A 222,394-nucleotide genomic window follows, 5' to 3' on the forward strand; every position below is an offset into this window, starting at 1 on the left:
GCATTTTGTCGACGAGTATGAACTGTCTGAAGACTTTACAACCTTTTTTCAACAAAATCAGATTGACTATACGGTCGACGACTGTGACGGTAACTTGAAATCTTATGGGTACAGACGGTACAACTACTACTCTTGTCTTACGGTAAAAATTAAAAATCCTGATGATTTACGGCTTGTACTAAACAAAACGTACTGGCTCGCATCTGAAAATGTATTCTACTGCATCAGTCATTCAAATTCTTTAACGTTCGAATGGGGAGACTTCTTAGAGCGAGGAGTCAAAAGAAGACGATCCGTCGCTGTATTTGATTTTAATGCTTCACAGACCTACATCACGACCGATTATGACGGATTAGGATTTTGTATCCTCAGCCAGGATAAGCAGTACACTTCTCTTGCTGGATTGATCGCCAGTTTACCGGATCAGATGGTCGTGACGCAAATCAACGATGAAGTAATAGAAGATGAGATATTACATACAGAGGATCAAGAAGAAGGCATTTAAATCTCGTCTTCTGCATCACCTGCACTTTAAAAAATAAAAAACTGTGTCTCAGTAAGGAGAACAATATAGCAGAAATCATGATTATGGAAGAAAAGATTATCGAAAAGGATGCGATGAACTTAGGATACCCGTTCGAAATGGGTGGAGAGTTGACAACCGCTTATTTCATTGATGTAAGCCGAATTGAAAAAGACGGAGCAGATGAAAACAAAGAATTTTTACTTGAATTCTTAATTCATCAACAGGTGTTTCCGCTCTATGTCAGTTTTGTGGATGAGTACGAGTTACAGGAAGAACATGACGCGTTCTTCAAGCAAAATAAGCTTTCGTATGTCGTATTGGATTTAGATACACAGTTTCGAAGTGGAGATGTGAAAGTCCGTTCTAAGGAATACCATCCGTGTTATACGATTACCGTTCAAAATGCGGAAGACCTGCGTCTTGTCCTGAACAAAACCTACTGGCTGGCATCGGAAAATCTGTTTTATACGATCTCGTACTCAGATAACCTGTCATTTAAGTTGGATGAGATAAAATGGTGGAGATTGAAACTGATTCGTCCGATTGGTGTTTTAACGATGCATACAAACATGACCTGTTTTAAGATTGCCCACGATGGCAACGGTTTTTACCTGCTATCAAACGATGATAGCTATATACCAATCGAACACCTGGTGACCCGGCTTCTGAAAGGGACCGTCATTTCGCAAATCAATGATGACTGGTTACTGGATGACAAAACCGATTGATCCTGGTACACGTAAAAGAAGGATGAAACTGAACATGGAGGAATGAGAGTGGAGCACGTTTTGTATTATATGTGTCTGATTGCCTGTATCGGAACAGTTGTGGCCTTTCTGTTTAATCGGTTGCAACCGGGGAGTCATATTCGGACGATCAGTGTCAGTGTGACCGTCTTGTTTCTGGTTTTGATCAGTATGACCGTGTTGCTTGGATGGAATGCTGCAGAGGAAAAGCTGTACCGATCATTTTATTTTTTAGTCATGAATATCTTTTCGCTCTGGTCTGTACGAATTGAAGGGAACCTTAGGAGAACCATCGTCTGGTCGCTGACGCTGGCCTTGGTCGTGTTGGTGTTCGGAATGGTTTTAGAATGAAATATGGTGTAAATCATACATAGACGTTAAAAAGGAGCTGTTCATATTGAAGAAAAAATGTTAATTCTTTCCATTTTGTTGATGGCAGGTGGGGTACTTGGAAATATTTTATTCGATCGACTCGGTTATTTTCCGAATGCAGATTTTCAGATTATGAGTATTCCGATAGCAGCGGGAGCGCATTACTTTAATCTAGGACTGGTGTTGCTCGCCATGACAATAGTCGGGCTGGTGTTATTGCCATGGTTTCTGGAGAAAAAACAATTTTCGAAAACGGTGCTGTCACTTGTATTAATTATTTGGTTGCCTTACGCCGTCTAAACAAAATGGATAGGAGCGATGCTATCGTGAGCAAACTCATTAAACGTCTCCATCCCGATTCAAGGGCCCCTGGGGTATCAGTTGTTGACCTGAAAAAAGCAGAACGTGCCTTAGGTGTTTTGTTTCCAGATGAATACAAAGACCTTTTCTTGCAGACGAATGGTGCACAGTTTGGTGAATGGAGCCTGTATCCTGTACCAACCAGACAAGCAGTCTTACAGGATATCGTTCGTCACAATGAGAAGCGTCCGGTTGGCTTGCCCGATGACTTGATTTGTATCGGTGAAAATCTAACGGGTGACAAGCTGTGTTACCGGATCCGGAAACGTTTCCTGCAGGAACTCGTCTTTAGATGGAATGAAAAGACGGGAATTGCAAAATACCCGTCGTCTTCTTTGGGAGAGTTCGTCGATTGGCATGTCTCGAAACGAAAAACGAATCAAGCTAACCGAATTGGTCGTTTCACGGTAGAAGGCAACGAGCTAATCGTGACGGATCCTTATTACGGACTAGAAGAAGGCACTGATTTACAGCTGATTTTGTCGAATGTGAAGTCAGGCAGCTGGACCGCAGCTGTCGTTTACACGGAGGACGACTGGGTCAAACAGCTGCTTGTTTTTGAAGGGAATAAAAAGCGAAGCGGCAAATGGCACCGGCAGGAAAAACTGGTCGGCGTCGACTCGGCACTGGCCGGCATTTTTGATTGGACAGCTTATCGTCAGAATCAAGCGATGGAGTTTGAGACAGTTGTTTCTGCCGATGATCAGGCCGGTGTCGTCTCATTTGGTGCTGTCTCAACGTCAGGTTTTGGAGACGGGCTGTATGATGTTGACATCCAGTATGATGTCTCGTGGCAAATCGTCGGAGTACGGGTCAACTTCGCAGAGGACGAATGAACGTCTGGTGGATTGGAAAATGAATGCAATACCTAACAGAAAAGAAGAAAAGTCAAAGGAGGACGTCTCGCAACGAGGGTGTCTTCCTTTTGTATTTATGCAAACGATTGCATCCGTATTCGATTAAAGCAGCAGATTAAATGAATCGTTTCTCTTGCAAAAAACTAGTTTTTATTTCTTAGGTTTTGTGTAAAAATAGAGGACAACAAACTGAGAGAATTTTTAGAAAAATGAACGAATAGATTATCTAATTTTTTGGATAAAAGAGAAAATCGTCGTTTTTCAAATTCTAAATAATTTATTTGCTTTAAGCCTGGAGGGGAAAGTATGAAAGTGTTGAAGATGTGGAACCAAATCAGTTTAGTGAAACAAATTGCAATCGGCTTGATTCTTGGTATTATTTTAGCTGTATCGATTCCTGAAGCCGCAAAATCCTTAACGATTTTTGGGACACTGTTTGTTTCCGCGTTGAAGGGAGTTGCACCGGTCCTGGTCTTCTTCCTCGTCATGGCGTCGATTGCCCAGCATAAAAAAGGACAGCAGACGAACATGAAGTCAATCGTCTTCTTGTATCTTCTCGGTACGTTCTTAGCAGCAATCGTGGCAGTCGTGTTTAGCTTCCTGTTCCCGGTAGATATTACTCTGACTCAAAATACAGAAGAACTGACTGCTCCGGGGAATGCCGTCGAAGTTCTCCGGACGCTCGTCTTGAATGTGGTCGACAATCCAGTCAACGCGTTAATCAATGCGAACTACATCGGTATTCTAGCATGGGCCATCGTCTTAGGGTTAGCGCTTAAAAATGCTTCGGATACGACGAAGACGTTCATCTCGAATTTCTCGGACGCGATCGCTAAAGTGGTCGGATGGATCATCAAGCTCGCTCCGCTCGGTATCATGGGGCTTGTCATCGGAGCGATCACGGAAAATGGTCTCAGCTCTTTGCTTAGTTATCTCAATTTATTACTCGTCTTGATTGGTTCGATGCTCGCTGTTGCACTGATCATCAATCCGCTGATTGTATTCATCAATGTTCGTCAAAATCCTTATCCGCTTGTCTTCAAATGTCTTCGTGAGAGCGGCATTACGGCTTTCTTCACACGGAGCTCGGCAGCAAACATTCCGGTCAACATGGAACTCTGTAAGAAGCTTGGCCTTGATAAAGAAACATACGGGATTTCCATTCCGCTCGGTGCGACAATTAACATGGGCGGCGCGGCAATTACGATTTCCGTCTTAACGCTCGCAGCGGTAAATACGTTAGGCATCCAAGTCGATCTTCCGACAGCGATCATCTTAAGCGTCCTGGCTGCGGTCTGTGCGTGCGGAGCTTCCGGTGTCGCAGGCGGATCACTCCTCCTGATTCCGCTCGCATGTAGTCTATTCGGTATTTCAAATGATATAGCGATGCAGGTTGTAGCGGTCGGTTTCATTATCGGAGTCTTGCAAGATTCGTTTGAGACAGGTCTTAACTCTTCGACAGACGTTCTGTTTACGGCGACAGCTGAATTCAAAAAACGTTTAAGAGAAGGGGAACAACTGTCAATCAACCGATCGGTCATGGCTGCAGAAACAGCTGAAAAAGTCGTCAATAGCTGACTCGATTGTAAATAGTATCGGTGATGCTACAAAAAAAGGTTAAAACCACCCGAATGGGATGTGTTTTAACCTTTTTTGTCTTGAGACGAACTTCCTGGAAATGGGTGCTGACAGGGCCGTTCAACCGTTAGCGTGTGATGTACTAATGGAATCAGTATTTCCATTGAGTGAAAGAAATTTTCTTTGTTTGAGTATCAATCGACTCCACTAAATAAAAATTCCCAGAAATGTTACCTTATTATATAATAAATAAGAAAATTAGAAATTGATTAATTTAGAATAGCAATTTAATCAAAGGCAACATAGTGGAGGTACATATGAATTATATCGAGCATTTGGAAAAACATTGTGGCAAGATGACGGGTCATCTCGAGATTGAAGAATTACAAAAAGAGGCGATTCAATTGGTTCAGTTTCAAAATGCACCGTTTGCGAATGCGGTGACGGTGACGTCACTCGGACTATTGCGCCACCCGTTACAATTCGAGAATGGAAGTATCGTTTATCAAGAAGTGATGCTGTCCGTCATGCAGCGAGATGCAGAGTCGGACTTAATTGAATTGGCTTATCGCTTGACGCTGGAAGCATTAAAGACTGGACATGCTTATGATTTAGGCGAGTACTTACCGATGCCGGATGGGTTGTTATCGAAGTACGGCTTCGCTGCCTTATACGTGACGACACCGTTCTACTTTGAAGAATCGTTTCAAGTCCATAAAGGAGACGCGGCGTCCGGGGAACCGGAAACGGTGTTACCGGTCTGGTTCGTGCCGATCTTTGCTTCAGAAGTCGCATACATCGAACAGTACGGGGTCGATGAATTTAATGACATGTTGTACGAAACTGAGATGCAATTGCTTAATTTAAAGCGACATCCGCTCTTTGGAGACGATGGAGCGATCGAAGCATTAAACGCTAAGAGACAACTCTTCGTTCTCGAGTGTGAGATTACGGATGATTTTTTTGAAGATGACATTCAACGACCGTTAGTGCTAGAAGGACCATTAAATAAGGCGTATGAGATAAATCTTGATTCGGAAGCACGAGGTAATGCGGTCGAAACTCAAACCTTCCTATTTGATTTTCTAAATCATCAAAATCGTTTTCCGATCTATGCGACCTTTTTTGCTCTTAAAAAGGAAGACGACGACAGAGCTTTCTTCACGCAACATCATATGTCGTTCACTTCACATGTCTTGTCTAGACAAAAACAAACAAACGGATGGTTACGCGGAAAACGAACATCGACAAGGGAGAGTCATTACTTTACGGTCAAAATTGAAGATGCTAGGATGCTCGAACTCATCCTTGAGCACGCCTATGAGAACGCATTTATGAACGAACTGTTCATGTTTTCCTATTCCGATCGTTTGTCGATTCAACAAGAGGTCGAAACGACGTACCGAAAAACACGTGTCTTAGACGATCGATTCGTTTATCCGCAAGAGTCGACCGTCGTGATCGTCGGTCATGATGGTGCAATGCTTTATCTGCTCTCGAACGAAGAACACTTCGCTTATGATCTTCGGACGGACTGGGCGAAACGACTACGACAACAGTTACCAAGCGATACGGTGATTCGGCAGCTGAATGGAGAATGGTTCGCAGACCTATAAGAACGGGAGGAACGGCATGCAAGTCATCAAACCAATTAACGGTCAGAATCATTTTTGGCTGTTCGAAAAGGATGGACGGACACTCTACACGTTTCACGGCATCATGGGAGAGCGGTTAGAAGAACCAATGAGCGAGCAAAAATTCTCGCGTTTTTTTAATCTGGATGCCTACATCCGGGAACTTGTAGTAGAGAAAGAAAAAGACGGATACTACGTCGTTCAAGAAGCGGATTACCACGAAGTTGTCGTCGAGATCTTTTGTCAGGATAAGGAATATGATCTCATTAGTGAATATCGTGCGAACATCGAAGAGGACCTCAATGAATTTCTTTTTTCGTCGGGAAACGGTTATTTTTTTGAGGATGATTATGGTCCGGAAGCAATCGAATTCGTCCTCTATGTTCTCGAACCATCTCAGATCGTCGAACCCGTCATTGAATATTTTAAGGCACAGTATGGCGTGACGAAGATCCGGGTGGGGCAGGCAGAGGTTCATTACGGCAGACGCTTGACCGGACTTTATCCCGCAGGCAAGAATTTTAACCGGAAAAATTGAACGATGACGATACAGGTAGGAGGTACAGTATGAACGAGCTGATGATCGACGAATACTCTTTTCAGTCGAAGAGTATACAACGTATGCTTCAGACATCCGAAATCAACGTGCTTGGTCCATTACAAACTATCTACGAAATCATGTGTTATGACCATACAGTAGGTAGCTTTACAAGTGAATTGACGGAGGGGGTATTGTATGACACGCTAGTTCGCTACAATCATTTTCCTTTATATATCACGACTAATTTTGATGAGATTAGAGAAGATGAGATGAACCTCTTAGACCGTTTAAAATCGAGACTATTCGTATGCCACGAACATCCACGGTACGAAGGCGATCATCGGCGTACCAGTTTTTACTGTTGTATCGAAGTGTTGGATGCGAATGCTCTGCGTTTCATCTTAGAAGAGTCCTTTTTTCGAGCTGCTTATAGTGAAACGTTCCTCATCACGTTCGCGCGACCTACGTTTGAGTTGAAGATTTCTGGGAGATGGATCTTTAAAGAAGCGAAATATACCCATGTGATTGATTCACGTGATGGATTACCGTTTATTCTTCCATCGCATGATGCGCTCGGTTTCATGTGGTTTTCGAATGGAGATGCTTTTCAAAGCGTCGATCAGCTAAAAGCGATCCTACCACCGGATTATCAGATTGATCATGTTTTAAATACCTACAAATAATTTATTTTAAGATAAAAGGAGTCATATTGATGGAATACCCAATCGGCTTACCAGGTATCACGGAAGAGAGACTACAAGAGATAGAAGCAGAGCTCGGCTTCAAGCTTCCGAAAGAATTACGAAACATATACAAGCGCGAAAACAAGTTCAGCATCGGCGAATGGGAGTTTCATCCGATCAAGGACGAGCAATATATCAAGCGGACATGGGACGACCTTGTTCGTGTTAACACGACGGATACGGACGACTATCTATCCGGTTTCTTACGAATTGCTAGTGACGGAACAGGTGACGAACTCGGGTATCAGCTTCCGGACACGGAGACGATCGTCTTATGGGATCATGAAGAACAAGAGTTGTTTCCGGTAGCACCGACGTTGAAGGCGTTCATTGAAAAGGAACAACAAATGGAACGGAGTGCGGAACAAGCAGAACTTTTCTTAGAGACGGTTCTTGAAACGGGAGCTGTCTATGGTCTATCGAAGTTTGAACAGTCGGGCTGGGCGTATTGTCCGTCGAACCAAGAGGAAACGGATGTACTGTTATTTTTTTCGACGGAAGCAGCAGCGAAGGCTTTACAGACGAAGGAATGGGCGAACTATCACCTGATTCGCTTAGACCTGAATTTGTTCATGAATGGCTGGTTACCGAACATGATCGACGACGGACTGTATTGTGGCTTGAACTGGGGACCGGAGCTCGTCGGACTTGAGCTTGATCCGGAAGATGTTCTAGCAGATCTGGAGGGTTAACATGATTCAGACACTCAGTAAACAAGTGGGTGGCATCACCTATGTCTGGTTCATATTTCGCGATGGTCGGACGATTCAGATGTATCACGGAGTCACCGAGCAATGGAAGCTCGATCAAGATGTCAGCGATTCAATCGAAGAAAAGTATACATTTCGGCGCCAAGCAAAACGACGGATGGAGGAACTGATTGCCGAGAAGCAGGCGGAAGGATACAAGCAGGAGGATATCTACGGGATGCAGCTCGGACGAAAGGAACGCGAGACGTTTCGACGCTGGACGACATGGCTCGCTTATCTTCTGGTTGGACTCGGTCTGTTCCAGTCAGTGACACCGTTCTCTCTATTAGCGATTGTTGTATTAGGTATCGGTATCGTTCTGATGTTCTTGGCATTCATCAGTAAGGATTGGTTACCATTGTGGCTACGGATTATCTGTTTCGTCGATTACTTCTTGATGCATGTCAGTTTTCGGCAAGAGCCGTATATTCCGCATTTATTTCCGATTCTATCGATTGGAACAGGAACGTTGCTTCTATTATATCTTCGAAGCAAGCACAAACGTAAAATCGAAAGAATCTCCTGAATGTGGAGATTGCTACATAGGAATGAAACAAAGAGATTACGAATCCGTTTAAAGAATCAATTTCTGATATGACTAAAACTTCAAAGCATTGCATAAAGGTAGGGGAAAATGAAAGTATGAAAGTAACCTATTCTCATGAAGATTTATTAGCACTCGAAGATCCCTTTGAATATGAGGTGGGATTACCGATCCGCATCAGAGAACTTCCGGCTTCTGTCATCGAAGAGGAGATTCCGGATAGCCGCGAACAATTGGATCGTCTTCTGAAAGATGGCTATACCTTGGTCATTCAGAAACCGCGAATTCCGAACTCTTCCGTATTTGCGGAGTTACCCGTGATAGCGGAGAATACGATTATGAAATTGTATATCTACGAGGCGAATCTTTGTGAAGATGCGTTATGGGACGCTCTGTCCGAGAACGAATACAATCGGCACTGGGCATACTTTTTATTGAAAAAAATCGAAGGTGTCAGATTCGAATTGCCTTATACGCAACCATCACAGCAATCACTCAGACTCTCTCATCTTGGTACGAACCAACTCGTGTATCTACAGTTTGAAACCAATCAAAGTGTGACATGTCAGTGGTACTAAAAAGGATGTTCTCTATAAATATGTATAAGAAAGAACATATCATTTCGAATGAAGAACAGGAACTACAGTGTTTTCATACGGCAGCTTTCTTATGACAAGGTAGAAAGAGGGGATTCGATGAGTTTGCGTGGTGTGTCATTTGAGATCCCGAATGAATCGGGGCGTATCTTGATTGATATATTAAGTGCGATCGAGTTGAAAGCGTATGATTGGTTTCTTCGTAATTTTGATTTTCCAATCCAAACGATGGACGGGGAGTTGTATGACAGTTTAGAAGAGTTTTCGGTCGATCAGAACGTGACAGGACGTGAACTAGCGAAATGGCTAAGGGGACCTAGCAATTACCTGATCTTTGCTGAATTGTTTGCATTTCAAAGTGGTCAGACTGAAGAAGTCGGAATGACTTATGAATGGTTTCAGGAAAGCAATTGTCACATCGCGATTTTGATTTATGACTGCACGTACGTCGATATCTATTGTAAGGAGCAGCACGTATCGGAAGCGTTTTATGAGAACGCTGTGAAACGTGGATATACCAGAATCGAGTGGGTGACAGATGACAATGATCCACGGACCCGTTTGTCGGTATAGTCAGAGTAAGAAGAAATCCTGGCGAACAGATATAAACGATAAGCGTTTAAGATGAGAGATATAAACTACTGAGTGTTTTCGGATTGGACGGTTCGATCCCATTTCATCATGACCAATGCCGCGCAACTTGAACAATTTCTCGAACATCTTGTCATCGAACAGCAGGAAATGGCGACTGAAGCAGAAGTGACGCTCATCGTCCAAAAACAAGAACAAGGAATCGTCCGGGTCACGAACGATTGTGTCGCGATGTATGGAGTCGCATATGAGGAGCTTGATGAATCAGGTACAGAATATGAGAACTTTTTTGATGCAGTCTTACCGCATGCCACGTTTCCGGTCGAGGTCGTCTTTTGTGGTCGGGATGTTTTAGAAAACCAGGATTCGATTCACGTGATGACGTTGCACGACTCCAATTGGCAAGCTGTTTTTGAAGAACATTTATTGCATTTGCTGAATCGAAAAGAAGTGACGACAGGGAAGTATTCGCGTTCCTCGAAACAAACGCTCGAGGACTTTATGTCTGAATTCTCGTTATTGATGGCGTATAACTTCATCGTGACCCGCGATGCAACGGATCGATTTGGCATGCTCGATCACTTTTGTACGAATGGAAAGATCGCACATTTTGGAAAAATAGACAATGTAGAGACATCTTTCAAGTAACGATAGAAGTATCAAACATAAGGAGGAAGCGTAATGAGCTTAGCGTCATATATCTGTATGGAGAGACAAATTCCTGAAAAGTATCTCAATTTGGATGAAGAAGATGAAACACTTCCCTTATATATAGGACCCAGTTTTGCGGATAAAGACTGTCTGTATGAAGTAAAAACGAGACATTTTCATAAATGGTATGTATATGAAATTTCAAGTGATTGGGGAATCGAGATCGTCGAACCTTTTGATTCTAGCATTTCAAAGGAGTCAAAGGAAAAGCTACGTTATCTATTTACGTTCATGAATGACTTCTTAGACGAAGGTGAATCGTTTGAACTTTATACATGTTGGATTGGGGAAGAGTCCTATCCGCAAGAGAAAAGTATGACACTGTCTTTAGAACTTAATCAGTTAGAAGACATTGAGATTCCTGAAAGAACCCATATTTTGATCACGAAACAGAGTGAAAACTAAAAACCGCTGATCCACAGCGGCTTCGTTTTAGATGATTCACTCTTGTGCATAGACTATATCTGCGATGGCATGGACTTGCGCAAGTGTCATCTCAGAATAGAATTCGATTGATAAAGGGTGATCCGTTGGCTCGAGTTCAAAGAAGGGAAGTTGATCAGGCCCTTCGTCATGGACCATCACTTTCAAGTTGACGGTATCCGGGTAAGCCGGTAGATCGCTTGAGAACCAACCGAACATCGGCTCTTCGATACGAGGACGTTTCTTCTCGTTGAAGCGAGCGAAGTTGTCAGGGCTCAGGCTCACCCATGTGATCCACCAGAAGGGTTCGTCTTGTCCAGCAATCGGGAGTTCAAGAATCCCTTTTACGAAATAATGTGGACCATTCGGTTCTAGCACACACCATAGGTAGTCCATCTCATCGATTGAATGTTGAAAAATATAAGAAATTGGAGTTTTGAAAATTGAAAAAAAAGCTGAAGATAACTGGAATAGTAGTTGGAATAAGTTTGGTTGTATATATTGTATGGATGATCTATCGACTGTTTTTCTTAGTCGATATCAACGTTGTTCCAAAAGAAGAATATATCTCGAAAAGTATTTCGCCCGATCAGGCGTATACGATTCGTTTTTACCGCGCAAATGGTGGGGCGACAGTAGATTTTGCGATGCTTGGCATCATGGAGAACAAGGACGGAGAAAAGCGTAGAATGTACTGGGAATATCCTTGTCGCGAAATAAAAGAAGTGAAGTGGACGAAGGATACGGTGACGATCAATGGCACAAAAATTAAGATATGGAGTCAAGTCTATGACTTCAGAGAGGGGATATACGAAGCAGATTAAGAAGAACATAATGGGTATTCAGCAAATCTTGACGCACAATCATGTGACGTAGTTGTTAGAAACCAAGCATGGATGAAGGACGATGCTTACCGATTGCTTGGTTTCTTCAACAAATAACGAGGTGGCGGACCAAAAGATTGCTCCGCTTCGAAATACGCCAATTCGCCTGGAATACAGGAAATGATTGAGGCAAATCCGAAGCCGATGGCGTGCTCGAGTGCTTCACGGAGAGGCAACGTTTTTCCGCTGATTAGCTCGTTTTCTGATAGACAATAGCACGTATCGGATGCACCGTGCTGTTTCAATAAGTCATATGTATCATCCGGCCATGAATTAGGTGGTTTGATTTCAATCAAATAATCATTCTTCAGCATGCTTAAATATCGGTGGTCTAAACGTTGAAGCGCCATATCCCGTTTCTTTGGTGTGAACAGTTCATGCAGAACGCGCTCTTGAACGCGTTTAACGAAGAATGATTGGACAAGCACTATTTCTTGTTCTTTATCCATACGTTTATCTCCTTTCTACTCAAACTAGCGTATAGAATTCCTTGCATATAATTACTGATCACGATAAGGAGAAAAGTCATGAACTACCTATCTGCAGGAAATTATCTTATTCTGCCTACCCCTCGAAAAGAGTACATGGATAAGACGGTTGTTCCAAAATCCGTGCAATCCGTAAGTGAGTGTAGCTGTACGCACTATCCTGATACCAGTATCTTATGGGGAGAATCGGAAGTAAAGAAAGAGCGTTATATGGAGCAACTTGCTCTTTCACTTAACACCTTTCAGTTACTCGAACAATGGGTAGAAGAACATCGGAAAACAAGAGATGTGTTGTTTCCTCAAGTGTTCTCTAACTTAGATGCTGCGCAAACGTTCGTAAATCGTTTCTTAAATCATCTTCCTGATATACGCATCATCAGCATTGGCTTACCGGAACATTACAAAGTGGATTTTCTTGAAGATGTCGATTTATTTAGTAGTAAAAATCCTGAGCCTTATGGAGTCGAAAAAATGTTATCTCAGCATCTCAGCCCTGACATGGACGGTGCCAAAAAAATTGGCTACGAAGTGTTAGGCTTTGATTCCGGATTGTTTCATTCCTATTTGTGTAATGGACTGGAACGCGATTTCAATCACCCTTTTAATTTTTCACTAAACAGTCGCGGTTTGATCCATACGTTCGAAGAAGCAGATTGTTACTCGAATTACTGCAATGAATTAGGTGAGGCGACAGAATCGGTCTTATGGTTTCCGTGGGCAATTTTTGAATACGAGCGAGCAAAAAACTCTATTAATCTAGCAAAAGCTTTTAGCGTAATGGATCAGGAGGATAAAAAACGATGGAATCGAGCGAACAACTAGAGAAGCATATCAACCAATTAAGAGATGCACTTCATGAATTCGAACAGAAGATGGGGCACGTATTTTTCGATTGAGGAATGGCGATACCTTCTTGAGAACGGATTAAATAGTCTTTTAAGCACGCGTGAAGACGTACAGCAAATGATTTCAAAGGTCTCCATTCGAACGAAAAAAAGACCTGCTCGTTGGAAGCTGTCATCCGGCATTGTCTATGCGATTCCTTTACCTCGACTAGGAGGATACGGATATGCAGAAATGAAAGTTTCTCAAGATGAGAATCATGAGACTGGAAAGCTAGAGTCTATGGATTACATCCAATACTATAATCTTAGAACAGAGAAGATCTTCACGCTTCATGAGTTAGATAAAAAAATCCTGAACCTTGTATAGTCATTAGAACGGGTTACTATGGTATAAAAAATGGGGAATGGATTGTACTTGGAAGACGCCATCGAGAAGAAGGAACATTTTCAACTCCGTTGTTATTTGACACTTTAGAATCGAATGATGAAGAGTATTTCATCACGAAAGGCTTATGGGGAGAGAAAATTTTTGTGGATGAAAAAGAGGCGAAAGCAGTCGTAAATCCATATGGTTCAAGTGGGGATATAGTTGCTGTTTACGAATATGAAGAACGATTAAAAGAAATCAATGACCACTTGCAATGACTTCTTATGTTGTAATTACGGATCATTTTAGAAGTATCAAAACGAGAACAAAACGGAGGTTTATTCAATGAATTATCTTGATCATTTAGAAAAGCATTGTGGAGAATTTACAGAAGCATTTCCAATCGAGGAACTTGAGCAGAAACATGTCCAAATCTTGAAATTTGAAGACGCTCCGTTTAATGAAACCTATACGATTGCCTCACTTGGGCTATTGTTTCAACCTCTTCGATTGGAAGACGGTTCACTGATGCATCAAGAATTAATGATGTCAGCGGAACAACCAGACGTTCAGGATGAGATCATTTTTCTACTCTGGCAATTAGCTGAATACGCGATGAGATCAGGAAATGCGTTTGATGCAGCAGAGTACTATCCACTTCCTGAAGGAATATTTGAAAAGTATCAGTTCACGTCTGTCTATGTCACAAGTCCTGTATATTTTGATGAATCCTTCTGCTTATTTGAAACAGATTCTAATGTTGGGGATGAGCCAGATACCGTATTGCCAGTATGGTTCGTACCAATTTTTGAATCTGAGGAGAAATACATTGAAAAGCACGGAGCGGATCGATTCGAAGATCTTTTGTTTGAGATAGATGAATTAGTAGATTTTAATCGTAAGCCATTAGTGTAGGTAATTTTTGATAGGTATTTGAAAGTAAAATATTGATCTACATGATCTGAGTGGAATTTTTAGGAGTTCTACAAAGTAAAGGAGGATCAAATGAAGACGCCCAACATCAATGACATCATAACGAAATTAGAATTGGTTTTAGAAAATCAACTTTCAAGGGAAGAAGTTTCAGAATGGGCTTATAAATGGATGATGGTTTTAGAAAATAAAGAAGGATGGGAGACGACAGATTACGATATTGCAGTCTTTGATTGCTTAACTACAGTGTATGGAATGGACTTGCTAAATAGTCCTACCGAATATCTTCATTGTGAAGAAGACATCCGTGACTGGGTGAAGGAACTCCAAAATATTGAGAACAAATATCATCAGAAGTGTAGAAAAAAATTCAAATAAAGTTTTGGGTATATCGCACAATCAGAGTAAATCATTTAGTTGGTTTACAAAAGCAAGCAATATAGCATTCGTCCCTTAAAAGAGAAGGATTTTCGCAACTGCATAAAAAAATAGGAGGTATGAATGAAAAAGAATCAACTCATGGACTATGGATGGAATCATCAAAACATATGGCAGGATGTATACTTGCGTCAATCGCTCACGCTATCTTTGTCGCGAATAACCCCGATTTTGCTTATGAGCACTCTTGGGATGATGATCATTACAGCACGAATGATGGTCAAGGCTGTAGAGGAACAGTAACATTTGGACAAGATATTTTTATGGCGGGGTTTCGAAACGAAGAATTTGTTGAAGAGATTATAGAGGCAAGCGATTTGCTAATCGAAGCATCAGAAAAAGTAAAGCAAATGGCTATAAACGATACCTTTCACTATCTACTAGATGATGTTGATGGAGTGGTGATTCCTGTCGTCACTACTATCTTGTGGGGAGATGATAGCCGAGTATTTTCTAGTCACCCATATGAAGAAATGATGGAGCGAGGAGGAAGTCTGTTAGAGATCCAGGCATCGGTTTACAAAATTGGACTTGAATATTGGGAAGAGTATTATGAGCTCACTGAAAGTCAGCTGGCGTTACTGGAAAAACTGTATCACTTAAAAATAAAGAAATCATCACAAGCTATCACGCTATCACATGAGGATATTCAAGTATTAGATACAAGTAATATGGAGGGGATTGAGGAGAGTAAAATCTCGTTTTCTGAAATAGGGATTGATTGGTCAGATAATGATTGTTTTATTTAATTTTCTAGTCATAGTGTAACTATTTATTAATGAAGCAATCACAATGCCAAGTAAAGAGTGTGATAAATTTTTAAATCTACTTAATTGATATGTATCGATTATTAAATTTAAATTGTGAGCCTTAAATCTACAAACGATAAACATGCAAAAACACCTCTGGTATTGTTACTTTTTAATGTACCAATTAGAAGGTGTTTTTTCACATGCATTTAGGTTACGTCAAATTTGAAGTGAAAGAAGTGTATTTATTATTACTGAAGTAACTTTTTATATTTATATCCTTTCAAAAGGTCAGCTTCACCTTTAAAGGACCATTCCTCTATTTTAGAATCTGGATGTAATTTAAAATAATGGTCGAGGATATCGTGTCCTAAATTGTAATTACTCCAGCGGGGAATGTCTTTTTGGGGACTACCGCCCACAAGGTCTTCGTATGTAGCCTCACCAGTCTGAATCAGTTTTGAAACATGTTTGATCGTCGTTTCATCCATCGGTTCATCCCATGGGGCCTTCACATCTTTAAGGATTCGATCAGCAAAAGCATCCGCTTTTCCCTCAATAATGACCGAATCGAGTAATTTATTCATCTGATATTCGGGTCTATCTTGAAGAATTAAATGATGATATTCATGCGCAACCGTATAGGCTAAAGCATCCTTATCGAAATCTTCATCCAGATATAGCACGACGGCATCTTTGTACGTGCCTGCCGCAACACCTCCCATCGGTTCGGTCATCGTCGTATATTCTGAGTTGATTGGTACGATGAAAATCGTGCTTTTTTTCTTTGGAAGCACTTTATGTGCTGCTGTGTAATTTTTTGTGATGATTTTTTTAATCTCGTCTTGTCGTTCCTCCAATGCTTCGATTCGATCAAGTAGCGCTTGCTGATAAGCAGTCGATTGCATCATGAAGAAACCTTTTAAGGAAGTAGTATCAAACTCTTCTTTTTCTCCAATTTTATCGATATCACTAAGTACATAGTTCATGTAATTTTTTTTACTCACTTCAGTATCACCATCAAGTGAAGCTTTTAAGTACTTTTGATAGGGCGAGTAAAGAGGAACGATATTCACTTCACTATCATGATTGATTTTAATGGACTCAGGTTTAAATTTTTCGCTTTGACTTTCTTCCGAACATGCGGTTAAAACGACTAAAGGAACACATAAAAAAGGTGCAAGTATTTTTTTCAAAACATGATCATCCCTTCGATAGATACATGAATAACCTGGAAGATTATTTCAAAAATAAATAATCATTAAAATAAAGATAGCATTCCGTCTCTTTATAGTCAAAATATGTAATTTTAGAGGGGGAAATACATTTGTTACGATTCTATATACATACTAAGTGAAGGGACTAAACTATTACTACTAATCTTAGACAAGGATGGCTATCTCTTCGACCTTCATTTAAGTAAAAAGCCACCGTACTTGGTGGCTCTTTACTTAAATCTACAGTTTTATGAAAGTAGATTCTAAACTCTTCTACTTTTCGTTAAAAAATCTTCATGGATACCTGTAACACCGTTTTGCGCCCAATTTCCTGGGGGCATTTCTCGAATAAGAATCAATACTTTATCTCCCGGTGCATGGGTAAAAAGCGAGAGAACTTCAGTTAACTTATTCACCCAAGCATCTTTTGTTTCTTGATAGAACGTATCCCACACATCGATCGTCAAGATAGCCATTCCTGCGACAGGAGTGGCGGCTGTTCCATAAGAAGCTCGTGTCTGCCAATTCGTTATGCGGCTATCGGAAGAAAAGGTCGGATCGGATGCCATGGCACCTGCTTTTCCAAAGTTTTCTGGTTCTTGTTCGTGAATCAAGATTTGAATCTTGTCAGGAATCATGTTCAATGTCTCGACCGTTGTATTTGTTAGTTGATGGATGAGTTGTCGTTTCGTATCACGTGACATCGCTGGCCAAGTATTTAGAGAAAGTAATGGCATCAGAGCACCTCTCGTTCTTTTAGATAAATACGCATAGAATTTACTACGAGCTCATGGTCTTCTTCAGGAGTTAACCCTGAAACAGTGATCATTCCGACAATCAGCCCACCATCCAGTGTGATCGGGAAAGAACCGCCGAAAGCAGCAAAGCTTGAGTCTAGTCGATGTTCCTCGTTATACGTCACCTCACTACGTGCAGCCCATAACTGCATGAAGTAAGAACTGTGAAGGTGGTAGTTGACGACTCGTTTTTTTCGTTCGATCCATTCGCTGTTGATACGGGTCGTACCCGGCATTTTATAGTGGAACATCGACGTACCATTGACTGTAATATCAACGGCGATGGATACATTGTTTTTCTGTGCTTCTTTAATCAAAGTCAATCCTAACGGAAAGACATCATTGTGTGTAAATCGTTTGAAACGTAAAGTGTGTTCTTCATTTTGTGTCTGTTTTATCAAGTCTTCGATAGACATAGGTAAGCTCCTTTTAAAATGGGGTAGAGTATCCATTCTGATTAAAAGTCAAACGTATCTGGATCCGGTCCACTCCGAAGATTTTCATTCAATTTGTCTAATCGTTCCATATCTTCTGAAAAGAGCTCGAAATCAGTAACGCGTAGATTTTCTTGCATCCGTGAAGGCGTCATAGACTTAGGAATCGTGATGATGCCCTGCTGAATATCCCATCGTAGAATGATTTGAGCAGCTGATTTCTTGTATTGTGTAGCGAGCGTCTGAACGACCTCATTTTCTAGAAGTTCCGCATTCATAAGAGGTGACCAGGCTTCAATTTGAATACCATGTTCGCTACAGAATTGACGTAACTCTGACTGAGTTAGTTTCGGATGGAGTTCGATTTGATTGACGACAGGTGTGATCGTTGCATGTTGCAGTAAGTCCTCGAGATGGTGGATTTGAAAATTACTCACACCAATCGCACGGACCTTGTGCGTTTGATACAATTCTTCAAGTGGTTTCCAAGGAGCTTGATACTTGGCTTTTCCTGGCCAATGGATCAAGTAGAGATCAAGATACTCTAACTGCATTTTTTCTAAGGATTCCTCGTAGTCAGCGAGTGTTTCTTCGTATGATCCATGTGCATTCCAGACTTTTGATGTCACGAATAGTTCTTCGCGTGTTACGAGCCCTTCTTCGATAGCCTTCGCAATGCCTTTTCCTACACTTTGTTCGTTACCATAGATGGCTGCAGTATCGATACTGCGATAGCCTTCGCGAATCGCAGTCACGATTGCTTGCTCAAGATCCGCACCGTCCTCGACACGAAATACGCCATATCCGACTTGTGGCATGTCCACACCGTTGTTTAACCGTACTGTAGAGATATTCATATTCATCTAGCTCCTTTATCAAAATTACAGCAAAAAAATCGTGCTGTATGTGTGACATCATCATATCGGGAGCAATCAGAAATAAGAAGACGGCACTTTAAAGTTCCATAGTCACCAAAAAGTGACTTTTCCTAGATTACTGGGACGGGGGAAGGGGAAAAGTTAAAAAAAAATCAAACAGCAAACAGCCCTGCATTCGAAAATGCAGGGCTGTTTATGGAAATACAGAAAAATTAACAGCTATTTTTCAAGTGTTCATTTTGGAGATGCTGCTCTCCCCAGTCACATAAGACATCCATGGTCGATTTTAACGACCGACCATAGTCCGTTAACTCATATTCGACCTTAGGTGGAGCTTGGCGATAGATGACCCGTCGAATGACGCCGTCCTGTTCTAACTCTCTCAACTGTTGAACGAGCATTTTTTGAGAAACGTTCGGCATGCGACGTTTCAACTCACTCGTCCGGTACTTATCTTTAAACAAGTGGCATAAGATGACGACTTTCCACTTCCCGCCGATTACTTTCAAAGCTGCTTCGACAGGAATACTAAATTTACTCAAAACGATGACCCCTTTATCCAATAAAGTTAAATACAATGACAGAGTAGTTCGTAAAAGAATTACCAAAACGAAATATAGCATAATTAGAGTATGATTCATAAAAAGTAAGCTCATATATGCGCATATCATTTGCAGCGTTAATAGGAAATGGCTTAAAAATGAATGGATTTTAATTATAGGGTACATGTACAGCTATTTACTGAATAATACTTAATTGATTTATTGGAAAAAATTAGAAAATGGAACTTAATTAAGGAAAATATCGTATTTATCAAAATCAGGCGAGAATATGCCCACTTCTAAACGATCCGGGTGAAGATCGAGTGAAAGTGGGAGATGAATCGCCAACCTCTCTTTCGGGTATATTCCCTTTGAAGGAGGTGAAAAATGGTGTTAAAGCACAAGGCCTACAAATTCAGAATCTATCCGACAAAAGAGCAGGAAACCCTGATTGCGAAGACGATCGGTTGTTCGCGCTTCGTATTCAACCACTTCTTAGCGAAGTGGGATGAGACGTATAGAGCGACAGGTAAAGGACTGTCCTACGGTTCTTGTTCGAAAGAAATTCCGATGTTGAAGCAGGCGTTCGACTGGCTGAAGGAAGTCGATAGCACGTCTGTCCAAACGAGCGTCAAGCATCTTGCTGATGCCTTTGACCGCTTCTTCAAGAAACAGAACGAATGGCCTCGCTTCAAGTCGAAGAGCAATCTTGTTCAATCGTATAAGACGAACATTCAAGGCAAGTCTCAACTTCCAGAAGTCTCGATCGTCGGCGCCAAAATCAAAATTCCAAAGCTGAAGTGGGTGCGTTTCGCCAACTCGAGGCAGGTCGTCGGTCGCATCTTGAACGCGACCATCCGGCGTAACGCTTCAGGAAAATACTTTGTCTCCCTGCTCGTCGAGCAGGAGAGCAACGAAATGCCGAAGACGGGCTCATCCGTCGGCGTCGATGTCGGGTTGAAGCACTTCGCCATTCTGTCGGACGGCACGGTGTACAAGAATGACCGTTACTTCCGTTCGCTTGAGAAAAAGCTTGCACGTGAACAACGTAAACTCTCTCGTCGTCAACGATTGGCCTTGGACAAGAAAGTAACACTTTCCGAGGCGAAGAACTATCAGAAGCAAAAGCGGAAGGTCGCCCGCATCCACGAGAATATCGCGAACAAGCGAACCGATTTCCTGCACAAGGTATCGACCGAGATCGTCAAAAACCACGACGTCATCGGCATCGAGACCTTGCAAGTGAAGTACATGCAGAAGAATCGCAAGTTGAGCAAGTCCATCTCGGATGTCAGTTGGTCGGAGTTCTTTCGCATGCTCGGATACAAGGCGGAATGGTACGGAAAGACCGTCGTGAAAGTCGGCAAGACCTTCGCCTCTAGTCAACTGTGTTCCCGTTGCGTACATCAACACAAAGACGTGAAACATCTTGGCTTGCGTGAATGGACATGCCCGAGTTGCGGCATCCACCACGACCGTGATGTGAACGCAGGATTGAACCTCAAACAAGAAGCTGAACGCCTCTTAGCTTCTTCAACCGTCGGGACGACGGGGTTAGCCTGATCAATTTTCGACCGTTAGGTCGGATCACTCAGGAATCCTCCACCTCTAAGCGAAGCGTAGGTGGAGGTAGTTCAAGAAGGTATTGAAGAAACAATCAAAGGGTTGCTTATTGCTGTCAATGTAAGCAAACGAGACCACATCTGATTGGTGATGTGGTCCTTTTTGAGGAGTCAACTTACTATTAGCATAGCAATGGGGCTTCTTTTGTGACGGGAAGAATCATCCACCCCGAGTAGGTTTTTTTGGAACTTTTTTCATAAATGAAACTTAATAAAGGGAAATATCGTATTTGTTAGTAGTATAATGTTTTATAAAACACAACGAGCTACTAATAGAACACGATACATATCTTGGAGGGAACGCTTGTGATTTTACCATTCATCGGTCTTGTTGCCGGTCTCTTCTTATTGATAGTAGGAACGTACTTCATCCGGTCGAAGCATGCGAAGAAGATGCCACTAGACGGACATGGGAGTAACGTCGACAATGTTGATTCATTTGTGCTCGGCATCCTACTCTCGATTGGACTATTTATTTTTTGTTCGTTGACCATCAGACAGTACGGTTATATATGTATCGCAGGAGGATTGTTCGTACTGTACAGTGTCAACTCTGTCTGGTAAACGATTGAGATGAGGAATTGACTCATCTTGGAAGTAGTATATAAAGTGGAGTAAAGGGAGAGCACAATGATTCAATTGTTAAAACAAATCGACGATCAAGTGCACCACATCATCTATCATCAGGAAGGACGAACGTTGTTTTACCGGGAAGGGATTGCCCGTAAGGAGAAGCAAGAGGGAAGTGACGAACTAGTCCAGGTCAATGTTGAAACAGCGACCGTGGTAGTCAAATGTCGGCACGTAATAGCAGCATATCGGCAAAAGAAAGAATGGATTCGCCTAAAGAAAGCGGATGGCTACTTCAAGTCAGATTTCCCTTCGTCAAAAACGATGGACAAATGGATTGAACGTCGCAGTAAAAAACGGAAAGTATTTGTCGCACTGTTCACGATGCTTTGTGGACTGTCATCACTGACGGGAGTGTTGCCCGTCCCAGGCTATATTCCGTTATTTTATCTCCCGTGGGTTTGGCCGATGGATGAAGGGAAATCGAGGCGTGCCCGTTTCTATCGCTGGTACGGAGCCATCATGCTGATTCCCTTGGGCGGCACGTCAAAAGACTACTTAAACCCGATTAATCTTTCGATCAGCGGTACGGTGTGCCTTGTCTCCGGTTTTCTCTTACTGTTGCATGTGATCCAAACGCTAAAAGAAGAAGAGACGAAGGAAATTACTCTATGAGGGACAAGGAGAAACAAATGATTTATTTGAAACGGGAAAACGGTCGGCAGGTTGACCACTGGGTCTGTTACCGAATTGGTCGGACGCTGCATCAGGGTTTTATCCAGGAGGACGAAAGCGGTCAATCGAATGACGGCGAAATGACGAAAGAACGGTATCCGCTGTACATCGGCATGCGAAAAAGAATGCGGCACTTGGCGGAAGAAAAGAAAGCACTTGGCTTTCGGTCGTTGACAGCGGAAGAGGAAGCAGCAATCGTCAACGGTGACGAAGAACTCGATTCAACCTTTCTTAAGCAGGCGATTCGTTATGCCTGGTTGATGCTTTTAATGGGCATTTTACTGTTCGTCAGTCCCTATACGATTCCGAACGTCGTGGCATTCAGCTTAAGTTTATATGTCTGGTGGGGGATTTATGGGAAAACCGGTATTCCGAAAATTGTGCGCAAGTATTTCCACCTGACGCTTTTTATCCTGACACTGTTACAAGTTCTGTCAGTCTTCGGACTGGAAAATGTCCTGCTACCGGTTTATGCGACTAGCTGCATTCTGTCGTCAATTGTTCTTCTTTTACTAGTTGTAAAGCATTACTTGTACCCTTCAAAGAAAGCAAATGAAGGTGCACCGACGATTGAAACCAGTCCGTTGCAAGAGTATTCAGAAGAAGATTGGTGATTGCATTCAATTTTTACAATATCTAAAAAGTGGAAATCAGTTTGCCTAAAAAATCATTGCAGGACCATGCTTTTTACGGAAACATCGAAAAAGTAAAAAAGTGTATCGACCGCGGGGACGATCTGGATGAACTGGATGAAGAAGGAAATTCGGCATTGCACTGGGCAATCGAGGAAGGGTATGACGAAATCGTCACGCTTTTGCTTGAGCACCGTGCAGACATCAACCGACGGAGCCGGGACGGGTTAATGCCGTTGCACCTTGCGTTGTATGAAAACCGGTCCGCTATCGCAATGCAACTGATTGACGGTGGTGCCGCTCTTGATTTTGACGGACACGGATTCACGGCGTTGCACTTCATCGCCGCGCGTTCCGGCAACAAACGAGTCTTGTGTCGTTTACTTGAAGATTGCACACGTGTTGATTGGCAGACGGATGACGGAGTAGGTTATACACCTCTGCATTATGCCGCACAGGAAGGAAAAGTAAAGAAGATTGTCATGTTGGCAGCGGCAGGAGCTGATGTCAATCGCATCGAAATGAACGGATTTTCACCGTTGCACCTCGCAGCAGGAGAAGGACATGTCAAAGCGGTATAGGCGTTACTGGCGGCAGGGGCAGACATCGAAATCGAAAATCGATTAGACGATAACAATACAGCTTTGATGCTCGCCAGTCAGTATGGTCTGACGGACATCACGAAAGTGTTGCTGGGACACAATGCAGAGCGGGATCATCAGGATGCAAAAGGGCGAACGGCGCTCGACTTTGCATTGAAACACCGGTATCCGGAAATCATTAAGCTGTTACAAACCATACATAGGGGGAAATAAGATGAAAAAATGGATTGGTCTCATCATTATTGTACAAACGATCTTGTTTGGCATGCTGATTATTCAACTCGACAAAATGACAGACACGATTGCAGAAGCTGGAGCATATATCGCTACGAATGAGGGGGATCTTGCTTGGGGAGGCGGTCTTCCGGTAATGGAATATGTCTTATTCGGCATCTTGATCATTGTCGGCATCTATCTCCTCATCCCGGAAGATAAATTAAAGTGAGAACGGTTAAAAAAGTGTAGGTCGATTTTGATGTTAGGTGATAAAATTAAAGATGGGATATTTATCCTGATATTGACTTAATTTAAAAGGGCGGGTTCATATGAAAAAAGTAACATTTCGGAATGTGGTAGCAAGCGGTGTCGTGACAGCGCTCGTATTGACAGGGGCTTCCTTCCAGGGCGGAGTTGCCGATGCGGCGACAAAAACAAAGACGACCCAAGTCGTGAAGAAGAAGACGGACTATAAAAAGTATCGCGCGAAACAATTGAAAGTTGTTGCTTCATACGATAGCACCCTCTTTCACATAGATCGATTTGGTAGCATCAAAGTGCCGGACTATGTGACTGATCCTGTCTACCGTGCACAAGTCGAACGGTATAATAAAAAGGTCGAGGCGTTTAAAAAAGACCGTGCAGCTGCGGTCAAAGAAGTCAAAGCAATTAAAAAATTCATTCCTGAAGTGAACACGGCGAAGGAGAAAAAGATAACGGATCGACGTGTCGCGGCCTTGAAGAAAGAAACGGCACGCTTGAAGACGAAATCACAAGCGTTGTTGAAACAGGGCCAAGCTTTGTACAAAGTCATCACAAACTATGAGCAACAACAAATCCTCTCGTTTGAAAGCCAGTACGGTTCAATCAGCGAAGCGTTGACGCTGATCAGCTACCGTGACTATTTGACGCGCTTGGACAACTATTTAACAGAAAATCATTACAGCAAGGATGCAAAAGCGGATATTATCGACCTCAACAGTGAACGGATGTTAAACGCGCGGGAAGAATCGTCAGAACGGTTAGGGGACACGCGTGGCAAGATGTTCCTGTTGATTTACGCCGGTAAATTCGAAGAAGCGAACGAACTCTTTACGTATGCGAAAGACACAATCGTCGTCGAGGAAAACGCCCGATTAGACGCGTTGTACACGAAAATCATTGAACGGTATATGAAGAAGTAAATATAAAACAGCATCCTGCCGGGATGCTGTTTTTACGTAAACAAACAGGAAAGGAAGAACCATTCTCCCTTTCCTGTCATCGGTTATTTTCCTGGCTTTGTTTTATAGAAACTGTAGAAGACGCTGATCAGGATGACGAGGACGATCGTACCGAGCGACATCCAGAGTGGCATTTTGTAGACATCACCGAGAATCATCTTCGCTCCGATGAAGACGAGCATGAAGCTGAGACCGTGCTTCAGGTAATAGAAGCGGTCGATCAGGTTCGCGAGGACGAAGTAGAGACTGCGGAGTCCGAGGATTGCCATGATGTTCGCATAGAAGATGATGAACGGGTCACGCGAATAGGCAAAGCTTGCTGCGACCGAGTCGACGGCGAAGACGATATCCGAGATTTCGATGAAAATCAACGCGATCAACAGCGGTGTGAAGAACAATTTGCCGTTGATCCGCTGCGTAAACTTACCGGACGAGATGTCTTGTGTGATTGGTAAACGTTTTTCAAGCCAACGGACCGTCTTGTTCTCTTCAAGCGACGTTTCCTGCCCGATGTTCTTAAACATCATGTAACCGGTGTAGACGAGGAACGCACCGAAGATGTAGTACACCCAAGCGAAGTTATCAAGAAGCGACACCCCGGCGACGATGAAGATGACGCGGAAGAGGATGGCACCGAGAATGCCCCAAAACAGGACTTTGTGCTGATACTTCAACGGAATCGCAAAGTACGCAAAGACGAGTGAGAAGACGAAGACGTTATCAATCGCAAGTGCCTTTTCGATGAAATAGACGCTCGTGTACTCAATGGCAGCGTCGCTGCCTTGCACATAAAATAACCAACCGCCAAAGGCGACGGCGAGTCCGATCCAGACGAACGTCCACGTCCAGGCTTCGCGGAGCGAGACCTCATGGGCTTTCCTGTGAAATACGCCAAGGTCCAATGCGAGCATGATGAAGACGATCGCTAAAAATACAATCAATAGTGTCAACAGCGCTTCCTCCTTTTAAGTGGTGTTCTGTTCATATTTAAATTATAGGTTCAAATGAACTTAAAGTAAAGAAGGGAGTGTGCTGCTTTTGTTTATAAAATCAATCAGACACTTTTTCGTCTTAAAATCAAAAGGGGAGATTGGTATGGAAAAAACAAGTGCCATCAACAAAACCGCCTGGGAATACCGCGCCTATGAATTTTGGAATCAACGCGACGGATCGCCGGCGGACAAGGCGAAAGCAATCCTGGCCGATCCAAAAGCGAATCTGAAGAAGCATCAGCATTATTTTGGGGAAGTGATTGGCAAGCGGATTGCCAACTTGTGCGGCTCGAACGGACGCAAAGCGGTTCCGCTGGCGTTACTCGGTGCTGACGTCACGGTCTTCGACATCTCGGAAGAAAACCGCCGTTATGCACTGGAACTTGCCGCCTGTACCGGGACAGAAATTGAATACATCGTCGGTGATATTTACGAAATGGATTTGAACCGGTATCGCAACCAGTTTGATGTTTTGTATCTTGAAGGCGGGATATTACATTATTTTCATGATCTGGAGGCGTTCGCGGCGATTTTGTTTGCCTTGCTCAAGCCGGGCGGGAAGCTGATTTTAAGCGACTATCACCCGATCAAACATTGTATTGATGAAGACACGTACATCCCGCGTTATTTCGATCAGGATGTGTACGAAGACAAAATCGCCTATCAATCACATTTTGATCCCGCTGAGCAAACGGAGTTTCCGAAGGTGATGCTGCGTCACTATACGATGAGTGAGATCGTAAACACGGTCATCCGGAGCGGCTTCACCCTCGCACAACTGGACGAGCACCGGGGCTGGAACGGCGAAAACATCCCGTGGGAATTCACGCTCGTCGCGACGACATAAAACCCGGCATCCATTTACGGATGCCGGGTTTGTTTTTCGATGGCGTGAAAGATAGGCTGCAAACTCTCGCCGATTGGTGTCAGACGATAGATGGATGCCGGTCGTTCGATGACTCCGCGTTGTTCGAGTTGCGCGAGACAAACGGTCAACTCAGGTGTGGAATGTGCTGATCCGACTGCTGTCAGTTGTTCGAAGGAACAGGGAGCTTGCAACAGCACCCGAATAATCTGCATCTCGAACTTGGTCCCGAGGATCTGGACCGTATGGTCAAGTGCGCGTATATCAGATGTCATGTGATACACCTCCTCAACGTAACGGCGGGAAGTGCGGCAAAACATAGGTTCCGAGTTCATCAATGACCTCTTCCGCCGGTCGTTCACTGTCGAACAGGGCGAAGAAAAGGTGGTTGACACCTAGGTCACGGTAGAGATGGAGCAGTTCAATCAAACGATTGCGTCCGATTCGGAATCCAAGTCGGATCGGTGTCGGTTCTTCATCCGGATCAGCAGATAGATCGAGATGCATTGGCATCGAAAACGGGCGGAACCGGGTTATTCCGGCGTCTTGACTTGTCCGGCGCCAATCCTCAATCGCTTTTGCCTGTTCCAAAGGTCCTTGCGGATAATACATCCAGCCGTCCCCGTTGGTTGCAAGCCAGTCCATGTTTTGTTGGGCAAACCCGGTAATCATCGTCGGAATCCGCTTCTGTGGTCGCGGCACGAGTGTCGCACCGGTGACGTCGCCGTACTCAGACTGAATCGTCGGGTAGTCCGTATACAATGCTTGTTCCATCACGCGTAACGCTTCTTTAAACTGGACACCCCGACTCGGATGATCAATCCCGAGACCATGAAAATCCGCTTGCCGGTCGCCGGACGAAACACCGAGTATCAGCCGTTCCGGGAACAATGCGTCAATCGTCGCGAGTTCTTTGGCAGCCCGTAACGGGTGACGGAGCGGCAGGACCAAAGCAGATGTTCCGAGGGCAATCTGTTTCGTCTGACTGAGTAGGTGAGTACCATAAATCAACATGTCATAAATTTGACCGACGGCAGGATCAAGAAAATAAGGATCTTTCAACAGCACGTCGCGTAACCAAAGGGTTGTAAAACCAAACTGATCGGCTTTTTGTGCCAGCTCGATTTGTTTCGCGAGGGTCGGTGTCTGCATCTTAAAATTCTCCAGTGGAATGTGGAGACCGAGCGTCAGCTCACCTTCCCGGTACATCCGCCGGTAACTGGCATGATTGTCAAGCATGAAATTTCCTCCTTACTGGTGTTCGAGACGACGGGAGACGGCAGTCAAAATGACGGCGAGAATGACCATGATGCCACCGACCCACGGTGTGTGAACGAGTCCAATCGTGTCGGCGACAAGTCCGCCGATCGTTGCACCGAGGGCGATCCCGATGTTAAAGGCGGAGATGTTTAACGCAGACGCGACATCGACGGCAGCCGGGACATATTTTTCAGCGAGCTGAACGATATAGAGTTGCAGTCCCGGGACATTCATGAAGGCTAAAAGTCCCATCAAGATGATGCCGATGATACCGGCGACTTTAAACGGAATCATGAATGACAAGGCGATCATGACGATGGCGTGCAAAATGAACATATAGAACAATGCTTTAATCGGATTGCCGTTGGCGAGTTTTCCACCTACTGCGTTGCCGATCGCGACGGCAATGCCGTAGACGAGCAGGATGATGCTGATCAGGCTCGGACTGATTTTCGTCACGTCCTGCATGATCGGCGTCAAGTAGGTGAAGGCGACAAACGTTCCACCGTAACCAAGCGCAGTGATTAAGAAACCGAGCAGCAGACGCCCGTTCGTCAACAATTTAAACATGTCGGAAAACTTCGCTGGTGGAGATTGTTTCAAGTCTTTTGGAATTAAGAAGAAACTGGCGATGATTGAGACAAGACCTAATGCGGCTACTGCGAAGAACGTCGCGCGCCAACCGAACGCTTGACCGATGAACGTACCAAGCGGGACGCCGGTAACCGTTGCGACAGTCAGTCCGGTGAACATCAAGGCGATGGCACTGGCTTTTTTATCTGCCGGTACGAGCTGAACGGCAATCGTCGCACCAATCGAGAAGAAGACACCGTGCGAGAATGCGGTGATAAAACGGGCGACGATCAACAGTTCAAAACTGGGAGCGACGGCAGAGACGAGATTACCGGCTATAAAGATGACCATCAATGCCATCAGTAACGTTTTCCGGTTCATCCGGTTCGTTAAAGCAGTCAGAATCGGGGCACCGACGGCGACGCCAATCGCGTAACCGGAAATGATCAACCCGGCAAGAGTGATGCCGATATTTAAGTCACCGGCGATGGCAGCAAGCAATCCGACCGGGACGAATTCTGTTGTTCCGATGCCGAAAGCGCTGATTGCAAGGGCAAGCAGGGCGAGGCGACCGTTTTTAGGAACCTGTTCCTGTTCGGAACGGGGGTTTAATTGATTCATGATAATTCCTCCTAAGGTTGAAATGAATAAAAAACAGTTTGTTGCCGGCAGACCGGGCCCAGTCTGCTTGATGAGAAGGAGAAGCTTCTGCATCCCATCATAGAGTGGCAAGTTGAATTAAGAAAGTACGCACTTTCAAGTACCATAGGCACTAAAAAGTACCTTACCTACTTTCATCAAATCAATGGACGAAAGCAACTTGTACTTTCTGTTGACAGTTGTTATCATAAACCCATCAAATGCACTTGAGAAGTACGCACTTTTAAGTACGATAGGCACTAAAAAGTACCTGTCCCGCTGTACTCCAAGAATCGAAAGGAAGAATCAGCATGGCCTATAACATTCCGGTCGAAGCGACGCTGCAAGTCATCGGAGGCAAATGGAAAGTCGTCATCATGTGTCATCTCATCAAAGGGGAACGACGGACGAGTGAGTTGAAGAAGCTGATGCCGAACATCACGCAAAAAATGTTGACGCAACAATTGCGCGAGCTTGAACAGGACGGTGTCATCATCCGGACCGTCTACGAACAAGTCCCACCGAAAGTCATCTATTCCTTGTCCGACTACGGTTGGTCATTGCGTCCGATTCTCGACGCCATGTGTGCGTGGGGCGAAGGACATATCGATTTGACGGGTGAGGAAGTCGTTTCTTCTTAAAGCGGACCATCATACTGCACAGCAAAACGACCGTCCTGATTTCAGGCGGTCGTTTTTGTTAGTACGATTGAAGTGTTTGACCGTGCGAAAGGATTAGAGATTAAAACGGAAAATTCCTTATTAAGGAAATTCATTTCTTAATAGGAGCTGGTCCGTTTATGCTGTCTGTCGATGCATGGTTTTACATTTATTTTGCAATTGGAGCAGTGGTTGTTTTTCTCATCGGTTGCGGGATTGCCAAGAAAACACAAAAGCAGGATAGCGGCTTTTCGTTTATCCTGCTGATGAGTGTGGTGTTATTTGCGGCTCTAGCTTACTGGTTCAACGGTGCGGCTAAAGAAGTGTTCATGGGAACATTACCTTGGCTGATCAATCTCATATTCGGCGGCGTACTTCTGATCATGTTCCTTGCCGGTTCGAAAATGATGTTCAAAAGAATATAAAGGTCAGTTGCAATCGACGGACGGTTTCTTTCATAGGACCATCCGTATGTACGTGGTTAAAGAGGGTGACGACTCCCTCGTCGTTCGATGACGAGAATGTGATCCGTGATTTCTTCCGGTTCGTCGTCGAACGGATCATACGTGATTCGTTCGGACAACCGGATTTGGTATTGCTCCAAACCCTCGATGGTTTGCAAATAGTCGGGCAATCTTTCGGTCGGTTCCGTTAACGTTGAATCGGTAAAAGGAAAATTATCGTCGTTCGAATTATTTGTATGGATAAAAACGGCGTCCAATCCTGCATCCAACTGGGACAGTTCGATCCAGAGCTGGTACGGTTGTCCCCACGTTTGAAGAGCGGTGTCGAGCTCGTTCATCAGATGAAACAAGGCCTTGACATGTGCTGTTCGCATCTTAAGGTGACCGTTTCCGTGTCCGTCAAAATCGAGGTGGACGTGCCAAAAATCGAACCAGCTGTCAGGACTGAAATCGAGCGGATGGGCGCTGAGTTGTTGTTCTTTTTGCAGATTTCGGAAGTAACGGCGTTTGCCTCTGAATTTTTTCATGCCTTTAGTCCTCCTGTACATGAATCGAGTTATTTAATTATCATTTTTACATATCAAACTAGGTTAAATGAAACGAATCGGGTAATTCCTGATTTAATATCGTTAATTTCTGTTTTTACTTGGTGATAAATGGAAAGTCCTATATAATGTGAATTAACATTGGTTCACTTTAAATACATCTTTAGTGAACTATGAAATGAGGAGGTTTTTACATTGGAAAAATTTTCTTCAGATATCCGTTTAGTCTCTCAAAGAATTCAGCAAATTCAACATTCGATTTCTACCGAAGAAGCTACTAAAACTGCTTTAATTATGCCATTTTTTCAAACGTTGGGTTATGACGTATTTAATCCGGCAGAGTTTACTCCTGAGTATATTGCTGACGTCGGAATAAAAAAGGGTGAAAAGGTTGATTATGCAATCATGGATCAGGGACAGCCGACTATTCTTATTGAAGCTAAATCAATCCGAGAACCGCTCACGAAACATGATTCGCAACTGTTTAGGTACTATGGAACGACACAAGCTAAGTTTGCTATTTTAACGAATGGCGACACTTATCGATTCTACACGGATTTAGAAACACCCAACGTAATGGATACTGTTCCATTCTTTGAAATTACACTGTCTACCATTAAGGATAATGAAATCAAAGAGCTGTACAAATTTAAAAAACAAGAATTTAACGTCAACACGATTCTCTCTACAGCAGAGGAACTAAAATATTTAAGTGCGATTAAAGAACAGTTAAAAACACAATCACAGTTACCGAGCGACGAGTTTATTAGATTACTGATTCAAGACTGCTATCAAGGGATTAAAACGCAAACTGTGGTTGATAAGTTTAGACCTATCGTTTCAAAAGCGTTTACGCAGTTCATGAATGAGAATATGAATGAACGAATCAAACATGTAATTTCAGGAGACTCGGAATCATCGACGGTCTCTGTTCCTTCCTCATCAGAGTTAGAAGCAGAAAATACCATCGATGAACCGACTATAGATATTCCATCACAGCCTTCGATTGAAACCACACAAGAAGAAATTGAGGGGTATGCGACCGTAAAGGTGTTACTTGGATCGACAGTCGATAAAAATCGGATTTTTTATCGGGATAACGCGAGCTACTTTAACATTCTCATTGATGATAGTAATCGGAAATGGGTCTGTCGTTTGCACCTTAATTCATTAACAAATAAATATATAACTTTCCGTGATGAACCGAATGTGCGACATAAAATTAATGAAGTATATGAAATCGAACAATATAAAGAGCGCTTATCAGATATCGTCAACGAAATCATTGCTTCAACTTAATTTCCTTATTTAGATGTCTGTCTTCACAGAATTTATGGCTAGGAAGCCCGCTGCTTCAGTGGTTGGAATGTCAGTTCCAATTCTTACTTTTGATAGCGAGGGCATTGACGTGATTTCCGACATGAATCGCTTTTAAGGGAAAGGGTAACCAAAACCAGCCCTGCATCGTAGCGTAGCGGCGTACAAGATTGGCGCTAAGAGGCGATTTGAGAAAAAAATGAAATGAGCGGCTAAACATTCATGAACAGCAGATTTTTAATTGTTCTACAACATGCCTACCTTTAGCGAGGTAGGTTTTTTTATTTTATTTCAGTAATTTTATTTTAATTTGTTGACGCTTTCAATTAAAACATTGTTTCTTAAATGAGGACTTGCTATACTGTTGGTGAACAAGGGGAACTTGCGCACGGATCACAGATCAACGAGCGATGTACAGTCAAAACGATGTTTTATATTACATTGTCTTATAACGGCCAATGATTTCATTAAAGGGGAGCTGAGCACATGGGACAGAAACTCAACTGGACGGCAACACTCGGATTGACGACGGCGCTACTCGCTGCGTCGCTGCCGATGCAAACGGTCGCGGCGGAAACGACACCTTCCGTCACGGAGCGGGTCGACGCACAACTCGATCAGATGACGCTCGAACAGAAAATCGGACAAATGATCATGCCGGATTTCCGGCTGTGGGACGGGGTCGACCATACGCAGCTGGCACCGGAAGTCGGACGGGTCATCGACCGGTTTGATTTAGGCGGCGTCATCTTGTTTGCGGAAAATGTCAATGCAACGGAACAGACGACGAAACTGGTCCATGACTTGCAGGAAGTCGTCAAAAGTGACGCGAGTAACGACATTCCACTGTTCGTGACGATTGACCAGGAAGGTGGCATCGTCACACGCCTCGGGACGGGGACGAATTTACCGGGCAACATGGCACTCGGGGCGACCCGTAGTCCGGTTTACGCGGAAGCGGCAGGAAGCATCATCGGGTCCGAGTTGAACGCCCTCGGAATCAACGTCAACTTTGGTCCGGTCCTAGACGTCAACAACAATCCGGGCAATCCCGTCATCGGTGTTCGCTCGTTTTCAAGTGATCCGCAGCTGGTCGGGAAACTCGGTTCGGCGATGACGCAAGGCATTCAGAAGCAAGGAGTCGCTGCGACGGCGAAACACTTCCCGGGACACGGGGATACGGCAGTCGACTCGCATTACGGCTTACCGGTCGTCGACAAATCACTGGCTGAACTGAAACAGCTGGAACTGATTCCGTTTAAACGGGCGATTGCGGAAGGCATCGACATGATCATGACGGCACATATCGGGATGCCGCAAATTGAAGATGAAGTCGTCGAGTCAAAACAAGGAACGTTCCCGCTGCCGGCGACGTTGTCGGATGACGTCATCACCGGTGTCTTACGGGAAGAGCTCGGCTATGAGGGACTTGTCGTCACCGATGCCTTGAACATGCAAGCGATTGCCGACAACTTTACGGAATCGGAAGCCGTCATCAAGACGTTTAAAGCAGGCGTCGATATCGCCTTGATGCCGACGATTTTAAGATCTGCGAACGATGTAACGAAACTGGAATCGATTTTTGACGATGTGATTGCAGCCGTTGAAGCCGGTCAATTATCGGAAGCAACGATTGACGCATCCGTCGAACGAATTTTGACGTTAAAAGCAACGCGCGGCATTTGGAACGAAACAGTCGACGCGGTGACGCTCGACGAAAAACTCGTACAAGCAAGAACGGTCGTCGGCAGTCCGGAACATAAAGCACTTGAACGAGAAATGACGGAGGCAGCGGTCACGCTCGTCAAAAATGATAAGAAAACACTGCCGTTCAAACCGAAGAAAGGCGAGACGATACTCGTCCTGTCACCGGCAAAAGATCAGACGGACAGTATGGTCAAGACGATCCGGTCGCTTGAAAAAAACGCCGGTAACCTGAAACGCGTCAACATCTTGACGGAAAATTATACAGCGTCGACACCGCACCTGGAGCAAAACCAGGTCTTGCAAGAAAAGCTGGATGCGGCAGACTACATCATCATCGGCTCAAACGTCAACAACAGTGACAAGCTGAAAGCGACGTCGGCGGATCATTATGTACCGGCGGAAGTCTTCCGTCAGGCGAAACGCACAAAAACACCGTCTGTCATGCTCAGTCTCCGGAATCCGTATGATGTCGCCGTGCAACCGGACGCGAAAGCGCAACTGCTTGTGTACGGTTTTAAGGGCGATCCGAATGGTCCCGATTCGGAAGCCGGGAACACGAAATCGGCCGGACCGAATTTACCGGCAGGAATCCGTGCCATCTTTGGTGAAGTGAAACCACAGGGGAAACTGCCGGTCGATGTCCCGAAATTTGAGGATGGTCTCTTTAAAGAGGCGCTTCATCTCGAGTTTGGAGACGGGTTCCGGAATTGGAACCGGTAAGTGTGAAGGGAATAGATGAGCTCAATCAATCGGATTGGGCTTTCCCTATTGACTCTTTTGCAATAAAATTTTAATGGTTTGTTAAGAAGAGTAAACTAAAGTTTTTTAAAAGGTTACATAGTGAGTAGAGAGGGTGTTGACGATGTTAGATAAATTAGCAACAGAACGACGAAACGAACGAACGATGCACCTGGACGACATGGCGGTCGAAGACATGTTGACCGTCATGAACGCGGAAGATCAAACGGTCGCCACTGTCATTCGACAGGAAATCCCGGTCATCAAACAAGTCGTCGAGCGCGTCATTCAGTCGTTTCAAGTAGGTGGGCGCTTGATTTACATCGGAGCCGGCACGAGCGGGCGACTCGGTGTCCTCGACGCGGCGGAATGTGTGCCGACGTTCGGTGTCTCGCCGGACATGGTCGTCGGACTGATTGCGGGTGGGGAACGGGCACTGATTCAAGCCGTCGAAGGGGCGGAAGACAGTCAGACGCTTGCTGTTGAAGATTTACAGGCACTTAAAGTAAACGTAAACGACACCGTCATCGGCATCGCGGCGAGCGGGCGGACACCGTATGTCATCGGCGGACTGGATTATGCACACGAAGTCGGTGCGACGACGGCTGCCCTGTCCTGTAACAAACAAGCGGTCATCAGTAAGCACGCGCAGTACAAGATTGAAGTCGAAACCGGACCGGAAGTCTTGACCGGTTCGACTCGACTCAAGGCGGGCACGGCACAAAAACTTGTCCTGAACATGATTTCGACGGCGGCGATGATCGGCGTCGGAAAGGTGTATCAAAACTTGATGGTCGACGTCCAGTCGACGAACGAAAAGTTAGAAGTCCGTGCGAAACGGATGATTGTCGAAGCGACCGGGGTTGACGGAGAGACGGCAGCGCGTACTTTCACTTCGGCGAACGGTCACGTCAAGACGGCGATCGTGATGATTTTAGCCGACATATCGTATGATGAAGCAGTCGAACGCTTGCACCGCGCAAGCGGATTCGTCCGTGATGCACTTTAAGGGGGGATAAAAGATGAAAAAAGAAGAAATCTTGGCGGAAGCCATCCTCGCACAGGTCGGGGGAACGGATAACATTCGGCAACTCGCCCACTGCATGACACGGGTCCGGTTGTCGCTGAAAGACCCGACGAAAGCAGACATCGAGGCACTTAAACAAATCGACGGTGTCATGGGTGTCATCGATGACGAGACGTTGCAACTCGTCGTCGGACCGGGGACGGTCAACCGGGTCGCGGATTATCTCAGCCGCACGACAGGACTTGCAATCGGTGAGGAATCGGTCGATGAAAACTTGACGTTCGAGGAACGGGCCGCGATCGAACGGCAAAAAGTTAAAGAGAAACAAAAGTCCCCGTTCAAGCGCTTCTTACGCCGGATCGGGAACATCTTCATCCCGCTCATCCCGGGACTGGTCGCATCCGGAATCATCAACGGCGGAGCGAACTTCGCGAAGAATGCCGGAGTCGATGCAACAGTGACCTGGATGCAGATTCTATTGTTACTCGGAAGTACCGTCTTTGCCTACTTAGCGATCCTCGTCGGCTGGAATACGGCGAAGGAGTTTGGCGGCACACCTGTCCTCGGAGCGATTGCCGGCGGGATTTTATTTAATCCGTTACTCGTCGACATCGTCATATACGGGGAACCGCTCGTCGTCGGTCGGGGCGGACTGTTTGGTGTCATCTTTGCCGCCTGGCTAATGACCTATCTTGAAAAACACATCCGCCGCTTCATGCCGGTCTCGATCGATATCATCTTTACACCGCTGTTTACGGTCTTGATTGTCGGCTTTACGGCACTTTATGCAATCATGCCGGTCGCCGGCATCTTGTCCGACGGCATCATGTTAGGCATCAATGCAACGCTTGAAGTCGGTGGACCACTCGCCGGTGCCGTGCTCGCCGGATTCTTCCTGCCGCTCGTCATGGTCGGTCTCCATCATGGCTTGACACCGATTCATTTGGAGCTCCTGAACACGATTGGCGATACGCCACTCTTACCGATTCTCGCGATGGCAGGTGCCGGACAAGTCGGGGCGGCACTGGCGATTTTCGTCAAGACGCGGAATCAGCGTTTACGTAACATCATCAAGGGGGCGATTCCGGTCGGTTTCCTCGGAATCGGTGAACCGCTATTGTACGGGGTCACGTTGCCGCTCGGTCGTCCATTCTTGACGGCTTGTATGGGAGCGGCCGTCGGTGGCGCGTTCCAGGCGACGATGAAGACGACGGCGCTTGGAATCGGTGTATCCGGTCTATCGTTGACACCGTTGATTGATAACGGGATGTACTTGACGTATATCGCCGGTCTTATCATCTCGTACGCGGCAGGATTCCTGTTTACGTATTGGTTTGGCTTTAAGGAGGAAATGGCAGACGGGATTTAACGGGGATAGAGGATTTCAGAAGAAATATAAAGATGGAAGATCACGGTTGAGGTGATGTTCCATCTTTTTTTTGGCTCCCGGCCCATTCAAAATCAATGAGCAAAAAACTGATTCACTGATTTATCGGACTTCAGCTGATTCCGGATCAGCTTTTTCAAGTCCTGTTCCTGTTCGATTGTGCTGAGTTGCGTGTTGTACCACCCGTCAAGCTGTTCCCGCGTCACCTTGAAGGTATAGTCCGGGAACGAAAAGGTGATGTGGTCGACATTGTCGATAAGTGCAAAGAGATAGGTTGCATTATACAAGACCGTTTCTTTGATTTCTTGTTCAACTTCTTCTGTCTCAATTTCTTTATAATCTAAAGTGATTCCGTACGGTGTTTGTTTGGTTTCAAGAGCGATCTGTCGCAACTCTTGATGGTGTGCCAATTGCTTGACGATCGTTCCGACAGCACTGTTATCACCGACATAAGTATGTTTGTAGTGGAACAGGTCCACCTTTGAATCAGCACGTTGGCTGTAGCCGTTCCAAATCAGTACGAGGCAGACAATCGACAACAATGGGATTAAAATTCGTTTCATTGATAATCGCTCCTTTAAGTATCTCCCCCTCATGGTATCATAATTTGTAGAATACCTTCTAAAAAATTCTTATATTGGGACTTTAGTAACAATTCGTCAAGAGTGAACATCTAGTCAATCAAGAGGAGTGAAGCAGATGAAAGGACTCGCCGTTTATTTAAGTGAACCGTTGACTGATGAGGCGAAAGGCAACATCCGGCAGATGCGGACAATTGGTTTTACCTCAATCTTTACCTCATTACATATTCCGGAAGATGACCCGACGCTGTATACGGAGCGCTTGCGGGATCTCGGGGCGTTCGCTCGGGAGCTCGAGATGGAACTCGTCGCGGATATCGCACCGAGTTCGCTTGCCGCACTCGGCAAGACGTGGGACGATGCTGCTACCTTAATCGAATGGGGCGTGACCGGTCTGCGGGTCGATTATGGCATCACGCCGAAGCAGGTCGCGGACTTGTCAAAACAGATGATGGTCGCCTTAAACGCTAGTACATTGACGGCAGAGGAGCTCGCTGCGATGAAAGCGGAGGGGCTTGTCCTTGAGCAGGTCGAAGCGTGGCACAACTTTTATCCGCGACCGGAAACGGGGCTTGACCGAGACTGGTTCCACGATAAAAACCGCTGGCTCCGTGAACAGGGAATCCGTGTCCAGGCGTTCATTCCGGGAGACGGACAACTGCGTGGTCCGCTTCATGCCACGTTACCGACGCTCGAAGACCACCGCAGGAGATCACCGTTTGCCTGTTATCTCGAGCTTCAAGCATCCGTCGACCGGATTCTGATCGGAGACCCGGGTTTGTTGGCGAGCACGATGAAACAGTTTGCTGCCTATCAGGAGGGAATCATTGTCCTCCGGGCGACGGGTCAAAGCGATGATCCGTTGTTGACGCGCGTACAGACGAACCGGTTGGATCCGGCACGCGACGTCATCCGGTCCGTCGAGTCGCGTAGCTCCGGGCACCCAGGCAATGGATGGCTTGAACCCGCGACCGTATCAGACCGGCCTGTCGGCTCGATCACGATCGACAATCTTAAGTACGGACGGTACGCCGGCGAATTGCAAGTCACGAAACGGAATCTTGCGGGCGACGAACGGGTCAATGTCATCGGTCGCGTGATCGAGGCGGATCGGCCGTTGCTGCAACAGATTGGGCCCGGGGGACTTTTTCGGCTTGAGTGGGTAGAGTTGTAAGTAAGCAACTCACTCACCGAAAGGATGAAGCAGCAATACTGAATATAAATGATAGAGGGGGAGGACGATGGAGGACAAACTTTTTTTGAAATTAAAAAACGGGGATGTACATTTTATTGATGATTTTGTTGATTTTAATATGTTCATGGAATCGATTGATGGTTTTTTGGAACACCACGAGACAGCTGCACATTATACGACCCAGTTTTTTAGACTGTCAGTTGATCGGGGAAACGCCTTGGCGTTTCATGTCAACGAGTTGGTATGTGTCTATCTTGAACGAAATACAAAAGTCGATGAATCGTCAAGTGAGCGAACACAGGAAACGAGGAAGGAAACGGAATTAAAAGAATCGTCCTGATTGGCTCCAGGGGCTCCGGCAAGTCGACGTTAGCTAAACAACGCAGCCGTGTCTTGAAACGGAAAATACGCCATGAACCAAGAACAGATATGACAGCAGGGTGTCCAGAAAAAATCGATTTTGCTTTTTTTAAATAGATTTGGAATAATCCAAACGTATAACGACCGGATATCCAATCGAAACTCAATCAAGTGACATCGACGAAAACCAACATCGTATTGAAATCCCGGAACGACGTTTGTCAATTATTGGAGACAGCTACTTAATCGAAATCCAGACAAAATGGACGTCAATCCTCTGAGAATTGCTCAGAGAGGGGACGTCCACTTTGTCTGGCTGAAATCTTTTCTACATTGAACCTGAGACTCGGGTGAAAAGTAATCAATCATTGTCAGGATGAAGTGAAACGCAACAGCATCAAATCAATTACTTACAATTAAGTTGGCAAACAATTTTCGGTACTGAAACGGAGACTCAATTCTCGTAGTTTAGCAACAAGTTGTTCTTCGAGCAAACCGTTTAACGGAATCTGTTCATCTGCATAGGTAGCTAGATCGACATGACTACCGATCATGACCGAATGAACGGCACCTTTAAACATCTCGATGTCGTTTGCATCGTTCCCGAACGCGACATATCCTTCTGTTGTAATGCCCATGATGTGAAGAGCATTTCGTTTATGAATGCCTTTTGGACTGATGTCGAGCACCTGCTCTTCACCATGCGAATGTGAAACGACATCAATCTCGCGTAATGCTTCCGAAAAGTCCGGCATACTCGTTGCACTTAAAATCAGGACTTTTATAATGGTGTCATGTTCTGTCAGACTTACATTTTTTGCAGAGTGTAATGGATCCAGATTCTTGCGAATCGGGTGAGATATAGTCCCTGTGTAGCTGTAGTTCCACAAACCGTCAACTAAGTAGGTGGCATCCATCTGTTGAATCAGTTTTTGGATGTAGATGACGTCAGATTGAGAAAAGTGCTTCGAATAGACGATTTCTCCACGATGAGAAACTAACGATCCGTTTCCACCAATCAGCAGGTGATGATGAAATGTTTCCGGAAGGACCGGTAACAAATCGCGAATCGGTCGGGCTGAAGCGAAGATGACGCGGTGCCCCACTTTTTCAAGCGAATGAAGCGCCTTTGTAATGGGTTGAGACAACGGCAACCCTTGAAAACAGAGAGTTCCGTCCAAATCAAAAACAAAATTCATGATGATTCTCCTTATTTTTTTATGAATGAAGCGATTTTGAAATCGTCCAGTTTTTCCGAATCGCTTCAAGGACAACCTCCGGATCATCCCAGTGCAAGATGTGGGAAGTCGACGGAGCAGATATTACCGTCCCACCGGTTTTCTCCTGCCAGATGGCAATCGCTTCTTGGCGGAACGGTTCATCCGAGACGGGTAACGTCGCCCGCAGCAACAGTACGTTGTCTCCCGGGACGTCGTCAAGGAAGTCGAGAATTTCGTCCTGATACATTGCCGCCAGGATCGCACGCGCCGTTTTCGCACGGGCATGCCAGTAATACCGTCCGTCCTGCATCCGGACGAAATCTTGTCCGGCCAAGTCAAGTAACGGCGACCGGCGCATCTTCGGTCCATAGACAGCGACGTCTAAAAACGCTTCGAGTGTCGCAACCGATTCTTCGAAGTCGGTCTCGTAAAAGGCCGCTTCCTGTTCGAGCGGTGTGGCCCGCAACCGTTTACTCTGATACCCGCCGTCAATCAAAATCGAGCCGCGGACCCGCTCCGGCTGTTCCTTCTGATAAAAGAGCGCGATGAAACTACCCCAGGAGTGCGAGAGAAAATAGAAGTCTTGGATATGTAGAAGTTCAAACAGTTGGTTCAGCCAATCGGAAAAGCGGGCAAACTGATAATCACGTTCGTCCGTGAACGGTGCCGTTTTTCCGTGACCCGGGGCGTCAATCGAAACAATCCGGTAGTCATGTTTCAAGGCATCAGCCAGTTCAATAAAGCTGAGGCTTGTTCCGCCGAGGCCGTGCAGGCAAAAAATCACCGGACGGTCCGGTTCGCCCCATTCGGTGACCTGTGTAGAGGTACCTGCGCATTCAATGTTATACCGTTTCATTTGACTTCCTCCGTTTCGATAGGTGAGTTCTTACTTTTTAACCATTATTATACATCATTTATTGTATACTGAAGCTAAGAAATTGAATGAAAACACTATGGAGGGAACGTGGAATGAAAATTACAGTGTCGACGCTTTGGACGGATCAGGTAAAACCGATGCAGGACTTTTACACTGGGACACTCAGTTTTCCGCTCGTCGAGGAGACGGAAACATCCTTTACGGTTCAAATCGGGACGAGTCAGCTTCGATTTGAACTGGACACAATGCAGCAAGAGAAACAATATCACTTTGCGTTCAATATTCCGGGGGATGCGTTTCAGCTGGCGAAAAATTGGTTGAGGCAACGTGTCCCGTTATTGGTCGAGAACGGGGAAGACGAAATTTATTTTGAAAACATCGATGCCCATTCTGTCTACTTTTACGATTCGGATGAGAACGTCGTTGAGTTGATTGCCCGGCGTGATGTCAATCCGAACAAGTCGCTAAAAACGTTTACGGTGGACGATATTCTCGATATTGGTGAAATGAACGTGACGACGCAGGACGTCGCCGGTGTCGGGGCAAGATTTGCTGAACTCGGTATCGTTCGGCGGGATCGTCAGCCAATCAAACCGGATTTCCTGAACTTCCTCGGAGAACCGGAAGACGGGACCCATCTGTTGCTCGGGCGCGCCGGACGGCCGTGGTTGTTTTCACCGAAAATAGCGCTGACGAGTCCGCTCGAGTTAGAGATCGATAATCAGATGCATGTCCGACTTGATCGGGAGGGTGTGCTGCATCGTAAATAAGAGGTAGAACTGTGTCTACGCGATTAAAAATGTGTTAATGACGTCTAAAAGAGGAAGGTGAATCATGAAAAGAGTCAATTTGTTCAAACGTTTTCTAGCTGCTGCTTTCCTGTTGTATGGAGGATACTTAGCTGTATTTGAAGGACCGGACACGCTTAGCATCGCTTTAATTTTAGCGGGCATTACCCAGTTAACGGTTGATTTAGTTTTTCCGAAGAACGATTCGGTTGATGAGCGGCAACGGTCCGTCCAGTCGAAGAGTGGAAGTACAACTTATGCTTTAAGTATTGTGTATGCGTTCTCTCTCTTAGCGCTCGTTCACTTTAATCTCATTCAACATGTCATGACGGCGTTATTGATCATGTTTAGCTTGCAAATGCTTACGTACACGGCAATGCTGTTCTTGTATAAACGCGTTATGTAGTAAAGATTAAAAATTGTTAAAAACGACGCTAACAAGCTCCTAATGCCCGAACGCTTGGCGCCCGTTAGCGACGGACGGACGTTTACTGATTGACAACGTATTTGTAATGTATTTAGTGAAGGTACATTGAAAGGAGAAGATGGTTTTGATTGAACTACCTCCACCTACGCTACGTTAAGAGGTGGAAGATTCCTGAGTTATCCGACCTATCGGTCGAAACTTTATCAGGCTAACCCCGTCGTCCCGACGGTTGAGAGTTAATCTTGTCAGTTTCTTTTACGCGGATGCCTACTTTGCTTGGTTTTCGCTACTTCGGTCATCCGCAAGGTGAACGTTGAAGATTTTACGTGACAGACGAACTCCCTGTCACAACCCTATATCTTCAGTTTTCAAAGAACATGACATTGATTTTATTCCTGATTTTGAGTGTTTTTAAACCAAGAATGTCGTGCAATTGACGTGTCTCAAGACACGTCTTGCCCGAAGGCGATTCATCTCCCACCTGCGCTGGGCTTCGCCCTGAGACGCTTAGAGGTGGGAGTATTCTCGCCTGATTTTGATAAATACTATATGGCTGCCATCGTAGCGATCATCATATCGGCTGTATTATTCTTTACGAGTACAAATGAGACAAAAGCAGGTGCAGTAATGCTAGCCATTTGTGTAGGTGCATTTGTAAAATTTACTGCAGATGGTGTATTGTCGACTGCTAAAAAATAAGTCTTAAAATAATTTGAATTGAGGCTGGAACAGAGCACGGTTTCGAGGGTATTTTTCTATGAGGAAAACCGAAGATGAAACGTAAACTAGGCTTCACTCTTGTAGTGGCAAACCTGAGAAAGTGGCCCATTCAGACTATTGCCTGAGGGCCAATCTGATAATATAGAACGAAAAAAGAAGGAATTGCGCATCTATGACGATGGCAATTCCTTCTTTCCATTCTAAGTCAGCTAGTCATATCGCATTCTAATAGTATTCCGACAGCTGCTCTCGTGACGCTTCCGTTAAATAACCGAGCGATAAGAAGCTTTGAACGAAGCGGAAAGAATCCGCAGGTTGATTCGGCGCCAGGTCGTCAGCGAAGTGATGCGGTGTCTTGTGCACCTCGATGCCGGCAGCCTGCAGTTTGACGAAGTCAAAGTCGAGGACGACCGTATCCGTCTCGTCCCAAGGGGGTTCTGAGTTCGAATAGAACTGATGGACGGTCTGTGCGAGTTGATTTGTTGTAGGGTTCAGCTCAAACAGTAAATAACCGCTATGCGGACTTTCCGTGTGAAGGTTTGTAGAGATGCCGCCCCGGGCAACGATTGCCGGTAAAAACTGACGATGGGTGTAGTGTCTGAGAATCATGCCGGCCGGCCTCCTTTTGCTATCAAAATTGACTGTTTTGCATTTTGTTCAACAATTGATCAAACGTTTGATGATCGTTTTTCGTAAAGGACTGGAAGTAACGCTCGTCGATGACTTCGATGACCGGCGCGGATGCCTGGACGAGTGTTTCCCCGTCCGCCGTCAGAACGATCCGTTTTTCACGGTCAATCCGTTTACGGGTTAAGAGTCGGTTTTGCATCAGTTTTTTAAGCGTCTGTGAAATCGATCCGCTCGAGAGCTCGAGTGTCGTCTCAAGCGACTTTTGTGTCGCGCTCTCTAGTTGGTACAACGTATAGAGCATATCGAATTGAGAACGCGAGAGTTCCCATTGTTTTAACGTATCATTGACTTCTTTGACGTAACGATTGTGGATGCGTTGGATCGATTGCCAGTGTCCAATCGATGAAAAGGCAGCATGTGGATTCATCGAACTTCCCCTTCCTGTTGTTGTGTACTATGGAGCTGCATTACAAGTTGATGTAACGCGTGTTGTTGCGATGTGGTCAAGGCATGAAATTGATTCGCTTGAAAACGTTCGTACTTCGGTAAGACTTCGTTTAAAAACCGTTCTCCAGCCGGTGTCAGATGGAAATAGTTGACCTTGCGGTGACGTTGTTTTTCGATCAGTCGCTTGGCGAACAGCTTTTTAATCCCTTGAGAGATCGTCCCGTCCGTGACATGAATCAGGCGGGCGATTTCTTTTTGACTTGTACACGTCGTCGACTTTAAGCAGCGCAAGACCTCGAACATCGTGTGCGAGAGGTCCCACGTCTTTAAGAAGGCATTGACTTGTTTCGTTTGATGATTGTGGTACGTCGTAATCGTGTTCCAGCATGCGATCGATAATGTCTCTGTATTGGGTTGCATATGTAACCTCTTGTTTTAAAGTGATAGTACGATTTGATTAGATACAAAATAACACAAAAAAGGGGGCGGGACTAGCTCTTATTTTTGGAAAAAACACATCGCTGTACAATACTTGTTCCAGTAGCAGGACAGGCGTTGTATAGCGATGTGTTTTTAATCGGCGCTTTGCTTGTTTACATTGTCTGCCGGGTGACGGCCCCAAGCTAAATAAAGGAGAGGGCCGATGTAATTGACACTGAAAATGGTGAGACCCCAAACCCACTTCGGTCCACGTGTCTGCTGACGCTTAAACAAATCGATACAAGCGACGGCGAGTAAACAAAACCCCGTCAAATAAATCGTTTTTTGTAAAAATGATTGAATATGATTCATAGTGTGTCACCGCACTCTCCAAAAATAATTGACGTTGATCATCAGATCGTTACGTCACAAAAAGTTCGGCATTGAAATTTTGAAGGATCAATGCATTTTGATGTAATTGAAAACCGTACCGGGTAAAACAATCTGTCGATACTTGGCCATGATGCGTGACGATTTCAAAGTCACCGCTGATTCGATAATAAAGATGACGTTTTTGTACATCATTAATCAAAGCTTCTAACAGAAGGTTACGTTCGCCGAGTCCTTCTTTGCGGACGTGGACGTCAAGTAACGTAAAGGTTGCAACCTCTTTATGATTACAATGATACGTTTTAGTATATTCAATCGTCATGTGTGACCGGGATGAGATTAGCGACTTGGTCGTTTGCGGATTCTCTAATAGCGTGACGTAATAGATAAAATCTAACTTGTGTACATTGCGCGTAACTTGGACGACTTGATTTTCGTTGTTGTAAGCCAGTCCTATTAAAGATTCCTGTGGATGATCCTGAATCGTAAGGGAGCGGCTCCTGCATACATCCGGCCATTCATTTTCGGGAATCCATTTTAGTGCAGGCCTCCGGGGTGTCCTGATGAATTTCATAATATGCGTGGAACCTCCTTTTTGACTAGTACTTTGAATATACACTTTTTGGAAAAATTATAAAAGGAACGGTATTAATATTATTTAACCAAAATCAAAAAAATGGACAGGGGGAAAGCATCTTTTCATTCCAGGCGGTCATTTTCCTGGAAGATATACGTTTATCACACCTGTAAGAGGGAAAATTCGTGTTGAAGTGTATATCTAAAAAAAGGAAGTGTCCGTTCATGCAGAAAAATCAACAGCGTTATGCGTTGCGCAACCTCGGGTCCGGTTTTTTATTCGGTCTGGGTCTCGTCGCATTTTTAGACGAAGTCATTTTTCACCAATTGTTAGGCTGGCATCATTTTTATGACAAATCAACGACCGCGGTCGGACTGTTTTCCGATGGTCTGTTTCACGCATTCAGTTGGTTCGCGACAGTGGCAGCCCTGTTTTTAGTTGCGGACTTACGGAGACGATCCGCCTTTTGGATGAAGCGGTGGATCAGTGGTGTGATGATCGGCGGAGGTTTTTTCCAATTGTACGATGGTCTGATCAATCATAAAGTCTTCGCAATTCATCAAATTCGTTACGGTGTGGAACTTCTTCCGTATGATATCGCTTGGAATGCAATCGCTGCGCTTATTTTAGCGGGAGGGATTGTGTTATTCCTGCAGACCGGGAAACAACTGCGGACGACAGAGGAGGTGAAATAAGTGATGCATACGCATGAAGGCATGGGAAACGGTTTTGAAACGAGTGTGACGCTCCTCGTGCTCGTCTTACTTCTCGTTTATCCGGTTTCCGCCTGGAAAACGAACAATCACTACCGGCGCTGGCCAATCCATCGGTACGTGTTTTGGGGAAGCGGGATACTGAGTGCCGGTGCTGCGCTCGTCGGTCCGGTTGCAGACTGGGCACACATGAACTTCGCGGGACATATGACGGGGCATCTCTTACTCGGGATGCTCGCACCACTCCTGCTCGTGTTTGCGAAGCCGGTGACGTTATTGTTACGGACGCTACCCGTGCAGGCGGCAAGACGGGTGACGGGCGTCTTGAACAGTCAGCCGCTTCGTCTCTTGACGCACCCGATGACGGCAACGGTTTTAAACATCGGCGGCTTGTACCTGCTTTATACGACAGGACTCTATCCGATGATGCATCAGTCGACTGCACTCTATGCCCTGATCCATCTCCACGTCTTCCTGGCCGGTTACTTGTTTACAAGTGCCCTGATTTATATCGATTTGACGCCGCACCGTTACAGTCACGTCTACCGGGCGGGTATTTTAATACTGGCGTTGGCGGGGCATAAGATTCTTTCGAAATATCTCTACGCTCATCCACCTGGTGGAGTGGGGAAGGCGGAAGCGGAACAAGGCGCCATGCTGATGTATTACGGGGGAGATGTCGTTGATCTCGCGCTCATCATCATTCTTTGTTATCACTGGTACGAGGCGACGGCGCCGCGTTTACAAGCGTCAGAAACATTGGAAATGAGGCAGGAATGAAGAAGATGCTATATTCGTTCGAACATCCACATCATAATAAGAATCAACGGCAACACCAGCCGTAACGAAAACTGGAGAAGAAATTTGCAATAAGCGAATTCTTTCTTCGGTTTATGTCGTAATCTAGATGGAGGAACCACTATGAAATACATGCGTTACCTGATTTACTTCGGATTGATCGTCACGATCAATTATTATTTGTCAATGTACGTTACTGTCGATAAAAAGCTGCTCCATTCCTTGCTGGCGTTCGTCCTCTTAACCGGTGTTGCGTTCCTCTTGATTACGATTGAATATTTCTTTAATCGAAAAGTACATAAATCCCGCGACTAGTCCGTCGGGGCATGCGAAAAGGAGCACAAGCGTCGTCCAAAGTAATCGGACATGCTCGTGCTCCTGTTCTGTCTCAGTCAGGCTTTTCTTTTTTCGTTCAACTCTTCCGTTTCCGGATTACTCCAGCGCCACGCTGTCCGGCGACTGATGAACGATGTCAAAAACATCAGGAATGTCATGACTGGTAACAGAAGCCACCACGATTGCATGAAAAACAACGAGGCAAAGGAATCGATAAAAACAAACGTATGGGCGACGTAAATCCACATGAACAGTGAACTGACGAATAGAATCGCTTCTGCCGTCGTAATGAAATCAAGTTTTTTCTCTTGCATACTTTACCTCCGATCAAGAGCGAACCGTCTCCCGGCTCGCAGTTGCTGCGACATGTTGTTCACTTTCGCTATCCAACAAAATCGTCCGGTTACGCCCTTGCTGCTTAGCGGTATACAACGCTTCGTCGGCGATGACACTCATCCGCTGAATATGAATGTTCTTCCCGTGGGCGACACCGATCGATGTCGTCACATCGATTGCCGGGAATCCATCGATTTGGAAGTGCTCAGCAGCAATTCGTTGACGAATCCGGTTTGCGACTTTGGTCGCTTTTTCCGGTGCTAAATCATAGATTAAGACCATGAACTCCTCGCCGCCAATCCGCGCCGTAAAATCATGCGGACGCGTTTCTTCTTTCAGAATGTTCGCGAACTGTTGTAGGACGAGGTCACCATTGCCATGCCCGTATGTATCATTGACGTGCTTAAAGTGGTCGATATCGAGCGCGAGAATATTGTAAATCCGACCTTCCTGTTCAAGTCCTGCCGTCCGAGTATCCCAAACCCGGCGATTGTAGAGACCGGTCAAATGATCGACTTCGGCTGACTTTTTATAAATGTCGACTTGCCGGTTCAACAGTTGAAAATCGAGCGTCAGCAGACTGGACAGAATACCGACTACCAAACCGATTGTCCATGTCGATAGCAGGAGGGTGAGGGCAGGTTGACCCCAACCTAAATTAATCAAGACGGCGATGGTGATCATTGATAATGCCCAGACGTTCATCGAGACATTTTGAAAAAACGGCCGATTGAGCAGTTTCCGGTGAAGCGCAAGCATCCCGAAACTGATGCAAAGGACGGCGGTGAAGCCGACGATAGCTTGTTCCGTCACCCCGAACAAGAAGCGGGAACAGGCAATGATCAGTGTTGCGATAACGAGCGGGAAGCGCCCCCCGTAAAACGCGAGCAAGACGAGTGGGAGGTGACGCAAATCCATCCGAAGCGTCTCATTGACGGCGATTCCCTTGAACATCAATAAAACACCCAGTGCCCCAGTCAAAAGGCCGACGATGATTGACTTGACGACATAAGATTCAAAATGGGTGGAATGGATAATTTTCGAGATGATATAAAACCCTGTGAAGGCAATGCAGGCATTCACGAGCAGTTCGACGATGAACATGGTTTTCACATCCTTGCACATGATACTTTCACATTACCACTTTGACAAAAGTTGTCAATAAAAGATAACCATTGGATATGTACATTTTTCATACACCAGATAATTTTATTCAATATAATTCAACCTGAAACCTTTTCTTCCTCCTTTTCGTAATACTAGTTGAAAAAGGGGGGAGACAGATGAGTACAACACTTGGTTCACTACTCGCCATATTGATTATGCTCGTCACAATTATTTATGGTGTCGTCTACATACAAAAAAAGAAGCGGAACACGGATCAGGAAGCGACTTACAAAATCGTTTTCACGACAGCGATTGTGCTGCTCGCTTTACCGTTTATCTTAACGATATTTAAGTAACATGGAGGTAGTATCTTGGAACAACTCATCATTCTTATCGGTTCATTTTTAATTGCGGGTGGGATGCTCTTTACGATCATCCGGGCGGGATCAATCGCTTACCGCCGGCAACAAATCTCAAAAGGACTGTTCGTGTTCGCGACCGTCTCATCGTCGATCGGGGCCGTGTTACTCGCGGGACTGCTGCCCTTATTGTTTAGTCTCTGGTTCGAGTGAAGACTAACGAAACGTGTGTCACTGATTTTTTAATCAGCTGACGCACGTTTTTTTTATTTTTTTTCGAACAATTGTCGAAACGGTCCTGTTAATCCTTAAGAGAAAGGAGGCGAACCTCCTTTGCATATCAAAGGAGGAACGAGCGATGCACCCTTATTTACAAGTCGAGCACCGTGTCCTGCGCGACGGACAACAGTTTTCATCGGTTCATGAAAAAATGATTTATTTGATTTTAGCGAGTTATGCCGGAGCATCCGGGAGTGCCTTTCCGTCGCACCAGACGATTGCGGACGCCGTCCCGTGCGGCAAGACGACCGTCAAAGCGTGTCTTGCATCGTTACTTGAAAAAGGGTTGATTGAAAAGGAGGAACGCTTCAATCAACACGGGGGACAAACATCAAATGAATATCACGTCCGATCGGTTCCGGACGCGGTACGACTACCGGGGGAGCAGGAGCCGACTACCGGGGCGGCGCGAGATGACGACGAAGAACCTGTCTTGAAGAAACAGTCTTTAAAAAAAGAACCATCCTCAACGGCGTCATCGGTCTTCACGTTGTTCGAAGCAGAAATTGGCTGCACCTCCCCTTGGATCAAGCAGCAACTGGCGCAAGCCGTGATAAAGACGAGTCATGACGTCGTCGTCCATGCAATTGAGCAAGCGGCAGCGGCGAATGTCCGCAAGTGGCAATACGTCAAAGCCGTCATCGATCAGTTACACGCGCGTCAGATCACGTCAGGTGAACAAATCAACCGTCATGAATCGAGACGGGCGGAACGACCGGCAAGGACGAAGCCGACGAAGCACCGTTCGTCAGCCGTATTACCGGCTTGGGTCGAAATGGAGCGGACGGAGCAGCGGCTGTTCGAAGAAAAGCGACGAGCGGCTTGGACGGCGTCAGTCCCGGAAGAAGCCGAACTGACGGACTTGCTCGCCCAATTGATTTAAAAAATAAAGGAGGATACACAGATGACTATCAGCACAGCATGGTTACTCGAACGCGCCGATCGGAAATTATCCGTCAAGGGAATGGACGCGGATGTCGTCACGATCACGCGGAGCGTCATCAAAGAACTCGCACCGCAACAGATTTACGTCGGCGTCGCGCAAAGCTACCGGACGAAACAGGAACAGGATGCCTTGTATGCTGTAGGACGGACACGCCCCGGAAAAATCGTCACCTACGCGCGCGGGGGACAGTCGAATCATAACTTCGGTGTCGCCGTCGATCTCTTTTGTTATTCATCTGACGGAACACGCGCTGAATTTTTAGCACCACCGGACAAACGGTTGTCACGGATTGTCGCGGCGATGAAGCAGCGACAGATGGAATGGGGCGGGGACTGGACACCATTTCGGGATTATCCGCACTTTCAACTGTTCGACGCCGTCAACGGGAAGAAGAAGCCGCACCTTGCCCCGCTTTATCTAGGACGTGCTCTAGCGAAAGGGAGTCAGGACAAGGAGACGATTCGCTTGATTCAAATGAAGTTACGTCTTCCGGCGAGCGGCCGGTTTGATGACGGTCTGACGCGTGCCGTCAAAGACTTTCAGCGACAGGTGAAAATCACAGTCGACGGAATCGTTGGCCCTGTGACATGGCGTCATTTGTTTCAGGAGGGACGCGGATGACGGAGCGATATGCAGCAGCCTTGCGACTGATCGTCCCCCTCTATTCGATTGTCAATTTGACGCTTCTTGCGAGCGGGTATGATCCGTTACCATTTGCAGAGACAACCGTCGATCTCGCAGTGACGACGCTCGTCGGCATTTTGGGTACACTCGTCGCTTGGTGGAAAAACAATAACGTCACCCGGGCCGCAAAAGAGGCGCAAACGTTGCTTGACGAACTCAAGCGCAGTGTTTCGACGGACTGAATGTGCGATGAAGACTAATACTTTGAAGTCGAGATGCCGATAAAGAGGTGATGAATTGAATCGTTCTCGATTCTTGCGAGAGCGTATAAAGAGAGAGGTCTGACTGGACGTGAAATTTTCCGCATTGCAATGGTTCTTAATGACGGCTTTGTTTTCATTGATGTTTACAAGTATTTGGAGTTACACTGCATTTTCTAATATCGAGCGGGAGAACGACCGGATTCTTGCAGAAGCGATTCCGATTTCGAATACAGCATCCCAATTGTTTCCTTTACTACTCGATCAAGAATTAACGGTGCGGAGCTTTTACCTGGAACGACGTCAGCAAGACTTCGAACAATTCCAGATTGTCTGAAACAGGTCGCGAGTGTCCTGAAGAAACAGGCTGGACTATTCGGACACGTCGCCCGGTACGGCGGTGAGGAATTTGCAGTCGTTCTCTCGGATCAATCGGCACAAGGAGAGCTTGTCGCCGAGCGGATTCGGACAGGGATTCTCGACTTGAAGTTACCCCATGAACGGTATGCGCCCCTGTACCAAGTCAGTGTCAGTTTAGGGATGGCAACCGTTCAGCCGGATGATGCGCTAACGGAGATTCATTTAATTGATCGCGCCGACATGGCACTGTATGCGGCAAAAGCAGCGGGGAAAAATCAGCTCGTCCGTCACGATGCGAGTTGAATATGGATCGTAATCGTAAAAGGCAACAGCTTCCGCAGAAGCTGTTGCCTTTTTTGAATGAATTCAATGTAAAATCACACAGTACGAATTGTCAGAGATTAACGGTGCAGAAACCACAAACACGACGTTGATCGGTGTTCCACCCAGTTTAGCATCGAGTTGATGGAGCTGTGAACGGATTTTACGACTTAGCCCATAACGGATCTCGGTACTCAGTTCATCCATGTCTGCATCATGTACGTGTAACAGGAGTTGAAATGGTTCGAGCGAGAAAATAGAAAAATCGCAGTCGATTCGGGGGTCCTCAAATTGCTCATTCAACCCATTTTTAATAAAGTATGCTTCCTGTGCTGAAATCATCCCGTTTCACCTCGCTCTCTTGCGAAAAAACCTGTCCAAACCTGGATAAAAAAATCGGCTTGCCTTATATAGTAGTTATTACCCAGTTTTATCGGAAAATATCAGAAAAGCGACAGAAAATGAAATTTGATGATCAGTCGAAAAATAAAAAACGAAGCGGCGGAAGTCGTGCTCACGCCCTGCTTCGTTAATGTTAATGTTTAGAGGTGTTGTTTACGTAAAAAATCATCGGTCGCTTGCTTGAAAAACGTAAATTGATGAACTTTGAGTTGGCATTTGTTGCCGTAACGGACCTCGAAATAACCTGGATCGACGGGGGAAGGGAAACCGATTCGTTTGAACCATTCCGTGATTGTTTCATGACCATAACGTTGTAAATGTTTCGGTAGCCGAAAATTAAAAAATTGAATATGTTCGCGAATCAGCTCGGAAGATACATCATGATCCGGCTGGATGATGACGGTGACGTGATGCTCATAATCGAACCCCGCGAGTTGGAACCGGTTTGGTCGGTAAATCTTGATATAATAATAAAAAAAGGCGAGCGTCGCGAAGCTTAGAACGATTAAGATGAGAATATAAGGTGGAGCCGAAATGGAAGAGTCGAAACTCGTCCGAAAGAGCGGTTTTTCCGGCGTGATCGATTCGATGTCGACGACGGCACCACGGTCGACGTTGAACGATTCGATACTGGAAATGATGGACGAATCGCCTTGATTGCCGCAACGCGCTACGCACGAAGAATCAGCTGTTTTATGTAAAAGTGATAAGGCCGAAAAATATACGGACGGGAGGACGGATTGGGCAAATAAAACAAGGAAACACGTCAGACTGATGTACAAAAAAACTTTTAAACGAAATGACTGTGGCACCGGTTTACTCCTTTCTCTCAACCTGAATGGGATGAATCTTTAGGAAGAGTATAGCAAAAGAAGTACAGTCTGTTATTTGTTTTTTCAAAATATAGTCATTATTTACAAAAATAATAGGGGGCTTTTTGTGATGGAAGAATTACGAAGAAGTTTTCAAGCAGCGCGGCAGCAGGTCAGTGGACACGGCAAGCGGAACGTCGGTGTCCTAAAAGAAGCCTTGCTGAACGTCGCTGACGATACGGGAAGTGACATTTACGGGAACGGGGCGGTCATCAACGACTTCGAACAAAAAATCGCGGCGTTGCTCGGGCATGAATCGGCCGTCTTTTTCCCGAGCGGGACGATGGCGCAGCAAATCGCGTTACGGATTTGGTCCGATGACCGGGACAACCGGCACGTCGCCTACCACCCGCTTTGTCACTTAGAGCTGCATGAACAGGATGGCTTACGGCAGCTTCATCCGATCGAGCCGATCCTCGTCGGTGAACGGGACAAGATGATGACGCTAGACGACATCAAAGCCTTACCGGAAATCGCCTGCCTACTACTCGAACTGCCGAACCGCGAACTCGGTGGTGTCGCGCCATCATTCAGCGAGTTAGAAGCGATTGTCGCCTACTGCCGGGAGCAGGGAATCCGTCTTCATCTTGATGGTGCCCGTCTGCTGGAACTGTTGCCGTATTATGACAAATTAGCAAGCGACGTCGCGAGCTTGTTCGACAGCGTCTACTTATCATTTTATAAAGGACTCGGCGGGATTGCCGGTGCGATCCTTGCCGGCCCGAAGGCGTTTACGACAGAAGCACGGATTTGGAAACGGCGCTATGGCGGCGACTTGATCAGTCTCTATCCCTATGTCATTTCGTCCGACTATTATTATGAGCAACGCAAGGACCGGATGGGGCACTATTATGAGCAGGCAAAGTACGCCGCCGAGCGGTTGAACACGATCGACAACATTTTCACGACACCGCGCGTTCCGGTCTTAAACATGTTCCACCTCCACTTTAATGGTGAAGTGGCAGACGTCGCTGCACGATTGGCGCACATCCAGGATGAACTTGGACTTGGCCTCGTCGGATACCTCGTCGAACACGACGGATACTGTTCGACGGAAATCAGTTTCGGTGACGCCTTCGACGCCGTCTCAAACGAGGCGTTCGAACAGTTGATCACCCGCTTGACGGCAGAATTTTCAGCTTAACGGGATTGAGTAGGCTGTTTCCCGGGAATGGACGGATGTAGGCGATGGTAGCTGCTGATTTTTTCAGTGATCATTTGTTCCGTCAGTTGTAATTCGGCAAGCTGCGCCCGGACAAGGGTTTGGTGCTGTTCGAGCAGGGCGAGCCGATCAAGCGTCGTATCGTGATCGTCTGAAGAAGCGCGGAACAACACGACATACTGCCGGATTTGGTCAATCGGCATGTGTGTCGCCCGCAGGCGGAGGACGAACCGGAGCCAGTCGATGTGCTTTTCATCGTACTGCCGGACGCCGCTTGCGGTCCGGTCCGGGAACAGCAGTCCTTCCTTTTCGTAATAACGAATCGTGTGGGCACTCGTATCAGTCAATCGACTGACTTCTGAGATGGAATACATCAACATCACCTTTTCTGCTTGACTTAGAGTTCACTCGAAGGAGTAGACTCTCACTATACCAAAACGAAATGGGGAAAAACAGATGAAGTATACGGTCATTACAGGAGCAAGTTCAGGGATTGGGTTTGAGACGGCGAAAGTTCTCGCTGCAAAAGGAAAGTCGCTTGTCCTCGTCGCCCGGCGGAGCGATCAGCTCGAAGCGTTACGGGACGATTTACTGAAGACCTATCCGGAACTTGATATCATCCTTCATTCAGTCGACTTGACGGAGATGGCGAACGTGCATCAGTTGTATGACGACGTCAAGCACCTTGAAATCGAGACGTGGATCAACAACGCCGGATTCGGAGACTTCGACAACGTCAAAGACATCGAAATCGGAAAAATCGAGAAGATGCTTCGTTTGAACATCGAAGCGTTGACGGTCCTGACGAGTCTGTACGTCCGTGACCACCATGACGTCGAAGGGACAACGGTCCTCAACGTCTCGTCAGGCGGCGGCTACCGGATCGTTCCGAATGCGGTCACGTATTGTGCGACGAAGTTCTATGTCAGTGCCTACACGGAAGGCCTCGCGCAGGAATTGCAACAATCCGGTGCGAAGTTGCGGGCAAAAGTTCTTGCACCGGCAGCGACGGAAACCGAATTCGCCGATCGCTCACGCGGGGAGGCAGGGTTCGACTACAGCAAAAACGTCCCGCAGTATCATACAGCGGCAGAAATGGCGACGTTCCTCGATCAATTGCTCGAAAGTGATGCAATCGTCGGGATCGTCAATGCTGCAGATTATTCCTTCCAGCTACGCGGACCACTCTTTACGTATGTCGGTGGCGCGAACTCGAACTAAACGCGTAAAAAACCAAGCCTTCGCTTTTAATGCGGAGGCTTGGTTTTGCGTTTAATTGTTGAAGCGGGTTCGATTTACACTCGCTTTTGACAGTCAGTCAAATGCCTATGCCTTTTCATGGACTATATTTTCCAGATACCCCATGTTTTCGACTATCGTAATATCCTTCTTGAAGCGTTGAATCGCATGAGAGAAGGTTTTTTTATTCGTTCCTTTAGGATAACCAGAGCACACGTTCAAGATGCTGTTGAGTTTTTCGCAGTCGCCGCCGATAAAGTAATGCGAGATCACATCCTTATCCGTGGAAGCGATCACGACAAATGTTGCAAAATCGAGAACATCTTCCACATGCTGTTCTTCAATTAATTTATCGGCAGTAAATGCCGTTTTAAATTCGTAGCTCTCAAACGACATAATATGACCACGCAATACATCCAGGATGGATCGCCGATAGATGCAGTAAACACCACAAATCGTCTCATAAGGCGGTATAAAAGGGTCGTCCATTACATTGACAATTTTTTCGTCGTCTTTATCGATGGGAATGGCCTGAAACCGGTTGACCATCATCTTGTCGATATAATCGATTCCTTTTGGCATAAGTTCTTTTAGAGTACTTTCATGCAACGGGATGCGCATCCTTTCTTGTGAATCTATCAGTATCTACTGATTGTAATGTCTCAATCTGAAAAAAATCAAAGTGTATTTTCGTCGCTGTAGCGAATTTTTTTTAGATAGAGCTACGCTGCTTTCAAAGCGATGAACGGTTGCAACCATAATATCTTAATGAACAGCTTAAACGCCATCCCTAAAACTAGGAATGGTCAGGCTGTAGACAACGTGCTATCGGAAGACAAAAGCGTTTTTTTCGTTGCTTTCCTCGGGCGAGGCGCAAGCCGTTGCTCCTTGATCCTTACGGACAATGAGCAGGGTCTTGCCTGCCTCTTGCAAGTCGCGTTAAACACGCACTTTTCCCCGTAGGAGTCAACGAAACGTGACGCTTTTTAGGCAGTGGCGCAGGGGGGGACGAGGCGAGACAGGAAAGCGCGACACGCAATCTTCCCCGTATGAATTCCTCGTTTTCCACAGAGATTGTCTACAGTCTGAAAACGCCATTCCTAAAACTAGGAATGGCGTTTTTTTAAAGTTAAATGATTGGAATCGCAAGCGTCGAAAGTAAGCTGACACCTAAGAATAAGGCATAGCTGAAAAACGTCGCTTTTGCGTTTCGATCATGTTTATGTCCGAGAATCGCAAACAACAGAACTGCTAAAAACGTAAGTAGTGATAACGACAACAAGTGGTGTTGATCCGTTGAAGGAACGAGCGATTGAACCAAGTGTGCTAAACCAAGCGGTAAAACAATCAGTAAAAAATAGAAACCAAGCCGCGTTTCTGATGGAACTTCAGTTGCTTCGTCGTTCGGATCGATACGTGTGTACATTTTCATGGATCGTCACCTCCTTCTATTTCAGTATAAAGGAAGGGATGGTGAAACCTCGTTACAGTCCCGTAAGAACTACATAACAATTTGACTTCTAGATGACATCCAGATGTCGCCCCGTCTTGAATTTGTAAAAGTCAAAAAACATTTCGACAGGATATGTAAATAAGTGTAAAATGAAGCATCGAGTTACATCTCATCAAGGAGGAAACGACGTGCCTAAAGTGTTTCGCTATTTTTATCTGTCTGATTTGTTGGCCGTCGTCGGTGCGAGCATTTCCTATATCGCCATCTACTGGACGAGTGCAGAACGGTTGACGGCATTTCAGCTTGCCCTGTTGATTGGCGCCGTCTTTTTGACACGGTTCGTCGTCGCGACCTTTAGTGGTCCGTGGATTGATCGTGTCGACCCGGTCCGCTTACTCAAGGGGACGGTTGCCTTCCGGACGGGATTATTAGTTTTGACAGCAATCGGCTTGCAACTGTTTTCCGGTTCAATCGTCCTGTTGATTGCATTATTGATTGCTCAGACGGTTTTACAGACGATTGGCGGAAATACGGCATTCAAAGTCGTGGTCCGACTTGTCGAAGCAGACCGTCTACCGGTCGCGAATGCCTACTTGAGTACACTCGACCGAATCGGGACGTTAAGCGGACTCTTGATTGGCGGCGTGCTGATTGCGAGCTTTTCCATCGAGACGATTTTACTGATGGAAGCCGTCCTGCATGGCGCAGCGTGGCTGTTGCTCCTGTCCATCAAGCCTGCTGCACCCGGGGGAGAAGGGAAACAGAACCGGTACATCGACGCGTTGACGGAAGGACTGACGTACTTAAAACAAGACCGGCAACTGATGCAAATCTTAGGATTCGCCGTCATCGCCAACTGGATGATTACACCCGCGAATACGTTACTCGCGCCGTTCGCGAAAGACGTCGTAGCTGGCGGAGCAAAAACCTTTTCGGTACTGGAGCTCGCGCTCGTCATCGGTGGCATTCTCATGTCGCTGCTCTATGCCCGGTTCGCGAAACAAGTCGCCCACAGTCGACTGTTCCGGCTGTCCGTGTTGTTACAAGGCCTCTTTATCATCATCCTCAGTTTGACGGATACCGTGTCGCTCGCTTTCATCGCGCTCTTTTTACTGGGTGCTGCCCTCAGTTTATTCGGAATTCCGTTTTCGACGCTGCTCCAGCAAACGACGCCGGATTTACTGCTCGGACGGGTCCGCTCGGCGATGGTCGCCGTCTCGACGCTCTGTTCTGCCGTCTGTTATATCTTGTCCGGTTATATGACGACCTTCCTGTCAATCGAACACGTTTTTCTGCTTTTCGGCGGTTCAGGACTGGTCGGTGCCGTATTCTTGATGCTTACATCACGTCACGCAGCTAGTAATATCAGTCAGGACAAGGCAGGATAAGGAAATCGGTCTTAAGGTGGAGGGCAAGCGCTTTCTTTCGCAGTACACTTAATAAAAGAAGAACAAAAGGGGATAGCGACGATGGATGGTCTGATGATGATAGCATTGTTATTTTTAATTCCGATTAGTGGGATGACGGTGTTGTTGAATCTGTTATGGCGACGAATTGAAGTAGAATAATATGAAGAAATGAACGGACTGCCGTAAGCCGGCAGTCTGTTTTTATGCGAAATTTTAGGGGGAGAATCATGAAGAAAATCATCATCATCGGTTCCGGAGGTTCGGGGAAATCGACGTTCGGACGTCAATTGCATGAACAAACCGGGATTAAGGTGTCACATCTCGATGCGTTGTTCTGGAAACCGAATTGGGTTGCCGTCCCGCGGGACGAGCAAATAGAGGTGCAACGGCAGTTGATGGAACAACCGGAATGGATCCTTGACGGAAACTACGGCGGAACACTCGGGATGCGGCTTGACGCCGCCGATACGGTCATCTTTCTCGACATGCCGCGGACCGTTTGTGCGTACCGGGTCATCAAACGTAATCTGAAGTACCGCAACCGGACACGGCCGGACATGGGGGAAGGCTGCATCGAACAATTCAGCTGGCAGTTCTTGAAGTGGGTCTGGCAGTATCCGAAAGCGCGGCGACCGGGTGTCTTACGCCAGCTTGACGAAGTGCGACATGAGAAAAACGTCGTCATTTTATCATCGAAGCGCGACGTACAGACGTTTTTAGATCAGCTTTGATACGATTTGTTTTGCGATACTCACAAAGCGGACTGTTCTAAATGGCGTTTAGTGACTAACTCCGTACATAGTTAACGAGGAAGCCTTGCAACGTGAGACATCTTTTGTCAAACGGGACAGGGCTTTTTTAAGTTATGGCTCTTACGGCGCGTAGTTTTACTTGAAACAGATTTTTGTAAAGTGTTAAAACAAAAGACAGGCGTAACCGCTTACAAAAAAGAGACGGATTGCCTTTATACTATGTTTGTAGGAGGCCACTACTTATGTTATTAAACGAAAAAAGTAAGCGGATATTACATCTGCTTGTTCACGAAAGGGAAGTCAACATCCCGTTCTTATTGACGATGCTGCCTTATTCTAAACGAACACTGGATTATGAGCTAGAACGTATTCAAGAATGGTTAACGCATCATCGATTCCCCCATGTGGAGATGGATGGGACGACGCTTCGGATTGAACATGCGACCGGACTTCTTGAGAGACTTGAAAAAACAGAATTGATTTTATCGGATGAAGAACGGGAATTGCTCGTCATTTTCTATGCATTGACCCAAGAAGAATTTCTATCATCGGTACATTTTCAACAGCTACTTGGTGTTTCGAAATTTACAGTTCAAGAAAGTCTCAACGCAGTTAAAAAAAACGCCGTGCAATTTGGCTTAGATTTCGCGTACACCCGCAAGGAGGGGTATCGATTTAATGGTCATTTGCAAACAATGTACCTCTATCTCTACCGGTCGATTGAACGCCTAGTGCATCTCTCGACTAAAAATCACCTATTGGACGCCATACTTGATGAGTGGGGGAACCGCTTTCAACAAGCGTATCAACACATTGAAATGTATGAAGCAAGCCGTCAGTTTCGGTTTGTCGAGAGCCATCGTGAAAAATTAGCCTACTTTATTTTATTAGGAGCACATTTTCCGGTCGCGACTAAATTTGACACGCAGGAGACGGCATTTACAAAAAATACGGATTCAACTTTAGGCGAATATTTTGCAGGTGATGCTTCCTTCATGATTACACTCGATCTCTTGATGAAAAGCGGTCCGAAAACGGAAGAAGAACTTGACCAAGAAGTCCAAGAGAAATTGTCTGATGTCATGCGGGAAGTCATCCGTCGATTCGAGTCAATCAGCTGTACCTTCATTATTGAACAGGAAGCTTTATGTGAAAAACTGGTCCTGCATTCAAAAGCGACGATGCAACGTGTCTATACGGGGCTGGAGGCTTCAAAAGAATTAGAACATTACGTCATAAACGAACATCAAGTTTTGAATGTCCTTGTCGAACGATCGCTCGAACCGTTCCGACAATTACTTGGACGAACTTTACCTGACATCGAAGTGATGTATTATACGCTCCACTTTGCTGCACATTTGCATCGGCAAGGTCAAAATTTAGACGAAAAAATGAAAGCAATCGTCGTTTGTCCGAGTGGGATTAGCGTCTCCCATATGCTCGACCATATTTTAAAGAATCAATTTCCAGAGTTTATCTTTCTGCCGCCGACATCGCAACGTGAGATTGATCGGTATGCACCACTCGTCGATTTAATCTTTACGACAGTACCGCTCGAAGACAGGGTTCATCAGCTAGCTGATGTCACACTTGTTCCGACATTACCCACGCGTCTCGAACAAATCACCTTGAAACGGACGATTGAACAACGGTACTTGAACCGCGGTCATCTGTCCAGCATTCAAGCAGAGGACATTCTTGATTTGTTTAAACAACATGGAACGATTCGTAATGAGTCGGTCTTACGTCAAAAATTAAGGATGTTATTGCATCCGATTCAACCAACTAATTTGATTTATGAGGGGGGACAACCGATGCTGAATCAACTGATTAGTGAGAAACGAACGCAACTGCACGAGCGTGTCTCAGACTGGGAAGAAGCAATGCGTCTTGCGGCTCGTCCTTTAGTGAATGATTATTCGATCGATCAATCCTACATTGAGACGATGATTGAGAATGTGCATATACATGGACCGTATATCGTGTTGATGCCGGATGTCGCTATTCCGCATGCTCGACCGGAAGACGGTGTCACCAAACTTGGAATGAGTGTTTTGAAGCTCGAACAACCGGTGCAATTTCCTGGAAACAAGCCGGTTCGATTGTTTTTTGTGCTAGCTGCGATTGATCAGACGACGCATTTGAAGGCACTCGCACAATTGACGGAGTTGCTTAGTAATTCGGCAGATGTCGCTCATATTTTAGCAGCTCAATCGACCGAAGACGTATTAACTATCATTAATAAATATTCAGAGGAGGAAGAACGATGAAAAAGATTTTAGTAGTATGTGGGAATGGGTTAGGGTCAAGCTTCATCATGGAGTTAAACGTTAAGAAAGCACTCGACCAGATGGGGAAAGAGGCAGATGTGTCGCATACGGACTTATCAACAGCACGAACTGAACAAGCCGATATTTATTTAGGCGCAAAAGACATCATTGGAGCGCTCGATGATGGAAACCGGGAAATCGTAGCTCTTGAAAATGTCATGAACATCGAAGATATTAAAGAACAACTTAGCACGAAACTGTAAGCAATCATCAAGGCGAGGGGGGATTTTGACATGCTTGATTTAATTATGCGGGATATACTTGGGACACCTGCCATCTTACTCGGATTGTTTGCTTTGATTGGTTTATTGCTCCAAAAGAAAGATATCGCTACAGTTGTTTCAGGGACATTAAAAACAATCATGGGCTTCGTCATCATCGGAGCAGGGGCGGGTGTCATTATTGCCGCTCTTGGTATCTTCAGTAAAATGTTTGACGAGGCGTTCAGTATTCGCGGTGTCATTCCGAACAATGAAGCCATCGTCGCAGTAGCCCAAGATGCTTTCGGAGTCGAAACGGCAATGATCATGGTCTTCGGGATGGTCATGAATATCGTCTTAGCACGATTTACACCATTCAAATACATTTTTTTGACAGGGCATCATACATTGTTTATGGCAAGCTTACTAGCAGCGATTCTCTCCGTATCAGGTTTGAGTGGAGCAGTTTTAGTTATCGTAGGTTCAATTTTACTCGGGTTATGTATGGTTTTATTTCCGGCGCTCATCCAACCTTACGTCCGTGAAATTACAGGGTCAGATGATTTTGCGGTAGGGCATTTTGGTTCGTTCGGGTACTTTGTCTCAGGGACGATCGGTAAATACTTCGGGAATAAAGAGCATTCGACAGAGCAAATTAAAGTACCGAAGCAACTCGGATTTTTACGGGATACGTCCGTTGCTGTCTCGTTGACAATGACACTATTGTTTGTCGTCGTTGCCTTGTTTGCCGGACCGGCATTCATCGAATCAGAACTGTCTGACGGATCGAACTACATTGTCTTTTCGATTATTCAAGCCATTACCTTTGCAGCGGGAGTTTATATCGTCCTTGCCGGTGTTCGGATGTTGATTTCAGAAATCGTGCCAGCTTTCAAAGGAATTGCGGATAAAATGGTACCGAATGCGAAGCCCGCACTTGATTGTCCGACGGTTTTTCCGTTTGCGCCAAATGCTGTCATTATCGGTTTCTTGATTAGTTTCGCGGCTGGTTTGATCTCAATGTTCTTCCTACCATTATTCGGATTAGCGATCATCGTCCCTGGACTCGTACCACACTTTTTTACTGGGGCAGCAGCAGGTGTCTTCGGAAACGCGACAGGTGGGCGAAGAGGAGCGATGCTCGGTTCGTTTGCGAACGGAATTTTAATCAGTTTTCTCCCAGCGCTTCTTCTTCCGTTGCTCGGTAACTTAGGATTTGAAGGGACGACGTTTGGCGACTCCGATTTTGCGATAGTCGGTATCATCATCAGTTGGATTGTTTCATTGTTTAGTTAAGTTAGGGTGAAGGGTTCATACGATTACTTCAAAAAGCCTTATTTCCAAACGGAAATAAGGCTTTTTGTAATTTAACCAATCATAGCGTTATTTCGCTCCAACCGCTTCCGCCTCAAACGCAAGCACCGGTCCGAAAACTTCGTAATGCAGTTGCTCTGTCGCACCTTGCCAGTTCGACGCGACGAACCGAATCATCGCTTCCGGTCCGCAGACGAAAGCAATCGCGGATTTGTCGACGTTTTGAATGATTTCTTCCGTCAATCGACCGGAAGTCGTCCCTGTTTGTGGATGCCGTTCCGCATAGCGGATGACCGTTGCGCCGGCAGTTTCCAGGCTTGCAAGGTGCGTCAAAAAGGCGCGGTCGCGGTCATCTTGAATCGCGACGTGGAGCGTGACGGACCGACTTGCCGCAAGCGCTGCATCGGCAATCGCGAGCAATGGTGTCAGACCAATCCCGCCAGCGAACAGGACGACGGGTGCTTGACCAGCCGGTAACGCAAAATTGCCAGCCGGTGCACTGAGCAGGACCGTATCGCCGATGTTTGTTGCGTCATGCAATTGCTTCGACACGCTTCCGTCGCGTTTAACGGCAATCGTGTAAAACGCATCACCTGGACGATTGATTAAGCTGTACTGACGGTTTTGCCACAGTCCTGCCGGTGTTTTGATTCGGAGCGTCACGTATTGTCCCGGCGTGAAGGCCGGTAACGTCAACGCATGTGCCGGCTGCAGGGTAAACGACTTGATATCCGAAGCTTCCTGCGTGATTGCCGTCACCGTGAATGTCTGATATCCCGTGAAGCCTTTTGCCTGTTCGTCTTGTGCATAAAGTTCGGCTTCAAGCGTCATAAACATATCAGCGATTTCCTGATAGGCGAGACCCCAGGCATCGATGATTGCCGGGGTTGCTGCGTCGCCTAGGACTTCTTCAATCGCGCGCAACAGTTCTGTCCCGACGATCGGGTACATCTCCGGTTTGATTTGCAGGCTCCGGTGTTTATGTAGGACGGGCAGGAGCGTTGGTTTTAAGACGTCGAGTTGATCGATGTTCGCGGCTGCCGCATAGACGGCGTGAGCGAGGGCTTGCGACTGACGGTTTGTTTTTTGGTTCGTCTGATTAAAGATGTGCGTCATCTCCGGGTGCCGTTCAAACAGGCGTTGATAAAAGACGCGGGTGATGGCTGGTCCGTGTTCTGCAAGAACAGGGACGGTTGACTTGATGAGTTGAATCGTTGCTGCGTTTAACATAAGACCACTTCCTTTTCAGTTCGTTCTCCCACAGTATTGGAGCTTTCGTCCGTAAATACAACATATAAAATAATAGATTAAAAAAAGAAAGTGAACTTTGTCACAAACGTGCCATCGATTCGTCAAGAAACGGACAAAAACCGTTGACTAGTGTCAGCGGTCAAGTCGGAATCCATAGTTTTGAGAAGTCGAGGTAACCGAACGAATCGATGACGAGGTTCTGCAGCTCGATCGGGTAAGGAATCAGCCGCGTGTCATCAAACAACGGGATGAAATAGGAGGCGTCGATGACGTAGCGTTCGAACGACTGGTGGAGCGGCATCCAGTCCTCAAACGTCGTATCGTCGTACTGCTGGATACGCCGGTCCATCTCCGGCATCTGACGGTACAGCTTGGCCGGCGGAGAATATTCATTCGTTAAGAACTGATGGAATGCGACCGTCAAGTTGCGCTCAAACACTTCCGCGTGGATCGCGAGATCGATGTCAGCGAAGGCATGCAGATTGGTAATACTTTCTTTGAACCCGACCGGAACGAATTCATAAGGGATGTGCTGACGGTCGAACATCTCACATAACCAGTAGGTGACGTTTTCCGTGAAGTCCGTCAGTTTAATCCGGATTGGCCGGTCGAACGTGACGGGTGGTCCATCGGGAACGATATATTCTTGACTAAACTCACCGAGAAACCCGCGGACGTTCGGTTGACTGCGTTCATTGCACTGGCTGATGAAGGGGCGGACGGAAGCAATCAGGCGGTGGATGTAGTGCCGCGCCTCCGCGCTTTCGAAGACGCCGCCCGGACGGGGATTCAAGAAAATCAGTCCGAATCCCGATTGGGTGGAGATTGTCCCGGTTTCGCCCGTTTCTGATAATGACGTCCGGTAGACCGGGTCGTAGGCGTCCGGCATCTGGATGAACTCGATTCGGTCGAGCAACGCCCGGACGCCAAAAAAGTTCGCGAACGCCTGTAAAACGGTTTTTTTATCATCCTGTTGCGTCAGCTGAAACGGACCGGTCCCGACGCCTTCTTTATGAATGCTCGTGTGGAGTGTCGCAAGCTTCGGTAAAAGCGAGTTCCGTTGCTGATCAAGAATCAGGTCGACCCGGTACGGTCCGTTCGATTTAATCTGTTCAATGTGGCGATACGACCAGGCGTAAGCAGGGAAGGCGATCAAGGCGCGTAAACTTTTTGTGACATCTTTACTCGTCATCAGTGAACCGTCGTGGAAGCGGACGTCTTTTCGTAAATAAAGCGACAAGGTGTTGCCTTGCCAAGCATAGTGATGGGCAAGTTCCCCTTTAAGCAGACCGTCTTCATCAATCCAAAACAAGCGGTTAAAGACATTTTGGACCAGGTGGGCACTATGGATATCGGCTGCTTCGAGCGGATGAGCCGTCAAGAAGGGCCGTTTCCGCGGAATGAGTAAAGCGTCGGATGCCGTTTGGACATAACCAAATTTTTGTTCGAGCCGCCGCATGAACCGCCCGGTCTGAGCAGGGGACCAGTCCCAACTGAGCTGTTCCGTCACGGCGTCAATCGATTCCCGGTCGATCCGCTCGAGCAGCTGACGGGCCAGTTCGCGCTCGACGTGCCGCAACCAGACGAGCTCCGACAAATGTCCCCGCCCTTGACCACTCGTATAATCAAGCCAACCGTCGTCTTGCCAGCGCTTCAAATAACGTTTGAATTGTTTCGGACTCAAATGAACCGTATCGGCGAGGTGCTGGATCGTATAGTGTCCGTCGCGACAGGTTTTCCATAACGTAAAGAGATAAGTTTCCATCAGTTGCTCCTTCCTTTAAAAGGGGACATTAATTTATGAAGATGTCCATTTTTCAATCAATCTGTCTTGTTTATCATACAGGTAGAGAATGGAAGGTGACAATATGAAATGGAAAGATATACCTAAACCAATTAAAGTCAGACTCGTAACATCTTTTTTTAACCGGACGGTGTCATTCGCCATCATGCCGTTTATGGCCTTATTGTTCGTCGATGCCTTTAATAAAGTCGTTGCCGGATTGTTTTTAATCAGCACTGTTTTTTTAAGTTTCTTCATCGGATTGATTGGCGGTTACCTCGCCGACCGCTTCCCGAGAAAACGGTTGCTCGTCCTCTCGACGACAGCGACCGGCTTGATGTTCCTTGCGATGACGATCAGTCTCGCCGTCAATCAGATGATTGCCTTCACGATTGCCTACGCCATCTTTACCGTCACGAGTAACATCGGGCGACCGGCGATGGGGGCGATCATCATTGACGCGACGACGCCGGACAATCGGCGGGCTGTCTATGCGATTGATTACTGGTTGATCAATCTCTCGATTGCACTCGGGACGGCACTCGGAGGCTGGCTCTACGTCAGCAACAAACTGTTCCTGTTCAGCTTATTGACGTGTACGTCGCTTCTCTTACCGGTCGCGTATCACTTCCTGCTCGACGAATCGAAACACGTCTGGCGGAAGCAGCCGTTCCGGTCCGTCCTGACCGACATCACGAACAGTTACCGGATCGCCTGGCGCGACCGCCCGTTCGTCAAGGTCGTCCTCGGTTCGATGTGTATCCTCGCCGCCGAGTTTTCGATGGGCAGTTACGTCGCCGTCCGGCTGGCGGACGAGTTCAAGACCGTCGAAGTCGGCAATCTCCTCGTCAACGGCGTCCGGATGGTCAGTCTGATCAGCATCGAGAATACGATTCTCGTTGTTTGTCTGACGTTTTTCATCCAACGGCTCGCCAACCGTTTTTCAAGCCGGAAGACGCTTGTCGCCGGACTAACGTTATACCTGATCGGCTACATGACCGTCACGAGTGCGAATTCGATGACCGTCCTGTTGACGTTCATCTTCATCGCGACGATCGGGGAATTGTTGTATTCCCCGACGTTAAACGCTGAAAAAGCGAACATGATGCCGGAAGATAAACGCGGCGCCTATTCGGCCTTTGCCGGCACTTCCCACGCCGGGGCCGACTTGATTTCACGCTCGACGATCATCCTCGGAGCGGTCCTAGCCCCGTTCATGATGAGTATCTATATCGGATTGATTGTCTTCCTCGGATTGGTCTTAGCGTATTCGGGTCTTTACATGAAAGAAGTCGTCGAGACGAAACGAAACGTCTCGTAATCCAAAAGGAGTGGATAAAATGGAGGAATTGACAACGAAGCGGCACCGGTTACGACGCTGGCGCATGAGTGACGCTGAAGATTTATATGCCTATGCGAAAGATCCGCGTGTCGGACCGAACGCCGGCTGGGCACCGCACGCGTCCATCGACGAAAGCCGCGCCGTCATTTCGATGTTTCAGGAAGCGAATGATGGTTATGCAATCGTCGACCGGGCGACGGACCAGGTCATCGGCAGCTTCGGGATGCATACGCGCCGACCAGTCGAGGCGCTGGCTGGCAAAAAACAAGTCGAGTTCGGATTCGTTCTGCACCCTGATTACTGGGGACAGGGACGGATGCCGGAAATCGTCGACGCGGCACTTGCTGTCGCTTTTGTGGAGCTTGAGATGGAGATCGTCTGGTCTGCCCATTTTGATTTTAACGGACAATCGCAACGTGTCATCGAAAAGATGGGCTTCCGCCACGTGCTCGACCGACCGTTCGTCATGGAGCGGATTGACGGGCGGACGGTGACGAGCCGATTGTATCGGTGGACACGGGAGCGGTATGAAGCGGAACGCAAGCGAAGTGTACCGGAGGATCTAACATGCTGACGATTTATCTGACGCGGCATGGCGAAACCGAATGGAACATAGAACAGAAGCTGCAAGGCTGGTCGGATTCACCGTTAACTGAAAAAGGAAAAAGAAATGCCTGTCAGTTAGGTGAAAGGCTGAAGGCTATTGCATTTCAATCGGTCTATTCCAGTCCGAGTGAAAGGAGTTTAAGTACGGCTCGATTGATGATGCAGGGACGGACGTGTCCGCTTGTGATCGATGAGGATTTAAGAGAGATTCATTTTGGGGACTGGGAAGGGCAAAACAGACAGGTGTTAAGTGAGAACTATCCGCAAGCCTATTTCAACTTTTGGAATGCGCCACATCTGTATACATCAGAAACAGGTGAAAACTTTTTTGAGTTAGAACAGCGTCTACTCGCATTTTTTGAGAAACTGAAAAGCCGACATCAAACAGGCGATGTTCTGGTTGTTACGCACACAGTCGTCATTAAAATGTTATTGGCTACTTTAAAAAAGCAACCGCTAGAAAAGTTATGGTCAACACCTCCATTCATAAAGGATACATCCTTGTCGGTTATTGAATGCGTTGAGGATCAGCTTAAAATTGTGCTAGAAGCAGACATAAGCCATATCCAACAGCAGGAACAGGTTATGGAACGTTAATTCGAAAAAATCGGCATTGAAGAAAGTGAATTTTAATAAATAGGGCTGTTTGACGGAGGGGAAGTGGAACTTTTTTCTCCCTGTCAGACAGCCTTCTTTTAATCAATGCTCATGTTTGTTTCATACCTGTAATCGCTCTAACGGTGTCAAGGAAGACGTGATCAACTCTTCGCTTTCGATAACGATTGCAGTCAATCCGCTGTCAGTTCTGGTTTCGTGCCATTCGCCGCTATCCCAAAACACGGCATCACCGCTCTGGACTTTAACGGATGTATCGTCTTCACTTCTAACCCAGCCTTCCCCGCTCACAAGTAAAAGTAACTGGGGAACAACCGCTTGATGATAACCGATTAACCCGGTGACATCTAAATGGACACACCCTATATGAACGGGCTTCTCTGTCTGCGTGATCCGCGACATCACAAAATCAGAGTCGAATTTTGTGATTTTTTTCCCGGTCTCTTTTGTGAATCGATAAAGTTTCATATAATCCCCCCGATGCATTGTTTGCTACCTGATTTAATTTCGCTGTCGTTTAGAAATAATCAGTTGCAGGACGATGCTAATCAGCCCTGCCATGACGCATTTGAATAAGTAGTTATCCGTTAGTCCCACGAGGACATATCCGTTAAACTTTTGAACGACGGTGGCTTCAGGGACCCAGTCGATGACAAGTCCAATCCCGAACAGTGCCGGCAGGCTAAGTGCTAGATAGACAATGAGGAAGACGAGAATCAGCATCTTAATATTCATAAAAGGTAGCCTCGATCCCAGTGTGTTTAATTCATTCTACTTGAAAATGTCATTAAATACCAAATGAAAATCGCTAACTCATAGCAATACTCGTTTGTAGCGGATTCTATGCATTTTTCGAACTAAATCACTTCTGCATCTGTCGTTTCGTAAGCAGCATCGGTAAGAAAAAGTAAAGATTCATACTGATCATCGAAATGAGATAACTGCTCAAAATGACGATTAATCCATTGACTCCAGTCTGATGTAAAACAAATTGCGGTAAAAAATAGGCGGCGAGTCCGATGGCGATGACCCATGTCCCTGACGAAACCGATAACCAGACGATGACGACGAGATAAAGCAACCCGATCGCATAACTGACAGGGAGCGAAAACGTCACGGTCGGTGAATCGATGAAGCGGTCGGCAAGAACGGTCACCAAGATACTGACTGAAAATAAGCCGCCGAACAGTCCGGACAGCACCTTTTGACGGACAGGACTGACCGTATGCGTCGACAGGTACCGCAAAATCAACGCGAGACAGACGATGAGTAATGCAACTGCGCTCGCAAAACTCAATAAGAGAATGGCGTTGTAGGAGACGGAACCATTAAAGAGCTGTTGAAAAAACGAAAAACTGGATCCACCTACTAACACAAGCCCGAAGATTTGCAGCAATCCTTTCCAATCAAAGGCCAGTTCGTTCGAAATCGACTGGATGTAAGCAGCCGGACTACCGCCGGTAATGGATTTGACCGATTTGCCGTCCGTCTCAGCGTCGCGCAAGTGATCCTCGAGTTCGCTGACGATGTCTTGCGTCGCCTGTTCATTTTTTCCGGAAGCTAACAAATAGATTTTTAAGTCCTCTAAAAAACGAGTTGATTCAGTGGATAAGGGATGCATGGTTCATTCCTCCTTTAAAATCTGATTGACGCTTGCTGAAAGACTGTACCAGCGAGCTGAAAAAGCAGTCAGTTCGTCGCGTCCTGCCGAAGTGATGGCATAATACTTTCGTTTCGGTCCGCTCGGGGACTGGCGTTGCGTTGCTTCAATCCAACCGAGCTTTTGCATCCGCATCAATAACGGATAAATCGTTCCTTCGCTGACGTCAGCAAAGCCGTAGGTCGCAAGTTTCGTCGCCAGTTCATAACCGTAGACCTCTTCTTCGGCAATCAAGGCGAGGAGACAACCGTCAAGAATCCCTTTTAACATTTGAGTAGATGACATATGAATTCCTCGTTTCACTATCTTGTATTGCAAGGTAACTATAGCCTATCATTCAATAACATGTAATACAAGGTAGTGAATTAAATTTTCCTGATAATTGAAAAAAACAAGTGCAATCAACATTGATATGCAATATATTAGTTTTATGGATAACTCAAAAAAGACTCTTAAAATCAAACGGACTTCCTTGAGTCAGGAAGTGTATCAACACTTGCAGCAACAAATCATCACCTTGGAACTGGCGCCGGGTGAAAAATTGAATGACCTGGATCTGGCAGAACAGTTCGGTGTCAGCCGGACGCCTGTCCGGGAAGCACTGAAAAAACTGGAAGAGGAGGGACTCGTCGTCTTTAAACCCGGTTCACGGACGAATGTGACGGCACTGGATGTGGTGCAGGCACGCGAGACGTTTCCGATCGTCGCGACGCTCCATGGACTTGCGAGTCAACTGGCGTTTCCGCACATTACGCCGGAGACGTTAGTGACGTTACGCAAGCTGAATAGCGAATTTCGGACGGCGATCGGTCAGGAGGATGCCCTCGAGGCGATGCAATGTGATGATGCGTTTCATCATGTCTTCTTACAGGCAAGTCAGAATCAGCAACTGACTGAAACGTTGAGTCGCTTGACGCCGCTCGTCCGCCGGCTGGAGTTCGCCCAGTTCAGCCGGATCGGCAGTTCGTCGGCAGATGACCACGATGCGATCATTCAAGCGTGCGAACAGCGGGATGTCGATTTACTCGTCCGGTTGACGAGGCAGAACTGGAATGGGCTCGGTCGCCATATCATCGCAGCACTGAAGGAGGAGTGAAAATGCGTCCGCTCGTACTCGGTACCTTGGCGGCATTGTTTTTTGCCGTCACCTTCATCCTGAACCAATCGATGCAAGGAAGTGGGGGGCACTGGATTTACAGTGCGGCACTCCGGTTTTATTTTATGCTGCCGTTGTTGTTTATAATCGTCGCTTTTCGCCGGCGGGTCGGACACGTCTACCGGGCGCTCCGCGAAGACCTGAAATTTTGGCTCATCTACGGGACGATCGGCTTCGGCATTTTTTACAGCGGGATTTGTTTTGCTGCCGATCATGCGCCCGGTTGGTTGATCGCCGGGACGTGGCAACTGACAATCCTTGCTGGTCCGTTGCTTGCGCCGTTGTTTCAGCAGAAGATTCCCTGGACGGCGTTACGGTTTTCCCTTGTCATCGTCGCCGGCGTCATCGTCATGCAACTTGCCGTCGCGGAAAACGTCAGCCTGTCATCGATGCTGTACGGTGTCGTCCCGGTCCTGATTGCAGCGATCGCCTATCCGCTCGGGAACCGGAAGATGCTCATACGGTACGGCGACCAACTCGACGTGTTCGACCGGATTCTCGGGATGACGCTCGCGAGTCTTCCGTTTTGGTTCATCTTGACGGCATTTGCATACCGTTCGAGTGGCTTCCCTTCGATGGCACAAGTATCACAGTCGGCACTCGTCGCAATCTTTTCCGGCGTCGTCGCGACGTCCTTGTTCTTTTACGCGACATCGCTCGTCCATCGTGATCCCGTCCGGCTCGCGACAATCGAGGCGACACAATCGTTCGAAATTTTGTTCACCGTCCTCGGAGAAGCCGTCTTTTTACACGCGGCATTTCCGTCAGGTCTCGGACTGCTCGGTATCATCCTCGTCATGCTTGGGATGACACTCCACAGTTTTCGGCAAGCCAGTCCGACCGTTATCTCGGATTGAATTTATTTCAACTACCTTAATTTAAAAATAACTTAGCAAACGAGGGAACAAGGATGGTACTTACAGGAACACTTGTCAACACAGGACTGATCATCGTCGGGACGTTACTCGGTCTCCTGTTTCACAGAATTCCCGAGCGGACGAAAGAAACGGTCGTCCAGGCAATCGGTCTCGCCGTCGTCGTGCTCGGTGTCCAAATGGGGTTGAAAAGTGAGAACTTTTTAATCGTCATCGGCAGTCTCGTCATCGGTGGGGCGCTTGGCGAATGGTTGCGGATCGATGAAAAGCTCAACCGGCTCGGCGAATGGCTCGAACTGAGAATCGGCCGGGGTCGTCCGTCAAACATCGCTGAAGGATTCGTCACGGCGACGCTGATCTTCGTCATCGGCGCGATGGGTGTGCTCGGGGCGCTTGACGGCGGATTGCGTCAGGATCACGACGTATTATATACGAAAGGACTGATTGACGGCTTTACGGCGCTCGTCCTCAGTTCGACGCTCGGCATCGGCGTCATCTTCTCCGCCATTCCCGTACTTCTGTATCAAGGGGCGATTGCGCTCGGTGCCGTCGCGATTACACAGTTCATTCCCGATGCGATCCTGCAACAGTTCATCGTCGAGATGACGGCGACCGGCGGGGTGATGATTTTGGCGATCGGGTTGAATCTTGCCGGCATCACAAAAATCCGGGTCGCAAATCTCCTGCCCGGTATCGTGATGGTGGCCGTGATCGTGACGGGGCTTCAACTGTTCGGATTCAATTAAAAAACTGCGTCCTTCATTCCGTTGACAACGATTGTCTCCGGGATGAAGGACGCAGTTTTTTTAGTATGTGAGGTGCAACGCGTCCGCAGGTAAGACGGTCGTCGAATAATCGAGTAACTGATGCTGCTTATAGGTGAATGTGTGTTGACGCGGTGGACCGCTTAAGATGTTCGGTAAATAGTGTTTTAAGTTACTGATGATCCCGATATTGTCCGGATCAAGAACCCAGTTTAGCGATTTCCAGTCGAGAATCCCTTCGCGCGTCGCGCGCGGTGTCGCAAGCGTTTGACCATCCGGTAAGTCGGCGAGGTAGAGATAGATGCCGACTGCTTGTTCAGCGCGTAGGACGGCGGTACCGGCGAACTGGACTTGTGACAGCATGATTCTCGTCTCTTCGAACGTCTCCCGGACGACAGCGGCAGTTGGTGTTTCACCGGGTTCGATTTTGCCGCCGACACCATTCCACATTCCCATCGCCGGCTGGTTTTGCCGGTTGAGCAAGAGGAACTGTTCGCCTTGGCGGATCAGGCAAAGCGTATACGGGTAGGGTACGTCCTGCACGATCAGAACAGCTCCTTTTTCCAACTTGCATACTGTTCGTCTGACGGGACGGGTTGGATCGTTTTCTTTCCATCCGCCCAAGTCGTCAAGGCTTGTTCCGTCAAAATCCGGTGGCCGGTTTCAGTCCGGACGGCAAGTAAACTCCGTTTATTGAACGGGGAGGCGGCATGCTGCTGGATGACTTGTTCGATCGCTGCGAGCTGCTCCGGCAAAAGCGTCTGTTGGGTATAAAAATGGTAGCCGATGATGAACGTGTCGTCGAGTCCTATCCGTTGCATTTCAAGCTGGTACCCGGACCCGTTCGGCGCAATCCGGAAGCTGCCGCTTGGTGAAAGGACGGTCTCACCTGTCAATGGAACAGGGCGTAAGGCGAGATTGATTCCGAACCCACTGTCGACGAGGTACGTCGCGCCTGCATGCTGGAGGAGAATCGCGACATGGGTCGGACCGGTCGCGGACCAGACTTCGTGTTCATTGTCATAGACGGTCGCTTTGACGAGCGCGACATCAAATCCTTTGATCCGCAAAATTTCATAGAGCAGATGATTTAAATCGTAACAGACACCGCCTGCTTGATTGGTGACGAACGTCTGCTCAAGGCGTGCTTCGTTAAAAGGTAACGTCCGTTTCGAGAGGACGGCCTGATTATCAAACGGCAGGTGGTAGGCGAATGCTTCTAATAGAGATGGTAAATCGTCAAACGTAATCGGCCGGTCAAGTGGAAACTGTATCCGGGATGCGATTTTTTTCATGAGAGATGACAACTGAACTCCTCCTTTTTCAATCTCCTTAGTATGGCACAAAATGTCTGAAATTTAATTAAACAGTCTGGATAGTACCGAATCAATTGATTTTTTAAAATGAAATGAATCGATGAAAAAGGGGTTTTCGGGAAATTAAAGCGAATAACGTTCAACTAGTTCCTCATTTAACGAATCACTAGCATCGCACATATCGATAAAGTATGGTGCCTGCCATTTTTGAGTTGCGATGGCTTGTTTACTTGTTGGTGTATCCCAGCTCGGATATACACGCATCGCCATCTTTCCTTTTGTTGCATTAGATGAAAGAACATTTTGTTGAAGAAGTACTTCTTTCGGAAAGATGAATTGTCCGAATGCTGTCTCATTTTTAAAAGTCGTGATGACTAATAAATCAGGGGCTTCGTCGTATCGATAGGGCTGATTCTTATTGTTGTCGTCTTTTTCCCAAAAGACCACAAACTGTCCTAGTTTTGTAGGCGTTACATGTCCTATCCGAAAACGAACGGTTTTGGAAAATATTTTAAAAGTCCCAGCACCATAGTTCGCATTTTGTGGTTCTTCTTGAACCCTCTCTAATGGTAAACGATTGGGTTCATAAATGATTTTATTTACATAATTCAGTACTTCGAAAAAATCATGCACGTTTCAGTTCACCTCTCAACGGATTTAAATGGTCTATAGTTAGTATAAAGCTGTATATCACGAATTCTATTTGAAATAACATTACACGTATAAAGGAGATCATCAATGAGACAGTCTAAAACGAATATAAAAAAAGAGATTCCGATTTTCGGACTGAAGCAGGAAGGGATGCATTATCAACACAAGGCGAGCGTCTATGCTGTTGTCGTTGATAAGGAACAACAAAAATACCTAAGCGTTCGGACCAATTCACAACATTTCTTCCTTCCCGGAGGTGGGAGGGAAGTCGGTGAAACACCGGAGCAAGCACTTCACAGAGAACTGTTAGAAGAGACGGGTTATACGATTCGTATCGAAGTACCGATTGGACGGGCCAAACAGTATCTGAAAGCACGAAACGGGCAAGCAATCCTCAACGATGCGTTTTTTTACACAGTGACGTTACTCGAGTTGACACAAGCGGCAGTCGAAATGGATCATCATCCGGCGTGGCTTAGTCTTCAAGATACGGATAAGTTATTTCATGCGCATCAGAGATGGGCGGTCAGGGAAGCCGTCGATTAATAAAATCATCGATTTAAAAGCAAATGCTGGTTCCGTAAACAAAGGACACCCATCTGGCCAAAAGATTTGGGGCGATGGATGCTCTAATTCGGAGCACTTCATTGTCTATATGCTGTCTTCTCGGAACGGTGAAGTGAAGGGGGCTTCAAAAAGCGACATAAAAGGGTTGTTCCGCTTCGTTTAATATTTTAAGAATCCGTTCACTGAAATTTGACCAGGTCACCATGTCTAGAACTTCTTCTAAACTGAAAAAGCCGACTTCCAGACTTTCGCTGCTCGTTTGCGGTGTCCCACCGACTGCTTTTGCCAGCCAACAGGTCGCGCAAACATGTTGGCTTATGTTTTGATAGATGCCACAAAAGTGAGTCACCTCAATATCGATTCCGGATTCTTCTTTCACTTCACGGATGATTCCGTCCTCGATGGTTTCTCCTAGTTCAATGACCCCACCTGGAAATTCCCAACCTCGCTCTGGCCCTTTAATGAGCAGGATTTTTCCGTGATCATCAAGGACGACGGCACCTGCTGAGAGTGAATGTTTTGGCATCATCTAATCTCCACCTTTATTTAAATATAAGACTTGTAACCGTCACTATATCTTGTTTTATGCTCTGCCAGTCAACGAATACTAGCTGTACAACCAGCTGATGGCATCTTTTAAGTCACTTGCAATGTAGTCAATACGGATGTTATTTGATTCGTCACGATGGTCGCGCAACGACATTTCCCCCGCACCTGTTCGTACTAAAATTTTAATACAACCTGCTTTTGAAGCCGCCAGCATGTCGGTCCAACGATCCCCGATGACGACACAATTTTCTAGAGTTAAATTATGAGCTTTTTGCGCCTTCGATAACATGCCGATACCAGGCTTCCGGCACGTACAACCTTCTTGAGGATTGTGTGGACATATGTAAACATCATCAAAACCAAATCCAGTCAATTCCTGTTGAAAGTCTTCGATTGTTGCTAAGCCTTTAGAAATACCGGGCTGATTTGTAAATGAAAACAATGGAATCTGGTCTTTTTTTAATCGATTGATTTCCAAAGCAGTATACGGAAACAGTTCAAATTCTCTTGGGTAGTGCATGGTGGTACCCCCGCCGATGGTATCATCACGATCCAAAAAGACAGCTTCTATGTTTTTCATCGTTTATATCTCCTGTCACGAATGTAGTCGGTACGTCACTCCATGCCATTAAACATGCTCATTTTTATAACAAATGAATCCGTTTAGAAGAAAAATGAACTCATTAAACATAGTCAAATACGCTAAACATACTCAAAATCATTCAAAATGAGTATGTTTAGCCAAAAATGAGTTAATTTATGATTTGCCGTCCATCTGTTTAGTTATTCCATTACATGCTGGTTGTTACTTTTTTTAATGTTATAAGATTGGCGATAACAGGCGCGAGATACTTTCCTTAAAGCGGATCATCCGCGGACGGGCAGCGTATTTTTCCCGCGTTAACAAACTACTATCGGCGACGTCTGATAAAAAGAGCAGTTCCAGTTCTTCGCCGACCGCCGCATACGTCGCCCAGTAGACGAACGGGTGATCCGGCTGGTTCGGAATCATGATCTTCAGGGTAACGCCGGACGCTAAGGCAATCCGGCAGGCATCCATGAAACTGGCGTCCGGAATAAAGTAGGGTGACTGAATATAGATTGATTTTTCCGCCGTATGAATTATTTGGATCAGCATGTTTTTCAAGTATTCCGTCTCTGACGTTGGACCGGACGTCACGATTTGAGCCGGGACACGGTCTGTCGAATCCGCTAGCGGTGGAATCGGTGCCGTTGACCAATCGGTTCGCTCACGGCTCGCGGCATCCCAGTTCTGTTCAAAATGAAACTCGAGTGCTTCGACGACGGGGCCGAGGACCCGCAGATGTGTGTCACGCCAGTAGCCGAACTGTTCGTCTTCCCCAAGGTACTCCGATCCGACGTTAAAACCGCCGATGTAGCCGATTTGCCGGTCAATCGTACAAAGTTTCCGGTGATTGCGGTTGTTGATCCGCAGGTTGAAGATGCCGAACGGCGAAGCGAAAAACGACCGGACTTCAGCGCCGTCTTGGTTGAAGGCAGCGAAGTCCTTCGCTTTGAGTTTCCAGGAGCCGATCGCATCATAGAGAACGCGCTGACGACGAAACCAAAACAGGTCATTCACAAAAATCTGTCCCACTCATCACAGCAACAGATTCTCAAGCAGGTATTTTAACGTTTAACGTCTAAAGTATAGCTTTAGACATACATAAGGAGTGAAACGACATGTTTACCCATCAGATCACAGAACGACTCGGATTAAAATTGATTGAACGGCAAGATGCCGACGCCCTGTTCGCCTTAGTCGACGCCAACCGGGACCACTTACGGGAGTGGCTCGGCTGGGTCGACGGGGCGACGGGAGCTGAAGTCTACCGTGAGGAAGTGATTCCGATCTGGCTGAAGCAATATGCGGACGGGGACGGTTTCGCCTGCGGGATTTATTATGACGGAGCACTGGTCGGAACGGTCGCCCTGCACGAAATCAATCAAACGTTACGCCAGACATCAATCGGCTATTACGTAACGGGAGCCGGGCGCGGAAAAAACCTGATGACGGAAGTCGTTCGCTTCATTACGGCATACTGCTTCACGACACTCGGCTTGAACCGAGTCGTCATTGAATGTGCGGCCGGCAATACACGGAGTCAACGGATTCCCGAGCGGCTCGGATTCGTCAAAGAAGGGACGTTACGGTCGGCAGAACGTCTTTACGGAGATTTCCATGATGTCATCGTCTACGCGATGCTCGCCGATGACTGGCAATCGAACATGATACAGGTCGAACAAACGGAAGTAGGGGACAACCGATGACGAAAATCCGCTTTGAACCGATGACGGAAACGACGTATCAGACGTATTTACCGACGGCAATTGAAGAGTACGCCGCGGAAAAGGTGAAAGCCGGAACGTGGGTGGAAGCGGAAGCCATCGACCGGTCGACGGAAGAGTTTCGTCAACTCTTACCGGACGGACGCGCGTCAAAAGACAATTATCTTTTCTCGCTAGTCGATGAGGCGACGACTGAGGCGGTCGGCATGATGTGGTTTCATGTCGTGGAAAAAAAACAGGGACGGACGGCATTCATCTATGATTTTTCGGTTGATGCACATCACCAAGGAAAAGGCTACGGGCGACAGGCGATGGTGGCGCTTGAACAGGTCGCACGGCGGATGAACATCAAAATCATCGGACTTCATGTCTTTGCCCACAATACGCGGGCGATCAAGCTGTATGAATCGTCAGGGTACGCGCCGACGGATCTCCATATGGAAAAACGGTTGGATTAAATGAAAGCACGAAAGCAACTGTACCAGCTGCTTTCGTGCTTTTTGTTAGTTGAATGCGTTCAGCGCCACGTCTGTAACGTGTTCGCGAACTGGATGTCGGTCTCAAGTTCTCCTTCGATGCGTTTCAGAGCAAAGTCGTTCCCGGCCAACCAGTCGCGGAAATCGAACTCGACCGGCTCCTGGTCACCACCGAGCGCGAACCAGACCTTCAAGTCCTCCGGAAAGTATGCCGAGGTATGAATCGTTCCGGCCCAGTGGGAGTAGAGCTCGGAAAAGACCCCTTTATCGGTATCGTTGAGCAGACGGAAGGCAGACTCCGCATCTTGAATCAAGTGCTGGTGCGACTTCATTTCCATCATCCGTCGTTTCGAGTCATCGAGATGGAACCGGTTTTCGTGTTGCAGTAAATCAAAATGGTTCGTACAGAGATTCGTCTCCCGGACCTCGATGTCGCGTGCCGTCGCTTCGATGACGAACGAGCGGGCCGACTTATCGTGGACGACGTAGGTGAAAGAACCGCGGTGCGGCAATTCCTTAACGAGCGAAATCGCGTCTTCGACCGATGTACACGTTTCGAGGATGATCCGGCCAATCATGAAACTGACGAAACCGTCTCCGGGGCGTCGCCGGTTGATGAAGTTGTAGCCCATCGCCAGTCCGTGTTCGTTCATCCCGTCCATCCGACCGGTCACGCGTGACGCGGGACCGATGATGGCAGACCCACCGTCCGTCGGTTGGAAAACGGAAAACCGTCCGTCGTAGGTCATCGGATGATAATCATAATTGCGGACTAAAAAATTATCGCCCGTCATGATCGAACAGCCGCTTTTCGGACCTTCGACGCGGTAATGACCAAAGTGAAGCAATGTGTCTTCAAGCGACAGTTCAAGTTCATCTTGGAGTCCGAGGATTTCATCCCACATGTGCGGGACATACCGCAGGAACATTTCTTTTGTTTCGCCCGGGTCGACCTGAAAGCGTGGAACCCGAATCTTCCAGTTGTCTTCCCGGTTATGGAGTAATTCATTTTGTTTGACGTACCGTCCTTGTTCACGGCCGAACTCGTAGTGGGTGCCGCGAAACTGGGTGATTTCATTAGCGACCTGTTGCATGACGACTCATCCTTTCTGCTTCTCGTACTGCCGATTATACCGAACGACTCCACAAAAGTCGTAGCCGACGCTTTGGCGGTAACACATCATGGATTGGAAAAATTCCGTAAAAAGAGTCAAACATCGCTTCATTTTACCGATATAGAAAAGGGAGGGGGAAGATGGATGAAAAATTTGACGGTACGAAGAAAGATTCAAATGTTGATTGCAACGGCAATCGTCGCGATGGTCCTGATTACGAGTGCAAGTATCTACTTTTTAAATCAGATGGCCAATGCATCTGAAGCGATGTACGAAGAAAACTTAATCCCGGTTCAAGAAGTCGGACAGATTCGGATTGATACCCGGGCGCTCGATTCGTTCCTCGCCGAGATGATGTTGACGAAAGATCCGGCACGACTCGAAGAACTGGAGGGACAAATCGATCAACGCCAAGCACAGATCCGGACATCGATTACTAAATTTGAGCGGACGGCGAACATTGGTGCCCGTGAAAGAAAACAACTCGTGGAATTGAATGATCTTGTCATCGCCTACGACAATGGACTCAGTACGATTCAAAGTTTAGCGATTGAAGGGAGTAAAGAAGAGGCTTACGAAACATACGCGACAGGTCTCGAACAAGTTCGTGATCAAGTCGCTGATACGGCAGCAAGCTTGATGAAATCGATGACGAATCAAGCGAAGTCGATCAACGAACAAAATCAGGCAGAGAAACAGACAGCCTTTTACTTAATGGCGGCAATTTTCATCGGATCGTTGCTTCTGTTTGCGATTTTAGCGCTCTACATCATTCGCTTAATCACGCGACCGATCCGTTCACTCCAAGGCTGGATGGAACAGTCGGGTGATGGTGATTTGACGGTACGTGGTGATTACAATTCAAAAGATGAACTTGGTCAATTGACAGCATCGTTCAATACGATGACGGAACAGTTGCATCATGTCATCGTCGAGATGACGGGAACATCGAACCACGTCGCGAAAGCATCGGACGAACTGAGTGCGAACGCGGAAGCGACGACGAAAGCAACGGAACTCGTCGCCGTGACAATGGAAGAAATCGCGAGCGGATCGACACAACAACTAGGTCAAGTCTCGGGCGCGTCACGAACGGTCGAGGAATTGACGTCCGGCATCCGCCAAGTCGCGCGGAATGCGCAACAGATGTCTGACGTGACCGGCGACGCGATGGGGAAAGTCGAGCAAGGCAGTCAAGTCGTCGACAAACTCGGCCGACAAATGGAACAAATCAATACGGACGTCACGGAACTTGGACACGTCATCGTCGGACTCGGTGGTCGCTCAAAAGAAATCGGGCAGATTACGGCGTCGATCACGGGCATCGCCGCGCAAACGAACTTACTTGCCTTAAATGCAGCGATTGAAGCGGCACGTGCCGGGGAGCAAGGGCGCGGATTCGCCGTCGTCGCAGCAGAAGTCAAGGCGCTCGCCGAACAATCGGCGGTTGCGGCGAAGCAAATCGAAGGATTGATTCAAGTCATTCAGCGGGAGACGGAACATTCCGTCGTCTCGATGGAGAAGGTATCAGGCGAGATGACGAGCGGGATTCACGTCGTCGCAGCAGCGAGTGATTCGTTCAAGGAAATCGAGCGCTCGATCGTCGACGTGACCGATCAAGTCGAAGAAGTATCCGGTGCCGTTCAGGAAATGGCAGCGGGCAGCGAACAAATCGCGGCCGTCATGCGGGAAATCCAGGGCGTCACGGAAAGTGCTGCTGCCGGAACGGAGAACATTTCAGCGTCGACGGAAGAACAGATGGCATCGATGCAGGAAATTTCATCGGCCTCGCAGTCGCTTGCGACGATGGCAGAGGATTTAAAAGGACTAGCGGACCGGTTTCAAGTTTGAATCGATTTTGGATCGTGAAATATAAGATCATACAAAAACGACGGATGCGACGCTGTTACAGCGAAAGGCATCCGTCGTTTTATATGGGTTACGAAATCTTAGTGTTGTCCGTTTGCTTAGGGAACTGGTTGAATTTCGTCAGCATGAAGTGGATGACGCTATAGGCGATGAGCATCCCAAGTAAGCCACCGAGTGTATTTAGCAATAAATCATCGACGTTGAAGGTACGGCGGAACAGCAGACCGGCATAACTGAAGACAAATTGCAGCGTTTCAATCACAAAGCTCGTCAGAAAAAGGAACAGCAACCCTGTTGTGAACCGTATTTTGAAAAGGACCACAAGATAGACGCCGAGCGGCAGGAACAAAAGGAAGTTATAAGCAGTCAACTTTACTGAATTCCAAAAGAACCAATTGCTTTGCTGTCCTGCAAGCATCCAATCGTTAATAAAGTGGAAAGGGCGCAACTGAATATCGATTGATCCTGCTTGCGGAGGGAAATAAACGAAACCGATTGTCAAGTGGACGACGACAATCGCGTACACGAGAAAGCTGTACATGATACTTCGTTTGCCTAAGTGATTAAATGCCTGTCTTCTGAAATCAAATCCGGCATACATCAATAATCCGAGTAGTCCGAGCAGGGTGAAAACGGGAAATGAGATGGATGGCATATGATGCTCCTTTACATAGATAAATTGTCGCCCTTAAGATTGGACGCGTTTCGCTTTTTTTTGTTTCCATAACATGAATGCGATGATTCCTGTCGTGATAAGATAAAACACACCATAGAATTGCTGCATCCAATAAGGCAAATCAAACAGATGGATGACGCGAAATTCAGCTACAAGCATGAGGCATAAGATGAATGCTAGTTTTGTATTCAAACACATCTACCTCCTAGACTATTGAATTTGTGAAATGGGAATAAAAGACCAAAAATAGGATAACACAACAAAAACCCATTCGTCTTTCATTATTAGGAATTAACATTGTTTTTGTGGAAAAAGCAGGGATTTTGAGCGGGAGTGCCGTAATATGCTTTTAAGGACAGTAAATGAAAAATCGGAGGAATGAACATGACTTTTCCCGTTTTAAAAACGGAGCGATTACAGCTCGTCGAAGTAACACCCGATCATGCGGAAGCATTATTTGAAATCTTATCGGACGAGGCAGTGACGCGCTTTTACGGGATGGACCCGTTGACGTCCGCCGAACAGGGAACCATGATCGTCAAGTCGTTTGACGACACTTATAAAACAAGACGCGGCATCCGCTGGGGGATGGTCGACAAGGAAACCGGAGCGTTCATCGGGACGATCGGCTTTAATCACTTGAGTGAATACAGCAAGAAAACAGAAATCGGTTTCGAATTAAGTCCCGCTTATTGGGGGAAAGGCTATACATCGGAAGCGGTCCGGGTAATTTTGCGGTATGCGTTTGAAGAACTTGATTTATTCCGTGTCGGAGCCGTCACCTTCCCGGATAATGTCGCGTCAATCCATCTCCTCGAAAAACAAGGGTTCGTTCAAGAAGGCAAACTGCGGGGTTATCTCTATCAAGGTGGACGTTCGCATGATGGGTGTTTGTTTTCGATAATTCAACCGGACTGGGTGGTGCAATCATGAAAACACCACAACGGTATTTCAACATACTTGGACTTTTCCTGATGGGCGGTATTTTTTTAACACTGGTGACGATGCCGGTCGCGATTGATAAAACCGGGCACCTGCACATCGACCGGACATTGTTTTTACATGATGAAAAATTGTTGTCCTTCACCGTATTCTTTTTGATTGCATTCGCGCTTTATTTTTTGGTCGTCAATCTACCGGCGTTCACATCCTTTACACAGAACAAAAAATAATCTTTTAAAAATCATTGAATAACGAGTTAGTTATATAATAGACTGTTTATGTTAGAACACGTGGCATAGGAAAAGAGGAGGAGGCGAGGGGCCATTGATCACAGACGTCGAAACAGTCAGTGCCTATTTGAAATTGCTGAGTGACGGAATCCGGCTTGATATGTTGAATCGCCTGCAAGAGCGTGAACACTGTGTCTGTGATTTCGTCGATGTGTATGGCATATCCCAGCCGGCAATCAGCCGGCATTTGAAATTATTACGGCAAGCGCACATCATCTTAGAACGACGCGATCGTCAGTGGATTCATTTTCGGCTTAATCCGGACCATTCACACTATGCATTGCTCGTGACGATTTTAGCAACACTCGAACGACCGTCCTTGACGGAAGGAAATATGTGCTGACCGGAAAGGTCACTTTTCGGTTGGTCGACAGCGTCCTTATATAACAAGGTTGTTATGTGAAGTTGCTGAAATTAAAATTTTTTATAGAAATGAAGTGACGATTTTGACTGGAACACACGTACTTGCGATTGGAATCTTTTTAATCACGTTATTTTTAATCATCAAACAACCAAAAGGTCTCGGGATCGGTTATTCGGCGATCGGGATGGCCATCATCGCCTTGCTGACCGGCGTCGTCAATCTTGACGATGTCGCGACCGTTTGGGGCATCATCTGGAACGCGACGTTTACCTTCATCGCTCTGATCATCATCTCATTGATTTTAGACGAGATCGGCTTCTTTGAATGGGCCGCCTTACATATGGCACGAATCGCCAAAGGCGGCGGATTGAAATTGTTCATCTACATGACGCTACTTGGGGCAGGGGTCGCTGCCTTGTTCGCAAATGACGGCGCCGCGTTGATTTTGACACCGATCGTCCTCGCGATGGTCCGGCACTTAAAGTTACCGGATTATGTCGTCCTCGCGTATGTCTTCGCGTCCGGCTTCATCGCCGATACGGCAAGTCTGCCGTTCGTCGTTTCGAACCTCGTCAACATCGTCTCGGCCGACTTCTTTGACATCGGCTTTACAGACTATGCGGCACGGATGGTGTTCGTCAACGTCTTTGCAGTTTCCGGGAGTTTACTCGTACTTTATCTTTACTTCCGTAAGAGTATTCCGAAGACTTATGACGTGACACAACTCGTCGCACCACGCGCGGCGATCAAAGATCAGCGAATGTTCAAATTATCATGGGTGGTCCTCGTGCTGCTTGTCGTCGGTTACTTCACGAGTGATCTTATCGGGATTCCCGTCAGTCTCGTTGCCGGCGTCATCGCCTTGTTCTTCTTACTGATGGCCCGCCGTTCACCAAGTGTCCCGACGAAACAAGTCATCGCCGGTGCACCATGGGCAATCGTCTTCTTCTCACTCGGGATGTACATCGTCGTTTACGGTCTGCAAAATGCCGGTCTGACGCAATTTTTAGCGGACATCATCGATGGGTTTGCGACAAATCTCGCCGCTGCGACGTTCGGGATGGGCTTCCTCGCTGCCATTTTGTCATCAATCATGAATAACATGCCGACCGTGATGATTGATGCACTCGCGATCGATCTCAGTCAGGCAACAGGATCGATCCGGGAGGCCTTGATTTATGCCAATGTCATCGGCTCCGACTTAGGTCCGAAAATCACGCCGATCGGGAGTCTTGCGACGTTACTTTGGTTACACGTCTTACGGACAAAAGGTGTTAAAATTGGGTGGGGACAATACGTTAAGATTGGAACGATTTTAACGGTTCCGACGCTTGCGATCACCTTACTCGGTCTTTACATCAGCTTGTTACTTTACTAAGGGGGATTATTCATGAAACTACTCATCATCGGTTCAGTTGCTGCCGGAACATCGGTCGGCGCAAAAGCCCGTCGGAACGACGAATCATTACAAATTACGATTTATGACCGCGATCAAGACATCTCGTACTCGGGTTGCGGCATCCCGTACTTCGTCGGTGGCGAGATCGAAGACATCGATACCTTGACACCACGGGACGCGGCATTCTTTAAAAAACGTTACAATATCGACGTCAAGACCCGACATGAAGTCGAATCAATTAATCATCAGACGAAGACGGCGACCATCTTAAATGGCGTAACGGGTGAACGCTTCGAGGATACGTACGATACGCTGGTCCTCGCGACAGGTGCGTCAAGCATCATTCCTCCATTTCCCGGTGTTGATGCACCAAACGTCTTTTCCGTCCGGAACGTCCAGAACGCCGGAGCGATCCGTACGTACATCGAGCAACACGATCCGAAGACGGTCACGATTGTCGGTGGCGGATTCATCGGACTTGAGATGGCGGAACAGTTGACGTACCGCGGCATTGCCGTCACGCTCGTCGAACGACTACCGCAAGTCATGCCGCCGCTTGATTTTGATATGGCGTCACGTGTCGGCGATCATCTTGAAAGTAAAGGGGTCCGGCTGTTGTTAAATGAATCGGTCACGGCATTGACGGGCGAAGGCAAAGTAGAGCAAGTCGAACTCGCGAGCGGAAAATCAATTGCGACGGATTTCGTCATCCTCTCGGTCGGCGTCAAACCGAACACGGAACTGGCGACACAAATCGGCGTCACACTCGGTCAGACGGGGGCGATTGCCGTCAATCCGCAAATGCAGACGAACGTGAAAGACGTCTATGCCGTCGGTGACGTCTCAGAGAGCTTTTCCGTCATTACGGGCGAAGCGATTTATCGGCCGCTCGGTTCTACAGCGAACAAGATGGGTCGGATTGCCGGGATGGTCATCACCGGGGAAGAGGCGGCACATCGCGGCATTCTCGGGACGGGGATTTTCAAGGCATTCGATTTGACGGTCGCCCAAACCGGCTTGACGGAAAAAGAAGCCCTTGCCGCCGGATTCGATATTGAGATTTTACACAACATTAAACCGGACCGTCCCGAGTATATGGGCGGAAAGGATATGGTCATCAAAGCGATTGCTGACCGAAAAACAGGACGGGTCCTCGGCGCACAGATCGTTGGACCGCAAGGCGTCGACAAACGGATTGATGTCCTCGCGACGGCAATCACGTTCAAGGCGAAGGCGGAAGACTTGTTCCATCTCGATCTTGCCTATGCCCCGCCGTTCTCGACAACAAAAGATCCTGTCCTCTACACAGGGATGGCGCTTGATAACGCGATTAAGAAGACGGCCCGTTTAATGACGCCGGAAACGTTAATCGAGCAGACGGCGACCGGGGAGACGATTCAAATCATCGATACGCGGTCGAAAAAACAGTTCGAGAAGAATCATGTCGACGGCGCGGTTCATATCCCACTCGGCGAACTGCGGACGCGGGCTGCGGAACTCGATCCATCCATCCCGACGGTCGTCTATTGTAATAAAGGCGTCACCGGCAATGCAGCGCAAAACGTGCTCAAGAATCTCGGGTTTACGGATGTCTGTAACTTGTCCGGTGGAAATACGAACTATCAGCACCTGAAGCATTGTTTTTCTAAGAAATAAGCGGAGAACCGGATAAATAAGAATCACGCTCCGCTAGTCGGGGCGTGGCTTTCAATGTATAGGAAAAGTCATGTTCGGTAATACGCGTCGTTGTTTTTCGTTGCTTTCCTCGGGTGAGGCGCAAGCCGTTGCTCCTTGATCCTCACGGACAAGGAGCAGGGTCTTGCCTGCCTCTTAGCAGCGCGTTGATCACGCGCTTTTTCCCGCAGGAGTCACCGAAACACGACGCGATTTATGTGATGATTGAGGAGAGCAGGCATACAGATAGTTTAGAGCACTATCCGATGTAACGTTTTTATTCTCCATAAAATTTGTTTAACGTACAAGAACCACGCTCCGCTAGTCGGAACGTGGTTCTTTGTCTTGTCTATTGATTTAATCGTGTAGCGTCACTGTGAAAGGTTGACCTTTTTTAATGACCTGCTGCTGCGCATCAAGGACGTCACTCGTCAAAAACTCGAGTTTTTCAACGGGACGTTCCGTGATGAAACCAAGGTTGCCGCTGCGCTGTTCCGATGGCTCATATGTCCCGGCCAATGCTTCGAGGTACAGGTCATCATCAATTGTTTTTTCTGTCGATTGATTGATTTTTACATGAGCAACCGGGTTGAACGTGACCGGTTGCTTGCTCGTATTCGTAACCGTGACGCGGGTCTTCACCATATCGAATGCTTCTTCATGGGTGAAGCCGTGAAAGAAATCAATCATCGCGTAACTCGGACGGGTCTGAATAACTTTTACTTCCTCGATCGTCATGTTGATCGGTCCAATCGAGTGAGTTTGTTTGACGGACTGGATCTGTTGTAACGTCAATTCACCTTTATCGTCACGAACCGTCTGATTCCGTTTCGTCAACATCCGGTCGTCCGGCAATTGCGGGTTCGGCACATAGACGTCCGCCTTTTCAAGTGCGACGGAGGTATGTGTGACGGGTGGTGCCGGCACGGCTTGTTGATCAGCTGAAGAATCACTACATCCGGCGAGGATGGTTCCAAGCGTGATCGAGAGCAGGAGTCGCTTCATGATGGACCTCCTTATTTATTCTTTTTCAAGAGATCAAAAATGATTTTGGCGTGATCCGTATTGTCGACTTGTCCGGCAAACCGGTCTTTAGCCGGTCCATAGGCATAGACGGGAACGTCTTCTCCCGTATGTCCGCCCGTCGTCCAACCCGTGTGCGACCGTTGATTGAAGATTTCTTCAATCGCGTTATCGACGTCTGTCACGTTCTTAGAGGCGGCAGCTCGTTCGACCGAAGTGAATTCCTCTTCCGTCAAAGCCAATTTTTGTTGATCGATGTACTTCGTCAAGGTCTTGCGGACATCGGCGCCGGAAACGATTTTTTCAGCCATGAAGTCGGGTGTTTTCTTTGCTGCTTTAATCGGCTCGGCGAACCAGTTATAAATCCCGTCTGCCCCGATTGAATAGCCACCCGTCGAATGATCGGCCGTCGCGACGACGAGCGTATGCTTGTCCTTTTTCGCGAAGGCGATTGCCGCTTTAAACGCCCGTTCGAAATCTTCCATTTCACTCATCGCGCTGACGATGTCATTATCATGTCCGGCCCAGTCGATTTGACTCCCTTCGACCATCAGGAAGAAGCCTTTTTTGTTCGTATCGAGTCGTTTAATCGCCGCATTCGTCATTTGCTCCAATGAGGGAACGCTATTTTCACGGTCGATCCGTTTTGCTAAACCGCCATCGGCAAACAGACCGAGGACTTGTTTGTTGCGGTCGGCATTTAATTCGTCAAGATCCGTCACGTATCCGTAACCGTCTTTTTTGAATGCTTTCGTCAAATCGACATCCGGACGGATGAAGTTGGATTTGCCGCCGCCGAGTAAAACATCAATCTTATGTTTCCCGTTAATCCGTTCCTTAAAGTAATCATCTGCGATCGCGTTCATGTTTTTCCGATTTTCGTCATGAGCGCCGAACGAAGCCGGTGTCGCATGGGTGATTTCTGACGTCGCGACGAGTCCCGTCGACTTACCGCGTTCTTTCGCCGCTTCAAGGACGGTCTTGACTTCAGACTTATCATTGTCGACGGCAATCGCTGCGTTGTACGTCTTGACGCCGGAAGACATTGCGGTTGCGGCAGAGGCAGAGTCGGTGATGTTTTGTGCCGGATCTTCCGGATAGGTCATTTGCTGACCGACGAGATACTGGTCGAAGGCAGTTTTTTCGGCGACGGTCGTCGTCGGATCATTTTTTAAGTAGCGGTGCGCCGACGTATAGGAAACACCCATCCCGTCACCGATTAAAAAGATGACGTTGCGGATTTCCGGCGTCTTCTTGTATTTGCTTTTGGCATCGGCATCCGGTGTCGATACCATCGTGCTGAGCGATAAGGTCGATAGGGCGAGAATCGGGATTAGTCGTTTCAGTTTCATGATAATTCCTCCTTGGTCATTTAAAGAACAGTATGTATTGCCTACATTCATCATCCTACTGAAGGAATATGAACGGAATATGAGAAAAATGTAAACAATTATGAAGAAGTAATGACAAGGAGCTATGAAAAAGGAGTTGGCATGTCTTACGAAACAAAAATATGAAAAAACTAGTCAGCGAAGTCGCCGGCTAGTTAGTGTGAAGCGTGTTAAACGAGGAGTAAGCCCATCAAAATCGTATCATAATACAAGCCGTCCGCAAGCAGTCGGTCGTGCTTGAGTCGTCCTTCGACTTGAAACCCGGTTGTCTGATATAAACGAACGGCCCCTTGATTCGTCTCGACGACGGTCAATTGAATCTTTTGCAGTTCGACCGTCCGTGCCCAGTCAAGTGTCGTCTGTAAGAGAGCCCGCCCGATGCCTTGCCCCCAACAGTCACGGACGACCCCGACGCCGAAGTCGGCTTTATGTGCGAACCGACGCAAGGAGAAACCGACACAGCGGGCATAACCGACGAGTTGACGATCCACTTCAGCGACGAGCAGGGAGTGGGGAATACCGGTCTCATGCTGAATCAATTGCAGAAATCCCTTTTCATCCAGCACGTCTTCGCCCGGGAATCGGTCAAAGTGGTCCGTTTCTGCATCGAGTCTCGCGCGCAGTAAAGCAAGCTGTCGTGCATCCGTAGGCTCTACCGGACGAATCGTGTACGTTACAGATTGAATGTTCGCGTCAATTGGATCCATCATATTCGCCTCCAAACTAGTAAAATCAAAATCGTCCCCCTTAAGAATGCCATAAATAATTTAAAAATGTAAAGTATTTCCATTAAGACAAACGAAGATTGTCTAGATCGACACATGATAGACTAGAAACAGATTGGAAAGGATGGATAGAGATGTTAGAGATACAACAGGGTTCAACGGAGGACCGCGAATACATTCGCGAACAATTGATCGGCTTCAACAAAACGAAAGTTCCGCTAGCGGTTCAACATGAGACGGAACAAATCTGTTTTCTTTTAAAGGAAGGTGGCGAGATTAAAGGCGGATTGACAGGTGAATACAGCTGGAACCACGTCCACGTCTCTTTCTTGTGGCTCGACGAGTCCGTCAAAGGCGGCGGATACGGCAGCAAATTATTGAGCATGGTCGAAGCCTATGCCAACGAACGTGCCTGCAGCAAAGTCATCCTCGACACGTTCAGTTTTCAGGCACCCGGCTTCTATGAAAAAAACGGGTACGTCGAATACGGTCGCTTGGACGATCATCCGGTCGAAGGGATAACACAATACTTCTACAAAAAATTACTTTAAATGAGTTGATTCTTATTTCTTGTAATAATAAATCCAAGCAATCAGATAGGACAGTGTGCCGAGCGATAAGACGGTCGCGATGGCGTAGAAGGGAAAGTTCGGAAAACCTTCAACGAGTTGGACGTAAAATAAAAACGGAATCATCAGGACAGGGAGTGTGGACAAAAATGTTGAATAGGCAACACGTGTCGCCTTACCTGTGATGACTTCCTCGCGCTCGTCCTGATCGGAAAATTCAGTCATCCCGACGGACCATTCGGAAAACGTACTTTTTTTGTTGGTCCGAGTCAGATACCCCATAACGGTTAGTAAAACAGCGATGAGTATCATCGGAAGAACAAGCGGAAGTTCCAATGTGATGTTGAATCCGGTACCGCGGACGGGATCATCGTTAAACACTTCAAGTTGATCGTGTACAGAACTGACGAAAGCAGCTAACAAATAGAACAGACAAATGTTTAAGCTCGATTGAATGATGACACGTTTCAAAGTGATTCCTCCTCCAGATAAAAGATGTCTTCGATTGGTCGGTCAAAGACCCGGGCGATGTGCATCGCCAGTAACAAGGACGGGGTATAGCTTCCTTTTTCGAGTGAGATGACGGTCTGGCGCGTGACGCCGATCAAGTCAGCGAATTGTTCTTGCGTCCAGTCCGTTTGGCGCCGTAATGCTTTGACGCGATTCGAAAGTTTCATCGGGACACTCCTTTCTTACATAAACATATTGTATAGTTTGTTTTACATTTTGTAAAGGTAACTATACTTTTTATTTTTTCGCCTCATTTATCGAAAATTCGTGGAGTCTGACTAAAACAGAATAGTCTGACAACTTTTGGGTAATATGTACTTTATCACTTCGACGGCATCGGGACAGAAAAAGGGGGGGAATTAAATGTTGCCTGAATGTATTCCGGATCAAAGGGAGCTCACACGCCGCATGCGCATCGTCAAAACGTTACGGAAGCTTGGAAAAACGGATGAAGCCATTGCAAAATCATTATATGTCCCGGTCGAGTGGGTCAGATCAGTCGAAGATAATTTATCGAATACTAGTTATCAGCAATCATCTTAATGCATGAAAAAGAAGCGTCTCCCTTAGTTCAGGGGAACGCTTCTTCATGTTCACGATGACAGTTTCGTTGCGCCCGAGTCGACCGACAGTTTCGGTTGACGCCAAAAGAACGTCAAGATGATGCCGACCGTCAGGACGATCGTCGCGAAATAAAACGGGTAGTTGAGATTGACATCAAACAGGAGTCCACCCGCAATCGGTCCGAGGATGTTCCCGACACTCGTAAACATCGAGTTCATTCCGCCGACGAAACCTTGTTCATCGCCGGCAATCTTCGACAGATAGGTCGTGACGGCAGGACGCATCAAGTCGAATCCGACGAAGACGACCATCGTCACAAGGATGATTGCGAAGTAACTCGTCACGTACGTCATGACGAGGACGAGGGCGGACGAGACGATTAAGCTGTAACGGATCAGGCGGATCTCACCGAACCACCGCGTCAAGCGGTCGAACAGGCCGATTTGGACGACGACACCGACAATCGCTCCGAGGGAAATCGCGAGAGCGATGTCCTTCGCCGTGAAGCCGAACTTCCGGTCGACGAACAGGGCGAACAGCGATTCGAACGAGGCGAGACCGAATGACGAAATCAACAGGACCAAAAAAGCGACGAAATAGAGGGGGGAAAAGACTTTTGAGAAGCCGGCCGCTTGTTTGACAGTCGGCGCATCGGCATAATGACGTTCCGGTTCACGTAACGTGAAGACGGACAAAATCATCGCAATCATCCCGAACGTCGCGGCAAAGAAAAACGGAACCCGTGTCCCGATGTCAGCGAGAAATCCGCCGATCCCCGGTCCGATGATGAAGCCGGTCGAAATGGCGGCCGACATATAGCCGAGCGCCTTCGGACGCGTCTCATTCGTCGTGATGTCGGCGATGAACGCCGTCACGGCCGGCATGATGAAGGCGGCACTGACTCCCCCTAGGATGCGCGAAGCGAACAGGACTTCGACCGTCTGTCCGAGACCGAATAACAGTTCCGACATGCTGAAGATGAACAGGCCGATGATGATCATCGGCTTCCGTCCATACTTGTCGACGGCGCGTCCGGCAAGCGGCGAGAGAATCAGTTGGGCAAAGGCGAACGCCGACACCATATAGCCGACCGTCGAGCCGGAGATGTTCAATTCATTCATGATCGTCGGGGTGACGGGAATGACGAGTCCGATCCCTAAAAAGGCGATGAACAGATTGAGTAAAAGTGTACCTAAAATGAGTTTGTTGTTTTGCATGATTTGAACCTCAGTTTCTGATTTGACTTCTTAACGGACGAGTCCGCGCCAAAAAATCGGCCAGACGGCAGTGAGTCGTTGTTGGTAGGCGTCAATCCCGTTATAGACGAGTTCTGTCATCGTTCCTTCCGCAACCGTCAAATAGGCGAGTGCGCCGCTCGTATAGTCTTCGGAGTAGAGAATCTGCTCCGTCCGGTCGCGTTCGCGAAATAAGCGTGCAAGGTGACGATGGATCGAATCGAAAAACGGATTGATCAACGCTGTCACTTCATGCTCCAGTTTGACGGGGGGGAAATAAGCGATGCGAAGGATGAACTTCATTTGGTCGTTTTGGTTGCTTTCCTCGATGAACCAGTCGAAAAATCCTTTTAGCGATGCTTCGAGCGGCAACTGCCGTGTCTCGACGAAGTAGGACGCGAGGTGTTTTTTCTGTTCACCTAGCGCGTACGCCATCGTCTTCAAAAAGAGATCGTCTTTCCCGGAATAGTGGGCGTAAATGGATGGTTTCTTGATACCGACTTCCTGGGCGATGTCGTTTAAGGAGGCCCCTTCGTAACCATGAGTCGCGAAGTGACGCAAAGCGGTCGGGATTAATTGTGCAGCTTTCAAATCATTCACCTTCCTAACGGTCGTTAGTTTACAAAAATACTGTAGCATCTGGTTTGCTACTTGAACAGGAAAATGCCTCAAAGAATAACTTGAGTAAAATTAAGGGAATTGCAATAATGGATATTATTAGGAATATTCTTGTGATTTGATTTGTAGAGACATCTGAAATGATGGATGTCATGTTAAACGAGCAATCAGGGGGCTGATCGTATGAATAAAAGAATAATATCTATCATCTTGCTCGCCTTTTTGCTAGGTGGAACGTATTACGGGGTGATATCCCTATTGTTCAAAGAAGGTACATCTGTCAGTTCGTTCCCGATCCCGCGCTTTGCGACGGAGCAAACGGGTGCGAACGGGCAACACTACGCGACGCAACTTGCTTCAGAAACAGACGGACCGGGACTCCTGTATGCAGCACGCTTGAATCGTGACGGCTGGAAGAAAGTGAATCAAGAAGGAGCTAAAATTCTCTATCGCAAAGGCGAGACATTCGTTTCGCTGACGACGTTCGACGAGGAAGTATATGTTAAGCCTGTCCGTTTAGTCGAGTTCGAGCGTTTGGAGGATTGAGTCGGAACAAGGTACACTTGCTACAATAAGTAAGGACAGGAGCAATTCGTCCGTTCGTAGCAAAGGAGAATCAAGATGACACAATCCATCGCAATCATCGGAGCAGGCGTCAGCGGGCTTTATGCAGCATCGCTTTTACAACAGATGGGGCAAGCGGTCACCGTCTATGAAGCACGGGACCGGATCGGCGGACGTATTGTAAGCGTGGCGGGTACGCATGGAGACGAGGCAGACCGCTTTGACCTCGGACCGACATGGTACTGGCCGGATACGGAAACGGTCATCACGGATCTTGTCGCCGAACTCGGCCTGACGGCATTCGCCCAACACACGACGGGCGCGATGGTACTCGAACGGCAAGCAGGAGCCATCGAACATCATCTGCTGGCACCGGACAGTATCGTCCCGTCGAAGCGGTTAGCGGGAGGAATGGAAGCACTCGTGACAGCGATTGCGTCACAACTCCCGGCGGCATCGCTCCGCTTACAGACACGCGTCACGAAACTTGAGCGGACGGGACAGCAAGTAATCGTTACGTCAATCAAAGACGGACGGACGACTTCAGAAACGTATGATAGTGTCGTGGTTGCCCTTCCACCCCGTCTTGTCGAGCGAGTCGCAATCGAACCGCCGTTTTCCGAGACGACGCGGGAGAAACTGCAAACGACCCCGACCTGGATGGCCGGACAAGCAAAAGCACTTGTCGTCTATGACACGCCGTTTTGGCGCGAAGCGGGTCTGTCCGGGTTTGGGATGAGCTGGGTCGGCGCCATGCAGGAAATTCATGATGCATCACCGCAGCGCGGACCGGGTGCCTTGTTCGGTTTCCTACGGCTGACGGCAGAAGAGCGTCAGTCACTCGGGACGGAAGCGGTTAAAGCCTGCATACTCGAGCAACTTATCACGATGTACGGCGAAGCAGCCCGTCATCCGCGGGAAGTGTTCTATTATGACTGGGCGCAAGACCTTGATACGGCGACGCCTGCAGATGCCCGTCCGTTAACGGAATTTCCGCAGTATCGGCCCATCGCAGTCGACGCAAACTGGCAAGGCCGGCTTTATCTTGCCGGAACGGAAACGGATAGTGCGTTTGGTGGCCATGTCGAAGGGGCGCTCCGGTCGGCGAAGCGGGTCGTCGCTGAATGGACGATGCGGCATGGGTGATTTGTGACGCGCACAATGTTAATCATGAACGTCCTCGACGATCGGGGGCGTTTTTAACTGATTTTAAAAGTCGAAGCAGTCATTTGTTCCACCTGTGGTAACTTTCGGAGATTGGGATGGAAGAACCAAACACATGCAATCAACGAAATACCGAGTCCGGCGAACATGAAAATGAAGTGAGGATCGATAAAGGTCGCGACATATCCACCTAGTAACGAACCGATCGGCATCGCGGCAATTCCTAAGCTATACGCGACTGAATTCACGCGCCCGAGTATTTGGTTCGGGATGATGGTTTGCGTAACACCGGCAAACAAAACATTTACGGCACCGATTGGAATCCAGGCGATACCAAATAAAATCGGTGTAACCAGTGGACTTGAGAGCCACCCGGCAAATACCCAGCAGATGGATCCGACTAAAAAGCAAACACTTGTGACGATGCCGACGCGCAGTTTTCCGAGGGTCGAACCGAGGAGTGCACCGAGCAACGAACCCGCTGACATAGCGGCTAACAGAATACCGTATGTTTGTACACCGCCGATTTGATCCGCGAAGACAGGAAGGACGGCAACCGTCATCCCAATCGCAAAATTTGCGACAGACGAACCAATCAGAAAGACCCAAAGTAATGACGTGAAGACGACAACGAAGCCGTCTTTTAAATCATCGATATAGTCCGTGAAGGTGAGTTTTAAGGAGTGTTGCGTTTTTGGTGTTGGCGTTTTTACAAAATCCATGTTGAGGAATGAGAAAAACATCGCGGCGAGTGCGAATGTCACTGAATCGACGAAAAACATCGTGATGGCACCAAAGAAGGCAATTGCTAATCCTGCCAATGAATTGAAGACAAGATCAACGCCTTGATAAGCAAATGCAAAAAGTGAATTTCCTTGCAGCAGTTCTTTTTCTTTTAGAAACAAGGGGAGGGCTTTAGTTTGCGTCGGATAGGCAAACTCTTCGACGCAGGCGAGGAGTGGCATGACGGATAAAATTAAAGCAATGCTTAAAAAATCGAGCAGGTAAGCAAGTGGAATGAGCAAAATCAAAATCGACTGCACGACTTGGGTGACGATTAACGTCGTTTTGATTCTCCAGCGGTCGACCAGCGGACCCGCAAGAAATTGCAGGGCTTTTGGTGATAAAATCAGAAACCCGGCGAGCCCTGTATAAAATGCACTCTGTCCAATGTCATGGACAAGCCACATCGCGGCGATGTAATAAAGATTGTCTCCAATATTCGTCACGAGTCGGCCGGACAGTAAAAATATGAAATTACGGTTTTTCAAAAGTTCAATCATACGTAAAACCTCCGGTTTACTTATTATTTTGACCGGTCAATTTAATTTGACAATGACGGGTAAAGAAAAAGGCTATACGTTCAAGCCTTGTTTTCTTCATCTTCATGTTCAATCGTTTCCATGATGAGTTCATCCACTTCAAACGCCATCGTAGAAAAGAAATAAAGTTTTTGAGCAGTTTCTTCACTCGGTTCTTTTGAGAGGTGTCTAAGCTCCTCCATCAATTCAAAATATTTTTTTGTCCAATCATTAAACTGTTCCTCCGTTGCAGAGATTTGCCACATTGAACCGACGTGATTCCAGTCAGCAGGCGATTCACTGGCTCGTTGAGGGGTAAATGCATGCTCGGGCGCAGATAAAATAACTTGCTTTGTTTTTTCGGCCATCTGAAAAAGCAATTGCCGATTGGATTCATTGACGTCTTCCATATGCGGCAAGAGCTCAAGTGATGGTGTGAACCCCCGTGCCACCGATTGATAAAACTTTTGGATGATTCCGCCTTTTTCTTCCGTTTTGACTAACGTGATTAAGTGATTCTTTTCGAGCTCTTTTAAATGGTAATGTACTTTAGGACGCGATAAGTTAAGTTTTTCAGACAACATTTGACCCGTGAGTGGTTTTTCGATTAACCGCATCATGATTTCAGCTCGGATCGGAACACTCAGCGCCTTTAATTGGCTTAAAGTGGTTAACGTTAAAATGGATTTCATGAGAAGACTCCTTTTTATTTGACCGGTCTAATTTATTTGACAACAGAATAACATAGATTTACTTTTAACAGTTAATATTTTTTGTAAGGCATTACATTCTCTTGGATGAGGTATTACTTGACAGATTGGAAAATCGAGTGAAGGATTTGTTTTAACTAATTATTGAAAAGGTATAAGGGCACATAGAATATTTTAGTGCGACATGTAAGGGAAGGGTGACTGTATGACGTATCAAATTTTGATTCTACTACTTATCGGCTACGTAATTTACACAATCGATTTAAAACAAAAAATGATTCCTGTTCCGATGGTGCTCGTCGTGATTGGACTGGGTCTTTCATTTATCCCCTATTTTTCTTCGCTTCATCTATCAAAGGAAATCGTATTTGAAGTGTTTTTGCCGGTGCTCCTGTTTACGGCAGCGTATCAGTTTCCGATTAAACAGTTGAAAAATAATTGGGGTATCATTACGGCGTTCAGCACGATTGGGTTGATTGTGACGGCCTTATTACTCGGTGTCTCAATTTACTGGATCTCGAATCTGTTCATTTCACTTTCGCTGACGGCTTCGCTGCTCCTTGCCGCCATCTTGATTCCGACCGATCCGGTCTCGGTAACGTCCATCATCAAAAAAAGTACAGGGGACGAACAACTCGCCGATATCGTGGAAGGAGAATCGATGGTCAATGACGGGACGAGTATCGTTTTGTTTACGATCTTATTAACGATGTTTCAAACGGGGGAACGTTTTAATTTCACGACATTTATCGAACAATTTATGCTTGTTTCGTTTGGCGGAATTCTGATTGGTTTCTTGCTCGGATGGATTTTAAGTAAAATTATTCACTTGACGACGCAAAAAGAATATCAAGTGATGTTGAGTATCGTCATGTCGTACGGTGGATTTTATCTTGCAGAAGCGCTTGGTGTCTCAGGTGTTCTCACCACGGTCATTTTGGGGATTTTCTTGTCTTACGAAATCGAAAAAGCGGATGAGGAGAAGGGAATTAAAGCATCATTGGATGGATTTTGGAACATCATCAAACCAACATTTTTATCGATTTTATTCTTACTGATTGGGATTCAAGCAGCTGGATACTTAGTTTTTTCACAATGGGGACTGGCGTTGATCATTTTTGGTCTGACCTTGTTGGCACGGTTCATCATGGTCAGCGGCTTCATTTATGCGGTACCGGCCTGGAAAGGTGAATTTCGCGACGACTTTTCGACGATCTCAATCATTACGGCAGCTGGGATTAAAGGTTCGATGTCTGTCGCGTTGTTACTATGGCTCGAAAAAACGGTATCAGCGCAATATGATGTGTTGATTTCCTTATCGTTTGCTGTCATCGTCCTGTCGTTGATTGTCCAAAGTATCGGTATTTATCCGCTGACGATATTCTTGAGTAAGCGGCATAAACGATGATTAAATAGAAAATCAAAAAGCAGACACTGTCCAAAAAGTACTTGGATCGTGTCTGCTTTTTTGCGTTTACAGATACAACCCGTTCGCCTCAACATTGCGAGTGTTCATAAAGACAAGAAAAACGGATGATCTTAAGTTGTTCCAAAAACGGAAATCATCAAATCCGCAATCATGCAGTTTTCTCTAACATGACCAGTCATTCAGACGAATATAATAACTTGCCCGTTTTGAAATCGTAAATCCGGTAAAAAATTTCAAATGCATGATCTTTTGTCGTTGTCACGTGGCAGGTATACGGGACGTCCGGTCCGTAAGCGCCGAGATCGGCCCGATCGAAGAAACTGAAATAGTCACCTGTTTCATCATAATAAAGATCAATCGTCCGCGGGCTGGATTGATCATCGTATTCCACCGTACACATTCCTTTAGTTGTCGCATAGTCATGATAAAAGACGTACTTCAGGCTTGGAGTCGTATACCAAACCAGTCCCACACCGAATAAACACAGTAAAACGAGTCGGAAAAACAGGGAAAATTCGATGCCGGTATCCTCACGAAACCAGAAATGTAACAGTACACTTAGCACCACACAGACGATACCGCCCGCAAGTAAAGCATAATAAAAAATTACTTCTTCATTCATGTTCCGATTCCCTTCATAAATACAAGCCGTTCGCCTGAACGACGAATTGCGAGTGTTCGTAATGATAGGTGATGACGGAATAATCGAACGGTCGACCGTTCGTCAAGTGGAAAATCGTCTCGACCGTCAATGCCGGATCACCGGCTTCAAGTTTCAAATGTTCCGCAATTGTCTCCGGCAATTTACCGACGTGCATGTACATGTCCGAAAAGCCGATGTTCAGTCCGAGTGCCGTCTCAAGATACTCGAAAATCGACTGTTCGACGATTTCCCGGTTCAAGTATGGGACAAGTGCTTTTACATAATAGGATTCTTCGAGGCAGAGAAGCCGTCCGTCAATGTAGCGGATCCGTTTGACGAAATAGACGTCTGTCCCAGGTGTAATGGAAAGGTTCTTAGCGAGATCCTCCGAGCAGGCAATGACTTCAAGTTCGAGTAAACGCGACGTGATATCATGATCAATCAAGTTTTGCTTGAAGCCTTGTGTCGAGAAGAGATTAAAATACCCTTTCCGATTACTTTTGCGGACAAAAATGCCGCTGCCGCGAACTTGAAAGATGATTCCTTTTCGTTCCAGCAGTTCGAGCGCTTTCGTCATCGTCGTTTTACTGACCTCAAATTGTCGGATCAGTTGATCGAGGACCGGTAATTTATCGCCTTGCTGTAACGCATTCTGTTCGATGTAGGCTTCGATTTCCGTCGCCGTCTGTTGATATTTCAGCATGGTTCACCCTCATTTACATAAAAATTGTTATATCGCAACTATATCATAATAAAAAGACGATATTTGTAGACATGTTTTTTGATATTAAATGTGTATTGATTAATTGTGCATGTACAATTATGATGGTGATAAAGGCATATATCTCGATTACTAGGGAGGACTTGAAGATGAAAACATTACCAAACGACTTTTTATGGGGCGGCGCACTGGCTGCCCATCAATTTGAAGGCGGCTGGAACGCCGGCGGCAAAGGACCGAGTGTCGTCGATGTCATGACAGCAGGCGCGCATGGCGTCGCCCGGCGCATTACCGATACGATTGAAGAAGGGACGTTTTATCCGAATCATGAGGCGATTGATTTTTACCACCGCTATCAAGAAGACATCGCGCTATTCGCCGAGATGGGATTGAAGTGTCTCCGGACATCGATCGGTTGGAGCCGGATTTTCCCGAACGGTGACGAAACGGAACCGAACGAAGCGGGACTGCAGTTTTATGATGATGTCTTTGACGAATTGATTAAGTACGGCATCGAGCCGATCATCACGTTATCGCACTTTGAAATGCCGCTCCACCTCGCGCGCGAATACGGCGGGTTCCGTAACCGCAAAGTCGCCGAGTTCTTCGAACGCTTCGCCGAAGTCTGCTTCACGCGCTACCAAGATAAAGTTACGTACTGGATGACGTTTAATGAAATCAACAACAAGATGGATGTCGAGAATCCGTTGTTCCTCTGGACGAACTCCGGTGTCAAAGTCGAACCGGGCGAAAATGCGATGGAAGTCATGTACCAGACCGGTCACCACGAACTGATTGCCAGCGCCCTTGCTGTCGCGAAAGGGAAAGCAATCAATCCCGATTTCCAAATCGGAGCGATGATTTCCCACGTCCCGGTCTATCCGTATTCCTCACATCCGAAAGACGTCATGCTGGCGGAAAAATCGATGCGTCAACGTTACTTCTTCCCGGATGTTCAGGCACGCGGTTATTATCCGAACTATGCCTTAAAAGAGTTCGAACGGGAAGGCTATCAGATTCCGATCCTCGACGGCGATGACGAGATTCTGAAAAACGGGACGGTCGACTACATCGGCTTCAGTTATTACATGTCGACAACGGTCAAGCATGATGCGACGGTCAACAATACGGGGAACATCGTCAACGGCGGTCTCGCGAACGGCGTCGAGAATCCGTACATCCAGTCGAGCGACTGGGGCTGGGCGATTGATCCGGTCGGACTCCGTTACGTCCTGAACCGGTTGTATGACCGCTACCAACTCCCGCTCTTCATCGTCGAAAACGGCTTTGGGGCTGTCGATACGATTGAGGACGGCAAGATTCACGATGCAGCGCGGATTGATTACTTGAAGACTCACATCGAAGCGTTGACGGAAGCGGTCACGGAAGACGGCGTCGAACTGATGGGCTACACGCCATGGGGCATCATCGACATCGTCTCGTTTACGACGGGTGAGATGAAAAAACGCTACGGGATGATTTACGTCGACCGCGACAATGAAGGCAACGGCTCGATGGAACGGATGAAAAAAGACTCATTCGACTGGTACAAACAGGTCATTGCGACGAACGGACAGGAGTTGTCGTACGACAAAGCGACACAACAGTAAATCGATAAGCCTCCACCTATACCGGGTGGAGGTTGTTTGTTGTCTGCCAAATCACGCTTGCTTGAAATAGGAAAACAAGCGATGATGAGAATGTATATATTATCCAAAAGTGACGAGGGACGTTTAAGGGGATGAATGAATGATTGGTGTCAGTATTGCGACGATATGGGAGTTCGAAGCGACACTCGCATATTTTGATGTAAAAGAATTAGAACGTACTAAGTACCCGTACGGCGAATATTTTTTCCGGACGATTGCCGGAAAACGTGTGTTGTTTTACAGCACCGGTGTCCGGAAAGTAAACGGGGTCGGGGCAAATCAGTACATGATGGCACGGTTCCCGCTTACAAAAATTATCGTTGCCGGGACCTGTGCCGGCATTGACGAGTCGTTTGCGGTCCTCGACATCATCGTGCCAAACCGCGCGGTCCAGTATGATTGTACGGTGAAAGAAGTCGAGCCGTTGATTAAACCGTCCTTCATCGTTGAACTCGCTGTTGCGGCTTACCAAACAGATTGTCACACCGGAACGATTGGTACGGCAGACCGGGCCGTCGTGATGTGGAACGATTACTTGGAGCTGAAAGACAATGCCGTCACGGTCGCCGATACGGAAGCCGGCGCAATCGCCTATATCTGTCAGAAAAACGGGGTCGAATGTATCATCATTAAAGGCATCTCGGATTTTCCGACGGACGAGACGGACCGCGATCCAGTCCAGTCGAACGAAGAACAAATCAACGTCTACATAGCGAATACGCCAAAAGTGATGCGCAAAATATTCAGTGACTATCTGACACGATTCATTTAGAACATCAGGAGGGGCAACGCATGAAAACATTAGTGGTTGGTTGTCTGCTGACCGTCAACGCTAAAAGCTTAATGACACAAAAGACGCAGTCTCGGATGAAATCCCGGAACTGCGTCTTATTTATGATCAGTGCATCGGCTGCTAATTTTGTTCAGACTCATGTTTTTCTGACTGAGCCGCTTTGAAGTTGCGATAAATCGTATAACCGACAGTGACAGGAAGGATGACAATTCCATACCCAAGCGGCAATCCTAAAAAATAATACCAGAAAATCGTAAAAACAATCATGATTAGAAGGAGGCGGATACTAGATATGTGGTATGTACTCACTCAAAAGGTTCCTTTCTTTCAAAGTATTGTTATGTTTTTAGAAAGGCGTTTGGTTGATCGACATATAGTTGGACCAGTCCGCACTTCGGACAAACGGCAGCTTTCGCTTCAGCAGATGCCTTACTGAAAAAACGACCCGGTTTTTTAATCTTTAAGCCGTACATGGCACCTTTGACGTGGACTTCACAGTCTTCGACTAGTCGGGTGTCGCATTGGGTACAGGTTCGGTTCATGTAACTTGTCCTCCTATTTAGCTTGAACTACCTCCACCTGCGCTGGGCTTCGCCCTGAGACACTTAGAGGTGGGAGTATTCTCGCCTGATTTTGATAAATATTCTTCAACTGTCCTTTAATACGTGTCGGAGTTCGCTGACGCCAAGGATCAGCATACAAAGCGAAAGTGGTATGAAGAATACTAAAAACGATAGTGTCGTTATGGCATCCAATAAAAACAAACTGAGCAGGATGATGGTCAAAATGGTCGTCAAGCTGACGAGCGAACTGCGGTTAGACATCGTTCTCCTCCTTTGAGTGGTCGTTCATCCGCAAACGGACATAACGGATGATGGCTGGTACCGCAATCGAAATCGAAAAAGCGCTAACGAGCAACAAATCGGTCTGCTCGAAAAATAAATAATCGATGCCGATCAACAGGAATAATAAAATCTGGATGATCCGAAAACGGAGCCGTGTACTCCGGTGAATGATGTCCTGTTCTTTCGATGGACTGGAGTAGTGCGTATTCTGACTCAGTAATTCAAAATAAAAATAACTGAGGACGCCGAGTTGGACGACCGAAAAGAAGGTAGCGCCTGTCTGTTCAAAGAAGATACTAAATAGGGTCATCCCGAACAGGAGTAAGTAGAGTGCTGATACGATTCGTTTCGTACGTGTAGTCAAAGTAAGTCCTCCTGAAAGTCAGTCGATGCTACTCTGTTCTACGGCACGGCAAGGAAAATGTTTCAAGCTATGAATGCATACAAAAGGAACTTAAGAAACAATGAGGAGGAATCAGGATGAGTTACGGGATTTTTGGGGAATTTACGACGACGGCGGGACAGCAAGAAAAATTGGTGGAGCTGTTACTTGAAGCAGCAGCCTCGTTCGAAGACGAGCCGTCATGTCTCCATTATATCGTCAGCGTATCAGAAGAAGCGGACACGGTCATCGTCCACGAAATTTGGACGAATCAAGCGTCGCACAAGGCGTCACTCGAACTTCCGGCGACGCGGCGCCTGATTGAGCAGGCACGCCCGTTTATCACGGGAATGGAACGCTTGTTGACGTTCGACCCGCAAGGTGGAAAAGGGTTATAAAGGGTAATTTTTGATGTCCCAGCCGAAAGTTTGTAAAAAATTAGAACTTTTTTTGCCGATTGACGTAGAGTATACATAAGGTGAGTATGATGGAAAAACGACGAAGAATTCAACGTATCCGGGAAGAAAAGGAACGCATCGCGTTCGTTCGCATTATTTTTGCTGTAATGCTTGGTTTTAGTATCTTTGCACTTCTTCAATATGAGACAGCAATTTGGCCGAAAATCCTCGTCGGGGTGAGCTTCCTGGCACACGGTGTTTTGCACTGGATTGAAGCGAAACGAATCAGTGTATTTTCAGACAGCCGACCAGCACGCAACATCATCCGACTCCGTTACGCGGTTGATTTTGCTCTAATCGGACTGATTGCTTTTTTCTTCCCGCTATTAATCCGGTTCGAACTACCGCCTTTGCCAAGTTTTATCGGCTACTTTATCGGACTTGCAGCCTTCGTTATCGGTGACATCTATCTCGAGCGAACGCAGACGGTGCTTGACCCAGCCCATCCGACGAAAAAAGAATTACGAAGTAAAACACCTGTCCTGAAAGCCAGGTGACTTTGAGTAGGGGATGAACAAAATGGAAAAACAAACGAAAATTCTAATCATGCAGCAGGAAAGCAAGCAGAATCTTTTTAAACGATTGGCATTGGTAGGAGTCGTCGCGCTAAGTCTGTACGGCTTGGTTCAAACAGGTGCCGACGAATGGATTGTTCCACTGCTCGTCCTCCTCGTCCTCATCCATGGACTGTTACTGCTCGGCGAGGCAAGACGGATTAGTGCCCTATCAAGCATCAAAGCAGCACGGCGGCTGATTCGTTTCCGTTACGCGGTCGAGTTCGGTTTCGTTCCCGTTCCTTTATTGATTGCGCTTCAGGCATGGATCCCTGATTATTGGAGTATATCTGTTTTAATCGTTCTTCTGCTGGCTCTGCTGTTGATTGCCTTTTTGAAACAATATCTGGAATTGCGGATCATGCGGACGGATCCGAGTCACCCGACGAACGACGATCTACGAAAAAAAACACGGATGGCAAACTAAAACAGTACTTCTACTCGCGCATCAACCAACGGGTAGAAGTACTATTTTTTAGTTGAGTTCGATTTTGACGGTAGTCGGTTTTGCGAATGCATCACTTGACGCAAACATGACGAAGACATTTTCCGTTTCCGGTACTTCGTAGACGAGATCGACCCTTGATTGATAGGGAGCAAAGTACTGGTAACTGTTTTTCCAGGCCTTCTCATTACGGTTGACGTAATCGACCGTCTCGTAGACATGCCCATTCCCATCCTGAAGTGTGAACCGGTCCGGTTTATATTGACTGTAGGAGCCGAGTACATCTTCTGTAATATCCGGGTCATGCAAAAACAACGGGAGCGTGATGTAGCGTATACCGGCTTGCTGTGTCAGTTTGAGTTCAGCCGGCGGGCGGTCTAACAGTTTCCCGACACGGAAGGTGGCATCCTTTAATTTCGGGTCACCGGGATACGTTTTGAGCAGCCCCTGATTCATCAGCTTTTCGATTTTTGCCGTTTCCTGTTTCGACGGTTGTATGGCGGTCGATTTTTTGGCGGTCAAATCGGCGAGCTTCGTCCCTGTCGTCGTTTCAGTTGTTTGACTTGTTGGCTCGGCCGCCGGGTGCTCGACTTCACTCGTCGTCGCAAAGAAGAATAGTCCGACGACACCCACGACAAGCGCGGTCCCGACTGTTCCAAGCGCGACTTTGAAGCGGCGTTCCGTCGCCTTGGCATTGACGGCGACGCTCCCGATGGCTGCATTCGGTGTAATTTTAACCGCGCGGTAGGCGGGTAATAAAGCACCGATGATCCCGGTCGTAATCGGAATCAACAGCGTCAGGCTCAGGAATCCGAGCTCGGCCGTCGGGAATTGATTGTACATCTTGTAAATCAACCCGAGCGAGACGGCAAGACCGATCAATCCGGCAATCAGACCGGTCATGACCCCCTCAAGAAAGACGAGTTGACGGATCATCCCGTCGCGCCAGCCGGTCGCTTTCAGCACGGCGAGCTGTGATTTCCGTTCGTTGACGTTCTGCCACATGATTTCCGTCGTCGTCAAGATGGCGATCAGCAGGGCAACCCCCATCGCGACATAATGCATCATGCCGACTTCAAGGGCAACGAATTCGCCGAGCCAGGACGCATACAAGACCCCCTTGAGTCGGAACGTGACGAACAGGAAGAAAATGAACAAACTGGTCGGTAAGGCGATTGCGACAAGCGACAGTAATGTCCGTTGCCAGTACGTCACCAATTGATTGACGCTCATGCCGAGGACGGACTGCGAACGGACGAAACGACGTCCCCGCGAGACTTCTCCCGCCTGGATGCTTTCGTACGGTTGAATCTTCCGGATCAACAGCATCGGGACGAACGTGCCGCCCCAGTAAATCAACAGTCCGGCGAGACCGATCAGAACGATCTGGGCAAGGGCGATCGGATGGTCCGTCGTCAGCCAAAACGTCCCGAGAATCGTCCAGGCAATCAAGGCGACGAGTGAACCGAGTAACGTCGCTTCGAGGAACAGCATCTTCGACAGCTGGCGCGGGCGCCAGCCGAGGGCCAGTAAAATCGCAAATTCTTTTTTCCGGGCGTAAAGCAGGATGATATTTGAGCTGAAGACATAGACGAGCGCCACCAAAATGACGCTTGCAATGACCCCGCTCATCCCGACTTTCGCTTCCTGGAAAATCGCCATCGAGGAACCGAGTTTAATCCAGGGCTGCTGGACCCACCCGAGTGCTGACTGGTCTTTAAGTCCGGGCAGATACGTCAACGCCAGTTGCGGTGACGAACCGAGCGTCACATCCGTGATCAGTCCGGTCTTGTCCTCGATTTCCTGCGCGACGGCCTGTAATTTTTTCTCGCTTTGTTCATTCATCGTATCGATGCCTTTGACATTGACCCGGATGACGGAGATGGCTTTTTTGCCGCGAATCTTGAAAGCAGCGTCTAGCGTCGTCAACATCGAAGGCGGTTTCGTCATGAAGTCGTACGGGTCGTTTGTTGGTTTGACGTCACGCGGCGGGTTGACCGGTGTCTCATTTTTATCCATGACCCACTTTGCCTTCGCCGGGAAATAGGTTTCCATCGGCAGTTCCGTCAACGGATCTTTCGATAAATTCAATTTCTTCGGATCAAATACTCCGATGTAATAGGGGTTGATCCGCGGCCAGTCATCACTCGACGTCCCGAACTCGCGTGCTGCCCGGTACATGCTGCGTTTCGCAAGCAAAGAATCCGGGTTGATCAGCTTCGGTTCGACCTGATAGGTGAACGGCCAGCGTGACGGATAGGGACTCTCGACGGATTGATAGGTGATTGGTGAAGGCTTGAGAATCAGCCATTCCGAGTAGCCGCTGTATTTTTCAGGTAATGAATTATTCAAAATATCATGAATGAATTGTTTTTGGACTTGCGCCGTCGTGATTTTATACGTCTGTGGCTTTTCATCGACGGTAGGGAGCTTGTCTAAGTATGTTTTGCCGCCCTTTTTCGTGACTTCTTGAATCGTCGGTACCATCGAGTCATCAATCAGCGGTAAATCAAGTTTTTCATATTTATAGGTCCGGGACGCATCGATGTAATCCCGTTCGTTCATCAAAACCGGAATCATATCGACGTTCTCGAGCGCCGTCACGACGTCTTCATCCGTGAAATAACGGCTGTGGTCCGACTTTTTCGTCGCTTGATCAAGCCCGACGAGTTGTTCTTCCGCTTCCGGATCAATCCCGGCAATCATCGTATCACTGCCATACTCGTCGAGCGGTTGTTTTCCGAGACCGATCGGTGAGACGCCGGATTGTTTCGTATCGCCGCTCGCGTCCCAGCCGGCGGCTAAATAACGGACCGTCGTCGACTTGTCGACCTGCAGACCGGTATTTTGATAATCGGTGATCGTCAGCTTATAGACGCCGGGGTCATCAAACGTGTGCGTCCCGACGGATGAGCCTGTCGATTTATTTCCGATCATCGCGATCGGCGCTGCGACTTCGACGTCCGTGATGTCTTTGATTGTCTGATACTGTTTCATCGTGATGCCGCCGTCGAGACCGCTCATATAATTCGGCTCGAGTAAATGTAAGTCTTCCGTTACGCTCCGGCTTCCCGGCGGCCGGACGACGATATCATATGACGAGTTCCAGCGTTTTTGCAGTTCGTCAACGACGGTCCCATTGTTCGCTTGGGTCGTCCCGATTAAATAGCTCAGTCCTGTACTGACAATCAGGACACCGACGAGTAACAGGATGAACCGTTCTTTGTTTCGCCACCATGAGTTCCAAATGAAGGACATCATAGGCGTCCACCTCCTTTTACGTGTAGCGATATGAAAGACGGCCTATTCCGAATCGGAACCGGCCGTCGTTTTAACCGATCAGGGTAGAAAAGATCAGCATGTTAATCGATGCTGATTTTGACGGTATACGTCTTCGGGAAAGCATCGCTTGACGCAAACATAACGAACGTATTGGCATTTTTCGGGACGTGGTAGACGACATCCATCACGAGACGGTTCGGAGCGATGTATTGATGTTCGTACTTCCAGGCTTTCTTGTTATGACTGATGTAGTCGACCGGAGCATAGTCATGCCCGTGACCGTCGTTAATCGAGAAAGCATTCGGACGATAGACGCTATAGCCGTCTGACGTACCTTCTTTATTGTGTAAAATGAGCGGAACCGTAATGTAGCGGTACCCGTCTTTTTCTTTCAGCTTCAATTCTTTTGGGGCAGATAAAACGATCGGATCAACACGGAAAGAGTTTTTCTTTAGTGCAGGATCGCCCGGATACGTCTGGACCATCCCGGCACTCATTAATTTTTGGATTGACGGGGTACCCGATACTCGGGAAGTGCTGACTTTTGTGACGGTAGTGTCAGTCGTTGCAACATCGGATACCGTTTCGTCCTGCGTATTGAATCCATCTGTATTCGTAAAAGCAAAGACAGCTCCTCCGGTAAGGACGGTGATTGTAGCGAGTGAAAGCAAGCGTTTTTGAGTCGTCATCATAGAAACACTCCTTCTCCTGTTTAATTTGGAAATAATTATCAGAATACTCAGTCTAAATATACTGTTTATTATTTCCAAACGCAAACGGATTTTTTATAGATGGGAAATGAGAAATAAGAAAACAAGAAATTAGAAAAGTACAAATTATGATTCACGTTTTTATTCATGAAAGGTAAAAAAATTAAAAAATAATTAATCTAGAGGTTCACTTGAATGTGTATTTCCTATTTTTTTATTGCTTAACAATAAAAAAAACAAAACAGCGTTCTATTTACATAAAACATACAGAAGCCCCCGTTCATTTTAGTTTGAATTAGCAAGCATTGTAAAAAATAGTTTTATGTACTCAAGAGTTATATGATCACTTCCAACCGGATTTTTACTTACATCGAAATAGTTCTACTATTAACAGCAAGCAAATATGCTTGTTTAAAAAAGTAACGATTAAGTAAAACAATCTCCTACCGACCAATCATCCGTTAAAAAAGATTTGCTGTTTTTTTGCATTCAAGAGAGGTTTGATGAGGACGTAGCTCACCTTTTAAAACCTATATATGGATAATTAATTACGTATTAGTGAAAAAATACACAAGTTACATTCATAATTTTGACAATATTAATTCGCTAGCTTTTTTTAAAACAGCATTATATAATCATTATGTAGAACGTCGTTTCACAATACGGAACAAAAACTATTTTTTTAATCTTTTTTGTAAACGCCTTCATTTTAAATTAGATTTGTCTTTTCGCGTTTAAAATTCAGAAACTAAAGGAGATGTATTTTTTTATGGAAACAAGATATTCGACTCATCCAAACCAAGTTAAAGATTTTAGTACAGCGGAGTTACGGGAAAATTATTTGATCGAGGAGTTATTTGTATCAAATGAAACTAAACTAGTTTATTCAATGGATGATCGTATAATCATTGGAGGCATTACACCGAAGGATGCTCAGATTTTATTAGAAGGTACGGATCAGATGCAATCAGAATATTTTTTAGATCGGAGAGAAGTCGGAATATTTAATGTTGGGGGCAAAGGAAAGATTGTCGTCGATGGTAAAACTTTCGATATGGAAAACAAGGACTGCCTTTATGTAGGGTTAGGAAAAAAAGAACTAGTATTTTCAAGCGAATCTTCTGGACACGCAGCAAAGTATTACATTTTTTCAGCACCGGCGCATAAAGAATACCCCGTTCAACATGTATCTTTTCGTTCAATTGAGGGAGATCGGTTGGGCACTGTAAATAATGCCAATCAACGTGTGATTCGTCGCTTTATTCACGAGGAAGGCATTCAAAGTTGCCAGATTGTCATGGGCATGACTCAACTCGATAAAGGAAGTGTATGGAATTCCGTTCCTACACACACACATGATCGGAGAACTGAGGTGTATCTGTATATTGATTTGGACGAGGATGCACGGTTATTTCATTTCATGGGGGAATCGCGTAATACAAAACATGTCATTCTGAAAAATGAGCAAGCAGTGATTTCACCTCCATGGTCAATTCATTGCGGTACGGCAACTAGTAATTATGCATTTGTTTGGGGGATGGCAGGCGACAATAAAACAATCAGTGACGCGATTCCAGTAAAATTAGAGGAAATGCGATGAGTGTCTGAACGCTAAAGGTTCATGTGAGACGATGCTAACTTGATTACTGGAAATTAACAAACTTAAAAGTACGGATATTCTAGAAGAGGAATTAAAAACAGTCTTAGCCGATTTAGAAATAACAGGTTTTTCTCCGTATTCAGTTGGTCGTTATGATGAAGAAGATACGCTTTTCTATTTAAATAAATCTGAATTGATGAATGTAGAAGAATTTTTGGAAGCAGATCAAAAATACCTAGGTAGTTATTTCGTTCTTAAAGTTAAAAACGTTGTTGTAGAGAAGGAGTCACATACACCGGATAGATCATGGGTGGTCACTCGCGGCTGAAATTTTAAAAAACATATTTTTGAAAGCGTTATCAATATTGGCGGTAATCTGCATTGTAGTAACCAAATAATCTTTTCAATGAAATTTAGCATTTAAATCAATTATGAAAGGTGTGTAAAAAATGAAAATTATGAAGACACTTAATAAAATTCCCGGTGGTTTAATGTTAGTTCCGTTGTTCCTCGGAGCACTTATTCACACGTTTGCCCCGGGATCCGGTGAATATTTTGGTTCTTTTACGAACGGCTTAATGACGGGGACCGTTCCAATCTTAGCGGTTTGGTTCTTCTGTATGGGAACAGGAATAAATATTAAAGCGACCGGTACAGTATTAAGAAAATCTGGAACTCTTGTACTAACTAAAATTGCCGTAGCGTGGGTAGTTGCTGTTATTGCATCGTCCTTTATTCCGGTTGATGGTATCCAAACAGGCATTTTTGCAGGTTTTTCGGTTTTAGCTTTAATTGCGGCGATGGATATGACAAACGGAGGACTGTACGCATCAATCATGCAACAATACGGTTCTAAAGAAGAAGCCGGTGCATTTGTTTTAATGTCAATCGAGTCGGGTCCATTAGTGACCATGCTAATTTTAGGATCTACAGGAGTAGCTGCTTTTGAACCGCATGTTTTTGTAGGCGCAGTATTGCCTTTCCTGGTTGGTTTTATACTGGGGAATCTGGATAGTGATGTGCGAGACTTCTTCAGTAGAGCATCACACGTAATGATTCCTTTCTTTGGATTCGCATTAGGTAATGCAATCGATTTAAAAGTAATTCTGCAGACAGGACTGGGTGGAGTGATATTAGGGGTTTTAGTCATCATTGTGACTGGTATTCCATTGATGCTGGCAGACAAATTCATTGGGGGAGGTAACGGTACTGCAGGATTGGCAGCTTCTAGTACGGCGGGAGCTGCAGTTGCAAACCCGATGATTATCGCGACGATGAAGCCGGAGTTCCTTCCTATTGCACAATCTGCTACAGCATTAGTTGCAGCTTCAGTTATCGTAACTTCGATTTTAGTACCGATTTTAACTGCCTATTGGGCCAAGTATATGAAAAATAAAAACAAAAATCAGGATCACCAAGACCCTCAAAATCATCCGGAAGAGATGAAAGAAGTCTTACAATCGTAAAATTCAGAGAAAAACCTTTTAAATAATAAGGAGAGATTATGATGAGTAGAATTGTAACTATTGGAGAACCTATGGCATTGTTTGTTGCCGAACAAGAAGGTCCACTTGAAAATGTTGAAAACTTTAGCCGCTTTGTGGCTGGGGCGGAAGTTAACTTTTCAATCGGGATGTCTCGTCTTGAACATGAGATGACATACGTCACGAAACTAGGTCAAGACCCGTTCGGAAGAACGATTGAGAATTTTTTACTCGAGAATGGAATTGATACGAGTCATATAACGTATGACGAAACCTATAAAACAGGAATGCAGTGGAAACAAAAGGTAAGCAAATTTGATCCAGAAGTGTTCTCAGCGAGAAAAAACTCTGCAGCATCACATATGAATGCGGAAACCATCCGACACTTGGATTTGGAAGCAATTGATCACGTTCATGTGACAGGGATTTTACCTGCGTTATCTAAAGACTGCAGAGAAATGGTCTACACCTTGATGCAAAAAGCACGAATGAAAGGTATTCAAGTTTCTTATGATCCAAACTTACGGCCCGGTCTTTGGTCCAGTAAAGAAGAGATGGTTGAAGTCGTCAATGAGTTAGCTTCTTTGGCGGATATCGTACTACCCGGTGTTGGCGAAGGGGAAATATTGACAGGACAAAAGTCAATTGAAGCCATTGCAAGATTTTATCATAATCTCGGGGTTAAAACAGTCGTGATGAAGCTTGGAGCTGATGGAGCCTACACTAGCTCGGAAGGAAATCAATTTTATACAGATGGCTATCCGGTTGATCGAGTGGTGGACACTGTCGGTGCCGGGGATGGTTTTGCAGTAGGTGTGATAAGCGGTATCTTGGAAGGATTATCACTGGAAGAGTCAGTAAGACGGGGAACTGCTATCGGTGCGTTGGCGGTAATGTCACCTGGGGACAATGACGGATTGCCTGATCGTAGACGTTTAGGAGAATTTATGGCAGGCAATGCAATTGATTTGACAATGTAGAAAAAAAGTAAAGATGACCGTGTTCAACGGTTTTCTTTACTTTTATCGTATGAATTATTGAAAACTAGTTAACATCCGTAAAACCAAGTGTTTGCGAAATGTTTAAACTCGTATCTTTCATTTTATCAATCAAAGTATCTTCGATCATATCCATCGTTACCCGGTTACTAGGACCAGATACGCTAAAGCTAGCAATGATCTCACCTTTATGGTTGTAGATCGGGGCAGCGATGCAACGAATACCTTCTTCGTTTTCAATATTATCCAGTGCATATTGCTGCTGTTTTACTTTTTCGATTTCTAGCCGGAATTCTCCTTGTGATGTAATCGTGTTTGGAGTTCGTGGAGCAAAATCAATTTTTTCAACAACTTCCTCAAAATAACTTGGAGTTACTCCGGAAAGCAGGATTTTACCTACGGCTGTACAGTACATTTGGCCACGTGTACCAATCCGTGAAAACATTCGGACTGTGTGGTTACTTTCGATTTTATCAATATAAACAATTTCACCACGATCTTCTATGCATAAATGAACCGTTTCATTTATGTCTTTGGACAGTTTTTCGATGAAAGGTTTTGCAGCACGTATTATTTCGTTGCTGTCCGAAATATTTCTAGAGAGGAAAAGAATTTGTAACCCCAGTTTGTATTTGTTTGTTTCGGCATCCTTAGCGATATAATTCATGCTTCCCAGCGTAGTTAACAACCGGTGAATAGTACTTTTGGATAAGTCCAGTTGTTCAGTTAATTGGGAAATTTTAAGGCCATCAGGATATTCTGACAGTTTGTTTAAAATAGTAAGTGCTCTTTCTAATGATTGAACGTTAGACAAAATCTTCAACCTCTTTATTTTAGTATTTTTGTTTTAGGGACTGTTTAAAATCAGTCTCTTCAAGACTTGTTTAGTTTCTCAAGTATACCAAAGATTGATGAAAATTTGGCTTACTAAATAACAGGAAATGAAACTAAATTTGAAAATTCTTAAGTGGTATGAAAAATTATTGAAAAGTGAGGGAACTTAATGAATAAACTAAAGATTTTAAACAGCATTACGAACTGTGGTGTAGTAGCGGTAATAAGAGCAGACAGTGAAGAAGAAGCTATTAAAATTTCAGAAGCCTGCGTGGAGGGAGGGATTAAAGGCATTGAGATAACATTTACAGTTGATGGAGCAGATAGTGTCATTTCAAAATTAAGATCACTCTTTACTGGCGATGATTCGGTGGTGATTGGAGCAGGGACTGTTCTGGATTCTACTACGGCAAGGATTGCTATTTTAGCAGGTGCACAGTTCGTCGTAAGTCCTTGTTTTGACGAAGCTACAGCAAAGTTGTGCAATCTGTATCAGGTACCGTATATGCCAGGTTGCATGACAATTACAGAGATGAAACAGGCCCTAGAGGCAGGAGTCGATATTGTAAAGCTGTTTCCAGGGAACAATTTTGGACCGGAATTCATTAAAGGGGTCCATGCACCACTGCCCCAAGTAAATATAATGCCGACCGGCGGTGTTAGTTTAGACAATGTAGATCAATGGATAAAAAACGGATGTGTAGCCGTAGGGGTGGGGGGGAATCTTATAACCCCGGCGAAGAGCGGGGATTATAACCTGATTAGTGAATACGCCGCACAATATGTAGAAAAAGTCAGAAGTGTGCGACGGGATGGCGAAGAAGTTGAAAAGGTAAGAGTGTAAAGGGAAGCCGGTCAAATAGTAGAGGACAGTTTATAAGAAAAAGATGCGGTTTTTAAACTGAATATCGTAATAAAGCTTTTGAAATTCCGCGAAATACAAGGGATTTATGTAGATTTTTATTTTAAGAAACGTTATAATTATTTTATGGAACGCCGTTCCGTATTGTGAGACAAAAAGAAGTTGTTACGTTAAAAATCTTTTAAATAAAGGAGATTGAAAATGGATAATTTTAATTGGAATTTCCCTACAGAAATCGTTTATGGTGAAGGTAGAGTCAATGAAATCGGTAAAATCGCTAAGTCGTACGGAAAAAAGGCAATGATTGCGACGTATAAAAGAGGTGGATTTTTAGACCCGATCATTGATAACGTGGAATCCCTGTTAAGAGAAGCGGGAATTGAATTTGTGACGTTTACTGGAATCGAACCAAATCCACGAGCGCAGACAATCGATAAAGCGATTGAGATATTTAAGTCGGAGCAGTGTGACTTCGTCATTGCACTAGGCGGTGGAAGTGTAATCGATGGTTCAAAATATATCGCTGCTACAGGTTTTTCTGGCGGTAAGTCATGGGACTATGTTGTCTTAGGGGACAGAGTTCCGCGTGAGTACACAGGCGCTTATCCAATCATTGCGATTCCGACGATGTCGGCATCGGGTTCAGAGTGTAATGCTGGTGGTGTTTTAACAAATGCTGAAACGAATGAGAAAAGCTTTTCTAGATCAGCATATCGTTACCCGAAAGTTGCCATCGTAGATCCAGGGTTATTGACGTCTGTACCACTTTCGATCACTAAAGACAGCTGTGTCGACATTTTCTCTCATCTGATCGAACATTATTTATCAAGCCAGGCAGAATCGGAATTTGCAGATCGGGCAACAGAAGGAATGATTTTAACACTAAAAGAAAATTTTGATAAAATCATTAAAGATCCGACCGATATCGCTGTCAGAGGGCAAATCGCGTTATGTTCAATCTTTGGATGGTCTGGTTTCCAGGCGCTAGGGAGAATGGGATCAATTCCGATGCACTCAATTGAAATGCCTTTAAGTGCTGTTTATGATTTACCGCATGCAAGAGGGATGACAATCATTATTCCACCATATCTTAAAGTGATGGCAGAAGCGATGCCTGCTAGATGGGCAAAATTAGCTAGAAGATGTTTCGGTGTAACGGAAGAAGATGATTTGAAAGCAGCTAAGTTACTTTCAGTTAAAGTCGTGGAATGGTTGAAAGATACAGAATCTTATCTGACGCTTGAAGATGTTGACATCCCGTCTGACCAATTCGAAAGAATGGCCGAAGATGTAGTACGAATGTTCCCGGGAAGTGAACCGAGTACGACAACTGGACCACGACCGATTACGAAAGAGGAAATCATCAAAATTTACGAGATGTCTCAAAATAGTCATTTGACATATAGTTGAATAATGTACGGAACCCCCGAATGACGGACACTTGATACAAGTTCCGATTCGGGGGGTTTTTGAATGTCTTCATTATACGCTACGGCGATCAAGCGAGTAGAAGTACACATACAGTGCAAGGATTAAACGGTTTTTATCCAATAATTGTACTGTCTCGTTTTTTTGTATATAATGTAAAAAAAGAAACGGAGAATCCTGGATGACTACTGAACAATTTTACAAGACGTTACCAACACTTGAGACGGACCGCTTGCTCTTGCGGCCGATGCGCCAAGAGGACGTAGACGATTTGTTCGCCTATACCCAGGACGAGGAGACGGCGCGTTACGTGACGTGGAATGCAAATCAGACGATTGGTCAGGCGCAGCAGTTCCTGACGCACGTCCTGTCGAACTACGAACAGGGAAAACAGGCACCGTGGGCAATTGAATGGAAGGCGACGGGACAGATGATCGGCACGATTGATTTCATTCATCTGTTGCTTGATGAAAACAAACAGGCCGAGCTCGGGTACGCGTTATCGCGGCAATTCTGGGGCGAAGGCATCGTCACAGAAGCCGTGGAACGGGTGCTGGACTTCGGTTTTAAGGCGTTACAGCTGGAGCGGATTCAGGCGCGGTGCATGGAACCGAACGTCGGTTCAGCACGGGTGATGGAAAAGGTCGGGATGACGTACGAAGGCACGTTACGCCGCTTGATTTTCATCAAAGGGACGTTTCACGATGTCAAGATGTACTCCATTTTACGGGAGGAGTACGTGACGCAACGTCAGGCAGCGGAACAGAACGAAAAACAACATCAATGAACGAATGAAGCCCCCGACCACTTTGAGCGGTCGAGGGCTTTTTGATTATGTTCTGTTCTCAATCAACGAATCGATGACGGTAACCGTGTTCGTGACCGTATCGAGAATCCGTGTCTGTCGATCGTCTTTTGACAGGAAAATCGCTTCGCCGGTCGCGTCATACGCAAACGCCGTCGGAATCGAAAAGCCGCAGTTGCGGTAAGAACCGTCAGCATGACTCGTCCCGATGACGATGGCGGATTGCTGGCGGCTGATGCGTGCTGCTTCGCCGGACCACTCGGCATATTGTTCCGGACTGAACATCCCGACGCCAATTGGATTGAAAATTAACTCAACGGTATCGTTTTTCAGCCCGTCCAGTCCTAAGAAGATTTCGCGACAGAGCAGATACCCGTACCGTTGTCCATCATCGTCGACGGTCGACGGTTGATAGAGCGGACCGGCTTCCGGCGTTTTTGCCCGGTCGAGGATGACTTCCCCGTGTTCGTTAATGATCAAGGCCCGATCTAACCGGTCGGCGTCCCGGTACCCGGTGACGATCATCGTCGTGTACTGTTTTGCTAGTTGACAGAGCGTCGCGAGATCGGTCTGCCGGCAGTAGCCTTCCGGATACAACACGATGTCGATGTCAGGATAGGCGGCAATCTCTCGTCGTAACTGTTGTAAGTCTGTTTCTTGTTTCGGTTGTCCAATCAAAATGTGCATGTGGCATTCACTCCGTTCGTATTATGTCATTGATTATGTAGATGGGTTTAAGTTTAGCATAATTTGTCAATTTCAAAAGGAGAACGTCACGCCGTCTGATTTAGGAAATGTGTTTCGCCGGCAAATCTTCTTTAAAATATAGTTGTTTACCCGGCAGGAGGACAGCGATGCTTTGAAGCAGACTCAGTCCGACCAACAGACAGGCAGCCGTCAACACGGTGAAGCGGAGCGGGAACAGGTCACCCGTAAAACCGACGAATAAAATCAACACGATGTGGAGCATGCTTTGCCCAAGTCCATAAAGGCTCGTTACACGACCCATCAATTCATCGGGCACATTGTTTTGATAAAACGTCATAAAGCCGGTCCCGGAAAAGGCATTAAAAAAGCCGAGCAAGATGAAACCGGTCGCGACGAGTAAAAAAGAGGTGGCCGTCGCATAGATCAAGTAACCGATTGCGACGAACAGATAACCGCTGACGAGCAACGTTTTGAGCGGCAGGCGACGCGAGAAACGGGCAACGGTCAGTCCGCCGAGCACGGAACCGATGCCCGTCAAGCTGATCAACAGTCCATAATCGGTTACCGATAGTCCGACGACAGTCTGCAGAAAAACGACTTCCTGGGCGTCCATCGCCAGCGCAAGGCTCATCGTCAACAATCCGATGACGTAAATCACGATGATAAACCGGTTCGACCGACTGAATCGGGCGACGGTGCGCCAGTCCGCTGCGACGTCGGTGAATCGTAATTTCTCGACATCAGGGGGACGGGGAACGGAGGGCAGGAAAGCTAGTAGAACCCCGGAAACGACAAACGAGCCGGCATTGATCCAAATCGCGACATCGGTGGTCGCGACGAGTAACAGCAGGCCGGCTAACGCCGGACCAATCAAAAAAGCACTCGACGTGATCAGACCACGGTAGGCATTAAACGTTTTCCGACCGGTGTCCGGCACGAGTTGTGTCAGGTAGGTCGTCGCAGCAGGCTCAAAAAACGCTTTGACAAGGGCGAGCGCAAACAGCGTCAGATAAATCAACGGCAGTGTCGACAGGAACGGAATCAGCGCGACGAGCAACGCCCGGATGAAGTCCGTCCCGATCAACCACCTGCGTACATCGACCCGGTCAATCAGACTGCCGGCCCAAAATTTCGTGAACAGGGCGGCAAACGGACCGATGATCCAGAGTCCGGCGACAGCGGTGGCAGAGCCGGTCAATTGATAGAGGTAGACATTGATTGCGACAAGGTAAATAAAGTCACCGAATTGCGAAATGCCGAATGAAGCTAGGAGCGTCGTAGCACGAGACAAGGGGAATCCACCCGCTTTTTGTATACATATATTACCAATAGTATATCGGATGATTCCAGGGTTCACAATGCCTGAACCGTGCAGGTTGTTTGTACCGATCTGTCGTATTACTTAAGTAACAAATAAGCTTGAGGAGGGGTACGATGAGAGCCGTCATTTGTACTGCATATGGTCCGCCGGATGTACTTAAGCTGCGAGAAGTGAAACAGCCTGTCCCGAAAGCATCTGAGTTACTGATAAAAGTCCATGCCTCCGCCGTGCATTCAGGTGATCGTCGTCTGCGGGCACTCGATGTACCGGCAGCAGGGAAACTTCCGATGCGTGTCGTCATCGGGTTTAAAGCACCGAGACAGCCAATTTTAGGGGTTGTCTTAGCCGGTGAAGTCGTCGCGACAGGCAATCGCGTCCAGGATTTTAAAGTCGGCGACCGTGTCTATGCCCTGACCGGGATGCGCTTTAGTGGTTACGCTGAATATGCCTGTATCAAGGAAACGAGCTGTGTCGGGCAGATGCCGCGCAATGCAAGCTTCGCGGAAGCAGCCAGTCTTCCGTTTGGCGGAACGACCGTCCTCCATTTTTTCCGGAAGCTGAACCTTAAGCAGGCGAAAACGATCTTGATTTACGGAGCCTCGGGCGCCGTCGGTTCGCTTGCCGTCCAAATCGCCAAACAATACGGACTTCATGTGACGGCGGTCTGCAGCGGACGGCACGTTGAGTTGGTGGAAGGTCTTGGCGCGGATGGTGTCGTCGACTATACAGCAGAAGGATATGATGCGCACCTGACGACGTATGACGCAGTATTTGACGCGTCCGGAAAGGTGGAGAAACGAACGGCACGTAAGCACGTCGGAGCGAAAGGGGCGTTTCGTTCAGTCGCCGGACACGGCGTGGCGCGGGCGCTGAAAAAAGATTTGATACTACTGAATGAGTGGTTTGAAACTGGGAAGATCAAAGCGGTCATCGATACGGTATATTCGCTCGAAGAGATCGTCGCTGCCCACCGTTACGTCGATTCCGGGCGGAAATACGGCAATGTCATCGTGTCGGTCGTGGAGGATTCCGGTAAAACGGATTAGATGCCACTTCGTCAGGACGGACACCGTCAGACTGACGCAAAAAACACCTTTGCCTGCAGTAATCTGTACCCTATGTAAAGGACATTTGAAAAAAACTTATGCTGCTTCAAGTAGATGATTCCTGTATTGTACGGGAGTCATCTTTTTCATGTTCCATTGGTAACGATGATGATTGTAGTAGTTGATGGTCCTACGGACCTCACTACACAAAGATTCGAACGTTGTGCATTGATCTAACTCAATAATGTCCTTGAAATGTCCGAAAAAAGACTCCTGAACGGCATTGTCCCAACAGTTGCCCCTACGAGACATGGACTGAACTAACTTCATACGTTTTACTTGTTTCTGGTAAGTAGGACTCGTGTAGTGCCCACCTTGGTCTGAGTGGATGAAGGCATCCTTCGCCAAACGAACCCGACGGTTCTTCCGTAACTTCTTCAGTGTATCCAATACGATATCGAGTTTAATGTTTTCAGAAAGTTGGTGCGCTAGTACTTCGTTGGTTGAGCCGTCTATGATGGTTGAAAGATAAGCTCGCTTGCCGTTTCCATAAAATATATAAGTGATATCAGTGAGGAGGACTTTATAGGGCGTCTCCTGCTTGAATTCGCGCCGGAGATGATTCGGCACCACCCGGTGCTCGGATGTCGCCTTGATGAGCCGTTTATATGGTTTCGCCTTACGGATCGGACACACGATGTTGTATTTCCGCATGATACGCCGGATACATTTTAGATTCATGGATACACCAAAGTGACCAGACAGAACCATCTTAATCTGCCTAGCTCCTTTTTTACGTTTTTTGAAGTGGAATGCCTTCAAGACAAGGTCACGGCGAACGATGTCCTTCGTTTCACGCTCCTGTCTCATCTGTATTCTCCGTTTTGAAAAATAGGCGTGGTATCCTTGACGTGATACTCTGACTACTTGACAGAGGTGGCTAACCATCCCTTTCATTTCGTGCTTGATGACGATTCTTTGAATCAGCTCATACTTTTGCGATGCGCTTAAGCCTGCTTTTCTCTCCCTTCTGCCAAACGGATTTCCTTTAATAGTTCGACCTCCGCCTTCAACAGTTTGTTTTCTGCCTCGAGCTTCGCAAAACGTTCTTCCGCAGAGAGTGTTCCATCTTTCTTGTGACCTGAATTGCCTTTACGAGTATCACGTAAGCCCATTACCCCATCCCGTTTATAGGACGCTAACCATCGTTTTTTACAGGATTTTATACGATGTGTCCCTAACGCTTCGATATTAAAACCACAGTCTTGAAAAATTTCCACAGGAAATCTTCCATCAAAAGTCTGTGCTATAAAAAGTTCTTTGAATTCATCGGTATACGTGACCCCTTTCGGGCTTACGGACTTCACATATGGATTGATACGTAAAGCATTTATCTCTTTAGACGTAAATAACTTTGTCGACATCTCGATTCACTCCCGATCTGATTTAATCCAGTGTACACAAAAACCCTGAGCAATAGACTTTTTTTAAGTGTCTATTACTCAGGGTACAGTTTACAGCGTTTCAAAGGTGTTTTTTATCTGCGTAGAACGTCACTTCAAGACATCATACGTCGCCATGATGAACTGACCGGACGGACGACAGCTGGTCAGCCGGAACCGTGTCTCAAGCGTCCCTTCCGGAAACAGTGGAATCCCGCTGCCGAGGACGACCGGCGCGATCGCCAGTTCGAGCTGATCAATCAATTGTAACCGTAAGGCTTCTTGAATCAACTCGCCGCCGCCGACGAGCCAAATCTTGCCGTTGATGGTCGGACTAATCCGGTCAATCAACACATCGAGTGGCTCATTCGTGTAGGTCGCGTATTCGGACTGTTGATCGCTCTGCCGGGTCAACACGTAGTTCTCGAGTCCACTGTACGGATAGTCCTCACTGAGGACCAAGACTTCGTCAAAGGTTTTTCGACCCATGATGACGGCATCGACGTCTTCCATGAACGCCGCGTACCCATTATCACCGTCCCCTTCGACAGCGAACAGCCAATCGAGCGAGTCATTTGATTGGGCAATCTTTCCATCGAGACTACAGGCGATATATAAAACGGTTTTAGTCATCAATAACTCCTCCTTTTGTTCGAGCTATCTCTAGTCTACGCTATAATTATGACAAAAGATGTCGTAATTAGAGAGGGGATTTTGTATGAAAGGTCGCCATTTGAAACTGATGCGTCTGCTTAATCGGCAACAGCTGTTGACGGCGCGGGAACTGGCGGAAGCGTGCGGCGTCTCGTTACGGACGATTCAACGGGACGTACTCGAACTTGAAGCAAATGGATATCCGATTTACAGCGAGCGGGGAGCAGAGGGCGGATACCGGGTCCTGCCGAACCGTTTGCTGCCGCCACTTGCCTTACGGGAACAGGAAGCGATCACTTTATTTTTAATGCTCGACTGGGTCGGTCAAATTCCCGATCTGCCATTCGGTCCGTTACGGGGGGATCTTGCTGAATGGTATCTCCATGAACTGCCGCCGGACCTTGAAGCGAAGATGGACCGCCTGAAAGGACGGGTCCGTTTTGCCCGACCCGATACGCCGCCATCTCCGTTGACGCGAGACGTGTTGCGATTGTTGGAAGCGGAAGTCAAAGGGGAAATCACTTACCGGACGACAAGCGGACGACGGACGATTTTGATGGATCCGATCGGTTTAACGTTTGAACGCAATCGCTGGTATCTGCTCGCCCAGACTGACCGGGGACTGCGGCAGTACCGGGTCGACCGGATGGAGCAGGTCTTACCGACGACCATTTCGTCCGAACAGCTGACGTTCGAGGAGGCAGAACGTCAGGTGAAGTCAGGTGAACAGGTGACGATCCGACTGGAAATGACGTCACTCGGGGAACGGTTGCTTGAAGGGATTTTACCGCTGAACGCACAGCGGACGTGGTCTGTTCCGGTTACCGAGTTACCGTTTCTCGGACGGCAGTTGTTTGGACTGGGCGAAAACGTAAAAGTCCTTGAACCGTCAACACTAAAGGAAGAAATCCTGAAACAGGCAAGGGACCTGCTCGTGTCCTATGATGCCTGAAAAAAGGAGTGATTCTCCTATGCCAGCAAGAAATTATGGTACGATAAAACTAGAGAAAAGTGAAAGAATGGAAGTGATTTACTATGGAAACGTTATCATTGATTTTATTGTTACTGGCCTTAATTTTGTTGACGAACGTCATCGGACATTACATCCGTTTTATTCCGACGGCCCTGATTCAAATCATCGTCGGTACGCTCGTTGCTTTATCAATCAAAGAACTTTCGATTGAAGTCGAATCGGAATGGTTTTTACTGTTGTTCATCGCTCCCTTACTGTACAACGACAGCTCGCATTTTCCGCGGGAACAACTGTGGAAGATGCGCGGGGCGATTCTCGGCAACGCCATCGTGCTCGTCTTATTGACGACCGTGATCGGCGGATACTTCATCCACTGGATGTTGCCGGTCATTCCGCTCGCTGCCGCTTTTGCGTTAGCCGCGATTTTATCACCGACTGACCCGGTCGCGGTCAACGGGATCGCAAAACGTGTCCGGCTTCCGGAACCGATTTTAAATCTTGTCCGGGGAGAATCGTTGATTAACGATGCGTCGGGACTCGTCGCCTTTAGTTATGCCGTCACGGCCGTCATGACAGGCTATTTCTCTTTACGTGAAGCTTCGTTTGAATTCGTTTATATGTTTGCTGTCGGTGCCGTCGTCGGCCTTGTCATCATCGTCGTGATGAACTGGCTGAAGATCCGGCTCCGCCGGTCAGGAATTGATGACGTCGTCTTTTATGCCCTCCTGCAAATCTTGACGCCGTTCATCATCTTTTTCGTCTCGGAAGAACTGCTTCATGCGTCTGGCGTCATCGCCGTCGTCGCCGGTGGCTTACTTCATGCCTTAATTAAGGAACGGACAGAGACGTTCTTTGCCCAGGAACAAGTCTTGACGGATAACATTTGGACGATGATTGCCTATATCTTGAACGGGGTCATTTTCTTATTGCTTGGTTTGACGTTGCCCGGAGCGACGCAGGCCATCTTCATTGATGACGCCATCAACAACTGGCGCTTACTCGGGTACGTCAGCTTAATCGGTCTTGTCATTCTCGGGATCCGCTTAGTCTGGACACTGTTCTTTAATTGGTTTGATCATCGCTTTCTTCGTAAAGAGGAGCAACGGCCACCTTCGTTCAAGCGCGACTTAATCACGACGCTCGTCGGCGTGCGCGGGACAATCACGATGGTCGGTGTGTTATCGCTGCCGTTTTTGACGGATGCTGGTGTTGCGTTCCCGGAACGGTCGTTGATCATCTTCCTCGCGGCGGGCGTCATCATCTTTACGTTAGTGCTCGCGACGATTGCCTTACCGTTGCTGAGTCAAAAAGAGACGGTCAGTCAAACGGACTTCGGATTGAATGCCCAAAAGCAACGAATGATGTTACGGGCGATTCAGGAAGTCAAACAGGCGACGAATTCCGATAATTCACCGGTCGCGTTTGACCTGCTGAACGAATACCATGTCATGTTGCGGTTGTTGCGTGCAGAAGAGAAGAGCGAACAGGAACTCAACGTCTACAACGAACAGTTGAAGGAACTGCGCCTTGAAGCCGTCGCGTGGGAAACGGAATTCGTCAAAGCGTTCTTTAAGAACCATGACGTGCCGGATTTACTGAAAAAAGAAACGGTTGCCTCGATTGAACACCGGCGCCGGGCGATTCATTCCGAATCGACGGTCCGGCTCTATCAGCCGTTACGGAAGCTGATGCGAAAACGTAAACGGTTCACGTTGTCACCGGATGAATTGATTCGTCTGACGGAGATGGAACATGCCCTCTATGAACATGTCATCGGCGACATCATCGACCGGCTCGAGACGTGCCGTGACAAGTATCCGACGGAAGTCGTCCAAAGCGTCAAAGGACATTACTTCCGCCTCCGCGGTAAACATACGCAGTGGGCGTCACCGGTCGGCAGTAAGGGCGACATCGAACAGCAAAAAGAAGAACTGTGCTTACGGGCGATCGAAGTCCAGCGTCAAGAAATTGCCGAAATGTCGAAGGAAGGGGACCTTTCTTCGGAAAAAGAAAAAGAGTTACGTCGTTTCATCCACTACATCGAAAGCGTCGTGCTCTATGAATATGTCGATTAATTAAAAAAGTCCCGCCTCTGATGGTTCAGAAGCGGGATTTTTTGGTTTAACCGAGTGACAAGTATTTGACTTCGAGGTAATCCTCGATGCCGTAGACGCCGCCTTCACGGCCGAGTCCACTTTCTTTGTAGCCGCCGAATGGTGCTTGGGCAGCAGACGGTGCGCCGTCATTCAAGCCGACGATGCCGTACTCGAGTTTTTTACCGAGTAGGAGCGCTTCATCGATTCGTTCAGAAAACGCATACGCCGCAAGACCGTAGGGTGTGTTGTTCGCCCGTTCGATGACTTCGTCAAGTGTCTCGAAGACCGAGATCGGTGCGAGCGGACCAAATGTTTCTTCCTGCATACAAATCATGTCTTCCGTGACGTTCGCGAGAACTGTCGGTGTAACGAAGTAACCGACCGAGTCATCGATCGTACCGCCTGTTAAGATCGTTGCACCTTTCGCAACCGCGTCGTCGATGTGTGCTTTGACTTTCTCGACGGCTTTTGCGTTAATCAAGGGTCCGATCGTTGAATCGGCGTCAAGACCGTTCCCGACTTTTAGTTTGTTCACTTCCGCGACGAACTTCTCTGTGAACGCGTCGAGCACAGAGGCTTGGACGTAAAAGCGGTTCGTTGCGACGCAGGCCTGGCCGCCGTTGCGGAATTTCGAGCGGATTGCTTGTGTGACGGCTTTGTCGATGTCCGCGTTTTCCGTGACGATGAACGGTGCATGACCCCCGAGTTCAAGTGATAGTTTTTTCATCGTATCGGCTGCCTGGCGCATGATTAATTTACCGACGGCAGTAGAGCCGGTGAACGTGATTTTGCGAACACGGCGTTCGGCTTGCCAGACACCGCTGATTGTTGCGGCGTCACCTGTCAAGACGTTGATGACACCAGCCGGGATGCCTGCTTCTTCAGCAAGTTCGACGAGGCGAAGGGCTGTGAAAGGTGTTTCCTCCGACGGTTTTAAGACGACCGTACAACCGGCTGCAAGAGCCGGGGCGAGTTTTCGTGTGATCATCGCAGCGGGGAAGTTCCACGGCGTGATCGCGGCGACGACGCCGACCGGTTCTTTTTCGACGAACAGGCGTTTACCCGGAACCGATGCCGGAATCGTTTCCCCGTAAATCCGGCGTGCTTCTTCTGCATACCAGCGGACATATTGATTGCCGTAATCGACTTCGCCGAGTGCTTCGACAAACGGTTTTCCTTGTTCGCGTGTCATGATGTCAGCGACTTCGTCGCGGTGTTCATTGATCAAACGGTACCAGGCGTCGATTTTATCGGCACGCGCATCCGCCGTTAAGCTAGACCAGGTGACGAAGGCATCACTCGCTGCGTCGACTGCCCGTAGAGCGTCATCTGCTGAACTGCTTGGGACGTGCCCGAGTAATTCTTTTGTTGCCGGGTTAAAGACCGGAATCGTTTGTTCTGTTTCGTACCATTGTCCGTTCACTACATTTTTTTCAATCATGTGTTGCACCTCCATGTGTTTTCATTACGTCCCTAATTAAACACCTGGAAGGCCCATTTGTGTACTTCCGCTTTGGAGGGTGGACATAACGGAATGGAATGACCTGGGAAAACTACGATTTTCAATAATGGATTGATCCGAGTCAGATTTCGTGAGAAGACACTGAACATTCACTTTAAGCCGATTGCCGAATACCGCTTAAAAAAATCCAATATTGTCAGCCCGTTCCGTTTGTTGTAAAGAAACGAGTCCTGCGACTTGTTTCTTCAGACTGTAGGCAACGTGCTACCTGGGAAATCAAGCGTCTTTTTTCGTTGCTTTCCTCGGGCGAGGCGCAAGCCGTTGCTCCTTGGTCCTCACGGACAAGGAGCAGGGTCTTGCCTGCCTCTGAAAAGTGCGTTATAAACGCACTTTACCCCGTAGGAGTCAACGAAACGTGACGCTTTTTAGGGAATACCATCAGGGGAATCCGGGAACGCAGACAGTTTAGCGCGTAATCCGTCTTGCATCGCTTTGAAGACGAGACAGAGAAGCGAAAACGGATTGCCTCTCGATATCGCATGTTCAAAGTTTGTCTACACACTGAAGAAACAAGTCCTGTGACTTGTTTCTTTTTTAGCTTAGCAGACCGGTCAGTCGCTCACCCCGAAGACGATATGTCTCCAAGTGAAGTTGCAGCGGATTATCCTGTTCCGGATGTTGCCCGGCTTCTTGCAACAAATGTGTCGTCTGTTCGACGAAATGTAAATTGAAGCAGCCCGAGAGCCAAAGCAAGGAAGCCAGTCGCGGATCATCTTCCGGCACGAGAACGGTCTGGGAGTTGTAGTGGGCAAGTAAACTTTTCGCTAAATGACCGGACACATCATGCGACGCGATGCCTTCTGTCCGGGTATACCATTTGATCAGCCAGGCCAATTTTTGCACGCGGTCCGTTGCGCCGATATGTTCATGGTCGACAATTCCGACGATTTGTTGAGTGGTGTCCCATAAGACGTTGAGCGAATTCAAGTCGGTCGAGATGACCGATTGAGAAGAAGAATGATTGGTAGGTCTCGCGGTATCGATCTTTTGTTGGACAAGACTCAGATACTCCTGAAACGAATCCCGGACCGATTCCGGCATCGATGAAAACGAAAGCTCTTGCAAATCATGGAACCAACGCTGATAGGCCACCGTATGGTCGACGAATGGAAAGTGAAACCCTTGATAGTTGCGTGACAAATCATGCACTTGACGGGCTAATGTTCCAATTTGAGCAGCGGAATGCATCGTATTGACAGTCACGTGATGACCGTCAAGCCAGTGAAATAGGCAACATGTCCACTCCTTTCCGGTTGAATCGCGGATTGTCGTGAAAAGTCCCTCATGTATTGGTTGCACGCGTTTCATGAACGGGATGCCATTTGCCCGCAAATAATCGGTATATCGCAACTGTTCTGTAAGTAAATCCGGTGTAGAGTGGGACAGGGCAGATTCGGCATAACGCTGTTCTGGTAACAGACGAATCGAATAGGATTGACCATCAATCAAGATTTTGTAGTGTTTATCGCCATGTTTGCCGTGTGTCGTTAATGTGTTAGGGTGGACTTCCAGTGAGTGAAAAACGAGACCGAAACTTTTGACTGCTTGTTCGATCAAGGGGTAATCGTTTCTTGGATACATACATGCTTAGTCCTTTCTGCGGACAGTTGGTGCAGATGTGGAATGTTCATCTGAAAGCTGAAACGATGCCGGTTGCGTTCCATCCCGATCCGTAAAGCCGTAGTCACGGGCGAGGTCAGACACGATCAAGGCTTGCCCGGTCCGGTGCATCAAGGTCGAATCACTCATGAGTGCGGCGACGGCCCGGCCGACGTACGTGGTGGTCTCGGTTGCATCGTTGCCGAATCCTGCGTCCACGACCCGTTCCGTCCGCATGAAACCGGGACACAGTGCAATAGCAGCGATGTGACTCTCCCGAAGTTCCTGCCCCATGACACACGTCATTCGGTTGATCGACTGCATCGCCAAATCATAATACAGGTTGCCGGCGGCTTGATTCGGACTGAACGACGTCAAGTTGACAATCAATGCTGCCGGACTTTGCTGAAGCAACGGAACAGCGGCCCGCGTCGTCAGCAAATAGGCTTTTGGTCCAGCGACCATCATCGCGTCCCAGTGTTCCGGCGGACGTTCCCAAAACCGTTTGCCCTCTCCGGGAGGAAGCGAAGCTTCCGAACCGCCGAACACACTGTTGACGAGCAAATCAATCCGTCCGTGTCGCGCTTGGATATGTTGAAACAATCGGGCAACATCATCCGGATCCGTATGGTCACAGCGGACCGCAATTCCGTGGCCACCGCGAGCCGTGACACCGGCGGCCGTCTCTTCAATCGTTTCCGGACGATTGTCGGTCGTCCCGTTCTGTGTACTGCGCCCGGTCACATAAACTGTTGCCCCGGTTTGCCCGAGTTCGTAAGCAATCCCGCGTCCGGCGCCGCGTGACGCACCGGTGACGACTGCGATTTTTCCAATCCATGCTGTCATGAAGTCCTCCGATCAAATATGTAATACATCAAACAGGGACTTTCCATGACGCTCGGAAGTCCCTGTTGCTTCGTTGTACTTAAAACCCTTTAATCGTCATCCCGCCGTCGACGAACAGTGTCTGACCGGTGATGTACGATCCGGCATCGGACGCGAGGAAGACCGTCGGACCGACGAGTTCCGTCAGTTCACCGACCCGACCGAGCGGTGTCACGTCGACGATGTCTTTTAAGTACGCCGGATCGGCCAGTAACGGCTCCGTCAGCGGCGTCTTGAAATACCACGGACCAATCGCGTTGACGCGGATATTTTTCGGACCCCATTCGAGGGCGAGAACTTTCGTCATCTGAATCAAGGCCGCCTTCGTCGTCGCATAGACGACACCGGTCCGCAAAGCGACGTGACCTGCGACCGAGGCGATGTTGATGATGTTGCCACCCGTGTCCTGCATCCGGCGTCCGACTTCCTGCGAAAACAGGAAGGCCGACTTTAAGTTCGTCTGTTGAATCGTCTCCCATTCGTCTTCCGTGACGTCGAGCGCTTTCGAGCGGATGTTCATCCCGGCATTGTTGACGAGCGTATCGATCCGGTCGACGAGCGTATAGGCTTTTTCGATCGTCGCGACGACTTGCGTCCGGTCGGTCACGTCACACGTCAGGACGAACGCCTGTCGTCCGAGTGCTTCAATCCGGCTTGCCGTCTCCCGTAAATCAGCTTCCGTCCGGGCGACGAGAATGACGTCAGCACCAGCTTCTGCCATCCCGATGGCAAGCGCCCGTCCGATGCCGCGTCCGGCTCCGGTCACGAGGGCTGTTGTTTGATCAAGTCGAAACGTCGGTAAGTACATCTAGCCACATCCTATCTTAAAAAAGTCTGTCTTTACTGTACGTCTAAATTGACTGAAAAGAAAGAAAAATGCTGTAAGCACTTAATTTTAATGTTATTATTTGGGAAAAAAGGAGGGGTGAGATGAAACGGAAAGTAGGGATAGCTATTTTGGTCGTTTGTTTTTTAGCAGCCTCTTTTCAAGTCTTCGGGCAGTATCTCTACACGACATATATTCATGAACCGGCTGACTATGCGTTTAAGTACGACATCAAACCACGTAAGCCACTCGGCTCACCAGATTTGAGGGGGCAACCTTTTCCCGCTGGTCCGATGCCTCATTTTGTTGATGTGACATTTCCGAAAGCACTCGCTTCAGTCGGCGCCATCGTGACGATCGGGCTGTTGATTTTACTGGCGTCTATGTTGAAGAGGAAACGGAACAAACGAACGGTAAAACAAAGTGGTGATACCTCTTTTGAAGAGGAGCTGAACATCTTACAAAAACCGTCAACGTCGCCGAGTAATGATACACATTCTTACCAATCAAACAATGTCTCTGAAGTCCGTCGATTGATTCAGATATTTGACCAGCGCCTTCCCGCTTCATCTAGGCGTCGACCGGAAGAGACGATGAAGGAATGGTTAGAGCGGATCGGGCTGACAGTTGATCCGGTGCTCTATCATCTCGTACGGTACGGGGAACAGGATGAGACATTATTTAAACAGGCAGACGTCGATATACTACGGCAACAGTTGCGGCGTCATCCAGGAAATTAACGCACGGTACTGTGCATGGTGACAGCTTATTATGGTAGGAGGCAGACAAATGGTGAAGCAACGATGGGTAGGTCTTGTTTTGGTAGTCGTTCTTGTCGGATGTGGAAAAAGTTATCCGATTGAACAAGCAATCGAAAATGGTGATATTGTAACGATGCCAAGTCGTGAGAATGTGGAACGGTTCCAGACATTTTTGAACCAAGTCGATCAAAAAGGCAAGGACAGCATCCGGATTACTTCCTACACGACAGAAGGTGACCCGGTTTTTCAGGACGTCACGTATGACGGAAAACAGTTCAGTTATTCACTTGATTCGTCGCAAGATGAGTTCGGTAACCAAGCGGACGACCGGGACGGGGAAAGCTGTCAGGCGTTGAAAAAAGACCAAATAGGTGAAACGCACGTCTATCTGTTGACGGATTGTGCCGAAGGAGAAAATCATCCGTTACTCGAAGCGACGGCAGCAGAACTCGGAAAGTAAATCAGCCTTCCGGAATCGCTTCATACAAGTACGCTTGATTTTTTTCGAAAATGTAGATGACACCCGTCGTGTCGCCCCGGTACAGTTTCGTTCCTGCCGGCCAGTCTGTCGCCATCCCTTCCGCTAAGGGCTCGTTTGCGGTCAATTGTTTCGTGACGGTCGCAAACGATTTGACGTCTGCCTGTGTAAGCGTCACGGGTGCATCGGATAGCTGGTAAACACGGTCTTTGATTCGGATTAAGTCGGCATCTTTGTTTTGACGGGCTTCTGCGGCGATTGTATCAGTCGTCGAAACACGTGTCGTGTCGTCGGAACAGCCGCTTAACGGGATGAGACTGACTGCGAGGGCAAGTGAGAGAATACGTTTCATAAAGTGATACCTCGTTTCTTTAGTGTAGGTGATTGGTAAAATACTTTATATATGTCGTTAATTACGATATAATCGCCTCATGCGATATATATAAGGGGGATATTGATGACGATTCATGAAGATTTTGCTAGACTCTATTACCATCTTCATCCGCAATGGAAAGAAAATTTGTCACATCAAAGCGTGCGTATTTTGCAGATGATTCAGATGACGGCACCGATTACGGTTAAACAGGTCGCTGAAAAATTTGCCCTTTCACCGAATACGGCGTCGGAACATATTAAAAAGCTGGAACAACTCGGTTATATCGAAAAAAATCGTGCTTCAGACGATCAACGGGTGGTTCATGTGAGTCTAACGAATGAAGGGTTACGCGCAGTTCGGTCACATACAGAACTCGACGTCGATCGTGTCGCGCACGTACTCCGTCAGTTATCGGCTGACGAACAACAGTCGATTCAGCAGGCATTTCGGTTATTTCGGGAGACGGCAGATGACTGCTTTTCTGATTAAGGTGCTTTCAAGCGCAGTCGTCATCGGGATCGTGACAGAAGTGGCACGCCGTTCGGTGACATATGGTGGTGTGATCGCAGCACTTCCACTCGTCAGCCTGCTCAGTCTGATTTGGTTGGTTCAACAAGGACAGTCTAAAACGGAAGTGACGATGTTCGTTAAAAGTGTACTCTATGGATTGCCGGCAACATTTTTTCTGGTGCTGATCTTATACATATTACTCAATCAAGGGGTGTCCATATTCATCAGCGTGTTACTGGCTGGTGGATGTTGGTGGATTTTTTGGACGATTCAGCAGCAAGTCGGACTTTTTATTAGCCGGCTGTAAAATAAACGTAGCAGAACGATGTCTCAAAAAGAAGATGCTTTTTTTATCCCGCGCTATAAATTCAGTCACATCCGCATGCAAGAATTGCCGTTAAAACGCGTCACGTTTGAAAATCTGACTGCCCGGCAACTGGAGCGGATTCTTCGGACACAACTGTTTACCCGCTTCAGCGGTTCCGTGTTCATGACCGATTACACGACGTTTGAACAGGAAATTACGTCGGATGCGTTGCCTGACTTACATACGCTTCATCAGTCGATGTTGCCACTCGGCTGTTACACGGAAGACGGACTGCAATTTCTCTACAATCCTTACATGCGTTCGTATTGGACGACGGAGCCGGCGGGCGAACTGTTTGAAGAAGCGATGGGAAATAACAAGACTGTGACCGGGGACTTTTATTTCGATCAAGGTGCAGAATTCCTGAGTCCCGATGCGATTGATTTACAAGTGGAAGAAACATACGGAATCGATCCGGAGGCAAACTGGGTGACGATTGATTTGCCATATTCCGTCGATGGTGTGCCGTCCGCCTTACCGCAATTGGTGAAGGAACTGGCGATGCAGGAATTCGTCATCTCGTGCAGCAAAGCGAATCAGCGTCAGTATGAACAGTTCGTCCAAAGTTACGGCGTGTCCTATACACTCATTCCGCGTCCGACCAAACGTTGGTTTCGAAAAGGATACAAGCTGAAGCATCACGATATGGAAATCAATCTTCGTGACGCGTCAGAGCAGATGATTTCTGATTTTCTTCATTTGATTGAGTCGCCGTTTTTTCAGGAGCTGTGTCATTTCAAGAAAACGGTCGCGGGTCGGCGTGTTTTGCTGTTCTTCAACAACATGCGCGTCGAGTTCGAGCAGGCGTTACTGTGTGCAGATGCAAAGAGCGGAACTCAAGCGCCGTCACGCCTGATTAATTCACGTCATAGCGTCTTTCAGTATTGCTGTCAAAGATACGTTCAAAACAACTCAATCAATCGCTGCATCGTATCCGAAAACGAACGAACAGGTGTGTAGCCGAGCGTCCTAATTTTATCCGTTGTGTAGAGAGGGCATTCAACCGGTCGGTCCGGCATCTGATAGGGTTTACCGGACGCCTTTATCAGTTGCATCCGAAATTCGGTCTCCGGGATGTTGGCGTCAACCGCATGAAAGATATCTCCCGGTGTTGCGCGCCGGACGGCAAGGTGAACCATTTCCGCCAGATTATCGGCGTGGACCCAGTTGACCACATCATCCGGATGGACCCACGTGACAACTTTTGTTTCCTGCATCCGTTGGACTTGACGGTCGCCCCAGTAAGAGTTTTCTTCGGCGCAGATCGCACCGGGACGCAGGATGATGACGTCAAGCCCGTCAGCCGCATACTGCTGTAAAATCCGTTCGGACCGCACTTTCGTCAAGATGTACGGTGCCGGATGATCGTCGCTCAGTGGCGTCGCTTCCGTTATGAGACCGCCCGCCGGTTCGCCGTAAACGGAAGTCGTCGAGATGTGGAGGAATAAGGCGCGCGCGTCAAGCGTGGCAGCCGCGAGATATTCGACTCCGGTGACGTTCGCTGCTACGGCAAGTTCGATGTCGTCGCCGAGGTAAGCGGCACAGTGGACGACGATGTCGATGTCCTGCATCGCTGTTTCAAGCGACGCGGCGTCCATCAAGTCACCGAACGCGGGCGTAATCCCAAGTTGTTTGCAACGGTCGGCTTGTCCTTCGCTCCGGACGAGCCCCCGGACTTCGGTTGCTTCTTCTATAAAACGGCGGGCGACCCGTGGGCCAAGTGTTCCGCTGATCCCGGTGACGAGAATCCGTTTTCCTGTAATCTCCATAAGGATGACCTTCTTTCTATCGTTAATTGCCGTGCTCAATCGTTTCGACAAGCGGCTCCTGATCCGTCCGATAGTCGAACCGGATGACGTCATGTTTCTTTAAAACGGATCGGTTGTCCCGCTTGCCATAAATCCGTGTTTTCCGGTCAACCGTGACTTCTGTCAACGCATAGGAGGCGTCCGGGTCCTGTTCGTCCGGTCCTAAAAAGATCTGGTCTCCTTGTATGTCGACGATGACGTAGGCGTCGTCTGCCGAACAGGCACATAAAACGAATGACGTCAGGCAACTAACCAACAAGAACTGGATTTTGTATTTCGAGGATTCCACCTACACTTTCTTTAGCTAAGAAATGGCATCACGTTAAATTTTGCTCCGTATGGATAGGACGCTCACTACAGGAGGAGACAGATGAGTCGATTCGTAAAAGGTATGTTATTCGGTTTTGGATTAATTCTCGGAACTACTATAATACTCGGAGTCCTCTTCATCCGGTCGATGCAACCAGACGCGGAGCAGGAAAAAATCGTCAAACGCCAAGCAGAAGCTTATCTGGAACAACATTATGAAGAGGCCGAAGTTGTAGACGTCTACTTTGACAACATGGGGAATCATGTAGCATTTGATTACGCGGCACAAGTCATCGATCGCAAAACAGGCATTGAGTTTTTAGTCTATCTCGATCAGTCGACAAATAAAGTTGTGGATACCTATTACGTCGAACAGTGGACAGCCGACGTGGTCGCGGTCATCCAGCCGTCAGTTGGAGCGGTGTTCGGGAACGATGCGGATTATCTTGTCCATTTTGATGAAGAAAGCGTGATGGCGTTAAATCTTCAGCCGGGTGCCGAGGTGGATTATCGTGATATGAAACTTTCACCGACCATCAGTATCACCCTTCACCGCAAGCAACAAACGACTGACAAAAAGCGTTTAAACAACTTGAGTACAACACTGCAGTCAAACAACCACCTCCCGCATGGCACGATCCAAGTCGAATATGTGGATGAAGACGGTGAGGTATTTGAAGGTGGGGAAGAATTGAAAGCAGTGTTTTAAAACATTACTTCAAAACAGTCCAGGCATCATACGTTTCTGCTTCAATCCCTAACTGTGCCGACCGGATCCAGTCAAAGGCTTTGAGGACGAGCGGTGATGCATTGTCAGGCGTCACGTCCTGTTCCGAGACCCAGACAGCCCCGAGCGAATCCTGTCCGTCGAATTGCTCCGGAACAGTAATGGCACCGCCGATTGCCTTGACGGTGTAGTAGACGGCGATGTGGTGGACGTCGGTGAAACTTCGCCAAAGCCACGGCAGTTTAAAGTCAATCACGCCGATGTTTTGGAGGATTTCGATTTCGAGCCCCGTCTCTTCGCAGAACTCGCGACGCATCGCATCGGCTAACACTTCGCCCGCTTCGAGGCTGCCTCCCGGGAGGTCATAGCGATTAATGTACGGACCGCCATTTTTGTTGATGACTAATAATTGATGGTCTTTTACGAGTAAGCCATAGACGCCAAACGCGCGATGGCAGGTGGTTACTGACATATGTAACGACTCCTTTTCAGTTGATAGTATGCTGCAAGAGGGTGATTAGGGATTGGAACAGACCTATAAGATAGTCGGTTCCCGAGAACAGGATCCAGACGGCGAGTGGGATCTCAAGGCTCATCAATGCCTGCGTCCATCGGTACGTCGCTTGTCTTTTTCGTAAATAACAATCAACCGTAAAAAACAGGACGGCAGCAATCACGCTGAGGAAAGCGATAAGTGGGTTGAGGACAAGAAAAACGAGACCGAACGATACATGGAGTATGCCGGAAAGTACGACTTCTTTTGCATTCTTTTCTTGGTTTCGGTAGATGAATCGACTGAGTGTCTCACTCAAAATCGATGTCGTCCCACCATAAAGGAAGATGACCGGAAAGCTGTACATCAAATAGGCAGGAATACTGATGATCACGGTCGAGAGATAGCGCAGGATTGAATAACCGATATCAGCACTCGGATCCGGTACGAACAGTCCGAGTACGATCGCAAACAGTGAACCTGCAAGTGAGGCGACGATGATTTTGCGGTAAAAGACTAGAATCACGTCCATTTCTTGAGGCTGCGTGTATTCAAATGAATGAATGTCCGAGTATACTAGCGATATAGGAGGTTGATGCAAATTGAAGAAAAATTATACAGTCATATTTCTCCTGCTGTATGCTGCCGTCATCATGGGGGGACTTGGACTGAGTAACCTGTTTGACTCCGCGATGCTCGTCGGCGCTGGTTTAGGAACGCTCTTCCTGCTGTGTGCACTATTATTTCTCGGAAAAAAGCAAAAGGGACCGAAGACACAGTAATTTCTAGCGTTGTGTCTTTTTTTAGCAGACGGGATGTTTCAATCAGTCATGGAACGGATCTCACAACAGCAACCGGCATGATTGCTGGCTAAATCAATTGCTTTTCGTTTGATAAACATGAATGTTCCTGACTTGAGTGATGATGCAGAACGGTATTCTATATGATTATAATTATAAAATATAGGAAAAGGAAGGAATAATTGGATTTATTAACGAGGGATAATGTACTAAAAGAAAAAGTGAGATGATGCAGAACGGAGGACACTAGATGTTTGCGAGAATCAAAAATCAACAACAAGATCGCCTGTCGACAAACGTAACGATTACCGGAATGCTCCTTTTTATAGTCACGCAGTGGTTTTTTGTCCTGTACGTGACAATGTTCGTCCTGTACGTGTTCAGTTTCCGGGACACGTCGAAAAATCCGTTGTCTAAAACCATCGCTGTCAATACGACGGGCCTCCTGTTATTATGGCTGCTCGTGTTTTTGTTGCAACAATTCTTGAGATGAAGAGGGGATGACATGAACATCCAACTGACGAGCTGTACCGCGAAAGACACAGAAGCACTCTATGCCTTTGAAATCGAAAACCGTCTCTACTTCGAACAATCGATTCCTTCACGGGGCGACGCCTATTACTTGCCGGAGACGTTTAAGGAACGGCACGCGGCGCTCCTGCAGGAACAGCAAGACGGCAATTCGTTCTTTTACCTGATCAAGAATGAAGCCGGAACAATTCTCGGTCGGATCAATCTGGTCGACCGGAACCAAATCGAAAAAACTGCTCAACTCGGCTACCGGATCGGACAAGTACATGCGGGAAAAGGAATCGCAAAAGAAGCCGTCCGCTTGCTACTCGGACAATGTCGGGAACACGACACTGATGAAGTCCAGGCCAAAACGACGGATGCAAACATCGCTTCACAAAAAATCTTGGAGCACAACGGATTTGAGCCGATAGACAAGAAAGAAGAAGCGGTGTTAGACGGTCAACGGATACAATTGATGCATTACAGCTGGAGACGGTAAGGTGTTTTTAGCGAATTTTCCCGTTGAGCGGAGTCATTTTTTAGGGGGAGTAAGCGGTCGCTTTCGTTGCAACTGATAAGATGTCCAAAAATAACAGAAAGCCGATGACCCGGCGAGCAAAATGGCGAGCAACAAAAAATAGAGGTCGCTGAATACATAGTTGCCCTCATGGTTGAACAGCAGGAGGGCTAGGGCAATTAGACTGCCGGACAAACCATAGAGAACAGCTGATATGAAAAAAGTGTTCCGACTAGTCGGAAAGAACAAAAGGATTCGTTTCATAAGTAAGTCAACCATAAGTCCTGAAATTAAAATTATTGGAAACGAATAAACGGTGTAGATTAAAAAAAGATCAACGGCTGAAAAATAGACATCTTCGCCGAAATCTTGGAAAAATGCGTAGATGGACAAAATCAGAGTCAACAGACCCGATGTTACGATTGACGTCAGTCCGGCGGCAATCAGTTTGTTGAACATACGAAAACATCCTTTTCTTATGTAGAACGCCGCCCAGTTCGTTCGATTATCCAAGATACGATGAAGTAGAGCATAGCTGATGATCCAGCAATCGTCAGAGAACTCGGAATATCAAAATCACCTTTCGTGAACTGTAAAATCAGAATTATTCCGATGACGGCACCTGATAGTACATATAAAATATTTGTAAGATAAATGTAAATCGGACAGAAGAAAAACCTTTAAATCCGTTGAAAGATGAATAATTCGCTTGCTGATGTATACAACGTATCGTCTGCTCGTTCCGACATCGGTGTATAGGACCAATATGTCAAGACGCTAGAAACAAAAATTGATGTCAGAACGACAGCAATAATTTTTTGGCATGATGATTTTCCTTTCCTTTTAACGATTTCGAATCGAAAAATAATATTTTGTATTGCTGACGATTAAGATCAAGGTGATCACGAAAATACTGAATAACTGAGAGGTCGACGTCAACAAGGAATAAAAGAGCAGTAAGATGATTCCGACAATCAACATCATGTTAACAACAGAATGTGTTTTATAAAGTCCTTCGAGCATGATATGTTTCTCACCATCATCAGATGCCGCTAGGAGTTTCATTCCGTAATCCGTTTCACTGACGTCAGGAAGGTTCCGTTCCGGATACATCTGCTGAACAAGCGTTTGAAAATGGATTGAACCGACCAATCCGACAACAATCAAAGTGGTTCCAATCACAACTAGTGGGAGTTGTTGATCGAGTACTAAATTTACGCTGACTAGAGCAAGACTGATTGGGAGGGTTAAGTTTAAACTCAGCGTACCATCGCTGAACCAGCGATACATTTGTTGGTCTGCCACATCTTCAGCATCACCCGTCAGTGACTGGTTGAGAAGACGTTGAATTTGACGATAACGAATCAGCGAAAACAGAAGTAATCCTACCAGTATCACAAGCAGTAGACCGTTTACGATGAAACTGTAGTGTGAGAAGGCGAGTCCTTCAAGCGGACTATTCATAATCCAATACATTACGAAAAATCCAATGGTGCCACCAACAAGTATCCGTACGATCATTTGTAGAGTTTTTTTCACAGTAATTCCTCCTCGTCGAATTGAAAAATATTCTCGATTGTCGTCTCGAAAACTAGGGCAATTTTAGTAGCGATCAAGAGCGACGGCATGAATTCCTCCCGTTCAATCAAACTAACAGTCTGACGTGAGATGTTGGCGCGTTTTGCCAATTCTGTTTGATTCCATCCATGGCGTGCCCGTAGTTCCTTTAATCTTGATTTCATTTCCTTCACCTCACTTGAATTATAACCAATACTCGTCTTGATGACAATGATATTAGTCAAAAAGACAAAGGGATTAGTCGTTTTTTATTCCTTCTAGAGCAACTATATGCTTGGAAAAGCCATCATGCATGATTACTTAAAGCGTGATCTTTATCAAAATTAGGCGAGAATACGCCCACTTCTAAACGATCCGGGTGAAGCCCTAGTGAAAGTGGGAGATGAATCGCCACCCTCTCTTTCGGGTATATCCTTTGTAAGGATGTGAACATCATGTTGACACACAAGGCCTGCAAATTCAGAACATACCCGACAAAAGAGCAGGAAATCCTGATCGCGAAGACCGTCGGTTGTTCGCGCTTCGTCTTCAACCACTTCTTAGCGAAGCGTAGGTGGAGGTAGTTCAACAATCTATCAAGGATTGGATAAATATGAAGACGTAGGATATTAGAAAGACAGATCATTACAAAAATAAACCCTCACCTTCATGTAAGAAGTTGAGGGTTTCCTAGACCGTCATGAAGACATCTTCTAAAGACATAGCTTCGATGTTGACTTCGTAGACTTTAATACGCGCTGCCGTCAACTGTTCAATCAAGAGTGGAATACCTTCTTCCTCTTTCACTTCTACAACGGCAAAATCTTGTTCATGTTTGATGAACCGGATGTCGTTTATTTTGCAATGCTGTAAAATCGACGTGTCAAGTGACGGACTGGTCCGAAGGTGGACACGAATCGTCTCGTTCGCCACGCGTTTTAGTTGTGCGATTGTCCCGATTTTTGCAATCAAACCATTTGTCATGATGGCGACGGTATCACAAATCTTTTCGATTTCCGTTAAATTATGCGATGTCAGAAAAATTGTCTTGCCTTGGTCCTTTAACGAGACAATCAGCTGCTGAATTTCGATGGCGGATTCTGGATCAAGACCAGACGTCGGTTCATCGAGGAAAAGGAGTTCCGGGTTGCCGAGTAGAGCTTGGGCAATGCTGATTTTCTTTTTCATTCCGAATGAAAACGATTTAATTTTTTGTTTGGCAACATTCTGCAACCCGACTTGTTCAAGTAATTTTTTTAACTTGGTCGTATTTCTTCTATCACCTTTGAGTGCCGCCATGTACTTCAAAAAATCAAGTGCCTTCATGTGTTGGTAGAGGTTGGACGTATCCGGCATGACACCGATTTTCTGTTTAATCGCATCCATGTGGTGATGCGTTTCCCCTAAAATCGTAAACGAACCACGCGTCGGCTGGGTGATACCGGTCAAGATATGAATGAACGTCGACTTGCCGGCGCCATTTCGTCCTAAAAAACCAAAGATTTCCCCTTGCTTGACGCGGAGTTGAATTCCTTTCAAGACATCCTTTGTCGCATACTGCTTATGTAAGTCACGCACTTCAATTGCTACCATCGTTACAAATCCCTTCTGTTAAACATGAAATATGACGCTGCGAGAAACAGTAAACCAAGTAAAAACGGAACAACGAGATACCCGCCGGATGCGACGACATAATAATACGGTAAGAGATACTTGAAGGACAGCAAATACCAGGTGTTCGAAAAAGCGGCCCAAAACCCGAGGACGGGACAGAGAACACCCAATAGAATACCGACGAACATCGTCATGCCTGGCCGAGTAAGAACTGTCGACAACAAGACGTTTAAGCAAGTGATGAAGAACAGGACTGTGATGACAGTCAGGTAATCAAGAAAAAATGTGGACTTGGCATAGAGTGTTACAACAAAAAAACTGATGGAAATCGAACAAACCCAAAACAAAAATGATCCTAGAAACTTACCGGCGATGATGTTGAAACGGGACGTTTTGCTGACAAGCAGGCGAACCGTTTGATCATCGAGCTCACGATTCACGATGTCATGCGAGACAGCGAAGACGAACAGAAAACCTAAAAAGAAAATTGAAAACTTGATGCTTGATGTATAAGCCGAGTCATTGCCTCCATCTCCTAACAGTTCTGGATGGTTCGCGAGATAAGTGGCAGTCAAAAAGGAGGTTAACGTAAAAAATAGGACGATTGCGACGGACTTAAAACTTTTAAACGTCTGGAAAAATTCATTTCGAATGATTGGAATCATAGCTTGCTCCTTCTAAGTAAGAGTTAGTGGGTGCAGGATGTGATAAAAAATTAAAAATCAGCTCACCTTATTAGTCGTCCGTAATAAAACAGGAAGTTTGCACCAGTGTATTATCAGATAAGGCAACACCCTGATTTTAGATGGAATAAGTGTACCATAAGCATTATGTATTAGGGATAATTTACCTTTTATCGTTTTGTGATAACTCCTTGCTGTATTTGAAATGGAATATGTTATAGTAAGTAAGTTAAAAAATACCATCTGTCCATGGGGGGGGAGTAAGGAATGACTGTACGGAAAAATATCGTCTATAATGTCTTATTCAATGAGACGCGGGATCAGCTGTTGATGGTCAAAAACATCGGCCCGTCGTATTCGTACTACACGCTACCGGGCGGGACGGTCGAAGCAGGTGAAACCTTACCGGAAGCAGCGATTCGCGAAGCGAAGGAAGAGACCGGTTTTGACGTCGAAGTCGGAGACCTGTTACACGTCAGTGAAGCGTTTTTCCCGCAAGTCGACGAACACTGCCTGTTCTTCTTTTTCACATCGGAAATCGTCGGTGGTGTCATCGGCACCGTCTTCCCGGATGAAATCGAAGACATCACATGGGTTGCGATTCCGGACGCCGTCCGCTACATGCAGCTCGAGCCGGAGTATGAACACATCTTGACGAAACAACAAACGGTGCCGTATATCTTCAATGGGCAAATCACACATTAAGACGGGAGTGTAATCGATGCGAATCATCGAAACAACGGACGTCGACGTCCTGGCACGACTCAACCGGTACGTCCATGAGCCGCATGTGCGTCAGCAACCGCATCATTTTAAGCCGTACGACGTTGATGCCGTCCGTGCTTTTTTTACGAAAATCGCCGGGGAAGCGCTGTATCAGTTCCTGGTCCTCGAAGTGGAGGATGAAGCAATCGGTTACGCGTGGATTGAGTACGTCAGACGTGCTGAGAGTGCATTTAAGTTTGCTGACGCGAAAGTCCGTGTCCATCATCTCTGTATCATGGATACGAAACAGCAGAACGGCTACGGTCGCCTGTTGCTCGAAGACATTGAACGGCGGGCACGCGAGCAAGGAATACATAAGGTTGAACTCGATTACTGGATGAGCAACGACGGGGTCGATGTCTTTTACGAGCGAATCGGTTTTGAAAAAACGCGGCAAGTTGTCGCGAAGTCGCTCAACTAACGAAAGCAAGAACGATGTAGGTACGGATAATATAGAATTGAATTTCATTTTTGGACTGTTGCGTATTGCGGTGCTCGTCATGGCGATTCTGTCAATGGTGTACGCGCTGTATCTGTTACGCAAGATTACCATTAAATAAGAAACCCCTTGTTTCCGGTCTGAACTGAGCCCTAGAGTTTGGACAGTTTAATAAAAGCACCCTTAACGTATTAAGCTGCTATGAGATGGCTTCGGTATTGTACCGGAGTCATCTTTTGTAGTTTCCATTGTCTTCGTTCGCTATTGTAATAATCAATGTAAGCATCGACCATGGCACAGACCTCATCGAGGTCAGATGCTAATTTATAATCGACATAATCTTTCAAGTGCCCAAAGAACGATTCCATCGGGGCATTATCCAGGCAGTTTCCTCTACGGGACATGGATTGAAGCATTCCCATCTCACGGATGCGTGTTTGATAAGCAGGATGCGTATAATGGAATCCTTGATCGGAATGTATCATGGCTTCCGGGTGTATATTCCCTTAAAGTCGTTCTGCGAGTTTATTCGTTGTATGAAGGACTAGTTCCATATGGAGGCTTGTAGATAGATGATGTGCCATAATTTCACGTGTAGCGACATCCTTCACACAAGAGAGATAAACAGTTTGACCAGATCCAATACGGAGATAAGTGATGTCTGTGACGAATACCTTACCAGGCTCATCTTGATCGAACCGACGGTTCAAGTGGTTCGGTACAGTCTTATGTTCATATGTCGATTTAGCGATTTTACGATAAGCGTTCTGCCTACGGATTTTCGTCACGATTCCAAACTTCCTCATGATACGCAAAATACGTTTATGATTCATCGGTCCACCAATAAGATCAAGCATCTCCATGTAAAGACCACGATAGCCGATTTTTCCCTTGTGACGATCATGAACACGTTTTAGAAGTAGGTAGTCCGCATAGTCGCGTTCTTCCCGAAGGGAAACACTATCCGTACGTGCGAGCCAGGCGTAATAACCACTGCGGCTCACTTCAGCGAGCGTACATAGATACGTCACGAATCGGCCCGATGATTGCTTCCGTAAGACAATATTGATTGCCTGATAGCGCTCAGATGCGGTTAGTTTCGATACTTCGCCTCTCTTTCGAGAGCGTCGAGCTTTTTTAGTAATTCGTTCTCCGCTGTGAGGTACTTGATTCGTGCTTCAGCTTTCGCAAGGCGTCGTTCGACGGAATCATCTTTTTTCGGTCGACCTCCAAGATTTGATTTTCCACGTCTCTCATTCAAGAGTCCTTCTTCTCCATAAATGCGATAGGTCTTCCGCCATCGTTTCAACGCTTCATTCGTTGTTCGCTTACCGATCATGTCCAGGTCAAAGCCGCTTTCTTCAAAGATTTGTATCGGTCGCTTACCAGCTAAATTCTCACGTACAGCGTGAATCTTAAATTCTCCTTTATATTGAATCGTACGATCTGATACCGAGGCTACGTGAAGATTCGCTTCAAGTTGTCTGATTTGATCTGGATTGAAGGTACGTCTGTTCATGAATAATTCTCCCGTCTAAATTGAATAGATACAGTATATCGATATCTTTAAACACAAAAAACCCCGAATGGGGTCTTTTATCAAGTGTCCACCATTCAGGGTTCAGTTCAGTCAGGGAGACAAGGGGTTTTTCTGTTAAATAAGGGACTTGAGCGAGTAAGTCAACTGAAATCAGGGTATTTTTTTAAAGAGCGACGTGTCAGGAAAGCCTTAGAACTAGGAGGGATTGGATGTACTTTCTATTCATCGGCTATTACGATGCAGAAAAGATGAATCAGTCCTCGCAAGAAGAGCTCGATGCCGTCATGGAACGCTGCAATCCACCATTGGAACAGTTTTTTAAGCAGACGCGTGTCTTGCAGGAGTGGCACCCGGGAGCGGACACGAAACAAGCCAGATTGTCAGGTGGTCAGATTGAACGGCAGGATGGACCGGATACGCGTAAAGCGGAGCAAATCGGCAGCCTGATCCTTTTTGAAGCGGATGATTTGGAGCAGGCCGTCGACTTGGCGCTGCTCCATCCGACGACGCAACTTGCGGAAGCGGAACAGTACGGCTGGCGGATGGAAGTGCGGCCGCTGCTTGATGTCAAGGATGCTTAAGGTCAAATTAGCCACTTGCCGGGTTATATGTAAAAACAAAGCTCGACTTCCCGAAGCACAACGGGAACTCGAGCTTTGTTTTCGTATAGTGGATCATCCGTTTTAGTCATGACCAATCAAACCGAGCAATGTCTTGTGATGCGTCGCGTCACGCGTCAGAAGCGATAATTCACGTTTGACATCGAACCCTGTAATCGGCAATGTCCGGATTTCCGGGGGAAGCCCGTCCTGGAAAATCTCCGGTAAGATGGCAATCCCGAGCTTAGCACGGATGAAACCGAGCACGCTTGACCCGAACTCCATTTCGGAAGCAGCCGTATAAGTGGCACCGCGCTCCTGGAACGCCGCCTTTAAGATGTTCGTCGAGTCGCAGTCGGTCGGTAACGACAGAAACGAAGCAGCCTCAATCTGGTCGAACCGGACGTCGTCGCACCCCGTAAACCGTTCATCTTCACGGTGGAAATAGAGTAAAAACTGTTCCGTATAAAGATGCGTCGACGGATACGGATGGTCGATTTTCCGGTCGTCGAGCAGGACACCGTCGTAATGGTGTTGCTCGAGTCCTGCCATCAATTCGACATACGTATGGGCCGTCTTGATTTTGAGTTCCGGACCGTTTGCCGACGGATGGAGCGCCAAGTGTTGCGGCAAGTAGGACATCGCGACACTCGGCCATGACCCGAGTGTGAACGTAACCTGACCCTGCAATTGGTCGATTTGCCGTTGCATGTCGCTCAGTTGCGACAAAATCTGTAAGGCTTGAGCATAAACGATTTCGCCGGCTGGCGTCAAAGCGACCCCCGTCGCCGAGCGGTGAAAGACGTTTGTACCGAGATCGTGTTCTAAATTCTTAATCTGTTTACTGAGTGCCGGTTGTGTCAGATGTAACAGCTCACTCGCTTTCGTCAAACTTTTTGTTTCAGCCGTCATCTGAAATGCTTCCAACCATTCCGTTTTCATTGAAATCCCACGCTTTCTTCGTCGTTCACTGTGATTGACGATACAGCAGAACCGCTCGTGGCGACAATCAATTCGCTCAAATTTATATATTCCTCTTTTGGAATATTCCTTTTTGGGTATATAGAAGATATAGAAGAGGTGACAGCCATGACAGAACCGATGTTACAGATCATCGTCGCCTTAGCAGACGCAAACCGTCTTGCGATCGTCGACTTGTTGAAACGGGGACCGTTGACGGTCGGAGAGATTGCGGAGCGATTGAGTTTAAATCAACCGCAAGTCTCGAAGCACTTGCGGACGCTACATGATGCTGAGATCGTTCAGGTAAAACCGCTCGGTAATCGGCGGATCTATCATTTGCGTCCGGAAACTTTTTTTAAGCTGACGGCGTGGAGCCAATCATTCGAACAACAAGTCGAGGAACGGATGTTACGCCTTGAATCGTATCTTTTAGAGCTGCAGGAAAAACCAACTGAAGGAGTGACGGATGATGACTGAAAAGTTGAAAACGACGCTTGACGGATCAACCTTAATCATGGAGTGGACGTTTGATGCACCGCGTGACCTGGTCTTTTCTGCTTTCACAGAAAAAGATCACCTCGAGGCATGGTGGGGACCAGCCGGCTGGGAGACGGAAATCAAGCAGTTCGAGTTCGTCCCGAACGGCATTTGGCATTACTGCATGCGGTGTCAGGATCCGGCACAAGGAGACTTTTACGGGATGGAGTCATGGGGGAAAGCAATCTTCCGGAGTATCGACGCCCCGGTCCGTTATGCCCATGCCGATTATTTTTCCGACGAGGCAGGAACGATTTCTGAAACCTTACCAGGAAGCGAAAATGAGACGACATTCGAAGCGCTTGACGGAAAGACGCGGGTCATCTTCCGGTCTGATTTCGGGTCAGCGGAAGCCGTCCGTCAAGTTCTTGAGATGGGAATGAAAGAAGGGTTCACGTCACAATTAGAACGGCTTGACCACTGGTTAGCTGTCAACGTAAACACATGATAAGTCGAAGAAGGACGATCCTCGAGCGGGATGGTCCTTTTTTTACGGTCGTCACGCTTCGAAATCATGAGCTTCATAATACCGGACGGCTTCCCGCCAACTCGAAAACCGTTCAATCAATAATGTTAATGAAGGCGCATGGTGTTCGCGCGCCCACCGTGCATACGTCTGACTCGTCAAACGATCACCTAGTTCGTCCGCGGCTTGCCGTAATCCATTGAGACAGTCTTCGTTCGTAAAACAGCCGTTTGAGGACAAAGCAAACTGTTCCAACGCATTTTTCCACGTCCCGTAATGGCGGATGATCGTATTGCTGCTGACCATGCGACGCTCGGTCTCGCGTAAGTCGGAATAGCGTTTAATCGTCACGCGCGTTCCGTATGTTTCGACGTAATGAGCGATGCTTTGTTCCACCGTCCAGCGCTTTTTTGGTCCTGTTCCTGGTTTTGGTCGGTTCAATGTCGACAGTTCTGCCGGTGTCAGTTGTCCTTCCGTGATAACACCCGCTTCCTGCAATAAATTCGTCCAGGAGTCAAAACGCTGTTCGAGTTCTTCGAGTGGCGGGTAGGGAAGATAGGCAGCGAGCTTTTGATAATGTGCTGCTCTCATCGGCTCTGGGTGAATATGATGGAGTCCTTGAATCAAGCGGATAATTTTTTGATAGTCCGTCAAATCGGGTTGAAGTGCGTGAGTGGTCTTTCGCATAGCGGAGTCTCCCTTAAAGTGGTGAAAAACTTAAATCTAGTGTAGCAGTTCGTCACGGGTTCGTTAACTAACAAAACCGTAAGATAAGGAAATAATTAATCAACGACTACGATAAGCCGATCATCCATATGATTTTGTTCTAGAAAAGAAAAAAGTGTGTTGAAAGCGTTTAATATCTGGAAAATGAACCGATAGTAGGGAGGGAACGAATGACTGGGGGAATGGATGATGAAATGGTGGTCAGCGAACCGACAAGGAAACGACTTTGAGAAAGCGCGTGCGTCGGTCGCAAGCGAAGTCGAGCTCGAACTCGGGACAGATTTAGTGAAACAACTCCGATTGATTGATTTAACGGTCGAGGATTTACAAAACGTCCGGGTCATCCGTGATGACGTTAAAGACTGGATGCCACAGATGGTCGATGCCTTTTATGCAGAACTCGTCCGTGTGCCGGAACTCAAGCAACTGATTGAACGGCACTCGACACTTGAGCGGTTAAAAGGGACGCTTGCGACGCACATTTTACAAATGTTCGAAGGTAAAGTGACGACAGATTATATTGCGGTACGGCAACGGATTGCCATGCGTCATGTTCAGATCGGCCTACATAATAAGTGGTACATCGCCGCTTTTCAGAATGTATTAAACGTCTTTAGCGGACACGTCGAACGAAGTACTTGGCCGGAGCTCGAAAAGATGAAAATGTTGCGTTCTGTCGGGAAGTTATTCAATCTCGAACAACAAATCGTTTTGACGATGTATGAAGCGACTGTCGACGAGGAACGTCAAGGTGTGCTGGAGACGAAACAGCGTGTCGGTGCCGCCGTCCAAAAATCAACCGAGGAACTGGCGGCGATGAGTGAAGAATCATCTGCAAGTTTCCAGGAGATGGAGCGGCATGCGAACAACGTTTCGATGACGACGGAGAAAATCTCAAGTCAGTTGGCAGAAGCCGTCAAAGAGGCGGAAGATGGTGTCAAGTTGGTCGAAGCAGAGACACAACGCTTCGAAGCCGTCGTCACGGACATGAAGGCGACGACGGAACAGGTCGCCCAGCTCGCCTTCTTGTCGCAAGAAATCGAGCGGATCGCCGCGATGGTAACAGCAATTTCCGATCAGACGAATTTATTGAGTCTGAATGCTTCCATCGAAGCGGCACGCGCCGGCGAGATGGGGCGCGGTTTTACCGTCGTTGCCCAGGAAATCCGCAAGTTAGCGGAAGAAAGCAAACGGTCAGCCGCGGAAGCGTCCGATATCGCGCAGGAAATCACGTCGAAAATGATGACGGTCTCGAGTCAGATGGCGGGAACGGAACAGTCAGTCACGCAGACGACGAATGAAATGGCGCGTGTCGTCTCGGCCTTCACGATGATTTCGAATCAGACGATCCATGTCTCAAAACAACTCGTCGACTTGTCGAGCGATACCCAGGATGTCGCCGGCACAATCGAAGGAATGCGGACCGTCGCAGAATCAATTGCCGAGACGGCGGATGACCTGCAGGAAGTCGCAACGACGTTATGACGGAAGTTGCGAACTAAAAGGCGTAGCTCCCGCTTCGGAACTACGCCTTACGTCTATAAAAGAGTAGCAATCAGGTGACTTCGGTATCGTGCCGGAGTCGCTTTTTTAGTGCGCTTGCATAGGTGTTTCACCACGATGCGGTGCTCAGCGAATCGTTTTTAAGGCCGTCGCCCACGGGATGACCTGGTCAAGCATTTGGTTCACGGAAGTTTCCTGGACGGATGCCGCCTTTAACACAGCTCCATTTTCAAAATCCGTGAACAATGATAAAGCGGGGTGGACCCGGACATCGGCAACCATCAATTCACCTAAGATGCCGCGCAAATGTTCTGCCGCACGCGCACCGCCGACTGAGCCGTAGGAGACGATCCCTGCCGCTTTGTTATGCCACTCGACCCGGAGGTAATCAAGGGCATTTTTTAAGGAAGCGGAGATTGAGTGGTTGTACTCCTGGGTGATGAAGACAAACCCATCTTGCGCCGCAATTGCTTCAGACCAGGCGGCTGCTCCTGTTGCGTCGCCGTCCTTTTCACCAAGCAGCGGTAATTTGTACTCGGCGATGTCGATGATCGTATAGTTGGCGTCGCCGCGTTGGTCGGCCAGTTGTTTGACCCAGCTGCCTACCTGCGGACTTAAACGGCCTTCCCGTGTTGAGCCTAAGATGATGCCGATGTTTAATTTTGTCATGATCGTTTCCTCCTCTTGAAGTAGTGTTTCCTTCTTAAAGATATTCTTTTTCAATCGTCCGTGTGCTTCGGACGGTATCAATCGGACGGACCATTTGTTCAATCTGTAGCCGTTGGGATTCGAGGAATGGTGGCAAGGATAACTTTTCTCCGACCGTTTCGTACGGCTCATCGCCTAGGAAGCCGGGACCGTCTGTCGCCCATTCGAACAAGACACCGCGGGCGACCCGTGCATACAGGGATTCGAAGAAGAACCGGTCGACGTAGCCGGATGTGTTGAATTGTAACTGTTGCATCCGCTCGATCCATTCAGTTAAGGCAGCCGTGTCTTCGACGCGGAACGCGACGTGGTGGACGGTGCCGAACCCTTGACGTCCACTCGGCAGTAACAGGTTATGCTCGACGATGACCTGGGCGCCGTTTCCGCCTTGACCCATTTCAAACAAATGCAGGGAACCGGCTTGATCGATTTCCCGCATCAGCATCGCTTTTTCCAAGACGTCTTTTAACCGGTCGAATTCCGCGATCCGGATGTGAATCGGACCTAAACCGGTAATCGCGAATTCTAATGGAACGGGCCCGTTTTGCCACGGGGTTCCGGAGGCGATGCCTTCGTTCAACTCGTCTGAAATCAGCATGTACTGCTGGTCGTCGAAATCGACGAACGAGAGCGTCTGTTTCCCGAACTGTTCCTTGATGCCGCGATGCTTGACGTCATATTTATCAAACCGTTTAATCCAGTAGTCAAGCGCTGCATCCGTCGGGACGCGAAAAGCAGTTTTAAAGATTTCATTTGTACCGTGTGTTCCTTTTGGGATGCCGGGGAAATCAAAGAATGTCATATCCGTCCCGGCTGACCCTTTGTCGTCGGCAAAAAATAGATGATAGGTCTGAATGTCATCCTGGTTGACGGTCTTCTTGACGAGACGCATCCCTAAGACATTTGTGAAGAACGCATAGTTTTTCTCGGCACTGCTTGTGATCGCCGTGACGTGGTGGATTCCTTTTAATTCATTCATGAAAATCGCTCCTTTGATTATTATCTCGAATTCGAGATATCTATTAAAAAAATTAATGGTTTTGTGCCTGATAGCCGACTTTTTTAGCGGTGTTAATCAACGCTTCGATGTCAGACGGGTCAATTCCTTCGAACACCTGATTGATTGTTTTCTCATGTTCCGGAAAAATCGTGTCCATTAATTCTCGGCCTTCTGTGGTCAGTTCGGCAAATGTCACGCGCCGATCAGTCGGACACGCCTGCCGGACGACGTAATTCTTTTTTTCAAGCTTATTGATGACATAGGTGATGCTGCTGCTCGTAATCAAGACTTTTTTACCGATCAGTTGAATCGGTTGCCTTCCTTTATGGTACAGCAACTCGAGTACGGAAAAATCGGTCGGATTCAAGCCAGACTTGGCTACATCCTTTTTGATGACTTCATGAAGCGCATCGACGGCCCGAACCATGACGGTCAATGCTTTTAAGTTCGGATTCGGCTGTTCCATGTCGTTCACCTCCATTTATCTTTAATTCGAATATCTGTAATTCTAATATCTTTAATTCGAGATAAATATAACATCTATTGATTACGTCGTCAATTAGTTTGATTCTCTGCATGCTGACGATATAAAAAGAGGCATCCTGTAGCGTACAGGATGCCTTAAAACAATTTGAACTTGCTTTTCCGTGCCTGTCTTCTACCACGTCAGCTCGTTTAAGAAGGTAAGAATCTCTTCATTGATGTCGTTTCTGTCCTGACCTAACGTCATCAAGTGTTTTGATTGGGCAAACCCCTTAATTGATTTTTGATCTGACGCCACGCGGTTAAAAATCTCCTCGGCACTTTCTTTGTACAGGGGCGTGTCTAATTCTCCGTACAGGATGCGAATCGGCGAATCGATTTGCACCAAGTTGTCCCGTGTTTGGTTGACGAGCTGTTCAAAATCGACCAATGAATCAACGGGGAGATGCCGGAGCGCTTCCATTTCTGACTCGATTTGCTGCTCCTCTTTCCCTTCAATCTGTTTATAGCGTCGGGCATAATATAGCAGCCGTTTTTGCAAGGAACCGGCTTTCTTGTACATCGGCACAGACAGTGTTACAACACCGTTGACCTGCAATTCCTGTCCCAGTTTTAACGCAAGGACACCGCCAAGCGAAATACCGACGACGGCGATTTTTTCAAATCCTTTGTCCTGCAACAGTTGATAAGCGTCGAGTGCATCCTGCCACCAGTCGGCTGGTCCATAGGTCAGAAGGTCTTCTGCCGGCAGACTATGACCACTAAGTACCGGGGTGTAACACGAATACTGATTTTGCTGCAAATAACGTCCGAGCGGTTTCATGTCGTTCGGACTACTTGTAAACGAGTGTAAGAGGAGAACGGCGCGTTCACCTCCTTCATAATAGACGGGTTTGAGCGGTGATAGTTTGATGACCATAAGATGCCTCACTTTCTAGGTGTCGATTTGATTTTACGGTAATCCAATCATGATTGCGCAGTACCGGCGAGTGGCGTCTAACAATAGAAAAATCCAAACGGTTCACTTTTTCAAGTGTATCCCATTTGGGCTCTGCGCGGTTTTCATTATAAGGAAAATTTGTTCGTTTGATCTTCCAGGTGACGGGATGTTGTGTTCAAGGTCTCGACAAGCGTATGCAGGCCCGTAATCGTCGCAATCATTTGTTCAGAAGCGGCTGCGACTTCCTCATTGCTTGCGGTATGTCCCTCTGCGACCGTGGCGATTTCGTGCAAGGCACTGCGGATGGTTTGTTCCGACCGGGTGACTTGTGTCATCTGATCGGTCATTTGTGCCATCGACGAGGCGACGCTTGTGACATGTTCAGCGAGGTGACGGAACGAAGCATCCGTCTCTTTAATATCCGTTTGTCCGGACACCGTTTCCTGCAGCGTCAAGGCAAAGGTGCTTTCCATCTGCTGCGTATTTTCCTGGACGCTTTGGACGATTGCCGCGATTTCGTTAACACTGCTTGCGACATGGTTCGACAGTTTTTTGACTTCGGACGCGACGACAGCAAAGCCTTTTCCTTGTTCTCCGGCACGTGCTGCCTCAATCGCGGCGTTCAGTGCAAGCAGATTCGTCTGCGCGGCGATGTCGCGAATGATTGTGACGAGCGCTTGGACTTCCGTCGATTGTCGTTTCAGGTGCTGGATTTGGTCTGTTGAAGCGTAAACTTGTTGATGGATCGTTTCCATCCGACTGACCGACCGTTCCATTTGGGAACGTCCGGCGTCTGTCATGTCACGCATCTCAGCTACCGTCATCTGGACCTGTTCACCTTCCGTCGAAGTCGCCCCGATTAATCGCGAGAATGCATCCATTTCATCCGTCAATGATAACGTGACGTGGGTCTGACTTTCGGTCCCGGTCGCGATTTCGGTCATCGTCTGTGCGATTTGTGTTGAACCGTCGAGGACTTCCGTTGTACTGTCGTCGATCGATTGACTCGTCTCATGGACGAGAAGTGACGTCTGCGAGATGTCGGTGATCATCGTCCGTAACATGTCGTTCATCTGTTTAATCGAGTGGGCGAGCGAATAAATCTCATCATGCGATTTGATTTCGAGCTGGGTCAGTTGTGTATCCGCCTGCCGAAGTTGCCCGGCCGCGATGTTTTCCGAGACGGCTTGGAGCGTCTCGAGCGGTTTCAGCTTCCGTCCGAGCATATAGTACAAGGCAGCTAAGGTGAGTGCAAGTAAAATCAGTAATAAACCGATGAAGAGCGGTAGGTTTTGTTTGAGTAAAGTTGTCGACAGCGCATCGACGTCTTTTGCAGCGATATCGACACCTAATATGCCGATGATTGTGTTCGAGGCATCTTTCAGCGGTACATAGACGCTGACGTATTGTCCGTATTCCGGATCATCAATCACGTCCGTCGTATGGGTCTCACCGTTCAAAACGTGTTTCATGTCCTGCGCGACGGCACCTGTCGCCGGGTCATTAATGGCTGCGGCTTCTGCTTTCGGTAGACCGTCAATCAACAAATTGACTTTATTTTGGTCGATCGTTGCCGTATAGGCATACAGTAAACCGTTTTGCTGACGTAACGTATCGAGCGATTCACGAAGCGTTTCATAATTCTCGGAAGCGGTCGGATTGCTCAAAAATTCAGCGTAGGCAGCCGTGTCGAATGTTTTTGCGATGCGAAGAGCGTCTTGTTCCGCTGTTTTTTTAAGCGTCGAAACCGCTGTTTGGTTCGTGTTGTAATAAAGGGCGGCACTACTAAAGAGGAAAAAAATGATGAGGATGGAGCTGATGATCAGTAACAAACGTGTACGAATGGAATGGGTTCTTGCTTCAGTCATAGATGGACCTCCTGGTGGATTTCTAGTTGGTGATATATATACTATCGGTCTGAAAATTATTTTTTCGATGTTTTAAAATAAAAGTTCAATTTTTTTGAATGGAGAAGTTGTGACGGTTTAAAATGCAGGACGGTCAGGTTTGACAAATCAAAAACAAAGGAATTATAAAAAAGTACGTGAATGCTAGACAATAAGGGAGTTGAGACTTATGACAAAAGCTTTATTTTTAAATTGTTCATTAAAATCGTCAGATGAATTATCGAATACGGAAGCCTTAATCAACGAAGTGATTGCTTATTATCAAGACTTTGACATCGAGTCGGAAATCGTTCGCGTCGTCGATTATAACGTCGCCTATGGCGTGACGACTGACGAGGGAGACGGGGACGAGTGGCCGGTAATTTTTGAAAAGGTAAAGGCTGCTGACATCGTCGTCATCGGGACACCACTTTGGCTCGGTGAGAAGAGCAGCATCGCGACGCAAGTCATTGAACGGTTGTATGGCGGCAGCGGGTTAACAAATGAGAAAGGGCAATACATGTATTACAACAAAGTCGGGGGAGTCATCGTCACGGGGAACGAGGACGGGGCGAAGCATGCATCGGCGTCGATCCTTTACGGATTATCACATATCGGCTTTACGATTCCGCCGAACGTCGATACGTACTGGGTTGGCGAAGCGGGACCGGGTCCGTCCTTCATTGAAGCAAATGGAAAAAACAACGCGTTCACGCAAGGGCATGCGAAAGTCATGGCCTACAACTTGATGCATTTCGCGAAGCTGCTGCAAGCTCACCCGATCCCGGCTGAAGGCAACGTCGTTGAATAATCTACTTTCATATTGAAAAACTAAACGATTAAAAGGAGCGGTTGATTGTGATCGAAAAAGTGACAGCAGTCTCAAAAGGGATGCACACGGAAGGTCAGGCAGGGATTCATACGATCCGGATTGATGAACCGGAAAGCATGGGTGGTGGAGATCAAGGCGCGAATCCTCTTGCGACGCTACTCGTCGCCCTCGTCGGTTGTGAAAATGCGGTCGCGAACTTCGTCGCAAAAGAGATTGAGTTTGATTTACAAGGAATCGACTTTGAAGTCGAAGGTTCGATTGACCCGCGCGGCATGATGGGTGACCCGTCTGTCCGGACACAATTCAAGCGGGTCACGGTCCATGCGAAGGTCACGACATCGGAAACGGAAGAACGGGTCCAGGAATTGCAAAAAATCGTCGATGCCCGTTGTCCGATTTCGACGACACTCGTCGCAGCGGACGTCACACTTGTCGCGAATTGGACGAAAGCGTAAAAAACACCTCCGAAATCTAGACCTGTACAAGGCTAAGATTCGGGGGTATTCTTATGACATCTAAGATAAGAGGGGGATAAACAATTGAACTTAACAGTCTTACCAGAAGAATTATCGGTCGTTCGCTATGCGGTTGAAGCCACACTACCAGAATGGATCTTTCAGAGTGGATCATTTTGGAACATCATGAAAACACGTGATGAGCTATCGGTCGTCTGCGAGACATCCAGTATTCCGACAGACGAGACATACTTAAAAATCGAGTCCGGATTTCGGGCAATCAAGGTCGAAGGTCCACTTGATTTTGCATTGACGGGTATTTTATCCAAGCTGATTCGTCCACTTGCAGCACATGAAATCAGTATCTTTGCTTTATCCACATATGATACGGACTATATTCTCGTAAAAGATGTCACGCTCGAGCGAACGGTTGAACTGTTCCGGGCAGATGGCCATCAGATTGTTTGAACTTGTGCTTAAACCTAAAAAACGGTCATTTCTCGAAAAAAGATTCGGGCAATGACCGTTTTTAGTTGGCGTAATTAGTAGGCCGTACTTAAAAAATTAAAATTGGTTGAGAAGCTCACTTGCACGATTGGCATCAATCGCGAAGTAGAGCTCTTTTTTGAGCACTTCCTCTTTTTTTAACTGATTCAGAATGAGGCTCGTTGTCTCTCTTGTGGAACCGATCATTTGTGCGATGTCAGTGTGGGTAAGTTTCAAATCGATTGATTGCCACTGTTTGTGTCGCGTGCCCGATTTTTCACTCAGCTTCAGCAACAAATAAACGATTCGGTATTTCACATCATTTAGCGCGAGGTGCTCACTGAAGGAGTAGACATCCTTTAGTCGATTTGACAAGACTTGAATCAATTTCATCGCAATTTTTGGATTACTTTCGATGAATGTTTCGAACTGATCAGTTGGCATGATACAAAGGCACGTATCTGTCATGGCTTCTGCATATATGTCGTCGTCCGTCAACGATAGTGTTGCCGTTTCTCCGAACGTGTTGCCACCAACTAAAACATCAACTGTGAATTGCTTGCCTTGTTTATTCATCCGATACAAACGAACTTGTCCTTCTTTTAGAAAAAATAGTGCGTCTTGCCGTTGATGCGGCGAGAGGATAACGTCGCCCCGTTTCAACTGGACCATTTCACTTGCGTCATTAATAAGTTGCAATTCGTTCGTCGGAAGTTCTTCAAACAAGCTGATTTGCGACAAAAGCTTAAGTTTATCCATGTTATTACTCCTTTTGGTCATCTCTTCATCAAGATGAGGATTGTCTTTTCACTATAACTGGTTTTCATAGATTTTCTAAACAGATAGTTTCGAATCAGCAGCAAACATGAACAGGTAATCGCCGAAAGTGTAAGCTGGCTTACACGCGTAAGCATTCGTCTTGGAGAGAGAAAAGACTGCGTGGTACGGTATGCGTGTGGTAAAGAAACCAACAAAAAAGTGTATGAGGAGAGATTACAAATGGTTGAAAAAATTACAGCAGTATCAAAAGGTATGTATACAGAAGGCGTTTCACACGGTCATAAAGTCATCATCGATGAGCCGGCGAAAATGGGCGGAACAGATGAAGGTGCAAATCCACTTGCAACACTGCTTGTTGCTTTGACAGGTTGCGAAAATGCGATTGCTAACTTCGTCGCAAAAGAAATCAACTTCGATCTGCAAGGAATTGAATTTGAAGTGGAAGGCACGCTGGATCCACGCGGTATGATGGGGGATGCATCAGTTCGTCCCTATTTCGAACGCATCACAGTCAATGCAAAAGTCTTAACAAGTGAATCCGAAGAACGTGTACAAGAATTGCAACACATTGTGGATTCACGTTGCCCAGTCTACACGACTATGGTCGCTGCAAATGTTGAAATGGTGCCAAACTGGACAAAAGCGTAAACGAATAAATGAACTATTCTTAACTGCAGCATCAATATAATATGTAATCTGTCACACGCAACGCGTTCACTTCCGAGTCGTCGGGAAATGGATGCGTTGCGTTTTTTTTAGAACATATCTTCAAGCGACTGGTAAGGTTCCGTTATTGACTTAATAGAGTCTAATGTCTGGTGTAAATGGCGTTGCAGGGCATCGGTAACAAGATCAACCTGACGGGATTCAATCGCTGTGATGATCTCGAGATGCTCCTTAAGGCTCTTGTTATTTCTTTTACTTTTATAATCAATGACATTGTACATCATTAAATAGACGTCGATTTGATCAATGATCCGACTTAAAAATTCAATGACATACCGGTTCTGACTTTTTTCGGCGAGTAGCATATGAAATTTTTTGTTGATGCTCGTATATTCGGTTAAATCTTCATGAGTGTAGGCGTCCAGTTCTTTTTCGATGAGTTGCTTTAAATAGTCAAGATCCTTCTGTTCGACATTCGCGAGACCAAATTTTACGGCGACACCTTCTAATTCAATCCGGAGTTCAAACGCCTGAATGATGTCATTTACGGTCGGTTGAATCACATAAGCTCCGCGATTCGGTTTCAAGACGATGTATCCATCAAGTTCGAGTTTCTTAAAAGCGTTCCGGACGGGCGTCCTGCTTGTCTCAAGTTTCTCGGCGATGACGGATTCAGTAAGTTGCATACCGGGAGCAAATTCCCGATTGAGGATAGCTCGTTTAATTTTTTCAATAATAATCGTTTCGATGGGTTTTACAGTTTTCATGAAAACGTTCCTCCGTCCATTGAATTGTCTCTTATTTTATTTTAGCATTTTTCCCGGTCGATTCTTTCTGAAAAATCGAATGGTTTTTATAACTGAAAAAAGCAATAGACAAAACAGGTTTTATGTAGTAGAACTAAATTGTACTACAATTTAGTTCTACTACAAAGGAGAGCAAAAAAATGCAAAAAAAACATGTACTGCAATTACATGCCGGGCTTTTGATGGTGGCCTTTAATATTCACTTTATCCTAGTACCAAATTCGGTCGCGGCCGGCGGGGTTTCAGGGCTTTCCGTTATCATCCACGAATTTCTGCCGAACTTGTCGTTAGGTGTGCTCATGATAGGATTGAACGTTTTTATTTTTTGTATCGGTTTTGCTTTCTTAGGGTTTACTTTCGGTTTTAAAACAGTCTATGCAAGTCTGGTATTATCTTTGTTTGTGTATATGCTCGATTTGTATGCACCAATCCGTCAACCGGTAGGAAATGATTTATTCATCCAGCTAGTATTTGGTTTTTCGATTAATGCATACGGGATGGCATTGATTTTTAGTCATAATGCTTCGACCGGCGGAACAGATATTTTAGCGATGATATTGAATAAATGGAGTGGTGTACGAATTGGAGTAGCTGTACTTTTATTTGATTTAAGCATTGCGCTTGTGTCCAGTATGCTATTTGGAATTGAGAAGGGAATGTATGCTGTATTTGGTGTATTTCTCAATGGGGTCCTAATCGATACTTTGCTACAGAAATTAAAGCAGCATAGTGAAGTTGTCATCATCAGTCATCAATTTGAACATATCCAGTCCTTTATTCTACAGGAATTAAAGGCACCGGCAACGGTTCATGTCGTTAATACGAATTCTTCGAAGGCGAAGCAACATGTAATCACGGTGCATTTGATGTCACCGGACGTCACGAAATTAAAGCGTTTTGTGTTGGCAACGGACTCCACTGCCTATTTAACGATTACGCAGACCAAGGAAATATACGGAAGTCATGAAGAGAAGGCATTCCAGCGTGCGTGAACGTTCATTAAAAGGAATTCGCTGAAACCGGTTAAAGGGTCTGTCCTTGAAGTGACTGTTGTTTTGACTCGAGCTTTTGTATACTGTTTAATTGGTAGACAATTAAACGGTTAAACGTTGCGGCAGGAGTGGGGTATATGTTGACTTTTAAGGAACGGATTCAAAAGTATGAATATCACCTGAACGATACAGACGATCAGATTATTTCATATATCAACGATCATTTTACGAACGTAACACGCATGTCGATTCAGGCGATTGCGGAAGAATCTTTTACAGTCCCGAATACAATCGTCCGGTTAGCTAAAAAATTAGGCTATGACGGTTTTTCGCACATGAAAAATGCAATCAAGCATGAACTTGAAGCAAATGAAGAAGATGTGCCGGGTGACGTATTAAAAAAGACGAAAGAACTCATCGATGAAGTACATGTCGAGCAAGTTCATCATTTACTCGAACAAGCCCGTCGCGTACTCGTATACGGTATTGGAGACTCTGTCACCTATTGCGAATACTTGGTGCAAGGGTATCGAGTCGTTAATAAAAAATGTGAGTTTTATCTTCACCGTCATACGACAATCACGGAACTAGAAGCGATGACACCGAAGGACTTACTTCTTTTGATATCCGTTTCTGGCGAGAGTGAAGCCGTCATTGAACTGGCAGGGCGGGCAAAAGAGAAAAACATTCCGATTGTCAGTATCACCCACTTTACGCATAACAGCCTCGTGAACTATGCCGATTACCGCCTCTATTTTTATTCGCCCCCTGAACGCTTATTACATCACAACATTACAAACCCGACTCCGATTTTTTACTTGTTGCGTCATCTGTTAGAACAGTATTGGAAAAATCACAAGTGATGTGTATTTATACACATGAAAACCCTTACAAAAGAAAAGGATGTGAAAGAAGAAGAAGAATCAAGCTTCTTCTTTTTTTGTTGATACACTACAGGTAATTCATTAAAAGTAAAAATGAAAGGGGTTACAAACATGTTGTTGCAAGCGAATACATCAACCTCACTTTTACATGTTCAACAGACATTTGATTCAAAAGATCAAGCGATTCGCTTTTTAATTCACGAACTCGCCGAAGCCGGTAAAATTTCATCGGAAGAAGCATTTTATGAAGCAGTCATCGCTCGGGAGGGACTGTCACCGACAGGATTTGAAGGGGGGCTTGCGATTCCCCATGGTAAGTCAGATAGTGTCAGAGAAGCATCATTTGCGATTGCGACGTTGACAAAACCGATAACGGACTGGGAAAGCATTGATCCGGCAAACAAGGTGGAGCTGGTCATCCTGCTGGCGATTCCTTCAGCGGAAGCGGGATCAACCCATTTGACACTATTGGCTGAATTTGTAACCCGTCTTTCAAACGAAGACTACAAAAACCGCCTCCTTCAATCGCGTTCAGCAGAAGACTTACTGGCAGCCTTAGACGCCTCTGTCGATGAAAAGACGGACTCAACAGCAGAAGTTCCTTCGTCTGGAAAGTTAGTACTGGCAGTTACAGCATGTCCGGCAGGGATTGCGCATACGTACATGGCAGCCGAAGCATTGATTAAGGCCGGTCGCGAACTTGGCATCGAAGTGAAGGTTGAAAAACAAGGCGCAAACGGAATCGAAGACCGACATGCAGCCAAAGATTTACAGCAGGCAGATGCCGTCATCTTTGCAGTTGACGTCGCGGTAAAGGACGAAGCACGTTTTAAAGGCATTCCGTCTATAAAAACATCAGTCGCTGCCCCGCTTCGTAGTGCAAAGGATCTCCTGGAAAAAGCTTTGACGAAAAGTGAAAATGTGAAGTCTGATGCTGACCGGATGGCGGATGAAGCGGATGAGGAGCCGACGAATTGGAAAAGCGAAGTGAAAGCGTCATTGCTGACAGGTATCTCGCATATCATTCCGGTTATCGTTGCCGGAGGGATGACGCTTGCCGTCGCCGTCTTCATCTCCCAACTGTTTGATTTACAGGCGCTCTATGCGGAAGAAGGTTCGTGGTTATGGTTACTGCGTCAATTAGGGGGAGCCCTGCTCGGTCAGTTAATGATTCCGATTTTAGCTGCATACATGGCGTATTCGATTGCTGATAAGCCTGCTCTAGGACCTGGATTTGCTGCCGGAGTCGCAGCCAACTTAATCGGTAGTGGCTTCTTAGGTGGAATGCTCGGAGGCTTACTTGCCGGATATTTCCTCAAATTCTTAAAGCAAAAAGTTAAACCGAAGGGTACATTTGCCGGGTTTATCAGTTTTTGGTTTTATCCGGTCGTCGGAACACTTGTCGTCGGGTCAATCATGTTATTTGTCGTCGGTCGTCCGTTAGCGTATTTAAATACAGGACTGATTTCTTGGCTGGATGGATTAGAGGGGGCTAATGCTTTATTACTCGGGGCAATCATTGGTGCGATGGTTTCGTTTGATCTCGGTGGACCAATCAATAAAGCGGCGTATACATTTTGTATCGGAGCGATGGCGAGCGGAAATTTAATCCCGTATGCCACATTTGCTTCAGTCAAGATGGTATCAGCGTTTGCCGTAACCGGTGCAACCCGCCTAGGCAAAGAGGCGTTCACTAAAGAAGAACGGGAAATTGGAAAACAAACCTGGTTACTCGGTTTAGCAGGGATTACGGAAGGGGCGATTCCTTTCATGATTAATGATCCCCTCCGTGTCATTCCCTCATTAGTCGCAGGATCCGCCGTGACGGGAGCGATTGTGGCCTATTTCGGAATCGGTCTGAACGTACCGGGAGCAGGTATCTTTTCGTTGGCATTACTTCAGGGACAACCCCTCGTACTTGCGGCATCAGTATGGCTTGGTGCGGCATTGGTTGGAGCGTTCATTTCGATGGTCCTTCTCCTTCTCACTCGAAAACATAAAAATAAAAAGCATCAGGATGCACTGAAAAATGTTGCTTAAAGGGAGCTGGAAACAATGAAAAATGTTCATGTCGTACCACATATGCACTGGGATCGGGAATGGTACTTCTCGACCGAAGAATCACGCATCTTATTAGTCAATAATTTAGAAGAAATCATGGAAAGGCTTGAAACGGATGAAAATTATCCATATTACGTTTTAGATGGACAAACATCAATCCTCGAAGATTATCTTGCGGTAAAGCCGGAGAACCGGTCACGGATAAAACAGCTAGTTCAATCAGGAAAATTGATTATTGGACCTTGGTATACCCAAACAGACGAAATGATTGTAGGCGGGGAGTCGATTGTCAGAAACTTATTGTACGGCATTAAAGATTCAGGTGAATTTGGTCCCCATATGAAGATTGGTTATTTACCGGATTCGTTCGGGCAGTCGGCACAAATGCCGATGATTTTGAACGGATTCGATATCGAACGCTCGATTTTCTGGCGAGGAACGTCGGAACGGCATGGAACGAACAAAACTGAATTCAACTGGAATTCAGCGGACGGTTCCAATGTACTCGTCCAGCTGATGCCGCTCGGCTATGCAATCGGTAAATATTTACCGACTGAAGAAACGGCACTAAGAAAGCGAATGGATAAATATTTGCCTGTCCTCGATAAGGGTGCGACCGGAGATCATCTGCTGTTACCGAATGGTCATGATCAAATGCCGCTCCAGCAAAACATTACGGAAGTCATCGAACAACTACATCGTCTGTATCCGGAACGCGAGTTTTTCTTGAGTCGATACGAAGATTTATTTGATCAACTGGAGCAACAACTTAATCTGCCGACCATTTCAGGAGAGTTTTTAGATGGGAAATATATGCGTGTTCACCGTAGCATCTATTCGACACGGATGGACATCAAAGCGATGAATACTCAAATCGAAAACAAGCTGACGAATACATTAGAACCGTTAATGAGCCTTGCCTATTCACTTGGGATTGAATACCATCACGGGCTAGTCGAATTGATTTGGAAAGAAATCATGAAAAATCATGCCCATGATAGCATCGGATGTTGCTGCTCCGATAAAGTCCATCAAGAAATTTACAACCGTTTTTTCATTGCAAACGAAAAAACCGATCAATTGATTTCATTCTATAAAAGAAAGATTGTCGATTCGATTGCGACGGAGCGAACGGAAGACCGGTTAACCTTCTTTAATTTGAATGCGAGTCAGGAAACGACCACAACGACGACGGAAATCATCAGTAAATTTGAAAATATCCGTCTGGAAACGGAAGCAGGGCAGCCTGTTCCTTATCAGTTGATGAAAAAAGCAGTCATCGATCCGGGGCTGATTGACCGCCAAATCGTCCACTATGGAAACTATGATCCGTTTTATCGTTACACAATTGAACTTGATATCACACTTCCGGCCTTGAGTTATGAAACACTTTTCGTTGTTGAAGAGAGTGCGACTCCGGACGCGTTGCCGCAGGCGGAAACAGGTATAACGGAATGTGACACAGCGCTGTATCACGTAGTAATTCAGTCGAACGGTACACTTGATGTGACAGATAAACAGTCGAATCGGACGTACCGCGATCTCTTCCTGCTTGAGGACAGTGGGGACGATGGAGATGAATATGATTATTCGCCCCTGCTTCATGATGTGAGTATTACGACAGAAACGGATCGCCCGACAATCGAAGTCACACAAACAAATTATCGGGTAATGATCCGAATTGATCACCGCTTCGCTGTACCGGCAGATTTAGAAGAGCGGAAGCAAGGCAAACGGACGAAAGAGATGACGGTCGCGCTTGAAATCGTCTTAAAGCATGACGATCCTGTTATTGCCTTTAATGTGACGATTACGAACAACGCGAAGGACCACCGTTTACGTTTGTTGATTCCGGCAGAAGTAAACACCCGGCAAACATTTTCAGATAATCAGTTTGGTGTAATACACCGCCCCTTCGTCGATGATGCGCTCCGTGTGTGGGAAGAGGAACAATGGAATGAACGACCAGACGGTATCTTCCCGATGTTATCGTATGTTGGGCTAAAGGATGATGAGACAGAGAACGGACTCGGTTTAATCACGAACAGCTCACGGGAATATGAGGTCATTGCAGGAGCTCGACCAACGCTTGCAGTTACGCTGTTCCGTAGCGTAGGTGTACTCGGAAAAGAAGAGCTCGTACGCCGCCCGGGTCGTCCGTCAGGAATCAAATTAGCGACACCGGATTCGCAGATGATCGGAACATACAGCTTTGATTTCGGTCTCGTTTCACTCCGCAAAGAAGAAGAACTGGCCGTTTGCGCTAAGCGTCACTTATCACCGACTGTTGCTTACAATAAAATCCCGCACGATGCGATGCGTTTAAATCCGACCGGACTCCATTTGCCGGTATCGTATTCGTTATTCGAACTCGAATCGACGGGGATTATCATGAGTACGTTGAAAAAAGCAGAGCAAGGGGAAGGACTCATTCTTCGTGTCTTCAATCCGACGACGACCAGCCGATCTGTTCGATTTAAATCAAACCAAACGGGAACGTTCCATGAAGTCAATTTAAACGAAGCACATCCAGTTGAAATCACGTCAGCGGTACAAGACAAATCTTATGAGGTCGCACCGAACCAGGTAAAAACAATTCTTATTAAAAGATAATTAACCGTCAGACCATGGTCGGATTTGAAGGTCTGTAAAACGACAGGAGGGCTGACGAATGCAAGAACGACAAACCATTTTAGTCGCAATGGACTCTTTTAAAGGAAGTTTAAGTTCAGCTCAGGCAAACGGGGCGGTCATGGAAGGAATTCGTCAAATCAATCCGAATCAATCCATACAATCGATCGAGGTGGCAGATGGCGGCGAAGGAACGGTCGCTGCCTTGACTGGCCCCTTTAATTTAACGAGACGGAAAGTTACTGTGCATGATGCAAACGGCCGTCCGACTGAAGCCGTATATGGTCATAACAAAAAGACAAAACGTGCCGTGATCGAAGTCGCATCTGCTTGTGGATTACCACAACTGAAAAAGGAAGAACGGAATCCGCTAACTGCGACATCGTTCGGGGTCGGACAATTAATTACAGATGCCCTGTCGTCAGGAGCACGGCGGATTTACTTAGGACTCGGCGGTTCGGCGACGACTGATGCAGGGGTCGGCATGCTTCAGGCATTGGGGTACCGATTTCTGGCACAGGACGGGACGGAAATTACAGAGATGCAAGAACTTACTTCTTTGGCGTCCATCGATGAGACACGGGTTCACCCTGCTCTCGAAGATTGTCAATTCACAATCATTTGTGATGTCGATAATGTTTTCTACGGTCCAACTGGAGCTGCATATGTATACGGTCCCCAAAAAGGGGCATCCGAGCGTGATGTTGTCGAGCTGAATGACCGTCTCATCCATGTAGCAAAAGTAATTACGGAACATACTGGAATAGATGTTCAATCTATTCAAGGAGCAGGTGCCGCCGGTGGATTAGGAGGTGCTTGTTCGTCGCTCTTACAGGCTGAATTAAAACGCGGTGCTGAACTGATTTTGGAGGAAACAGGGGTCATGGCGCAAGTAGCGGACTATGCGTTTATTTTTTCAGGTGAAGGAAAAATTGACGGACAGACGTTTCAAGGGAAATTGCCGCAAGCAATCGGGCAATTCGGACACCGGTTCGGCATCCCCGTTATTTTATTAGGCGGAAGTGTCGACGCACAGATTGAACACATAAGGACAGCAGGGATCACAGCTGCGTTTTCGATTACACAACAACCGGTCGCGCTAGAGGAGATGATGCAGCCTAAAAAAGCATATGACACTCTGAAGTACACGGCGGCCAATCTATATGCACTATGGATGACGATGAGATGAAAGGATGAAGCCGAAAATGATTTTAAAATGTACACCTGTATTTCAAGAACGGATATGGGGGGGACGAAAGCTCGCCTCACGTTTTAACTATGAAATTCCTGACGGTCCAATCGGCGAATGTTGGGGGATTTCGGGTCATCCCAATGGAATGAGCATCATTGAAACAGGACACTATGCCGGCTACTCAATAGAACGGTTATGGTCTGAGGAACGGGAATTGTTCGGCGACTACACATTAGCGGAATTCCCACTATTAGTGAAGATTCTCGATGCAGAAAAAGATCTGTCGGTTCAGGTCCATCCGAGTGATGAACAAGCTTTTGAGCTGGAGGGTGAAGCATACGGAAAAACGGAATGCTGGTATGTCATCGAAGCAGAAAAAGATGCGGAAATCATTTTAGGTCATACTGCCCGAACGAAAGAAGCGTTGCGAGAGTCAATCGAACAAGCTGAATGGAGTACCTTGTTGCGGACACAACGTGTCAAAGCGGGCGATTTTATTTTTGTACCGAGCGGAACGATCCATGCGATTGGAAAAGGCATTGTGGTTCTCGAGACACAACAATCTTCTGATACGACCTACCGGCTGTATGATTTCGACCGTATTGATGATGTTGGAGAAAAAAGAGTTTTGCACCTTGAACAAGCGTTTAATGTCATTACAACACCCGATGTTACGTTTTACGGACGAACAGAGACGAAGCAAGTGACAAACGCAGAGATCACGACGCTTATTAAAGTTCCGGAATTCAACGTATATCACGTCAAAGTAAAAGACGGGTTTGTCCTTAAGCCACTTGAACGTTTCCGTACGATCACAATTTTAAACGGGCACGGAGAGATTGAAAATGTACCGGTTCAAGCGGGAGATCATTTCATTATTCCGCAGGGACAAGCTCCCCGCAATTGTATGGGAACGTTTGAATTCATCATGAGTGATGTGGAAGTTCGATGAATATAACTGGAGTCTTTCAAGATAATAACGTGAATAATTGACTGAATATTCAGACTTTAATGTCGGTTAGTTTCACACATTACAGGATTTGTGAACGAGAAAGTCCACTCCTTAGGGGGAGGATGAACGTGAGTTTAATTTCGGAGTCCAGCTAGTCGGAGTTTTAGAAATCAACAAGTTAATCAGGCTGCCCTTACACAGTATTTTATCCGTGTAAGGGCAGCCTGGTTTTTGTTGGATACATTTTTCATTGGAGTGAATGAAATAAGCGTTCACCCATTTATTTTTTTATCATTTTAAGTTCTTCTTAATGTACGTAATGATTTTACGAAGTTCAGTAGCAGTAGGACGACCAAACGGGCTAGTTTGCCGTTGCTGATAAAGAAGAGATCCTGTTTCATCAACAAGGAAATAAGCCGGCTCACCATGTAATCCATGATCCTCATAAGGTGAATCTTCACCGTGGTAATAGACGTCAAAGTCTTTAAGGACCTTCAGCTCTTCATCGGAGAGCACAGGGAAGGACAGTTGCTCTTTTGAAGTCATTTCCGACAAATTTTTTAATTGATCCGTCGCAATCGTAATGAGATCGACGCCATGTTTATCAAAAAAGCCTTTATTTTCTTCAAGTTCCTTTAAATCTGCGACACAAACAGGACACCATGCCCCTCTAAAGAAGATGATTAGCTGCCAATTGTTGTCTTGTTTTTTCGATGAAGGATAGTGATAATCTTCACCTGTTGTAGAAGGGAGCGTAAATGATGGAATATGTGTACCTAGTTGAAATGCACTCATTGTATTCTATTCCTCCTTAATGTTAAATCTACTTATTACCTTACACCATCTGTAGCAGAAAGGCTGTAACTCTGCTTACAAAACGTCTTTTAAATTTAAATCATGATTTAATTCGGAAAAAAGTTTAAAACCTGATAAATCAGGATATAATTACTTAATACGTATAGTATATGAGGATAAAGAATTTTATGTAAAAATGACCCAAATCTTTTTTTTACCATTTATCTTTAATTCTTACTATTAATATTTAGAATTAATTGTCAATCATTCCATTATGTACATTATTAAAAAACTTCTCCATGTATAAAACTGACGGTTGTACACGGGAGAAGATTTAAGCTAAGGAGACCACCCACTTGACTACATTTCTTTCAAACGAAAAAACACTCTCATCCACCCATGTCCTGGAAGCCTTAAAAACAAATGTCGCCATGATCCGGTTTGACGTACAACGCCGTGTCGTCGACGTCAATGATCTGTTCGCGAAGACGATGAAATACCGACGCGACGAAATGATTGGGATGCACCATCATCTGTTTTGTCCACCGGAATTCGTCAACAGCCCTGCTTACCAGGAACTTTGGAATAAGTTACTGAGCGGTTTCAGTGCCGCCGACAAAATCAAGCGGATTGATTCGCGGGGCAATGCGATTTGGCTCGAAGCGACGTATATGCCGATTTACGAAAATGATCAGGTCGTCGGCGTCGTCAAGATTGCGTCAGACATTACGGCGCGACAGGAAACGATTGCAGAATATGCGACATCCTTCGAAGAAATTGCGACACATCTCGATGAGCGTTCGCTTCAAGGAAAGCAGGAAAGTGAAGAATTGAAGCGAACGATTGAAAAAATGGCGACGGATGCCAAAAACAATTTGCAGACGTTAGCGAACTTACAGGCACAATCGTCGGAAATCACAAAAATCGCGGGGACGATTAAAGAGATTGCCGCCCAAACGAACTTGTTGTCTTTGAACGCCTCGATTGAAGCAGCACGCGCGGGTGAACACGGGAGTGGATTTAACGTCGTTGCGATGGAAGTCAGAAATCTTTCGAAACTCGTCGAACTCGCCGTCGTCAACGTCCGGACGACGACCGATGACATGAACAAGGAATTAAGCCGGATTGAAACCGGGATTACCCGGGCGAACGAAGATGCCTCGTCAAGCGTCCGCGTCATGGAAGAGACGTTAAGCCGGTTTGATACAGTCAGTCATGCGGCCGAGACCTTGAATCAAACTTCGAAAAAATTCACGACCGTTATCTAAACGATTCGTCAGGAGCGAGGAAGCGGCTTCTGATTTTTTTTAGGAGACCGTTCTGAAAATCAAGTATAATGAAAAGAAGAGACGAAACGATTGCACGTCAGATCGTTTTTTAAAGGACGTGAAGCTTGTGAAAAATCGTTACATCCTCCTCTTGTTTCTCTTGCTAGGAGGGGCTTTTCTTTATACCGTCTGGATCAATCCGAGTCTCAGGGCGAATGAAATTCATGTCGCACTGGACGGTGACGATGTACAAGACGGATCCCGGAAAAACCCGGTCCGGACGCTAAAACAGGCAGCTGCGTTAGCGAAACCAGGGACGACCGTATATGTCCATGCCGGCGTCTACACGGAACCGCTCGTCGTCAAAAACAGCGGGACGAAGGCGAAACCGGTCGTCTTTCGACCGTACCGGAATGATGAAGTCATCTTAAGCGGGAAAAAACTCAAGTCGCAAGATGGAACAACGGCGCTCATCACGATGGACGGGAAGGCCTACGTGACGATTCGCGGCTTCATCATCGAGGACATCAAAACGAAGCGTGCCGATGAAACGATTATCGGCATTTACCTGACGGGACCGAGCCACGACGTGACGCTCGAGCAAAACACCGTCCGCCGGATCGAAACGTCATCGAAAGACGGAAACGGGCACGGGATTGCCGTCTACGGGACAGAACCGATGCATGACATCACGCTTACAAAAAATCGTGTCGAAGATTGCCGGCTCGGTTCGAGTGAATCAATTGTTTTAAACGGGGACATCCGACGTTTCACTGTCAAAGAGAACCGGGTCAGCCGAAATGATAACATCGGAATCGATTTGATCGGGCACGAGGGCGTCGCGACGAGCGGAACAGATTACGTTCGGGACGGAATCGTCACCGGCAATATCGTCCACGACATCTCGTCCTACGGGAACCCGGCTTACGGGAACGCGTATGCTGCCGGCGGGATATACGTCGACGGCGGGAAAAATATCGACATCATCAACAATACCGTCTATCGAAGTGATATCGGAATCGAAGTGACATCCGAGCATCACGGAAAATATGCTGAACAGATTAACGTCGTCGGGAATACAGTGTATGAAAACAACTACACGGGCATCGCGATTGGCGGCTACGACAGCAAGCGGGGCGGGACACGACAGACGGTGATTCAACAAAATGTCCTTTACCGGAACGATACGAAGGGCGAAGACGGCGGACAACTGTTGGTCCAGCACTATGTGGAAACGACACGCTTCGAGGAAAATACTGTGACGGCGGGTCCGTCACGCATCATGATCGCCAATTACGTGTCGAGCGGTTCGACGAATCAGTTCGCACGCAACGTCTATGAAAAAGAGTCCGGCAAGACGAGTGACTGGATATGGGAAGAGGACACCTTGTCGTTTGCTGCATTTAATAAACAAGTCATTGATGCGACGTCACTGTATACAGCTCCGTTATATGTCAATGCCGCGGATTATGACTTCCGGTTAAAAGAAAATTCACCCGTCTTGAAACTCCGTAAATGATCGCATCCATCATTTAATCACTTAAATCGATGCGGAAGAAGGAAACGAAGCGATTGTGTATAAATAGAAAGAAGTGAACGGTCAACTATTTGCGATAAGAAGTACGTTTCACAGGAAAGACGAATCGCTTGGCCGAGGAGGAACATTGTGAAAAAGTCCATCTTAGCATTCTTTTTACTGACACTGATTGGTTGCGTCGGCTATGTCGTCCTCAACCGGGGACCGGACGTCGCCTATGAAAAAATGGTTCAAGCAAAAGTGACGCAATATGTCCAAAAACAATATGGAAAAGCACAAATCGTCGAGGTCCGTCCGGCATATGCCGATACGGACGAAAGTAAGGAGCGGCGCCACCAAATCGCCGTCAAGCTGAAGGCATACAAGCAGGATCAATACATGTTGTACCGCTTAAAGAAAAATAAAGTGATTGAACTCGGACTGACAGAGACGTTGCCGATTCCAAAGCAATGAATCACGAAACAGGCATGATGGCCGCGAGCCATCATGCCTGTTTTGTGTATGGATGCGGTTAGCCTGCATCTTTCAACTCTTGATACGGATTGACCCGTGCCGCGATTTGCGCCGGCAGCAGTGAAGCGATTGTCCCGAACAGGATTGGCAAAGCAAGCGAGACACCGATCAAGAGCGGTTCGTCCCACGGGACTAAATCATACAGGACGTAAATCGTCAGATAGGAAATGCTGAGACCGACCAGCCCTGCGACGAATCCGATCAGCATCCCTTCGAGCAGAATCAATTGGCGGATCGAACGATTCGTCCAACCGACAGCTTTGAGGATGGCGAGGGAGGCGCGGCGGTCGGTGACGTTTTGCCACATGATTTCACCGGTCGTCAAGATGGCGATCGTGATCGCGACGCCCATCGTCATGTAATGCATCGGGCCGACTTGAAGCGCGACGAACTGGCCGAGCCAGGACGTATAGAGGACACCTTGCAAGTGGAACGTCACGAACAGGAAGAACGTCAACAGCGCTGTCGGTAACGCAATCGACAGAATCGACAACGCATTACGTTTCCATTTACCGAAGATTTCCTTTAACGCCAGTGTAAAGGTCGAACGCAGACCCAGTTTGATGTGTGAGGATGCGGCGTATTCACCGGTCTTGATCGCTTCGTACGGCGAAATCTGACGAATCGTCCAGGCGGACCAGGCAGCACCGGTCAGGTAGATGAGTAAGCTGAATCCGGCGATCAAGACGAGACTCAGTACGTTCATCGTTTCATTGCGGACATACGAGAAAATACTTTCGACGAGCAGGGCGACGAGCGAGACGAAGCCTGCGAGCAGTACGGCTTCAATCATGACGATCCGGTAAAGATCTTTCGTCCGCCAGCCGAGTGCGAGCAAGACAGCGAACTCTTTCCGGCGGGCAAGCATCGAGACGTAGCTCGTCGCGAGGACATACACGATGGCGACGGCAAGCATCGCGAAGATGACACCGGAGAAGCCGACGCTCGTCTCACGGAAAATCGTCATCGCGGCACCGATGTGGATCCACGGCTGTTCAATCCAGCCGAGTGTCTTCCCGTCATCAACGACTTTCGTCACGACCGGTTGCGGGGAGGAGCCTTTCGTGATCGTCGCGACGAGACCGGTCTCTTGTTCAATTTGTTTCTTCACGTCTTGCAGCAGTTGTTCCGACTGTTCGCTGACGGTCGCTGCTCCTTTGACTTTTAAACGAATGGATGAAATCGCTTGTTTCCCGTTAACTGCTAAGGCGCTGTCAAGCGTCGTCAGGATATTTGGTGAACTGGTCAATAGACCGACCGGGTTTCCTGACGTATCAATCGGTTTAGCCGGATTGATCGGTTTTCCTTCGGCGTCAAGGACGAGATCAGCTGACGACGGACGATATGTTTCCATCGGTAATTCGTTGAGTGGATCTTTTGAGACGTTGATTTTGTTCGGATCATATAAACCGACGACATTAAATGATAAGTATGGGAACGCAGTGTCTACTTCACCTGGCTTTGGCTTGTTTATTTTTCGACCACTCGATTCAAGTGACCGGAATCCATGCTCAGGGAAATAATTTTTCCCATATGTCCAATTTTTAATTTGGATGGGAGCGGAATTTATCTCATAAGCCGTAGTCCAACGGGTTGGATAAGGACTGTTGATTGTTTTGAACTGGAGCGGACCTGATGTGTAGAGCAATTGTGCCCCCTCTAACTCATCCGTGCCTAAGGCAGTAGCGTTCGTTTTTTCTAGCAATTGTTGTAAATACGTTTTTTCTACTTTAGACATCGGGATTGTGAGATGTTGAATGACTTTAGCAGAATACGTAGTAAGGGCAGAGTTAGTAATGGAACGTTTTGGTTGTTTTTTAATCAATTCATCAATCAGCTTTTGTTGATCTTGTTCCGTTACAAAAGGAGCATCCAATCGTTCAATCGTGTATTCATAATTGCCCTGATTAAAGGAATTCGGATTAATGAGGACGGGAATGATATGTTCACCCGGGTTGTTTCCAGGTTTATGGTGATCAAGGTTAGAGAAATAACGCGATTTATTTTTCGAACTGACACTTTCATCCAGTCCGACCAGTCGCGCTTCTTCGACCGGATCGATGGCGACGACAAGGGCAGGATTTCTTGCGTTGGCATCTTGAAAATATTCAACTGGATTCGTCGTAAAGGAGGCATTTTGAGGAACAGGGACTTTTGTGCCTTGTGCAATATGGATGATTTCTTGCGATTGCTGTTCTTTCGTAAAACCATTTTGAATGTAATTCGTCGTCGTCAAACGATATATGCCTGGCTTTGTCGGAAACTTTAACGCTTTTTTGTAAGAAACACTCGAATTCGCGTACCCCATCACAGCAATCGGTGCGGCAATATCAACTTCCTTCATCTGTTTGATGTCCTCATACTGTTGAAAGGAAATCCCGCCGTTGATGCCGTTCAAATAGTTCGGCTCAAGCAGGTCACTCGCTTCGGTCGCCATCTGGCTGCCTTTCGGTCGGACGACGATGTCGTAAGCGGACGACCATTTTTTCTGTAATGTCTGTTCGACCGTTCCTTGACTTGAATCGGTCAGGTTGAACATCAAACTGAGTCCGGCACTGATAATCAGGGCACCGACAAGCGTCAAGATGAATTTAAAGCGTTGCCGGCGCCAGTGGTTCAAAACGAAACGTAGCATCTGGATCCTCCTTGATGTTGTAATGAGTAGCGAGGTGAGCCGTGGAGCATTTGGTAAAGGCCGATAAGAAGAGCTGTGATGTCTCGTTTACCCGCTTTGGATGGTCTTCTTACGACGATCTTCAATGATTTGTCCGTCCTGCATGAACAGAATCCGGTCCGCCCGTTCAGCAAGTGCCAGGTCATGGGTGACGAACAAAATGCCGCACTGCTCTTCCCTGTGCAGGTCAAGCAACAATTGAAAAATTGTCTCGCCGGTGACGGAATCAAGATTTCCGGTCGGTTCATCGGCAAGGATCCAGCGCGGGCGACTGATCAGCGCCCGTGCGATTGCGACCCGTTGCTGTTGACCCCCGGACAGTTGGGCCGGTAACGCGTGTTGTTTTTCAAGTAAGCCGACTTTCTCGAGGATCTGGGCAATCCGCTCTTCTTTATTGAAGTCCGTTTTTTGTTTTAAGAGCGGGACGAGCACGTTTTCTTTGACCGTCAACGCAGGCAGAAGGTGAAATTGTTGAAAGACGAAGCCGATTTCCTGTGCCCGGAAGGCGGAGAGGCGGCGATTTTTCCAACGGCTGATGTCTTGGCCGTCGTATTCGATTTGTCCGGACGTCGGACGGTCGAGTGAACCGATCATACTGAGAAAGGTCGACTTGCCGGAACCCGAGGCACCGACGATTGCCGTCACTTCGGTGGCTGAGAACTGGCACGTGAGGTCGTTTAAGACGAGTAATGGACTCCCGGCTAATTGAAACGCATGGGAGAGGTGATTAACGGAAATATCCATTCGAACGCTCCTTTTACAAAATAAGGTAACTCAACTATAAAATTATTTGAAAATTTTGTCTATTTTTCTTTTTATTATCGGGTTAAAAACTGAGACAGCCTTGGCTCGTCAGTGCCTGCTGATTATGCGTAGTATCCTTTTAGATACTTAACCACATTAATGTGCCTACTTCTCAGTTCACAAACAGGACTTTATGATAAGAGAGTAAGAGACAGAAAAAACAGGTGGTTGTAAAAATGAAGTGGAGTGTACGAATTATTCAAGGGGTGTTAGTAGTTGGCTTTTTATTATTTGGATTTATGAAACTGAGTGCAGATCCGACAATGGTCGACTCGTTTGAAAACGTGTACGGCTATGGAACAGGGTTCATGTATTTTGTTGGAACAATTGAAGTGGTAGCAGCCATCGGCTTATTGATTGGTTACTGGAAAAAGAAACTTATTCCAGTCTTCAGCGGGCTACTTGTACTCGTCTTGGCAGCATTTGTATTCGTCGGTCAAAAGAAAGTCAATAACGGAGCGAATCAATCGGCTGAACAAATTTCATAAAGTATAGGAGAGTGACACGGCTAGCACCGTGCACTCTCTATTTGTTTAGTGAGAAATAACAAGAAACTATGTTGACGTTCAATAACGTCAACAGTGTGTTTCGCGGGATGCAACAGGTGTTTCCGCCTGGTCATGTCGAGAATGCGGAAGAGATCGCGCATGCTGTCCTGTTCCTCGCGACGGATGAAGCGAGCCATATCTCAAGGCGTCTGTCTTCCGGTCGACAGTGGGGTCACGGCAAGATAACTGAGGATAAATCAAGGCACTGTCCATCCGGCAGTGTCTTTTCTTAATGAAATATTTGGTCAATAAGTAACAGAGGATGTGATCAAAAGAATTTTTTTACAAAAAAAGCGTTACAATGGAAGGGGAAAATGACAAACGAAATGAGTGGATAATTTTGCTGCAATCATGGAAAAAACGATTGATTTACGGAACGGCTGGACTAGCAGCAGCTGGATGTGCGAGTGCATTCTATATCGGCGCGCATCCCGAAGAACCAAAAGCCAGTTCTTACCCGATCATATCAAAAGATGTCACGACGATGACGTTTAAGCCGAACGACGGTCAGGTTATCCTGCTGTATGGAAGCGATATTAACCGTTCTAAAGAAACACAGGATGATCCGCAAGAGCCGGCACTGATGACGACATTATCAAAAACGGGAACAGCATTAAAGACGGAGGCGATTGCTGATCCGGATTTGTATCGGATGGCATTTTCACAAAAAGGAACTGACCCGCGGCATATTTATATCCATCACCCGGACGGTATCGAAGCGGACCACTTTTTTACGTATGACTTAAAACGAGGGACGTTCAAGAAACACGAGGTGCCGAATACATCGATAACATCCATTGCCCATTACGGGAAAGATGCCTGGGTCACATCAAACGCTGCAAAGCCGTCGGAAAATCACACGTCATTCGAAAAGCGGTTGAACCATATGCTTATACTGCTTTATACGGCGCTAAGGACACAGCGTATTTTGCAACGACCGACGGCATGATGATCAAGCTAAAGACGGACGGAACGATGCAGCAAAAGTCATTTACAGTATTGGATGATGTCAACTACTGGGCGACGGAACCGATGCGGATGATCAACAAACAGACGGGTTATCAAATCATCGGCACCGGTGAAAACGATACGGATCAACGGTTCGTTAAGTGGACGTTCGGACAAGCGTTCCGGGTTGAACCGGTCCGACCTGATTTTTGGAAGCCGGGTAACTATTACCGTTACCTGTACCGGAATCCGTATAAGAAGACTTCCTACTTCACGGAAACGGACATGTCATCTTCTGGTGAATACCGATTGATCGTCACGGATGACCAGTTAAAAACGTTACGGACGATACCGATTGATGGAGAAAAAGGTGTGGACTTTGTGATCGATTAACAGCAGAAGGAGTGAGGGAAATGGCTATTGAAGAGGTGTATTTAACGGCAATTCAAGCACGGTTCCGCGCAGTCCGCGAACCGGCCGAGCAGGCACTCGCTTGGCTGAACGAAGAACAGTTCCATCAGATACTGGCACCGGACACGAACAGCGTCGCGTTGTTGATTCAGCATATGACGAACAATATGACGTCACGCTGGACCGATTTTTTGACGACGGACGGGGAAAAGCCGGACCGCAACCGGGACGCCGAGTTTATCGACCAGGGACATGACAAAGCGACGTTACTGAAACTGTGGGATGACGGCTGGCAGCTTGTCGAAGCGACGCTCGCGTCCCTGACACCGGACGATCTGGAACGGACCGTTTTGATTCGCGAGGAACCGCATCTTGTCGTTGACGCAATCGAACGGCAACTCGCGCATTATGCCTATCACACCGGACAGCTGATTTTTTTAATGAAGATCCTGCTCGGACCGGACTTCAAGCCGTTGACGATTCCCTTACCGCATCAACGGAAGTGAATACAACAGACCTGCCTCTTTGACTTAAGGGGCAGGTCTGTTTTCATAATGTATCGTCACTCGAACTGCCGACAGGAGTTGTCGATAAAGAAATCGTAAAAGCGCGCTCGCCTTTTTTGAGTTGGATATCTTCAGGAGAATGGATGGCGTCGATTGAGTCTGTTCCCATCGACTCCTGAACGGTTGATTTCTCAAACATCAACACCTCGTATTCAGATGGGCGAAATGACGTATCACGAAACTCGACGCCACTCATCATGACTTTCTTTAAAACATCTGACTCCTCGGATTTTTCCTGCATGAGACCATCTAAGTCAAACATGTATGAACGGTAGCCTTTTGTCGTATCGAACACTTGCCCGAGTGTCAGTTTTTCCCCATCATAGTGACCGGGTTTGATGGTTTCGGTAAACCAATTTTTTTGTTCGCCGGATGCAAAATACTCAATTCCGGTCAGGTAAAGGAGGTTGTCGGTTTTCCCAGTCATGATATAAACAGCCTCATTTTTATCCGAATCTGATGGAGTTTTAGTCGTATCGAGTGTGAGTGTCAACGGCAACTCCATCGGTTTGACGACTTTTTTCGGCACGGTCTCTTCCGAACTGCAACCGGTAAGTAAAAGTGCCGATAATGAACAGACGAGCATTTGTTTCAACATCCACTTCACGTCCTTCGTATGTAAATAAAGTAAGTATAAAAGGATTGGATGTTATTTACAATCAGAAAAGTGTTCACGGAAAGGGGGGATTTGCGTGAAAAAACGATTTATTCTTTTCCTGTCGCTTGGACTGTTCGGTTGTTTAGCGACATGGAACCAGGAACAGGCAGAGGCGACCGCTTCCAAAAAAGTCATGTATGTCGCGCCAGCCGGCAAAGATACGAATTCCGGTTCGTTGAAACGACCGCTCAAAACACTGAAACGGGCGAGTCAGCTTGCGAAAGCCGGGACGACGGTCTATCTGCGTCAAGGAACATACACGGAAGCGTTGACAGTCCGGTACAGCGGAACGAAACAGGCACCGGTCGTCTTCCGGAATTACCAAACGGAAAAAGTCGTCTTAAGTGGGAAGGCGTTGAAGAAACAGGACGGGGAGACGACGCTCATCCGAATCGAAAACCTGCAGTACGTGACGATTCAAGGACTGGTTGTCGCAGACATTGCGACGACACGAAACGATGAGACACCGATTGGGATATGTATCACCGGGACAGGACGGAACATTCAACTGATCGATAATCAGGTCCGCCGCATCAAGACGAATGCGAAAGGCGGCAATGCCCATGGGATTGCGATTTACGGAACCGGTCGCTTGAAGCAAATCACCGTCCGTGGGAATCGTGTCGAAGACAACCGGCTCGGTGCGAGCGAAGCGCTTGTTTTAAACGGCAACATTGACGGGTTTTCCGTCACGGACAACATCGTCCGTCGTAACGATAATATCGGCATCGACTTGATTGGTTATGAGGGAGTCGCGACAAACAACTCGGAGGATTATGTCCGTAATGGAGTCATTTCCGGGAATCACGTCTCCGACAGTTCGAGTTACGGCAATCCGGTCTACGGCAAGGACTACAATGCAGCGGGGATTTACGTCGACGGCGGGAAACAGCTGACAATCGAACACAATACCGTCGAGCGAAATGATATCGGGATTGAAGTAACAAGTGAACATGCGAAGAAGTATGCAGAAGACATTACGGTCCGCGGCAATCTCGTCCAACAAAACCGGTTTACCGGCATTTCGATCGGCGGATACGATAAAAAGCGCGGTGGAACGAAACGGGTTCGGATTACGGACAATCAGGTCACCGGTAATGATACGAAGGGACTTGAAGGCGGTCAGCTGCTCGTCCAACATGATGTCCGCGATAATCGGATTGACCATAATGCATTTACGACAGGGCGGGATAACCTGTTTGTCGCGAACTTCTTCAAAACGAGTTCCGGCAATCAGTTTGACCACAATACTTATCAATTAAAAAAAGGAACAGCGAAACGGTGGATTTGGTTGGATTACGAGTACCGCACTCAGTCCGCTTTTGAACGGGCAGTCGCTCAATGAATGAACAACAGACGTCATTTTCCCTAAAGGGAGAGAATGACGTCTGTTTGATTAACGGAATCACATTTGTTTCACGTATTGTAACCGACGAATAGTGTGAAAAGCATCAAACCGGTCGAACCGGTGATACAGGTCAGGCAGATCACGGTCGTAAAAATACGCAACGGCAACGGTAAGCTGACCTGTCTTTTCCAGACGACATACACGACGACGGCACTGGCCATCATCAGTAAAGCTAAAATCGAGAACGGTAACGTCCGTTCCTGGATCAAATAAAAAATATCCAACGTCTCACGTCCTTTCTGTCAGATTTCGATTCAAATGGGCTGTACTCTGCAAAATCGGACTCTGTTACGTTATACTAATTATTGTAATATATGGATTAATAATCCAAAATGGAATCGAAGAAAGAAGGGGAGACGATTGGCACAATCATTACGCAGATCAGCAACAGATCGATCGATTCAAGGGGTGTGCGGCGGACTCGCGGAACACTTCGGTATTTCATCATTGGCCGTCTGCCTGATTTTCATTGTCATTCCGCTTCCGATTAATTTAATCATTTACATGATTCTCGCTAATGCTATGGCGGATGCACCAAGAACGTTGTAAAACAAATGAACAAAAGGAGGTTATGTCGATGACAAACGGAAAGATTGCACTTCGTGTGTTAGGCATTTTGATTGGCGCAATCGTCGGCTTACTTATTGTTTACGAAGCGAAATGAATCTTTGACGTCAGTATCCTGCTAGGATTCGTGCCGGTGCCGCTATTTTCGCTCTGATCAACATCATTTGGGTGCGTGTGAGAAAATCTTGAACAGCTAAGGGGGAACTGTGACGACTTACTTGATAAGTACAACATGTGACGTTCAGATGGACCCAAGCACGACATCAGACGAAATCTGACCGATTTGTACAGACGAGCGTCAATATGTCAATCCGAACGGGCAATCATGAACAACACTTGGAGAGATGAGGTCGTCCGAAACATACAAGACGACGCTTACTGAAGAACAATCGGGGCTTATGAGTCTGGTCACAACGCCGAAGTTAGGTATCGGACAGGCGGCATATCTCGTCTCGGTGACGAAACGAGTTCTTTCGGATTGTGTAACCTATCTCAATCAGGCGGAAACATTTGATATATATTGTGCTCGAGAATGACGTGAAATTGTATGAATTGGTTGAAGGTGTGCTGCGAGATTACGCAAGAAGGCAAAAATAATTAAACGGTACAAGAGGTGGTCACATGAAATGGATTGAGGATGTCCGGCTTCGAGAAACAGTCTATTTTATTTTGTTTGACACCGCGCTATTTTTATTTCTTTTTTACCTTGATCGAGAAGATGGTACTGGTAGAGCCGGAGGACTTTTGATTGCCGCGTTCGTTTCTTTATTTGGAATGTTGCTTCTGTTTCTTTGGACAAATCGCCAAAATGTTTGGCTAATAACAGGTGCGATTTTGTTTTATCTTTTTCTTGGATTGTACTGGATCTGACCTAGAAAACCATCAGTTTGCGTGAAATGACGAATCTTGTTCGATGTCCTGCAACAGTTCACGGAACTATTTCGTAAACGGCAAAAATTGTTCGGATGAAAGTTGGAGTTCTTGTTGGAACGACAGGATTTCTTAGTCCTACACGTCAGAGGAACAGGGATGTAAGTTTTGTCTCGACAAGATTCAGGAGATACTCAGCAGGGATGAACCCACGGACGACAGCCTGAAAAATTCAATACTTTTCCACCTCGGGCTTTCTCCTTGACGCGTTCAAATCTAATGGTATAATCGGTTAACTTTTATTAGCTGTAAGGCTAGTACGGCTGAAAGATTGACAAAATAAACCACCTTTAAAAAAGAAGGATTTGTTCGGTTAAAGCAGAACGTTAAGCAAAGAACAGATTCTGAACTTACAGAGGAGTGATTCATTTGAACCAAGCTCAAGAAATTCAGATCCAGACGGTCATCCGACGACCCGTCACCGAAGTCTGGACGTAATGGACGGAACCGGAGCACATCAAGGCATGGAATGCGGCATCGGACGATTGGCATACGACGGAAGCGACGAATGATGTCCAGGCAGGCGGTCATTTTTTCAGTCACATGGCGGCAAAGGACGGCAGCATGGGGTTTGATTTTTCCGGTGTTTATGACGATGTCGTCGTGAACGAAAAATTAGCCTATACACTGGACGACGGTCGCCACGTGACGGTCTTGTTCGAAGCAAATGGAGACGAAACGAACGTCGTCGAAACATTTGAAGCGGAGTCGGCGAATCCGCCCGAGATGCAACAAGCGGGCTGGCAGGCGATCCTTGACCGCTTCAAAGAATATGCGGAACAACAGTGAAGCAGACAAAAAAGCCCGTTCCTAAGCAGGAGGGCTTTTTCTTTAGAGAAAAAATCGATTTACTGCCGTACTTGAATCAATGTTTCCCCGCAATTTTGACAAATGGAATCGAGTGTCTTCGTACAATCTGCGCAATATGTACAGTTGTGCGAACAATGATACGTCACTTGGTTGTCTTTGAACGCCTCTGCGCAGCGGGTACACGTCGTTGCCTGCATCGGTCTCACCTCACTTTTCTTGTTTACCTATCTTTATTTTACAAAATGGAGTCACGGTCCGACAGATGGTTTTCCTCGTTTTCAAGTAGCTTCGCCTAAGAAACAATGGTAATTTAAAGATATGTCTTCATAATATTAGGAGGGTGAAAAATTGGACGAAATTGATTACGCCATTATCCGGGCGTTGCAGGCGGACGGGCGAATGTCCTGGACGGAACTCGGTAAAACGGTGGGCCTGTCAACGCCCGCCGTCAACGAACGGGTCAAGAAGTTGGAAGATCGGGGAGTGATTAAAGGATACCGCGCCGTCATCAATCCCGTCGCAATCGAAAAAACAATCATGGCGATTTTGATGTTCGAGCAGACACGCTGTGCGGCGTTCATCGCGTTTTGTAAAGACCATCCGGATGTCGTCGAGTGCCACCGGCTTGCCGGGACGTTTAACTTCATGGTCAAACTATACACGCCGTCAGTCGAGACACTCGAAGCGTTCATCGATGCCTCGATGGAATACGGAAAACCGTCGACCTGGATCCGTTTGTCGTCGCCGGTCGCCTTTAAGGCGTTTACGGTCGGGGATGGGATTTTGATATGAACGTTTCTATCAAACAACGAATTGAACAACAAGTCGGTTTGATCCATTCGATCCATCCCGTTGTCGAGCAGGGGGGAACAGCCATCGTCTACTATGTGAAAACGTTAGGCGGCACATATATCCTCAAGCAGGCAAGCTTACCCCTATACCGCGAATGGTTGGCGCAGGAAGCGACAGTGATGCAGACGTTCAAGTCGCAACACATCATTATCCCGACTTATATTGATTATATGGAAGACGCGCAACAGGATTATTTACTGATGTCCTACATAGCCGGTGAGACGTTGACAGCGGCACTGGCGGATGCTTCCGAACTGCAGCGTCTTGAGCTGATCCGTGCATTTGGAAAGTTTCTCAGACAGCTTCATACGGGCGGGATTAGCTCTACCCAATCTTCAAAAGACTGGCTGGACAAACAGCTGCTTCAAGCCAATCGCTACATTGAACAGGGCTGGACAAATGGATCACGCGAGTTGCTTAACGCATTATCCACCAAGCAGCCGGAACCTGTTCCAGCGACGCGGATACACGGGGATTGTACGACGGACAATCTGGTGGTCCGAGACAACGCAATCGTTGCGTTTATTGATGTAGCCGGAATGACGGTCGGCGATCCCCGCTACGATGAAGCCTTGGCGACGCGATCTTTTCGGACGGATATCAAGATGCTCGATGCGTTCTATTCCGGATATGGATTTTCACTAATCTCAGAAGAAACATTCCGCTATTTTGATGACGGATTGTATGAATTTTATTGAAAAAAATCATAGAATCAGGTCAGGATAAAGAAATGTAATTTATACATTGCATATGGAATGTATATATGACATACTAAAAAAGGAAAATCTTTGAAGTAGGTGAGTAACATGAGTCCAAGCATGAGTCCGATGAAATCAAAACGAATGGAACAAGGGTGGACGCAGCAACAATTGGCCGACCGTGTAAAAGTGACACGTCAAACCATCGCCCTGATTGAAGCCCGAAAATTTAATCCGAGTCTGAAACTATGTCTTGAGATTGCCCATGCGTTGCACACCGATTTAAATACGCTATTTTGGGAGGAAGCCGATGAATAAGTTAAAACAATGGTTAGGGATTGAAACTGTAGAGGATGAACGGACACAACTGAAGGAGTTACGGTCATTCCATAATGCCGGACTGTTTATCGTCGTCCTGGCGATGCTTGACCTGATTGTCCGGGGATTCATTTTGGACCGTCCGGCTTCACATTGGGGAGCCAGTCTCGTCTATGTCATCGTCTATGTTTTTTATGCGTTAGCGAAGATGGCACTGGAAGGTATTTATGATACGGAAGTCGATGACGAACGCAGTTTCAAGAAGAAAATGAAACAACATTTTTGGACACACCTTACCGGCGGTCTCTTTTTTGCAATCGTCATGCTTTTCCTGCGCGGGATGCCGGAGACGTTGCGTGACTGGCTGAGAGTCCTGGTGACATTCGTTGTCGTAATCGCATTTTTGCAACTGTACGAATGGGTCTTCACAAAAATCTCATTACGCCGGACACAAAAAGAACTGGATCAGTCCGATTCTTAAATCAATACAAAATAGCGGCTGGTTCCTGAATTGTCTAGGATTGGCCGCTATATCTTTTGCATCAGGTAAAACACTTTGTCGCTTGATCGACCTGATCTTGCGGGATCAGCAATTGGTCGCCTTCAACTGTAAAATCAATGTCGTTGGACTGTAGTCGTTCCATTTGAGCCGGTGTATTTTCACCCCACGGAACGGTTTTTGGTTCCTCGGAAGAAGCACATCCGGCGAGCAGTAGACTGCTTGCGAACAGCAATGGTTTTAACATGAACTCAACTCCTATCAGGATATCCGTTGATTTTTGTTGAAAAACAGTTGCTGCAACTGCAGTCCGTCGCTTGGAACACCAACTTGTCAACCGAATCGGAAACAGATTTAACTAGACGAAAATGACTGACATCTGAATGAAGGGCAGTTCCAACAGATGCATGATTGGACTTGGGAAGTGCTGACTCAGAATAAAGACGAATACACCACTGATAAAGTTGGCACCAACTCCACCGAGTAACATCGCTGCTCTTTGTCCGCGACGGAGCGGAATCTCTGACGGGTGAGATTGGTAGAGTCCCTCCCGAAATTGCTTTCGGGCGACGGAAAAATGACCAATTCGTAAGAAGGGTTCGCCTTTACCAATGGAAATGGATTATAGTCGTAGCCCAACCGAGCGACCAACGATCGTATGGCCGTATTCGTGCAGAATCAGGCTGGGGAAGTAAAAGCAAAACATGATCAGATTGAACCAGAGTAAGTGCATGTTTCTCCTCCTCTCGTTCACAAAAATAATAAAAAACGGGAAAATTATGCAACTCACATAGTTGTAATTTATTTACATCTAAATTGAAAGGGGGACAGACCGATGCATACAGTAAATGATTCCGTTCTGTCGATCCGGACATATCCGGCCGAACATCAAAAACACCGTAAAACGATTTGTTTGTATCATGGCTGGGGATCGAGTGTGACCAAATATGATGAATTCGCGCGGATGCTTTCCGATAAAGGATTTACCGTCATCGTGCCGGAGCTGATTCTGCATGACAGCCGCAATGCGCTAGGTGCGTATTTTGATCGGGGCATCGTCGAACAGCACTTTTGGGAAGTGGTGTTTCAAAGCATTGAAGAATCGGGCACGCTCGCAAAACAGCTGAACGTTCCAAGAGGGGACATCATCTGGCTCGGCGTCTCGATGGGAGGATTCATCGCGAGCGGTGTAGCGGCTAAACAACAGGGAAGCGCGGGATTGATTAACATCAACGGCTCAGGCTCCTTCCTCTTTGCGGAACAGCTTTTACGAAGCCGCGATAAAAGAACGACGTTGTCGACTTCAGAAGAACAACGCCTGAGAAAGTATGATCCCTTGTCGCAAGAGCAGGTGACGCCGACATTATTGTTACATGGAGAGGACGATGAGGTCATTCCGATTGCGACACAACAGCATTTTGTGGAACAATCTGCTTCAACTAACAGTGATGTCACGTTCCTCAAATATCCATTGATCAACCATACTGTCTCAGATGACATGATTGCCGACATCTTGAACTGGTTGGATGAGCGTTTTTAACAGTTCAGAAAAACCGGACTCCTCTTTAGGGGCCCGGTTTTTCTTTAGAAGCGTTTGGTTATAAGGGATGTTGCACCGAAGATGGAAGCGAGAGTCGCCAACATGAGGCATTCCCCACGGTCACCGTAAAATCTTTTCGAGCGCTTTTCCTTTTGCCAGCTCGTCAATCAGTTTGTCGAGATAGCGGATTTCGCGCATCAACGGCTCCTCGACGTTTTCGACCCGGACGCCGCATACGACACCTTTGATTAACAATCGGCGCTCCTGCATGTCTGGTGCTTCCGCAAAAAAGGTTTCGAAGGTCGTCGCATCTTGCGATAACGTCGAGAGCTGTTGTTCCGAGTACCCGGTCAACCAACGGATGATTGTATCGACTTCCTGTTTCGTCCGACCTTTCCGTTCCACTTTTTTGACGTAAAGCGGATAGACGCTTGAGAACGCTGTCGTGTACAGCCGGTGTTGCCCCATTTTTCTCACTCCTTATGATTCGTATATTTTATATCAAAAAAAAAGCGGGCACTACGTTGTCGGACACAGCTCGTGATACAGCTGTTTGATTTGTTGATACATCTGGTCCGTCGATTGTGCGGCATCGATCCGGATGACAGGTGACCTTGAAAGGATCATCTGGAGCTGATGTTCTGCCAATGTCCCGATCTTGGCAGGATCCGTCTCCGTCAAATACGTCCTGCACCAATCGAGGAAATCGTTTGACCCTGAAAAATCGGGATAGCGTGCCTGTTCCCGTTTGATTAACCGGTTCATCCGTGTTTCTTCGTCCAACGTTAAAAATACGAGCAGCTCGCGGTCCGGGAAGCCGTATGGATTCCATGAAAAGACGGAACCAGAAACAATGTACTGTTGATGGCGTTCGATGTCCTGTCTATATAAGGCATACCGGTCGTCGACCGACCGTTTTTCAGTGAATGTTTGATCCGTCCACAAGTAGTGATCGCTATCGATCCATGGTATGCCTTCTTGTTGCCCGATCCACTCGCCGAGCGTGCTTTTGCCGGTGCCGGATCCACCGATGATTTGAATGCGCATGTTAGAAGTCCTCCAAAAAAATATAAATCTTGTTTTAAATTAAAACAGAGAGGCTGTCAATGATTGAGCGGTCAGGAAATGACAAATGTATCGCGAAGCTCGACAATCGTCCCTTCCGGTGCTTTTAATTTACTGAGGTGCCCGTCGACGACGAAATAGATGTTCCCGCCGTTTTTCGGCAGGAAGGTGACACCGCGTTGTTCGAGCCGTGCGACTTCCGCCGCTAAATCGTCGACGTATAAAGCGAAATGAACGGGACCAGACGTATGTTTCGTATAAGGCGTCAAAGTCTCGTCGACTTTGTTCGTCTGGAGTTCGATATAAAAGTCGCCGAGCTTGAGCCAACTGTTGAACGCACGGGTGTGAAAGTCAGGTGATTCCTGGACGAGTTCGAACCCGAGTGCTTCATAAAAGGATTTAGAGGCCGCGTAATCAGCCGTTTGGATACAGAGGTGATGGATTTGTTTCAACTTATGGACGTCCTTTCGAAAACGGGCCGCAGTCGGCACTCCGTTGTTTAGTCTATATGTCAGTTTAGCATATTTTAAACCGTTTCAATGCAGACGAAAAACTCCACCCGTTCAAGAAAAGATCAAGGTGGAGTAGCGGTTACGGCGTGACGTCGATGACATGAAACGTAACATCCTGACCGTCCGAAACGGCATAGGCAATTGTCCCATTGACGTAAATCGGTTTAGACATCGTGTCTTCCATTTCGGTCAACGGGGCGACGGTTCCGCGCGTTAAGTCGGCATAGAGGAGCTGCGACGTGTTTTCACGGAAGATTACCCGGTCGCGGGACAAGAAACGAAACGCATCAGCGGTCGAATGCCGATCGGATAATTCATAAGTGAAGTCGGATTGTTTTGAATCAAGCGGTAAAAAAGCAGCGTGTCCTTCTTCACCGGTTGCGACGTAATCGGCACCGTACTCGAAATCAATCAACCCATCAATCGGTCGTTGGAACCTGCCGTCATCACTCGCAAGGCGCGAGGTTTTAGTCCCGTCCTTGAACGTGCGGGTATGAATCAAGCGTCCGGCGTCGCCCGACCGGAAATCAAACGGTAAGATGCCGTCCTGTTTTCTTTTGTTTAGGTCGTACTGTTCGTGGACGATGATTGTATCGGCGGCTACATCAAAGGACTTTATCAGCGTTGTCGTCTTCTTCGCGGTCGCGTCATGGATCAGCCAGGAGAGGCGGGTCGTTGAAGCGTCAAGCACCGGGATGGAGGCGTCGAAGCGGCTGATCCCTCGGTCAAGCAGATCCTGTTTTCCGTTTTTAAGATTGAAGCTATGAATCGTCCAGGCAATCCCGTTTTCTGCCGGCGCTGACGCGACCCAGAACAGGTAATGGGACACACCGGTCAATGAGCCGATCGTCTGATCGACCGTCTGGATGACTTCGTTCGTGTTCGACCCCGGGGTATAGCGGTAGATCGTACTGCTGACCTTGTTTTCGTTCGTCTGGATGAAGTGCGTGTAATAAATATCGTGTTCATACAGATACTCCGTGGCAACCTGAACCGTCTGCCCGACAAGAAAAGGCGACAGGTTGTATGAATGCTTCGTACCGACCGAGACCAGTGCCTCCTTTTTTGATAATGCCACCGGCTTATGTTTACTTGAAACCGGTTTCGCGGCAAACTTTGAAACAGCTTCCATTTTAACGGCGGATGAGTTTTGCGTAACCGATGCGGTGTCATTCATGCATCCGCTTGTGACGACGAGTGCAAGTGCGGCGATGGCGAAAGCAGTTTTGGTGTACATGAGGGATTCTCCTTTTTTAAGTAGAGTGAAAATCGTCAATCAGATGAAAAACGATACCAAAACGTGTAGACTGGTGAAGTACCTAATTATTGTAACAGATGGACGGATTCTCCATTTTTTCTGGAGGTTCAGGTAAATCGAATATTTACATTCAGCAAGGGGTGTATCGAAATGGCAAGAACATTACGGAAATCAGCGACGGACAAATCAATCCAGGGTGTCTGCGGCGGACTTGCGGAACAGCTTGGGTTGTCGTCATTCGCCGTCCGCTTGATTTTTATCTTTATTCCACTGCCCGTCAACGTCATCATCTACATGATTCTTGCGAATGCGATGGCGAGTCCACCACGGACGTTATGACACGAGTTTTAACTAAAAGGGAGGCAACCAAGATGAACAAACAGAACCGCGCGTCATCCTTAGCAGCGCGACTGATCGCGATCACAATCGGCGCCTTGATTGGAGTAACAATCATGTACAGCGTACAAGGAGAGTTCAACTGGAGTGTTTTTCTCGGATTCGTCGGCGGAGCACTCCTGTTAGGGGGCATCAGTGCCGTAGTGGCCCGTAAGAAGCGGCACGCGTAACTGGTTAAAATAAGGGGGAAAAGAAATGAGTTATTGGATTTGTACGACCTGCGGGGTGCAGACGGATGAGGAGGCGGTTCAACCAACGACCTGCCGGATTTGCAGTGATGAACGGCAATACGTCAATCCGGACGGACAATCGTGGACGACGCGTGAGGCGATGGTCGCGTCCAAGAACTACCGGACGACGGTGACACCGGAGCAGCCGGGTCTGATGAGCCTCGTGACATCACCACAATTCGGAATCGGACAAACGGCGTATCTGGTCGCCGGGGCAAAACGGCTGTTGTGGGACTGCATTACTTATCTCGATCAGACCGTGATTGATGAAATCAACCAACAGGGGGGACTCGACGCAATCGCCTTGTCGCATCCGCACTACTATGCGACACAAGTCGACTGGGCGGAAGCGTTTGACGTTCCGATTTATATCCACCAGGCGGACGAACAGTGGGTGACGCGACCGAGCGACCGGATTATTTTCTGGTCCGGCGACCGGCTGGAACTGGCAGAAGACCTCGTCCTGCAGCGGGTCGGTGGTCATTTTGACGGAGCGACGGTCCTTGAGTGGACGCAGGGAGACGCGGGACGGGGTGTCCTGTTGACGGGCGATATCGTCCGTGTCGTCGCTGACCGGGCATGGGTCAGCTTCATGTACAGTTACCCGAACCTGATTCCGCTGCCGGCAACGACGGTAGCGCAGATGGCAAGACAACTTAGCCCGCTTTCGTTCAACCAGTTGTATGATGCCTTTCACCGCATCGTCGAGACCGACGCGGCAGGTGCGGTCGCGCGGTCGGCCGCGCGCTACATCGACGCGTTAGGCGGCACGGATGATTAACGGCCTGTACGAAGCCCATCTCCCGGTCCGGAATTTAAAACAATCGATTGCCTTTTACGAAGGGCTCGGGCTGACGCTCGATCATATCGTCGACGACCGGTTGGCGTTCCTCTGGATTGTCAAAGAAGAAAGTTGGCTTGGCCTCTGGGTCGCGGATCAAGTCGAACTCGACTACCACCCGTCGATCCGGCATATCGCCTTTCATGTCGAACTGGAGGCATTGACGGATGCCGTCGATTGGCTGACGGCGCGCGGTTACACGCCACGAAAAGCGTTCGGGTTCGAACCGACGGAACCATTCGTCATGGCACTGGCGCACCACGCGCACGCGAAGATTCATTTCAATGATCCGGACGGGAACAGCCTCGAGTTCATCTGCCCGGTCGACAATCCGCACCGGATCACGGGTACGATGTACTGGAGCGACTGGTTATATATGAACGCTCAAGCAGAGGAGGAGACCGATGAAACAAGCAATCATCTTTGATATGGACGGAACGTTATTTCAGACGCACCGGATTTTAGGACCGGCTTTAGACGTGGCGTTCACCCGGTTACGGCAAGCAGGGAAATGGCATGACGCAACACCGCTTGATACATACGAAGCGATCATGGGTGTCCCGTTACCGCAAGTCTGGGCGACGCTCTTGCCGAACCATCCGGAGGCGGACCGAAAGCTGATGGACGACTGGTTTCAACAGGCCTTGATCGAGAGGATTCAAGCAGGGCAAGGCGCCTTGTATCCGAAAGCGGTGACGGTATTGCAAACACTCCACGCGGCCGGACACGACCTGTATGTCGCGAGTAATGGACTTTCGGCATATCTAGCGGCGATCGTCGAGCAGTTTGCGTTAGACCGTTACCTGACCGGCGTCTATAGCATCGAAGACGTTGATTCGCTCAACAAATCCGAACTCGTCCGGATGATTCGCACGAAACACGGATTACAGTCGGGTGTCGTCGTCGGCGACCGGCAATCGGACTTTACGGCAGCGAAAGAAAACGGCTGGTCGGCGATCGGCTGCCGGTTTGATTTTGCACAGGAAGCAGAGCTCGCGACGGCCGAGTATATCGTCGATGACCTGATGGCGATCACGCAGCTCGTTTAAGGAACAGAGAGGTGCCTCTCATCATGAGTTCGTTTGAACATATAGGCAGAGGAATCGCCTTTTCGCAAACAGTTGCCGTATGATGAGACGGAATCTGTTTGTAGTTAGAGGAGGCACGTCATGTTAGCAATTATCATTGGTTTAGCGATCGGCATCATCGTTCCGGTGCAGACGAGCGTCAACACGCGGCTGCGTGGAGTTGTCGGATCACCGTTTACGGCATCCTTCATCTCGTTTAGTATCGGGACGGTCTTTTTAGTCCTCTTGACCCTGATCGTCGAAGGGGACTTCACATTGAACGAAGCCCTCTGGACGACGGAACCCCGCTGGATTTGGTTCGGTGGTGTTCTCGGGGTCATCTTCTTAACGGGAAACATCTTACTCTTTCCAAAACTGGGCGGGGTCCAGACGGTCATCATGCCCATCTTCGGACAAGTCATCATGGGGCTGTTGATTGACCATTTCGGATGGTTTGATTCAGCGGTCAACCGGTTGTCGCCGACCCGGTTAATCGGGGCCGTGCTCGTCCTGCTTGGTGTCGTCGGTACGGTCGCCTTAGGGGATTGGTTAGCGAAACGCCGGCAACGCGGACAACAGGAAACGAAGAACCTTGCGGAAGTCAACCTGACCGGTTGGCGTTTACTCGGCATCGCGACCGGGATGATGAGTGCGATGCAAGAAGCGATTAACGGGCATCTCGGAAGTGTCCTCGATTCGGCGATTAAAGGGGCATTGATTTCCTTCGTCATCGGGACGCTGACGTTACTGTTCGTGTTGTTGCTCGTGCGACCGAAGCTCGAAGTGGACCGGACGGCACCAAAACCGTGGTGGATGTTCATCGGCGGTCTGATTGGTGCGACGTTCATTGCCGGAAATGCGTTCATCGTCCCGCTCGTCGGCACCGGCGTCGCCATCATCATCGTGACGATCGGTCTGTTGACGGGGAGTCTCTTGATTGACCGGTTCGGTTGGTTCGGGGCAGCCCGGACGCCGGTTACCGGTGTTCAAATTCTCAGTTTGCTCGTGATGATCGGCGGAATTGTCCTGATCCGGCTATAAAGTAAACGCCTTTCGAGATTCTTTTGAATCCCGAAAGGCGTTTTTTGTTACTTCCTTACACAGACACCTGCATTAAAACCGTGACGCAAAACTTCAACAAGACCGATTTTTTCATAAGTTACCCGATTCATGACATTTGGGAATTAAACAGCTGGTCGCGTGTCCCGAAGCGCAACGCGAGTTTTAACAGGAAAATGTTTAGAATCAGTAAACCGATCGATAACAGAATCAGGAACAGCGTATCGATAAAGAATAATCCGCTGATTTGACCGATGATTAATCCGATGAACGGTAAGATGATGATACCGCTCAAGTTTTGTGCTTCCTGGTACGTACTGACCCGTGTCGAGATCAATAAATTAATTAACGCCGTCGTCAATAAAAGAATCGGTAACAGCAGAAAGAGTAACACCCACCACTGGGTCGAGGGAAAGCTGACTGAAAAGCCGTTGACGGAAATCAAAGTGTTGATGACGAGCAGATTTATCAAAAAGCAGACGGCGGAAATCAGGTAGGATGAGGCAATCGAGATCAGCAGCTTGCCATAAAACAAATCACGGATGGTGATTGGCGAAAACAATAGGCTTTCTAATGTGTGCTGTTCCTTTTCACTGACGAAACTATTGGCAGCGATGACGGAACATGTAATGACCGGAACTAACAAAAATAACGTCACGAGCGGATAGTTTAGGAACAAATAAAGCAATTGTTCATTAAACGTCAGTGTCAGAACATCCGGACTGGCCGTAGTCGCCAAAAAACGATTCAGTAAATCGAGCACTTCCGGGTCGGTTAACGTGGACGGATCAAGCTCGATGATGAACCAGGAGAATCCGATCGGAAGAACGAGCCCCATCAAGACCGGGATGATAATCAACGTAAACAGCAAGATCTTTTTTCGAAAGAGTTGGATGCTGTCTTTTTTAATCACGGCAAGCACGAGTGGTAAATTCATTTCGTTTCACCCCTTAACTTAAAATAGACACCTTCTAAATCACGGTCGATTACTTGACACTCATACACCGCGTAGCCCTGATCAATGATTTGTTTCAAAAAAGGACTGATGCACGTTTCGTCTTTAAACGATACTTCAATCACGTCAGAAGCAACAGGTGCAACAGCTGTTTCGAACATCGTGTGGACGGAACCTGGTGGAAGGTTTGTCCGGATTCTGACGCGAATCGCCGTTTGGTGACGCTTCAGTAAGTCCGCGAGTGTCCCTTGATCGATGAAGCGGCCTTGTTCGATGAAGATGTAGGCGTCACAGACACTCTCCAATTGGTAGAGGAGGTGCGACGTGATGATGACGGTCGTTCCCTTCGTTTGATTCACGGACCGAATCATATCCAGGACCTGGCGAATGCCGTCGGGGTCCAGTCCATTCGTCGGTTCATCCAAAAATAAAATTTCCGGGTCATGCAGCATTGCTTTAGCGAGCGCGAGTCTTTTTTTCATACCGGTACTAAACGTATGGACATAGACATCGCGGACATGGGTCAAATCAAACTGGTTCAACAGTTCAAGCAGATGATTTTTATTTCTGACACCGTATAAAGACGCGTAAAAAGTTAAATTTTCAAGGGCCGTCATGTCAGGGTACAATCCCGCACTTTCGGTGACGATGCCAGCTTTCGTACGAAGGGCTTCAATTGGCTGATCATCATAACGGACCGTGCCATGCGTCGGGGAGATCACACCGTTCATGATTCGAATCAGTGTTGTTTTCCCGGCACCGTTCGGACCAATCAAGCCGACTACTTTTCCACGCGGAATCGTAAGCGACATGTCTGATAAGACAAGCCGATCACCAAACGTCTTCGAAATGTTTTGTAATGTTAGCATCTATTGTATCCTCTCATGTTCTGAATTACTAAAATGTATGGGCATTGCCGAATGAATTATTGTCCTATGTTTCTATTTCTAATTTTATCCAATTCAAGCGGTTTTTTCAACTGAAATCATTAATTCGTACATATAGTTCAATATGTAGCCAAAGTCATATTGAGTGATAAAAGCATCTGTCCTTATTTAGAAGATGCCAAAAAAAGATGCGTCATCTAAACGTATTAAAGCGTATTCCGTCTCGACAAAACGGCATCTGTACGTAAAATCTTTAAGCTTCATCAATCTTTTTTCATTGAACGGATGAAGAAAAAACAGGAAGTGGTCACGATCATGATGCCGCAATACAAGAGAATCCATGTGATGGTGAAATGGAAGTAGAGCGAAAGTGAGATTAACGCATACGACAGCGGGACTAAGCCGTTCGACGCCGCATTCACTAAACTCATGACACGTCCCATCATCGGCTGTTGGCTCTTCGCTTGAATGGTCGTCAAGAGTAAGACGTTGATGACAGCGGACATCAGCCCCATGACAAGCAACAGGACGACACCTTGAAAGACCGTTGAGATTTGACCCAGTGCGGCTAACCCGATGCCTAATCCGCCAATCAGTAGAAGCAGTAAGCGGATCGACTGACTTTTGATATTGCGTAGTCCTATCAAGGCAGCACCGAGCAACATGCCGATTTGATACGCTCCTTGCAGATAACTTAAATCGAGGGCTTGTCCGTGCAGCACACCATCGACTAATAACGGGATTCCCATTAAGAGTGGACCGAAAAAGAAAAAGTTGATGATGATTAAGATGAACAGGATCTTTCGTAAATAAGGTTCAGAAAAAACATAACGGACGCCTTCGATAAGTTCAGCCGTTGCAGACGTTGAACGTCGGTGTTCAACACGGCGTTCGCTAATGAATAAGGAACAAAGGAACGTCACGGACAAAAAACAGCCGACGACAACAAATAAAAGAGTGAACGAGTAGGTCGTTAAAAGAATCCCGCCGAGAAGCGGTCCGGAAAATAAGGCGAGTTGGTTCGACGTTTGGACAACGGCATTTGCCCGTGTGAAGTCTTCGGATGACAGGAGTAACGGAAGGAGTGCTGAGCTGGCGGGTGAAAAAAACGCATCGATGCAACCGAATAGAAACGCGAACAGTGACAACTGGACGATTCCTAAGGCATCATTTTGATAGACAAACAAAAGGGCGATGACGAAGCCTAACCGGAATAGACTGGAAAAGCGCATGATCATCGCCTTTTTGAAGCGGTCCGCGATCACGCCGCCGATCAACATGAGAAAAATTCGCGGAAGAAGCGTCAACATCAGGACGATACCGAGGTAAGCCTCTTGCTGCAGCACACGTAAGATATACCATTGTTCAGCAAAGAGGTAACTCGATAGTGCAAGAAAAGAGCTTGTACTCGCTAGCCAAAGGCTAAGAAAGGAGCGGTTTCGAAAAAAGGAGAGATTTTCTTTCACCGTGCGTTCATACATTAGCGTTCCTCCTTCCGTTATTTTTCCTCGAATAATGCCTCGTCGATTTCAAACCCGGTCGCCATGATATAAAAAAGTTTTTTTTCGTCTTTCGTTTCAAGTTGATCTTCTAACTCAGCCAGGAGCTGACGGTATTTTTTCGTGAATTCTAAAAATTGTTGCGGGGTCGTCGCGACTTCTTTTTGGACGGACAAACTGGTCCACGCTTCGACATCGGAAGAACGCGGTTGAAAGGAGTCGTCCGGCGCAGTGAGGACACGTGTTTTCGCGCGGTCGAGGACTTCAAGATAAGACTGACGTGTCGCTTGTTGTGTCTCGACTAAATTAAGCAAATGATCCGCCGGAATAAAGCCGCGTGCGACGGATTGATAATATTTCAAGACGTTTCCGCCCTGAATCTCTTCTTTCACCAACGTTATCAGCTGGTACTTTTCGAGTTCACGTAAGTGGTACAGGATTTTTGCCCGGGAGACATCCAGTTTTTGAGCTAACTGGTGACCCGTATGCGGTTGTTCAATCAAGTGCATCAACATCTTTGTCCGCATCGGGTCACTGATGACCTTCAGCTGTTCATAGTGTTCTAAAATCAAAATCGACTTTTGCATCATTTCCAACACCTCTTCTCATAAAATAAACCGGTTAATAAAAGTTAACCGTTAAACAAATCATAGCGGTAACAGCAAAAAATAGCTAGTGAAACTTACAAAAAAATCCAGGTGTAGTAGTTACCGATACAAAAAAAGATTGCAGAGGAGAACCCTCTACAATCCACGCGTAAACATCTGTTGGTGATGATGCACGATCAATTCGGTCAATTCTTCAAGCGTCCCGCTGCAGGGGATGATTTCCGGCAAATGATAGAACGTACTCGTCGTCTCGAACCGGTCGTATGTCTGATCAACACAATGGAGAAAAATCGGCTTGTCTTGTCCTAAGGCGATTCCGAGCTCGATGTGGCTTCCTTTCCCTGCCGGCAGTAAAATGATGACGCAGTCCGAGAGCGTGATGGCCTGTTTTTCAGCATGACCAATCGTTTGCAGTGCCGCTTTACTCGTCGCCCGTTCATTTTGGGTCCAATCATACGTCAGCGTAAATCCGCGATCGATCAGTTTGTGTTGTAATATCCGGACGTTCGTGATATTGGCAAAGCTTGATCCGATATAAAACTGCATCCGTCTGCTCCTTTCAGCATGGGTTGTCAAAAACATTTAATTCGCTTACTTCACCTTCAAGATGACTTTCCCTTTCGCATGACCGGATTCTGAATAGGCGAGCGCCTCCTGTGCCGCTTCAAACGGATAGACGCGATCGATGACCGGTTTGATTTGCCCAGTCTCAATCCATTCCGTGATGTGCTGCAGTTGTCGTCCGCTCGGTTTCATGAACAAAAACGTGTATGTGACGCGGTATTTCCGCTCGAGAAAGGCCTCGCGGACCGTCAAGAGACGAAATAACATCGTTTTTAAAACCCCGGACCCGTACGCTTTGCCGAACCGACCATTCGGCAATCCGGAAATCGAGACGATTTGTCCACCGGGCCGGACGATTTTAAAGGCCCGTCTGAGCGTCTCGTCGCCAATCGTATCGTAGACGCCGTCGAAGTCATGTAAGACCTCATCGAACGCAACGGTCCGGTAGTCGATGATTTCGTCGGCACCGAGTGCTTTGACCAAATCATGACCGGCAGGACTGGCAGTCGTCGCAACATACAGTCCCATCGCCTTCGCCAGTTGGATGGCGAACGTCCCGACACCCCCGGCACCGGCCTGGATCAAGATTTTTTGACCCGGTGTCGCTTGTAAGACGTCGTGAAGTGCCTGATAGGACGTCAAACCGACGAGCGGGATCGACGCCGCCTCTTCAAACGATAACGCCTCCGGTTTTCGTGCGAGTAGGTCTTCATGAATCGCGATGAATTCCGCGAACGTCCCGATCCGCTGTTTTTCGGCGCGTCCGTAAACGGCGTCGCCGACTTGAAACTGTGTTACCGCGGAACCGACCCTCGTGACGATGCCGGCAAAATCGTTGCCGAGAATCAACGGGAACTGGAAGGGAATCAACAGTTTGACCTTGCCGTCCCGAATCTTAAAATCAACCGGATTGATGCTCGCGGCATGAATTTCGACTAAGACATCATGCGCGGAGACAACGGGAAGGGGCTGTTCCGTTAGTTCGAGTGGTACGTTTCCATATTTTTCAATCGTCATTGCTTTCACCGAACATCCACCCTCTCTGACAAGTCTTTTTAACCAGTGTATCACGCCTTCCGATAATGCTATACTGAAATTGGATAGGGAAAATATGGGATTAACCAATCGTGAAAGGTGGGGACGTGTTGAAGAAATGGGGAGCACGGTTATTACGGGAATGGATTCGCATACCCCGCTGGATGAAACGGACCGTTCCTTTAGCAATCACGCTCGTTCTCGTCTGGCAGCTTATCAGGACGATGCTTGATTTTGATGTAGCGTCGGTTACGTTCAGTGATGTCATCATGTGTTTGATTGGTGCAGGTATCATCGTCTTCTTACCGAAGTTTGATTCGAAACGATAGGGAGGTTACATCTTGTCAAAGAAAAGCGAACAGGAACAACCGTTAACAGGGGGAAACGTTTCTGCCGTCAGTCGCGCAGGCGATACGGTCCGGCGGGAACAAACGCCGGACAGCCCGCGGATTCACCGGCTGCTCGTGCACCTCGAGAAAAAAGAGTATCCGGCAAGTCCACGATTTCTCGGAATCGATCCACAAAATCGGGAAATCCTGTCGTATCTTGACGGGGAGGCGGGAAACTATCCCCTCAAGGCCTACATGTGGTCGGAGGCCGTGTTAGAAGAGACGGCACGGTTACTCCGTCAGTTTCATGATGCCACGGCAGACTTCGAAGTACCCGCGTCATGGGAGCCGCTCGACAATACGCCGCTGCCGTATGCAGTCATCTGTCACAATGATTTTGCCGTCTACAATGTCATTTTTAAGGACAAAAAACCAATCGGCGTCATCGACTTTGATTTAGCGGCACCCGGACCACGGATTTGGGACATCGCCTACACGTTGTATACGTTCGTCCCGCTCAGCCGCCATCATCACGATGAACACGGGCGACAAGTCGACTATGACCCCGTTACGGGACCGGACCGGATCAAACGCCGCATCGACATCTTTTTAGCGGCTTACGGGATGCCGGAATTAAAAGAGCAATTGTTTGATACGTTACTGCTGCGGATTGAAGCCCTCCTGTTGACGATTCATCGTAAAGCAGCCGACGGGGAGGAGGCGTTTCAGCGGATGATTGAGGAGGGGCATGCGACGCATTATGAGCAAGAACTTGCCTTCATCAAGCAGCATGGCGTGACGTGGTTCGATTAAAAAGGAGCGATGGTGCAAATGAAGACGGAAACAGATATCGTCCAGATGTTTGAACGGGACCGGGAGACAAGAATACTTCTTGAGGCGGTCGCGACACTCGACTTACCGGACTGGTGGATTTGTGCCGGGTATGTCCGGGCGAAAATTTGGGATTTTTTAGAGCAAAAGGAAGCGACAGCGGTGGCGGACATCGACGTCATCTATTTTGACGCATCCGACACGACGGAAGCGACTGACCAAATGCTGGAAGCCCGACTGAACGAACAGTTGCCGGACTACCCCTGGTCCGTCAAAAATCAGGCACGGATGCATACCAAAAATGACTTACCGCCATACCGGTCGTCCCGCGACGCGATGGCACAGTTTCCGGAGACGGTGACGGCGATCGGTCTGACGCTACAAGCGGACCAGCTCGAATTTTTCACGGCCTACGGTGTTGGTGATTTGTTGCAGCAACGGCTGCAGCCGACGCCGCTGTTCCAGGCGACGGCACGGCAAGTGATTTACCGGCAACGGCTGACGGAAAAACAGTGGGGAAAGAACTGGCCGGGTGTCCATGAAGCGGAGAATGAAGCAACTTGAGTGAAAAAAATTTAAATCGTTGAAACGAAATCCGTCGGTTACGCGGTCTAACAGGTAGTGACAGACAGAAAGGGGAGAACGGGCGATGATCGGTCGGCGAAACAAGCGGCAACCCGCGTTTGACGATGACACGTTTCTGATGTTTTTGACGCGTCATGATACCTATCTTTACAAGATGTCCTACCTGTACTTAAAAAATGACCAGGATGCGCTCGAAAATGTGCAGGAAGTTGCCTATCGCGCCTGGAAACACCGCCGTACGTTATTGGACGCGACGATCGCCAAAACCTGGTTGACGCGGATCGCGATCAATTGTGCGCTCGACATGCTAAAGAAAACCCAAGGAATCCGGGTCGATTATGCGACGGCGGCAACGGATGTCGCCGAACCAGTTATTTTCGAGGAGCGACTCGTCAATGATCTTTACTTGCAGGAGCTGCTCGAAGTGCTCACCGTAGCGGAACGGACGATCCTGTTCTTACGGTATTACGAGGACTACACACTGCAGCACGTCGCCGATCTCCTGCAAATACCGGTCAGTACGGTCAAAAGTACACTCTACCGGGCCATTCAAAAGGTTCAGGCCAAACAGGTGAAAGGGGGCGGGGCAAAATGAAAGAGCAGGTCAAACGCGCAGTGGATTCAATCGATGTGCCCCGCGGACAGGTCCGCAGTCATTTGCTCGCCGGCGTTCAGCAGGCACGCCGTCCGCGCTTCGTCGGACGTAAGACCGCGACAGGACTGGTTGCAGCGGCACTCCTGTTGACGGTCGGTGGCGGCATGCTACTGGAAGAGACACCGCCTGCGGCAGAAATCGTACGGACAGACGGTGCCGTCGTCGTCCCGAACTGGGCGCAGGACGAACAAGTGGAGGGCAGTTCGACCGCAGGCAGTATGCTCCCCGGGCTCGTCTATCAAAATGAGCTTTATCTTGCGATGGAGACACCGCTGACGGATGACGTCCGTGCCCTGCAAGGGAAGAAACTGGGGCGCGTGACGGCAACACTTGAGGAAACGGGTGATACTACCCCTGAAACACTGGAAAGTGGCTCGAACCTCGGACCGGTCACTTTGTATCGGGTCGACGGCTATAAGCCGTCCGTGCGCCTGTTCGCTGTAGGGGAGGAAGAAGGCATAAAAAAAGTCTGGCTACTCGAGCGCCAGACGGGCTTCGTGCTGAAAACAGGCAACGATTTTTTCCGGGATTTAAACCTCGACGCGCCGGTCAGACGCCTCGCCTATCAAACATTTGACCAGTGGAACGACGACGAAACGGCACAACCGATGACAGCGGACAGTCGGTACCGGGCTTTCATTGATGCCTTGTACGAGGCCCGTGCGATGACACGCGAAGAAGTACCGCCAGAAGTCACGGATTACAAAACAATGAAGGTCTTACGCGTGACGCAAGCGGACGGGATCACAGTTTCGCTGCGGCTGATTGCAGGCGGCTACGTCGTCTATCACCAACTGGGTGTCTTCTTTAAGGTCGACCCGGTCGTCTTCAAAGCGATGTGGGAGGCGTTGTGACGGTGGCATCGATCGTCTTTCGAAAACCATAAAACGGACGATAGCCGAGTTGTTCGTAAAACGAGTGGGAGGAAGCGCTCGCGAGAATCTCGAGCCGTGTCGCCGGATAGAGGGCGTGGACGTGTCCGAGCAAAGCTTGTCCGAGTCCCTGCCCGCGGGCACTGTCCGCGATCAACAGCTCACAGATGTAGAGCGTGATCGCCGTATCCGTCATGCCACGGATGTAGCCGGAAACGGTGCCGTCGATGACGACAACGTAAGCAACGTTAGACGCCGCAAAGGCGCGTTTTGTTTCGTCAGCACGGGCGACGAGATTACTCCAGCCTTCAGCCGCATTCAACCGTTGAATCGCCTCGAAATCGTGGTCCGCGTAGGGGCGGATTTGGTATTGCAGTTCTGACATGGTAAAAACTCCTTTTTGTTGGTCATTCTGAAGCAATGTGCCTAATTCGGACCAGTCGTCGATCCAGTCCGTACACGGGGGCCGACGCGTGGAGCCGTTTCTTTTCCAAATCACGTTCATCCCGACTTGCTGCGCACCGTAAACGTCGTTTACGGGATGGTCGCCGATGTAGACGGTCGCATGTGCGTCAAGGGCACACTTTTCTAAAAAGTAGTTAAAAATAAGCGGGTCCGGCTTTTTGATTCCAATGTCTTCCGAAATGAGGATGTGATTGAAATAATGTACAATCCCTAAAGCTTCTAAATTGGCGCGCTGGAAGTCAGATGCGCCGTTTGAAATGAGGCCAATCAGATAACCTTGTTTATTTAAGTTGTTTAACATGACCGTCGTATCAGGATACGCGATGCAATGGTCTGGAAAGAAAACGAGGTAATCGTCGAATAATTGACGCCACGTTACCGTCGTGATCTCGAACTCTTGAAGTAATTGTTGATAGACAACATCTTTTGAAACGTAACCATCATTGTCTAATGTGATGAAGCGACGCGAATAGTCCGGCAGTGAAACAGGCTGTAAGTCGTTAAAAAAACGCTGGTATTGTCCCGTGATGAATCTTTGTAAGGACAACTGACGATTCAGAAGGGTACCGTCTAAATCAAAGATAACAGCTTGAATATTTTTAATTTCAATTACCGCCATTCTTATAATAAAATCAAAACATAATTTCATTATAATGGAAAAATGACGACTATAGGAAAAAATGTTTATACTGTAGAAAACGGAGGATATACATGTCCCATTTCGATACGAAAACGCCGGGACGACCACTCGTCATTCTGCCCGGTCTTGGCTGCACCTATCATGAATGGTATCCAGTCATTGAATCATTAAAACAAACATTTCGCGTGATTTCATTTCACCGCCATGAACTGATGAACACAACTCAAACCGGGACAGTTGCGGTCGCTTTGCAATTGCAGGAATTACTGAAAACTTTAGACGTCACGGAGCCGGTCCTGCTTGTCGGACACTCTTACGGCGGGCTGTGTGCCCAACAGATGGCGCATGATTACCCGGAAACCGTCCGTGGACTCGTTCTCGTCGACTCGACATCCGTTCGCTTACGGCAACTCGATTCCTTGACGTTACCGGTCCTCGATGAACTGTCGACGGATCAGGTCTGGCTTGACAAGTGCCGAAGTTACGCGGAAATGACACGTCACGCCTTATGCGAGGCCATTCGACCAGAACTGACACACGAGCAACGGCAGTTACCGGTAAGCGTCCAACGAGAGCTGCTCGATTTCCAAACCGATCCGTTGCTGTACGGCGAAATGGCCACCGCCATCGAACAGTGGCAGAACGACGCTGTTACGTTGGAACGGCGCGGTCGACTCGCTGATCTTCCACTTATTGTGCTCGGACGCGACAAGGAACTGGCCGTGAACAGCGGAATCGAAGAGGGGTTGCCGGAAGCGGAGCTACGCTTGCTTGAGGACACATGGAAACGATTGATTTGCGAACAGGCCGACTTATCGACTCAAAGCGAACTACTTTTTGTGGAGCAGGCAAGTCATGCGATTCATCTGGACCGACCAAACGCCGTCCTTGATGCCGTCCGCCGAATCGATGAACGCGCGAACGATTAAACTAAAAGGAGCGAAGACATATGGGATCGCGGATCATGCATTATTGTATTGCGTCATTGCTCGCGGACAAGCTGAAACCGGAGCCCCGGAGTGATTTTCTGTTAGGCGGGATTGCACCGGATATCCACGGTCTGATGGGCGTGCCGAAAGGGAAAACCCATTTCAAGGACCTAGATGAGAACGGGAAGAACCGGATTAACCTGGACCGCTTTTTGCATACATATGAAACACGATTAGCGGAACCGTTTTACCTCGGTTACCTCTGTCATTTGATATCCGATCAGGTATGGTTAGCGTTTTACCTCGAGAAGGTCGCGTACGTCTCACGCGAGCAATGGCAGGCGGATTTAGAAAAATCTTACAGGGATTTCAACCGTTTAAATGGTCGGATTATTAAATTATATGAACTCAAACTCTCTCCGCTAACGGTTCCTTTGTTTGAAATCGAAGGCTATGATCAGACTTATCTGCCTACTTTAATTGACGAGTTGGCATTGGATTTTCAACTTGATGCCTCATTAGAAACCGAGAAGCTGGAATTTTATAAAAATCACAATCAAGAAATTACTAGCTACATCAATCAAGCTGTAAACAGTTGTTTAAAAATCCTTTCGAATCATGTTGGTATTACCATCAATCAGCATTTTCCTAGTTTCTTTCATTCAAAAAGCATAAACTCAAAAAGGGAATGATAGAAAGGAGATTAAGATGGTGAATCAAAACAAGAAGCACTTTTATTGTAATGTTGAACTTTCTTTAGATGTCATGGGCGGTAAATGGAAGCCTTTGATTATTTATCATATCGGCGGAGCAAAAATCCTCCGGTTCGGCGAATTGAAACGAAAAATACCGAATGTGAATGAACGTGTCCTTTCAAGACAACTAAAAGAGCTGGTAGATGCGGGGCTTGTAAAAAGAACAGTATATGACGAATTGCCATTGAAAGTCGAATATGCGTTAGAGGACTTGGGACAAGCATTACTGCCGATTTTGAAAGAGTTGGGCACTTGGGGAAAAACCTACCACGAAACGTATGAGTATGGTGAAATTTCTTTTAGCGAGGAATACGAGTAAAAAACATAAAAACGTGAACTGTGCGCCTTTTACTAAGGGGTGAACGGTTCACGTTTTTTGTACTTTAATGTCCGTACGGATAAAAATGTCAGTACTTGTTTGCCGATTTTCCGGGATATATACTGACGAAGTACTTTACACATTAAACATACAAAGGACGTGGCAATATGACATTGATCAACACATTACAAACACGCTACTCTACAAAAGAGTTTGATCAGGAAAAACAAATTTCACAGGAAGATATGGCAACAATTAAATCACTCCTTCAACTAGCACCTTCGTCAACAAATGTCCAACCGTGGCACTTTGTCATCGCATCAAGTGAAGCAGGGAAAGAACGGATTGCAAAGGCGGCACAAGGCTTTTTCGGATTCAACGAATCAAAAATCACCGGTGCAGCAGCTGTCGTGATCTTTGCCGCGAAAAGCGACATTTCAGACGAATATTTACTTCATCTGACGGAAAAAGAAGATGCGGATGGCCGGTTTGCTGAAGAAGAATTTAAGCAGGCAAATCATGGGGGGCGAAAAATTTTCGTTGATTTACACAAATACGACTTTAAAGATCTTCAACACTGGACGGAAAAGCAGGTGTACTTGAACTTAGGGTCATTCCTTCTCGGCGTCGCGGATTTAGGAATCGATGCTGTCCCAATGGAAGGACTAGACATGAAAGTATTAGATGAAGAATTTAACTTACGCGAGCAAGGCTTCACTTCAAGTGTCGTCGTTTCATTAGGCTATCGGGCTGCTTCTGATTTTAATGCATCCTTACCAAAATCGCGACTCGAGCAATCTGAAATCATCGAAGAATTCTGATGAATATCCTAATCACCGGTGCTACAGACGGAATCGGACTTGAGACAGCAAAGATACTAGCCGAACAAGGTCATACGATATTGTTACACGGACGGAACGAAAAGAAGTTAACCGCTGTGTGTAAAACTTTGAAAAACTCGACAATCGTACCTTTTGTAGCAGATTTGTCTAGGTTAATCGAGGTTAAGCGATTGGCGGAGCAACTCTCTCATGAGGTTTCCGGAATCGATGTGCTCATTAACAATGCCGGCGTCTACGGTGCACCCGAAACGGTTACTGCTGAAGGTTTAGACATTCGGTTTGCCGTAAATACAATTGCTCCTTATACGCTGACAAAAGCGCTTCTGCCATTGATGTCTTCAAGTAGTCGCGTCATTAACGTTTCGTCAGCAGCTCAACAAGAAGTAGAGGTCGATGCCCTTCTCGGAAAAAAAGTATTGCCTGACGGGGATGCATACGCTCAAAGCAAGTTAGCACTTACAATGTGGACCATCGAAATGGCGAAACAGCAAGCACCTGCCTTTATCGCTATTAACCCTAAATCACTATTAGGAAGTAAAATGGTCAAGTCTGCATTTGGCATTGAAGGTCATATTGAAGGTCATGATGTGAAAATTGGCGCAAAAATTTTAGTGGACGCCGCACTTTCAGACGAGTTCAAAAATGCTTCTGGAAAATATTACGATAACGATAGTTGCCAGTTCGTAAATCCGCATCAAGATGCATCCAGTCAGGTCAAACGTTCAAGGCTTGTTCAGATTCTAGAGAAATTGATTCGTTCAGACGGTGCTCCTGAGCATGACGAAATCAGTCGGTAAGGCGAAGCACCATTCATTCGCTTATATAAAAAATCCGTACATCTTCCGCGTTTTAAAGTGTGGAAGATGTACGGATTTTTTTTGTTGATTTATCAATGTACATGGCAGCATCAGCTTGCATGATGAGCTGCTCGACATCTTGTGCCATTCCGTTCGCGAAGCCCGAAGCGAGAGCGATATGCATCTTGTCCATTTCAGCATGAATGCCTGCTCTTAGTGTTTCGATTTCTTCAAGCGTCAAGTGTGATTCGATAATGGCAAACTCGTCACCGCCAATGCGGTAAACGTTTTGGCTATGCTGCTTTAGAGCGAACGCGGTCAATTTGAGCAATTCATCTCCGGCAGCATGACCGTGATGATCATTTTGAATCTTTAAGTCGTTTAAATCAAATAATAAGATAGCGAGTGGAACGTTTTGACACGGCATAAGTTCCGATATCATATTATCAAATTGATAACGGTTATAAAGTCCTGTCAAAGCATCAGTCCTGCACCGTTTCTCTAATTCATTTTTTTCAGTTATCGCTTGTTCAACATTACGTATGATTCCTTGGATTGCGACAAGTTCATCATTTTCATAAATCGGAGTTGTATACTCCTCAAACCAGACATATCGTCCATCATTCGTCCGCCACCGTTGTAAAAAGGCGGTATCATAATTTCCCGTACCTGATATCTTTGCAATCAAAACATCAAAGTCATCCGGATGAATACGGTCAAAACAGACAGCCGGATCGGCGTAGCTCGCGTCGACGACGCCATCACCAATATGTTCATCAAGCGACGGGCTGATGTACCGAAAGCGTTGGATCGGTTTCACTTCGTAAACATAAATAACATCTTTCGTATGATGTCCGATCAGTTCAACTGATAATTGAGAAGCTTCATCGGGTTTTTGAAGTTTGGTAAAGATTAATGCCATGATAATACCAATACTCATTCCTAAAACAAGCATGCGGATTCACCTTCTTGTATTCTATATAACCTATATAATACCATGTTTTTTGAATTATTTTACTTTTTTATACGACGATTTTTTAGGTTTCCGTTCTGCTTCCATCCAGAACTGTAATTCCTTTTTTTGAACCGGATGAATTGTTCCTGTCTTTTTCGGGTATCGAGTGGATAGGAACTACTTGCAATATACGAGGAATTGAACGGGTTGCGATCTGCTTTAAACAAGAAGCTGCTTCATCCTTTCCGCGTGCATCTACGGACGATCGACTGTCCGAATTGCAGACAACACTTAAAGGAGAGAATGAAATGGGACATGACCACGGGCACGACCATGCACACACTGGAAACAAACGTGTATTATTGATTGCTTTTTCCATCATCACACTATTTATGATCGTTGAAGTGATTGGCGGATACTTGACGAATAGTTTGGCACTTCTCGCTGACGCCGGACATATGTTAAGTGACTCGGCGTCACTCGCGATTTCGCTCGTCGCGTTTAAGCTCGGGGAACGGGCAGCGAGCGGCAGTAAGACATTCGGTTACAGACGTTTCGAAATCCTGGCTGCCGTCATCAACGGTGTCGCTTTAATCGCGATTTCGCTCTATATCTTTTATGAAGCGATTCGTCGTTTTACAGAGCCGACGTCGATTGCCTCGACAGGGATGCTGATCGTCAGTGTCATCGGTCTTCTCGTCAATCTGCTTGTCGCTTGGATCATGCTACGCGGAGGCGACGTCAAAGAAAACCTGAACATGAAAGGTGCCTATCTCCATGTCTTGAGTGACACACTCGGCTCGATTGGTGCGATTGCAGCAGCCTTGCTCATCATGTTTTTCGGTTGGAACTGGGCCGATCCGCTCGCAAGTATCATCGTAGCGCTGCTCGTCTTACGAAGTGGTTACTTCGTGACGAAATCAGCCGTCAATATTTTGATGGAAGGTGTCCCTGAGAACGTCAATCTCGAAGAAATCACCGCGACGATTCAAGGGACAGAGGGTGTCAACGACGTCCATGACTTACATGTCTGGGCGATCACGAGTGGATTGAATGCCCTGTCGTGTCACGTCGTCACGGACGGGGACATGTCGATTGCTGAAGGGGAGGCGTTACTTCAGGAAATCAAGCATAAGCTTGAAGATCAACATATCCATCATGCGACGATACAAATCGAGACTGCGAATCACGAGCATAGTGATGCCTTACTTTGTGAACTCGAGGGGCGTGCCGCACCTCATTCGCATCACCATTAATTAAATGGATCAACATCATGCATCGTTCACGACAGCTGTCCTTTTGTTTTAAAGGAGTTGATTAAATAATGGATCATCATTATTCGCCAAGTGAATTTAAAGATAAGATGTATGCCGATTTAAAAGTAACACCGAGCGACTCCGTTATTCTCATGTGTTCAATCTTCATTGCCTCAATCGGTCTGAACATGAACTCCATTCCAATCATCATCGGCGCGATGCTCGTCTCGCCGTTGATGACCCCTATTTTAGGTGTCGGATTTGCATTATCCGTATCCGATTTAACACTCCTCAAACGTGCGACGAAATTATTGATTGTCCAAGTGTCCGTCAGTCTGATTGTGGCAACGTTATACTTTTCCATTTCACCCATCACGTATGCAAGTAATGAGATCATTGCAAGAACGTCACCGACGATTTGGGATGTCGTGATTGCGTTTGCCGGCGGGACGGCAGGCATCATCGGTGCGCGAAAAAAAGTCAGCAATAACATCGTACCCGGTGTCGCGATTGCGACCGCTTTAATGCCGCCTCTTTGTACGGTCGGCTATTCGATTGCGACGATGAATTTGGACTATTTTTTAGGATCGAGTTATTTATTCGTCATCAATTGCGGCTTCATCACGATTGCGACGTTCATCGGTATTCGGTTCATGGGCATTGCTTCTGCAGTGAATGCTAATAAACGTCAAAACCCTCGCATTAACATTGCACTTGCCGTCCTGTCCATCCTGATTACGATCCCCAGTATTTTTTCTGCCGTGACATTAGTCCAGGAAAGTGTCATCAGTACCGGGATCACGTCGTTAATCGATGAGCAGTTCGCGGAAAACGTGGTGATTGACCAGTCCTATGATGAACAAAAAGAACAATTGACGGTGACGGTCACCGGGAAACGCCTGTCTCAAGAAGAGGTGACGGCAATCGAATCGAGCTTACCGGACTATGGATTAGCGGATACAGACTTGGTAATCAATCAGGTCCCGGACATCAACGCCTTGACGGGCGAACAAGCAGCAGCCGTCCTGAACCGTTATCTCGAAGAACGGTTGCGTCAATCCAGCTGGTTCAGCAACCGGTCATTCAATCTTGATGAACTTCCATTCCAATTAAAGGACTGATTCGATGATTGCCTTTTTCATATTGATGCGAAACATGTTTCATGTCGTCCGAATCCTGTTTCGCCAAGAAGAACAGAAAGCGGTCATGTTTTCCGTCGTCTTCTTACTCGCGGTCGGAATGTTCTTCTATCATAGCGTCGAAAAATTGACGTATCTCGATTCCGTCTACTTAGCGGTCATGACATTGACGACGGTCGGCTATGGTGACGTTCATCCGATCACGCCACTCGGAAAAATCTTTTCGATGGTCTACGTGTTGCTTGGCATCGGGGTCCTCAGTGCCGTCATTGCCAACTTCAATCGGGCGTTAAAAGAATTTCATCAAACGAAACGGAAGCCGAAATGAGGTCTAAAGGAGGAGGGGAATGATGTGAAGTTCAATCTGGTTTTTATCTTCTACAGTTGCTTACTCGGGATTCTCGTCGGTGTAGTCGCGTCACTTTTTTTAGGCGTCGTCAACGCATTGATTCATCTTGTGTGGACGACATTACCGGAAACGTTTGACAGCACCTGGTACCCGATTTGGATGGGAGCGACGGGTGGGGTGTTGATTGGACTGTTTCAGAAATACATCGGGGATTATCCGAAGACGATGCACGAAACGTTACGTGAATTTCAGGAAACCGGACGGGTTACGTATGAAGGGGCGATTATCAAAAACAGTAGCGCGGCATTACTTGTCTTAACGTTCGGGGCAAGTCTTGGTCCGGAAGCGGCACTCGTCAGTATTTTGGGAGGATTGATGACGTGGATCGGCGACCGGATGACGTGGACGATTCATAAAAAGGAACAATTGCTTGAACTCGGGATCGGGGCGATGTTAGCGACGATATTTTATGCACCGTTCGTCGGTGTCAGTGAAGCGATCGAAGAGGGAATCGCAGAACGTCGTTTTCAATCAAAACTGACGAAAGCCCTCTTGTACGGGATTACGACAGCGTGCGGGATTTTAGCGTTTACGTTGTTGAACCGCCTCTTCCCGAGTGCTTCCGTATTCGGTATCAGTACCCCCGAAGTCAATTGGACGCGGGAAGTCTTTTACTTCTTAGTCCCGGCAATCCTCATCGGGGCAGGTTTCGGAGCAGTGTTTCTTCTTCTTGGTCGATGGACGGACCAGCTTGCAATCAAATATCCATCACCGCTCGGACTCGCAATCAGCGCCGGACTCGCCATCGGTTTGTTTGGTATCTGGTCACCGTATTTTTTATTTTCCGGTGAACATGAACTATTAGACTTTTCAAAAGAAGCGCTCGATCAATCCATTCTCTTTTTAGTCTTGCTTGCGCTCGGAAAAGCTTTGCTGACGAATATCTGTTTTTCATTCGGATGGCGGGGCGGGAAAATCTTTCCGGCGATTTTCTCAAGTACCTCCATCGGCTTCGCGTTTGCCGTCTTGTTTCCATATACACCCGGGTTACTCGTCGCCGTCGCCGTTGCTGCGAGCTGTACCGTCATTTTGAAACAACCTTTCGTCACGGCGACGTTGTTATTATTTTTGTTCCCACTTCAATTCTTCCCGTTCATCTTATTCGTCGCAATCTTGATTAAACAAATCTCGATTCGAATCGAAGGAAGTATCAAGTAAAGTCAGACGAGTCATGCGGTCCTTGATTTCTTCAATCAATCTCTTTTCCTGCTCCAGCAACGAATCACGAGCACAGAAAGCACGACGAACAAGACCATCCAGGAGACGTGTTTCATGGCAAATGTGGCAACGAGATCCCAGCGTTCCTTTAGATAGTAACCGCTCGTCATGAAGAGCAAGGACCAGACCGTAAAGGACAGTGCCGTTGAAAGTAAAAATGTCGTCAAGCGAATCCGGACCGTCCCGGCACCAAACGCAAAAACCGTTTTCCAGAGCGGGGACAAGAGCAGGTACCAGCCACCATACTGGCGTAAGTTGTGTTCGGCGCGTTGCAAACGGTCCGGACGTACGTGAAGCCACTTCGTCAGCACATGCAGCAGCCGTTCACCGCCGAAGTAGCCGAGACCATACAAAACGAGTTGCGACAGGACGAATCCGATGACGCCCGTCGCAAGCATCAAAACGTAGGAGAGCTGATTCGTCGCCACTAAAAAGCCGGCATAACTCATGATCAGTTCGGTCGGGATAAAGTGGGCGAACAGGGCGAGAAAGACACCGAGATACCCATAATGGTCCATCCAGATTTGCCAGTTTGTCATGTCATTTCTCCTTTCGAAGTCGTGTAGCGGCAGCCCGCACCAGAAGTTTACCGAATCGTTACACGCCCTTCATAAATGAAACGGTCGACATCTCCGATAGACTCGACGAGGAGATGATACGCCATGAGACCTAGAAAAAGAAAACCATTGCTGAGTGAACAATTGAACGGGTGGTTAATTCCGTTAGTCGGAATCGGCTTACTGACGATTAGTTTACTGAGCGTCTATGAAGTATATCAGACATCGACGAAGTCAGTGACGGAACGGCTCGAACGGGAGTTGACGATGCTCGATACAAGCGTCAAAGCGATTGCGCTGACCTATCCGGAAGCGAATAAAGCGCGGGATCAAGCGGTGAAACGGACGAAAAATCAACAGTTGGCGGATCTTGCGCAAGATGATTATGAAGCTGCGTTCGAAACGTTCCGTACGAAAGATCAGGTTTTCCCGGCAATTGCATTAACGAACACCGAGCAAACCACCGTCCGGCGCGACTTAAACACGAAAACCGTCACGACGGTAACACATGGAGACCGGTTCATCCTGGCAAAAGCGATTCAGGAACTCGATACGATCGTCTTCTTATCGGTCGACCGGGATCAACTGATCGGTCCGGCCAAGGCACTGGCATTCGAACTCGGGACCTTAAGCCTCGCGGTCCTGTTTTTCGTCAGTCTGCTGATCCGCTTCCGGATTAAACAACAGCTGGCCCCGTTATCCGTCCTCTCGCTGAAGATTGAAGAGGCCCACGCGAAACGGAACTATCGGCCGCTTTCACTTAAGACCACCACGTTTGAAGTCGAACAGTTAGTGTTCCAGTACAATCAATTGATGAACCAAATCACAAGCTTGACGGATGAACTGGGCAACACGAGTAACCAGCTCAAACGGATGCAACCGGAATTCATGAGCCAGCTATCGGCAACCGAGGAGTCGGTGACGGCGATCTCAGAAGTCGCCACTTCCTTGACCACCCATTCACGGGAAGTGGAATCTGTCGTCGAAGAAACGGATCAACTCCTGCACACCTCCTCGTTAGCGTTAGAACGGATGAATCAATCACTACAAGAGAGTCAACGGACGCTCGTCCAGTTCCAGTCGGAGATCGCACAGGAAGAAACCATTCTTGATGCGTTGAAAATCAGAACGCAGACGTTACATACGTCGTCCGACGTCGTCTTGCGGTCACTACACAGCACACGTGAGAAAAATGATTCGATGAACCACTCCATTCAGCAGATTCAACGCGTCGCTGAGGCGACACGACGGTTATCGCTTAATGCCTTGATAGAAGCCTCGCGCGCCGGTGAAGCGGGGCGTGGTTTCGCAATCGTCGCAAAAGAAGTCGAACTGCTATCGCTTGACGTGACGCACTTGATTCGGAGCATCAATCAAGCCAACGACGAATTGACAGCGAGTGTCACGACGATGGAAGGCGATTTAAGCCAGATGACGACCCACATCAATGACACGTTCCAACAGTTAGGTCAAGCGACGGACGGGATGACCCAGCTATTTTCCGGTTCATCTCGGATTGAAGAAGCATTACGACACGTCGAGCTGGAACGCCATGCGGTCAATACGGTGAATCCAGCAGTCGCCTCGCACCTCAAGACCATCCAGCACACCTTACTGACGTTACAAACGTACGGCAAGACGCTGGGTGATCAAATGAATGTGAACATCGCGCGGCAGGAACAGTTAAAACGTCATGGAGATACGATGCATCAACAGGTCCAACTCCTTGAACGAGCGATTGATGCAAGTGACCACACCTTGACTAGACGGTAAACAAAAAACCAAGACACACTCCAACGTAAGCACGGAGTAACTCTTGGTTTATCTCTGTTTCACGTCACAGCGTCAAGCAGCCGCGAAAGCCACGACTCGCATAATAGGAATCCGCTCCATTGTGATAAACGAATACCGTATCATACCGGCGATCGCAATAAAGCGCACCACCTTGGTCACGAATCGATGATGGCGTTGCAACCCAACTCGACGTTTTGAGGTCCATTGGTTCGAGTGCTTGCAGCATTCGGTATTGCGCTTCTGTCAATAAGCTGACCCCCATCTCCGTTGCCTGTTCGAGCGCACTCGTCGCAGGTGAATTTTTTTTACGCTTCTCGCGGGCAGCCTGGTCATAACAGCAACTGCGGCGACCCGTAGGACTTTCCTTGACGCAATCAAAAAAGGTTAAGTCATCGGGTGCGTCCGGGTCCGTGACGAGATCCGGTTCACCACCGGTCTGTTCCATTCGTTTGATAACCGCTAACGCATCAGGCTGTTGCTGTAAGCGTCTTTCGACATTAGCCCAGTCGACATTCGGGTGCCGGTGCATCTGTTCCTTGAAGCGGGTTTCGAGTTGTTTCAGTACTGTCTGTTCTTCTTCCGTTGCAGTCATGGGGAGTACCTCCATTCTTCATCTATTCGTTACAGTCAGTATACCCACTTTCACTGTAAAATATGAAAAATCCGTGTTTCCTGTCACTTCGGAAGGAAACACGGATTTGATTAACAGGTCTCGCATCATTGCTCCAAATAGCGGTAGAGCGTACTTTTGCTAATCCCCGTTTCCTGACGGATTTCAGCGAGGTTGTACTGTTTGCTTTGATACATTTCGATTGCCCGTTTGACATTGGCATCTGCTTTACGCGGGCGGCCCGTCTGTTTCCCGTCCGCCTTCGCTTTCGTCAACCCTTGGCGTGTCGTCATACTGACGACATCGCTTTGGAGGGCGACAAGATGTTCGACGAGTTCTCGAAACGAGTGCGTGAGCGGTTCGCGGGTATCGATTTGTTCCCGGATCGTCACGAGGTATGCTTGCTTTTGTTCGATTTGTTCAAGCAATTCAATCAAATGGCGCGATGAGTCAGCCAAGACATAAAGTTGCGAGACGACAACCACATCCCCCGTCGCCAGTGAAGCGATTAACTGTTCGAGCGCTTCCCGTCGTTTGGACGAAGCGTGTTCTTCGATGACTTGGCGTTCGGGTTTGAAGGCTTGAACGGCTTCCATTTGAAGGATACATTCCGGATCTTCATAAAACGGACGCATATAACTGATAATCATAAAATTCTCCTCACATCGTACACTAGTCGTAAAATCAATCGTCCCAAAACAGTTCCATTATGATACTTTAAGTGGTACGCTTAACGGACATTCAACGAAACCATCCATTCGGGTCCCCCTTAGTATACGGGAAACCCTGTAGGGGTGGAAGGAAAGGTGGAACGAAATTGATGAATTTGACACTCCGGGAACAGTGGTTCTCAAACATCCGCGGTGATATTTTAGCGGGAATCGTCGTCGCCCTCGCATTGATTCCGGAAGCGATCGCCTTCTCGATCATTGCCGGTGTCGATCCGATGGTTGGCTTGTATGCCTCGTTCTGTATCGCCGTCATCATCGCTTTCGTCGGCGGACGTCCGGGAATGATATCGGCAGCGACCGGTGCGATGGCACTCCTGATGGTCCCGCTCGTCAAGGAACACGGACTGGATTATCTATTAGCGGCAACGATTTTAACCGGTGTCATTCAACTCGTATTCGGTATCTTGAAGGTTGCCCGCTTCATGCGGTTCATCCCGAGAGCCGTCATGATTGGTTTCGTCAACGCACTGGCAATCTTGATTTTTATGGCACAAGTCCCGCACTTCGTCGGGATTTCAACGTTGACGTATGTCATTGTCGGCATCACACTCGCCATCATCTATTTGTTGCCGCGCTTGTTCAACGCGGTTCCGGCACCGCTCGTTGCCATCATCGTCTTGACGGGACTGACGATTTACTTCGGCTTCGACTTACGGACGGTCGGAGATCTTGGAACGATTGAGCGGTCATTGCCATCGTTCTTCTTACCGGACGTCCCGCTCACATTCGAGACGCTCGGCATCATCTTCCCGTACGCACTCGCCTTGTCGATCGTCGGATTGCTCGAATCGTTGCTGACAGCAACGATTGTCGACGACATGACGGGAACGGAGAGCGAAAAGAACCGCGAAGCACGGGGGCAGGGGATCGCGAACTTCGTCACCGGATTTTTCGGAGGGATGGCTGGATGTGCGATGATCGGACAATCCGTCATCAATGTTAAATCCGGGGGACGTGGTCGACTTTCGACGCTCGTCGCGGGACTGTTCTTAATGTTCTTAATCATCGTCCTTGGCAACTGGGTCATTCAAATTCCGATGCCGGTTCTTGTCGGGATTATGATCATGGTTTCAATCGGAACATTTGATTGGTCGTCCTTCACCTATATCCGAAAGGCGCCGAAAGCCGATGCAATCGTTATGTTGACGACGGTCATCACGGTCGTCGCAACACATGATTTGTCAATCGGAGTCATCACTGGAGTCATCTTGAGCGCCTTGTTCTTTGTCGCGAAAGTCTCAAAAATCAACGTCATCAAGCGACAGGAGAAGGATCAGACGATTTATACCGTCCAGGGACCACTCTTCTTCGCTTCCGTCGATCACTTCATCGCATCTTTTGATTATGAGGTCCATGATACTGCGATCATCATCGATTTCTCATCGACACAAATCTGGGATGATTCAGGAGTCGGTGCCATCGACAAGGTAATGTTACGCTTGATGTCGAATCAGAATAGTATCACGATCCTTGGATTGAATCCGGAAAGTAAACGTCTCGTCGATCGCTTGGCGATTCATAACCGACCGGATTCGAAGTCCTCACCCCATTAACCTGAAGGAGTGATTTGTATGTACAATCATATTCTATTAGCCGTCGACGGTTCTGACCATTCTGTCCGTGCAGCGGAAGAGGCGATTAAACTCGCACGTTTGAACGAATCGAGCAAGATTGAGGTCGTCTTCGTCGCGGACTTCGCGAAAGCACGCGAAGAAGTCTTGCATTCGGAGGGGAGCGAAGCGCTAGAAGTCGCACGGCGACGAAAGCTCGGACCGGTCGAAGAAAAGCTCGAAGCGGCAGGGGTGTCCTATTACGTTACAATCCTCCGCGGGGAACCGGGGCCGGCCATTGTCGAGCATGCGAATCAGCAGCCGACGGATATGACGATCATCGGTAGCCGCGGGTTGAACTCGCTTCAGGAAATGGTCCTCGGCAGCGTCAGCCATAAAGTCGCGAAACGCGTTAAAAGCCCCGTCATGATCGTCAAATGACCGGACGAGGGGATATTCTCTATACAAAAAACAGACCACTTTGTTGCCGTTGCACACAAAGTGGTCTGTTTTTTGATTTTAAAGGCGCATGCCCGGAGACAGTTTGACGACGCGGTAAAGTATGAAGGCACCGACCAACAGAATCGGATACGTCGTCTCGATGTGTTTGACGAATACAATGAGAATCGGGACGGCAATCAATAGGCCGAGCAGGACATAACTGATTTTGAGTAATCTGCGCTCTTGTTGCCGCAACATGGGAAACCAACCTTCAAACAGCAGCAAAAGCAGTTGTCCGCCGTCGAGCATGATCAGCGGAAGACAGTTCGTCAATCCGAGAAAGAGACTCGTCGCAGCGAGTAACTGAAGCAGGACCGTCACGGTGTAAGGACCGTCCGGCAAAAGAGACGGCAGACTATCAAACAGGAAGTGAACCGGATACGTGACCCACGGTGTTATCAGGTGATACCACCCGGCCACTAGAGATTGTGCCGGATTCATGATTTGCAGGACCGAGAGACAAGCAAGCGGGACGAGGACGATGCTCATGATTAGTCCCGAAGCGACGAAGACGATCCGTCTACCGCGATTGACAGCAGCGTCAGCCGGTAAGACATACCCTCCGAGTAACAGCAAACAAAGCTGGTAGGTGACGCCACGGTATGTCGCCCGCGCGAGAACGGGACCGAACCCAACTGACAGGGTGCGGACCTGTATCCGGACGAGCTTGGCACCTGCGACGTGTCCGAGTTCATGGAGGAGCGTCGCCAGCAAAAAAGTCCCCAATAATACGAAATACGACATGATCTGCTCCTTTTAACGCGTTAATTGTTCTTGAAAGATGAGACGAAACTTCGGACGAACGTCGATTTCGATGGTTTGGACGACTTCGTCTTGTTCCAAGGTCAGTAAAATCCGTGCAGCTTCCCGGTCGTCTTGAATGATTTCAAATGACGATAATGCCTGTAAGGACATACTCGACAGCAGTCGACCGTCGGAACGCTGATTGACTTGAAGGGAAAACTGACCGCTTGCCGGTGTCAGACGAACGATGAACTGTTCGACGGCATTTTGAAAGCGGTACGTCGATTCGTCGTAATAGAAGAGTGGAACCGGTTCATCCGGTTTTACTGAAAATAAGGACAACAGGTCTAGTTCTTCAGGAAACGACTTCACTAAAATCCACTCCTTTGGTAAAATGAACTAACTTTCATATCATACAGTATTTTACAAAAGAGGGTACAGTGAAATTGGAAGCAATTGTAACGAAGGAGGACAACTAATGGGATACATAACAGAATTAAGAAAATTCATCGGCAGTCGACCGATTATCAGCGTCGGTGCGACAATCCTCGTCATCAATGAACAAGGACAACTTTTGTTCCAACACCGTTCCGATACAAACGATTGGGGATTACCGGGCGGCTCGATGGAACTCGGGGAAACATTAGAAGAAGTCGCAATCCGGGAATTATATGAAGAAACGGGACTTGTGACGGACAAGGTCAAACTCATTGGTGTCTTTTCCGGACCACGCTACCAGTTCACATATCCGAACGGAGACGAGACGGATAGTGTGATCAACCTGTTCCACGCGCACGAAGTCACGGGGACATTACAAATCAATGATGACGAAAGTTTTGACTTGGCATACTTCAGTCAAGATGCGCTCCCGGAAAAAATCGAAAAACGGGCACATGCCTTACTGGAGGAGTTAGGTACCACGATTTGGGCATTACGTAACTCCTTTGAAGTAAAGAATTAAACCAAGCATGACAGAAAAAGCGCCCGACGTCCTTTTGAACAGGACATCGGGCGTTATCTGTTACTTCGAGACAACTGAAATGCGCTCTTTATCATGGCGATTGTGTTCGACCTCATCCGCAATGGCGACGGCATAATCGGCGTAACTGATGTAACTGTCACCTGCTGCATTAACGGTCAAGACGTCTGAAGCGAGTTGGTACGTTCCTGTCCGTTCACCTTCCGGATCGAAGAAGGCTGCCGGACTGACGAACGTCCAATGTAAGTCGGTCGCCTGTTCCAAATCAATCAGGTTAAGCGTCTGACTTTTCGCCGTCGGAAGGTATGCTTCCGGGAAATCCGGTGTATCTGCCAAACGTGTCGTTTGTTCCTGGTCGACGAACAGGCTGCCGGCGCCACCGACGACGATTAAACGCGTTGCCGTTCCTGACAATGCCTCCATCAAATGGCGACCGAGTTCGACGTGCTGAATCTCATCTCCAGGCGCCGCGCCAAAGGCATTGATGACGACATCGAATCCCGACAGGTCGTCCTTCGTCAATGCAAACGCATCTTTTTCGAGGACGGAGTCGTGCGTCGTCCGGGTTACATTTCGGACGATTGCCGTCAAGGCATGTCCCCGTTCTGCCAGTTCCCGTAAAATAGTTCGTCCTGCTTTCCCACTTGCACCGATGATCGCAACTTTCATCTCACATCTCCTCCTTTTAAGTTTATGTAGCATGACACTTGTAATCATTTTAGTTACAAAAATTTATTCTGTCAAGGAAATTGACAAAAAAACATCCCCTCACTAAACTGAAGATATTGGTGGTGAAAACAATGATCAATAGTCGACTAGCGGTCGCAGTGCATATACTCGCTTTAATCAGTTCAAGTGAAGAACAACCGATGTCTTCCGAAATCATTGCCGGGAGTGTCAATACGAACCCTGTCGTCATCCGTCGCCTGACCGGTCTCCTGCGAAAAGCAGGACTGCTCAAGACACAGGCGGGACGGACCGGTGCAATCCTGACACTAAAGCCGGAAGACATCACATTGCTGATGGTCTATCGTGCTGTTGAGCCGAAAGAAGACTTATTCATGATGCATGAGTCCCCGAATCCGAATTGTCCGATCGGCCGCGAGATTCAAGGCGCGCTCGAGACGACGTTCAGCCGGGCTCAACAGGCGTTAGAAGCAGAACTCGCAGCAGAAACGTTAGCTGATGTCGTCCATCGTCTCATTCCGAGATGATGGTGGTCGTGTCTGGATTTGTAAACGGATTCAAAGGAGGATAAACGATGCGCTTAGTCAGTTACTCTGCTGTGAGTGTCCTTTTATCGTTTTTATGTTTTACGGGTTATGCGCTGTTAAACAACTTAGAAAATGAATTTCTTTATCAATTTGGAACGTTTGCCGTGACACTTTTTTCATTTTTGTTCGGGATTCCCATGTTATGGATTGCCGGGCGGTACCCTTTACCGTTACGTCTCCTGATTTATCTGACGACGTTGACCTTCGCCATTCTCTTGTTTATCGGTGGTTATCAAGCGTTTGGTCAATCATCCATCGATATCCAACTGAACGTGCTCGGAATCGTTCGCTTTGCCGTCATCGCCTGTCTGTTTTATGTGATTCCGTATGAAGTCTGTGCAAAACGGGTTAAACGTCCCTCTGTCTCGACGTAAAACGATCTTTTTTTAAAGGTCGTTTTTGTTTTGCAGGATTTTCCAAATATATCACGAATTCCATTCAGGACAAGATGAATTTAAGGAGGAAATCAGATGAAGGATACATTTCAGTGTCAGGACATCGGTAAATCATTTTCAGGGGACGGTATCGAAACGAAGGCACTTGACGCCGTCAATCTGACGCTCGACGCAGGTGATTTCATCTCAATCATCGGACCGTCTGGATCAGGGAAATCGACGTTACTCAGTCTGATCGGGACACTTGATCGACCGACGACAGGGCAGCTATTGTATGGCGACCGCCCGATCAATCAGTTGAAGAGCAAAGAACTGTCTGATTTCCGGTTCGAGAACGTCGGATTTATCTTCCAACAGTTTCATTTGATTCCGACGTTGACGGCACTTGAAAATGTGATGGCTCCATTGTTCGGACGCAAAGTTTCCTATGATAAGAAGGAGCGGGCACTTGCCTTACTCGACCAAGTCGGTCTTGCAGAAAAAGCCAGCTCGTTGCCGTCCCAGCTCTCCGGCGGACAACAGCAGCGTGTCGCCGTCGCCCGGGCACTCGTCCATGAGCCGAAGTGGCTCCTCGCGGATGAACCGACGGGGAACCTCGATACGGAAACCGGGGAAATCATCTTTCAACTTTTAAAACGGTTGAACGCTGAAAAAGGATGTGGCGTTTTGTTCGTCACCCATGACCCGGAGCTTGCTGACCGCGCCAATCGAAAAATCGAGATGAAGGACGGACTTGTCATCGAAGATTCGCGACTCGTCACGGTCTGACGGAGCACCGATTTTGTTTTCGGACGGCTGACCCTTTACACTTATCAGTAAAGGAGGCGACGCATGATGCGACTTGGCATACTCGATCAAGTCCCGCTCCACGAAGGGGATACGATCGAACACACGATGATTCGAACGAAACGACTCGTCGAAGCAGCAGAACAGCTTGGTTATGAGCGTTACTGGTTCGCCGAACACCATAATACGAACGGTTTACTTAGCGCAGCGCCTGAATTATTCATTGCCCGGATGGGGAGTGATACAAAAACGATTAAGCTCGGGACGGGTGGCGTCCTGTTACCGCAGTACCGCCCGTTAAAAGTCGCGGAAAATTTTTCGACGCTCGAAGCCTTTTATCCGGGACGGATTGAACTTGGTATCGGAAGCTCTCCAGGCGGAAGTGAGCGGACACGAAGTGCCTTGACGGACGGGGAAGCGAATAAGTATTCTGAGTTCCCACGCTTGATGGATGAATTGTCCGGTTTTTTAACTGATTCGTTGTCCGCAAAGCATCCGTTTCGGATCGTCAAGACGACGCCGCGCCTCACGCAAACGGCTCCCCTCTATTTGCTCGGCCTGTCACCGAACAGCGCAAGGCTCGCGGCAGAGCGGGGGATGGGGCTTGTCTTCGGTCATTTCATCAATCCGGACCGCTGGGAAGAGACATTACGGACATACCGCGAGCAGTTCATTCCGAGTGCGCAGTTCAAGGAGCCGACGGTCATCGTCTGTGTGTTTGCGATCTGTGCCGAAACGACAACAGAAGCAGAACAGTTGGCGACGACACAAGATGCCTGGATTCAAGGGATCCGGCTCGGAAACTCGATCGTCCCGTCGTTTGATACCGTCGGGACGAAGGACTGGAACCCGGAACAATTAAAACGGATCCAACACGACCGGCGCCGGACTATCGTCGGAACGGCGACGGAAGTTGAAGCAGCACTCGAACAGTTGGCAACCCGGTACGGGACGAATCAATTTTTGTTAATCAACAATGCTTACGACCAAGACAAACGGCTCAAATCGTACCGGTTGATCGCCGAACAGATGATACAGCACTAAAAAACGGCCGACGATGTGTCGGCCGTTCTTGTATACTCCTTATTTTTGTGATGTCGGACGGATCAGGATTTCATTGATCGAAACATCATCCGGTTCACTGACCGCATAGTTGATTGCCCGAGCAATCGCGTCGGCATCAATCGCCTGCATGTTGCCGATCCCTTGTTTGA

The 222,394-nt window shown here is 47.1% G+C and carries 270 protein-coding genes and 5 pseudogenes (2 of these 275 only partly in view); 162 read left to right on the plus strand and 113 right to left on the minus strand.

The window, feature by feature from the left end:
- The 14 genes from A0126_RS16655 to A0126_RS16725 all read left to right on the plus strand — a co-directional run.
- Positions 1 to 505: the 3' portion of a hypothetical protein gene (locus A0126_RS16655; RefSeq protein ID WP_088836904.1), read on the plus strand. 92 nt of this gene lie to the left of the window's left edge; 505 of the gene's 597 nt are visible here — the last part of the coding sequence; its start codon lies beyond the left edge, outside the window; it ends in the stop codon at positions 503 to 505.
- A gap of 83 nt (positions 506 to 588) precedes the next feature.
- A complete protein-coding gene (locus A0126_RS16660; RefSeq protein WP_239456872.1) occupies positions 589 to 1,254 on the plus strand; it encodes a hypothetical protein in 666 nt (221 codons plus the stop codon).
- A 42-nt stretch (positions 1,255 to 1,296) separates the two neighbouring features.
- Positions 1,297 to 1,623: a hypothetical protein gene (locus A0126_RS16665; RefSeq protein ID WP_239456873.1), complete on the plus strand. Its 327-nt coding sequence runs from the start codon at positions 1,297 to 1,299 to the stop codon at positions 1,621 to 1,623.
- 347 nt (positions 1,624 to 1,970) lie between these two features.
- On the plus strand, positions 1,971 to 2,840 hold the full coding sequence (locus tag A0126_RS16675; protein ID WP_088836908.1) for an SMI1/KNR4 family protein: 870 nt from the start codon (positions 1,971 to 1,973) through the stop codon (positions 2,838 to 2,840).
- Between the two features lie 327 nt (positions 2,841 to 3,167).
- The gene (sstT, locus tag A0126_RS16680; RefSeq protein WP_088836909.1) at positions 3,168 to 4,439 is read left to right on the plus strand and encodes a serine/threonine transporter SstT; all 1,272 of its coding nucleotides are present in this window, start codon (positions 3,168 to 3,170) and stop codon (positions 4,437 to 4,439) included.
- A gap of 317 nt (positions 4,440 to 4,756) precedes the next feature.
- Positions 4,757 to 6,055, plus strand: a complete 1,299-nt coding sequence (locus tag A0126_RS16685; protein ID WP_088836910.1) for a suppressor of fused domain protein — start codon at positions 4,757 to 4,759, stop codon at positions 6,053 to 6,055.
- Positions 6,056 to 6,071: 16 nt separating this feature from the next.
- Positions 6,072 to 6,611 (plus strand): hypothetical protein, encoded by a 540-nt coding sequence (locus A0126_RS16690; RefSeq protein WP_088836911.1) that lies wholly within the window; start codon positions 6,072 to 6,074, stop codon positions 6,609 to 6,611.
- 29 nt (positions 6,612 to 6,640) lie between these two features.
- Positions 6,641 to 7,297, plus strand: a complete 657-nt coding sequence (locus A0126_RS16695) for a hypothetical protein (protein WP_088836912.1) — start codon at positions 6,641 to 6,643, stop codon at positions 7,295 to 7,297.
- Between the two features lie 29 nt (positions 7,298 to 7,326).
- Positions 7,327 to 8,049, plus strand: a complete 723-nt coding sequence (locus tag A0126_RS16700) for a DUF2750 domain-containing protein (RefSeq protein WP_088836913.1) — start codon at positions 7,327 to 7,329, stop codon at positions 8,047 to 8,049.
- A 1-nt stretch (position 8,050) separates the two neighbouring features.
- A complete protein-coding gene (locus A0126_RS16705) occupies positions 8,051 to 8,632 on the plus strand; it encodes a hypothetical protein (RefSeq protein WP_088836914.1) in 582 nt (193 codons plus the stop codon).
- Positions 8,633 to 8,748: 116 nt separating this feature from the next.
- Positions 8,749 to 9,228, plus strand: coding sequence for a hypothetical protein (locus A0126_RS16710; RefSeq protein WP_088836915.1), 480 nt, complete (start codon positions 8,749 to 8,751; stop codon positions 9,226 to 9,228).
- Positions 9,229 to 9,345: 117 nt separating this feature from the next.
- The gene (locus A0126_RS16715) at positions 9,346 to 9,819 is read left to right on the plus strand and encodes a DUF2691 family protein (RefSeq protein WP_157898469.1); all 474 of its coding nucleotides are present in this window, start codon (positions 9,346 to 9,348) and stop codon (positions 9,817 to 9,819) included.
- A gap of 108 nt (positions 9,820 to 9,927) precedes the next feature.
- Entirely contained in the window at positions 9,928 to 10,485 is a 558-nt protein-coding gene (locus A0126_RS16720; protein ID WP_204251423.1) for a hypothetical protein, read from the plus strand.
- Positions 10,486 to 10,518: 33 nt separating this feature from the next.
- Complete coding sequence (locus tag A0126_RS16725; RefSeq protein WP_088836917.1) at positions 10,519 to 10,953, plus strand: hypothetical protein; 435 nt, start codon at positions 10,519 to 10,521, stop codon at positions 10,951 to 10,953.
- Positions 10,954 to 10,989: 36 nt separating this feature from the next.
- Here the strand turns inward: A0126_RS16725 and A0126_RS16730 are convergent, their stop codons facing one another.
- Positions 10,990 to 11,349, minus strand: coding sequence for a DUF2199 domain-containing protein (locus A0126_RS16730; RefSeq protein ID WP_157898470.1), 360 nt, complete (start codon positions 11,347 to 11,349; stop codon positions 10,990 to 10,992).
- A 65-nt stretch (positions 11,350 to 11,414) separates the two neighbouring features.
- On the opposite strand from A0126_RS16730, the gene A0126_RS16735 reads away from it, so the two are divergent.
- Positions 11,415 to 11,795 carry a DUF5412 family protein gene (locus tag A0126_RS16735; protein WP_088836919.1) on the plus strand — a complete coding sequence of 127 codons (381 nt, stop codon included), beginning with the start codon at positions 11,415 to 11,417 and terminating at the stop codon, positions 11,793 to 11,795.
- Between the two features lie 86 nt (positions 11,796 to 11,881).
- Here the strand turns inward: A0126_RS16735 and A0126_RS16740 are convergent, their stop codons facing one another.
- Positions 11,882 to 12,304 (minus strand): hypothetical protein, encoded by a 423-nt coding sequence (locus tag A0126_RS16740; protein ID WP_088836920.1) that lies wholly within the window; start codon positions 12,302 to 12,304, stop codon positions 11,882 to 11,884.
- Between the two features lie 78 nt (positions 12,305 to 12,382).
- On the opposite strand from A0126_RS16740, the gene A0126_RS16745 reads away from it, so the two are divergent.
- From A0126_RS16745 to A0126_RS16770, 4 genes are all read left to right on the plus strand, one after another.
- Entirely contained in the window at positions 12,383 to 13,165 is a 783-nt protein-coding gene (locus A0126_RS16745) for a hypothetical protein (protein WP_239456874.1), read from the plus strand.
- 735 nt (positions 13,166 to 13,900) lie between these two features.
- On the plus strand, positions 13,901 to 14,470 hold the full coding sequence (locus A0126_RS16760; RefSeq protein ID WP_088836923.1) for a suppressor of fused domain protein: 570 nt from the start codon (positions 13,901 to 13,903) through the stop codon (positions 14,468 to 14,470).
- Positions 14,471 to 14,560: 90 nt separating this feature from the next.
- Positions 14,561 to 14,866, plus strand: coding sequence for a hypothetical protein (locus tag A0126_RS16765; protein WP_088836924.1), 306 nt, complete (start codon positions 14,561 to 14,563; stop codon positions 14,864 to 14,866).
- Positions 14,867 to 14,985: 119 nt separating this feature from the next.
- Positions 14,986 to 15,675 carry a hypothetical protein gene (locus A0126_RS16770; RefSeq protein ID WP_088836925.1) on the plus strand — a complete coding sequence of 230 codons (690 nt, stop codon included), beginning with the start codon at positions 14,986 to 14,988 and terminating at the stop codon, positions 15,673 to 15,675.
- A gap of 251 nt (positions 15,676 to 15,926) precedes the next feature.
- On the opposite strand, the gene A0126_RS16775 is transcribed toward A0126_RS16770, so the two are convergent.
- The 5 genes from A0126_RS16775 to A0126_RS16795 form a co-directional block, all read right to left on the minus strand.
- Entirely contained in the window at positions 15,927 to 16,871 is a 945-nt protein-coding gene (locus tag A0126_RS16775) for a DUF2268 domain-containing putative Zn-dependent protease (RefSeq protein WP_088836926.1), read from the minus strand.
- Between the two features lie 284 nt (positions 16,872 to 17,155).
- Positions 17,156 to 17,629, minus strand: a complete 474-nt coding sequence (locus tag A0126_RS16780; RefSeq protein ID WP_088836927.1) for a tautomerase family protein — start codon at positions 17,627 to 17,629, stop codon at positions 17,156 to 17,158.
- Positions 17,629 to 18,105, minus strand: a complete 477-nt coding sequence (locus A0126_RS16785; RefSeq protein ID WP_088836928.1) for a heme-degrading domain-containing protein — start codon at positions 18,103 to 18,105, stop codon at positions 17,629 to 17,631. The genes A0126_RS16780 and A0126_RS16785 overlap by 1 nt, the downstream gene beginning before the upstream one ends.
- A 41-nt stretch (positions 18,106 to 18,146) precedes the next feature.
- Positions 18,147 to 18,980: an aldo/keto reductase gene (locus A0126_RS16790; RefSeq protein ID WP_369834765.1), complete on the minus strand. Its 834-nt coding sequence runs from the start codon at positions 18,978 to 18,980 to the stop codon at positions 18,147 to 18,149.
- 233 nt (positions 18,981 to 19,213) lie between these two features.
- A complete protein-coding gene (locus A0126_RS16795; protein WP_088836930.1) occupies positions 19,214 to 19,543 on the minus strand; it encodes a winged helix-turn-helix transcriptional regulator in 330 nt (109 codons plus the stop codon).
- A gap of 390 nt (positions 19,544 to 19,933) precedes the next feature.
- On the opposite strand from A0126_RS16795, the gene tnpB reads away from it, so the two are divergent.
- From tnpB to A0126_RS16835, 8 genes are all read left to right on the plus strand, one after another.
- A complete protein-coding gene (gene tnpB / locus A0126_RS16800; RefSeq protein ID WP_088838466.1) occupies positions 19,934 to 21,106 on the plus strand; it encodes an IS200/IS605 family element RNA-guided endonuclease TnpB in 1,173 nt (390 codons plus the stop codon).
- Between the two features lie 365 nt (positions 21,107 to 21,471).
- Complete coding sequence (locus tag A0126_RS16805; RefSeq protein ID WP_088836931.1) at positions 21,472 to 21,729, plus strand: hypothetical protein; 258 nt, start codon at positions 21,472 to 21,474, stop codon at positions 21,727 to 21,729.
- 66 nt (positions 21,730 to 21,795) lie between these two features.
- Positions 21,796 to 22,410 (plus strand): hypothetical protein, encoded by a 615-nt coding sequence (locus tag A0126_RS16810; protein WP_088836932.1) that lies wholly within the window; start codon positions 21,796 to 21,798, stop codon positions 22,408 to 22,410.
- A 17-nt stretch (positions 22,411 to 22,427) separates the two neighbouring features.
- Positions 22,428 to 23,084, plus strand: coding sequence for a UbiA prenyltransferase family protein (locus A0126_RS16815; protein WP_088836933.1), 657 nt, complete (start codon positions 22,428 to 22,430; stop codon positions 23,082 to 23,084).
- A 41-nt stretch (positions 23,085 to 23,125) separates the two neighbouring features.
- A complete protein-coding gene (locus tag A0126_RS16820) occupies positions 23,126 to 23,683 on the plus strand; it encodes an ankyrin repeat domain-containing protein (protein ID WP_157898471.1) in 558 nt (185 codons plus the stop codon).
- Between the two features lie 6 nt (positions 23,684 to 23,689).
- Positions 23,690 to 23,917, plus strand: coding sequence for an ankyrin repeat domain-containing protein (locus A0126_RS16825; protein ID WP_088836935.1), 228 nt, complete (start codon positions 23,690 to 23,692; stop codon positions 23,915 to 23,917).
- 1 nt (position 23,918) lies between these two features.
- Positions 23,919 to 24,149, plus strand: a complete 231-nt coding sequence (locus A0126_RS16830; RefSeq protein ID WP_239456876.1) for a hypothetical protein — start codon at positions 23,919 to 23,921, stop codon at positions 24,147 to 24,149.
- 100 nt (positions 24,150 to 24,249) lie between these two features.
- The gene (locus A0126_RS16835; RefSeq protein WP_088836936.1) at positions 24,250 to 25,104 is read left to right on the plus strand and encodes a hypothetical protein; all 855 of its coding nucleotides are present in this window, start codon (positions 24,250 to 24,252) and stop codon (positions 25,102 to 25,104) included.
- Between the two features lie 83 nt (positions 25,105 to 25,187).
- Here the strand turns inward: A0126_RS16835 and A0126_RS16840 are convergent, their stop codons facing one another.
- Positions 25,188 to 26,093, minus strand: coding sequence for a TerC family protein (locus A0126_RS16840; protein WP_088836937.1), 906 nt, complete (start codon positions 26,091 to 26,093; stop codon positions 25,188 to 25,190).
- Positions 26,094 to 26,238: 145 nt separating this feature from the next.
- Between A0126_RS16840 and A0126_RS16845 the strand changes: the two genes are divergently transcribed.
- On the plus strand, positions 26,239 to 26,982 hold the full coding sequence (locus A0126_RS16845) for a class I SAM-dependent methyltransferase (protein ID WP_088836938.1): 744 nt from the start codon (positions 26,239 to 26,241) through the stop codon (positions 26,980 to 26,982).
- A 14-nt stretch (positions 26,983 to 26,996) separates the two neighbouring features.
- Here A0126_RS16845 and A0126_RS16850 read toward each other — a convergent pair whose 3' ends face one another.
- From A0126_RS16850 to A0126_RS16860, 3 genes are read right to left on the minus strand one after another with little or no spacing between them, the layout of a single operon-like run.
- Positions 26,997 to 27,275, minus strand: coding sequence for a winged helix-turn-helix transcriptional regulator (locus A0126_RS16850; RefSeq protein WP_157898472.1), 279 nt, complete (start codon positions 27,273 to 27,275; stop codon positions 26,997 to 26,999).
- Positions 27,276 to 27,288: 13 nt separating this feature from the next.
- Positions 27,289 to 28,239: a TIGR03571 family LLM class oxidoreductase gene (locus tag A0126_RS16855; RefSeq protein WP_088836940.1), complete on the minus strand. Its 951-nt coding sequence runs from the start codon at positions 28,237 to 28,239 to the stop codon at positions 27,289 to 27,291.
- A gap of 12 nt (positions 28,240 to 28,251) precedes the next feature.
- Positions 28,252 to 29,454 carry an MFS transporter gene (locus A0126_RS16860; RefSeq protein WP_088836941.1) on the minus strand — a complete coding sequence of 401 codons (1,203 nt, stop codon included), beginning with the start codon at positions 29,452 to 29,454 and terminating at the stop codon, positions 28,252 to 28,254.
- Positions 29,455 to 29,783: 329 nt separating this feature from the next.
- On the opposite strand from A0126_RS16860, the gene A0126_RS16865 reads away from it, so the two are divergent.
- Together A0126_RS16865 and A0126_RS16870 are read left to right on the plus strand one after the other, a co-directional pair.
- Entirely contained in the window at positions 29,784 to 30,113 is a 330-nt protein-coding gene (locus tag A0126_RS16865) for a winged helix-turn-helix transcriptional regulator (protein WP_012370213.1), read from the plus strand.
- Positions 30,114 to 30,271: 158 nt separating this feature from the next.
- On the plus strand, positions 30,272 to 30,556 hold the full coding sequence (locus tag A0126_RS16870) for a hypothetical protein (RefSeq protein WP_088836942.1): 285 nt from the start codon (positions 30,272 to 30,274) through the stop codon (positions 30,554 to 30,556).
- A gap of 56 nt (positions 30,557 to 30,612) precedes the next feature.
- Here the strand turns inward: A0126_RS16870 and A0126_RS16875 are convergent, their stop codons facing one another.
- Entirely contained in the window at positions 30,613 to 31,122 is a 510-nt protein-coding gene (locus tag A0126_RS16875; RefSeq protein WP_088836943.1) for a hypothetical protein, read from the minus strand.
- Between the two features lie 213 nt (positions 31,123 to 31,335).
- Here A0126_RS16875 and A0126_RS16880 point away from each other — a divergent pair, with 213 nt between their 5' ends.
- The 4 genes from A0126_RS16880 (at position 31,336) to A0126_RS16895 (ending at position 37,298) form a co-directional block, all read left to right on the plus strand.
- Positions 31,336 to 32,439 carry a type I restriction endonuclease gene (locus tag A0126_RS16880; RefSeq protein WP_088836944.1) on the plus strand — a complete coding sequence of 368 codons (1,104 nt, stop codon included), beginning with the start codon at positions 31,336 to 31,338 and terminating at the stop codon, positions 32,437 to 32,439.
- A 504-nt stretch (positions 32,440 to 32,943) separates the two neighbouring features.
- Positions 32,944 to 34,884, plus strand: a complete 1,941-nt coding sequence (locus A0126_RS16885; protein ID WP_088836945.1) for a glycoside hydrolase family 3 protein — start codon at positions 32,944 to 32,946, stop codon at positions 34,882 to 34,884.
- A gap of 142 nt (positions 34,885 to 35,026) precedes the next feature.
- A complete protein-coding gene (gene murQ, locus A0126_RS16890) occupies positions 35,027 to 35,911 on the plus strand; it encodes an N-acetylmuramic acid 6-phosphate etherase (RefSeq protein WP_088836946.1) in 885 nt (294 codons plus the stop codon).
- Positions 35,912 to 35,924: 13 nt separating this feature from the next.
- The gene (locus tag A0126_RS16895; protein WP_088836947.1) at positions 35,925 to 37,298 is read left to right on the plus strand and encodes a PTS transporter subunit EIIC; all 1,374 of its coding nucleotides are present in this window, start codon (positions 35,925 to 35,927) and stop codon (positions 37,296 to 37,298) included.
- A 92-nt stretch (positions 37,299 to 37,390) separates the two neighbouring features.
- On the opposite strand, the gene A0126_RS16900 is transcribed toward A0126_RS16895, so the two are convergent.
- Entirely contained in the window at positions 37,391 to 37,879 is a 489-nt protein-coding gene (locus A0126_RS16900) for a DUF4825 domain-containing protein (RefSeq protein ID WP_088836948.1), read from the minus strand.
- 136 nt (positions 37,880 to 38,015) lie between these two features.
- On the opposite strand from A0126_RS16900, the gene A0126_RS16905 reads away from it, so the two are divergent.
- The 3 genes and pseudogenes from A0126_RS16905 to A0126_RS19640 all read left to right on the plus strand — a co-directional run bounded on the left by A0126_RS16905 (position 38,016) and on the right by A0126_RS19640 (position 39,698).
- The gene (locus A0126_RS16905; RefSeq protein ID WP_088836949.1) at positions 38,016 to 39,071 is read left to right on the plus strand and encodes a DUF871 domain-containing protein; all 1,056 of its coding nucleotides are present in this window, start codon (positions 38,016 to 38,018) and stop codon (positions 39,069 to 39,071) included.
- A gap of 67 nt (positions 39,072 to 39,138) precedes the next feature.
- Positions 39,139 to 39,432 carry a hypothetical protein gene (locus A0126_RS16910; RefSeq protein WP_088836950.1) on the plus strand — a complete coding sequence of 98 codons (294 nt, stop codon included), beginning with the start codon at positions 39,139 to 39,141 and terminating at the stop codon, positions 39,430 to 39,432.
- Positions 39,414 to 39,698, plus strand: a pseudogene (locus A0126_RS19640) (hypothetical protein). The gene A0126_RS16910 and the pseudogene A0126_RS19640 overlap by 19 nt, the downstream one beginning before the upstream one ends.
- Before the next feature lie 170 nt (positions 39,699 to 39,868).
- On the opposite strand, the gene A0126_RS16920 reads toward A0126_RS19640, so the two are convergent.
- Together A0126_RS16920 and A0126_RS16925 are read right to left on the minus strand one after the other, a co-directional pair.
- On the minus strand, positions 39,869 to 40,651 hold the full coding sequence (locus A0126_RS16920) for an HAD-IIB family hydrolase (protein ID WP_088836951.1): 783 nt from the start codon (positions 40,649 to 40,651) through the stop codon (positions 39,869 to 39,871).
- 19 nt (positions 40,652 to 40,670) lie between these two features.
- Positions 40,671 to 41,528, minus strand: coding sequence for an alpha/beta fold hydrolase (locus A0126_RS16925; RefSeq protein ID WP_088836952.1), 858 nt, complete (start codon positions 41,526 to 41,528; stop codon positions 40,671 to 40,673).
- Between the two features lie 113 nt (positions 41,529 to 41,641).
- Here A0126_RS16925 and A0126_RS16930 point away from each other — a divergent pair, with 113 nt between their 5' ends.
- Complete coding sequence (locus A0126_RS16930) at positions 41,642 to 42,319, plus strand: glyoxalase (protein WP_088836953.1); 678 nt, start codon at positions 41,642 to 41,644, stop codon at positions 42,317 to 42,319.
- 64 nt (positions 42,320 to 42,383) lie between these two features.
- The gene (locus tag A0126_RS16935; protein WP_088836954.1) at positions 42,384 to 42,743 is read left to right on the plus strand and encodes a DUF2178 domain-containing protein; all 360 of its coding nucleotides are present in this window, start codon (positions 42,384 to 42,386) and stop codon (positions 42,741 to 42,743) included.
- A 966-nt stretch (positions 42,744 to 43,709) separates the two neighbouring features.
- On the opposite strand, the gene A0126_RS16940 is transcribed toward A0126_RS16935, so the two are convergent.
- The 5 genes from A0126_RS16940 to A0126_RS16960 form a co-directional block, all read right to left on the minus strand.
- The gene (locus A0126_RS16940) at positions 43,710 to 44,093 is read right to left on the minus strand and encodes a hypothetical protein (RefSeq protein ID WP_088836955.1); all 384 of its coding nucleotides are present in this window, start codon (positions 44,091 to 44,093) and stop codon (positions 43,710 to 43,712) included.
- A gap of 22 nt (positions 44,094 to 44,115) precedes the next feature.
- A complete protein-coding gene (locus tag A0126_RS16945) occupies positions 44,116 to 44,541 on the minus strand; it encodes a MarR family winged helix-turn-helix transcriptional regulator (RefSeq protein WP_088836956.1) in 426 nt (141 codons plus the stop codon).
- The gene (locus A0126_RS16950; RefSeq protein ID WP_088836957.1) at positions 44,538 to 44,981 is read right to left on the minus strand and encodes a MarR family winged helix-turn-helix transcriptional regulator; all 444 of its coding nucleotides are present in this window, start codon (positions 44,979 to 44,981) and stop codon (positions 44,538 to 44,540) included. The genes A0126_RS16945 and A0126_RS16950 overlap by 4 nt, the downstream gene beginning before the upstream one ends.
- Before the next feature lie 153 nt (positions 44,982 to 45,134).
- On the minus strand, positions 45,135 to 45,353 hold the full coding sequence (locus A0126_RS16955; protein ID WP_088836958.1) for a PLD nuclease N-terminal domain-containing protein: 219 nt from the start codon (positions 45,351 to 45,353) through the stop codon (positions 45,135 to 45,137).
- Between the two features lie 49 nt (positions 45,354 to 45,402).
- Positions 45,403 to 45,945 carry a hypothetical protein gene (locus A0126_RS16960; RefSeq protein WP_088836959.1) on the minus strand — a complete coding sequence of 181 codons (543 nt, stop codon included), beginning with the start codon at positions 45,943 to 45,945 and terminating at the stop codon, positions 45,403 to 45,405.
- Between the two features lie 227 nt (positions 45,946 to 46,172).
- On the opposite strand from A0126_RS16960, the gene A0126_RS16965 reads away from it, so the two are divergent.
- From A0126_RS16965 to A0126_RS16975, 3 genes are all read left to right on the plus strand, one after another.
- Entirely contained in the window at positions 46,173 to 46,643 is a 471-nt protein-coding gene (locus A0126_RS16965; RefSeq protein WP_088836960.1) for a DUF2243 domain-containing protein, read from the plus strand.
- A 3-nt stretch (positions 46,644 to 46,646) separates the two neighbouring features.
- Complete coding sequence (locus tag A0126_RS16970) at positions 46,647 to 47,441, plus strand: cytochrome c oxidase assembly protein (protein ID WP_088838469.1); 795 nt, start codon at positions 46,647 to 46,649, stop codon at positions 47,439 to 47,441.
- A gap of 141 nt (positions 47,442 to 47,582) precedes the next feature.
- Positions 47,583 to 47,774: a hypothetical protein gene (locus tag A0126_RS16975; protein WP_088836961.1), complete on the plus strand. Its 192-nt coding sequence runs from the start codon at positions 47,583 to 47,585 to the stop codon at positions 47,772 to 47,774.
- Between the two features lie 77 nt (positions 47,775 to 47,851).
- On the opposite strand, the gene A0126_RS16980 is transcribed toward A0126_RS16975, so the two are convergent.
- Both A0126_RS16980 and A0126_RS16985 read right to left on the minus strand, forming a co-directional pair.
- Positions 47,852 to 48,109, minus strand: coding sequence for a hypothetical protein (locus tag A0126_RS16980; protein WP_088836962.1), 258 nt, complete (start codon positions 48,107 to 48,109; stop codon positions 47,852 to 47,854).
- A 13-nt stretch (positions 48,110 to 48,122) separates the two neighbouring features.
- Positions 48,123 to 49,235, minus strand: coding sequence for a GGDEF domain-containing protein (locus A0126_RS16985; protein WP_088836963.1), 1,113 nt, complete (start codon positions 49,233 to 49,235; stop codon positions 48,123 to 48,125).
- Positions 49,236 to 49,414: 179 nt separating this feature from the next.
- Between A0126_RS16985 and A0126_RS16990 the strand changes: the two genes are divergently transcribed.
- The 7 genes from A0126_RS16990 to A0126_RS19650 all read left to right on the plus strand — a co-directional run bounded on the left by A0126_RS16990 (position 49,415) and on the right by A0126_RS19650 (position 52,369).
- Positions 49,415 to 49,594, plus strand: a complete 180-nt coding sequence (locus A0126_RS16990) for a hypothetical protein (RefSeq protein ID WP_088836964.1) — start codon at positions 49,415 to 49,417, stop codon at positions 49,592 to 49,594.
- A 15-nt stretch (positions 49,595 to 49,609) separates the two neighbouring features.
- Complete coding sequence (locus A0126_RS16995) at positions 49,610 to 49,810, plus strand: hypothetical protein (protein WP_088836965.1); 201 nt, start codon at positions 49,610 to 49,612, stop codon at positions 49,808 to 49,810.
- A 145-nt stretch (positions 49,811 to 49,955) separates the two neighbouring features.
- The gene (locus A0126_RS17000; protein WP_088836966.1) at positions 49,956 to 50,759 is read left to right on the plus strand and encodes a helix-turn-helix domain-containing protein; all 804 of its coding nucleotides are present in this window, start codon (positions 49,956 to 49,958) and stop codon (positions 50,757 to 50,759) included.
- Between the two features lie 21 nt (positions 50,760 to 50,780).
- Positions 50,781 to 51,443, plus strand: coding sequence for a M15 family metallopeptidase (locus A0126_RS17005; RefSeq protein WP_088836967.1), 663 nt, complete (start codon positions 50,781 to 50,783; stop codon positions 51,441 to 51,443).
- Positions 51,440 to 51,688, plus strand: coding sequence for a phage holin (locus tag A0126_RS17010; RefSeq protein ID WP_088836968.1), 249 nt, complete (start codon positions 51,440 to 51,442; stop codon positions 51,686 to 51,688). The genes A0126_RS17005 and A0126_RS17010 overlap by 4 nt, the downstream gene beginning before the upstream one ends.
- Before the next feature lie 109 nt (positions 51,689 to 51,797).
- Positions 51,798 to 52,043, plus strand: coding sequence for a hypothetical protein (locus tag A0126_RS19645; protein ID WP_239456877.1), 246 nt, complete (start codon positions 51,798 to 51,800; stop codon positions 52,041 to 52,043).
- 17 nt (positions 52,044 to 52,060) lie between these two features.
- Positions 52,061 to 52,369, plus strand: a complete 309-nt coding sequence (locus tag A0126_RS19650; protein ID WP_239456904.1) for a GGDEF domain-containing protein — start codon at positions 52,061 to 52,063, stop codon at positions 52,367 to 52,369.
- A gap of 63 nt (positions 52,370 to 52,432) precedes the next feature.
- Here A0126_RS19650 and A0126_RS17020 read toward each other — a convergent pair whose 3' ends face one another.
- Both A0126_RS17020 and A0126_RS17025 read right to left on the minus strand, forming a co-directional pair.
- On the minus strand, positions 52,433 to 52,729 hold the full coding sequence (locus A0126_RS17020; RefSeq protein WP_088836969.1) for a hypothetical protein: 297 nt from the start codon (positions 52,727 to 52,729) through the stop codon (positions 52,433 to 52,435).
- Between the two features lie 200 nt (positions 52,730 to 52,929).
- Positions 52,930 to 53,601: a hypothetical protein gene (locus A0126_RS17025; protein WP_088836970.1), complete on the minus strand. Its 672-nt coding sequence runs from the start codon at positions 53,599 to 53,601 to the stop codon at positions 52,930 to 52,932.
- A gap of 127 nt (positions 53,602 to 53,728) precedes the next feature.
- On the opposite strand from A0126_RS17025, the gene A0126_RS17030 reads away from it, so the two are divergent.
- The gene (locus A0126_RS17030; RefSeq protein WP_239456878.1) at positions 53,729 to 54,805 is read left to right on the plus strand and encodes a threonine aldolase family protein; all 1,077 of its coding nucleotides are present in this window, start codon (positions 53,729 to 53,731) and stop codon (positions 54,803 to 54,805) included.
- Here A0126_RS17030 and A0126_RS17035 read toward each other — a convergent pair.
- Positions 54,802 to 55,197: a MerR family transcriptional regulator gene (locus A0126_RS17035; RefSeq protein WP_088836972.1), complete on the minus strand. Its 396-nt coding sequence runs from the start codon at positions 55,195 to 55,197 to the stop codon at positions 54,802 to 54,804. The two genes, A0126_RS17030 and A0126_RS17035, sit on opposite strands and share 4 nt — an antisense overlap.
- Positions 55,198 to 55,279: 82 nt before the next feature.
- On the opposite strand from A0126_RS17035, the gene A0126_RS17040 reads away from it, so the two are divergent.
- Positions 55,280 to 56,044, plus strand: a complete 765-nt coding sequence (locus A0126_RS17040) for an SDR family NAD(P)-dependent oxidoreductase (protein WP_088836973.1) — start codon at positions 55,280 to 55,282, stop codon at positions 56,042 to 56,044.
- A gap of 105 nt (positions 56,045 to 56,149) precedes the next feature.
- On the opposite strand, the gene A0126_RS17045 is transcribed toward A0126_RS17040, so the two are convergent.
- On the minus strand, positions 56,150 to 56,671 hold the full coding sequence (locus tag A0126_RS17045; RefSeq protein ID WP_088836974.1) for a hypothetical protein: 522 nt from the start codon (positions 56,669 to 56,671) through the stop codon (positions 56,150 to 56,152).
- A 520-nt stretch (positions 56,672 to 57,191) separates the two neighbouring features.
- Positions 57,192 to 57,494 carry a hypothetical protein gene (locus A0126_RS17050; RefSeq protein ID WP_088836975.1) on the minus strand — a complete coding sequence of 101 codons (303 nt, stop codon included), beginning with the start codon at positions 57,492 to 57,494 and terminating at the stop codon, positions 57,192 to 57,194.
- A gap of 209 nt (positions 57,495 to 57,703) precedes the next feature.
- Here A0126_RS17050 and A0126_RS17055 point away from each other — a divergent pair, with 209 nt between their 5' ends.
- The 5 genes from A0126_RS17055 (at position 57,704) to A0126_RS17075 (ending at position 63,502) form a co-directional block, all read left to right on the plus strand.
- Positions 57,704 to 58,903: an MFS transporter gene (locus A0126_RS17055; protein ID WP_157898473.1), complete on the plus strand. Its 1,200-nt coding sequence runs from the start codon at positions 57,704 to 57,706 to the stop codon at positions 58,901 to 58,903.
- Positions 58,904 to 59,151: 248 nt separating this feature from the next.
- A complete protein-coding gene (locus tag A0126_RS17060; protein ID WP_088836977.1) occupies positions 59,152 to 59,655 on the plus strand; it encodes a DNA topology modulation protein in 504 nt (167 codons plus the stop codon).
- 263 nt (positions 59,656 to 59,918) lie between these two features.
- Positions 59,919 to 61,946: a BglG family transcription antiterminator gene (locus A0126_RS17065; protein ID WP_088836978.1), complete on the plus strand. Its 2,028-nt coding sequence runs from the start codon at positions 59,919 to 59,921 to the stop codon at positions 61,944 to 61,946.
- Positions 61,943 to 62,209 carry a PTS sugar transporter subunit IIB gene (locus A0126_RS17070; protein ID WP_088836979.1) on the plus strand — a complete coding sequence of 89 codons (267 nt, stop codon included), beginning with the start codon at positions 61,943 to 61,945 and terminating at the stop codon, positions 62,207 to 62,209. Before A0126_RS17065 ends, A0126_RS17070 begins: the two co-directional genes overlap by 4 nt.
- A 30-nt stretch (positions 62,210 to 62,239) precedes the next feature.
- A complete protein-coding gene (locus A0126_RS17075) occupies positions 62,240 to 63,502 on the plus strand; it encodes a PTS ascorbate transporter subunit IIC (protein ID WP_088836980.1) in 1,263 nt (420 codons plus the stop codon).
- Positions 63,503 to 63,589: 87 nt separating this feature from the next.
- On the opposite strand, the gene A0126_RS17080 is transcribed toward A0126_RS17075, so the two are convergent.
- Positions 63,590 to 64,750, minus strand: coding sequence for a globin domain-containing protein (locus A0126_RS17080; protein ID WP_088836981.1), 1,161 nt, complete (start codon positions 64,748 to 64,750; stop codon positions 63,590 to 63,592).
- A 160-nt stretch (positions 64,751 to 64,910) separates the two neighbouring features.
- Positions 64,911 to 66,536 (minus strand): ABC transporter substrate-binding protein, encoded by a 1,626-nt coding sequence (locus tag A0126_RS17085; RefSeq protein WP_088836982.1) that lies wholly within the window; start codon positions 66,534 to 66,536, stop codon positions 64,911 to 64,913.
- 103 nt (positions 66,537 to 66,639) lie between these two features.
- Between A0126_RS17085 and A0126_RS17090 the strand changes: the two genes are divergently transcribed.
- The 3 genes from A0126_RS17090 to A0126_RS17100 are packed head-to-tail and all read left to right on the plus strand — an operon-like array spanning position 66,640 to position 69,099.
- Positions 66,640 to 67,875 (plus strand): MDR family MFS transporter, encoded by a 1,236-nt coding sequence (locus tag A0126_RS17090; protein WP_088836983.1) that lies wholly within the window; start codon positions 66,640 to 66,642, stop codon positions 67,873 to 67,875.
- A 19-nt stretch (positions 67,876 to 67,894) separates the two neighbouring features.
- Positions 67,895 to 68,470, plus strand: coding sequence for a GNAT family N-acetyltransferase (locus A0126_RS17095; RefSeq protein WP_088836984.1), 576 nt, complete (start codon positions 67,895 to 67,897; stop codon positions 68,468 to 68,470).
- Positions 68,464 to 69,099 (plus strand): histidine phosphatase family protein, encoded by a 636-nt coding sequence (locus A0126_RS17100; RefSeq protein ID WP_088836985.1) that lies wholly within the window; start codon positions 68,464 to 68,466, stop codon positions 69,097 to 69,099. The genes A0126_RS17095 and A0126_RS17100 overlap by 7 nt, the downstream gene beginning before the upstream one ends.
- A 120-nt stretch (positions 69,100 to 69,219) precedes the next feature.
- On the opposite strand, the gene A0126_RS17105 is transcribed toward A0126_RS17100, so the two are convergent.
- From A0126_RS17105 to A0126_RS17120, 4 genes are all read right to left on the minus strand, one after another.
- Positions 69,220 to 69,585, minus strand: a complete 366-nt coding sequence (locus tag A0126_RS17105; RefSeq protein ID WP_088836986.1) for a cupin domain-containing protein — start codon at positions 69,583 to 69,585, stop codon at positions 69,220 to 69,222.
- Between the two features lie 33 nt (positions 69,586 to 69,618).
- Positions 69,619 to 69,852, minus strand: coding sequence for a hypothetical protein (locus A0126_RS17110; RefSeq protein WP_088836987.1), 234 nt, complete (start codon positions 69,850 to 69,852; stop codon positions 69,619 to 69,621).
- A 127-nt stretch (positions 69,853 to 69,979) separates the two neighbouring features.
- Positions 69,980 to 70,738, minus strand: coding sequence for a hypothetical protein (locus A0126_RS17115; protein ID WP_088836988.1), 759 nt, complete (start codon positions 70,736 to 70,738; stop codon positions 69,980 to 69,982).
- Positions 70,739 to 70,741: 3 nt separating this feature from the next.
- Positions 70,742 to 71,062 carry a PadR family transcriptional regulator gene (locus A0126_RS17120; protein WP_029333588.1) on the minus strand — a complete coding sequence of 107 codons (321 nt, stop codon included), beginning with the start codon at positions 71,060 to 71,062 and terminating at the stop codon, positions 70,742 to 70,744.
- A 145-nt stretch (positions 71,063 to 71,207) separates the two neighbouring features.
- Between A0126_RS17120 and A0126_RS17125 the strand changes: the two genes are divergently transcribed.
- From A0126_RS17125 to A0126_RS17135, 3 genes are read left to right on the plus strand one after another with little or no spacing between them, the layout of a single operon-like run.
- Positions 71,208 to 71,873: a GntR family transcriptional regulator gene (locus tag A0126_RS17125; protein WP_088838471.1), complete on the plus strand. Its 666-nt coding sequence runs from the start codon at positions 71,208 to 71,210 to the stop codon at positions 71,871 to 71,873.
- Positions 71,874 to 71,875: 2 nt separating this feature from the next.
- Entirely contained in the window at positions 71,876 to 72,790 is a 915-nt protein-coding gene (locus A0126_RS17130; RefSeq protein WP_088836989.1) for a DMT family transporter, read from the plus strand.
- A gap of 53 nt (positions 72,791 to 72,843) precedes the next feature.
- Positions 72,844 to 73,554, plus strand: a complete 711-nt coding sequence (locus A0126_RS17135; RefSeq protein WP_088836990.1) for a DUF554 domain-containing protein — start codon at positions 72,844 to 72,846, stop codon at positions 73,552 to 73,554.
- Positions 73,555 to 73,614: 60 nt separating this feature from the next.
- On the opposite strand, the gene A0126_RS17140 is transcribed toward A0126_RS17135, so the two are convergent.
- The 3 genes from A0126_RS17140 to A0126_RS17150 form a co-directional block, all read right to left on the minus strand.
- Positions 73,615 to 74,115 (minus strand): NUDIX hydrolase, encoded by a 501-nt coding sequence (locus tag A0126_RS17140; RefSeq protein WP_088836991.1) that lies wholly within the window; start codon positions 74,113 to 74,115, stop codon positions 73,615 to 73,617.
- A gap of 2 nt (positions 74,116 to 74,117) precedes the next feature.
- Positions 74,118 to 74,879, minus strand: coding sequence for an arylamine N-acetyltransferase family protein (locus A0126_RS17145; RefSeq protein WP_239456880.1), 762 nt, complete (start codon positions 74,877 to 74,879; stop codon positions 74,118 to 74,120).
- Positions 74,880 to 75,011: 132 nt separating this feature from the next.
- On the minus strand, positions 75,012 to 75,521 hold the full coding sequence (locus tag A0126_RS17150; protein WP_088836992.1) for a MepB family protein: 510 nt from the start codon (positions 75,519 to 75,521) through the stop codon (positions 75,012 to 75,014).
- 105 nt (positions 75,522 to 75,626) lie between these two features.
- Here A0126_RS17150 and A0126_RS17155 point away from each other — a divergent pair, with 105 nt between their 5' ends.
- Entirely contained in the window at positions 75,627 to 76,085 is a 459-nt protein-coding gene (locus A0126_RS17155; protein ID WP_088836993.1) for an NUDIX domain-containing protein, read from the plus strand.
- 145 nt (positions 76,086 to 76,230) lie between these two features.
- Here A0126_RS17155 and A0126_RS17160 read toward each other — a convergent pair whose 3' ends face one another.
- The 3 genes from A0126_RS17160 to A0126_RS17170 all read right to left on the minus strand — a co-directional run bounded on the left by A0126_RS17160 (position 76,231) and on the right by A0126_RS17170 (position 78,258).
- Entirely contained in the window at positions 76,231 to 76,635 is a 405-nt protein-coding gene (locus A0126_RS17160) for an NUDIX hydrolase (RefSeq protein ID WP_088836994.1), read from the minus strand.
- A gap of 78 nt (positions 76,636 to 76,713) precedes the next feature.
- Positions 76,714 to 77,235 (minus strand): HAD-IIIA family hydrolase, encoded by a 522-nt coding sequence (locus A0126_RS17165; protein WP_088836995.1) that lies wholly within the window; start codon positions 77,233 to 77,235, stop codon positions 76,714 to 76,716.
- A 240-nt stretch (positions 77,236 to 77,475) separates the two neighbouring features.
- Positions 77,476 to 78,258, minus strand: a complete 783-nt coding sequence (locus tag A0126_RS17170; protein WP_239456881.1) for a phospholipase D-like domain-containing protein — start codon at positions 78,256 to 78,258, stop codon at positions 77,476 to 77,478.
- Positions 78,259 to 78,359: 101 nt separating this feature from the next.
- On the opposite strand from A0126_RS17170, the gene A0126_RS17175 reads away from it, so the two are divergent.
- Both A0126_RS17175 and A0126_RS17180 read left to right on the plus strand, forming a co-directional pair.
- Positions 78,360 to 78,947: a GNAT family N-acetyltransferase gene (locus A0126_RS17175; RefSeq protein WP_088836996.1), complete on the plus strand. Its 588-nt coding sequence runs from the start codon at positions 78,360 to 78,362 to the stop codon at positions 78,945 to 78,947.
- On the plus strand, positions 78,944 to 79,423 hold the full coding sequence (locus A0126_RS17180; protein WP_088836997.1) for a GNAT family N-acetyltransferase: 480 nt from the start codon (positions 78,944 to 78,946) through the stop codon (positions 79,421 to 79,423). The genes A0126_RS17175 and A0126_RS17180 overlap by 4 nt, the downstream gene beginning before the upstream one ends.
- Positions 79,424 to 79,482: 59 nt before the next feature.
- Here the strand turns inward: A0126_RS17180 and A0126_RS17185 are convergent, their stop codons facing one another.
- Positions 79,483 to 80,535 carry a C45 family autoproteolytic acyltransferase/hydrolase gene (locus tag A0126_RS17185; RefSeq protein ID WP_088836998.1) on the minus strand — a complete coding sequence of 351 codons (1,053 nt, stop codon included), beginning with the start codon at positions 80,533 to 80,535 and terminating at the stop codon, positions 79,483 to 79,485.
- Positions 80,536 to 80,700: 165 nt separating this feature from the next.
- Between A0126_RS17185 and A0126_RS17190 the strand changes: the two genes are divergently transcribed.
- Positions 80,701 to 82,407 carry a methyl-accepting chemotaxis protein gene (locus A0126_RS17190; RefSeq protein WP_088836999.1) on the plus strand — a complete coding sequence of 569 codons (1,707 nt, stop codon included), beginning with the start codon at positions 80,701 to 80,703 and terminating at the stop codon, positions 82,405 to 82,407.
- An 88-nt stretch (positions 82,408 to 82,495) separates the two neighbouring features.
- On the opposite strand, the gene A0126_RS17195 is transcribed toward A0126_RS17190, so the two are convergent.
- On the minus strand, positions 82,496 to 83,080 hold the full coding sequence (locus A0126_RS17195) for a VanZ family protein (protein ID WP_088837000.1): 585 nt from the start codon (positions 83,078 to 83,080) through the stop codon (positions 82,496 to 82,498).
- 33 nt (positions 83,081 to 83,113) lie between these two features.
- Positions 83,114 to 83,293 (minus strand): hypothetical protein, encoded by a 180-nt coding sequence (locus tag A0126_RS17200; protein WP_088837001.1) that lies wholly within the window; start codon positions 83,291 to 83,293, stop codon positions 83,114 to 83,116.
- A gap of 192 nt (positions 83,294 to 83,485) precedes the next feature.
- On the opposite strand from A0126_RS17200, the gene A0126_RS17205 reads away from it, so the two are divergent.
- The 5 genes from A0126_RS17205 to A0126_RS17225 all read left to right on the plus strand — a co-directional run bounded on the left by A0126_RS17205 (position 83,486) and on the right by A0126_RS17225 (position 87,752).
- Positions 83,486 to 84,034: a GNAT family N-acetyltransferase gene (locus A0126_RS17205; RefSeq protein WP_088837002.1), complete on the plus strand. Its 549-nt coding sequence runs from the start codon at positions 83,486 to 83,488 to the stop codon at positions 84,032 to 84,034.
- Entirely contained in the window at positions 84,031 to 84,273 is a 243-nt protein-coding gene (locus A0126_RS17210) for a hypothetical protein (RefSeq protein ID WP_029333604.1), read from the plus strand. The genes A0126_RS17205 and A0126_RS17210 overlap by 4 nt, the downstream gene beginning before the upstream one ends.
- Positions 84,274 to 84,367: 94 nt before the next feature.
- On the plus strand, positions 84,368 to 84,676 hold the full coding sequence (locus A0126_RS17215; protein ID WP_239456882.1) for an ArsR/SmtB family transcription factor: 309 nt from the start codon (positions 84,368 to 84,370) through the stop codon (positions 84,674 to 84,676).
- Between the two features lie 94 nt (positions 84,677 to 84,770).
- Positions 84,771 to 86,075 carry an arsenic transporter gene (locus tag A0126_RS17220; protein WP_088838476.1) on the plus strand — a complete coding sequence of 435 codons (1,305 nt, stop codon included), beginning with the start codon at positions 84,771 to 84,773 and terminating at the stop codon, positions 86,073 to 86,075.
- Positions 86,076 to 86,087: 12 nt separating this feature from the next.
- Positions 86,088 to 87,752, plus strand: a complete 1,665-nt coding sequence (locus A0126_RS17225) for an FAD-dependent oxidoreductase (RefSeq protein ID WP_088837003.1) — start codon at positions 86,088 to 86,090, stop codon at positions 87,750 to 87,752.
- A gap of 375 nt (positions 87,753 to 88,127) precedes the next feature.
- Here the strand turns inward: A0126_RS17225 and A0126_RS17230 are convergent, their stop codons facing one another.
- The 3 genes from A0126_RS17230 to A0126_RS17240 form a co-directional block, all read right to left on the minus strand.
- On the minus strand, positions 88,128 to 88,775 hold the full coding sequence (locus A0126_RS17230; protein WP_088837004.1) for a DUF4352 domain-containing protein: 648 nt from the start codon (positions 88,773 to 88,775) through the stop codon (positions 88,128 to 88,130).
- 11 nt (positions 88,776 to 88,786) lie between these two features.
- Complete coding sequence (locus tag A0126_RS17235) at positions 88,787 to 90,145, minus strand: alkaline phosphatase (protein ID WP_088837005.1); 1,359 nt, start codon at positions 90,143 to 90,145, stop codon at positions 88,787 to 88,789.
- Positions 90,146 to 90,354: 209 nt separating this feature from the next.
- A complete protein-coding gene (locus A0126_RS17240; RefSeq protein ID WP_239456883.1) occupies positions 90,355 to 90,891 on the minus strand; it encodes a GNAT family N-acetyltransferase in 537 nt (178 codons plus the stop codon).
- Between the two features lie 152 nt (positions 90,892 to 91,043).
- Between A0126_RS17240 and A0126_RS17245 the strand changes: the two genes are divergently transcribed.
- A complete protein-coding gene (locus A0126_RS17245) occupies positions 91,044 to 91,460 on the plus strand; it encodes a GNAT family N-acetyltransferase (RefSeq protein ID WP_088837007.1) in 417 nt (138 codons plus the stop codon).
- 12 nt (positions 91,461 to 91,472) lie between these two features.
- On the opposite strand, the gene A0126_RS17250 is transcribed toward A0126_RS17245, so the two are convergent.
- Both A0126_RS17250 and A0126_RS17255 read right to left on the minus strand, forming a co-directional pair.
- Positions 91,473 to 91,949, minus strand: coding sequence for a DUF2178 domain-containing protein (locus A0126_RS17250; RefSeq protein WP_088837008.1), 477 nt, complete (start codon positions 91,947 to 91,949; stop codon positions 91,473 to 91,475).
- Complete coding sequence (locus tag A0126_RS17255; protein WP_088837009.1) at positions 91,946 to 92,155, minus strand: helix-turn-helix transcriptional regulator; 210 nt, start codon at positions 92,153 to 92,155, stop codon at positions 91,946 to 91,948. The genes A0126_RS17250 and A0126_RS17255 overlap by 4 nt, the downstream gene beginning before the upstream one ends.
- Before the next feature lie 196 nt (positions 92,156 to 92,351).
- On the opposite strand from A0126_RS17255, the gene A0126_RS17260 reads away from it, so the two are divergent.
- Positions 92,352 to 92,531 carry a hypothetical protein gene (locus tag A0126_RS17260; RefSeq protein ID WP_088837010.1) on the plus strand — a complete coding sequence of 60 codons (180 nt, stop codon included), beginning with the start codon at positions 92,352 to 92,354 and terminating at the stop codon, positions 92,529 to 92,531.
- A 50-nt stretch (positions 92,532 to 92,581) separates the two neighbouring features.
- On the opposite strand, the gene A0126_RS17265 is transcribed toward A0126_RS17260, so the two are convergent.
- Both A0126_RS17265 and A0126_RS17270 read right to left on the minus strand, forming a co-directional pair.
- On the minus strand, positions 92,582 to 93,769 hold the full coding sequence (locus A0126_RS17265) for an MFS transporter (RefSeq protein ID WP_088837011.1): 1,188 nt from the start codon (positions 93,767 to 93,769) through the stop codon (positions 92,582 to 92,584).
- 30 nt (positions 93,770 to 93,799) lie between these two features.
- The gene (locus A0126_RS17270) at positions 93,800 to 94,378 is read right to left on the minus strand and encodes a TetR/AcrR family transcriptional regulator (RefSeq protein WP_088837012.1); all 579 of its coding nucleotides are present in this window, start codon (positions 94,376 to 94,378) and stop codon (positions 93,800 to 93,802) included.
- 210 nt (positions 94,379 to 94,588) lie between these two features.
- On the opposite strand from A0126_RS17270, the gene A0126_RS17275 reads away from it, so the two are divergent.
- Together A0126_RS17275 and A0126_RS17280 are read left to right on the plus strand one after the other, a co-directional pair.
- Positions 94,589 to 94,951 carry a hypothetical protein gene (locus tag A0126_RS17275; RefSeq protein ID WP_088837013.1) on the plus strand — a complete coding sequence of 121 codons (363 nt, stop codon included), beginning with the start codon at positions 94,589 to 94,591 and terminating at the stop codon, positions 94,949 to 94,951.
- Between the two features lie 75 nt (positions 94,952 to 95,026).
- The gene (locus A0126_RS17280) at positions 95,027 to 96,115 is read left to right on the plus strand and encodes a flavin monoamine oxidase family protein (RefSeq protein WP_088837014.1); all 1,089 of its coding nucleotides are present in this window, start codon (positions 95,027 to 95,029) and stop codon (positions 96,113 to 96,115) included.
- 53 nt (positions 96,116 to 96,168) lie between these two features.
- Here A0126_RS17280 and A0126_RS17285 read toward each other — a convergent pair whose 3' ends face one another.
- On the minus strand, positions 96,169 to 97,413 hold the full coding sequence (locus tag A0126_RS17285) for an MFS transporter (RefSeq protein WP_088838477.1): 1,245 nt from the start codon (positions 97,411 to 97,413) through the stop codon (positions 96,169 to 96,171).
- A gap of 83 nt (positions 97,414 to 97,496) precedes the next feature.
- On the minus strand, positions 97,497 to 98,126 hold the full coding sequence (locus A0126_RS17290; protein WP_088837015.1) for an ArsR/SmtB family transcription factor: 630 nt from the start codon (positions 98,124 to 98,126) through the stop codon (positions 97,497 to 97,499).
- 223 nt (positions 98,127 to 98,349) lie between these two features.
- Between A0126_RS17290 and A0126_RS17295 the strand changes: the two genes are divergently transcribed.
- Positions 98,350 to 99,552, plus strand: a complete 1,203-nt coding sequence (locus A0126_RS17295) for a cation:proton antiporter (RefSeq protein WP_088837016.1) — start codon at positions 98,350 to 98,352, stop codon at positions 99,550 to 99,552.
- A gap of 196 nt (positions 99,553 to 99,748) precedes the next feature.
- Here A0126_RS17295 and A0126_RS17300 read toward each other — a convergent pair whose 3' ends face one another.
- Both A0126_RS17300 and A0126_RS17305 read right to left on the minus strand, forming a co-directional pair.
- Entirely contained in the window at positions 99,749 to 100,195 is a 447-nt protein-coding gene (locus A0126_RS17300) for a hypothetical protein (RefSeq protein WP_088837017.1), read from the minus strand.
- 13 nt (positions 100,196 to 100,208) lie between these two features.
- Positions 100,209 to 100,919 (minus strand): GntR family transcriptional regulator, encoded by a 711-nt coding sequence (locus A0126_RS17305; RefSeq protein ID WP_088837018.1) that lies wholly within the window; start codon positions 100,917 to 100,919, stop codon positions 100,209 to 100,211.
- A gap of 167 nt (positions 100,920 to 101,086) precedes the next feature.
- Here A0126_RS17305 and bglA point away from each other — a divergent pair, with 167 nt between their 5' ends.
- The 3 genes from bglA (at position 101,087) to A0126_RS19270 (ending at position 103,543) form a co-directional block, all read left to right on the plus strand.
- The gene (gene bglA / locus A0126_RS17310; RefSeq protein WP_088837019.1) at positions 101,087 to 102,547 is read left to right on the plus strand and encodes a 6-phospho-beta-glucosidase BglA; all 1,461 of its coding nucleotides are present in this window, start codon (positions 101,087 to 101,089) and stop codon (positions 102,545 to 102,547) included.
- 139 nt (positions 102,548 to 102,686) lie between these two features.
- Positions 102,687 to 103,358, plus strand: a complete 672-nt coding sequence (locus tag A0126_RS17315; protein ID WP_088837020.1) for a 5'-methylthioadenosine/S-adenosylhomocysteine nucleosidase family protein — start codon at positions 102,687 to 102,689, stop codon at positions 103,356 to 103,358.
- Between the two features lie 20 nt (positions 103,359 to 103,378).
- Positions 103,379 to 103,543: a hypothetical protein gene (locus A0126_RS19270; protein WP_157898474.1), complete on the plus strand. Its 165-nt coding sequence runs from the start codon at positions 103,379 to 103,381 to the stop codon at positions 103,541 to 103,543.
- A gap of 174 nt (positions 103,544 to 103,717) precedes the next feature.
- Here A0126_RS19270 and A0126_RS17320 read toward each other — a convergent pair whose 3' ends face one another.
- The 3 genes from A0126_RS17320 to A0126_RS17325 all read right to left on the minus strand — a co-directional run bounded on the left by A0126_RS17320 (position 103,718) and on the right by A0126_RS17325 (position 104,588).
- Entirely contained in the window at positions 103,718 to 103,921 is a 204-nt protein-coding gene (locus A0126_RS17320) for a nucleic acid-binding protein (RefSeq protein ID WP_088837021.1), read from the minus strand.
- Positions 103,922 to 104,026: 105 nt separating this feature from the next.
- Positions 104,027 to 104,203, minus strand: a complete 177-nt coding sequence (locus A0126_RS19275; RefSeq protein ID WP_157898475.1) for a hypothetical protein — start codon at positions 104,201 to 104,203, stop codon at positions 104,027 to 104,029.
- A complete protein-coding gene (locus tag A0126_RS17325; RefSeq protein ID WP_088837022.1) occupies positions 104,196 to 104,588 on the minus strand; it encodes a hypothetical protein in 393 nt (130 codons plus the stop codon). Before A0126_RS17325 ends, A0126_RS19275 begins: the two co-directional genes overlap by 8 nt.
- A gap of 116 nt (positions 104,589 to 104,704) precedes the next feature.
- Here A0126_RS17325 and A0126_RS17330 point away from each other — a divergent pair, with 116 nt between their 5' ends.
- The 3 genes from A0126_RS17330 to A0126_RS17340 all read left to right on the plus strand — a co-directional run bounded on the left by A0126_RS17330 (position 104,705) and on the right by A0126_RS17340 (position 106,045).
- Positions 104,705 to 105,004 (plus strand): putative quinol monooxygenase, encoded by a 300-nt coding sequence (locus A0126_RS17330; protein ID WP_088837023.1) that lies wholly within the window; start codon positions 104,705 to 104,707, stop codon positions 105,002 to 105,004.
- Positions 105,005 to 105,093: 89 nt separating this feature from the next.
- Complete coding sequence (locus A0126_RS17335) at positions 105,094 to 105,561, plus strand: hypothetical protein (RefSeq protein ID WP_088837024.1); 468 nt, start codon at positions 105,094 to 105,096, stop codon at positions 105,559 to 105,561.
- A 22-nt stretch (positions 105,562 to 105,583) separates the two neighbouring features.
- Complete coding sequence (locus A0126_RS17340) at positions 105,584 to 106,045, plus strand: hypothetical protein (RefSeq protein WP_088837025.1); 462 nt, start codon at positions 105,584 to 105,586, stop codon at positions 106,043 to 106,045.
- Positions 106,046 to 106,093: 48 nt separating this feature from the next.
- Here A0126_RS17340 and A0126_RS17345 read toward each other — a convergent pair whose 3' ends face one another.
- Entirely contained in the window at positions 106,094 to 109,324 is a 3,231-nt protein-coding gene (locus A0126_RS17345) for an ABC transporter permease (RefSeq protein WP_088837026.1), read from the minus strand.
- Positions 109,325 to 109,425: 101 nt separating this feature from the next.
- The gene (locus tag A0126_RS17350; protein ID WP_088837027.1) at positions 109,426 to 110,037 is read right to left on the minus strand and encodes a hypothetical protein; all 612 of its coding nucleotides are present in this window, start codon (positions 110,035 to 110,037) and stop codon (positions 109,426 to 109,428) included.
- 787 nt (positions 110,038 to 110,824) lie between these two features.
- Here A0126_RS17350 and kduI point away from each other — a divergent pair.
- The 3 genes from kduI (at position 110,825) to A0126_RS17365 (ending at position 114,119) form a co-directional block, all read left to right on the plus strand.
- Entirely contained in the window at positions 110,825 to 111,655 is an 831-nt protein-coding gene (gene kduI, locus A0126_RS17355) for a 5-dehydro-4-deoxy-D-glucuronate isomerase (protein WP_088837028.1), read from the plus strand.
- Between the two features lie 449 nt (positions 111,656 to 112,104).
- Entirely contained in the window at positions 112,105 to 113,121 is a 1,017-nt protein-coding gene (gene kdgT, locus A0126_RS17360) for a 2-keto-3-deoxygluconate transporter (protein ID WP_088837029.1), read from the plus strand.
- 41 nt (positions 113,122 to 113,162) lie between these two features.
- Positions 113,163 to 114,119 carry a sugar kinase gene (locus A0126_RS17365; RefSeq protein ID WP_088837030.1) on the plus strand — a complete coding sequence of 319 codons (957 nt, stop codon included), beginning with the start codon at positions 113,163 to 113,165 and terminating at the stop codon, positions 114,117 to 114,119.
- Between the two features lie 64 nt (positions 114,120 to 114,183).
- Here the strand turns inward: A0126_RS17365 and A0126_RS17370 are convergent, their stop codons facing one another.
- Complete coding sequence (locus A0126_RS17370; protein WP_088837031.1) at positions 114,184 to 114,951, minus strand: IclR family transcriptional regulator; 768 nt, start codon at positions 114,949 to 114,951, stop codon at positions 114,184 to 114,186.
- A gap of 189 nt (positions 114,952 to 115,140) precedes the next feature.
- Here A0126_RS17370 and A0126_RS17375 point away from each other — a divergent pair, with 189 nt between their 5' ends.
- The 3 genes from A0126_RS17375 to A0126_RS17385 all read left to right on the plus strand — a co-directional run bounded on the left by A0126_RS17375 (position 115,141) and on the right by A0126_RS17385 (position 118,048).
- Entirely contained in the window at positions 115,141 to 115,815 is a 675-nt protein-coding gene (locus tag A0126_RS17375; protein ID WP_088837032.1) for a bifunctional 4-hydroxy-2-oxoglutarate aldolase/2-dehydro-3-deoxy-phosphogluconate aldolase, read from the plus strand.
- A gap of 219 nt (positions 115,816 to 116,034) precedes the next feature.
- Complete coding sequence (locus A0126_RS17380; RefSeq protein ID WP_088837033.1) at positions 116,035 to 117,243, plus strand: iron-containing alcohol dehydrogenase; 1,209 nt, start codon at positions 116,035 to 116,037, stop codon at positions 117,241 to 117,243.
- 199 nt (positions 117,244 to 117,442) lie between these two features.
- Positions 117,443 to 118,048: a GNAT family N-acetyltransferase gene (locus A0126_RS17385; protein WP_088837034.1), complete on the plus strand. Its 606-nt coding sequence runs from the start codon at positions 117,443 to 117,445 to the stop codon at positions 118,046 to 118,048.
- Between the two features lie 45 nt (positions 118,049 to 118,093).
- Here A0126_RS17385 and A0126_RS17390 read toward each other — a convergent pair whose 3' ends face one another.
- A complete protein-coding gene (locus A0126_RS17390; protein ID WP_088837035.1) occupies positions 118,094 to 118,753 on the minus strand; it encodes a hypothetical protein in 660 nt (219 codons plus the stop codon).
- 100 nt (positions 118,754 to 118,853) lie between these two features.
- A complete protein-coding gene (locus A0126_RS17395; RefSeq protein WP_088837036.1) occupies positions 118,854 to 120,065 on the minus strand; it encodes an MFS transporter in 1,212 nt (403 codons plus the stop codon).
- Positions 120,066 to 120,208: 143 nt separating this feature from the next.
- On the opposite strand from A0126_RS17395, the gene A0126_RS17400 reads away from it, so the two are divergent.
- The gene (locus A0126_RS17400; protein WP_088837037.1) at positions 120,209 to 121,141 is read left to right on the plus strand and encodes an NAD(P)-dependent alcohol dehydrogenase; all 933 of its coding nucleotides are present in this window, start codon (positions 120,209 to 120,211) and stop codon (positions 121,139 to 121,141) included.
- 96 nt (positions 121,142 to 121,237) lie between these two features.
- Here A0126_RS17400 and A0126_RS17405 read toward each other — a convergent pair.
- Both A0126_RS17405 and A0126_RS17410 read right to left on the minus strand, forming a co-directional pair.
- Positions 121,238 to 122,565, minus strand: a pseudogene (locus A0126_RS17405) (IS3 family transposase).
- A 129-nt stretch (positions 122,566 to 122,694) separates the two neighbouring features.
- Complete coding sequence (locus A0126_RS17410; RefSeq protein ID WP_088837038.1) at positions 122,695 to 123,216, minus strand: dihydrofolate reductase family protein; 522 nt, start codon at positions 123,214 to 123,216, stop codon at positions 122,695 to 122,697.
- 85 nt (positions 123,217 to 123,301) lie between these two features.
- Here A0126_RS17410 and A0126_RS17415 point away from each other — a divergent pair, with 85 nt between their 5' ends.
- Together A0126_RS17415 and A0126_RS17420 are read left to right on the plus strand one after the other, a co-directional pair.
- Positions 123,302 to 124,189, plus strand: coding sequence for a helix-turn-helix transcriptional regulator (locus A0126_RS17415; protein WP_088837039.1), 888 nt, complete (start codon positions 123,302 to 123,304; stop codon positions 124,187 to 124,189).
- 83 nt (positions 124,190 to 124,272) lie between these two features.
- Positions 124,273 to 126,285, plus strand: coding sequence for a Na+/H+ antiporter (locus A0126_RS17420; RefSeq protein WP_088837040.1), 2,013 nt, complete (start codon positions 124,273 to 124,275; stop codon positions 126,283 to 126,285).
- Positions 126,286 to 126,331: 46 nt separating this feature from the next.
- Here A0126_RS17420 and A0126_RS17425 read toward each other — a convergent pair whose 3' ends face one another.
- The 4 genes from A0126_RS17425 to A0126_RS17440 all read right to left on the minus strand — a co-directional run bounded on the left by A0126_RS17425 (position 126,332) and on the right by A0126_RS17440 (position 131,120).
- A complete protein-coding gene (locus tag A0126_RS17425) occupies positions 126,332 to 127,747 on the minus strand; it encodes an NAD-dependent succinate-semialdehyde dehydrogenase (protein WP_029329917.1) in 1,416 nt (471 codons plus the stop codon).
- 615 nt (positions 127,748 to 128,362) lie between these two features.
- Positions 128,363 to 129,409 carry a phosphotransferase gene (locus tag A0126_RS17430; RefSeq protein WP_088837041.1) on the minus strand — a complete coding sequence of 349 codons (1,047 nt, stop codon included), beginning with the start codon at positions 129,407 to 129,409 and terminating at the stop codon, positions 128,363 to 128,365.
- Between the two features lie 6 nt (positions 129,410 to 129,415).
- Positions 129,416 to 130,273, minus strand: coding sequence for an SDR family NAD(P)-dependent oxidoreductase (locus tag A0126_RS17435; protein WP_088837042.1), 858 nt, complete (start codon positions 130,271 to 130,273; stop codon positions 129,416 to 129,418).
- 79 nt (positions 130,274 to 130,352) lie between these two features.
- Positions 130,353 to 131,120 (minus strand): SDR family NAD(P)-dependent oxidoreductase, encoded by a 768-nt coding sequence (locus A0126_RS17440; RefSeq protein ID WP_088837043.1) that lies wholly within the window; start codon positions 131,118 to 131,120, stop codon positions 130,353 to 130,355.
- Positions 131,121 to 131,242: 122 nt separating this feature from the next.
- Here A0126_RS17440 and A0126_RS17445 point away from each other — a divergent pair, with 122 nt between their 5' ends.
- Together A0126_RS17445 and A0126_RS17450 are read left to right on the plus strand one after the other, a co-directional pair.
- Positions 131,243 to 131,878: a hypothetical protein gene (locus tag A0126_RS17445; protein WP_088837044.1), complete on the plus strand. Its 636-nt coding sequence runs from the start codon at positions 131,243 to 131,245 to the stop codon at positions 131,876 to 131,878.
- A 49-nt stretch (positions 131,879 to 131,927) separates the two neighbouring features.
- On the plus strand, positions 131,928 to 132,359 hold the full coding sequence (locus A0126_RS17450; RefSeq protein ID WP_088837045.1) for a DUF4362 domain-containing protein: 432 nt from the start codon (positions 131,928 to 131,930) through the stop codon (positions 132,357 to 132,359).
- 1 nt (position 132,360) lies between these two features.
- Here A0126_RS17450 and A0126_RS17455 read toward each other — a convergent pair whose 3' ends face one another.
- Positions 132,361 to 132,729 carry a hypothetical protein gene (locus tag A0126_RS17455; protein ID WP_088837046.1) on the minus strand — a complete coding sequence of 123 codons (369 nt, stop codon included), beginning with the start codon at positions 132,727 to 132,729 and terminating at the stop codon, positions 132,361 to 132,363.
- A gap of 105 nt (positions 132,730 to 132,834) precedes the next feature.
- On the opposite strand from A0126_RS17455, the gene A0126_RS17460 reads away from it, so the two are divergent.
- Genes A0126_RS17460 through A0126_RS17470 form a run of 3 tightly spaced genes read left to right on the plus strand, consistent with a single transcriptional unit; the run spans position 132,835 to position 134,590 of the window.
- The gene (locus tag A0126_RS17460) at positions 132,835 to 133,242 is read left to right on the plus strand and encodes a MarR family winged helix-turn-helix transcriptional regulator (RefSeq protein ID WP_239456884.1); all 408 of its coding nucleotides are present in this window, start codon (positions 132,835 to 132,837) and stop codon (positions 133,240 to 133,242) included.
- Positions 133,223 to 133,570 carry a DUF3147 family protein gene (locus tag A0126_RS17465; protein WP_088837048.1) on the plus strand — a complete coding sequence of 116 codons (348 nt, stop codon included), beginning with the start codon at positions 133,223 to 133,225 and terminating at the stop codon, positions 133,568 to 133,570. The genes A0126_RS17460 and A0126_RS17465 overlap by 20 nt, the downstream gene beginning before the upstream one ends.
- An 18-nt stretch (positions 133,571 to 133,588) precedes the next feature.
- Positions 133,589 to 134,590, plus strand: coding sequence for a hypothetical protein (locus A0126_RS17470; protein ID WP_088837049.1), 1,002 nt, complete (start codon positions 133,589 to 133,591; stop codon positions 134,588 to 134,590).
- Here A0126_RS17470 and A0126_RS17475 read toward each other — a convergent pair.
- Together A0126_RS17475 and A0126_RS17480 are read right to left on the minus strand one after the other, a co-directional pair.
- A complete protein-coding gene (locus tag A0126_RS17475) occupies positions 134,533 to 135,399 on the minus strand; it encodes an NAD-dependent epimerase/dehydratase family protein (RefSeq protein WP_088837050.1) in 867 nt (288 codons plus the stop codon). The genes A0126_RS17470 and A0126_RS17475 overlap by 58 nt on opposite strands.
- Positions 135,400 to 135,421: 22 nt before the next feature.
- Complete coding sequence (locus A0126_RS17480; RefSeq protein ID WP_239456885.1) at positions 135,422 to 135,727, minus strand: hypothetical protein; 306 nt, start codon at positions 135,725 to 135,727, stop codon at positions 135,422 to 135,424.
- Between the two features lie 81 nt (positions 135,728 to 135,808).
- On the opposite strand from A0126_RS17480, the gene A0126_RS17485 reads away from it, so the two are divergent.
- Positions 135,809 to 136,456: a hypothetical protein gene (locus A0126_RS17485; RefSeq protein ID WP_088837051.1), complete on the plus strand. Its 648-nt coding sequence runs from the start codon at positions 135,809 to 135,811 to the stop codon at positions 136,454 to 136,456.
- 4 nt (positions 136,457 to 136,460) lie between these two features.
- Here the strand turns inward: A0126_RS17485 and A0126_RS17490 are convergent, their stop codons facing one another.
- The gene (locus A0126_RS17490; RefSeq protein ID WP_088837052.1) at positions 136,461 to 136,946 is read right to left on the minus strand and encodes an NUDIX hydrolase; all 486 of its coding nucleotides are present in this window, start codon (positions 136,944 to 136,946) and stop codon (positions 136,461 to 136,463) included.
- Positions 136,947 to 136,962: 16 nt separating this feature from the next.
- The gene (locus tag A0126_RS17495) at positions 136,963 to 137,499 is read right to left on the minus strand and encodes a hypothetical protein (protein WP_088837053.1); all 537 of its coding nucleotides are present in this window, start codon (positions 137,497 to 137,499) and stop codon (positions 136,963 to 136,965) included.
- A gap of 70 nt (positions 137,500 to 137,569) precedes the next feature.
- Here A0126_RS17495 and A0126_RS17500 point away from each other — a divergent pair, with 70 nt between their 5' ends.
- From A0126_RS17500 to A0126_RS17510, 3 genes are all read left to right on the plus strand, one after another.
- Entirely contained in the window at positions 137,570 to 137,749 is a 180-nt protein-coding gene (locus tag A0126_RS17500) for a hypothetical protein (protein WP_088837054.1), read from the plus strand.
- Between the two features lie 268 nt (positions 137,750 to 138,017).
- Positions 138,018 to 138,260, plus strand: a complete 243-nt coding sequence (locus A0126_RS17505) for a hypothetical protein (RefSeq protein ID WP_088837055.1) — start codon at positions 138,018 to 138,020, stop codon at positions 138,258 to 138,260.
- 12 nt (positions 138,261 to 138,272) lie between these two features.
- Positions 138,273 to 138,779, plus strand: coding sequence for a GNAT family N-acetyltransferase (locus tag A0126_RS17510; RefSeq protein ID WP_088837056.1), 507 nt, complete (start codon positions 138,273 to 138,275; stop codon positions 138,777 to 138,779).
- Between the two features lie 33 nt (positions 138,780 to 138,812).
- Here the strand turns inward: A0126_RS17510 and A0126_RS17515 are convergent, their stop codons facing one another.
- From A0126_RS17515 to A0126_RS17525, 3 genes are all read right to left on the minus strand, one after another.
- Positions 138,813 to 139,256: a hypothetical protein gene (locus A0126_RS17515; protein WP_088837057.1), complete on the minus strand. Its 444-nt coding sequence runs from the start codon at positions 139,254 to 139,256 to the stop codon at positions 138,813 to 138,815.
- A 384-nt stretch (positions 139,257 to 139,640) separates the two neighbouring features.
- Positions 139,641 to 140,336 (minus strand): DUF3169 family protein, encoded by a 696-nt coding sequence (locus A0126_RS17520; RefSeq protein WP_088837058.1) that lies wholly within the window; start codon positions 140,334 to 140,336, stop codon positions 139,641 to 139,643.
- On the minus strand, positions 140,333 to 140,539 hold the full coding sequence (locus A0126_RS17525) for a helix-turn-helix transcriptional regulator (protein ID WP_088838481.1): 207 nt from the start codon (positions 140,537 to 140,539) through the stop codon (positions 140,333 to 140,335). Before A0126_RS17525 ends, A0126_RS17520 begins: the two co-directional genes overlap by 4 nt.
- 270 nt (positions 140,540 to 140,809) lie before the next feature.
- Between A0126_RS17525 and A0126_RS17530 the strand changes: the two are divergent.
- Positions 140,810 to 140,923: pseudogene (locus tag A0126_RS17530) on the plus strand (helix-turn-helix domain-containing protein); the annotation flags it as partial.
- Between the two features lie 121 nt (positions 140,924 to 141,044).
- Here the strand turns inward: A0126_RS17530 and A0126_RS17535 are convergent.
- Both A0126_RS17535 and A0126_RS17540 read right to left on the minus strand, forming a co-directional pair.
- Positions 141,045 to 141,947 carry an ABC transporter ATP-binding protein gene (locus A0126_RS17535; RefSeq protein ID WP_088837059.1) on the minus strand — a complete coding sequence of 301 codons (903 nt, stop codon included), beginning with the start codon at positions 141,945 to 141,947 and terminating at the stop codon, positions 141,045 to 141,047.
- Between the two features lie 2 nt (positions 141,948 to 141,949).
- Positions 141,950 to 142,633 (minus strand): ABC transporter permease subunit, encoded by a 684-nt coding sequence (locus A0126_RS17540; protein WP_088837060.1) that lies wholly within the window; start codon positions 142,631 to 142,633, stop codon positions 141,950 to 141,952.
- A gap of 285 nt (positions 142,634 to 142,918) precedes the next feature.
- Here A0126_RS17540 and A0126_RS17545 point away from each other — a divergent pair, with 285 nt between their 5' ends.
- Positions 142,919 to 143,356 (plus strand): NUDIX domain-containing protein, encoded by a 438-nt coding sequence (locus A0126_RS17545; RefSeq protein ID WP_088837061.1) that lies wholly within the window; start codon positions 142,919 to 142,921, stop codon positions 143,354 to 143,356.
- 16 nt (positions 143,357 to 143,372) lie between these two features.
- On the plus strand, positions 143,373 to 143,837 hold the full coding sequence (locus tag A0126_RS17550; RefSeq protein WP_088837062.1) for a GNAT family N-acetyltransferase: 465 nt from the start codon (positions 143,373 to 143,375) through the stop codon (positions 143,835 to 143,837).
- 209 nt (positions 143,838 to 144,046) lie between these two features.
- Here A0126_RS17550 and A0126_RS17555 read toward each other — a convergent pair.
- A pseudogene (locus A0126_RS17555) lies at positions 144,047 to 145,374 on the minus strand (IS3 family transposase).
- 230 nt (positions 145,375 to 145,604) lie between these two features.
- Between A0126_RS17555 and A0126_RS17560 the strand changes: the two are divergent.
- Positions 145,605 to 145,976, plus strand: coding sequence for a YciI family protein (locus A0126_RS17560; protein WP_088837063.1), 372 nt, complete (start codon positions 145,605 to 145,607; stop codon positions 145,974 to 145,976).
- A gap of 102 nt (positions 145,977 to 146,078) precedes the next feature.
- Here A0126_RS17560 and A0126_RS17565 read toward each other — a convergent pair whose 3' ends face one another.
- The gene (locus A0126_RS17565) at positions 146,079 to 146,936 is read right to left on the minus strand and encodes a LysR family transcriptional regulator (protein WP_088837064.1); all 858 of its coding nucleotides are present in this window, start codon (positions 146,934 to 146,936) and stop codon (positions 146,079 to 146,081) included.
- A gap of 147 nt (positions 146,937 to 147,083) precedes the next feature.
- Here A0126_RS17565 and A0126_RS17570 point away from each other — a divergent pair, with 147 nt between their 5' ends.
- Complete coding sequence (locus tag A0126_RS17570) at positions 147,084 to 147,434, plus strand: ArsR/SmtB family transcription factor (RefSeq protein ID WP_088837065.1); 351 nt, start codon at positions 147,084 to 147,086, stop codon at positions 147,432 to 147,434.
- Positions 147,427 to 147,942, plus strand: a complete 516-nt coding sequence (locus tag A0126_RS17575; protein WP_239456887.1) for an SRPBCC family protein — start codon at positions 147,427 to 147,429, stop codon at positions 147,940 to 147,942. Before A0126_RS17570 ends, A0126_RS17575 begins: the two co-directional genes overlap by 8 nt.
- Before the next feature lie 51 nt (positions 147,943 to 147,993).
- Here A0126_RS17575 and A0126_RS17580 read toward each other — a convergent pair whose 3' ends face one another.
- A complete protein-coding gene (locus A0126_RS17580; RefSeq protein WP_088837067.1) occupies positions 147,994 to 148,647 on the minus strand; it encodes a homing endonuclease associated repeat-containing protein in 654 nt (217 codons plus the stop codon).
- 228 nt (positions 148,648 to 148,875) lie between these two features.
- On the opposite strand from A0126_RS17580, the gene A0126_RS17585 reads away from it, so the two are divergent.
- A complete protein-coding gene (locus A0126_RS17585) occupies positions 148,876 to 150,171 on the plus strand; it encodes a globin-coupled sensor protein (RefSeq protein WP_088837068.1) in 1,296 nt (431 codons plus the stop codon).
- A gap of 144 nt (positions 150,172 to 150,315) precedes the next feature.
- Here A0126_RS17585 and A0126_RS17590 read toward each other — a convergent pair whose 3' ends face one another.
- From A0126_RS17590 to A0126_RS17610, 5 genes are all read right to left on the minus strand, one after another.
- Complete coding sequence (locus A0126_RS17590) at positions 150,316 to 150,858, minus strand: NADPH-dependent FMN reductase (RefSeq protein WP_088837069.1); 543 nt, start codon at positions 150,856 to 150,858, stop codon at positions 150,316 to 150,318.
- A 34-nt stretch (positions 150,859 to 150,892) separates the two neighbouring features.
- The gene (locus tag A0126_RS17595; protein ID WP_088837070.1) at positions 150,893 to 151,876 is read right to left on the minus strand and encodes a ring-cleaving dioxygenase; all 984 of its coding nucleotides are present in this window, start codon (positions 151,874 to 151,876) and stop codon (positions 150,893 to 150,895) included.
- A gap of 52 nt (positions 151,877 to 151,928) precedes the next feature.
- Complete coding sequence (locus tag A0126_RS17600) at positions 151,929 to 152,363, minus strand: MarR family winged helix-turn-helix transcriptional regulator (protein ID WP_088837071.1); 435 nt, start codon at positions 152,361 to 152,363, stop codon at positions 151,929 to 151,931.
- 192 nt (positions 152,364 to 152,555) lie between these two features.
- Positions 152,556 to 153,299 carry an alpha/beta hydrolase gene (locus tag A0126_RS17605; RefSeq protein WP_239456888.1) on the minus strand — a complete coding sequence of 248 codons (744 nt, stop codon included), beginning with the start codon at positions 153,297 to 153,299 and terminating at the stop codon, positions 152,556 to 152,558.
- Positions 153,300 to 153,445: 146 nt separating this feature from the next.
- Positions 153,446 to 155,188, minus strand: coding sequence for a methyl-accepting chemotaxis protein (locus tag A0126_RS17610; RefSeq protein WP_088837072.1), 1,743 nt, complete (start codon positions 155,186 to 155,188; stop codon positions 153,446 to 153,448).
- Positions 155,189 to 155,396: 208 nt separating this feature from the next.
- Between A0126_RS17610 and A0126_RS17615 the strand changes: the two genes are divergently transcribed.
- The 3 genes from A0126_RS17615 to A0126_RS17625 all read left to right on the plus strand — a co-directional run bounded on the left by A0126_RS17615 (position 155,397) and on the right by A0126_RS17625 (position 156,961).
- On the plus strand, positions 155,397 to 156,017 hold the full coding sequence (locus A0126_RS17615; RefSeq protein WP_088837073.1) for a flavodoxin family protein: 621 nt from the start codon (positions 155,397 to 155,399) through the stop codon (positions 156,015 to 156,017).
- Positions 156,018 to 156,097: 80 nt separating this feature from the next.
- On the plus strand, positions 156,098 to 156,493 hold the full coding sequence (locus A0126_RS17620; protein ID WP_088838483.1) for an OsmC family protein: 396 nt from the start codon (positions 156,098 to 156,100) through the stop codon (positions 156,491 to 156,493).
- An 84-nt stretch (positions 156,494 to 156,577) separates the two neighbouring features.
- Complete coding sequence (locus tag A0126_RS17625) at positions 156,578 to 156,961, plus strand: ACT domain-containing protein (protein WP_157898478.1); 384 nt, start codon at positions 156,578 to 156,580, stop codon at positions 156,959 to 156,961.
- Positions 156,962 to 157,057: 96 nt separating this feature from the next.
- Here A0126_RS17625 and A0126_RS17630 read toward each other — a convergent pair whose 3' ends face one another.
- Positions 157,058 to 157,738 (minus strand): Crp/Fnr family transcriptional regulator, encoded by a 681-nt coding sequence (locus A0126_RS17630; protein ID WP_088837074.1) that lies wholly within the window; start codon positions 157,736 to 157,738, stop codon positions 157,058 to 157,060.
- 240 nt (positions 157,739 to 157,978) lie between these two features.
- On the opposite strand from A0126_RS17630, the gene A0126_RS17635 reads away from it, so the two are divergent.
- A complete protein-coding gene (locus tag A0126_RS17635; RefSeq protein ID WP_088837075.1) occupies positions 157,979 to 158,407 on the plus strand; it encodes an OsmC family protein in 429 nt (142 codons plus the stop codon).
- Between the two features lie 107 nt (positions 158,408 to 158,514).
- Here A0126_RS17635 and A0126_RS17640 read toward each other — a convergent pair whose 3' ends face one another.
- Positions 158,515 to 159,192 carry a GntR family transcriptional regulator gene (locus A0126_RS17640; protein WP_088837076.1) on the minus strand — a complete coding sequence of 226 codons (678 nt, stop codon included), beginning with the start codon at positions 159,190 to 159,192 and terminating at the stop codon, positions 158,515 to 158,517.
- Positions 159,193 to 159,371: 179 nt separating this feature from the next.
- Between A0126_RS17640 and A0126_RS17645 the strand changes: the two genes are divergently transcribed.
- The 6 genes from A0126_RS17645 to manA all read left to right on the plus strand — a co-directional run bounded on the left by A0126_RS17645 (position 159,372) and on the right by manA (position 167,943).
- The gene (locus tag A0126_RS17645; RefSeq protein WP_088837077.1) at positions 159,372 to 160,223 is read left to right on the plus strand and encodes a YitT family protein; all 852 of its coding nucleotides are present in this window, start codon (positions 159,372 to 159,374) and stop codon (positions 160,221 to 160,223) included.
- Positions 160,224 to 160,360: 137 nt separating this feature from the next.
- The gene (locus A0126_RS17650) at positions 160,361 to 161,086 is read left to right on the plus strand and encodes a MurR/RpiR family transcriptional regulator (RefSeq protein WP_088837078.1); all 726 of its coding nucleotides are present in this window, start codon (positions 160,361 to 160,363) and stop codon (positions 161,084 to 161,086) included.
- Between the two features lie 132 nt (positions 161,087 to 161,218).
- The gene (mngA, locus tag A0126_RS17655) at positions 161,219 to 163,147 is read left to right on the plus strand and encodes a PTS 2-O-a-mannosyl-D-glycerate transporter subunit IIABC (RefSeq protein ID WP_088837079.1); all 1,929 of its coding nucleotides are present in this window, start codon (positions 161,219 to 161,221) and stop codon (positions 163,145 to 163,147) included.
- Between the two features lie 15 nt (positions 163,148 to 163,162).
- Positions 163,163 to 165,781, plus strand: coding sequence for a mannosylglycerate hydrolase (mngB, locus tag A0126_RS17660; RefSeq protein WP_088837080.1), 2,619 nt, complete (start codon positions 163,163 to 163,165; stop codon positions 165,779 to 165,781).
- 58 nt (positions 165,782 to 165,839) lie between these two features.
- A complete protein-coding gene (locus A0126_RS17665; RefSeq protein ID WP_088837081.1) occupies positions 165,840 to 166,988 on the plus strand; it encodes a glycerate kinase family protein in 1,149 nt (382 codons plus the stop codon).
- Positions 166,989 to 167,004: 16 nt separating this feature from the next.
- Positions 167,005 to 167,943 carry a mannose-6-phosphate isomerase, class I gene (gene manA, locus A0126_RS17670; RefSeq protein ID WP_088838487.1) on the plus strand — a complete coding sequence of 313 codons (939 nt, stop codon included), beginning with the start codon at positions 167,005 to 167,007 and terminating at the stop codon, positions 167,941 to 167,943.
- Positions 167,944 to 168,234: 291 nt separating this feature from the next.
- On the opposite strand, the gene A0126_RS17675 is transcribed toward manA, so the two are convergent.
- Positions 168,235 to 168,738 (minus strand): peroxiredoxin family protein, encoded by a 504-nt coding sequence (locus A0126_RS17675; RefSeq protein ID WP_088837082.1) that lies wholly within the window; start codon positions 168,736 to 168,738, stop codon positions 168,235 to 168,237.
- 356 nt (positions 168,739 to 169,094) lie between these two features.
- Between A0126_RS17675 and A0126_RS17680 the strand changes: the two genes are divergently transcribed.
- From A0126_RS17680 to A0126_RS17690, 3 genes are all read left to right on the plus strand, one after another.
- On the plus strand, positions 169,095 to 170,006 hold the full coding sequence (locus tag A0126_RS17680) for a methyl-accepting chemotaxis protein (RefSeq protein WP_088837083.1): 912 nt from the start codon (positions 169,095 to 169,097) through the stop codon (positions 170,004 to 170,006).
- Between the two features lie 127 nt (positions 170,007 to 170,133).
- Positions 170,134 to 171,525 carry a DUF1565 domain-containing protein gene (locus A0126_RS17685; protein ID WP_157898479.1) on the plus strand — a complete coding sequence of 464 codons (1,392 nt, stop codon included), beginning with the start codon at positions 170,134 to 170,136 and terminating at the stop codon, positions 171,523 to 171,525.
- Positions 171,526 to 171,672: 147 nt separating this feature from the next.
- Positions 171,673 to 171,996: a hypothetical protein gene (locus tag A0126_RS17690; protein ID WP_088837084.1), complete on the plus strand. Its 324-nt coding sequence runs from the start codon at positions 171,673 to 171,675 to the stop codon at positions 171,994 to 171,996.
- 58 nt (positions 171,997 to 172,054) lie between these two features.
- Here the strand turns inward: A0126_RS17690 and A0126_RS17695 are convergent, their stop codons facing one another.
- Both A0126_RS17695 and A0126_RS17700 read right to left on the minus strand, forming a co-directional pair.
- Positions 172,055 to 174,691: an ABC transporter permease gene (locus A0126_RS17695; protein ID WP_088837085.1), complete on the minus strand. Its 2,637-nt coding sequence runs from the start codon at positions 174,689 to 174,691 to the stop codon at positions 172,055 to 172,057.
- Positions 174,692 to 174,778: 87 nt separating this feature from the next.
- On the minus strand, positions 174,779 to 175,474 hold the full coding sequence (locus A0126_RS17700) for an ABC transporter ATP-binding protein (protein ID WP_088837086.1): 696 nt from the start codon (positions 175,472 to 175,474) through the stop codon (positions 174,779 to 174,781).
- Between the two features lie 236 nt (positions 175,475 to 175,710).
- Between A0126_RS17700 and A0126_RS17705 the strand changes: the two genes are divergently transcribed.
- From A0126_RS17705 to A0126_RS17715, 5 genes are all read left to right on the plus strand, one after another.
- Positions 175,711 to 176,022 (plus strand): DoxX family protein, encoded by a 312-nt coding sequence (locus tag A0126_RS17705; protein WP_088837087.1) that lies wholly within the window; start codon positions 175,711 to 175,713, stop codon positions 176,020 to 176,022.
- Positions 176,023 to 176,090: 68 nt separating this feature from the next.
- Positions 176,091 to 176,315: a hypothetical protein gene (locus A0126_RS19285; protein ID WP_157898480.1), complete on the plus strand. Its 225-nt coding sequence runs from the start codon at positions 176,091 to 176,093 to the stop codon at positions 176,313 to 176,315.
- A 107-nt stretch (positions 176,316 to 176,422) separates the two neighbouring features.
- Positions 176,423 to 177,031 carry a hypothetical protein gene (locus A0126_RS19655; protein ID WP_239456889.1) on the plus strand — a complete coding sequence of 203 codons (609 nt, stop codon included), beginning with the start codon at positions 176,423 to 176,425 and terminating at the stop codon, positions 177,029 to 177,031.
- Positions 177,028 to 177,423, plus strand: coding sequence for a hypothetical protein (locus tag A0126_RS19660; protein ID WP_239456890.1), 396 nt, complete (start codon positions 177,028 to 177,030; stop codon positions 177,421 to 177,423). Before A0126_RS19655 ends, A0126_RS19660 begins: the two co-directional genes overlap by 4 nt.
- A 20-nt stretch (positions 177,424 to 177,443) precedes the next feature.
- The gene (locus A0126_RS17715; protein WP_088837088.1) at positions 177,444 to 177,947 is read left to right on the plus strand and encodes a DUF1572 family protein; all 504 of its coding nucleotides are present in this window, start codon (positions 177,444 to 177,446) and stop codon (positions 177,945 to 177,947) included.
- 43 nt (positions 177,948 to 177,990) lie between these two features.
- Here the strand turns inward: A0126_RS17715 and A0126_RS17720 are convergent, their stop codons facing one another.
- Positions 177,991 to 178,605 carry a hypothetical protein gene (locus A0126_RS17720; RefSeq protein WP_088837089.1) on the minus strand — a complete coding sequence of 205 codons (615 nt, stop codon included), beginning with the start codon at positions 178,603 to 178,605 and terminating at the stop codon, positions 177,991 to 177,993.
- A gap of 94 nt (positions 178,606 to 178,699) precedes the next feature.
- Between A0126_RS17720 and A0126_RS17725 the strand changes: the two genes are divergently transcribed.
- Positions 178,700 to 180,010 (plus strand): right-handed parallel beta-helix repeat-containing protein, encoded by a 1,311-nt coding sequence (locus A0126_RS17725; protein ID WP_088837090.1) that lies wholly within the window; start codon positions 178,700 to 178,702, stop codon positions 180,008 to 180,010.
- A gap of 71 nt (positions 180,011 to 180,081) precedes the next feature.
- On the opposite strand, the gene A0126_RS17730 is transcribed toward A0126_RS17725, so the two are convergent.
- Positions 180,082 to 180,297 (minus strand): hypothetical protein, encoded by a 216-nt coding sequence (locus A0126_RS17730; RefSeq protein WP_088837091.1) that lies wholly within the window; start codon positions 180,295 to 180,297, stop codon positions 180,082 to 180,084.
- A gap of 136 nt (positions 180,298 to 180,433) precedes the next feature.
- Here A0126_RS17730 and A0126_RS17735 point away from each other — a divergent pair, with 136 nt between their 5' ends.
- From A0126_RS17735 to A0126_RS17745, 3 genes and pseudogenes are all read left to right on the plus strand, one after another.
- Complete coding sequence (locus tag A0126_RS17735) at positions 180,434 to 180,622, plus strand: PspC domain-containing protein (RefSeq protein WP_014970392.1); 189 nt, start codon at positions 180,434 to 180,436, stop codon at positions 180,620 to 180,622.
- Between the two features lie 639 nt (positions 180,623 to 181,261).
- A complete protein-coding gene (locus tag A0126_RS17740) occupies positions 181,262 to 181,510 on the plus strand; it encodes a hypothetical protein (protein ID WP_088837092.1) in 249 nt (82 codons plus the stop codon).
- A gap of 510 nt (positions 181,511 to 182,020) precedes the next feature.
- Positions 182,021 to 182,359, plus strand: a pseudogene (locus A0126_RS17745) (SRPBCC domain-containing protein); the annotation flags it as partial.
- Between the two features lie 59 nt (positions 182,360 to 182,418).
- Here the strand turns inward: A0126_RS17745 and A0126_RS19920 are convergent.
- A complete protein-coding gene (locus A0126_RS19920; RefSeq protein ID WP_088837093.1) occupies positions 182,419 to 182,577 on the minus strand; it encodes a DUF1272 domain-containing protein in 159 nt (52 codons plus the stop codon).
- 151 nt (positions 182,578 to 182,728) lie between these two features.
- Between A0126_RS19920 and A0126_RS17755 the strand changes: the two genes are divergently transcribed.
- The 4 genes from A0126_RS17755 to A0126_RS17770 all read left to right on the plus strand — a co-directional run bounded on the left by A0126_RS17755 (position 182,729) and on the right by A0126_RS17770 (position 184,729).
- A complete protein-coding gene (locus A0126_RS17755; RefSeq protein WP_088837094.1) occupies positions 182,729 to 183,172 on the plus strand; it encodes an Lrp/AsnC family transcriptional regulator in 444 nt (147 codons plus the stop codon).
- The gene (locus A0126_RS17760; RefSeq protein WP_088837095.1) at positions 183,169 to 183,930 is read left to right on the plus strand and encodes a phosphotransferase; all 762 of its coding nucleotides are present in this window, start codon (positions 183,169 to 183,171) and stop codon (positions 183,928 to 183,930) included. Before A0126_RS17755 ends, A0126_RS17760 begins: the two co-directional genes overlap by 4 nt.
- 108 nt (positions 183,931 to 184,038) lie before the next feature.
- Positions 184,039 to 184,248 carry a helix-turn-helix transcriptional regulator gene (locus tag A0126_RS17765; RefSeq protein WP_239456920.1) on the plus strand — a complete coding sequence of 70 codons (210 nt, stop codon included), beginning with the start codon at positions 184,039 to 184,041 and terminating at the stop codon, positions 184,246 to 184,248.
- The gene (locus A0126_RS17770; RefSeq protein WP_088837097.1) at positions 184,241 to 184,729 is read left to right on the plus strand and encodes a DUF6773 family protein; all 489 of its coding nucleotides are present in this window, start codon (positions 184,241 to 184,243) and stop codon (positions 184,727 to 184,729) included. The genes A0126_RS17765 and A0126_RS17770 overlap by 8 nt, the downstream gene beginning before the upstream one ends.
- Before the next feature lie 61 nt (positions 184,730 to 184,790).
- Here A0126_RS17770 and A0126_RS17775 read toward each other — a convergent pair whose 3' ends face one another.
- On the minus strand, positions 184,791 to 184,994 hold the full coding sequence (locus tag A0126_RS17775) for a hypothetical protein (protein ID WP_088837098.1): 204 nt from the start codon (positions 184,992 to 184,994) through the stop codon (positions 184,791 to 184,793).
- Positions 184,995 to 185,582: 588 nt separating this feature from the next.
- On the opposite strand from A0126_RS17775, the gene A0126_RS17780 reads away from it, so the two are divergent.
- The gene (locus A0126_RS17780) at positions 185,583 to 186,287 is read left to right on the plus strand and encodes an alpha/beta hydrolase (RefSeq protein ID WP_088837099.1); all 705 of its coding nucleotides are present in this window, start codon (positions 185,583 to 185,585) and stop codon (positions 186,285 to 186,287) included.
- 120 nt (positions 186,288 to 186,407) lie between these two features.
- On the opposite strand, the gene A0126_RS17785 is transcribed toward A0126_RS17780, so the two are convergent.
- The 4 genes from A0126_RS17785 to A0126_RS17800 form a co-directional block, all read right to left on the minus strand.
- Entirely contained in the window at positions 186,408 to 186,755 is a 348-nt protein-coding gene (locus A0126_RS17785; RefSeq protein ID WP_088837100.1) for a DUF2200 domain-containing protein, read from the minus strand.
- A gap of 51 nt (positions 186,756 to 186,806) precedes the next feature.
- Positions 186,807 to 187,334, minus strand: a complete 528-nt coding sequence (locus tag A0126_RS17790; RefSeq protein WP_088837101.1) for a shikimate kinase — start codon at positions 187,332 to 187,334, stop codon at positions 186,807 to 186,809.
- Positions 187,335 to 187,405: 71 nt separating this feature from the next.
- Positions 187,406 to 187,804, minus strand: a complete 399-nt coding sequence (locus tag A0126_RS17795) for a VOC family protein (protein WP_088837102.1) — start codon at positions 187,802 to 187,804, stop codon at positions 187,406 to 187,408.
- Between the two features lie 139 nt (positions 187,805 to 187,943).
- Positions 187,944 to 189,101 carry a hypothetical protein gene (locus A0126_RS17800; protein WP_088837103.1) on the minus strand — a complete coding sequence of 386 codons (1,158 nt, stop codon included), beginning with the start codon at positions 189,099 to 189,101 and terminating at the stop codon, positions 187,944 to 187,946.
- Positions 189,102 to 189,272: 171 nt separating this feature from the next.
- Between A0126_RS17800 and A0126_RS17805 the strand changes: the two genes are divergently transcribed.
- The 6 genes from A0126_RS17805 (at position 189,273) to A0126_RS17830 (ending at position 192,697) form a co-directional block, all read left to right on the plus strand.
- Positions 189,273 to 189,461, plus strand: coding sequence for a PspC domain-containing protein (locus A0126_RS17805; protein ID WP_088837104.1), 189 nt, complete (start codon positions 189,273 to 189,275; stop codon positions 189,459 to 189,461).
- Positions 189,462 to 189,493: 32 nt separating this feature from the next.
- The gene (locus tag A0126_RS17810; RefSeq protein WP_088837105.1) at positions 189,494 to 189,688 is read left to right on the plus strand and encodes an LPXTG cell wall anchor domain-containing protein; all 195 of its coding nucleotides are present in this window, start codon (positions 189,494 to 189,496) and stop codon (positions 189,686 to 189,688) included.
- 25 nt (positions 189,689 to 189,713) lie between these two features.
- Complete coding sequence (locus A0126_RS17815; protein WP_088837106.1) at positions 189,714 to 190,529, plus strand: MBL fold metallo-hydrolase; 816 nt, start codon at positions 189,714 to 189,716, stop codon at positions 190,527 to 190,529.
- Complete coding sequence (locus tag A0126_RS17820; protein ID WP_088837107.1) at positions 190,522 to 191,016, plus strand: VOC family protein; 495 nt, start codon at positions 190,522 to 190,524, stop codon at positions 191,014 to 191,016. The genes A0126_RS17815 and A0126_RS17820 overlap by 8 nt, the downstream gene beginning before the upstream one ends.
- Positions 190,994 to 191,638 (plus strand): HAD family hydrolase, encoded by a 645-nt coding sequence (locus A0126_RS17825; protein WP_088837108.1) that lies wholly within the window; start codon positions 190,994 to 190,996, stop codon positions 191,636 to 191,638. The genes A0126_RS17820 and A0126_RS17825 overlap by 23 nt, the downstream gene beginning before the upstream one ends.
- Positions 191,639 to 191,758: 120 nt before the next feature.
- Complete coding sequence (locus A0126_RS17830; protein ID WP_088837109.1) at positions 191,759 to 192,697, plus strand: DMT family transporter; 939 nt, start codon at positions 191,759 to 191,761, stop codon at positions 192,695 to 192,697.
- A gap of 127 nt (positions 192,698 to 192,824) precedes the next feature.
- Here A0126_RS17830 and A0126_RS17835 read toward each other — a convergent pair whose 3' ends face one another.
- From A0126_RS17835 to A0126_RS17860, 6 genes are all read right to left on the minus strand, one after another.
- Positions 192,825 to 193,652, minus strand: a complete 828-nt coding sequence (locus A0126_RS17835) for an ABC transporter permease subunit (protein WP_088837110.1) — start codon at positions 193,650 to 193,652, stop codon at positions 192,825 to 192,827.
- Positions 193,649 to 194,539, minus strand: a complete 891-nt coding sequence (gene ccmA, locus A0126_RS17840) for a heme ABC exporter ATP-binding protein CcmA (protein ID WP_088837111.1) — start codon at positions 194,537 to 194,539, stop codon at positions 193,649 to 193,651. Before ccmA ends, A0126_RS17835 begins: the two co-directional genes overlap by 4 nt.
- Before the next feature lie 281 nt (positions 194,540 to 194,820).
- Complete coding sequence (locus tag A0126_RS17845; protein ID WP_088837112.1) at positions 194,821 to 196,038, minus strand: MFS transporter; 1,218 nt, start codon at positions 196,036 to 196,038, stop codon at positions 194,821 to 194,823.
- Between the two features lie 17 nt (positions 196,039 to 196,055).
- Positions 196,056 to 196,646, minus strand: coding sequence for an ArsR/SmtB family transcription factor (locus tag A0126_RS17850; RefSeq protein ID WP_088837113.1), 591 nt, complete (start codon positions 196,644 to 196,646; stop codon positions 196,056 to 196,058).
- Between the two features lie 153 nt (positions 196,647 to 196,799).
- Positions 196,800 to 197,210, minus strand: coding sequence for a TIR domain-containing protein (locus A0126_RS17855; RefSeq protein ID WP_088837114.1), 411 nt, complete (start codon positions 197,208 to 197,210; stop codon positions 196,800 to 196,802).
- 45 nt (positions 197,211 to 197,255) lie between these two features.
- On the minus strand, positions 197,256 to 198,254 hold the full coding sequence (locus A0126_RS17860; protein ID WP_088837115.1) for an NADP-dependent oxidoreductase: 999 nt from the start codon (positions 198,252 to 198,254) through the stop codon (positions 197,256 to 197,258).
- A gap of 119 nt (positions 198,255 to 198,373) precedes the next feature.
- Here A0126_RS17860 and A0126_RS17865 point away from each other — a divergent pair, with 119 nt between their 5' ends.
- The 5 genes from A0126_RS17865 to A0126_RS17885 all read left to right on the plus strand — a co-directional run bounded on the left by A0126_RS17865 (position 198,374) and on the right by A0126_RS17885 (position 201,517).
- The gene (locus A0126_RS17865; protein WP_088837116.1) at positions 198,374 to 198,592 is read left to right on the plus strand and encodes a hypothetical protein; all 219 of its coding nucleotides are present in this window, start codon (positions 198,374 to 198,376) and stop codon (positions 198,590 to 198,592) included.
- Positions 198,593 to 198,604: 12 nt separating this feature from the next.
- On the plus strand, positions 198,605 to 199,405 hold the full coding sequence (locus A0126_RS17870) for a phosphotransferase enzyme family protein (protein WP_088837117.1): 801 nt from the start codon (positions 198,605 to 198,607) through the stop codon (positions 199,403 to 199,405).
- An 18-nt stretch (positions 199,406 to 199,423) separates the two neighbouring features.
- Complete coding sequence (locus tag A0126_RS17875) at positions 199,424 to 199,987, plus strand: nucleotidyltransferase family protein (protein WP_088837118.1); 564 nt, start codon at positions 199,424 to 199,426, stop codon at positions 199,985 to 199,987.
- Between the two features lie 85 nt (positions 199,988 to 200,072).
- The gene (locus A0126_RS17880; RefSeq protein WP_088837119.1) at positions 200,073 to 200,603 is read left to right on the plus strand and encodes an RNA polymerase sigma factor; all 531 of its coding nucleotides are present in this window, start codon (positions 200,073 to 200,075) and stop codon (positions 200,601 to 200,603) included.
- The gene (locus tag A0126_RS17885; protein WP_088837120.1) at positions 200,600 to 201,517 is read left to right on the plus strand and encodes a hypothetical protein; all 918 of its coding nucleotides are present in this window, start codon (positions 200,600 to 200,602) and stop codon (positions 201,515 to 201,517) included. The genes A0126_RS17880 and A0126_RS17885 overlap by 4 nt, the downstream gene beginning before the upstream one ends.
- Here the strand turns inward: A0126_RS17885 and A0126_RS17890 are convergent.
- Positions 201,492 to 202,619, minus strand: a complete 1,128-nt coding sequence (locus A0126_RS17890; protein WP_162288270.1) for an HAD-IA family hydrolase — start codon at positions 202,617 to 202,619, stop codon at positions 201,492 to 201,494. The genes A0126_RS17885 and A0126_RS17890 overlap by 26 nt on opposite strands.
- A gap of 92 nt (positions 202,620 to 202,711) precedes the next feature.
- Between A0126_RS17890 and A0126_RS17895 the strand changes: the two genes are divergently transcribed.
- The 5 genes from A0126_RS17895 (at position 202,712) to A0126_RS17915 (ending at position 206,282) form a co-directional block, all read left to right on the plus strand.
- The gene (locus tag A0126_RS17895; protein ID WP_088837122.1) at positions 202,712 to 203,569 is read left to right on the plus strand and encodes an alpha/beta hydrolase; all 858 of its coding nucleotides are present in this window, start codon (positions 202,712 to 202,714) and stop codon (positions 203,567 to 203,569) included.
- Positions 203,570 to 203,589: 20 nt separating this feature from the next.
- Entirely contained in the window at positions 203,590 to 204,261 is a 672-nt protein-coding gene (locus tag A0126_RS17900) for a zinc dependent phospholipase C family protein (protein ID WP_088837123.1), read from the plus strand.
- Between the two features lie 19 nt (positions 204,262 to 204,280).
- Positions 204,281 to 204,643 carry a winged helix-turn-helix transcriptional regulator gene (locus A0126_RS17905; RefSeq protein ID WP_239456891.1) on the plus strand — a complete coding sequence of 121 codons (363 nt, stop codon included), beginning with the start codon at positions 204,281 to 204,283 and terminating at the stop codon, positions 204,641 to 204,643.
- Positions 204,644 to 204,810: 167 nt separating this feature from the next.
- On the plus strand, positions 204,811 to 205,464 hold the full coding sequence (gene nfsB / locus A0126_RS17910; protein ID WP_088837125.1) for an oxygen-insensitive NAD(P)H nitroreductase: 654 nt from the start codon (positions 204,811 to 204,813) through the stop codon (positions 205,462 to 205,464).
- Positions 205,464 to 206,282 carry an SDR family NAD(P)-dependent oxidoreductase gene (locus A0126_RS17915; protein ID WP_204251424.1) on the plus strand — a complete coding sequence of 273 codons (819 nt, stop codon included), beginning with the start codon at positions 205,464 to 205,466 and terminating at the stop codon, positions 206,280 to 206,282. Before nfsB ends, A0126_RS17915 begins: the two co-directional genes overlap by 1 nt.
- Positions 206,283 to 206,334: 52 nt before the next feature.
- On the opposite strand, the gene A0126_RS17920 is transcribed toward A0126_RS17915, so the two are convergent.
- Positions 206,335 to 207,237, minus strand: coding sequence for a sensor domain-containing diguanylate cyclase (locus A0126_RS17920; RefSeq protein WP_088837127.1), 903 nt, complete (start codon positions 207,235 to 207,237; stop codon positions 206,335 to 206,337).
- Positions 207,238 to 207,545: 308 nt separating this feature from the next.
- Between A0126_RS17920 and A0126_RS17925 the strand changes: the two genes are divergently transcribed.
- The 4 genes from A0126_RS17925 to A0126_RS17940 all read left to right on the plus strand — a co-directional run bounded on the left by A0126_RS17925 (position 207,546) and on the right by A0126_RS17940 (position 211,199).
- A complete protein-coding gene (locus tag A0126_RS17925) occupies positions 207,546 to 208,493 on the plus strand; it encodes a cation diffusion facilitator family transporter (RefSeq protein ID WP_088837128.1) in 948 nt (315 codons plus the stop codon).
- Between the two features lie 68 nt (positions 208,494 to 208,561).
- Positions 208,562 to 209,614 (plus strand): DUF389 domain-containing protein, encoded by a 1,053-nt coding sequence (locus A0126_RS17930; RefSeq protein ID WP_204251449.1) that lies wholly within the window; start codon positions 208,562 to 208,564, stop codon positions 209,612 to 209,614.
- Positions 209,615 to 209,618: 4 nt separating this feature from the next.
- Positions 209,619 to 209,960, plus strand: a complete 342-nt coding sequence (locus A0126_RS17935) for a potassium channel family protein (protein WP_088837130.1) — start codon at positions 209,619 to 209,621, stop codon at positions 209,958 to 209,960.
- Between the two features lie 24 nt (positions 209,961 to 209,984).
- On the plus strand, positions 209,985 to 211,199 hold the full coding sequence (locus tag A0126_RS17940) for a chloride channel protein (RefSeq protein WP_088837131.1): 1,215 nt from the start codon (positions 209,985 to 209,987) through the stop codon (positions 211,197 to 211,199).
- A 35-nt stretch (positions 211,200 to 211,234) separates the two neighbouring features.
- On the opposite strand, the gene A0126_RS17945 is transcribed toward A0126_RS17940, so the two are convergent.
- Positions 211,235 to 211,798: a DedA family protein gene (locus tag A0126_RS17945; protein ID WP_088837132.1), complete on the minus strand. Its 564-nt coding sequence runs from the start codon at positions 211,796 to 211,798 to the stop codon at positions 211,235 to 211,237.
- A 123-nt stretch (positions 211,799 to 211,921) separates the two neighbouring features.
- Between A0126_RS17945 and A0126_RS17950 the strand changes: the two genes are divergently transcribed.
- A complete protein-coding gene (locus tag A0126_RS17950) occupies positions 211,922 to 213,589 on the plus strand; it encodes a methyl-accepting chemotaxis protein (protein ID WP_088837133.1) in 1,668 nt (555 codons plus the stop codon).
- Positions 213,590 to 213,653: 64 nt separating this feature from the next.
- Here the strand turns inward: A0126_RS17950 and A0126_RS17955 are convergent, their stop codons facing one another.
- Positions 213,654 to 214,202, minus strand: a complete 549-nt coding sequence (locus A0126_RS17955; protein ID WP_088837134.1) for a DUF4256 domain-containing protein — start codon at positions 214,200 to 214,202, stop codon at positions 213,654 to 213,656.
- A gap of 125 nt (positions 214,203 to 214,327) precedes the next feature.
- On the minus strand, positions 214,328 to 214,870 hold the full coding sequence (locus tag A0126_RS17960) for a recombinase family protein (protein WP_088837135.1): 543 nt from the start codon (positions 214,868 to 214,870) through the stop codon (positions 214,328 to 214,330).
- Between the two features lie 170 nt (positions 214,871 to 215,040).
- On the opposite strand from A0126_RS17960, the gene A0126_RS17965 reads away from it, so the two are divergent.
- Together A0126_RS17965 and A0126_RS17970 are read left to right on the plus strand one after the other, a co-directional pair.
- The gene (locus A0126_RS17965) at positions 215,041 to 216,504 is read left to right on the plus strand and encodes a SulP family inorganic anion transporter (RefSeq protein WP_088837136.1); all 1,464 of its coding nucleotides are present in this window, start codon (positions 215,041 to 215,043) and stop codon (positions 216,502 to 216,504) included.
- Between the two features lie 18 nt (positions 216,505 to 216,522).
- Complete coding sequence (locus A0126_RS17970; protein WP_088837137.1) at positions 216,523 to 216,942, plus strand: universal stress protein; 420 nt, start codon at positions 216,523 to 216,525, stop codon at positions 216,940 to 216,942.
- Between the two features lie 78 nt (positions 216,943 to 217,020).
- On the opposite strand, the gene A0126_RS17975 is transcribed toward A0126_RS17970, so the two are convergent.
- Positions 217,021 to 217,746, minus strand: a complete 726-nt coding sequence (locus A0126_RS17975) for a site-2 protease family protein (RefSeq protein ID WP_088837138.1) — start codon at positions 217,744 to 217,746, stop codon at positions 217,021 to 217,023.
- 12 nt (positions 217,747 to 217,758) lie between these two features.
- A complete protein-coding gene (locus A0126_RS17980) occupies positions 217,759 to 218,118 on the minus strand; it encodes a hypothetical protein (RefSeq protein WP_088837139.1) in 360 nt (119 codons plus the stop codon).
- A 106-nt stretch (positions 218,119 to 218,224) separates the two neighbouring features.
- Between A0126_RS17980 and A0126_RS17985 the strand changes: the two genes are divergently transcribed.
- On the plus strand, positions 218,225 to 218,707 hold the full coding sequence (locus tag A0126_RS17985) for an NUDIX hydrolase (RefSeq protein WP_088837140.1): 483 nt from the start codon (positions 218,225 to 218,227) through the stop codon (positions 218,705 to 218,707).
- Positions 218,708 to 218,767: 60 nt separating this feature from the next.
- On the opposite strand, the gene A0126_RS17990 is transcribed toward A0126_RS17985, so the two are convergent.
- A complete protein-coding gene (locus A0126_RS17990) occupies positions 218,768 to 219,394 on the minus strand; it encodes an NAD(P)-dependent oxidoreductase (RefSeq protein WP_088837141.1) in 627 nt (208 codons plus the stop codon).
- A 131-nt stretch (positions 219,395 to 219,525) separates the two neighbouring features.
- Here A0126_RS17990 and A0126_RS17995 point away from each other — a divergent pair, with 131 nt between their 5' ends.
- The 4 genes from A0126_RS17995 (at position 219,526) to A0126_RS18010 (ending at position 222,224) form a co-directional block, all read left to right on the plus strand.
- Positions 219,526 to 219,939: an Rrf2 family transcriptional regulator gene (locus A0126_RS17995; protein WP_088837142.1), complete on the plus strand. Its 414-nt coding sequence runs from the start codon at positions 219,526 to 219,528 to the stop codon at positions 219,937 to 219,939.
- Positions 219,940 to 219,986: 47 nt separating this feature from the next.
- Positions 219,987 to 220,373, plus strand: coding sequence for a hypothetical protein (locus A0126_RS18000; RefSeq protein WP_088837143.1), 387 nt, complete (start codon positions 219,987 to 219,989; stop codon positions 220,371 to 220,373).
- Between the two features lie 96 nt (positions 220,374 to 220,469).
- Positions 220,470 to 221,162 (plus strand): ABC transporter ATP-binding protein, encoded by a 693-nt coding sequence (locus A0126_RS18005; protein WP_088837144.1) that lies wholly within the window; start codon positions 220,470 to 220,472, stop codon positions 221,160 to 221,162.
- A 63-nt stretch (positions 221,163 to 221,225) separates the two neighbouring features.
- Positions 221,226 to 222,224: an LLM class flavin-dependent oxidoreductase gene (locus A0126_RS18010; RefSeq protein WP_239456892.1), complete on the plus strand. Its 999-nt coding sequence runs from the start codon at positions 221,226 to 221,228 to the stop codon at positions 222,222 to 222,224.
- 39 nt (positions 222,225 to 222,263) lie between these two features.
- Here A0126_RS18010 and A0126_RS18015 read toward each other — a convergent pair whose 3' ends face one another.
- Positions 222,264 to 222,394, minus strand: partial view of an SDR family oxidoreductase gene (locus A0126_RS18015; RefSeq protein WP_088837146.1) — the end only. 598 nt of this gene lie beyond the right edge of the window; the window shows 131 of its 729 coding nt (coding positions 599–729); the start codon falls outside the window, past its right edge; its stop codon occupies positions 222,264 to 222,266.

The organism is Exiguobacterium sp. N4-1P (assembly GCF_002214325.1).

Coding starts and splice junctions, on each gene's coding strand:
- A0126_RS16660 (WP_239456872.1), top strand. CDS start 589: ATGGAAGAAAAGATTATCGAAAAGGATGCGATGAACTTAGGATACCCG.
- A0126_RS16665 (WP_239456873.1), top strand. CDS start 1,297: ATGAGAGTGGAGCACGTTTTGTATTATATGTGTCTGATTGCCTGTATC.
- sstT (WP_088836909.1), top strand. CDS start 3,168: ATGAAAGTGTTGAAGATGTGGAACCAAATCAGTTTAGTGAAACAAATT.
- A0126_RS16685 (WP_088836910.1), top strand. CDS start 4,757: ATGAATTATATCGAGCATTTGGAAAAACATTGTGGCAAGATGACGGGT.
- A0126_RS16690 (WP_088836911.1), top strand. CDS start 6,072: ATGCAAGTCATCAAACCAATTAACGGTCAGAATCATTTTTGGCTGTTC.
- A0126_RS16695 (WP_088836912.1), top strand. CDS start 6,641: ATGAACGAGCTGATGATCGACGAATACTCTTTTCAGTCGAAGAGTATA.
- A0126_RS16700 (WP_088836913.1), top strand. CDS start 7,327: ATGGAATACCCAATCGGCTTACCAGGTATCACGGAAGAGAGACTACAA.
- A0126_RS16705 (WP_088836914.1), top strand. CDS start 8,051: ATGATTCAGACACTCAGTAAACAAGTGGGTGGCATCACCTATGTCTGG.
- A0126_RS16710 (WP_088836915.1), top strand. CDS start 8,749: ATGAAAGTAACCTATTCTCATGAAGATTTATTAGCACTCGAAGATCCC.
- A0126_RS16715 (WP_157898469.1), top strand. CDS start 9,346: ATGAGTTTGCGTGGTGTGTCATTTGAGATCCCGAATGAATCGGGGCGT.
- A0126_RS16720 (WP_204251423.1), top strand. CDS start 9,928: ATGACCAATGCCGCGCAACTTGAACAATTTCTCGAACATCTTGTCATC.
- A0126_RS16725 (WP_088836917.1), top strand. CDS start 10,519: ATGAGCTTAGCGTCATATATCTGTATGGAGAGACAAATTCCTGAAAAG.
- A0126_RS16740 (WP_088836920.1), bottom strand. CDS start 12,304: ATGGATAAAGAACAAGAAATAGTGCTTGTCCAATCATTCTTCGTTAAA.
- A0126_RS16745 (WP_239456874.1), top strand. CDS start 12,383: ATGAACTACCTATCTGCAGGAAATTATCTTATTCTGCCTACCCCTCGA.
- A0126_RS16760 (WP_088836923.1), top strand. CDS start 13,901: ATGAATTATCTTGATCATTTAGAAAAGCATTGTGGAGAATTTACAGAA.
- A0126_RS16765 (WP_088836924.1), top strand. CDS start 14,561: ATGAAGACGCCCAACATCAATGACATCATAACGAAATTAGAATTGGTT.
- A0126_RS16770 (WP_088836925.1), top strand. CDS start 14,986: ATGAATGAAAAAGAATCAACTCATGGACTATGGATGGAATCATCAAAA.
- A0126_RS16780 (WP_088836927.1), bottom strand. CDS start 17,629: ATGCCATTACTTTCTCTAAATACTTGGCCAGCGATGTCACGTGATACG.
- A0126_RS16785 (WP_088836928.1), bottom strand. CDS start 18,105: ATGTCTATCGAAGACTTGATAAAACAGACACAAAATGAAGAACACACT.
- A0126_RS16790 (WP_369834765.1), bottom strand. CDS start 18,980: ATGAATATCTCTACAGTACGGTTAAACAACGGTGTGGACATGCCACAA.
- A0126_RS16810 (WP_088836932.1), top strand. CDS start 21,796: ATGATTCAATTGTTAAAACAAATCGACGATCAAGTGCACCACATCATC.
- A0126_RS16815 (WP_088836933.1), top strand. CDS start 22,428: ATGATTTATTTGAAACGGGAAAACGGTCGGCAGGTTGACCACTGGGTC.
- A0126_RS16830 (WP_239456876.1), top strand. CDS start 23,919: ATGAAAAAATGGATTGGTCTCATCATTATTGTACAAACGATCTTGTTT.
- A0126_RS16835 (WP_088836936.1), top strand. CDS start 24,250: ATGAAAAAAGTAACATTTCGGAATGTGGTAGCAAGCGGTGTCGTGACA.
- A0126_RS16845 (WP_088836938.1), top strand. CDS start 26,239: ATGGAAAAAACAAGTGCCATCAACAAAACCGCCTGGGAATACCGCGCC.
- A0126_RS16850 (WP_157898472.1), bottom strand. CDS start 27,275: ATGACATCTGATATACGCGCACTTGACCATACGGTCCAGATCCTCGGG.
- A0126_RS16855 (WP_088836940.1), bottom strand. CDS start 28,239: ATGCTTGACAATCATGCCAGTTACCGGCGGATGTACCGGGAAGGTGAG.
- A0126_RS16860 (WP_088836941.1), bottom strand. CDS start 29,454: ATGAATCAATTAAACCCCCGTTCCGAACAGGAACAGGTTCCTAAAAAC.
- A0126_RS16865 (WP_012370213.1), top strand. CDS start 29,784: ATGGCCTATAACATTCCGGTCGAAGCGACGCTGCAAGTCATCGGAGGC.
- A0126_RS16870 (WP_088836942.1), top strand. CDS start 30,272: ATGCTGTCTGTCGATGCATGGTTTTACATTTATTTTGCAATTGGAGCA.
- A0126_RS16875 (WP_088836943.1), bottom strand. CDS start 31,122: ATGAAAAAATTCAGAGGCAAACGCCGTTACTTCCGAAATCTGCAAAAA.
- A0126_RS16885 (WP_088836945.1), top strand. CDS start 32,944: ATGGGACAGAAACTCAACTGGACGGCAACACTCGGATTGACGACGGCG.
- murQ (WP_088836946.1), top strand. CDS start 35,027: ATGTTAGATAAATTAGCAACAGAACGACGAAACGAACGAACGATGCAC.
- A0126_RS16895 (WP_088836947.1), top strand. CDS start 35,925: ATGAAAAAAGAAGAAATCTTGGCGGAAGCCATCCTCGCACAGGTCGGG.
- A0126_RS16900 (WP_088836948.1), bottom strand. CDS start 37,879: ATGAAACGAATTTTAATCCCATTGTTGTCGATTGTCTGCCTCGTACTG.
- A0126_RS16905 (WP_088836949.1), top strand. CDS start 38,016: ATGAAAGGACTCGCCGTTTATTTAAGTGAACCGTTGACTGATGAGGCG.
- A0126_RS16910 (WP_088836950.1), top strand. CDS start 39,139: ATGGAGGACAAACTTTTTTTGAAATTAAAAAACGGGGATGTACATTTT.
- A0126_RS16920 (WP_088836951.1), bottom strand. CDS start 40,651: ATGAATTTTGTTTTTGATTTGGACGGAACTCTCTGTTTTCAAGGGTTG.
- A0126_RS16925 (WP_088836952.1), bottom strand. CDS start 41,528: ATGAAACGGTATAACATTGAATGCGCAGGTACCTCTACACAGGTCACC.
- A0126_RS16930 (WP_088836953.1), top strand. CDS start 41,642: ATGAAAATTACAGTGTCGACGCTTTGGACGGATCAGGTAAAACCGATG.
- A0126_RS16935 (WP_088836954.1), top strand. CDS start 42,384: ATGAAAAGAGTCAATTTGTTCAAACGTTTTCTAGCTGCTGCTTTCCTG.
- A0126_RS16940 (WP_088836955.1), bottom strand. CDS start 44,093: ATGATTCTCAGACACTACACCCATCGTCAGTTTTTACCGGCAATCGTT.
- A0126_RS16945 (WP_088836956.1), bottom strand. CDS start 44,541: ATGAATCCACATGCTGCCTTTTCATCGATTGGACACTGGCAATCGATC.
- A0126_RS16950 (WP_088836957.1), bottom strand. CDS start 44,981: ATGCAACCCAATACAGAGACATTATCGATCGCATGCTGGAACACGATT.
- A0126_RS16955 (WP_088836958.1), bottom strand. CDS start 45,353: ATGAATCATATTCAATCATTTTTACAAAAAACGATTTATTTGACGGGG.
- A0126_RS16960 (WP_088836959.1), bottom strand. CDS start 45,945: ATGAAATTCATCAGGACACCCCGGAGGCCTGCACTAAAATGGATTCCC.
- A0126_RS16965 (WP_088836960.1), top strand. CDS start 46,173: ATGCAGAAAAATCAACAGCGTTATGCGTTGCGCAACCTCGGGTCCGGT.
- A0126_RS16970 (WP_088838469.1), top strand. CDS start 46,647: ATGCATACGCATGAAGGCATGGGAAACGGTTTTGAAACGAGTGTGACG.
- A0126_RS16975 (WP_088836961.1), top strand. CDS start 47,583: ATGAAATACATGCGTTACCTGATTTACTTCGGATTGATCGTCACGATC.
- A0126_RS16980 (WP_088836962.1), bottom strand. CDS start 48,109: ATGCAAGAGAAAAAACTTGATTTCATTACGACGGCAGAAGCGATTCTA.
- A0126_RS16985 (WP_088836963.1), bottom strand. CDS start 49,235: ATGTTCATCGTCGAACTGCTCGTGAATGCCTGCATTGCCTTCACAGGG.
- A0126_RS16990 (WP_088836964.1), top strand. CDS start 49,415: ATGAGTACAACACTTGGTTCACTACTCGCCATATTGATTATGCTCGTC.
- A0126_RS17000 (WP_088836966.1), top strand. CDS start 49,956: ATGCACCCTTATTTACAAGTCGAGCACCGTGTCCTGCGCGACGGACAA.
- A0126_RS17005 (WP_088836967.1), top strand. CDS start 50,781: ATGACTATCAGCACAGCATGGTTACTCGAACGCGCCGATCGGAAATTA.
- A0126_RS17010 (WP_088836968.1), top strand. CDS start 51,440: ATGACGGAGCGATATGCAGCAGCCTTGCGACTGATCGTCCCCCTCTAT.
- A0126_RS17020 (WP_088836969.1), bottom strand. CDS start 52,729: ATGATTTCAGCACAGGAAGCATACTTTATTAAAAATGGGTTGAATGAG.
- A0126_RS17035 (WP_088836972.1), bottom strand. CDS start 55,197: ATGTATTCCATCTCAGAAGTCAGTCGATTGACTGATACGAGTGCCCAC.
- A0126_RS17040 (WP_088836973.1), top strand. CDS start 55,280: ATGAAGTATACGGTCATTACAGGAGCAAGTTCAGGGATTGGGTTTGAG.
- A0126_RS17050 (WP_088836975.1), bottom strand. CDS start 57,494: ATGAAAATGTACACACGTATCGATCCGAACGACGAAGCAACTGAAGTT.
- A0126_RS17060 (WP_088836977.1), top strand. CDS start 59,152: ATGAAGAAAATCATCATCATCGGTTCCGGAGGTTCGGGGAAATCGACG.
- A0126_RS17065 (WP_088836978.1), top strand. CDS start 59,919: ATGTTATTAAACGAAAAAAGTAAGCGGATATTACATCTGCTTGTTCAC.
- A0126_RS17070 (WP_088836979.1), top strand. CDS start 61,943: ATGAAAAAGATTTTAGTAGTATGTGGGAATGGGTTAGGGTCAAGCTTC.
- A0126_RS17075 (WP_088836980.1), top strand. CDS start 62,240: ATGCTTGATTTAATTATGCGGGATATACTTGGGACACCTGCCATCTTA.
- A0126_RS17080 (WP_088836981.1), bottom strand. CDS start 64,750: ATGTTAAACGCAGCAACGATTCAACTCATCAAGTCAACCGTCCCTGTT.
- A0126_RS17085 (WP_088836982.1), bottom strand. CDS start 66,536: ATGGAAACTTATCTCTTTACGTTATGGAAAACCTGTCGCGACGGACAC.
- A0126_RS17090 (WP_088836983.1), top strand. CDS start 66,640: ATGAAATGGAAAGATATACCTAAACCAATTAAAGTCAGACTCGTAACA.
- A0126_RS17095 (WP_088836984.1), top strand. CDS start 67,895: ATGGAGGAATTGACAACGAAGCGGCACCGGTTACGACGCTGGCGCATG.
- A0126_RS17100 (WP_088836985.1), top strand. CDS start 68,464: ATGCTGACGATTTATCTGACGCGGCATGGCGAAACCGAATGGAACATA.
- A0126_RS17105 (WP_088836986.1), bottom strand. CDS start 69,585: ATGAAACTTTATCGATTCACAAAAGAGACCGGGAAAAAAATCACAAAA.
- A0126_RS17110 (WP_088836987.1), bottom strand. CDS start 69,852: ATGAATATTAAGATGCTGATTCTCGTCTTCCTCATTGTCTATCTAGCA.
- A0126_RS17115 (WP_088836988.1), bottom strand. CDS start 70,738: ATGCATCCCTTATCCACTGAATCAACTCGTTTTTTAGAGGACTTAAAA.
- A0126_RS17120 (WP_029333588.1), bottom strand. CDS start 71,062: ATGTCATCTACTCAAATGTTAAAAGGGATTCTTGACGGTTGTCTCCTC.
- A0126_RS17125 (WP_088838471.1), top strand. CDS start 71,208: ATGGATAACTCAAAAAAGACTCTTAAAATCAAACGGACTTCCTTGAGT.
- A0126_RS17130 (WP_088836989.1), top strand. CDS start 71,876: ATGCGTCCGCTCGTACTCGGTACCTTGGCGGCATTGTTTTTTGCCGTC.
- A0126_RS17135 (WP_088836990.1), top strand. CDS start 72,844: ATGGTACTTACAGGAACACTTGTCAACACAGGACTGATCATCGTCGGG.
- A0126_RS17155 (WP_088836993.1), top strand. CDS start 75,627: ATGAGACAGTCTAAAACGAATATAAAAAAAGAGATTCCGATTTTCGGA.
- A0126_RS17160 (WP_088836994.1), bottom strand. CDS start 76,635: ATGATGCCAAAACATTCACTCTCAGCAGGTGCCGTCGTCCTTGATGAT.
- A0126_RS17165 (WP_088836995.1), bottom strand. CDS start 77,235: ATGAAAAACATAGAAGCTGTCTTTTTGGATCGTGATGATACCATCGGC.
- A0126_RS17175 (WP_088836996.1), top strand. CDS start 78,360: ATGTTTACCCATCAGATCACAGAACGACTCGGATTAAAATTGATTGAA.
- A0126_RS17180 (WP_088836997.1), top strand. CDS start 78,944: ATGACGAAAATCCGCTTTGAACCGATGACGGAAACGACGTATCAGACG.
- A0126_RS17185 (WP_088836998.1), bottom strand. CDS start 80,535: ATGCAACAGGTCGCTAATGAAATCACCCAGTTTCGCGGCACCCACTAC.
- A0126_RS17190 (WP_088836999.1), top strand. CDS start 80,701: ATGAAAAATTTGACGGTACGAAGAAAGATTCAAATGTTGATTGCAACG.
- A0126_RS17195 (WP_088837000.1), bottom strand. CDS start 83,080: ATGCCATCCATCTCATTTCCCGTTTTCACCCTGCTCGGACTACTCGGA.
- A0126_RS17205 (WP_088837002.1), top strand. CDS start 83,486: ATGACTTTTCCCGTTTTAAAAACGGAGCGATTACAGCTCGTCGAAGTA.
- A0126_RS17210 (WP_029333604.1), top strand. CDS start 84,031: ATGAAAACACCACAACGGTATTTCAACATACTTGGACTTTTCCTGATG.
- A0126_RS17225 (WP_088837003.1), top strand. CDS start 86,088: ATGAAACTACTCATCATCGGTTCAGTTGCTGCCGGAACATCGGTCGGC.
- A0126_RS17230 (WP_088837004.1), bottom strand. CDS start 88,775: ATGAAGCGACTCCTGCTCTCGATCACGCTTGGAACCATCCTCGCCGGA.
- A0126_RS17235 (WP_088837005.1), bottom strand. CDS start 90,145: ATGAAACTGAAACGACTAATCCCGATTCTCGCCCTATCGACCTTATCG.
- A0126_RS17240 (WP_239456883.1), bottom strand. CDS start 90,891: ATGGATCCAATTGACGCGAACATTCAATCTGTAACGTACACGATTCGT.
- A0126_RS17245 (WP_088837007.1), top strand. CDS start 91,044: ATGTTAGAGATACAACAGGGTTCAACGGAGGACCGCGAATACATTCGC.
- A0126_RS17255 (WP_088837009.1), bottom strand. CDS start 92,155: ATGAAACTTTCGAATCGCGTCAAAGCATTACGGCGCCAAACGGACTGG.
- A0126_RS17260 (WP_088837010.1), top strand. CDS start 92,352: ATGTTGCCTGAATGTATTCCGGATCAAAGGGAGCTCACACGCCGCATG.
- A0126_RS17265 (WP_088837011.1), bottom strand. CDS start 93,769: ATGCAAAACAACAAACTCATTTTAGGTACACTTTTACTCAATCTGTTC.
- A0126_RS17275 (WP_088837013.1), top strand. CDS start 94,589: ATGAATAAAAGAATAATATCTATCATCTTGCTCGCCTTTTTGCTAGGT.
- A0126_RS17280 (WP_088837014.1), top strand. CDS start 95,027: ATGACACAATCCATCGCAATCATCGGAGCAGGCGTCAGCGGGCTTTAT.
- A0126_RS17290 (WP_088837015.1), bottom strand. CDS start 98,126: ATGAAATCCATTTTAACGTTAACCACTTTAAGCCAATTAAAGGCGCTG.
- A0126_RS17295 (WP_088837016.1), top strand. CDS start 98,350: ATGACGTATCAAATTTTGATTCTACTACTTATCGGCTACGTAATTTAC.
- A0126_RS17300 (WP_088837017.1), bottom strand. CDS start 100,195: ATGAATGAAGAAGTAATTTTTTATTATGCTTTACTTGCGGGCGGTATC.
- A0126_RS17305 (WP_088837018.1), bottom strand. CDS start 100,919: ATGCTGAAATATCAACAGACGGCGACGGAAATCGAAGCCTACATCGAA.
- bglA (WP_088837019.1), top strand. CDS start 101,087: ATGAAAACATTACCAAACGACTTTTTATGGGGCGGCGCACTGGCTGCC.
- A0126_RS17315 (WP_088837020.1), top strand. CDS start 102,687: ATGATTGGTGTCAGTATTGCGACGATATGGGAGTTCGAAGCGACACTC.
- A0126_RS19270 (WP_157898474.1), top strand. CDS start 103,379: ATGAAAACATTAGTGGTTGGTTGTCTGCTGACCGTCAACGCTAAAAGC.
- A0126_RS17320 (WP_088837021.1), bottom strand. CDS start 103,921: ATGAACCGAACCTGTACCCAATGCGACACCCGACTAGTCGAAGACTGT.
- A0126_RS19275 (WP_157898475.1), bottom strand. CDS start 104,203: ATGTCTAACCGCAGTTCGCTCGTCAGCTTGACGACCATTTTGACCATC.
- A0126_RS17330 (WP_088837023.1), top strand. CDS start 104,705: ATGAGTTACGGGATTTTTGGGGAATTTACGACGACGGCGGGACAGCAA.
- A0126_RS17335 (WP_088837024.1), top strand. CDS start 105,094: ATGGAAAAACGACGAAGAATTCAACGTATCCGGGAAGAAAAGGAACGC.
- A0126_RS17340 (WP_088837025.1), top strand. CDS start 105,584: ATGGAAAAACAAACGAAAATTCTAATCATGCAGCAGGAAAGCAAGCAG.
- A0126_RS17345 (WP_088837026.1), bottom strand. CDS start 109,324: ATGATGTCCTTCATTTGGAACTCATGGTGGCGAAACAAAGAACGGTTC.
- A0126_RS17350 (WP_088837027.1), bottom strand. CDS start 110,037: ATGATGACGACTCAAAAACGCTTGCTTTCACTCGCTACAATCACCGTC.
- kduI (WP_088837028.1), top strand. CDS start 110,825: ATGGAAACAAGATATTCGACTCATCCAAACCAAGTTAAAGATTTTAGT.
- kdgT (WP_088837029.1), top strand. CDS start 112,105: ATGAAAATTATGAAGACACTTAATAAAATTCCCGGTGGTTTAATGTTA.
- A0126_RS17365 (WP_088837030.1), top strand. CDS start 113,163: ATGAGTAGAATTGTAACTATTGGAGAACCTATGGCATTGTTTGTTGCC.
- A0126_RS17375 (WP_088837032.1), top strand. CDS start 115,141: ATGAATAAACTAAAGATTTTAAACAGCATTACGAACTGTGGTGTAGTA.
- A0126_RS17380 (WP_088837033.1), top strand. CDS start 116,035: ATGGATAATTTTAATTGGAATTTCCCTACAGAAATCGTTTATGGTGAA.
- A0126_RS17385 (WP_088837034.1), top strand. CDS start 117,443: ATGACTACTGAACAATTTTACAAGACGTTACCAACACTTGAGACGGAC.
- A0126_RS17390 (WP_088837035.1), bottom strand. CDS start 118,753: ATGCACATTTTGATTGGACAACCGAAACAAGAAACAGACTTACAACAG.
- A0126_RS17400 (WP_088837037.1), top strand. CDS start 120,209: ATGAGAGCCGTCATTTGTACTGCATATGGTCCGCCGGATGTACTTAAG.
- A0126_RS17410 (WP_088837038.1), bottom strand. CDS start 123,216: ATGACTAAAACCGTTTTATATATCGCCTGTAGTCTCGATGGAAAGATT.
- A0126_RS17415 (WP_088837039.1), top strand. CDS start 123,302: ATGAAAGGTCGCCATTTGAAACTGATGCGTCTGCTTAATCGGCAACAG.
- A0126_RS17420 (WP_088837040.1), top strand. CDS start 124,273: ATGGAAACGTTATCATTGATTTTATTGTTACTGGCCTTAATTTTGTTG.
- A0126_RS17425 (WP_029329917.1), bottom strand. CDS start 127,747: ATGATTGAAAAAAATGTAGTGAACGGACAATGGTACGAAACAGAACAA.
- A0126_RS17430 (WP_088837041.1), bottom strand. CDS start 129,409: ATGTATCCAAGAAACGATTACCCCTTGATCGAACAAGCAGTCAAAAGT.
- A0126_RS17435 (WP_088837042.1), bottom strand. CDS start 130,273: ATGACAGCATGGATTGGAAAAATCGCAGTCGTCACCGGTGCGTCACGC.
- A0126_RS17440 (WP_088837043.1), bottom strand. CDS start 131,120: ATGTACTTACCGACGTTTCGACTTGATCAAACAACAGCCCTCGTGACC.
- A0126_RS17445 (WP_088837044.1), top strand. CDS start 131,243: ATGAAACGGAAAGTAGGGATAGCTATTTTGGTCGTTTGTTTTTTAGCA.
- A0126_RS17450 (WP_088837045.1), top strand. CDS start 131,928: ATGGTGAAGCAACGATGGGTAGGTCTTGTTTTGGTAGTCGTTCTTGTC.
- A0126_RS17455 (WP_088837046.1), bottom strand. CDS start 132,729: ATGAAACGTATTCTCTCACTTGCCCTCGCAGTCAGTCTCATCCCGTTA.
- A0126_RS17460 (WP_239456884.1), top strand. CDS start 132,835: ATGACGATTCATGAAGATTTTGCTAGACTCTATTACCATCTTCATCCG.
- A0126_RS17465 (WP_088837048.1), top strand. CDS start 133,223: ATGACTGCTTTTCTGATTAAGGTGCTTTCAAGCGCAGTCGTCATCGGG.
- A0126_RS17470 (WP_088837049.1), top strand. CDS start 133,589: ATGTCTCAAAAAGAAGATGCTTTTTTTATCCCGCGCTATAAATTCAGT.
- A0126_RS17475 (WP_088837050.1), bottom strand. CDS start 135,399: ATGGAGATTACAGGAAAACGGATTCTCGTCACCGGGATCAGCGGAACA.
- A0126_RS17485 (WP_088837051.1), top strand. CDS start 135,809: ATGAGTCGATTCGTAAAAGGTATGTTATTCGGTTTTGGATTAATTCTC.
- A0126_RS17490 (WP_088837052.1), bottom strand. CDS start 136,946: ATGTCAGTAACCACCTGCCATCGCGCGTTTGGCGTCTATGGCTTACTC.
- A0126_RS17495 (WP_088837053.1), bottom strand. CDS start 137,499: ATGGACGTGATTCTAGTCTTTTACCGCAAAATCATCGTCGCCTCACTT.
- A0126_RS17505 (WP_088837055.1), top strand. CDS start 138,018: ATGTTTGCGAGAATCAAAAATCAACAACAAGATCGCCTGTCGACAAAC.
- A0126_RS17510 (WP_088837056.1), top strand. CDS start 138,273: ATGAACATCCAACTGACGAGCTGTACCGCGAAAGACACAGAAGCACTC.
- A0126_RS17515 (WP_088837057.1), bottom strand. CDS start 139,256: ATGTTCAACAAACTGATTGCCGCCGGACTGACGTCAATCGTAACATCG.
- A0126_RS17525 (WP_088838481.1), bottom strand. CDS start 140,539: ATGAAATCAAGATTAAAGGAACTACGGGCACGCCATGGATGGAATCAA.
- A0126_RS17535 (WP_088837059.1), bottom strand. CDS start 141,947: ATGGTAGCAATTGAAGTGCGTGACTTACATAAGCAGTATGCGACAAAG.
- A0126_RS17540 (WP_088837060.1), bottom strand. CDS start 142,633: ATGATTCCAATCATTCGAAATGAATTTTTCCAGACGTTTAAAAGTTTT.
- A0126_RS17545 (WP_088837061.1), top strand. CDS start 142,919: ATGACTGTACGGAAAAATATCGTCTATAATGTCTTATTCAATGAGACG.
- A0126_RS17550 (WP_088837062.1), top strand. CDS start 143,373: ATGCGAATCATCGAAACAACGGACGTCGACGTCCTGGCACGACTCAAC.
- A0126_RS17560 (WP_088837063.1), top strand. CDS start 145,605: ATGTACTTTCTATTCATCGGCTATTACGATGCAGAAAAGATGAATCAG.
- A0126_RS17565 (WP_088837064.1), bottom strand. CDS start 146,936: ATGAAAACGGAATGGTTGGAAGCATTTCAGATGACGGCTGAAACAAAA.
- A0126_RS17570 (WP_088837065.1), top strand. CDS start 147,084: ATGACAGAACCGATGTTACAGATCATCGTCGCCTTAGCAGACGCAAAC.
- A0126_RS17575 (WP_239456887.1), top strand. CDS start 147,427: ATGACTGAAAAGTTGAAAACGACGCTTGACGGATCAACCTTAATCATG.
- A0126_RS17580 (WP_088837067.1), bottom strand. CDS start 148,647: ATGCGAAAGACCACTCACGCACTTCAACCCGATTTGACGGACTATCAA.
- A0126_RS17585 (WP_088837068.1), top strand. CDS start 148,876: ATGAAATGGTGGTCAGCGAACCGACAAGGAAACGACTTTGAGAAAGCG.
- A0126_RS17590 (WP_088837069.1), bottom strand. CDS start 150,858: ATGACAAAATTAAACATCGGCATCATCTTAGGCTCAACACGGGAAGGC.
- A0126_RS17595 (WP_088837070.1), bottom strand. CDS start 151,876: ATGAATGAATTAAAAGGAATCCACCACGTCACGGCGATCACAAGCAGT.
- A0126_RS17600 (WP_088837071.1), bottom strand. CDS start 152,363: ATGGAACAGCCGAATCCGAACTTAAAAGCATTGACCGTCATGGTTCGG.
- A0126_RS17605 (WP_239456888.1), bottom strand. CDS start 153,299: ATGGTCATCAAACTATCACCGCTCAAACCCGTCTATTATGAAGGAGGT.
- A0126_RS17610 (WP_088837072.1), bottom strand. CDS start 155,188: ATGACTGAAGCAAGAACCCATTCCATTCGTACACGTTTGTTACTGATC.
- A0126_RS17615 (WP_088837073.1), top strand. CDS start 155,397: ATGACAAAAGCTTTATTTTTAAATTGTTCATTAAAATCGTCAGATGAA.
- A0126_RS17620 (WP_088838483.1), top strand. CDS start 156,098: ATGCACACGGAAGGTCAGGCAGGGATTCATACGATCCGGATTGATGAA.
- A0126_RS17630 (WP_088837074.1), bottom strand. CDS start 157,738: ATGGATAAACTTAAGCTTTTGTCGCAAATCAGCTTGTTTGAAGAACTT.
- A0126_RS17635 (WP_088837075.1), top strand. CDS start 157,979: ATGGTTGAAAAAATTACAGCAGTATCAAAAGGTATGTATACAGAAGGC.
- A0126_RS17640 (WP_088837076.1), bottom strand. CDS start 159,192: ATGAAAACTGTAAAACCCATCGAAACGATTATTATTGAAAAAATTAAA.
- A0126_RS17645 (WP_088837077.1), top strand. CDS start 159,372: ATGCAAAAAAAACATGTACTGCAATTACATGCCGGGCTTTTGATGGTG.
- A0126_RS17650 (WP_088837078.1), top strand. CDS start 160,361: ATGTTGACTTTTAAGGAACGGATTCAAAAGTATGAATATCACCTGAAC.
- mngA (WP_088837079.1), top strand. CDS start 161,219: ATGTTGTTGCAAGCGAATACATCAACCTCACTTTTACATGTTCAACAG.
- mngB (WP_088837080.1), top strand. CDS start 163,163: ATGAAAAATGTTCATGTCGTACCACATATGCACTGGGATCGGGAATGG.
- A0126_RS17665 (WP_088837081.1), top strand. CDS start 165,840: ATGCAAGAACGACAAACCATTTTAGTCGCAATGGACTCTTTTAAAGGA.
- manA (WP_088838487.1), top strand. CDS start 167,005: ATGATTTTAAAATGTACACCTGTATTTCAAGAACGGATATGGGGGGGA.
- A0126_RS17675 (WP_088837082.1), bottom strand. CDS start 168,738: ATGAGTGCATTTCAACTAGGTACACATATTCCATCATTTACGCTCCCT.
- A0126_RS17695 (WP_088837085.1), bottom strand. CDS start 174,691: ATGCTACGTTTCGTTTTGAACCACTGGCGCCGGCAACGCTTTAAATTC.
- A0126_RS17700 (WP_088837086.1), bottom strand. CDS start 175,474: ATGGATATTTCCGTTAATCACCTCTCCCATGCGTTTCAATTAGCCGGG.
- A0126_RS17705 (WP_088837087.1), top strand. CDS start 175,711: ATGAAGTGGAGTGTACGAATTATTCAAGGGGTGTTAGTAGTTGGCTTT.
- A0126_RS19285 (WP_157898480.1), top strand. CDS start 176,091: ATGTTGACGTTCAATAACGTCAACAGTGTGTTTCGCGGGATGCAACAG.
- A0126_RS19660 (WP_239456890.1), top strand. CDS start 177,028: ATGATGATCAAGCTAAAGACGGACGGAACGATGCAGCAAAAGTCATTT.
- A0126_RS17715 (WP_088837088.1), top strand. CDS start 177,444: ATGGCTATTGAAGAGGTGTATTTAACGGCAATTCAAGCACGGTTCCGC.
- A0126_RS17720 (WP_088837089.1), bottom strand. CDS start 178,605: ATGTTGAAACAAATGCTCGTCTGTTCATTATCGGCACTTTTACTTACC.
- A0126_RS17740 (WP_088837092.1), top strand. CDS start 181,262: ATGAAATGGATTGAGGATGTCCGGCTTCGAGAAACAGTCTATTTTATT.
- A0126_RS19920 (WP_088837093.1), bottom strand. CDS start 182,577: ATGCAGGCAACGACGTGTACCCGCTGCGCAGAGGCGTTCAAAGACAAC.
- A0126_RS17760 (WP_088837095.1), top strand. CDS start 183,169: ATGAACGTTTCTATCAAACAACGAATTGAACAACAAGTCGGTTTGATC.
- A0126_RS17765 (WP_239456920.1), top strand. CDS start 184,039: ATGAGTCCAAGCATGAGTCCGATGAAATCAAAACGAATGGAACAAGGG.
- A0126_RS17770 (WP_088837097.1), top strand. CDS start 184,241: ATGAATAAGTTAAAACAATGGTTAGGGATTGAAACTGTAGAGGATGAA.
- A0126_RS17775 (WP_088837098.1), bottom strand. CDS start 184,994: ATGTTAAAACCATTGCTGTTCGCAAGCAGTCTACTGCTCGCCGGATGT.
- A0126_RS17780 (WP_088837099.1), top strand. CDS start 185,583: ATGCATACAGTAAATGATTCCGTTCTGTCGATCCGGACATATCCGGCC.
- A0126_RS17785 (WP_088837100.1), bottom strand. CDS start 186,755: ATGGGGCAACACCGGCTGTACACGACAGCGTTCTCAAGCGTCTATCCG.
- A0126_RS17790 (WP_088837101.1), bottom strand. CDS start 187,334: ATGCGCATTCAAATCATCGGTGGATCCGGCACCGGCAAAAGCACGCTC.
- A0126_RS17800 (WP_088837103.1), bottom strand. CDS start 189,101: ATGTACACCAAAACTGCTTTCGCCATCGCCGCACTTGCACTCGTCGTC.
- A0126_RS17805 (WP_088837104.1), top strand. CDS start 189,273: ATGGCAAGAACATTACGGAAATCAGCGACGGACAAATCAATCCAGGGT.
- A0126_RS17810 (WP_088837105.1), top strand. CDS start 189,494: ATGAACAAACAGAACCGCGCGTCATCCTTAGCAGCGCGACTGATCGCG.
- A0126_RS17815 (WP_088837106.1), top strand. CDS start 189,714: ATGAGTTATTGGATTTGTACGACCTGCGGGGTGCAGACGGATGAGGAG.
- A0126_RS17820 (WP_088837107.1), top strand. CDS start 190,522: ATGATTAACGGCCTGTACGAAGCCCATCTCCCGGTCCGGAATTTAAAA.
- A0126_RS17825 (WP_088837108.1), top strand. CDS start 190,994: ATGAAACAAGCAATCATCTTTGATATGGACGGAACGTTATTTCAGACG.
- A0126_RS17830 (WP_088837109.1), top strand. CDS start 191,759: ATGTTAGCAATTATCATTGGTTTAGCGATCGGCATCATCGTTCCGGTG.
- A0126_RS17835 (WP_088837110.1), bottom strand. CDS start 193,652: ATGAATTTACCACTCGTGCTTGCCGTGATTAAAAAAGACAGCATCCAA.
- ccmA (WP_088837111.1), bottom strand. CDS start 194,539: ATGCTAACATTACAAAACATTTCGAAGACGTTTGGTGATCGGCTTGTC.
- A0126_RS17845 (WP_088837112.1), bottom strand. CDS start 196,038: ATGTATGAACGCACGGTGAAAGAAAATCTCTCCTTTTTTCGAAACCGC.
- A0126_RS17850 (WP_088837113.1), bottom strand. CDS start 196,646: ATGATGCAAAAGTCGATTTTGATTTTAGAACACTATGAACAGCTGAAG.
- A0126_RS17855 (WP_088837114.1), bottom strand. CDS start 197,210: ATGCAGTTTTATATCGGATCAAGCTTTGCCAATATCACGAACGTCCGG.
- A0126_RS17875 (WP_088837118.1), top strand. CDS start 199,424: ATGAAGACGGAAACAGATATCGTCCAGATGTTTGAACGGGACCGGGAG.
- A0126_RS17880 (WP_088837119.1), top strand. CDS start 200,073: ATGATCGGTCGGCGAAACAAGCGGCAACCCGCGTTTGACGATGACACG.
- A0126_RS17885 (WP_088837120.1), top strand. CDS start 200,600: ATGAAAGAGCAGGTCAAACGCGCAGTGGATTCAATCGATGTGCCCCGC.
- A0126_RS17890 (WP_162288270.1), bottom strand. CDS start 202,619: ATGGCGGTAATTGAAATTAAAAATATTCAAGCTGTTATCTTTGATTTA.
- A0126_RS17895 (WP_088837122.1), top strand. CDS start 202,712: ATGTCCCATTTCGATACGAAAACGCCGGGACGACCACTCGTCATTCTG.
- A0126_RS17900 (WP_088837123.1), top strand. CDS start 203,590: ATGGGATCGCGGATCATGCATTATTGTATTGCGTCATTGCTCGCGGAC.
- nfsB (WP_088837125.1), top strand. CDS start 204,811: ATGACATTGATCAACACATTACAAACACGCTACTCTACAAAAGAGTTT.
- A0126_RS17915 (WP_204251424.1), top strand. CDS start 205,464: ATGAATATCCTAATCACCGGTGCTACAGACGGAATCGGACTTGAGACA.
- A0126_RS17920 (WP_088837127.1), bottom strand. CDS start 207,237: ATGCTTGTTTTAGGAATGAGTATTGGTATTATCATGGCATTAATCTTT.
- A0126_RS17925 (WP_088837128.1), top strand. CDS start 207,546: ATGGGACATGACCACGGGCACGACCATGCACACACTGGAAACAAACGT.
- A0126_RS17930 (WP_204251449.1), top strand. CDS start 208,562: ATGGATCATCATTATTCGCCAAGTGAATTTAAAGATAAGATGTATGCC.
- A0126_RS17935 (WP_088837130.1), top strand. CDS start 209,619: ATGATTGCCTTTTTCATATTGATGCGAAACATGTTTCATGTCGTCCGA.
- A0126_RS17945 (WP_088837132.1), bottom strand. CDS start 211,798: ATGACAAACTGGCAAATCTGGATGGACCATTATGGGTATCTCGGTGTC.
- A0126_RS17950 (WP_088837133.1), top strand. CDS start 211,922: ATGAGACCTAGAAAAAGAAAACCATTGCTGAGTGAACAATTGAACGGG.
- A0126_RS17955 (WP_088837134.1), bottom strand. CDS start 214,202: ATGACTGCAACGGAAGAAGAACAGACAGTACTGAAACAACTCGAAACC.
- A0126_RS17960 (WP_088837135.1), bottom strand. CDS start 214,870: ATGATTATCAGTTATATGCGTCCGTTTTATGAAGATCCGGAATGTATC.
- A0126_RS17965 (WP_088837136.1), top strand. CDS start 215,041: ATGAATTTGACACTCCGGGAACAGTGGTTCTCAAACATCCGCGGTGAT.
- A0126_RS17970 (WP_088837137.1), top strand. CDS start 216,523: ATGTACAATCATATTCTATTAGCCGTCGACGGTTCTGACCATTCTGTC.
- A0126_RS17975 (WP_088837138.1), bottom strand. CDS start 217,746: ATGTCGTATTTCGTATTATTGGGGACTTTTTTGCTGGCGACGCTCCTC.
- A0126_RS17985 (WP_088837140.1), top strand. CDS start 218,225: ATGGGATACATAACAGAATTAAGAAAATTCATCGGCAGTCGACCGATT.
- A0126_RS17990 (WP_088837141.1), bottom strand. CDS start 219,394: ATGAAAGTTGCGATCATCGGTGCAAGTGGGAAAGCAGGACGAACTATT.
- A0126_RS17995 (WP_088837142.1), top strand. CDS start 219,526: ATGATCAATAGTCGACTAGCGGTCGCAGTGCATATACTCGCTTTAATC.
- A0126_RS18000 (WP_088837143.1), top strand. CDS start 219,987: ATGCGCTTAGTCAGTTACTCTGCTGTGAGTGTCCTTTTATCGTTTTTA.
- A0126_RS18005 (WP_088837144.1), top strand. CDS start 220,470: ATGAAGGATACATTTCAGTGTCAGGACATCGGTAAATCATTTTCAGGG.
- A0126_RS18010 (WP_239456892.1), top strand. CDS start 221,226: ATGATGCGACTTGGCATACTCGATCAAGTCCCGCTCCACGAAGGGGAT.